The organism is Ruminococcus bovis (genome assembly GCF_005601135.1).
Taxonomy (GTDB): Bacteria; Bacillota; Clostridia; order Oscillospirales; family Acutalibacteraceae; genus Ruminococcoides; species Ruminococcoides bovis.
Genome location: NZ_CP039381.1, coordinates 576,717 through 807,402, shown reverse-complemented (window position 1 = coordinate 807,402; position 230,686 = coordinate 576,717). Strand labels below are relative to the sequence as shown.

Below are 230,686 nucleotides of genomic sequence, written 5' to 3'. Positions count from 1 at the left end.
TGCAGATTTGAGAGCTAACTTTAACGGTGAATGTTCTGAAGTAGGTATGTACCTAGCAATGGCAAGAGTTGCTGATAGAGAAGGCTATCCTGAAATCTCAGCAGCATTTACAAAGTATGCTTTTGAAGAAGCTGAACATGCAGCAAAGTTTGCTGAAATTCTTGGTGAAGTTGTAACAGACTCTACAAAGAAAAATCTACAGTTAAGAGCAGAAGCTGAAGCAGGTGCTTGTGAAGGTAAGCTAGACCTTGCAGTTAGAGCAAAGAAAGCTAACCTAGACGCAATCCACGATACAGTTCACGAAATGGCTAAGGATGAAGCTAGACATGGTGCAGGTTTCCAAGGTCTGCTAAAGAGATATTTCGGCTAATTTCTTAATATCAATATTATAAAATTAAGGCTAGTTACTTATAGTAACTAGCCTTTTTGTGTGGTGGAAGTTTGTAAATTAGGGTTTGTAGTGCTAAATGTAAAGTGTTAAATTTTAGCAAAATTTTGGCTCACAGTCGTAGGGGCGAACAGTGTTCGCCCGTTTAATAGTAAAATGTTTTATGTAACTTAGTCCTATGTAAAAACTAGAAATTATCACTTGCTACACAGGGCAAAATACCTATATATATTGCTAATTTGCTCGGTCCAACAGTGTTGGACCCTACAACGGTAACTCATAATTTTTCTTATATTTTATAGTTAGAAATAAAGGAAAGTTTCAGTTATGATGATATTTTAAACAAGTTTAAAATATCAACCACTCCTTCCGTCTTTGCATACGCAAAGCCACCTCCCTCAGCGAGGGAGGCAACAAGGTATGTACAATTTCTTTAATTATGTACAAATTTATAAGTTTGTACATATTATGCTTGGCTCCCTCAGACGAGGGAGCTGTCGATTGTAAATTGACGGTACGGCAATTTACCTTTTATAAATCGACTGAAGGAGGGATAAAACTATAAATTAGATGAATTATTCGGTTACTATCTAATTAACCTACATTACATAAACAACTTTACAAACCTTAATTTATCTTTACCCACAGACAAAATTGAAAAAACCTAATTTACAGAATTGATTAATCTTTCCTAACAATCAAAATTAAAAAAATAAACACATTAAATAATAATGTTTTATAAAATTTATAGGATTAATGTTATATGTTATTGTGTACAAATAAAACAGGAATAATTTGTATATTTTTTGTGCTAGAACACAAAATATAATTATGCTAAAATAGAACTATAATAGTATGAGAATTTGGAGGTTTTTTAGTTATGAAAATCAAAAAATTTACAAGTATTTTATTATCAGCACTAATGATTAGCTCAGTATCTGTAGGGGTAACTGCAAAGGAAATTAGTTCTAAAGATTACGAAAAACCTAATAGCACTGTAATACCTACGGAAACTGTAGTTGAAGAAACTACAAATGACAAGGGTGAAACCAGTGATGTAACCTATAAAGGTGGTATATATGACGGTCCTGATAGTGGTAACAAAGTAAGGTATTATTTCGCTATGCCGAAAGATTGGAAAACATTTACTAATGCAAAGGCTTGTGCCTATTGGTGGGACGGTACAGATAAATGTGCAAATTGGCAAAACTCATATCAAATGAAGGCAACACCTATTACAAAGGATAATGGTACAAAGGTTTACTATATTGATGTTTCTGTTGATGTTAGAAATATTGTATTTAACAATGGTATTGATGTTGGTACTAAGAGTGGTGACTATACTTCTCTAAATTGGGGAAGGTCATACCAAACCGACAATATTTCTCTTGAAGGATATGCACCGGATGAAAGCAGTGTTTTCCCTGAAGGTATAGATAGTTTTAACAACCTTGTTTATGTTATTGATACCGATGATACTTCTATTAATGATAAGAACGGTTCAGTTATTTTTGGTGGTGGATGGTACTACCTTCATGCTGATGGTAATTGGGATGATAAGGCCGGTTCTCAGTATGAACTGGAAAGTGTAAATGTTAAGTTAAACAAAAATCTATTATCACTAAATTTATCAGACAAAAAGACCTACTCATTAAAAGCAAGTATTAAGAATAAAAGATTTGACACAAAAGTAAAGTGGTCTTCAAGTGATGAAAAAGTTGTTAAAGTAGATGAAAACGGTGTTGTTACTGCAGTTGGTTATGGTCAAGCAATAATCTCAGTATCTGTCCATAATCCCGGGGAATCATTTATTAAGTCGGATAAATGTATTGTCAATGTTGTAAAGCCAATAGTTAAGAAAACAAGCATTAGTCTTTCAAAATCAACTGTAAGTTTGTATGTGAAAGGAACAACAACTGTTAAGCCTGTTGTAAAGAATGGTGTTGGCAAAACTACATTTAAAAGTAACAATACTAAAATTGCTAAAGTAGATAATAACGGCAAGATTACTGCATTGAAAGTTGGTAAAGCTAAGGTTACAGTAACCAATAATAAAGTTTCTAAAGTCTTTACCGTTATAGTTAAAACACCAAAACTAAACAAAACTAAGATTACACTAAATGTTAAGAAATCATATACATTAAAGGTAGTGGGAAAAGTAGGTAAAGCAACATTTACTTCATCAAATAAAAAGGTAGCAACAGTTAATTCTGTAGGTAAAATCATCCCTAAGAAAAAGGGTAATGCAACAATTACCGTAAAGACCAATGGTGTTACTTTAAAGTGTAGTGTTGTGGTTAAATAAGCAAAAAACCGTAGGAGTTTTGTACTTCTACGGTTATTTTTATAAAATTAAAAAATATTTTAAATTTTTGCAACAGTTATTGTTTTTCAAAAGTATTATTAATAAAAGAGAAAAAATTCTGGAGGTTAATATGAAGAAGATAATAGTGCTTTTATTGGTAACTTGTATGGTGCTTTTTGTGGGATGTAGTGAAAATAAAAATACTGAAACAAAAAGTACAACTACAAAACCAACTGAAACTACAACAAAACCAACTGTTAAAACATCACTGACTAAAGAAGAAAAAGAGACAATCAAATTAAACAAAAAGAATTTTCAAAGCAATAAAGAAATGGATGTTTGTGCTGATATGATATATTATTATTTATATGTTGATGGTATGGAGGAAGATGTAATCGTTAATCATTATGATAAAGAGTTGCCTACAGTATCAACTAAGAATATTAAAGTAACTACATACAAACTAAGTGACAGTAATAAAAAATACCACAACTATCTAATTGCTAATTTGCATAACAATGGCAAAGAAAATTTAATAGTGAGAATGTATGTTGAATTTTTAGATAGTAACGGTGAGATTATGGGTTCTGATTTACAAACTGTCAAAACCCTTAGTTCAAAAAGTGATTATCCTTTACGATTTACCGGTAAATATAAGTTTGAGAATTTTCGATATACACTAAAGGAATATAATACTGATGGTATTAATGTTGGAAAATTAATCGAAAGTAAAATCACTAAGAATAAAAATGTAATTTCACTAAAGGCAACTAATAAAAGTGATGGATGTGATGTAATATATACTACTGTTGCAGTTATGTTGTTTGATAATGGTAGGCTGGTTGATTTTCTTGATGGTGCTATTGGTGAAGACCATTTTTCCGGTATGGATTACGGTTTGCAACTTACGGAAAATAATTCAGCAACTAAAATTTTTTATAGTAGTAAAAAGTACGATACTGCAAAAGTGTATTTTGATGGTTATGCCCAATATATGGGTAATGTAAGTTAAAGATAAATGTCAAAATAATCGGCAAAACTAATTGATAAAATAATTGCAAAATAATCGGCAAAACTAATTGATAAAATAATTGCAAGATAATCGGTAAAACTAATTGATAAAATAAATTGTAAAATAATTGATAAAAGTAATTGATAAAAATTTGCAAATATGAATGACAAATAAAACCGTAGATGTTATCGTAACTTCTACGGTTTTTTTATGTTTTAGTTTATAATATGTGTTGTATTCCGGTATGCGAAATATGGATTGTTAAAAAAATAATTTTTCAATTTTTCTGCGTATATAGATAGGTTAGTTTAATAAATTTGGGTTTGTGGGTGTGAATTATAGCAAAATTTTGGCTTACAGATGTAGGGGCGAACACTGTTCGCCCGTTTAATAGTAAAATGTTTTATGTAACTTAGTCCTATGTAGAAACTAAAAATTATAACTTACCATATAGGGCAAAGTACCTATATAAAGGTTAGTTTGTAACGGGACATCAATGATGTCCCCTACACCTGTAACTCATAATTTTTCTTATATTTTATAGTTAGAAATAGAGGAAAGTTTCAGCTATGATGATATTTTAAACAAGTTTAAAATATCAATCACTCCTTCCGTCACCATTCGGTGACACCTCCCTCAGCGAGGGAGGCAACTAGGTCTGTACAATTTCTTTTTTGTGTACAAACTTACAAATTTGTACATATTACGCTTGGCTTCCTCAGACGAGGAAGCTGTCATTCGTGAATTGCAAAGCAATTCACCTTTTAAAGAATGACTGAAGGAGGGAAAAACTATAAATTAGATGTATTAATCGGTTGCTATCTAAATCAACCTTTATTACATAATCAGCCTCACAAACCCTAATTTGTAGTACTAATCCATAAAAACAAAAATCAAAATTAATCATCCCTAGGTTCGACATAGATTCTTTTATAAAACAGGTTATAGAAGATTTTGCCGAAGAAGTTTTTATTTAGGCAGAAGAATTCTTGTTCGGTAACGGTTTTATTATCCTTATTGTAGCCTAGCATATCATAGGTAACTGACTGTTCTGTCATTGTAAAGTTAAGGTCATAAAAACCGTTTTTGGTGTAGAAATTCTTTCTTCTGATTCTTTCATCAATGTTAGGTGCGTTTTGGTCAAGTTGTTCTATGGCTAACAAAATTTTGTAATCTTTGTACTTTTCTTTTAATGCTGAAAGAAAAGCTGAACCGTAGCCTTTGCCTCTTTGCTTTTCATCAATAGCAAAGAAAAATAAATAAGCAGTATCCTTGTATGTAGCAACATATGCCAAACCTACAAAGTCCTTTTTGTCATAAATACTGTAAAAGTCTGCTGACTTTTTTCTGCTTAACAGTTTCATCATCCAATATGGAAGTTGTTCATCTTTTGGAAAAGCTGAGAAGTACAGTTCCTCTACTTTATTTTTACTTTCCTTTGATATGTTGTATTTTCTTAATCTTAAATTCATAATATCCTCTTGTTAAAATGAAAAATGACTCCGAAGAGCCATTTCCCATTTTATTTTCATTATTTTATTCCGGTGAGTCTGCTATTTCAAGTTCAAACCAGAAGTTACTTCCTTCACCAACAACACTCTTAACACCATAATGTGCATTGTGTCTGTCAAGAACATTCTTAACAATTGAAAGTCCTAAGCCTGTACCTACAACAGAACTCTTGTGTTCTTTATCGACCTTGTAGTATCTGTCCCAAATATTTTCCAAATGTTCTTGGTCAATACCTTCACCATGGTCAATAACTTCAATAAGTACATTTTTGTCTTTTCTTGATTGACGAACAATAATATGTTTGTCTGTTCTTGAATAGTTAATTGCGTTGTTAACTAGGTTGTAAATTACCTGACTTATCTTGCTATAGTCAGCATTTACATAAATATCTTCATCATATTCAAAGTCTAGGGTGTAACCCTCTTGTTCCTTTAGCTTGTTGTAGCGTTGGAACATTTCTTTGATTAATGTTGTAATTGAGAAAACTTCCTTGTTAATTTCTGTTGCACCTGACTGTAGCTTTGAAATATCAAGTAAGTCTGTTACAAGCATATTCAGTCTGTTAGCTTCATCAATAATAATTTGGATATTTTCAGGAGTGTTTTCTCCCGGTAAATCCCTCATTACTTCACCGTAACCTGTAATCATAGTCAATGGTGTTCTTAGGTCATGGCTAATGTTAGCAATAAGTTCTCTCTGTAAAGAATCAACTTTCTTTAATTCCGTTGCTGCATAGTTTAGGGTGTTGTTCAGTTCGGTAACTTCAAGGTATCCTGTGCTGTTAAACTGAACATCATAATCTTTGTTAGCAAGTTTTAGTGCTGACTTTGTTGTGTCGGTAATAGGCTTGCTAATCTTTCTTGCTGCAACAATAGCAATAAATACACCGATAAACAGTAAGATAAATGTAACAGTTACAAGTTGGTATCTTAATGTGTTTACAACACTGTCTACAGGTGAACTTTGTGAAGTGATAATCAGCATATAGTCATTGTTACTGTCATCATCAAACAGTGAAGTATATACAACACCTTTGGTGTTTAACTTATCCATTGGTGGTGTGTGACCTTTGATTTTGTGGAGTAGGTCATTTTCACTGTTTTCTTCTTCATCAATGTATCGTGTATAGGTTTTGTCATCACTTGCTTTAGCTTGGCTATAGTAGTTATATGGACTTTCGCCTTTTATTAGCTGATTGGTGCTAAATGATACATACTGTCTGTGAGTAATTGAGCTGTTGTTATCACTTTCGTTACTATCGGAATTTTTATTTGATGAACTGTTATCTGAAGATTTTTTGTCAGATGAATTTTTATCGGAACTGTCAGAACTTTTTGAACTACTTGAATTACTATCATTTGATGAACTGCTTGAACTGTCATAAATCATAATTTTCATAAATGATTTATCGGTAGAATAAACAGGTCTTACTGTAGAATCTGTAGTGTCATAAACATAAATCATAACATCATTTTGTTCTGCTAAGTTCTCTACCAATGTAGTAATGTTATTTGAATTAATATTTTCTTCTATTGATGATGCACATTTCTTAACTTGATTTACCCTAACCTTGCTATATACACTTCTAAAGCAAACTGTTTGGAAAACCCACAATAAAACCAGCATTATCAAAGAGAAAAGTACAAACCACAACAATATTTTGTAATGTAGTGGTAGGGAAGACATTTTGCTCTTAAACTGTGTCAAACCTGTAGCCAACTCCTCTCAGAGTAACAATGCACTTGCTATATTCACCTAGGCTTTTTCTAAGTAGTTTAATGTGAGTATCCAGAGTTCTGTCATCACCAAAGAAGTCATAACCCCATACTTCTGAGATTAGCTTTTCTCTTGTTAGGGCAATACCTTTGTTCTTAACCATATAGAAGAATAGTTCATATTCCTTAGGTGTCATATCAATTCTTTCACCGTTAACAGTAACAATTCTTGCAGTAAAGTCAACAACAAGGTTCTCATACTTAAACACATCCTGACTAGGAGTGTCAGCACCGTTACTTCTCTTTAGCACTGCGTTAACTCTCATCATTAGCTCCTTAGGTGAGAATGGCTTAACAACATAGTCGTCAATTCCAAGTTCAAAACCATGAATCTTGTCATATTCTTCACCTCTTGCAGAAAGCATAATAATTGGTGTGTTGCAATGCTTACGGATTTCTTTACAAGCAGAAAAACCATCAAGCTCAGGCATCATTACATCCATAATAATTATATCAAATGTTTCTTTGTTGCAAATTTCAATAGCAGACATACCGTCAACTGCCTCAGTTACTTTATGACCTTCAAAATTTGCATATTTCTTAATAATCTCTCTAATTCTAAATTCGTCATCAACTACTAAAATCTTACTCATAATATGACCCTCACTTTCTTTAATTATAGAATAAAATCTAAATGTGATGATTTTATGTTGAAAATCTTAATATTTTCTAATAGTATTTTCTACATTTTATCATATTTTCAAATCCTTTTAAAGGAAATATTGAAAAGTTAGAAAAATAAAGTTATAATAGGTTAATGTGGGTGATTATATGGAAGCAAGAAAAATTAAAGCATCATTAATAACAGAAAAGGTTAAGAAGTTGTTTATGGATTGCAACTACTTTATTGGCAATGACATTTACAACGCATTACTAAAAGCCAGAGATACCGAAGAAAGCGAAACAGGCAAAAGTATCCTTGACCAGATTATTGAAAATGATGATATAGCAAAAAAAGAAGAAATACCACTTTGTCAAGATACAGGTATGGCAATTCTGTTTGTTAAGTATGGTGACAAAGTTATTGTTGAGGATGGTTCATTTAATGAGGCTGTTACCGAGGGTGTTCGCAGAGCATATATTGACGGATACCTAAGGAAAAGTGTTGTCAGTGACCCTGTCTTTGACAGAATAAATACTAAGGATAATACACCTTGCATTATTCATACCGAGATTGTCCCTGGGGACAAGATTGAAATTCTTGCCGGTGGCAAAGGCTTTGGCAGTGAAAATATGTCAAAGATTGCAATGTTAACACCAAGTAAGGGTATTGAGGGTGTAAAGGAATTTATCCTAAATACTGTAAGAGAAGCAGGACCTAATCCTTGCCCACCTATGGTTGTAGGTGTTGGTATTGGTGGTACTTTTGAAAAGGCAGCTTTACTTGCTAAGAAAGCTACCTTTAGAAGTATTGATACTCATAATGAAGATAAGCGATATGCCGACCTTGAGGATGAACTACTACAGTCTATTAACAAAATGGGCTTTGGACCTGCAGGTCTTGGTGGTACAACAACTGCCATTGGTGTAAATATCGAAACTTATCCTACCCATATTGCAGGTATGCCTGTTGCAGTAAATATTTGTTGCCATGCAGCAAGACACAGTACAACAACAATATAAGGGAAAATGTATGAAAAGAACAATTAGAATTACTGTAATAACAGTTATTATTATTGCTATTGGTTTAGTCACAATGTTTGTAACTCCCGGTACTTGGAAGTTTGGCACTAATGTGTATTCAAATGATTTCCAAAAAACACCGGAGGACAGCCTTTTTCATTACTACGATACAGTGCAGTTACAACAATCTATAGGTAAAGCCGAAACAGACAAAACTTGTCTTTACCTTTACTTTAACGGTAGTTCAATCAATGTGTGTGAAATGATAAAGAACAATGATAAGTACTGTTATTTCGGAGAAAAAATTAAGTTTAAATACGGCACAGACTATATGAGGTTTGACAGAAATCAAACTGTTATAAATGATGATGTGTATTATTGGGACATTATTTACGAGAACAGAAAGTACCTTATTAGGGATGACAAGTTTAAGTCCATTGACTTTACTGTTACTATCGGTAATGAAACCCGTAATCTGTCCTTTGTGTATTACATAGATAAAAAGTGAGATGGTGAAGAAAATGAAACGATTAACTTTGCCTTTATCGGATAGCGACATTAAAGACCTAAAAGCCGGAGAAACTGTGCTACTTTCAGGTACAATGCTGACAGGTCGTGATGCTGCCCATAAAAGGTTGTATGAACTTGTAGAAAAAGAAGAAAAGTTGCCTATTGATATTAAAGGCGAACTTATCTATTATGTAGGACCTGCACCGGCAAAACCGGGTTTTGCAGTAGGACCGGCAGGACCTACCTCCAGTTATAGAATGGATAAATATGCACCTACACTTTTGGATTTAGGTCTAAAGGGTATGATAGGTAAGGGTGCTAGAAACCAAGATGTAATTGACGCTATTGTAAGAAATGGCTGTGTGTATTTTGCTTGTGTTGGTGGTGCTGCTGCCTTAATAGCAAAATCAATTAAGAAGGAAGAGATACTTTGTTATGAGGACCTTGGTACTGAGGCTATCAGAAGATATACAGTAGAGGATTTTCCTTGTATTGTAGCAATTGATAGTTATGGCAACAATGCCTATACCGAAGGTCAGAAAGATTATTGTAGAGAGTGATTTATGTTATTTGCTAGTACAGTTTTTATATTTGTATTTTTACCGGTAGTTCTGTTACTGTATTATACAGTTTTCAGAAAATGGAGAATGGGTCAAAATGTAATGTTGCTTATTGCAAGTTTGATTTTCTATGCTTGGGGTGAGCCAAAGTATGTTTTGATTATGATTGCATCAATTATTGTTAACTATGCTTTGGGACTTTTAGTTGATAAGGTAAGGCATAGGAAAGTACTTTCAAGGCTTGTAATTGCACTTACAGCAGTACTTAACCTTTCGGTACTGTTTATCTTTAAGTACCTAATGTTTACTGTTGATAATATTAATTCTATTGCAGGACTTAACTTGTCAGTACCAAACATAGCATTGCCTATCGGTATCAGTTTCTTTACATTCCAAGCAATGAGTTATGTAATTGATGTTTATAGGGAAAAGGGTGAAGCTCAGATAAACCCACTGAATGTTGGTCTTTATATTAGTTTCTTCCCTCAGCTTATTGCAGGTCCTATTGTTAGATACGAAACAGTTGCTTATCAGATTAAGCACAGAGTTGAAACCTTTGATAACTTTTCAACAGGTGTTGTAAGATTTATTATCGGTCTTGCAAAGAAAGTTCTTTTGGCAAATACAATGGGTGTTGTTGCCGACTATTCATTTGATATGCCAAACAGTGAACTGACTGTTGTAATGGCTTGGATTGGTGCAATAGCTTATTCACTACAAATTTTCTTTGACTTTAGTGGCTATAGTGATATGGCTATCGGTCTTGGTAAAATGTTTGGCTTTGACTTCCTAGAGAACTTTGATTATCCATACATAAGTAAGTCTATTACTGAGTTCTGGAGAAGATGGCATATGTCACTGGGTACTTGGTTTAGAGATTATGTATATTTTCCACTTGGTGGTTCAAGAGTAAAGAGCAAAGCAAGACTTGTGTTTAACCTATTTGTAGTATGGTCATTAACAGGTATTTGGCATGGTGCAAACTGGACTTTCCTATGTTGGGGCTTAATGTACTTTGTACTGCTTGCAATAGAAAAATTAACAGGTTGGGAAAAGAAATATCCTGACAAAATGATTGTACTTAGAAGAATTTATACATTGTTCTTTGTATTAATGGGTTGGGTACTGTTTAGAGCAGACAGTATTACAGATGCTTGGGCATATATTTGCACAATGTTCGGTAACGGTACTTTGATTAATGACAGTACAATCTATTATGCAATGAACTATTTTGTATATTTCCTAATTGCAATTCTTGTCAGTACACCGATTTTCAAGAACCTTTCTCTAAAGGTAAAGGGTACAAACCCTATTGCATATGTGGTTAGTTCTGTGGGACTTTTAGCTTTGCTTGTTGTTTCCGTCAGCTACATTGTTAAGGGTGCTTATAACCCATTTATTTACTTTAACTTTTAATATTACCTATAAAATAAGGGCTGTTTCGTTATGAAACAGCCCTTTAGTACTTTTACTATGAATTATTCTTTTACAAGTACCTTTTCAATTTCTGAAATGTACATTTTGTGGTAGTCACTACCGTCAGGTGCATATGCTGAGAATACACTTTCGTCAACAACACTGTCGGCATTTAGACTTTGACCATACATTTTACGGCAAATTAGTACAACCTTGCTTTCTGCAAAGTAAGGTGCTTTGTCATCGGTAATAGGTGTTAAACCTGTTTCCTTAACCTTGTCAATATCTCTGCCACTTTTTGAACCACAAATCTTGTGAACATTATGGTATTCATCAGGTAGGAAAGAAATAGCAAAGTATTCGCCATTTTCTAGGTAGTCAAATGTGTATCTCTGTGGACGAATGAAAGTAAATGCAACAGGCTTGTTCCACATAATACCCACACCACCCCAAGAAACAGTCATCATATTAACCTTTTCTTTAGTGTCAACAGTTACAAGTCCCCAATCATCACCGATAAGTGTAAATGGGTTTTCCTTTAGTTCTTTAGCAGATATTTCTTTAAACATTTTATTATCTCCTCGTATAATAAAGTAGTAGTATTTATAGACCCTCTCCAAGGTCTGTGTGCTATAATGATAGAGATACTGTGGATTGTTTACAATCTCCTACCACTTGATGGTTTAATAAAGGCTACAACCACAGTCTCTTTGTATATTTGTTAATTAGTTAGATACCGCATGACGGTTTATTTAGAACGAGGTTACAATCGCAAGGAGTACCAGTGGTCTAAACAGTATCAAAAATACACTCACAAGGAGTTTTCATTATGATTTATATTGGAATTGATGTTGCTAAAGATAAACACGACTGTTTTATTACCAATTCAGATGGTGAAGTCTTATTTAAATCTTTTACTATCTCTAACAATCGTGAAGGCTTTGAAACCTTATTTCAAAAAGTACAATCCATTTCAGATGATTTAACAAAAGTAAAAGTAGGACTTGAAGCTACCGGACACTATAGTTACAATCTTCTGGGATTTCTTCTTGATAAAGGTTTGCCGACCTACATTATCAATCCATTACATACAAATCTATACAGAAAAAGTTTAAGTCTTAGAAAGACGAAAACAGATAAAGTTGATGCCCGTACAATTGCTTCTATGATTATGTCTGATGTGAACTTAAAGTCCTACACAAATACATCATACCACAATGAGGAGCTAAAGTCACTAACTAGATACCGTTTTGATAAAGTAAAAGAAAGAGCAAAATTAAAATCTTCTATTTCTAGACTTGTATGTATCCTTTTTCCTGAATTAGAAAAACTCGTTCCTACACTTCATATGGCTTCAGTTTATGCCTTATTATCTGAATTTCCATCTGCTAATGCTATTGCATCTTCACACCTTACCAGACTTACCAATTTGCTATCTGAAAATTCACATGGACGATATGGTAAAGATACAGCCAATCTAATTCGTAATGCTGCCAGAAATTCTATTGGTTCACATATGCCGCAAAATCCTTAGAACTAAAACACACTATTAAGCTTATCAAAGAATTAACTACTGAAATTAATGAAATTGAAACAGAAATCAAATCTATTATGGATAAAATTGATTCTCCAATACTTACAATCCCAGGTATCGGTTATAATACAGGAGCTATGATTATCGCTGAAATTGGAGATTTCAATCGCTTTGATTCAGCTGATAAAATACTTGCATATGCAGGTATGTCACCTTCTACCTACCAATCCGGTCAATTAGAGAACTGCCATTCTCATATGGAAAAGCGTGGTTCAAGGTACTTACGATACGCTCTGTACAATGCAACAAAATATGTTTGTTACTGGGATGAATCTTTCGGTGTATATCTTGGTAAGAAACGCTCAGAAGGCAAACATTACAATGTTGCATTATCCCATGCAACAAAGAAACTTGTTCGCTTAATTTTTGCAATGGAGAAATCTAAACAACCATACCAACCAACAGTTTAATTCTTTTCATAAATATCTTATTTTGAGCACCATTTATGATGCTCTTTTTTGTCATGCTATTTTTACGATTCCAATACGATCTAAAGGATTTTTTTGATTAATTCAAAATATCTTCATTATAGCCTTGACTTTTAATAGTTAGTCTTTATTTATTTTTATAAGATAAATATATCACATTATGGTTATCATTTGCAAGAAAATGAATAACATACATTAAAAATGTATAATTATACATAAATTTTGCATATATTCATTTTTAAAATCAGGGAAAATCTAGGCTAATCAAGGATATATTTGTATAATTCTTTGTTGTGATTGTATAATTTTACTGCAATATTCTGTATATATGCAAACTTGTTGTCTTAATTCTACAAATTATTGGAAATTTGAATAAATATGCAAATAACCCTTGATTTTCTGTATAATTGGTGTATAATAAAAATATAAATTAATTATTAACCTCATTGAGGACGAAAGGAAATATTATCATGGCAGATAAAGATATTAAAAAAGTTGTTCTTGCTTATTCAGGCGGACTTGATACATCAATCATTATTCCTTGGCTAAAGGAAAACTACAACAACTGTGAAGTTATCGCAGTTTCAGGTAATGTTGGTCAGGGTACAGAACTAGACGGTCTTGAAGAAAAGGCTATCAAGACAGGTGCTAGTAAGCTATATATTGAAGACTTAACAAAAGAATTTATCGAAGATTATGTTTTTGAAACAATCAAGGCTGATGCAGTTTATGAAGGTAAATATCTTCTAGGTACTTCTTTTGCTCGTCCTATTATCGCAAAGAGATTAGTTGAAATTGCTAAGGCTGAAGGTGCTGACGCAATTTGTCACGGTTGTACAGGTAAGGGTAACGACCAGGTTCGTTTTGAACTTGCTATTAAGGCTTATGCTCCTGATATGAAGATTATTGCTCCTTGGAGAACTTGGGAATTTAAGTCAAGAGAAGACGAAATTGAATACGCAGAAAAGATGGGTATTCCTCTAAAGATTAACAGAGAAACAAACTACTCAAAGGATAAGAACCTATGGCACTTAAGCCACGAAGGTCTTGACCTTGAAAATCCTGCAAATGAGCCAAAGTATGATGATCCTAACTTCCTAGAACTAGGTGTATCACCTGAACAAGCTCCTGATAAGGATACATATATTACAATTCACTTTGAAAAGGGTGTTCCAACTGCTATTGACGGTGTTGAAATGGACGGCGTTTCTATCGTTGAAAAGCTAAACGAAGTTGGTGGTGCTAACGGTATCGGTATTACAGATATGATTGAAAACCGTCTTGTTGGTATGAAGAGCCGTGGTGTTTATGAAACTCCAGGTGGCACAATCCTTTACTATGCTCACAAGAAACTAGAAGAACTAACACTTGACAGAGATACATTCCACTATATGGAACTTGTTTCAAACCGTTTTGCTGAACTAGTTTATTATGGTCAGTGGTACACACCACTAAGAGAAGCTCTAACAGCTTTCGTTGATCAGGTAAACACAGTTGTTACAGGTGATGTTAAGCTAAAACTTTACAAGGGCAACATTATTGATGCAGGTGTTACTTCTCCATATTCACTATATGATGAAGATATTGCAACATTTGACGAAGACGAAGTTTATGACCAGAACGACAGTGCAGGTTTCATCAACCTATTCGGTCTTCCAATCAAGGTTCGTGCTAAGAAGGGCTTCATCAAATAATTGATGAAATTTCTTTAAATTGTAATTATAAAGTCCGTATGACCCATACGGACTTTATGTCATTTTCTAGGGGTATGAATTTTCTCCTACTTTTCGGTATTTTTACATAAAAATACCTATAATTTTGCGAAAAAATAGAGGTGTAAGCAATGCAGTTATGGCAAGGAAGATTTAAGAAATCTCTTTCTAAAACAACTAACGATTTTAACTCATCCATTTCTTTTGACTCAAGAATGTTTAGAGAAGATATACAAGGCTCAATCGCTCATGCTACTATGCTGGGTGAAACAGGCATTATCAAGAAAGAAGAGTCACTTCATATTGTTGAAGGTCTAAAAGGTATTCTTGAAGATTTACTTTCAGGTGAACTTCACTTTGATATGGAATGTGAGGATATTCACACATTTATTGAGGGTGAACTAACAAAGAGAATCGGTGATGACGGTAAAAGACTTCACACAGCAAGAAGTAGAAATGACCAGGTTGCTGTTGATATTAAGCTATATTTAAGACACGAAGTAGAAGAGATTATTTCTTTGCTAAAGGACCTAATCAAGGTTATTGCATCTAAGGCTAAGGAATATTATGACACAGTAATGCCGGGTTATACTCATCTTCAGAGAGCACAACCTATTACATTCGGTCATCATTTACTAGCTTATGGCGAAATGTTCCTAAGAGATTTATCAAGACTTCAGGATTGTCGCAAGAGAATGAACATTAACCCACTGGGTTCTTGTGCATTAGCCGGTACAACTTACCCTATTGACAGACATATGACATCAGAACTTTTAGGTTTTGATGCTCCAACAAACAATTCACTTGACGGTGTTTCTGACAGAGATTATTGTCTTGAAATTGCAAGTGACTTGTCAATTATTATGGTACACCTATCAAGATTTTCCGAAGAAATGATTATGTGGTGTAGCTGGGAATTTAAGTTTGTGGAACTTGATGATGCTTTTTCAACAGGTTCATCAATTATGCCACAGAAGAAGAACCCTGATATTGCAGAACTTGTCAGAGGCAAGAGTGGTCGTGTATTTGGTGATACAATGGGACTGCTTACTGCTATGAAGGGTATTGCTTTAGCTTACAACAAGGATATGCAAGAAGATAAAGAGGCAATTTTTGATGCAGTTGATTCTGTAAAAATGTGCCTAATTTCCTTTACTCCAATGCTAGACACTATGACAGTGTTAAAGAATAAAATGAGAAGTGCAGCTGCCGGTGGATTTATCAATGCTACCGACTGTGCCGATTATCTAACTAAGAAAGGTATCCCATTTAGAGATGCTTACAAGGCTACAGGTGCTTTGGTTGCAAGATGTATTGACCTTGGTACTGACCTTGAAAATTTACCTATGGAAGAATACAAGAAAGTACATTCTGCTTTTGATGATGGTGTTTATGAGGCTATCAACCTAGAAAAATGTGTTGCAGACAGAACATCTTTTGGTGGTCCTGCTCCACAGAATGTTATGAAACAAGCAGAAGATATGCTAAAGAAGATTGAGGATTAATTTATGATTAAGGTAGGAATTATTGGTGCAACAGGTTATGCCGGTGCAGAGCTTGTTCGCCTTATTACAACTCACCCACAAGCTGAAATTGTAGCTATTAGCTCAGTTAGCTTTGAGGGTCAGAAAATTAGTGATGTATATAGAAGTTATGTAAATATAAACGAAATGATTTGCGAAAATGCAGATGATGTTGTAGAAAAAGCAGAAGTTATCTTTGCTGCTTTACCACATGGTTTAAGCCAAGAACTTGCAAAGAAATGTTATGACAATGACAAGGTGTTTATTGACCTAGGTGCTGACTTTAGACTAAAGAGCGAAGAAGAATACAAAGAATGGTACAAAGGTGAATATGTACACAAGGAACTTCACGATATGGCAGTTTACGGTTTACCTGAATTTTATCGTGACAAGATTAAGGGTGCTAAGATTATTGCAAATCCCGGTTGTTACACAACTTGTTCACCACTTGCTTTAGTACCTGCTCTTAATGCCGGTGTTATTGACACTAAGGGTATTATTTGTGACTGTAAAAGTGGTGTTACCGGTGCAGGTCGTTCACTTTCTCAGGGTAATCACTATCCTGAACTAAACGAAGGTTTCCATCCTTATAAGGTTGCTTGTCACCGTCATACTCCTGAAATTGAACAGACACTTACTTCTTTTGCTGATGAAAAGGTAACAATTACTTTCGTTCCACATTTGCTACCTGTAAACAGAGGTATCCTTGCTACTTGTTATGCTCCTTTAAAGAAGGACATTACAATGGAAGAACTAAGAAAGATTTATCAAGATTTCTACAAAGGTGAATATTTCATCAGACTTCTTGATGATGGTCAAGTAGCTGATATTCACAATGTTAAGTACAGTAATTTCTGTGATATTTCTCTTCACCTGGACAAAAGAGCAAACTTGCTTGTTGCAGTAGCTGCCATTGACAATATGGTTAAGGGTGCTGCCGGTCAAGCAATTCAGAATATGAATATTATTTTTGGTTTAGACGAAAAGACAGGTTTGGAAATCGTTCCTCCTGCATTCTAATATTTACAAATACTTCTTTACAAGGCGTAATAATAAATAAAAAATGAGGTATATTTATGGACTTTAGATTTATTGATGGAACTATCACAACTCCTCAAGGCTTTACCGGTGCAGCTATCTGTGGTGGTATCAAAGAGGGTAACACAACTAAGAAAGATATTATGATGGTAAAGTGCGACACTTTGTGTAATGCTGCTGCTGTTTATACAAAAAACCTTGTAAAGTCAGATGCTATCCTAGTAACTCAGGAACATTTGAAAAACGGCAAAGCACAGGCTATTGTTGCTAACAGTGGTAACGCAAATACTTGTAACGCTGACGGTTACAAGAAGGCATCAGATGTTTGCAAACTTTGTGCATCAACACTTAATATTGCCGAAGATGATGTTATTGTTGCATCAACAGGTGTTATCGGTGTGCCACTACCACTTGAACCATTTGAACAGAAACTTTATTTAATGAAGAAAATGATGAGTAGCGAAAATGGCTCTGACTGTGCCGAAGCAATTATGACAACAGATACAGTTAAAAAAGAAATGGCAATGGAAATGACTATTGACGGCAAAACTGTTACTGTTGGTGGTATTGCTAAGGGCAGTGGTATGATTCATATTAATATGGGTACAATGCTTTCTTTCGTTACAACTGACTGTGCTATCAGCTCAAAAATGTTGGAAGAAGCACTTAAGGAAGCAGTAGAAGACAGCTACAATATGGTTTCTGTTGACGGTGATACTTCTACTAACGATACACTTGCTATTATGGCCAGTGGTAAAGCAGGTAATAAGGAAATCACAACTAAGAATGAAGATTATAAGACATTTGTTGCCGGTTTAACAGAGGCTTTCAAGTCACTTGCTAAGCAACTTGCTAAAGACGGTGAGGGTGCAACAAAGCTACTTATCTGTGATGTTAGTGGAGCTAAAACAAAGAAAGATGCAGTAGGTGTTGCAAAGACAGTTATCGGTTCTTCTCTTGTAAAGACTGCTATGTTTGGTGCAGATGCTAACTGGGGCAGAGTGCTATGTGCTATCGGTTACAGTGGTATGGATGTTGACATTAGCAAGGTTAAGGTTACTTTCAAAAGCGAAGGTGGCGAAGTTCTTGTTTGTGAGAACGGTGCCGGTGTTGGCTTTGACGAAGATGAGGCAAAGAAAGTCCTAGTTTGTGATACTGTTACTATTGATATTGAACTTAATGACGGTGAAGGCTTTGCCGAAGCTTATGGTTGCGACCTAACATATGATTATGTAAAAATCAACGGTGACTATAGAACCTGATTGCTGATATATAAAAATAATGTAATTGTAAACATTTTAAAATGTATGGGCGAACATTGTTCGCTCGAAAGATACCTTTAAAATGATGTAGAGAAAAATCTGCAAATACCTTTTAGTAAATCTAATACCCAACGGTCCAACAATGTTGGACCCTACAACAGGGTTTGTTGGTTTAACAGAGTTACTAAGTAATTTAAGGGTATATGTGATGTTTTTATTAATACAAAATTTTCAAAATAAAATGTAGGGGCGAACATTGTTCGCCCGAAAGATACCTTTAAAAAGAAGTAGAGAAAAATCTGCAAAAGACTTTTAGAAAAGCTAAAACCAACGGTCCAACAATGTTGGACCCTACAATAGGGTTTGTTGGTTTAACAGAGTTACTAGGTAATTTAAGGGTATATGTGATGTTTTTATTAATACAAAATTTTCAAAATAAAATGTAGGGGCGAACATTGTTCGCCCGAAAGATACCTTTAAAATGATGTAGAGAAAAATCTGCAAATGCTTTTTAGTAAATCTAATACCCAACGGTCCAACAATGTTGGACCCTACAACAGGGTTTGTTGGTTTAACAGAGTTACTAGGTAATTTAAGGGTATATGTAATGTTTTATTAATTTAATACAAAATTTTCAAAATAAAATGTAGGGGCGAACATTGTTCGCCCGAAAAAAGAAAACAAAAACATAAATGGAAACTGTAAAATCAAACAAGAACTTTCCAAAACGAAAATCTATAAGGTTAAAAAATTATGATTATTCTACTGCCGGTGTATATTTTATTACAATATGCACTAAGGATAGAAAAAATTATTTTTGGCAACCAAAAGAGATTTATTGTAAGTTTATAGGGAATAACATTATTCGACCTTATAAAATACCTTTAAGTAAATATGGTAGGATAGCTGAAAGAAAACTTTTAAATATTCCAAGAATATATAAAGGTATTTCTGTTAGTTCATTTGTTATTATGCCTAACCATATACATATGCTTTTAACGGTTAGTTCTAATCAAAGATATAACCATTCAACAACGCTTGATGTTACAGAAGGTAAGGCTAGTATTACAAGAGTTGTTAAGCAGTTTAAAGGTGCAGTTTCTAAAGAAGTTGGTTTTTCTGTTTGGCAAAGGTCATTTTATGACCACATTGTGCGAAGTGAAAAAGACTTAGCAAAAATGTGGCAATATATAAAAAGCAATCCGTTATTATGGGAAGATGATTGTTTTAGAAAAATAAGATAGAGAAAGAAGTTTGAGAAATGGATAGTAGTTTAACAGCAAAAGTGCTTACACAAGCAATGCCATATATTCAGAAATATGCCGGTGAAACAATTGTTGTAAAATACGGTGGCAATGCAATGCTTAACGAAGATTTAAAGGCTGCTGTTATGAGTGACATTGTACTAATGCAACTTGTTGGTGTAAATGTTGTTCTTGTACATGGTGGTGGTCCTGAAATTTCTTCAATGCTAAAAAGAGTTGGCATTGAAAGTAAATTCATCAACGGTATGCGTGTTACCGATAAAGAAACAATGGATATTGTTCAGCAAGTTTTAGCCGGTAAGGTAAACAAAAGCTTAACTCAGCACCTTAACCATGCAGGTGGCAAGGCTATTGGTCTTTGTGGTCTTGACAGTAATATGCTTATGGCTGAAAAGATGGTTACAGGTGATGACCTAGGTTATGTTGGTGAAATCACAGAAGTAAATAGTGAAGTTATTAACGATGCTATTAATGACGGCTATGTACCTATTATTGCTACTGTAGCCGGTGACTATAAGGGTAATGTGTATAACATTAATGCTGATATTGCTGCTGCCCATATTGCATCAAAGATTGGTGCTAAGAAACTTATTCTTATGACTGATATTAGAGGACTGCTTCAGGATAAAGATGATGAAGACTCACTTATCTCTGTAGTAAATGTCAGTGAAGTCAGTCAGCTAAAGAGAGAGGGCATCATCAGTGGTGGTATGATACCTAAGATTGATTGTTGTGTTGAGGCAGTTCGTCAAGGTGTATCAAGAGCTCATATTATTGACGGTAGAATTGAACATTCTATTCTTATTGAATTGTTCTCCGATGAAGGTATCGGTACAATGTTCTATTAATAAGGAAATATATATGGATAATTTACAGATTAGAGAAATGACAATTGAAGACTATGATGAGATTTTTGCTCTTTGGCAAGTAACAACAAAGAGAGCCTTGTCTGATGCCGACAGTAGAGAAAATATTGCCAAGTACCTTGAACACAACAAGGGTATGTCACTTGTTGGTATAGTTGACGGTAAGATTATTGCTACTGTACTTGCAGGTCATGACGGCAGAAGAGGTTTTATTCATCATATGGCAGTTAGCCCTGATTACCGTAGAATGGGTGTTGGCAGAAGCCTTGCTACTGAGGCTGACAAAAGAATAAAACAAGCCGGTATTAAGAAAACTCACATTTTCTGTTACAAAAACAATCAACTAGGTCAACCTTTTTGGAAAGCAATGGGTTTTACAAAGAGGGATGACATTGATGTTTTCTCATTTGATTGATAGGATTGATTACAATGGATAATAAAAAGATTAAAGAATTAGATAATGAAAATATTATGCATACATACGGCAGATATGATGTTTGTCTAACTAAAGGTAAAGGTGTGTATGCTTATGACGATAACGGTAAGAAATATATTGATGTTTCTTCCGGTATCGGTGTAAACAGTCTTGGTTACTGTGATGACGGTTGGGTAAAGGCAGTTAGTGAACAAGCCGGTACTATTCAGCACATTAGTAACTATTACTACAACAAGGTTGCCGGTGTTCTTGCTGAAAAGCTAACCAAGGCAACAGGACTTTCAAAAGTATTCTTTGGCAACAGTGGTGCTGAAGCAAATGAATGTGCAATTAAGGTTGCAAGAAAATATTCATTTGATAAGTACGGCAGAGGCAGAGACCATATTATTACTTTGGTAAACAGTTTCCATGGCAGAACTATTGCAACATTGTCTGCAACAGGTCAGGATGTTTTCCACAACTACTTCTTCCCATTTGTAGAAGGCTTTGATAATGCTATTGCCAATGATATTGAAAGTCTAAAGAATACAATCACAGACAAAACTTGTGCTGTTATGCTAGAGACAGTTCAGGGTGAGGGTGGTGTAAATATCCTTGACTCTGAATATCTACAACAGGTAAGAAAGATTTGTGATGAAAAGGACATTTTGCTTATTGTTGATGAAGTACAGACAGGTGTTTGCCGTACAGGTAAACTTTACGGCTATATGCACAGTGGCATTAAGCCTGATGTTGTAACTTCTGCAAAAGGTCTTGGTGGTGGACTTCCTATTGGTGTTTGTATGGTTAATGACAAGCTAAAGGATGTTATGGGTCCATCAACTCACGGTACAACATTTGGCAGTAATCCTGTTGTTTGTGCCGGTGCTAACTATATTATTGATACAGTAAACACCCCTGAATTTATTGAAGAAATCAACAAGAAGGGTGCTTACTTTAAAGAAAAAATTGAAAAAATCAAAGGTGTTAAGTCAGTTCGTCAACAAGGCTTAATGATTGGTATTGAAGTTGAGGGCAATGCCGGTGATATTGCAAAGAAATGTACAGAAAACGGACTTCTTGTAATCACTGCAAAAACATTATTAAGAATGTTGCCACCACTAAATATTAAGTATGAAGAAATTGATGAAGCACTTGCTATACTAAAGAAGGTAATGGAGGAATAAAGGATGAAGCATTTATTAACACTTGAAAGTCTATCAACAGAAGAAATTAAGGATATTCTTAACCTTGCTGATCAGCTAAAGTATGAACTAAAGCATGGTATTGAACATCATCACCTAAAGGGTAAAACACTGGGTATGATTTTTGAAAAGTCATCAACAAGAACAAGAGTTTCTTTTGAAACAGGTATGTATCAGCTAGGTGGTCACCCACTATTCTTATCATCAAATGATTTACAGATTGGTAGAGGTGAACCTGTAGAAGATACTGCAAGAGTTCTTTCAAGAATGTTAGACGGTATTATGATTCGTACATTTGCTCAGGCAGAAGTTGATGCACTTGCTGAATACGGTTCAATCCCTGTTATTAACGGTTTAACAGACTATTGTCACCCATGTCAGGTACTTGCTGACCTTATGACAATTCGTGAATTTAAGGGTAAGCTAAAGGGTCTTAAGTTAGCATTTATCGGTGACGGTAACAATATGGCTAACTCACTTATTGTTGGTTGCTTAAAGTGTGGTATGAGCGTTGCTATTGCTTGTCCTAAGGGTTATGAACCTCCAAAGAACATTCTTGACTTTGCAGACAATTATCCGGGTATGTTTGAAATGACAACAGACCCACTAAAGGCTGCTGAAAATGCTGATGTTGTATATACTGATGTATGGGCATCAATGGGTCAGGAAGAAGAAAAGGCTATTCGTGAAAAGGCATTTGCCGGTATTCAGATTAATGCTGAACTAATGGAAAAAACAAACAAGGATTGTATGGTTCTTCATTGCCTACCTGCTCACAGAGGTGAAGAAATTACTGCTGATGTTTTTGAAGCTCATGCTGATGAAATCTTTGAAGAAGCAGAAAACAGACTCCATGCTCAAAAGGCTGTTATGGTTAGACTAATGGCTGACAAACAACCTGAATAATCAACTGAATTTGACTTTATGGTGTGGATTTGATATAATCTATCCACACCAAAATGATAGGATTTGAATTTATGATTAACGACATTCAAAAGCAGATTTTAAAATTAAAAGAAGAAAATGATGTGTGTATTCTTGCACACTCATATATGGCTCAGGAGATTAAAGAAATTGCCGATTTTACAGGTGACAGTTATGCACTTGCAGTAAAATCAGCTAAAGTACCACAGAAAACAGTTATTATGTGTGGTGTTCGTTTTATGGCAGAAACAGTAAAGATTCTTGCTCCTGAAAAGAAAGTTATCCTAAGCAACCCTGATGCCGGTTGTCCTATGGCAGAACAGATGGATAAGGAAACTATTTCTCTTGTAAAGGAACAGTATCCTGACTATGCAGTAGTTGCATACATAAATACTACTGCAAGTTTAAAAACTATATGTGATGTATGTGTTACATCATCTTCAGCTGTTGAGATTTGTAAGAAACTTGATGCTGACAAGATTTTGTTTATTCCTGACTGTAACCTAGGTTCTTATGTTGCAAAGCAAGTACCTGAAAAGGAATTTAAACTTCTTCACGGTGGTTGCCCAACTCATGCAAAGATTTCTGAAAGTAAGCTACTTGAGGCTATGAAGAAACACCCAAATGCAAAGGTGCTTGTTCATCCTGAATGTCAGCCTGATGTTGTACAACATGCTGATTATGTCGGTTCAACTTCCGGTATTGTTAACTTTGCTAAGCAGAGTGAAGACAAGGAATTTATTATCGGTACAGAAATTTCTATTGCTGAAGAGTTACAGTATGCTTGTCCTGATAAACAGTTCTACCCAATGTCAAAGGACTTAATCTGTCCTAATATGAAAGCAACTACACTAATGGATGTTTATGGTTGCTTAAAGGGTACATTTGGTGATGAGATCACAATGGACGAAGAAAAGCGTTTACAGGCTAAAAAATGTATTGATGAAATGATAAGGTTAGGCTAATGAAAAAGGCTATAATTGCAATGAGTGGCGGCGTTGATTCCAGCGTCGCAGCTTTTATTATGAAAGAAAAAGGTTATCACATCATTGGTGTTACAATGAAACTTTATGATAACGATGACATCGGCATTGATACAGAGAGAACTTGTTGTTCACTTTCTGATATTGAAGATGCAAGAAGTGTTTGCTATAAACTGGGTGCACTTTATTATGTTTTCAACTTCAAAGCTGATTTTAAAGAAAAAATAATAGATGATTTTATTGAGACTTACGAAAACGGTGGTACTCCAAACCCTTGTATCCGTTGTAACAGATACCTAAAGTTTGATAAGCTAATGCACCGTATGAAAGAGCTACAGTATGATTATGTTGTTACAGGTCACTATGCAAGAATTGAGAAGAAAGGCGACAGATATATCCTAAAGAAAGCAGTTGACCTTTCTAAGGACCAAAGTTATGTTCTTTACAATATGACTCAAGAACAACTTGCTCATGTTCAGTTTCCATTAGGTGAAATGGAAAAAAGTGAAACTCGTAAAATCGCAGAAGAAAATGGCTTTATCAATGCTGATAAAAAGGATAGTCAGGACATTTGCTTTGTGCCAAATGGTGACTATGCTGCATTTATTGAGGATTATACAGGCAAAAAGTATCCTGAGGGTGACTTTGTAGATACAAGTGGTAATGTACTTGGTAAGCATAAAGGTATTATCCGTTATACTATCGGTCAAAGAAAAGGCTTGGGTCTTGCTTTGCCTTGCCCTATGTATGTTAAGGAAAAGGACTTAGAGGATAACAAAGTTGTGCTTTGCCTAAATGATGAACTTTTCTCTAAGGAACTTTATGCTAACGATTTTAACTGGTTATCTATTGAAGAACCAAAGGAAGAAATCCGTTGTAAGGCTAGAATTCGTTACAACCAAAAGGAACAACCTGCTACTGCAAAAGTAATGGAAGACGGTAAAGTTAAGGTTACTTTTGACGAAAGCCAAAGAGCAATTTGTAAAGGACAAGCAGTTGTACTTTATGATGGTGATGTTGTTCTTGGTGGTGGAACAATTCTATAATTAGGTTGACAATTACCCATAGGTTAACAATTGTTAACAATAATTAATATTAAGGTTGACAATACTATAATTATGAGTTATAATACTCCTTGTGATATACACAGGGGGTATTTTTTTATGAAGAACAATAAAATATTTGATATGGTAGTGTGTGCATTATTTGCAGCTATCTGTTGTATCTTTTCAATCATCACTATTCCAATCGGTGTTGTACCGGTTTCACTTGGTATTTTGGCAGTAGTATTTACAGCAGTAGTGCTTGGTCCTGTAAAAGGTCTAATCTCTGTTGTTGTTTACTTACTATTAGGTTTATTCTTACCACTGTTTAGTGGTGGACAGACAGGTCTATCTACATATGCTAACATTACCGGTGGTTATGTTTGGTCTTACCTAATTGTTGTAGTAGTTGTTGGTTTGATTTGTAAAATCCCAACTAAGAACAAAGCTCTTGAAATTGTTATTAGTATTTTAGCTTGTGCAGTTGGTGTTGTTATTTGTTACACTTGTGGTACAATTCAGTTTATGGCTATTACAAAGTATGATTTAAATGCTTCTTTGGCAGCTTGTGTAATTCCATTCCTACCATTTGACGCAATCAAGTGTGTTATTGCCGGTGTGGTTGGACCTTTACTAAAAATAGCACTTAGAAAATCAGGCTATATGAAATAATCGTTATTCTACCTTGGTAGTAAAATATTCATCAATCCCTTTGAAGAAAAGACCGATTTTTATCGGTCTTTTTTCTTGAAATTTTATATAATTAATGTTATAATCACTTTACTATTTAAGCATATAATGTATTATAAACTAGCAAGTTGTTTATTCAACCGGGCCAAAGGGCAACAGAATTTTCTGTGGGACAGTTTTTACTGCCCCACTTTTTTATTATATAATGAAATGAGATGATTTTATGGAAAGTACTGAGGAAAGAAACAGAGCAAAGGTAGGCAAGTTAGCCGGTATAGTGGGAATAATCTGCAACTTCGCTTTAGCCGGTGGTAAGTTTGTTGTAGGTACACTTGTTTCTTCAATGTCAATTATCGCTGATAGTGTTAACAACCTTTCTGATGCAGCAAGTTCAATTGTCACCTTATTAGGCTTTAAGTTAGCAGAAAAACCGGCTGATAAGAAACACCCATTTGGCCACGCAAGGTTTGAATATTTAGCAAGTTTAACTGTAGCAGTAATGATTTTTGTTATTGGTTTTGAACTTGCAAAAAGTTCAGTTGAAAAAATAATTTCTCCAACACCTGTAAAATTTTCTTTGGTCACAATTATTGTGCTTATAGTTTCAATTCTTGTGAAACTATGGATGACATTCTTTTATAATAAAAAAGGCAAACAAATCCATTCCACAACATTACTTGCAGCAAGTGCAGACAGTAGAAATGATGTGTTAACAACTACTTGTGTACTTATTGCAATGGTTGTTGAATTACTGACAAAGTGGCAGATAGATGGAATTATGGGTGCTTTGGTGTCACTGTTTATTTTGTATAATGGCATAGGACTTATTAGGCAGACAATCTCACCACTATTAGGTGAAGAGGCTACCCCTGAATTTAGGAAAGAAATTATTGATTTTGTTAATTCATATGACAAGGTGTTAGGTTGTCACGACTTAATGATTCACGATTATGGTCCGGCAAAAAGATATGCAACAATTCATGTTGAGGTTGATAAGGATGAAGACCCTATGACTTGTCACGATACAATAGATAGAATAGAAAGACAATGCCTAAAGAAATTCGGTATTCATATGGTTGTCCACTATGACCCTATTGTTACTGATGATTTAAAAGCAGAAAAGTTGCAACTGAAAATTATGGAGTGCTTAAAGTCAAAGGACAGTAGGCTTTCAATCCATGATTTTAGAATTGCTAATTGCAGTAGTGGCACACTTCTTGTGTTTGATTTAGTTTTACCGGAAGATATGATGAGCCAGCGCAATCAAATAAAAGAATATATCTTACATTCAATTAATAAAGGTAAGTCAAAGTACCTACTTGATGTTACCTTTGACATTGATACAAATGATTAAAAGAAAAAGCTGAAACTTTAATAAGTTTCAGCTTTTCTAAATAATAAATAAAATTATGTTAATAAAGTTATAAATTTTATTGACATAATACAAATAATAGTTGTATAATAGGTATAAATTAAATATCTCTTTAGATTTAGAAATGAGATGGTAAATAATAGTAAAAATAAACGATATATAAATTCAGCGTATTAAAAATTTAAGAGAGGGTAAGAAAATGAAAAGAAAAATTTTATCAATTGTTTTATCACTATTTTTAGTCGTTTCTGTGGTTTTTCAGTTAACGATGACTTCCTTTGCTACATCTAATAAAATAGAAGTTTTAGCATATGATAATACTGATTTAAAGGTGGTTATGTCCAAAACATCTTTTGAATATACAGGTACAGATATTTGCCCCAAAATAGAGGTTTATGATGGCGATTTTTTATTAACTGAAAACATTGATTATCTACTTGATTATAGGGATAATGTTTCACCTGGCAAGGGTAGTGTAACGGTATTTTTTATTGGAGCATATGATGGAGAAATTACAAAGTATTTTAATATCTTTCTATCCTTAAATAAATGTCATGTAAGTATTAACAAGAAAACTTATGTTTATGAAAATAAATCATATAGACCTACTGTTAGGGTAACTGATAAATTCTATGATAGTATTTCAATAAGAGATTATACCGTAACTTATAGGAATAACAGAAAAGTTGGGAAAGCCTCAGTTATTATTTTTGGTAAAAATTCAATAAAAGGAAAAAGAACTGTTAATTTCAATATCATTCCTAAAGTGAATAAAAGTGCAAGTGTTTATGTGGGTCAGACTTATAAACTGAATGCAAAATCATCTGCAAAAATTAGCTATAAATCTTCTAATACAAAAGTTGTAAAAGTGAATAGTAAAGGTGTTGCTACTGCTCTAAGAAAAGGTTCTGCTAGAGTTACAATCAAAAGTAATGGGCAATCAAATTCTATTAAAATTAATGTAAAACAGCCTTATGTGTCATTACCTAAGAGTCAGTATGTTGTGTTAAATAGGTCAGTTAGACTTAAGATTAAAAAATATCCTTCTAATGTACATGTTTTTTGGTCAACTAGTAATAAGAAAATTGCAACAGTTAATTCAAAAGGTGTAGTAAAAGGTAAGTCTAAGGGAATAGCTAAAATTACAGCTAAATTTAAATATGCTGGTAGAACTTATAAATCTGTTTGTACAGTTAGAGTTGCACCAGTAAAAAAATATAATGTTGGTACATATAAAGTAGGTAGAGATATGCCTGCAGGTGAATATGTATTGTATTCCACAAATAAATTAGCATACTTTAGTATTAACTCTGATAGTAGTGGTAGTGTATATTCAATTATTTCTAATGATAATTTTTACAATACATCTATTGTCAAAGTGTATGATGGAGAGTATTTAGAACTTAAACGCTGTTATGCTATTAATATAAAATATGCATCAAAGAATAAAAATTATGAATCTGGTGGTATGTTTAAAGTAGGTAGAGATATTGCTCCAGGTGAATATAAATTGACTTCTAGTGGTGGTATGGGATATTATGAGGTTAGTTCTGATAGTAGACACTCTGTATATGATATAAAGTCAAATGATAATTTCTATGGAAGTGCATATGTTACTGTGAAAAATGGAGATTACTTAAAATTAGCTAGATGTTATATGTCATCATACTATAATTAATAAAAACACCGGCTACCATTAATTTGGTAGCCGGTTTGCTATATAATATGAAATTTTAGTTTATATTTAATAAAATGCAATTTTTAGATTAGTGCAATCAAAATTAAAAAATAAAATTAAAATTTAAACATTAAATCTAAATAGAACTACATCTCCGTCTTTCATAACATAGTCTTTACCTTCTGAACGAACAAGACCTTTTTCTTTACAAGCAGTCATACCACCGTTTGCGATAAGGTCATCATAAGAAACAACTTCTGCTCTGATGAAACCTCTTTCAAAGTCTGTGTGGATTTTACCGGCAGCTTGAGGAGCTTTAGTACCCTTAGTGATTGTCCATGCTCTAACTTCAGGTTTACCGGCAGTTAGGTAAGAGATTAATCCAAGTAGTGAGTAACATTCCTTGATAAGTCTGTCAAGACCACTTTCTTCAAGACCTAGATCAGAAAGGAACAGTTCCTTTTCTTCCTTGTCCATATCAACAATATCCATTTCAATTTGTGCACAGATTGGCAGTACTGCTGCATGTTCTTCACTTGCAATATCTCTAACTGTTTGTAGCATTTTGTTGTCCTGAATACCGTTGGTAAAGTCATCTTCACTCATATTTGCAGCGTAGATAATTGGCTTTGTTGTAAGTAAAGCAACTTCCTTTAGCCATTCTTCCTGTTCTTCTGTTGTTTCAACAGTTCTTGCACTTTTACCTTTGTTTAGTGTGTCAAGAACTTCCTCAAAGAAGTCAATCTGTGGTTGTAGGCTCTTGTCACCTTTAAGTGCCTTTTTAAGTCTATCAATCTTTCTTGTTACCATTTCTACATCAGAAAGGATAAGCTCAATGTCAATTGTTTCAATATCTCTTGCAGGGTCAACTGAACCCTCAACATGGATAATGTCATCATTTTCAAAACATCTTACAACATGAACAATAGCGTCACATTCACGAATGTTAGAAAGGAACTTGTTGCCAAGACCTTCACCCTTTGATGCACCTTTTACAAGACCGGCAATATCAACAAATTCAATTGTTGCCGGTGTGATTTTATCCGGATTATACATTTCTGCAAGTTTGTCAATACGCTTATCAGGTACTGCTACAACACCAACATTTGGTTCAATAGTACAGAACGGATAGTTTGCACTCTGAGCTCCTGCATTAGTGATAGCATTGAAAAGTGTACTTTTACCTACATTAGGTAAGCCTACAATTCCTAATTTCATTGTTTTTCTCCTTTTATATTGTATTGAATTAATTTATCAGATGATGTATTATTATACCATAGAAATTCTAATTATACAATGATAATCATTAATTGGAGGTTTAATTATGGATAATTTTGTAATAGAAAAAGTTGTAACAGAGGATATGTTGGCAGTAAATGTTGGTTCAGGCAGCCTAAGAGTATTGGCTACACCAACTGTTGTTGCTCTTATGGAGGAGGCATCAACAAAACTTGCCGATACTTTTCTTGATGAGGGTTTAACTACTGTCGGTACAATGGTAGAAATTCAGCACATCAGTCCTTCACCAATCGGTGCTAAGATTAAAGTAGAAAGTAAGCTAATCAGCAATGACGGTAGGTCATTTAAGTTCGAAGTTACTGCTTATGATAATGCCGGTATGATTGCCAACGGTACTCACAACAGAGTATCTGTAAAAAGTGAAAAGTTCCAGAAAAAGGCAGATGAAAAGTTTGAGTAAGTACGATATTATTTTGTTTGACTTAGACGGTACAATTTCCGAAAGTGCTACAGGTATTCGTTATAGTCTGGAAAAAACTATAGAGCAAATCGGTTGTGATACATTTGATACAAGTAATTATAAGTTGTATATAGGTCCACCACTACTTGATACTTTCACAAATTTATGCCATCTAAGTGGGAAACCTGCCGAAGATGCAGTTGAGGTTTATCGTCATTATTATGATACTGAGGGTAAGCTGATGAATAAGCCTTATAAGGGTATTAAAGAAACTTTAATGGAGATTAAGTCAACCGGTGTTAAGGTTGCAGTTGCTACCTCTAAGTATGAAAAATTTGCAGAAGAAATTGTTGAGAACTTAGGTTTAACAGAATGTTTTGATGCAGTTTGTGGCTCTTTAGCCGATGGTAGTAGGAAAGATAAAAAGGATATTATCCCTTATGCAGTAAATAGATTGGGAAAAGATTTTAACAGTAAAATCGCTATGGTAGGGGATACTTATTTTGATGCAAAAGGTGCTAGACTTTGTAATGTTGACTTTGTTGGTGTGCTTTATGGTTACGGTGACAAAGAGTCAATGGAAAATGAAGGTGCTACTGTATTTGCAACTTCTTCGGAAGATTTAAAAAATTATTTACTATAACATTTTATAGCAAGTCCTTGCATATGTATTTTATATGGAATACGGAAGGACTGATAAAATGTTTGTACTAACAGTAAAAACAAAGATTAATAACAAAAAGAAATTTTTATTTATGTGTGCTTTTGGGTTAATACTGATTTTGGCAGTAGTGTTTGTGTCTTGTGATAACACACCTAAAAGTGCATATTGTAAAGAAATAGGTGAGTATTCTCTCAGCTTTTCTACAAGTAATGATAAAGAAACTTTCTTGTCTTACTTTAATGTTACCGGACAACCTGTTACTATTGATAATGTGAGAATACCGGAAAACTTCAACTCTACATATGAAAGATATAATAAGATACAAAAAGCTATGGGTCTTGACCTAAATAACTTTAAGGGAAAGACCACTAAGCGTTATGTTTATAAAGGAAAGGACAACTACTTTGTTTCTATACTTACTTATAAAGGTAAGGTGGTAGGCTGTCACAAATCTAAGGAGCTTTATGGAAGTGACTTTGTATCTTTGCTAAAGGAGTAAAATGAGAATTGATAAATTCCTTGTGTCACAAAATATTTGCACAAGAAAAGAAGCACAAAAACTGGTTAGAAAAGGATTAGTAAAAATTGATGGTGAAATTATAAAAAAGCCTGAAACTAAACTTGACCCTAATGTAAATAAGGTTACTGTGGATGGCAAAGATATTTCTTATCAAGAATATGTGTATATTATAATGAACAAGCCTAAGGGTTATATCTCTGCAAGTAATGACAAAAATGCAGAAACTGTTGTTGACCTTGTGCCAAAGGAAATGAGAAGGAAAAATCTTTTTCCGGCAGGTAGACTTGATAAAGATACTACAGGTATGCTGATTATTACTGATGACGGTGACTTTGCCCATAGAATGTTATCCCCTAAAAAGCATGTTGAAAAGGTGTACAAAGCAACCCTTGACGGTGAAGTAACCGATGAAATGGTAGAGAACTTCAGGAAGGGTATTTCTTTCTATGATGGCACACTTTGTCTATCGGCAAAATTACTTCCAAACAAGGAAAATCCCCATATTGCAAGGGTAATTATACGAGAAGGCAAGTATCATCAGGTAAAAAAGATGTTTTTAACACAGGGATTAACAGTAAAAGAACTACACAGAGAGCAAATCGGTATGCTAAAATTGCCCAAAGATTTAGCCCCCGGTGAATGTAGATTTATGCAAGAGGATGAGAAGCGTAATATATTTTTGTAAGTTATAAACAAAAAATATGAACATTTTTTATATGTGTGGCTTTTTGCCTAAAATCTTGCGTTAATATTTAGTCAAAAATATAGTAGCCAAATCAACAAAAAAATGATATACTACATTATGATATACGAAACTATTGGTGAGGAATGGTAAAATCCTTGCTTATTTATACAGGGAGGTTATAGTTAGTATGGCAAATGTATCTTTAAGACACGTTTATAAAATCTATGACGGTGGTGTAACTGCTGTTACAGATTTTAACCTAGAAATCGAAGACAAAGAATTTATTATTTTGGTTGGTCCTTCAGGTTGTGGTAAGTCAACAACACTAAGAATGATTGCCGGTCTAGAAGACATCAGTAAGGGTGAACTTTACATTGGTGATATGCTAGCAAATGACGTAGCACCAAAGGATAGAGATATTGCAATGGTATTCCAGAACTATGCTCTATATCCACATATGACAGTTTATGATAATATGGCATTTGGTCTAAAGCTAAGAAAGACACCAAAGGAAGAAATCAAGGAAAGAGTTCAGGAAGCTGCAAGAATTCTTGGTATTGAACAGTACCTAGACAGAAAGCCTAAGGCTCTATCAGGTGGTCAGAGACAGAGAGTTGCTCTTGGTCGTGCTATCGTTCGTGACCCTAAGGTATTCCTACTTGACGAACCACTATCTAACTTGGACGCAAAGCTTCGTGCACAGATGCGTACAGAAATTTCTAAGCTATATCAGAGACTAGGTACAACATTTATCTATGTTACTCATGACCAGACAGAAGCTATGACAATGGGTACTAGAATCGTTGTTATGAAAGACGGTTTCATTCAGCAGGTTGATACACCTCAGCATCTATATGATCTACCTTGCAACGAATTCGTTGCAGGTTTCATCGGTTCACCTCAGATGAACTTTATTGATGCAACTCTTGCTAAGAAGGGCAACCAGATTTGTGCTGAATTTGCAGGCTATAGCATTCCACTACCTGCAAGCAAGAACGAAGGTGGCAAGCTAGACGCTTATGTTGGCAAGGCTGTTAGAATCGGTATCCGTCCTGAACATGTACATGACGAAGCTGAACACCTAGAAAGACTAACAGAAAGTGTTCTTGAAGCTAATGTTGATGTTACAGAACTTATGGGTGCTGAAATTTACCTATATGTTAACATTGAAGGTATTCCAATTATCGCTAGAGTTGAACCAACTTCAAAGGCTCAGCCTGGTGACAAGATCAAGATTGCATTTGAAACTGAAAAGATTCATGTATTTGATCCTGAAACAGAAAAGACTATCACTAACTGATAACTTGATATTTATAACCCCCTCATTTGAGGGGGTTTGTTGTTATAATAAAAATTTTCTTTGTTAAGCATAACACAGAAAACACCACAGAAAAATTACTAAAACGGACAAATTGGTAAAAATGTATCACGAATATACCCACAAAATAGGGTGATTTGTGATTTTAGTGAAAATTCTCCCTGAAAATTGAAAATAAATGTTGCAATTTTCTGAGTTTTTGTGTAAAATGTATATGATGAACAATATAATTATATGACTTGTAACGAAAGCATTAGTCATTATCACCATATAATCAGGGAGGAAAATAATATGTCAAATAGACTCTTTCAAGGAGTAATACACCAAATGAGAGATACCATTGATAGAACAATCGGTATTGTTGATGAAACATCAGTGGTTATTGCTTGTTCAGAACTTGGCAGAATTGGTGAAGTAAACGAAAGTATAAATGCCGAAACATTGTCATCTACTGTTCCTTATGTTATTAACGGATATACATACAAATCATTTGGAGCAAATCAAAGACCAGAGTATGCAGTCTTTGTTTCCGGTACAGATGAGGCAGCCCAAAGATATGCGGGCCTTTTGGCTATTTCCCTGAATTCTATTAAGCAGTATTATGATGAAAAGTATGATAGAAGCAATTTTATCAAAAGTGTTATCCTAGATAATATCCTACCTGGGGATATTTATCTAAAGGCAAGAGAACTTCACTTTAACTCAGAAGTTACCAGAGTTGTTATGTTAATCAGAATTACATCCAAGACAGATATTTCTGCTTATGATGTTCTTCAGAACCTATTTCCTGATAAGTCTAAGGACTTTATCATTAACATTAACGAAACTGAGATTGCTCTTGTTAAGGAACTAAAACCGGGTATTAAGGAAAAGGACCTAGAGAAGTTAGCAGGTTCTATTGTTGATACACTTTCTTCTGAATTCTATACTCATTGTACAGTTGGTATCGGTACTATTGTAATGGGTATCAAGGATTTGGCTCATTCATTTAAGGAAGCACAGGTTGCCCTTGAAGTTGGAAAGGTATTTGATAACGAAAGAACTATTGTCAGCTATGACAACCTTGGTATTGCAAGACTTGTTTATCAGCTACCAACTACTCTTTGTGAAATGTTCCTAAAGGAAGTTTTCAAGAAAGGCTCAATTGACAGCCTTGACCAAGAAACTCTGTTCACAATTCAGAAGTTCTTTGAAAACAACCTAAATGTTTCTGAAACATCAAGAAAGCTATTTGTTCACAGAAACACACTTGTTTACAGACTGGAAAAAATCAAGAAGTTAACCGGTCTTGACCTAAGAGAATTTGAAGATGCAATCGTCTTTAAAGTAGCATTAATGGTAAGAAGATACCTAGATGCTAACCCTACAAAATACTAAAATTAATAAGGACTCGCTTCTCAAATTCATTTGTGGAGCGAGTTTTGTACACATTGGTAAATAACATTTGTTACCATTTTGGAGAGATTTTTTTATGATAGAATTTAAAAATGTATCAAAGGACTACCCTTCAGGTACTCATGCGTTGCATAATATCAACCTAAAGATTAACAACGGTGACTTTGTGTTTATTGTTGGTTCTTCCGGTGCCGGTAAGAGTACATTCCTAAAGCTAATTATGGCTGAAGAAAAGTTGACAAAAGGTGAAATTGTTGTTGATGGAATCAGAATGAGTAAACTTAAGAGAAGGAAAGTTCCTTTCTTAAGAAGAAAGATGGGTATTGTTTTCCAGGACTTCCGTCTGATTGAGAAAATGACAGTTTACGATAATGTTGCTTTTGCTATGAGATGTGTTGGTGCATCTAACAAAACAATCAAAACTCGTGTTCCTTATATCCTAAAGCTAGTTGGTCTTGGCAGTAAGATTAAGAGTAAGCCTAACCAACTTTCCGGTGGTGAACAACAGAGAGTTTCTTTGGCAAGAGCTTTAGTAAATAACCCTGAAATTATTATTGCCGATGAACCTACAGGTAATGTTGATCCGGAAATGTCACATGAAATTATTGACCTGCTTTCTGAAATCAATAAGCAAGGTACAACAATCATTATCGTTACCCATGAACATGACCTTGTTAAAGAATTTGGCAAGAGAGTTATTGAAATTCATAAGGGTAAGATTATTCACGATACAAAGTTAGAGCGTAAGTCTGCTGAAGATATTGAACTTATGTCATCATATGATCAGGAAATTTCCGATGATGAACTTAGTCCACTTCTAAAGATTGACCAAGAGTCACCGGAAGAAGTACAGGAACTACCTGTTCAAAAGCTAAGAATGTTAAACAAGATGGCAGAAGAACAGACTGAACCTGAAAAGCCAAAGACTAAGGTTGAAAAGGCTGTTGAAAACATTGACAAGATTGTTGAAGAAATCGAAACAGATGACAGAGAGGACCTAATCCATACAGTAACTCTTGACCCTGCAAAAATTAAGAGAATTATTGCTGCCGATAGAGAGAAAAAGGAAAAGGATGCTCAGGTGGATTCTGTTATTGATTCACTAAGGTAAAATAGAAAAGGAAATGTAAAAATGAAGCTTAGTAATTTAGGTTATTTAATCAAAGAAGGTATCAGAAATATCTGGTCAAATAGAATGATGAGCCTTGCTTCCATTGGTGTTCTTTTATCTTGCCTTGTACTGACAGGTGCTGCTGTTATGGCATCTTTGAATGTTAAAACAATTGTTGACAAAGTTGGAGATAGCAACGAAACAACTGTTTATATGGAAGATAAAGCAACTGATGCAGAAATCACTAATGCCGGAAAACAGATGGAAGGCTTAAGTAATGTTACTTCTGTTTCTTTCTTCCCTAAGGAAGACGCTATTAAGGATTACAAGGATGTTCTTGGTGACAAGGTTTTTGCTGAAATGGAAGGTGAGGGCAATCCACTTCCTGATGCTTATAAGGTTACTGTTAAGGACTTATCAAAATATGAGAGTACAGTAAAACAAATTCAAAGTATCAAGGGTGTTGCTACTGTATCATCCCAAACTGATGTTGCAGATAAATTAACAAGTCTAAACAAGATTATACAGATTCTTTCTGTTGCAATTGTTTTGGCACTTGTAATTATTTCACTGTTTATTATTTCTAATACAATTCGTATGAGTATGTATGCAAGAAGATACGAAATCAGTATTATGAAGTCTGTTGGTGCAACAGATACATTCGTCAGAATACCATTCCTTGTTGAAGGTATCATTATGGGTGCTATAGCCGGTGTAATTTCAACATTCGGTTTAATGCTCATTTATGATTTGATTATAGAAGCATTGCAGTATGTAGTACCATTTAAGGCAATAGCATTCAACTCAGTAATGTGGCCATTCCTTGGTGCATTTATTATTGCAGGTGTATTTGTTGGTATTTTAGGTGGTCTTATCAGTATTGGTAAGTACCTAAAGAAAGAAGGTTCAATTATCCTTGGTTGGTAATTGACTTTATCTCTGAAAGGAGTATAGCAATGAAAAAAGAGATAATCTCGGCGATATTGGCTTTGACTGTAGTTGGTGGCACATTTGCTATTGGTGCAAAGGTACAGCCTAGCACAGTTGTTGCTCAAGACTCTATTTCTGAACTTGAACAAAGACAGGCTGAACTAAAGCAAAAGTCAGAACAATATCAGAAAGAATTAGAGAAAAACAACAGTAAGATTGCTAAGACAAAGCAGTATCAAAAGACTTTGCTTAACAGAATTGATGCTGTTAATGATGAAATTGTTGTAAGCCAAGAGAAAATTACAACACTTAACAATCAGATTTCTGCTAAAACTAAGAAAATCAAGAAGCTAAACAGCGATATTAGCTCCAGAACAAATACTCTAAGAAAGAGAATCAAGACTATTTATATGTCAGGTGATGTTAGTTCTCTAGAAATTATTCTAGGTGCTAAGGACTTTAGTGATTTTCTTGATAAAGTTGAACTTGTTAGAAATGTAAGTAACTTTGATGAAAAGTTAATATCTGATATTGAAACAGATATGAAAACTGTTAAGTCAGAAAAAGCTGCTTTAGTAAAGGATAAGGCAAAACAAGTTAAAGAAAAGAAAAATCTACAGGCTAAACAAGCTGACTTGCAGTCTGTTGTTGATGAAAACAGTAAAGTGTTAAGCACACTTTATACTCGTAACAAAAAGCAAGAAGCTGCTATTAAAGCTAATAACGGTGCTTTGAATGGTATTGATGACCAGATTCAATCATACTATGAAGAACAAGCTAAGAAAGCTGCCGAAAAAGCTAGACAGAATAGCTCAAACAACGGTTCTAATAACAGCTCAAACAGTGGTTCAAATAATAGCTCAAACAACAATGGCTCTTCCAACAATAGTGGTGGCAGTAGCAGTGGTGGTAGTAGCAACAGTGGTGGTGGCAGTTATACACCTGTAACACCATCAGGTTCAGGTTACACATGGCCTGTACCGGGACATACTGCACTTTCATCAGTATTCGGTGAAGACAGAGGTTCTTATGGCCACGGTGCTATTGATATTTCAGACGGTAGCATTATGGGTGCAACAGTTGTTGCTGCTGACTCAGGTACAGTTGTTGTTTCCAATAACTCTTGTACACATAACTGGGGTAAGTCCGGTTCTTGTGGCTGTGGTGGTGGCTACGGCAACTATGTATGGATTGACCATGGTAACGGTAAATGTACAATCTACGGTCACCTTACAAGAGCAGTTGTAAGCCAAGGTTCTCATGTTTCTAAGGGTCAGGTTATCGGTTATGTAGGTTCTACAGGTTGGTCAAGTGGTCCTCATCTACATTTTGAATGTAGAATTAACGGTACAAAGTATGACCCAATGTCAGAGTTCTAATTATGAGCGATAGAAGAGAAAGACGACCTGTTAAGAAGGGTGTACCACTAGGGGTTACTGTTACAATTGCAGCAATTTGTTCTGCTATTGCTTTTTCCGGTGCTTATGTTTATGCAATGCATACCTTTAATTCAAAGGTTACCGACTTAAACGAAAAGCAAAGAATGTTTACCAAACTTTATGAGGTTGATTCAGCAGTTAGAGAGAACTACAACGGTTCAATTGATGAAGAAACTTTGAGAGAGTCTTTATCCTCTACATATGTTAAAAGTGTTGATAATGACAATATTCTTTATGTTCCGGAAAGTGATTATAATGAAGATAAATACAGTAAGGACTACAAGAGTTTCAAAATTTCTGACGGTTCATATGTGCTAATAAAAAAATCTTCATTAAAAAATAATTAGTTCAACAAAATAAGCATAATTTTTCCCTCTTTGCATACTATTATAGAAATAGTGCAAAGGGGGATTTTCTTTGTTAACAACATTTAGAATTGAAAAAAGAAACCTTAAAGGATTGAAAAAATTAGTAAAGCCGTAACCGTCAAATCATCCTAAAAAATCCCTGCGAGTTTGTTCTCGCAGGGATTTCCACATATGTATCAAATTTTAACTTTGCACTCCTCTGGTGCATTCCAAGGCAGTAGAATATCAGCCGTTTCATTTTCCTTAATATTAGGGAACTTTTTGAAGATATAGGTCAGATATCTAAACGGATTCAGATTGTTCTCTTTGGCTGTTTCGATTATGCTGTACATAACAGCACTGCCAGTAGCTCCTGACTCAGTATTGGCAAACAGGAAATTCTTTCTGCCCATCACAAAAGGCTTAATGCTTCTTTCGGCTCGGTTATTGTCAATTTCTAATCTGCCGTCCTCTAAATATCTTCTGAGATATTTCTCGTTATTCTTAAGATAGGTAAACGCACCACCAAGTTTGCTTTTAAATGCTATGCTTTGCTTTTCAGCCCAGCACAAAAGCGTCAAGAATTGGCTTTGATTTTTCTTGTCGCACCTTTAGTATTTCTTCATAGCTTTTATCAGCTATTTCTTTTCTATTGCATATAGCTGATTGCAGTAATCTAAAGCAATTCCAGCTGTTGAGTTTGCTCGTTCGTCCTTGCTTATCATTTCTAATGCTTCAGCAAATTTTCTTCTGCAATGCGCCCAGCAACCAACAACTGTGAAGTTATCTCCAAGTTTGTGATATCCCTGATAACCATCTGCGTGTATGTAGCCATTAAAACCTTCAAGAAAGTTCTCCGCATTTTCAATCTTTCTGTTTGGTTTGTAATCATACAGTACGATATTCTTTTCAGAGCATCCACTCGTTCTGTACAGCCACATATATGCTTTCTTTGGAGTAGGCTTCTCTTTGGTTTTCAGTACCTGCAGTGTTGTTTCATCTGCATGGATTACTTCCTCTTTTATGAGAAGCTCTCTTAACTTCTCATATATTGGTTCTAACCACAGCTGACTCGCTTTAAGTATCCAGTTAGACATTGTCTGTCTTGTTAATTCAACACCTTGCCTTTTCAGGTCTTGTTCTTGTCTATAGAGTGGTGAGTATATCACAAACTTCTGTGTCATAATGTGAGCCACTGCTTCTGGTGAAGCAAAGCTGCCTTTGATTACTGGCTTTTCCTGTGGTGTTTTTACTATTGGGGTCTCAATACCGTTTTTCTCACAATTCTTGCAGGCGTAGGTGTAATATACATCCTCCTGAATAATCACCTCAGCAGGTTTGATTTTTAATGTTTTCTTTACTTCCTTACCAATAACCTCAAGCTGTTCATTACAGTTAGGACATACCTTTTCTTCTTCGGGAAGAGTATGCTCTACAACAACTGTCTTGATGTTTTCTGGTAATTTGTCAAGAGTAGCTTCTTTCTTTTTTCGGGTATGAGAAGCCACCTTAACCTCTTCCTTTGCTTCTACATCTGAGTAGAGCTCTGCTTCGTTATGAAGAAGACTAAGCTGTTCGTAAATATATTCCGATTGTTCACTTTTTGAGCCATAGGTCTTTTTATTATTTATCTTAAGCTGCTCCATCAGCCACTTCACCTGTGTTTCAAGTTCTGAACAGTGCTCTTTTAATGATTTTAGTTCATTATATTCATCCAGTGAAATAGTAATTGTTTCACTGTTTTATCCTTGATTATCATACCTATATTATACCACAAAACAAGGCAAAAGTACAGTATTTAAGCCATTTTATGAGAACTTTATTCCACTTATTTTTTGTGTTGACTTAGGCTGGATTATATTAAGTCCCTCCATTAACCAACGATATTGCTGAGGTGTTATTGTGACACATTCTTCAGATTTTCGAGGCCATTGAAACTTACCTTTTTCAAGCCTTTTATACAGAAGCAGAAATCCGTCACCTTCCCAATACAAACCTTTAATTCTATCCGTTCTTCGTCCACAGAAGAGAAACAAAGCATTTGTACAAGACTCAAGCTTAAACTGCTTTTCTATTATTGTTGCAAGTCCGTCTATTCCTCTGCGTAGATCAGTATATCCACTTGCAAGGTATATCGGGCAATTACAATTAAAATCATTAAGCATTTTTCATTGCCCTCAACACAGCTGTTATTGTAGCTTCGTCAGCACCATTATTGATTTCTACTGTGAAATCATTTCTTTGATAGAAATCATAGGTGAGTTAGCGTTTACTTCTGGTTCTACTGACACTTCTATGAATTGAGGTCTGTTTTTTGAGTGTAGGCTTCGTATACCTTTTTCTGTCTGCTCCAAAATGTACTTACAGGAATATTGTTATTTCTGCACCACTGCGCAACACTTAACCCACTGTTGTTGCATTTCTCTACTTGGTTTGCCCAAAGAGCCAGGTTCTGTTCTTTTCTTAATGTTCTGATACCTTTGTTCATACGAAACTCTCCAATCGTTTTTTGTTGTAGTCTATTGTAGATGTTCGTCTACAACTTATTTACTTGGATATTTTCGCATGTTTTCAAATCCGCTTCAAGACGCTGGCTTATTTGACGGTTACGTAAAGCCATTTATAAAGGATAAGTTACTTGAAGATTATGGAGAAGAGAAAAACCTTATTATCCGTCAAATGGTTTACATAAGCTATAATGACAAAATTAATTGGAAAGTTGTGAAGAATAGAGCAGGTTATCAGTCAAAGTGTTTGGTGTGTAGTGAAGATATTTCTTTTCCTATCAACTCAAGACTGCAAAGGTTTGTTGACAGTACATTTGCAAAGATTATGACAAATAACTTTGCCTTGTCACTACTAAAAACAATGGAAAATCCGGAAAAGCTGAAAAGTGTTTATTACGATATTGACGGTAACAACAAATACTTTTTAACTGAACTTTGTAAGCTAACTGACAATTTCATTGTTGTAACAGTTAACAAGAAAAAGTACAAGGAAATATCCGATAAGTTGATGGATGAAATGGGTGTCAGCTTAGTTTATACCGATAGGCTCTCCAGAATGAAAGATGCCGACCTTGTAATTGCTCCTACTCAAATCAGAAAAATTCTTGACTTAAACAGTAAAGCTATTGTATTAACAAGTGAAAGACCTTGTTTTGATATGAATGCACAGTGCTACTATGGATATAGTGTTGAAATACCGGAAAATTTAGAAAAATATCGTCCTGAGGATATGGACAGTTTGTACTTTGCATCAGCTTTATTTTCAAAAGGTAGGCAACATTATATGGCTGAGCTTATCCCAAAGACAACTTATAACGAAAATTGCACCTGTACAGTGAAAAGTATGGGAAAATATCTTGCTAAAGCAGTAGTTTAGGGGATTGACATAATCCTTATTAATGATATAATAAAATAGTATATTTATTTGAAAAAGGATGTGTTTTTAATGGCAAAGCAGGTTATGCTTACAGAAGAAGGCCTTAAAAAATTAGAGGCTGAACTTGAAGTCCTTAAAGGCGAAAAAAGAACTGAAATCGCAGAAAAAATCAAGGTTGCTCGTTCATATGGTGACCTTTCTGAAAACTCAGAATATGATGATGCAAAAAATGAACAGGCTATTCTTGAAGCTAGAATTGCAGATATTGAAGCAAGCCTTAAAAATGCAGTTATTATTGATGAAAGCGAAATCAGCAATGATAGAGTACACCTAGGTAGTACAGTAAAAATTAAAAATCTTGCTAACGATATGGAAATGACTATCCGTATTGTTGGTTCAAACGAAAGTGACCCTAAGAAGCTACAGATTTCTGATGAAAGTCCTGTTGGTATGGGACTTCTTGGCAAGTCAATTGATGATGTTGCAGAAATTGAAACTCCGGGTGGCGTTGTAGCTTACAAGGTAATGGAAATTTCAAGATAACTTAGATTAAATTGATAATTAAGGGCAGTTCTTGATACTGCCTTTTATTATGGAAAGGAAATAAAAAATGGGTGAACAGAATAACCAGAACAAGAACAACGGTGGTGACCTACTAAAGGTTCGCCGTGACAAGTTAGCAGAACTACAGGCTGCAGGTAACGACCCTTATATGGTCAACACTTCAGCTAGAGATACACTAAACAAAGATATTTCAGATAACTTTGAAAAATATGAAAACCAGACAGTAACAATTGCCGGTAGAATTATGTCTAAGCGTGGCAAGGGTAAGGTTATGTTTATGGATGTATATGACCGTACAGGCAAAATGCAGGTTTTCGCAAAGTTTGATGACCTTGGTGAGGAAACATACAAAGGTCTTAAAAAGTGGGATATTGGCGATATTATGGAATGTACAGGCTTTGTTTTCAAAACAAAGATGGGCGAAGTTTCTGTTCATGCAACAGGTGTTAAGCTCCTTTCAAAGTCACTTCTTCCACTACCTGAAAAGTATCATGGTCTAAAGGATGTTGACCTAAGATACCGTCAGCGTGAAGTTGACCTTATTATGAATCCTGAAGTTAAGGAAACATTTATTAAGAGAAGTAAGATTGTTTCTACTATTCGTAACATTATGGATAGCAAGGGATTTATTGAAGTTGAAACTCCAACACTAAACACAATTCCGGGTGGTGCATCAGCCAGACCATTCGTTACTCACCACAACACACTTGACATTGATATGTATATGAGAATTGCAACAGAAATTCCTCTAAAGAGACTTATCATCGGTGGTATGGAAAGAGTTTATGAAATCGGTAGAATCTTCCGTAACGAAGGTATGGACCCTAGACATAATCCTGAATTTACTACTATCGAACTATATCAGGCATATACAGACTACAACGGTATGATGGATATTACCGAAGAACTTATCAACAAGTCTTGTATGGCTGTTAACGGTACAGAAGATATTACATACGGTGATTATGAAATTTCTCTAAAAGCTCCATTTAAGAGAATTACAATGATTGATGCAGTTAAGGAACAGACAGGTGTTGACTTTGGTGAATTTATGGGCAACACTGAAAAGGCTAAGGAAGTTGCTAAGGAACTTAAGCTAGAGGTTAAGCCAACTGACACTTGGGGCAATGTTCTTGCAGAAGCATTTGATGAATATGTAGAAGATAAGCTAATTCAGCCTACATTCGTTATTGACTACCCTGTAGAAATTTCTCCTCTAACAAAGAGAAAGAAAGATAACCCTCTACTAGTAGAAAGATTTGAAATTTTTGTAGCAGGTGGCGAACTTGCTAATGCATATACAGAGCTTAATGACCCAATTGACCAGAGAGGTCGTTTTGAACACCAGATGATGCTTCGTGAAAACGGTGATGAAGAAGCTAATATGATTGATGAAGATTTCCTAACTGCTATGGAATACGGTATGCCTCCAACAGGTGGTATGGGTATGGGTATTGACAGACTTGTTATGCTGCTAACTAATTCACCTGCAGTTCGTGATGTTATTGCATTCCCAACAATGAAGCCTGTAGGTGCATCAAAACCTGCTAACAAGCCGGTTGCTGAACCTAAGGAAGAAAAGATTGACTTCTCTAAGGTAGAGGTTGAACCACTATTTAAGGACTTTGTTGACTTTGATACATTCAGCAAGTCTGACTTTAGAGCAGTAAAGGTTAAGGAATGTACAGCAGTTCCTAAGTCAAAGAAACTTCTACAGTTTACTCTTGATGACGGTACAGGGGAAGACCGTACAATACTAAGTGGTATCCACGCTTATTATGAACCTGAAGAACTAGTAGGCAAAACACTTATTGCTATTACTAACCTACCACCAAGAGCAATGATGGGTATTGAGTCTTGTGGTATGCTACTTTCTGCCGTTCATGAAGAAGAAGGAGAAGAAAAACTTCACCTACTAATGGTTGATAACCATATCCCTGCAGGTGCAAAGTTATATTAATTTTTAATATTTAATTCAAAGGGCAATTTCTATATTTTGTATAGAGATTGCCTTTTATTATATATGAATTTATATAATTGTTCTATAAAAGAATTAAATGGTAGATTGATTTATGTTATAATATTGTAGATTTTTAAGGAGTTTTATTATGGATGAACATAAGAAAAAAGAAATAGAAGTTGTTGTTGATACTGCAATATCAGCTTTTGCTGAAGGATTGATAAGTCGTTATACTGCTGAAGTTGATGACGAAAAAGGTGTAATAAACATGAAAAAGAACAACTGTTTTATAGCAGAGCTTGGAGAGGAGTTTATGTTCTATTCTGCTTTTGTGAGATCTTTTGATTCTTCTTTTGGCAATGTATTAGAAAAAATGGGTAATAATATTGCAAAATTATCATATGAAGTACGCAATAATATCAATTCTTTTATATTACCTGATCAAGTTAGTCGTATATCTAATATTTTAGATAATTATGTTGATCATGTAACTATGCCTAGTATTGATCATTACTCTACATATTCATCAATATATCCAAGAGATATTACTAGTTATAAAAGATCACATGTTACCGACAATTATTTTTATTGTAGTGAGAAAAACGAACATTATCTTATTGAGTTAAAGGCATCAGGTGATTTGGATAATAAAAAATCAAGAGCAGAGAAAAATGCTTTATTAGAAGAGTATTTTTTATTGAAGAATGAACTTAAAGACGATGAAACAGCTAAAGTTAAAATATTTTTTGGTACTGCTTATAATAAATTTGGTGAAGGTAAAGTTTGGAAGCAAGAAAGAGTTAAGCAATTTTTTGCAGAGGATGAATTACTAATTGGCAGAGATTATTGGAATTTTGTTTGTGATGATGAAGATGGTTTCAATGTTATGTTTGAACAGTACAAAAAATCTGCAGAGAAAATTAAAGAGGCTTTATCAAAAATAAAGGATATGTATTTTGTATGATTGATGTTAATGATATAAAAGATTATTTACTAATAAACGATGATTGTTTCTCAGTTTTGAAAAATATACCAGATCATTCTGTTGATTTGATTTTGACTGATCCACCATATAACATAGCTAAATATAGCACAGGTAATATGAAATTTAATTGGAGAAGTGAAATTAATAACGATTTAGCTGAATGGGATTTATCAGAACTAAATCCTAAAGATTTAATTGGGGAATTTAAAAGGGTATTAAAGCCAAATGGTAATATTTTCATATTTTGTTCTTATAATATTATAGGTGAATATCACAAGGTCTTTGATCCTGAATTTGACACATTTCAATTTATGGTATGGCATAAAACAAACCCTGTTCCTAATTTTAGAAAATCATCTTTTTTAAATAGTTGTGAATTAATTGTTAGTTGTTGGAATAAGGGGCATACTTGGAATTTTACAAATCAAAGGGATATGCATAATTTTATTGAAAACAGTATCTGTATGGGTTCTGAGAGAGTAAAAAATAAAGATGGGAAAAGTCTACATCCAACACAAAAGCCTGTAGCTATTCTTGAAAAAATAGTTAAAATCGCTTCTAATGAAAATGATTTAGTACTAGATTGCTTTAATGGGGTTGGAAGTACAGGTGTTGCTTCTTTAAAAAATAATCGCAGATACTTAGGTATTGAAATAGATAAAACTTATATGGATGCAACTGAGCAACGATTAAAGATTTATAAAAAATAATTTAGTGTATGTTGCCCTTTGAGAGAGGAGAAATCCTTTTCTCAAAGGGCTTTGTTATATCTCTTATATTTAATTGACTTTGATTAAGTGTTGATATACTTTGAAAGTTCAATTATTTAAATTAATATTACTGTGGAAAAATATGTATGTGCTAAAATGATATGACCCAATAAAAAAGAGGAGTAACTTCAAAATATGGTATAATGGAATCGCTCAAAAACATTAACCTAAGAAAGAAGTACTCCTCATGAATATAATAACACAAGAAGCAAAGAAAAAGCAAGCCATAGTAAAATACGCACTAAGAAAAGGAAAAGCGAAGCAAGTAGAGTGTACGGTGTAAGTCTTTCAAGCGTAAAGAGATGGTGTAAACAATATGACGGTACCTGGCAATCGCTATTGCCTAAATCACGCAGACCACATAGTCATCCCAACAGACACACAAAAAGAGAAGAAAGACAAATTAGAAATTCTTTTAAAAGTGCTATGAAAGATATGGATGGGATGGAGTATACAGTGATTTAAAGAGAAAAGGATATACAAGAAGCTATTCAGGAATGATATATGCTGCAAAAAGAATGGGCTTAGTAAAATATAAAAAGACCAAGAAAAAGAGCCGTAATCATAGAAGATATCCGGAGCTGTTAATACCTGGAGAAAAGGTGCAGATAGATGTAAAAGAAGTGCCATACAATTGCTTAAGAGGCAAGGCTTTAAGGGACGGAAAGCATTTTTATCAATGGACTGCAATAGATGAATGTACAAGAATGAGATTTGTATATGGGTTTGAAGAACATACACCGGAAAACTCAACTAAATTCTTGAAAATGTTATTAAAAGAATTTCCGTTTAAAATAAAGACGGTTCAAACAGATAACGGAAGAGAGTTCACATATAAATATCAAAGCAGTGAAGTGAAAAGTCCTTTTGAAATAGAATTGAACAAATTAGGTATAAATCATAAATTAATACCACCACGAACACCTTGGCACAATGGGAAGGTAGAAAGAAGTCATAGAAACGACCAAAGATATTTCTATGATTGGGAAACATTCAAAAATATTGAAGAATTAAATACAAAGTTAAAAGGACATTTAGAATGGAGTAATAACAAGACAATGAGAACACTTGAATACAAAAGTCCAATGCAGTTATTGAGTGAAAAGTTAGAATTGAAATCCATTCATTAATTAATATTCATAATCAAAAGTCAGTAAAACAAGCGAAATATTAAATCGTATTTTATTTTTACCCTAAAATGGGTCATATCTATTTACAACACAGATTAAATTAATATTACTGTGGAAAAATATTTGTTGACAAAATTAAATGTATGTATTACCATAAAGATGTAAAAAACTATACGAAACACTAAATGTGAACTAAAACGATATTTTATAAATAAAGTGTGCTGCATAGAAAAACCATAACAATAAAGATTACATTATAAAATAATCAATGAAACAAAGGGCAATAAAGACTAACTATTAAAAGTCAAGGCTATAATGAAGATATTTTGAATTAATCAAAAAAATCCTTTAGATCGTATTGGAATCGTAAAAATAGCATGACAAAAAAGAGCATCATAAATGGTGCTCAAAAATAAGATATTTATGAAAAGAATTAAACTGTTGGTTGGTATGGTTGTTTAGATTTCTCCATTGCAAAAATTAAGCGAACAAGTTTCTTTGTTGCATGGGATAATGCAACATTGTAATGTTTGCCTTCTGAGCGTTTCTTACCAAGATATACACCGAAAGATTCATCCCAGTAACAAACATATTTTGTTGCATTGTACAGAGCGTATCGTAAGTACCTTGAACCACGCTTTTCCATATGAGAATGACAGTTCTCTAATTGACCGGATTGGTAGGTAGAAGGTGACATACCTGCATATGCAAGTATTTTATCAGCTGAATCAAAGCGATTGAAATCTCCTAATAAGGCATAAACTGAAGCCATATGAAGTGTAGGAACGAGTTTTTCTAATTCAGGAAAAAGGATACATACAAGTCTAGAAATAGAAGATTTTAATTTTGCTCTTTCTTTTACTTTATCAAAACGGTATCTAGTTAGTGACTTTAGCTCCTCATTGTGGTATGATGTATTTGTGTAGGACTTTAAGTTCACATCAGACATAATCATAGAAGCAATTGTACGGGCATCAACTTTATCTGTTTTCGTCTTTCTAAGACTTAAACTTTTTCTGTATAGATTTGTATGTAATGGATTGATAATGTAGGTCGGCAAACCTTTATCAAGAAGAAATCCCAGAAGATTGTAACTATAGTGTCCGGTAGCTTCAAGTCCTACTTTTACTTTTGTTAAATCATCTGAAATGGATTGTACTTTTTGAAATAAGGTTTCAAAGCCTTCACGATTGTTAGAGATAGTAAAAGATTTAAATAAGACTTCACCATCTGAATTGGTAATAAAACAGTCGTGTTTATCTTTAGCAACATCAATTCCAATATAAATCATAATGAAAACTCCTTGTGAGTGTATTTTTGATACTGTTTAGACCACTGGTACTCCTTGCGATTGTAACCTCGTTCTAAATAAACCGTCATGCGGTATCTAACTAATTAACAAATATACAAAGAGACTGTGGTTGTAGCCTTTCAAAAACCATCAAGTGGTAGGAGATTGTAAACAATCCACAGTATCTCTATCATTATAGCACACAGACCTTGGAGAGGGTCTATAAATACTACTACTTTATTATACGAGGAGGAATTTAATTATGAAAAAAGCATTATTATTATTCCTTGTGTTGATAATAACTTGTGTTACTATAACCGGTTGTAAAGATTCTTCAAATAACACAAGTTCTTCAAGTGGTGCAAACAATTCAAGTAATACAATTACTTCAAGTAGTTCAAAAAATGCAAATGTTGGAATGATAAGGGACTTATCTGTGAATTTGGAAAGGAAATATAGCGTTCCAAATTCTGACAGTAATGTGTTAGAAACTGTTTCAAAAACTGATGAAATTTATCAGGATGACCTAAATGAACTAATATCAGTATCAGATGATGTAATTCGTGTAACAGTTCAAAATGTGTCTTATACAAGCTATGAAGGTGTTGCTTGGACAAAATCCGATGTCCTGATAACAGATACATTTAAAGGTGATTTGAAAAAAGGTGATGTCATATCAGTATTTACTTTGGGTGGATATATTCCACTTAGTGAGCATATTAAAGGGCACAATGACGCATTTCGTTTTAAAGATTTAAGTGCAAAGAAAATTAAAACGACTTTTCTTAAAGAAACAATTGACGGTGAAAAAACGATTAAAAAGTCAGAAGATTTGATATTGTGTGTAGTTAAAACTCCTAAGGATAGCCCATTACCAAAGGGTGCATATGAGAGAGTTTCTTATTCAGGACAGTTATATGCTGAGGGCAACAAAGAATTTGTTCAAACCATTACCGATAGTACCCACAAAACAGAGAAAACTTATTCCTATAATGATATTAAGAAAATGACAGAATAGAGTAAATAATAAAAACCCTTTGAAAATTTTTATTTTTTCAAAGGGTTTTGCTATATTTTTAAAATAAAATTGTAAGTTATCTTTAAGAAACGAAAGGCAGTACATATGTTACCCAAAGATAGCTAAATGGCATTACAAGTGCCATTGATGGTATCATATCTGCTATTGGAAAATTCTTTACTTTCATCATTCTAAAGCCTGTTGCTATAAGTAGTACACCACCACAGGCTTTGAAATCACAAATCATAGTTTCTGAACAAAGTGGATAAATTGCTCCGGCAAGTAAGAAAAGTATCATAAATAAGATGAACTGTGGAACGGCAATTACGCAAGTTACCATTTCAAGGACACAGGCGAATATTAAGGCAGTAGCAAAATCTAAGACAGTTTTTGCCAAAAGAATGCTATGATCACCTGTCATTCCGGCTGTAATACTACCATAGATGCCAGTGCCACTGGCACAAAATAATACGATAGCAGTCACTAACACATTAGAGTATTCTTCATCCTTGTTGTGCTTACAGGGGATAATCTTAGAAATAATTTTTTCCATTCCCATTCCCATTTTCTGCGTAAGTTTTCCAAGATGGATAGTTAGACCGATTACTGTTCCTAAAATAATGGAAAGAATAACTACAGGCATATTTTTCATTAGGAAAATAGAGCTGATACCCATAGTCATGGCACAGGCACTAAGAACAAGGTTAAGATTATCTTTGAAAGAGCCTGTTAAACGGGGTCCAATCAGAGAGCCTACAATTCCACCAACAATAACTCCAAGGCAGTTTACAATAATTCCAATTGGCATAAGTATTCTCCTTTTTATTATAGAAATGTTTCATTTTTGTTTCTGATATTTTTCAATGCACCAAGCATCTTTTCCATCTTTTCCTGTACCGGTGGTGGTAAAATTCTTGCATGTTCAGGACAAGCACAGGTACATGCCATACACAAAATACATTTTTCTTTATCTGTTGTTACTCTGTTATCAGTAATTGTAATTGCATCTGTTGGGCATAACTTTGCACACACTCCACATTTTTTACAAGTAGGAAGTGAAATAGGGGTAAAAGGCATATTCATTTCCGGTTTATAAGGACGATTTCCCGAAACTTGCACACCATCTGTATTTTTCTTATTTAGGATAGCTTTTGCAAATTTACGAATATCCTTTGCATCTTCCTGATCAGGTCTTCCTGCACCAACTTCCGGGGCCATAGAGTGTTGTGCCACAAATGCACCTGATGCAATTACTGTAAATCCATTTTCTGTTAAAATATCGTTCATCTCAAGCAGTGCATCTTCATAAGCTCGGTTTCCATAAACCACAATTGTAATTGCCTTTTTTCCTGTACCTTTTAACTTTTTGATTTTTTCCCTTACAACAGAGGGAATTCTGCCACCAAATACAGGTGCAGTAACAACAGTTAATTCTGATGTTGCTTCTTCAGGTATCGTATCTTTCTTTCCTAAATCATACCACTTTGCTTCTTTCTCTATTGCATCCACAAAAATTTGAGTTACCTTTTTTGTTCCACCTGTTGGGCTGAAATAATATACTTCCATTTTATCTGACATTTTAATGTCCTCCTTTGTTTAGCTGTAACTATTTTAATTACAGGTTAATCTATAAAAAAACGCACCTTTATCAATGCGTCTTTTTGTCAATATATTCAATTATATCCTTTAAGGAATATTGGGCAAGTGACTGTTCCATTGCAATTTGTGCTTCATATAATGGTTTTTCCATTGCTTCTTTAATATTGCCACCAACAAAACAAGCTGGGTTAGGGTTTGCATGAAAATCAAATAAAGTTGCGTTTTCGTTGTCCCGAACTGCTTTATAAATATCAAGTAGTGTAGTATCTTCTTCTTTTTTTACAAGATAGATTCCTGAAGCTCCGTTTCTGGTTTCAATCAGACCTGACTTCCGTAACAAAGACATAATCTGACGAATTACAACCGGATTTGTTCCTACACTTTTGGCTAGTATCTCAGAAGTTGCTGTCTTATCCATCTTCTGAATATAAGAAATCAGTGTCATCATATGAACTGCAACTGGAAATTTTGTATTTATTCTCATATCATCACCTGTAACCATTATACTTACAGTTTATCTTAATGTCAACTATAATCTTTTCATTAAAGCAAAATTTTGAGAGAGTACTGAGCTTAGCACAAAAGAATAATTATTAATATTCCTGATTACCGTAATAATATTGATAATGGTTTCTTTATAAATTGACTTGTAAGGTATTATTATTTATAATATATCTAAATAATTTGATTGGAATTAAAAATGAAAATATATGAAGTAAAAGATAAATCAGAAGACTTAAAATCTACACTTTTAAATATATGGGAACAGTCTGTTAAAGCAACTCACACTTTCCTAACTGATGAAGAAATCAAGAAGATTAAAGGGTATGTACCTATGGCTATCAGTGGTGTTAAGCATTTAATAGTTGCAGAGGATGACATCGGTGAAATTGTAGGTTTTATAGGTGTTGAAAGTAGAAAAATTGAAATGCTTTTTATTTCTCCATTGTGTAGAGGAAAAGGCATAGGCAAAAGCCTTGTGAAGTTCGGTGTAGAAAATTATAATGTAAATGAAGTTACCGTAAATCAGCAAAACCCACAAGCAGTAGGGTTTTATGAACATTTAGGTTTTAAGACTTATAAAAGAACTGAGCTTGATGAAGAAGGCAACCCATATCCACTACTGTATATGAAATTGTAATTTAGGAAGATAGTTATGAAATTAGCTTTAGTGCAAATGAGCAACTCAGGAAGTGTTGAATTAAATTTAGAAAAAAGCCTTGATTCAATAGTTAAGGCAAAAAATAACGGTGCAGATTTAGTACTGTTTCCGGAAGTACAGTTGACAGAATTTTTTCCACAATACAAAGGGCAGAATGTTAGTAAATATGCAGTGAAGATTGACTCGAAAATTGTGAGAAAATTTACTGATATTTGTAGAGAAAATAACATTATGGCAGTGCCTAATTTGTATTTATTAGAGGATAACAAAACCTATGATGCAAGTATCTTTATTGATAATAAAGGCAAAATCAAAGGTGTTCAGAAGATGGTGCATATAGCACAAGCTGATAAATTTTTTGAACAAGATTATTACACACCCTCAAATGATGGTTTCAAAGTTTTTGAAACTGAATTTGGAAATATAGGAATTGTTGTATGCTTTGACAGACACTATCCCGAAAGTATCCGTACAGAAACTTTGCAAGGTGCTGATTTAATCTTGATTCCTACTGTAAATACTAAGGAAGAACCATTAGAAATGTTTAAGTGGGAACTTAGGGTACAAGCCTTTCACAATAGTGTCTGTATAGCTATGTGCAATCGTGTTGGTACTGAGGGAGAAATGAACTTTTCCGGTGAGTCTGTTGTAGTTGATGCAAGTGGTAATGTTGTTTCTGTTGCTGACGATAAAGAGCAAATTCTATATGTTGATATAGATATGAATGAGCCAAAGAAAATAAGAAATTCTAAACCTTATACTCAACTAAGAAGAACTGAATTTTATCTTTAAATTATGAGAACCTTTGAAAAATTAAAATATCTTAATTGCCGAAATTCAAAAATAATTATGCAACTATTGGTTGCAAACCTAATGAAACCGATAGTTCCTTGTATAAATAAACATTTTGATTTATAATGTAACCAAAGTTAATGCAACTTTATAAAGGAGAAAATAATGAAGAAAAGTGTAAAGAGAATTATAGCAGTTGCCATTGGTTTTGCTTTTGCTATGTTACTTATGAGTGTTTTTATATACATTGGTTACACCAAAGCATATGGTTTAGGTGTTGAAACTTTTAATGTAAATGTACTTGGTATTCCAATATATGACTTAACCAAAGTTGGTTCAAAATATGTTGGTGAGTCTAAGGGAATATATATGGGTTTATTATGTGGTATCTGTATGTTAGTTGCATTTGCAGTTGAAATAGTAATTGAAAAAGTAAAGAAAAAATAATTATAAAACCCTTTGAGAAAATGAAAATCTCAAAGGGTTTAGTTATATATTGATTTGTAAAAACTTTCGTTTCATAAACAGTAAACCTCTTGTTGATATTATAAAAAACATATTGTAAAATATAATTACTACAAGATTATATCATTTTTGATTAAGGTTTACAATTTTTTTCAGATGATAATGAGTAGTAAATGAAAATCAAAAATAAGGTGGTTTATAATGGAATGGAATTCATCATTATATGACAACAAACACGATTTTGTAGCTGAATACGGCAAGGGGCTTTTAGAGTTTGTACCCAAAAATAAAAGTCAATCTATACTTGATTTAGGTTGTGGTACAGGCACTCTTACATATCAATTAGCTGAACTATGCAACAAGGTTGTAGGTGTTGACAGTTCAGAAAATATGATAAATAAAGCAAAATGTCATTATCCTAATATTGATTTTATGGTGTGTGATGCACTTGATTTGCCTTTTGAAAATGAATTTGATGTTGTGTTTTCTAATGCAGTTTTTCATTGGATAAGTGACCATAATAAATTGGCTGAAAATATTTATAAAGTCTTAAGAAGTAAAGGATTGTTGGTGTGTGAATTTGGTGGAAGTGGTAATGTTGCCACAGTAGAAAAATCCTTTCAACAAGCATCAAAAGAATTTAACTGTCAGTACAAGCTAAAATTCAATTTCCCTACTGTAGAGGAATTTGGAAATGTTTTAAGTGAAAATGGTTTTGTAATTGATAATATTTATGACTTTGACAGACCTACTGTTTTGAAAGATAAAGAACAAGGTTTATCAAATTGGATGAAACAGTTTTATGCCGATGAGTTAGCAGAAATGCCAACAGAAGTTCAGAAAAAAGTTCTTGAAAGAACTTCATCCATAGCAAAAGAAAAGTTATGGAATGGTAAAGAATGGGTTGCCGATTATAGAAGATTAAGAGTAATAGCACATAAAAATTAATAGGAGAGAATTATGGATTGTAAAGAAGAAAGAGTTGATATGAGAAATCATACAGCAGAAGATATTAAGAAAATGCAAGAAACCAACAAGCTGGTTTTTCAACTTAACCACACTATGCCTATGAGTGAAGAATACAGTGACTTGCTACAGAAAATATTTGGTAATATAGGTGAAGGTAGCTTTGTTTCTGCACCTATACAAGGTACTTGTTTTGATGAAGTGAAAATCGGCAACAATGTTTTTGTAAATAGCAATTGCCTTTTTATGTCCAGAGGTGGAATTACTATTAAGGATAATGTTCAGATTGCATCTAATTGTCAATTGCTTTCTAACAATCACGATTTTTATGACAGACAAATTCTAACTTGTAAGCCTGTTGTAATTGAAGAAGGTGCATGGATTGGTGCAGGTGCAACAATTATGCCGGGTATCAGAGTTGGCAAAAATGCAATAGTAGGTGCTTGTTCTGTTGTAACTCATGATGTACCTGACTGTGCAGTAGTTGTTGGTAGTCCGGCAAAAGTGATAAAAACACTTGATAAAGATAAATTTAAGACTGAATAACAGAAGGTGTGTTTAAGTGGAAAATAACATTAGAAAAGCAGTAGTAGAGGATTTACCTTACATAAAGGAAATTTATAATGATGCAGTTCGTACTTCAACTGCAACATTTGACATTACAGAAAAAGGTGATGACTTTTTCAGGACTATGTTTGATGAGCATAGTGGCAAAAGAATTTTTTATGTTTATGAAAAAGATAACAAAGCAGTTGCTTATGTTACACTTTCAAAATTCAGCCATAGAGATGCTTATGATACAACAGTAGAACTTTCTGTTTATGTTAATAAAGATTATAGACATCAGCATATTGCCACAGAATTAATGGAATTTGCCATTAACTTTGCAAAAGAATGTAATGACATATATACTATAGTTTCTCTTATTACAGATGAAAATAAGGAAAGTATCCATTTGCATAAGAAGTACGGATTTCAGTTTTGTGGCAAAATCAAAAAAGCCGGTGTAAAATTTAATCGTGACCTTAATGTGGATATTTATCAGCTTATATTTTAATAAAAATCTCATTTTGGAAAAAGAAGATAATTGAAATTATATTTATAATATGATAGAATACATATGTATAGTACCTATTGTTAGATAGAGTATGATTTTTGACTGTAGAAGCAAAATATTCATACAAAACTTTAGATGTACATAAAGATAAATTTTTATATAAAGAAGGTATATTATGCGTTCAGATTTAATTAAGAAAGGCCCTACAAGAGCACCTCACCGTTCTCTTTTAAAGGCTATGGGTATTACAGAAAGTGAAATGAAAAAGCCTTTCGTTGCAGTTGTTTCAGCTAAGAGTGACTATATTCCGGGTCATAAGCACTTAGATGATATTGCTGAAGAAGTAAAGGCTGGCATTCGTAATGCCGGTGGTGTTCCATTTGAATTTAACACAATCGGTGTTTGTGACGGTATTGCAATGAACCATAAGGGTATGAAGTATTCTCTATGCTCAAGAGAAATCATTGCTGACTCAATTGAAATTATGCTAACTGCTCATCCACTTGATGCAGTTGTATTTATCCCTAACTGTGACAAGATTGTTCCGGGTATGCTTATTGCTGCTTGTAGAATGAATCTACCATCAGTTTTCGTTAGTGGTGGTCCAATGCTACCGGGTGAAAAAGACGGTGTTAGATACGGTCTATCAGAAATGTTTGAGTATGTTGGTGCTTGTGCAAGTGGTAAGATTACAGAAAAAGAACTTGCCGAATATGAGGACAGTTGTTGTCCAACTTGTGGTTCTTGTTCAGGTATGTACACAGCCAACTCAATGAACTGCCTAACAGAAGCTATCGGTATGGGTCTTCCATTTAACGGTACAATCCCAGCTGTATATGCCGGTCGTAGAAGACTTGCTAAGACTGCCGGTGAAAGAGTTATGTACCTACTAGAAAATGATATTAGACCAAAGGATATTATCACAAAGAAGAGTTTTGAAAATGCTCTAACTTGTGAAATGGCTCTTGGTTGTTCTTCAAATACAGTTCTTCACCTACTAGCTATTGCTTATGAGGCTGATATTCCTGTAAACATTGAAGTAATTGATGAGATTTCTAAGAAAACTCCTCAGATTTGTAAGTTAAACCCAGCCGGTAAAATCTTCATTACTGACCTTAACGAAAAGGGTGGTATCCCAGCAGTTATGAAGGAACTTTCTAAGAAGGGTATCATCAACACAGATTGCCTAACTGTTATGGGTACTGTTGGTGACAGAATTGCAAATGCTAAGGATGCTGACGGTGAAATTATCCACACAGTAGATAATCCACTTCGTCAAGACGGTGGTATTGCTATCCTTAAGGGCAACCTTGCTCCTGAAGGTGCAGTTGTTAAACAGGGTGCAGTTGCTCCTGAAATGATGCAACACACAGGTCCTGCAAGAGTATTCAACAGTGAAGAAGAAGCAAATGACGCTATCCTAGCCGGTAAGATTGTTGCCGGTGATGTTGTTGTTATCCGTTACGAAGGTCCTAAGGGTGGTCCGGGTATGAGAGAAATGCTTTCTCCTACATCAGCTATTGCCGGTGCAGGTCTTGATAAAGAAGTTGCTCTTATTACTGACGGTCGTTTCTCAGGTGCTACAAGAGGTGCATCAATCGGTCATATTTGTCCTGAGGCTGCTGCCGGTGGACTTATCGGTCTTGTTGAAGAAGGCGACTCAATCACAGTTGATATTACAAACAGAACTTTAACTCTAAATGTTGCTGATGATGTTCTTGCTGAAAGAAAGAAGAACTTTAAGATGCCTGAAAAGGAACTTTCAGGTTACCTAAAGAGATATTCAAAGCTAGTTACTTCTGCATCTCAGGGTGCTGTTTTTGAAAAGTAATTTTAGTTTTGATTACCGATTTGTATTTTTAATCAGTATTTAACTTAATAAAATTATGACCACTTACAATTGTAAGTGGTCATTTTTATACTGAGCAATTTTATAAATTTGGGTTTTTCAATTTTGTCTGTTGGTAAAGGTGAGAATGATAAATTGGGGCTTGTGGGGATGTTTAAATACTAAAAAGTGCAAACTATGTCCTTGTATAAACTGTAAATTATGTGGTTGTATAATTCATAATACAACAATATTTTGTAGCATAAATAATACCGATTTTTATATCATATTATGGCTTACAGTCGTAGGGGCGAACAGTGTTCGCCCGTTAAAAAGTGTGATACCTATGGGATTATTGCCCTATTTACAAACTATAATTTCAAGATTTTTAAATAGGACAAAATACTGATAAATAGAAAAAATGTTACGGGACATCAATGATGTCCCCTACACCTGTAACTCATAATTCTTGTTACATTTAATAGTTAGAAATAAAGGAAAAATTCTGCTATGATGATATTTTAAACAAGTTTAAAATATCAACCACTCCTTCCGTCTTTGCATACGCAAAGCCACCTCCCTCAGCGAGGGAGGCAACAAGGTCTGTACAAATTCTTAATTATGTACAAACTTATAAATTTGTACATATTGTGTTTGGCTTTCTCAGACGAGGAAGCTGTCATTCGTGAATTGCAAAGCAATTCATCTTTTAAAGAATGACTGAAGGAGTGAAAAGCTATAAATAAGATGAATTAATCGATTACTATCTAATTAACCCACACTACATAAACATCCCCACAAACCCAAACTTGAAAAACTAATTTTTTGTAACGCACAGATAAAATTGAAAAAACTAATTTAATAAATTTAACTAAACAGACAAAATCAAAATAGAAAATATCTTTCCGATTTATTTACCCAAGTACAATTATTTTCCTTGTGTTTATTTATTATGAAATGTATAATGTAGATAGAATAGGTGAGGAGAGGTTTATATGCTGAAGAAAAAGATACTTCTACTGGTACTTTCAGCGTTAGTATTGATTGGTGGGTGTTTTTCCTACATTTTAGCAGTAGGTGACACTTATACATATAGTTTATGGGCTAATGACAGTGGCAAGATTCAAAATGTACAAGTCAATATTGATGATGAAAATGTATTAAAAGTAGACAAAATCCGAGATAAAGAAATTTTATTTAAGTCGGTTAATAAAGGTACAACAATGGTTACCGTTAATTATGACTTGATTAATAAGGGCGATAAAACCCCTATGACAGAAATGTTTGAAGAACATACAACCGGATTTGGTACAGTGATAAATAAAAGTCATTTTGATTTTAATGGTTACTTTGCCATAATAATTTCAGCCTTTATTTATTTGCTGATTGTATTTGCAATAGTTATTCAGTCTACTAAAGCATCATTTAAGGAAAATTGGTATAGCTATAAAAATATGGTTTATATAGGATTGATAATTTTTCTGATTTTATTGATGTTAATTTTCGGTGTGCAATGTGGAATTTACTTTAATACAAGCAGTAACTTTGGTTTGATGAACTTTATTTCTAATATAATGTCATCCGGTCAATATGTTATGTTCTCACTTGTACCATTATTAAGTATATTGTTCTTGCTTATTTCTGTTAGCAATGTGGTTCTAATATTTCGTGAAGGCAAAAGTGTTAAGAATATTTTAGGTGTAATCCTTGGTATTGTGTTTATTGTAGCTGCTTTTCTCAGTAGGTTAACTGATATTGTTTATAACAACTATTCATCAGAAAAAATGCTATATGCAACAACTTTACTTGGTGGTTTCATAAGCTATATGGTGGTTTACTTTGACTGTGTTTTCTTAGGTTCTTGTATTTGTTCACTTATGGCATCCTTTAGAAAGCCACATTACGATAGGGACTATATTATTATACTTGGTTGTGGCCTCAGAAAAGACGGTTCACTGTTACCTTTACTAAAGGGTAGAGTTGACAGTGCTATTAGCTTTGTAAAGAAACAGAAAGAATTAACAAAGAAGAATTGTGTCTTTGTGCCATCTGGTGGTCAAGGAAATGATGAAATTATTGCTGAGGGTGATGCAATGAAAAATTACCTACTTCAGCAAGGTGTTGACGAAAATGATATTATGGTTGAAAATAAATCAACCACAACTTTGGAGAATATGCAGTTCTCTAAAAAGCTAATTGATGAGAAAAATCCTAACGCTAAGGTGGCTTTCTCCACCACAAGATACCATCTTTTCCGTAGTGGTATGTATGCAACTACTGCCGGATTAAATGCCATTGGTGTTGGCAGTAAAACAAAATGGTACTTCTGGCCCAATGCATTCCTTAGAGAATTTGTTGGTGTGATTGTAGCTAAGATTAAGTATCATATAGTTACTGCCGGTATTCTATTCCTTATTAATGTGTTACTTGTGGGTGCAAGTGCGTTGATTAAATTTTTATAATATAACAGTTTCTAAGCCTCTATCTGTGATAGAGGCTTTTACTTTTCGGTTATTAACATTTTTATTGCTATATGTGGAAAAGTAAATAGGTATAAGAAAAGGCACTTCATTTGAAGTGCCTTTAAAACTTAATATGAAATTATCTTACAACAACTTTGCATTTTGCAGTTTTGTTACTACCATCGGTAGTTTTGCAATATACATAGCTTGTACCCTTTCTAACAGCTTTAACCTTGCCGTTAGAAATTTTTAGAACCTTTCTGTTAGAAACATACCACTTAACACTTTTGTTATCAGTTGTAGATGGGGAAACAGTAGCCTTAAATTTATAAGTCTTGTTTCTCTTTAGTGCTAGTGTATTTCTGTTTAGCTTAACAGAAGAAGCTAATCTCTTAGTTACAGTAGAAATATTTAACTTATTGTACTGACTGTTAGCACCGGTTCTACCATAGTTAGTGCCATCAGTAGCATCAAGACAAATTAGGTTAAGAGAAATTTTCATAGAACCATTGCCTGTAATCTTAAACTTCATAGAAATAAGGTTAGTTGTTTTCTTGAAGTCCATAGGTTTCATAATACAAACTGCATTAAAACGAATTTGTCTTGTAAGGTTGTGGTTTTCTACGAAAGAACCTTTCTTCATTTCTGAACTGTATGAAACACTCATTAACTTTAGTCCACCGGTGTAGTCAACATGAGCTTGAATATCTTCCATTAATTTTGGTGCTTTAATTCTGTATGTAACAGTTACAATCTGTCCTTTGCTTACTGCTTTACCGTTAAGTGTAGTAGCCTTTGCACTTGCAGGGAAACCAACAATAAACATAGTTGAAAGGATGATAACTGTTAGTATTGATGAAATAAACTTTTTCAAATCTTTCACCTCCTTATTCTCAATTATAAATGTTTAAAAGGATTATTGCAATGTTGCTATTGACTAAATTTATATTTAGTTTTTGGTGATAATAGATAAAAAAACACCCACCAAAATCGGTGGGTGTAGAAGTATTGAAAATATGGGTTAATTATTCAATAATTGATGTACCTGTCATTTCTTCAGGCTGAGGTAGACCAAGAATCTTTAACATTGTTGGAGCAATGTCAGCTAGCTTGCCACCTTCACGAAGAGTACAAGGATAATTAACAACACAGAATGGAACAGGGTTTGTTGTATGAGCAGTAAATGGAGAACCATCTTCTTCATACATCTTATCAGCATTACCATGGTCAGCAGTAATAAGAGCCACACCATCCATTTCCTTAATTGCGTCAACAACTTTACCTGCACAAGTATCAACTGCTTCTACTGCACTACAAGCAGCAGGGAAGATACCTGTATGACCAACCATATCACAGTTAGCAAAGTTAAGGATAATCATATCATACTTGCCACTCTTGATAGCGTCACAGCACTTGTCACATACTTCATATGCAGACATTTCAGGCTGTAGGTCATAAGTTGCAACCTTTGGTGACTTAACAAGAATTCTGTCTTCATTTTCGTACTGCTTTTCAACACCACCGTTAAAGAAGAATGTTACATGAGCGTACTTTTCTGTTTCAGCAATTCTTAGCTGAGTCATACCGTTGTTAGCTACATATTCGCCTAGTGTGTTTACAAGTGACTGAGGCTTAAATGCAACTTCTACATTAGGCATTGTTGCATCATACTGAGTCATACATACGAATGTTAGTGGGAAGAAACCGTTCTTTCTTTCAAAACCGTCAAAGTTTTCATCAACAAGTGTTCTTGTGATTTCTCTTGCTCTGTCAGGTCTGAAGTTAAAGAATACAACAGAGTCATTAGCCTTGATTGTATCGCCACCTTCAATAACTGTAGGTAGTACGAATTCATCAGTAGTGTCCTTGTCGTAAGAAGCCTGTACTGCGTTAGGAGCAGTATCAGCCTTTTCGCCTTCACCATATACCATTGCAGAATAAGCCTTTTCAACTCTATCCCAACGGTTATCTCTATCCATAGCGTAGTATCTACCCATAACAGTAGCAATTTTACCTACGCCAATCTTAGCCATTTCTTCTTCACATTCAACAACAAAGTCCTTAGCAGATGATGGAGGAACATCTCTACCGTCTAGGAATGCGTGAACATAAACCTTCTTAAGACCTGCCTTCTTAGCTAGTTCAAGTAGGCCGTATAGGTGAGTGTTGTGTGAGTGAACACCACCGTTAGATAGCAGACCCATTAGGTGTAGTGAAGAATCATTGTTCTTAGCATTTTCAATAGCCTTAGTTAGAGCTTCATTCTGGAAGAAATCATCGTCTTCAATAGACTTAGTGATTCTTGTTAGTTCCTGATATACAACTCTACCGGCACCAATGTTTGTATGACCAACTTCTGAGTTACCCATCTGACCATCAGGAAGACCAACATCCATACCTGATGCACCGATTTTTGTAATAGGGTTTTCACCAAAGATTTTGCCTAGGTTTGGAGTCTTAGCAGAAACAATAGCGTTACCTGCGTCAAGAGAAATACCGAAACCGTCTAAAATCATTAGGATTAATGGTTTTTTCATTATAATCAATTCCTTATATTTAAATCAAAATTACTTAGATGCAGCAGCAACGATTGGCTGGAACTTTTCAGCAACTAGAGAAGCACCACCGATTAGACCACCGTCAACATCAGTCTTTGAAAGTAGTTCTTCACAGTTACCTGCGTTCATAGAACCACCGTACTGAATTGTAACTGCGTCAGCAACTTCCTGACCATATAGCTTAGCAAGTGTTGCACGAATGAAAGCACAAACTTCTTCAGCCTGATCAGCAGTAGCAGTCTTGCCTGTACCGATAGCCCATACCGGTTCGTAAGCGATAACAGTCTTCTTAACATCTTCAGCAGAAACACCGAATAGGTCAAGCTTAATCTGTCTTGCAATAACTTCTTCAGTAATGTCACATTCTCTTTCCCATAGAAGTTCACCAACACATACGATTGGCTTTAGACCATGAGCTAGAGCAGCCTTTGTTCTCTTGTTAACAGTTTCATCTGTTTCGCCAAAGTACTGTCTTCTTTCGCTATGACCTAGAACAACATAAGGAACACCCATTTCAGCTAACATCTGAGCTGAGATTTCGCCTGTGAAAGCACCACTTTCTTCCCAGTGACAGTTTTCTGCACCGATCTGAATGTTTGTGCCTTCTGTAGCTTCTAGTGCAACTGTTAGGTCAACGAATGGTACACAAGCGATAACTTCACAGTCAGCATCTTTAACCATAGGAGCAAGTTCTGTTAGTAGAGCCTTAGCTTCTGATGGAGTTTTGTTCATTTTCCAGTTACCGGCAATAATTGCCTTTCTTTTACTCTTATCCATTATGAATAATTCCTTTCAAAATAAAATATTAAAAATATTTATGTAAGGGCAGACTGTTGTCTGCCCCTTTATAATCTAAAATTATTTGTCAGCGATTACATCAATACCAGGTAGAACCTTGCCTTCTAGATATTCTAGAGAAGCACCACCACCTGTTGAGATGTGGCTCATCTTGTCAGCAAAACCTAGCTGAATTACAGCAGCAGCTGAGTCGCCACCACCGATGATTGTTGTAGCGTCTGTTTCTGCAAGAGCCTTAGCAACTGCGATTGTACCCTTTGCAAGAGTTGGGTTTTCAAATACGCCCATAGGACCGTTCCATACAACTGTCTTAGCAGACTTAACAGCATCAGCAAATAGCTTCTGAGTTTCTGTACCGATGTCAAGACCTTCCTTATCAGCAGGAATTTCTGTAGCAGGAACAACCTTAACTTCGATTGGAGCATCAATTGGGTCAGGGAAACCGTCACCGATTGTTGTATCAACAGGAAGAAGAAGTTTCTTGCCTAGCTTTTCAGCCTTTTCCATCATTTCCTTACAGTAGTCAATCTTGCTATCGTCAACAAGAGAAAGACCAACTTCATAACCCTTAGCCTTTAGGAATGTGTAAGCCATACCACCACCGATGATAAGTGTGTCACACTTTTCTAGTAGGTTAGAGATAACATTTAGCTTATCAGCAACCTTTGCACCACCAAGGATAGCAACGAAAGGTCTTACTGGGTTTTCAACTGCGTTACCTAGGTAGTCGATTTCCTTCTGCATTAGGTAACCAACAGCAGTATCTTTAATGTGCTTTGTAACACCGGCAGTTGAGCAGTGAGCTCTGTGAGCTGAACCGAAAGCATCCATAACGAAACAATCAGCTAGTGAAGCTAGTTCTGTTGAGAATGGTTCTTCATTCTTTGTTTCTTCTTTTCTAAATCTTGTGTTCTGTAGTAGAACAACATCGCCGTCCTTCATATTTGCAACAGCGTTCTTTGCATTTTCGCCAACAACTTCGTCATCAGCAGCAAATACAACTTCCTTGCCTAGTAGTTCAGAAAGTCTAACAGCAACAGGTGCTAGAGAGAACTTTTCTTCAGGACCGTTCTTTGGCTTACCAAGGTGAGAGCAAAGGATAACCTTGCCACCGTCATTCATAATCTTTTTGATTGTTGGTAAAGCAGCTGTAATTCTGTTGTCGTTTGTGATAACGCCATCCTTTAGAGGTACGTTAAAGTCACAACGGCAAAGAACTTTTTTGCCAGCGTAATTTACATCATCAACTGTAACTTTGTTTAAACCCATATTTAAACATCCTTTCAAATAAATTACTTATTAAAATCTGTTCCCAGATATAGTTAATTATATAACAATTTTGTAATGGTTTCAATAGATATAATGATTTTATCCCTACTTTTTTCAGAAATTTTTAGATATTTTTTCGTTATTTTTGGGATAATAAAATTATGCTTAAGTTTATGTAAAATAAAAGAAAATTATATTTATTATTCCCAATGATGTCTGTGTAGCTGACCATGGGTGAGAAGTGCCGGATAGTCCCATTGTCTCAGCACTTCATAGGCAGCAATAGCAACTGAGTTGCTAAGGTTCAGACTTCTTGCATCTTTAACCATAGGAATACGAACACAACTTTCTTTGTGTTCCATTAGTAAATGTTCAGGCAGTCCTCTTGTTTCCTTGCCAAAAAGCAAGTAACAGTTGTCGGGATACTCTACTTCTGTATGTTTATACAGTGCTTTAGTGGTGTACATAAAGTACTTTGCACCTTTAGTTTTCTCTAAAAAATCATCAAGACTATCGTAGTAAGTTATATCCAGTAAATCCCAATAATCAAGACCTGCTCTCTTTACTGTTTTGTCTGTAATCTGAAAGCCAAGTGGCCTAACAAGATGTAGCCTTGCACCTGTTGCAGCACAAGTACGAGCAATGTTGCCTGTATTTTGTGGAATTTCCGGTTCAACCAGTACAATATTCAGTGTTGCCAAAATAATCACCTCTATTCTTAATTATATACTAAATTGAAAAATAGTACAACATTCCTAAATTGGTTTTCATTCACTTTTATATAATTTTGTCTTTAGGTAAAAATACTTTTAGGAGGTGATTAAATGAATAACGGTGGAATGATGAAAGGTATTTGTGTTGGTTTAATGTCCGGTATTGCAGTAGGTATGATTGGTGAAAAGATGATGGATAATACCAAAATCAAAAAGCCTATGAAAAAGAAAATGAACAAGGCTATTCACGCAATGGAAGAAATGGTTGATACAGCATCATATATGTTTAAATAAAAAAATCCCACAACTATTTTTACTTAGTTGTGGGATAAATTTTAGTCTTTTCTAATGAAATAATCTTTCAAACATTTTGCAATAAATAATGCAGTAATAAAGAAGATTATCTGTAAGAATGTAAAGCTACTGTCACTTACGAAAGCTACAATTAAAGAAATAATTGTGATTACAATAAATGATGTAGTGATAAGGTACATAGCACCTTTACTTTCTTTTCCTACTTGATTAAACAGGTAGTAGGTAAAGAAGAACAGTAGTAGGATAATCGGTAAGAAAATCACACCTAAAACCAATGTACCGTTATATAGATTTAAGAAGTATGGATTGCCACCCATTAATGTTGAAGTTTCTGTCTGTATAGTAGAGGACAATGTATTTAACATATGTGAAATGCTAAATAGATTTTCCTTATCAATATAGTTATATACAAGGTGGAAATCTTTTAAAGCTATGTAGCACAGTACAAAAATAGCTAAAGGTAAAATTAAGAAAATTATTAATCTAAGTATTAGTGATGGTAGGTTGTTTATTATGAATTTACCTAAATAATTTTCACTGTGTTTTTCTTTAATAAATCTATAAGTTGAACCTAGGTTGTTAAGCCATAATCTGATTAAATAAACTGATGTGATAACAGTTAAGATAAATGAAATAATTGCAGTAAAATCATTTACGGCTAAATTTTTTTCATCAAAGTTAACCTTTTGGAAATTATCAAAACCTAAGAAGTAAAATTGGCTTCTTGAGTTACTGCCATCAACACAACTTACTGCAGTTAACTTTTCTTTTTCATAGTTATCTGTGCTGGTGTAGTTAATGTAAACTCTCTCTTTGTTATCTTTGAAGAAGTCATTAATAGTACCTTTTTTGTCATCATAAACACCTGTGATACGGTATCTTTCATCATTCATTATAAAGGTTTTACCTATCTGTGACTTGCCCTCAGCAATTTTTTTACCGAAGGTTTTGCTAACTACAGCAGTTTTGCTTTTTCCTTTTTCCATAACATTTGTGATACCCTCATCGGTATAAGAAATGTTATTGTACTTTAGGTAGTTGTGATTTATCAGTACAGGTGTAATTTTTGTGTTATTTACAGTAGTTGTACTAAGTTCACTACAAAATGAAGTGTCCTTAAAGTCCTCATATTGTTTTACCAGTTTTTCATAATCCTTTATGGTAGCTTTGCTTTTGCCTTGAGAGGCAACATTTTGGATACTGATAACTGTGTTTTTGTTTTGACTTTTATAGTTGTTGATTACATATGTAAATGTTGAGATAGAAGTAAGTAACAGTAAAGCAACAACTATGAAAGGTATAATTCTTTTCTTTATCATAATACATCTGCCTTTACTAAAACTTGTTCTCCTACTTTTAGGTCTTTGTCACTGTCTACAATTGCCAAAAAGCCTTTTTCTTCTTTTGCTATTTCAGTATATAAACCGTTTTGGTTAAGTATGTCAATTTGCTTTTTAGCTACAATATAGTTGCCATCTGTGTTTTTGATAACATAATAAACTTCACCGTTATGTACTGAAGAAGTGGGTATTAATGTGTTACCACCTCTTGGGTCATAGTAGGCCATATCTTCTTCATTGTCAACTATATATCCTGTATTGGTTGTTGCAACTGTAACAGTAGGGTAAAGTAAGGCATCTATCTTATTTGACAAATAAGTTAACCCACCGATTACCAAAAAGAAAATTATTGCAAAAGCCACAATACCTTTTTGAAATTTTGTACGCATATTTTTCTTTTCCATAGTTATATCCTCGAAAATGAACTTCTAACATCTTTTTCACCTAAGAAATAGATGATTAAAGCCGGTATCATAAACATTACACCACAAGCAAAAATAATATTTACATCGGCAGTATCAACAGAAAGTGAAACTGATAGTGGGTACTTTGCTTTGTCTGTAAAGTAAATCAACGGTTGTTCAACAACACCCCATGTATCTACAAATGTCAGTAGTGCAAGGGATACTAAACCACCTCTTATCTGAGGTAGAATAATCTGGAAGAATATTCTAAGGTATGATGCACCGTCAACTCTTGCAGCTTCAATTGATGAGTCGGAAATGTACCTTACACTTTGTCGTAGTAAGCAAATACCAAAGGCTGAGAATGTACCCGGAAGAATAATGCTCATAACATTGTTAAGTAAATCTAACTTCTGATACATAAAGTAGCTAGGTACAAGTGTTACTTGAATAGGCAAGATAAGGAATATCATATATACAAAGAATAGCTTATCTCTACCTGGGAATTTCAGCTTACCGAAAGCAAAAGCAGCTAGGGAAGATACAATTAACTGACCTATAACTGTAGGTACTGTAATTAGTACTGAGTTCCAAAATTCCTTTAAGTAGTCACCGTTTCTAAAGAACACCTTGTAGAATTGTTCAAGTGAAAAATGTTCCGGTATCAGTTTAAAGGATGCATACTGACCGGTTGTAAAGTCAAGCATAGAGGAAACTTCTTTACTGGACATAAATGAACTTATAACCATAAACACAACCGGCATTAAGAAAATAAGTGTCAGCACAATTAGCAACAAATATTTTAATGATTTTTTTACTGTAAATTTCTTTTTCATTTTATCCTCATTCCAAATAATCTGACTTTCTCTCATACATAAAGAATGCTAACATAATACCAATGAAAATAATTGACATTACAATGGCTGATGAAGATAGCTGAGAGTAGTTAAAGTTGTTGTAGTTGTTGTTTATAAAGTTCTGTAGGAAGTAAACATTCTCATTTGGATATGTACCGAATAGTGAGAATGACTCTCTGAACATTCTAAATGAATTGATAACTGCCATTAAGAATACAAAGAATGTTGTTGGAGTGATAAGTGGTAAAGTAATTTTTACTGTTGTTTTAAAGCTACTTGCACCTTCAAGGTAAGCACTTTCGTGAACTGACTTTGGTAGGTTAGCAAGTCCTGCAGTAAAGAGGATTACACAGAAACCACAGTTTTTCCATATGTAAATCAGGATAATCATTACCATAGAAAATCCACTGCTAAAGAAATGAACTGTATCAAAACCAAGTGAATTTAGAATATTGTTGATTACACCATAATCGTTAAATAGCATCTGCCAAATATAAATTAGGGATGCTGCCGGAATTACAATAGGCATTAAATATGCACTTCTAAAGAAAGAAGTTATCTTTTCAAAACTATTTAAAAATTGAGCAATTAAGAAAGAAATAATCATAAGTAGTGGAATTGCTACAACTGTAAAAATCATAGTGTTCTTTAGTGCATAGAGAAATGCTTTGTTCTTGAAAATCGCTATGTAGTTATCAAGTCCTACAAAATGCCCACCGGACATTAAGCTGTTGTATATACACATTAAGTATGGAACTGCATAAAAAACCGTAATACCTATTAATGATGGCAACAGAAATAAATATGCCCATACAGTTTGTTTTTTCTCAAATTTCATAGTACACCTTATTCATATAAATAGATTTTTGTTTTACTGTTTAGGTTTGCAATAAAGTTGTCAATAGAGATTTTGTCTTGCAAATAATCATCAACCAATGAACCGATTACCTTGTCATTGTAGTAACCGTCTCTGATTTCATAGGTGTTGATACTGTTAATGTAGGATGCATACTTATCCATAAAACTTTGTTGTTCTTTCATTTCATCAAAGTCAGCACCACCATAAACAAAACTACTTATAGAATTATTTAGTGCATCTTTGTTAACTGTAACATTGTATGTATCACCATAGTTTGAATCAAAGGTAATGAATCTTTGCATTCTTTCACCTAAAGAGTATTTGATAAATTCAAAGGCTTTTTCTTTTTTGTTACTGTTGTTGTTTATCATAAATCCACAACTGATAGTAGCTCTTGACTGATTTTCTTTTTCTGTAATGCCACTGATAAAGGTTGTTTGGATTGAATTGCTTACCATATCGGTAAAGGAAGATTCTTCTTTTCCATATACAAAATCGTAAAATAGCTTTTCATTTTCTTTCTGACTTTTGCCATGGTCATAACCATAGGTTGAATAATATTCTTCAGCGTATTTTTGTAACTGTTCATCAGATATTTTGTCATAAGAAAATGTATCTGTACTTAAACTTGACATATGAGATAAGCTAAAGTTATATGGTGTGTAGATACCTGTTTCTTCATCAGTAGTACCCTTAGAAAGTAAACACTCACTTTTGCTTAGGTCTTTGGTGGTTTTAGTATCTGTAATAGATTTCTTTACTAATTTTTTAAGGGACTGAATAGTACTTTTGAATTTCTTACTTTCAAAATTAGTTGTGTAGTCCTCTTTGTTAATGTTGTCATTAATGTACTGCAAGATAATTTCTTTTGAACTTGAATAGCTATCTGTTAAGCTAAGGTTGTTGCTATTGTTAGCAAACTTCTTTAGCTTTTCGTTAATGTTGCTATAGGTTAGCCTTGTGTTGGTAGCAAGGTCATAGTCATTAAATAAAGCTGAATTTGAAATATAAATATCAGGTTCAATCAGCATAGGCATCATATATCTTTTGCCCTTAAAAACACCTGTATCCATAAGTGTTTTGTCATAATCATCAAGGTTGATTTTTCTTTCACTTTTATCATTCTTTAAAAGTGTGTTCATATCGGCAAAAGCACCTTGATTTATCAGCTTTGAGATTGGCAGTTCATTATCAAGAATAATAATATCAGGACCACTGCCTGCCATTATTTCTGTTGACATTTGTTGTATCATTCTGTCTCTTGAGGAGAACTTTACAACACTTACTGCATAGTCACCCATATTGTTAAGACTGCAATAGTTGTTGTACATATGTACCATATCAAGTAGGGGATAGTAGAATTTAGTGTCTTGGTCATAATGTAAATCTTTATTGTCAGGGTCAACATAGGTGTAGATGGTTACAACATTATTGTTCTTTGTTTGTTCTTCAACAAGGTTTGTTCCTTGAGTAATATATTCTCCATCATCGGAACAAGCAACTAACGAGAACAATATGCATATGAGAAGTACCATCGTCATTGCTTTTGAAAAAATGTTTTTCTTCATATTAAATATTCCCTTTCGCATAATTGAAACAATTATAACACTGATTGTGGATAAATTGTGTATAATTATTAATAAATTTTGAACAAAGATGCAATTTTGTAGGATGTTATGAAAATGGTTAATTGCTTTTGTGCAATAACACAAATAAAAAAGTCACCCCGTTTTACCAGAGTGACTTTTTTAGATATATAGAGTTTTTTACTTGTTATCAATATGAAACATAGTTTAGTGGGTTCTGTCTGTCTGAGCGTTCATCACCTGTTCTAACTTCAAAGTGTAGGTGATTACCTGTTGACTGACCTGTTGAACCGATAGCTGCAATTGTCTGTCCCTGTGTTACCTTTTGACCTTGGCTAACACTTACAGAAGAACAGTGACCATATAGTGTTTTGTAACCGTCACCATGATTGATAATAACATAGTTACCGTAACCACTGTCGTCATAACCTGCCCATTCTACTGTACCTGACTTTGATGCTACAACTGTTGCACCATAGCAGTTACCGTCAGCTATATCAAGACCTGTGTGGAACTCTCCACCTTCTCTGTAGCCGTAGCTTGATGAGATTGAATGTACTGATGGAGCAGGCCACATAAAGCCCTTGTTGCTTACATTTGCTTTTTTCTTTCCGTTACCCTTTACAATAACCTGGTCACTTGATTTCTTTACAGTTTTTACATTCATAATTGCTGCATCAATCTGTACACCGTCTAGGAAAGAAACCTTGTATGTTGTTTCTTGCTTACCGGTAACACCTTTTTTGATTACCTTTTTGTAAGAAGAATCTTTGCTTTTGTCATATTTAACTTTTGTTGAATATGGTAGATTTTCTGTTACTACTTGGTCAGCTTTAACTAGAACCTGTAGTAGTTCTTTCTTTTCAGCTTTCTTGATTAATGACTCTGTGTCCTCAACTGAGTTGCTGTTGAAAATACCACTTTCAACTTTAACTTCGTTGTAGAAGCTGATTTCTGTGTTATCTTTATATTTTTTCTTAGCTTTGTTAATGATTTCATCAAGCTTATTCTGTAAGTCTGTTGCTGAAGAACAAACACCGATTAGTTCATCATTTACATAAAGACCTGCTACATCATCTGTAACACTTGTATCTGTTTCTACCATTGCATTTGAAACTGTCTGTGCATTGCTGGAAGTTTCATTCTGATTTACAACACCGATTTGATATACAGGTGTGAAAGAAGCATCTGTGTCTTTATTTAATTTATCATTTGTAATTTCTTTTGCATGTTGGATTACACCTGAGTCTGAAACTGAAGCAACTGTTTGTCCGTCAAGTTGAACATTTAGACCGAAGTCAATCCAGTTTGTCCAGTAGCCAACTGTTAATACAAGTAAAATAATTGCTAAAGTAGGGGCTACCTTGTTATACATAAATTTCTTTCTTGAAAAACTCTTTCTTTTGTTTTTCTTAGAAGGTGTAATGAGCTTTACTATTCCTGAGAAGAATGTTGCCGGTACAACTACTATGTAGTAAAGCATAGATAAAATGTTGTCCATTCTCTTTGTTTTCTTCTCACTTGTTTTTACTGCTAATTGTTTACGAACTTTTTTACTTCCTTTTATTCGCTCAATTTTTTCATATCCGTTTACGCTAATAAACTTAGTACTCAAATAAAAAACTCCTCATTTGTAACGATTTTGTAACAAACAACAGTATTAATTATAACAAACTGTTACAATTTTGCAACAACTTTGATAGATGTTTGTAACTATATCAATACAATATAAGGAGTTGGGTATTATTTTTGTTTAGATTGCACCATAAAACTTGTCAAGTTATGTTAATAGTATAAGTTCTCTGTGGTTAAGTCCTTTATTACATTGTAATATTCTACTAGGGAATTATGTGCTTTTTCAGCATCATGTGCAAGGTAGTTGCCACATTCAATTTTGTCTGTACCGGGGATTTTACCCTGATGATTCATACAATCTTTCATTACTTCTTTAATGTAAGCAAGTGCATCTTCGTTGCTTGTATCTCTCATTAGTAGGTAGAAACCTGTGCAACAACCCATAGGTCCAAAGTAGATTACATTGTCCTTTAGTTTACCGTTTCTTGCATATGTTGCGAATAAATGTTCAATAGTGTGCATTGCATTAATGTCAAGAAATGGTGGAGTGTTTGGCTTAATAAATCTTAGGTCATATGTTGTAATATCACCGTCAATTCTTGAAATATATACTCCCGGTTCAAGTTTGTTGTGGTCAACAGAAAAAGATGTAATTCTCTCCATAATAATCTCCAATCAATATTTGTACATACAAACATTAAGGTCAACTGTACCCTCAATGCCGTTTATTGTGCCATCAGTAGAATATTGCCACATACCAAATTCATAGTAGTAATCAGGCAAATCTTCATATGATGCAAGCCATACTTCATAATTGTTAATTTTTGCAAGGTCATATTCGTAGTACAGTAAACTTCTGTTTGCATAGATAACAGGTGTGTAACCTGACTTTTCTATTTCACTGCAATATGCCTTTGCACAATTTGTCAATGTTTCTCTGTCCAGTTCATCAGTTCTGGCTTCTTCATTTTCGTAATGTTCCCAGTCATATGCCACAGGGTACTGAATGTTGTAGTCCTTAATCAGCTTTAGTGTGTAGTCTGCTTCTTCCTTGGCCTCTTTAGCTGTAATAGCTTGACTGTAGAAATACACACCAACCTTGATACCTGCACTTGTAGCACCTTCAATATTCTGCTTGAACTTTTCATCAGTATATAGGATACCCTTAGTGCCGTAACCTCTGCCACCACAACGAATCATAGCAAAGTCAACACCGGCTTTCTTAACCTTAGCCCAATCAATATCACCTTGAGCATAGCTAACATCAATGCCTACTGTTGAAATATTTTTGCCATCGTGTTTATATTCTATAAATCCGTTTTTGTTGGTGTAAAAGTTATTATCATCATAAGGATTTCTTGCCATTCCCGGAATTGCATTTATGTATACAGGGTCTTGTCCTGCCTCTGTACGAATAGCAATTTTCTCATTAGTACCAACTGAGTCTGTAGAAACTTGACTATGTGCTTTGCTGTTATCTTCTTGTTTAATAAAGAATTTCCAAGTGACAAAGCCACCACCTAGGAATAGACAAATAGCCAGTAGAATAGAAACAATAACAATTATTAAAGTCTTTTTTGACTTATTATTTTTCTTCTTTGTTTTTCTTTTCTTTTTAGTTTGTCCATGTTTCATAATATAACCATCCTTATTTAGAGAATATCACAAAAGTTTAATTGTGTAAATGGTAAATAGGTGAATATTCTTGGAAAAGTAAGAAATAAAATGTAGAATAATTGCATATACTAATATAATAGGTTATAATTTTCTTGAGGTGATATTATGAAAATTGCTCTCTTTCAAAGTGATATTGATTGGTGCAACAAGAAAGAAAATTATGTTGTAGCTAAGAAGAAAATCAGTGAGGCTTCTGGATTAGGTTGTGAAGTTATCTTCTTTCCTGAAATGAGCTTTACCGGTTTTACTATGAATATAAATGTCAGTAAAGAAAAAAATGATGAAACTATTGAATATATAAAGCCTCTTGCAAAGGAAAATAACATTGCAGTTGGTTTTGGTTATGTAAAAGATTTAGGCAGTAAGTGTGAAAACCACTATGCAGTAGTTGACAGTAGTGGTGAAGTTATCAGCGATTATGCTAAGATTCACCCATTTTCTGCCGGATATGAAAGTGAACATTTTGTTGGTGGCAGTGAGATTACAAAGTACAAAATCAACGGTATGAACTTTTCAACCTTTATTTGTTATGACCTTCGTTTTCCTGAAATTTTCCAAGCAGTTAGAAAGGACAGCGACATTATTGTTGTACCTGCTAATTGGCCAAGAAGTAGAAGTGTACACTGGAAAACTCTTTTAAAGGCAAGAGCAATTGAAACAGAATGTTATGTACTGGGGATAAATTGTGTTGGTGTACATGACGATACATATTATAGTGGTGACACAATGGCAATTAATCCTTTTGGTGAAGTTATTAAATGTGTCAGTAACATTCAAGATTTGTTAGTTGTAAATATTAACAATGATGTTGCTGAATATAGGGAAAAACTAAATACAAATAAAGACAGACGACCTGACTTGTATAAGAAATTTCTGTATTAAAATAGCACCATTACTCATTGAGTAGTGGTGCTGCTTATGTTTATAGATTTTTTGTCATAAATATGTGGGGGCAATATTCATCAAGATAAGGTTCACCTTGTTTTTCGTAACCTTGCTTTAGGTAAAAGCCTGAAACTCTTTCTTGTGCTGAAAGTGATAGGGAAGAACCACCATTTTCTTTAACAATTTTCTCAGCAAAGTTAAGCAACTCTCTGCCGATTCCCTTGCCTCTGTAACTTTTAATAACTGCAATTCTGCCAAAGTGATAACTCTTTAGTTCTTCATCATAAAAGATTCTGGCAGTACCAATAGGTTTTTCATTGTCATAACAAACTAAATGAATTGCAGTATTGTCAATATCGTCAAATTCATTTTTAAAGCCTTGTTCATCAACAAAAACCTCTTTGCGAATATCCTTTGCTTCTTTTGGTAATTTTTCGTAAGCCTTAATCTCCATTTTGTACCAATCATTTAAAATCTCTTTCTACTATTATAACAGAAATTACGACAAAATAAAACTTTTTCTTTTCTATTATATAAGGGGAATTTGTCGGAGAAATAAACCATATAAATAGTATATAATACCTTTGCTATTTTTTTGTAAATATTAATTGCAAACACCAATATAATCTGTTATAATGATGTAATGGTAACTACATATTGTTACCTTATTGTCAAATAAACTGACAAAAGTTATATTATAGTAAAAACTTTATTAATATTTTGAAACACTATATTACAAAAGGAAATTTTTATATTTATGAGAATAAGAAAGAAGAAGTGGGCAGCTCCGGAACTGGCAGAATGTCCTTTTTATACTAAAGAACCTGACCAATACAAAGGTAAATGGATGAGTTGGTTCAAGAAAGAACAGCCTATTCACCTTGAAGTTGGTTGTGGCAAAGGTACATTTGCCGGTACTATGGCAAAGAACCACCCTGATATTAACTATATTGCAGTTGATATTAAGGAAGATATGCTTGGTGTTGCAAGAAGAAATGTTGTAAAAATCTTTGGTGAACAGGAAGTAACTAATCTTGTACTTGTACAGAAAAACTGTGAGCAAATCGGTGACACTTTCTCCTCAGAAGATAACATTGAAAGAATGTACATTAACTTCTGTAACCCTTGGCCTAGAGAAAAACATAAGAAAAGAAGATTAACTTTCCCTAGAAAGTTAGTTCAGTATAGAGAGTTTCTACCTGATAATGGTGAAATTCACTTTAAAACCGATGATGATGAACTTTTTGAAGAAAGCATTGAGTACTTTAAGGAATGTAACTTTGAAATTACAGAGATTACATATGACCTACATAATAGTGATATTGATGGTGGTCCTATGACAGAACATGAAAAAATGTTTTCTGATGAAGGTATAAAGATTAAGTATTTGACTGCTGTTAAAAAGTAAGGAAGAATATATATGAAGAAAAAGACTAAATTCTTTCTTCTGCTAGGGCTGATTGCCTCAGTTGCAATGTCAAGTGGTTGTAGTTTCCCCGGGTTTACCTCAATGGACAGTATGATGCATCCACCTAAAGCAACAGGCACTAAGGCTGAGATTCAAGAAGTAATCGAAGAAAATGCAGGGGATAATTATGTTCTTGATTACCCAAAAAGTGGCAACAATCGCAGTGCAATTACTATGTATGACCTTGACGGTGATGAGATTGAGGAGGCAGTTGTTTTCTTAACTGTTAAACCCGACACCACCGATGCAACAACTCATATGTATGTGATTGATGAAACAGAAGATGAAAAGTGGAAGATTGTCAGTGACTTTACAAACAAGAACAATGATATTGATTGTCTGGAGTTTAGTGATTTAAACGGTGACGGTTTAACTGATATTATAGTTGGTTGGAATACATATACTGTAAATCAGAACAACCTTTACTGTTATATGAATGGCAAGAAAGAAATGAAAGAAATCAATACAGGAGAAACCTATACAAGTCTTGTAACAGGTAACTTTATTGATAATTCTAAAAGTGAGATTATGACAATGAGCCTTACCGCAACAGATATTCCTGCTAACGGTAAGCTTGTTACTATTGACAGTGACAACTCTGTTTCTTCAATGAGCGTTGATATGGATGCAGATGTTGGCAAATTTGTTTCTTGCAGTTTAGGTATGTTAAGTACAAAGGAAGTTGGAGTTTTTGTTGATGGTATAACTTCATCAAATGACTACAACACTCAGGTGCTTTTCTATAATCAAAAGACTAAAAGACTGGAAAATCCTATTTACAAAAAGGCAAACAGAGGCAGACTTTCAACACAGAGAAGTACAACAACTACTTGTGAAGATATAGATAATGACGGTATTATGGAAATACCTGTTGTTAAGAAATTACCTGTTCTTGAAAATTTGGGGAACAGTAATGTTTCTTACGAAACTTCTTGGTGTAATTACGACAACAACGGTAATTCTGCAAAAACAAAAAGTACAGTAATTATTAATGATAACTACGGTTATTCAATTAATATTCCTAATGAATGGATAAATAACTACACTGCTTACTTTAACAGTGACTCATCTGTACTTACTTTCCGTCAAGTAGTTACAGACAGAAAGACTAAGAAACAATCTTTAGGTAAAAATATGGTAACATATATTTCTACCTTAACTAAGGATTGGACTAATGTTGGTTCAAAACAAGGATATACAAAGATAGGGGATGTTGGTCAGTATTCTTACGGATACAAGATTGACAAGAACATCCCATATAAATTTACTAAAGAGAATGCTACAAATATTTTTGTACCTAAGGAAGATAGTGAGTCAATTGCTATTTCTCCAACAGAGGCATCTAACTTAAAGTAAAAGAATTTTTATATAAATTTTTCGGAGGTAAACACAATGAAAAAGATTTTAGTATGTGAAGACGAAGACGCAATTCGTGATTTTGTGGTTATTAACCTTACAAGAGCAGGTTATGAAGTAACAGAAGCTACTAACGGTGAAGAAGCACTTCAAAAGTATGATGAATTTAACGGTGACTTTGATGTTGCTATTCTTGATATTATGATGCCGGGTATTGACGGTTTACAGGTTTGTAAGGAACTTCGTAATATGAACAGTGGTATCGGTATTATTATGTTGTCAGCAAGAACTCAAGAAATGGATAAGGTAACAGGTCTGATGCTTGGTGCTGATGACTATATTACAAAGCCATTTTCACCATCAGAACTAACTGCAAGAGTTGACTCACTTTACAGAAGAGTTGTAATGTCTGAGGCTAACAGTGAAAACAACTTTAAGGAAGAACTAAAGAGTGGTATCTTTACTCTTAACTTAAGAAACCGTTCACTAACAAAGAACGGTACTATTATTGAACTTACTCAGGTTGAATTCCAAATTATGGAATACTTCTTTAGCAAACCTGGTACTGCCCTTGACAGAACAGATATTCTAAATCATGTTTGGGGTGAACAGTATGTTGGTGAAGAAAAGATTGTTGATGTTAACATTCGTAGGTTAAGAATGAAAGTAGAGGATGAACCATCAAACCCTAAGTACATTGTTACTGTTTGGGGTCTTGGTTACAAGTGGGACGCTTAAAAATCATATAGGTAGGAGAAATTATGACAAGTGGTATTACAAAGAGATGGCTACTTAACATACTAAGTGTTGTTGCACTTATTATTGTAGCTATTGTGCTGTGTCTTTCCTTTATGATTAGGGCTTACTACTACAACAGTGTTGAACAGTCTATTTCTGTTAGATGTAACGAACTGACTAAGGTTTTTGATGAAGTTGATTCCGATACAACAACAGATTTTCTTACAACTGCTCAACAGTATATTGAGGATTTTCCGGATAAAAAGCAACTTGAACTACAGTCACTTAATTCAGTTGGCAGAGTAACTCTTACTTCTACAGGTTTCTTACCTGACGAAAAGGAAGAAATGCCTGACTTTGATGAAGCACTAAAAAGTCCAAACGGCTATGCAGTATGCAGAAGTACACTTACTTCCGGTGAAAAGGTTTTTGCCGGTACTAAGATTATTACCAGCCAAGACGGTACAGTTCTTGGTGCTATCAGATATGTTACTTCTTTAAGTGACATTAACTTTACTATTATTGCTTACATAGTAATTTTTTCACTGATTGGTGCAATAATTATTTTTGCCGTACTTATATCCGGTAGGTTCTTTGTTCGCTCTATTGTTGGTCCTATCAAGGAAATGTCCCAGACTGCAAGGAACATTGCGTCAGGTGACTTTGAAACAACAAAAATTACAAGTAAATATGATGATGAAATCGGTGACCTTGCTGAGTCTATAAACTATATGGCTCATGAACTTAAGCAAACCGAACAACTGAAGAATGACTTTATCAGTAGAGTCAGTCACGAACTGAGAACTCCACTAACTGCCATTAAGGGTTGGTCAGAAACAATGCTACTTACCGGTACAGATATTGACCAAGGTACTTTTAAGAAAGGTATGACTATTATCCTTAAGGAGTCAGGCAGACTTACAAGTATTGTTGAAGAACTGCTTGATATTAGCCGTATCCAAAGTGGCAGAATGAAACTGATGACTGAGAAAATCGACTTAGTTGCTGAACTTGATGAGGCAGTTTATATGCTAAAGGAACGGTCAATTCAAGAGAGAAAGCACCTTATGTTCGATTCTCCCATTGAGCCATTCCCACCTGTTATGGGTGACAAGAACAGACTAAGACAAGTATTCTTGAATATTATAGACAATGCTCTAAAATATACACCTGAGGGTGGTAATGTTATAGTACAAATTCTTAATAAAGAAACTAACATCGAGGTGCTTATTTCCGATACCGGTTGTGGTATTGCACCGGAAGATTTGCCAAAGGTTAAGGATAAGTTCTATAAAGCTAATCAGAATGTTGGTGGCAGTGGTATCGGTCTTGCTGTTGCCGATGAAATTGTACAAATGCATGGTGGTACACTTGATATTGAAAGTGGTATCGGTGTGGGAACTACTGTGAAAATTTCTATTCCTGTTTATGACGAAAGTCAAAGTAAGGAAGATAAGGGAGAAAATTAATGTCTCGAGAAAAAACTAAGAAAATTACTTCAATCGGTGGTTCAGCCCTAATTGAAGGTATTATGATGCGTGGACCTAAGAAAACTACTGTTGCAGTTAGAATGGGTAAAGACGATATTTATACTGAGGATATTTCCTTTACAGGCTTAACTCAGAAACATAAATTCTGTAGATTACCCCTAATTCGTGGTATTTGTGGTCTTGTTGACTCAATGAGATTAAGCTATAAAAGTTTGATGATTTCTGCCGATAAGGCTATTGAGGCCGGTGAAATTGAAGAGGAAGAACCATCAAAGTTTGAAAAGTGGCTTGATGATAAATTCGGTGATAAGCTGGTAAAAATCTTAATGGTTTTTGCATCAATTATCGGTGTTGCCTTTGCAGTTGCATTGTTCTTCTTTGTACCGTCATTTTTATATGACCTTGTTTGTAAGGTAGCAGATGTTGGTGAAAGCAGACTGTTTAAGTCAGTTTTTGAAGGTGTGCTAAAGATTGTATTGTTCTTAGGTTACATTGTTATTTGTAGCCGTATGCAGGAAATGAAGAGAGTGTTTATGTACCATGGTGCAGAACATAAAACAATTTTCTGTTACGAAAATGATGAAGAATTAACTGTAGAAAATGTTAGAAAGCATAAGCGTTTCCACCCAAGATGTGGTACAAGTTTCCTTGTAATTATGCTTATTCTGGGTATCTTAATCGGTCTTTTTGTACCGGTTGCACCTTTTGGTATCAATTGGCTTAGACCTGTTATTAAGATTTTACTTATTCCTATTACTTGTGGTATCGGTTATGAACTTATTAAGGTTTGTGGCAGATACGACAACACAATTACCCACATTATTTCAGCTCCGGGTATGTGGGCTCAGAGAATTACAACTAAAGAACCTGACGATAGTATGATTGAAGTTGCTATTGAGGCTATTAAAGATGTTATTCCTGATGACGGTAGTGATATTATCAAATGATTTTAGCTGAAATGAAAAATAAACTTTCTTCAGAACTTAACAGTGAAGAAAGTAAAAGTATTATTGAAATGGTTACAGGATTTGACTCAATGGGTCAAATCCTTAATTCAAAAAAAGAGGTTTCAAAGGAACAAGAAAAAGAAATTTTTGAAATCTTAAATAAACGACAAAACGGCTATCCTTTACAGTATATACTTGGTAAGTGGTCCTTTATGGGCAACGACTACTTTATAGGTGAGGGTGTGCTGATTCCAAGGGACGACACAGAAGTTGTGGTAAGTAGTGTCATCCCTTATTTGCGTAATATAGACAGTCCAAAGATTTTAGACTTATGTTCAGGCAGTGGTATAATTCCTATTACATTAAAGAAAATGTTTCCCGGTAGTGAAGTTCATGCTTTGGAATTGTCAGAAAAAGCAATTGTATATTTAGAGAAAAATATCAAATTCCATAATTGCAATATTATTTTGCATAAAGGTGATTTGAATTTACTTTACAAAGACTTTGAAGATGGTTACTTTGACTTAATCATCAGTAACCCACCATATATTAAACAAGAAGATATGTTAACCTTGCAAGAAGAAGTAAAAAGTGAACCTACTATGGCACTTGAAGGTGGAGTAACAGGTCTTGACTTTTATAAGGCTATTGTGTCAAAATACAGCAGTAAGCTAAAAATCGGTGGTATGCTGAGTTTTGAACTTGGTGAAAATCAGTTTGATGATGTAAAAGCTATGATGACAGAAAAAGGATTTGTAAATATAAAGGAATTTTTAGACTTAGGAAATATTCAGAGGGCTATAAATGGGACTTATCTTTTGTAATAGAAAGTTTGTTCGATTTTTTAGTTGACTTTTTGTATAACCATAATTTATAATAAGTAAGAACTAAGTCCTATTTTTGGGACAATGAAAAGGATGTATTATTATGGCAGTAGATAAGAATAAAGCGCTACAGACAGCTCTTAGTCAGATAGAAAAACAATTTGGTAAAGGTGCAGTAATGCGTCTTGGACAGAACGAACATATGAGTGTAGGTCATGTTAGTACAGGTTCTTTGGGACTTGATATTGCTTTAGGTATCGGTGGCTTACCTCGTGGCAGAATTATTGAAATTTACGGACCTGAATCATCAGGTAAAACAACACTATCACTTCACTGTATTGCCGAAGGTCAAAAAGACGGTGGCAATGTTGCATTTATTGATGTTGAACATGCTCTTGATCCGGTATATGCAGAGGCTCTTGGTGTTGATATTGATAACCTTCTTGTTGCTCAGCCTGATACAGGTGAAGATGCTCTGGAAATTGCAGAGGCTCTTATTCGTTCAGGTGCTATTGATGTACTTGTAGTTGACTCAGTAGCAGCACTTGTACCAAAGGCTGAAATTGAGGGTGAAATGGGTGACTCCCATGTTGGTCTACAAGCAAGACTGATGTCACAAGCACTTAGAAAACTTGCCGGTGCTATTAATAAAAGTAACTGTGTTGCAATTTTCATAAATCAGCTTAGAGAAAAAGTTGGTGTTGTTTACGGTAATCCGGAGGTTACACCGGGTGGTAGAGCATTAAAGTTCTATTCTTCCGTAAGACTTGAAGTTAGAAAAGCTGAGGCTATTAAGGTTAACGGTGAAGTTATCGGTAACCGTACTAAGGTTAAGGTTGTAAAGAACAAGATTGCACCTCCATTTAAAGAGGCTTATTTCGACATTATGTACGGTAAAGGTATCTCTAGAATCGGTGAACTTATTGACCTTGCAGTTGATACTGATGTTATCAACAAGGCCGGTGCTTGGTTTAGTTATGGTGAAACAAGACTTGGCCAAGGTAGAGATAAGGTTAAGATGTTACTTGAAGAAAATGAAGAATTGGCTAAGGAAATTGAAGAAAAGGTACTTGCTAATATTGACCACCTAAGAGAAACTAAGAAAATGAAAAAGGGTGCTAAAGTACCTGAGATTACACCGAATATTCCTTCACCTGCTGAGAAGAAAACAGCTAAGAAAGAACCTGCAAAGAAAGCACCGGCTAAGGCTGATGCAAAGCTTGATATTTTGGTTGAAGACTAATGGTTGTTACTGCCGTTGAGCCTAGGAGAAAGTCATTTTCTGCACTGTATATTGACGGTGAATTTGCAATGAAACTTGATACAGAAACTTTACTTGCAAATCATATTCGTGCCGGTGTAGAAATTGACGATGAAGACTTGCATAACCTTGTAATAGAAAGCAACAACAAGAGGGCTAAAGAAAAGGCACTTTGGCTAATATCCTATCGTGACCATAGCGAAAAGGAGCTTGTAGACAAGATTAAGAGAGATTATAGCGAAGAGTCGGCACTTGCTGCCGTAGCAAAGCTAAAGGACTTAGGTCTTGTAAATGATGAAAACTATGCAAGAAGATATTACAAGGAACTAACCCTTGGCAGTAAGCACCTTTCACCAAGAGGTGCAAAGTATAAGTTAATGGAAAAGGGCATTGACCGTAATCTCATTGACATTATAATGGAAGAAACCGAAGTTGACCAAAGGGAACAGATAAGAATTATTATTGAGAAAAAATATAAGAATTTCACCACAGATGAAAAGTACAAGAGAAGAGCAATCTCAGGACTACAGAGAAAGGGCTTTTCTTGGGATGACATTAAGTCTGTTATGAGTGAATATGAAGGGGAAAATTATGGCTACTAAAGTTAGTATTGTTTCGCTTGGTTGTGCAAAGAACCAAGTAGATGCTGAAATGCTTTTCTATAAGATTAGAGAAGCCGGTTATGAAATCTCGGAAGATCCCGGTGTTTGTGATGTGGCAATCGTAAATACTTGTGGTTTCATTGAGTCAGCAAAGCAAGAAAGTATTGACGAAATTCTTGAACTTTCTACTCTTAAGAGAGAAGGTCAGATTAAGAAAATTATTGTTACAGGTTGTTTGGCTGAAAGATATAACAACGATATGATGAAAGAAATGTGCGAGATTGACGCAGTAGTCGGTATCGGTGCAAATAATGATATTGTTGCTATTCTTGATAAGGTTATGGGGGATGAGAAAGTTCAGGCTCATCCTGACAAACTTCTTATGCCACTTGAAGGCAAAAGATTACAGTCAACACCTCAGCATACTGCATACATTAAGATTTCCGAGGGTTGTGACAACCGTTGTACTTACTGTGCAATTCCACTTATTCGTGGTGGTCACAGAAGTCGTAAAATGGAAAATATTATTGAAGAAGCAAAAGGTCTTGCAAGTAAAGGTGTTAAGGAACTTAATGTTATTGCCCAAGACACCACAAGATATGGTATGGACCTTTACGGCGAATACAAGTTGGCAGAACTTTTAAAAGAACTTTGCAAAATAGATGGACTAAAGTGGATAAGAGTGCTATACTGTTATCCGGATAAGATTACAGATGAACTTATTGATGTTATCAAGAATGAGGACAAAATCTGTAAATATATCGACTTACCACTTCAACATTGTAACAAAGATGTTCTTCGCAGAATGAACCGTTCAGGTGACAAGGATGAGTTACTTGCTTTACTAAGAAAGTTAAGAAAAGAAATTCCTAACCTTGTTATCCGTACAACATTTATTGCCGGTTTCCCGGGTGAAACTGAAGAAGAATTTACTGAACTTTGCGAATTTATTAAGGAAGCAAAGTTTGAGAGAATGGGTTGTTTCCCATATAGTATTGAAGAAGGTACTCCGGCAGCTACTTTCCCTAACCAAATTGATGAAGATGTAAAGAACCATAGAGCTGAGATTGTTATGGATCAGCAAAGCTACATAATGGATGAATTCTTACAGAACCAGATTGGTAAAGAAATGGAAGTTGTATGTGAGGGCTATGATAGATATGCTGAATGTTACTTTGGCAGAAGTTATCAGGATGCACCTGATGTTGATACAGTAACTTTCTTTACAGCCGGTGAAGACAAACCGACTGTTGGAGAATTTTATAAAATTAAAATCACCGACTTTATTGACAGTTCACTTGTTGGTGAAATTATTTAATAGGATTGATTAGATGAACCTACCAAACAAATTGACATTACTAAGAATTATCTTAGTACCATTTTTCATTATTGCAATGCTGGTTAACTTTCCTTTCCACTACTTAGTGGCAGGTTGTATATTTGGTGTTGCATCTGTTACAGATACACTTGACGGTAAAATTGCAAGAAGCAGAAACCTTGTTACTGACTTCGGAAAATTTGCAGACCCATTAGCAGACAAAATTCTTGTGCTAACTGCTTTAGTTTGTTTTTTGCAAGTTGGTTTACTTGGTTCTTTCGGTGCAATACCGGTTATCATAGTGTTGTTTAGAGAATTTGCCGTTTCAGGCATAAGGCTTGTTGCTGCCTCAAGTGGCAAGGTTGTTGCTGCCAATATTTGGGGCAAAATCAAAACAGTTTCTCAGATGGTAGGTATCTCAGTTATATTTGCTATGCAAGTTGTACTTGAAGTGCTTAATGCAATGAAAATTTCTACAGGCTTTGTCAGTGAAGTTTTCTATTACATAGGTAATGGCTTGATTTGGCTATCTACTTTATTCACCTTGATTAGTGGTATTATTTATCTAAAGGATAATATCGGTTTTCTAAAAGATAACTAAAACTAAGATGAAAAGAGATTTGGAAAATGAAAGTTAAAAGAATTTTATCATTTTTATTAGTAGTTGTTATTGCAGTTTCTTTAGTTGGTTGTACAAGTAATGAATATTGCAGTAGTCCATCAGAGGCTTATGAAAATAACAAAACGCAGAATAGTGCAATTTATATTAAAAGAGGCATTACCAGAGCACAGGTAAGCGATGATGTAATTATTTGGATTGCTCATAATAATAAGACGGATATTGTTCTTGCACCTATGATGGTTAAGGATAATAAATATTACTTTGCCGGTAAAGAATCTGACTATTACATTCCTGATATTTCAAGAAAATGTGTAAAGAGTTCTATGTGGAACAGTTATAAACTTGACAATGGAGCAAAGCTAAAAGTTCATCTAATCAGAGCAAAAACAAGAAAGATAAAAGAGGCTGACGGTCATAAAGTTTTTGCTATTAAGGATAGACACTATATGGTTGTTTGGACTTACGAAAAATAATTTTTAAGCAAGAGTTTTTACTCTTGCTTTTTTCTTTATCTAAGTATATAATAGTGATGATATTAAAAAGGCTTTGATTGGGAGAAGTATTCATCTTGATTTTGTCAGAGAGTAAACGCCATTGGCTGAAAGCGTTTTCAAAGGATTTTTGAAGAAATGCACCCATGAGCTGACAAAGGGAAAGTAGTATCTTTGTCCGTATTTCTGCGTTAAGGATTTGAGGGTTGCTTTGATTTTATTAAAAGTCAGAAAGACCAAACTCAGGTGGAACCACGATATATTCGTCCTGTACTTTTGTACAGGGCTTTTTTATTACAAAAATTTTTTACAGCATAATATATAATATAAAGTCTCATAGGAGTTGAAAAGTAAGAATGTTCAGAACTATGAAATCTGACCTTGATGCCGTAATGGAGAGAGATCCGGCTGCCAGAAACAGGCTGGAAGTTTTCTTCCTTTACTCAGGATACAAGGCAGTAAGAAGTCACAGAAGAGCCAACTGGTTCTTTAGACATAATATGAAATTTATCGCTAGATTTATCAGTCAGCGTTCAAGACACAAAACAGGTATTGAAATTCATCCCGGAGCTACTATCGGTAAAGGTCTTTTCATTGACCATGGTATGGGTGTTGTTATTGGTGAAACAACGGAAATCGGTGAGAACTGTACTCTTTATCAAGGTGTTACCCTTGGTGGTACAGGTAAAGATACCGGCAAAAGACATCCAACCTTAGGCAACAATGTTCTTGTTGGTTGTGGTGCTAGGGTGTTAGGACCTTTTAAGGTCGGTGACAATGCAAGAATTGCTGCCGGTGCAGTAGTTCTAAATGAAATTCCACCTGACTCAACTGCAGTTGGTGTACCTGCTCAAGTAGTAAAAATGCATGGTGAAAGAATTGATATTCTTGACCAAATTCACTACACCAATCCGGTAACACAACAAATTCAAAGACTTAATAACGAAATTGAAGAACTTAAAAAGCGTTTGGAGGATAAAAAATGATTTTATACAACACATTAGGTAACAAGAAGATGGAGTTTGTTCCACATACAGAAGGCAAGGTTGCAATGTATACTTGTGGTCCTACAGTTTACCACTATGCACATATCGGTAACTTGCGTACCTACATTATGGAAGATGTACTTGAAAAGTATCTTCGTTACATTGGCTATGATGTAAAGAGAGTTATGAACATTACTGATGTAGGACATTTATCAAGTGATGCCGATACAGGTGAGGACAAAATGCTTGCCGGTGCTAAGAGAGAACACAAGACAGTTCTTGAAATTGCAAAGTTCTATACAGATGCTTTCTTTGATGATTGTAAGAAACTTAATATTAAGACACCTGATGTGGTTGAACCTGCAACACATTGTATCCCTGAATTTATTAAGATGGTAGATACACTTCTTAAGAAAGGTTATGCTTACGAAGCCGGTGGCAATGTTTACTTTGACACATCAAAGCTAGATGAATACTATGTGTTCGGTAATCAGAACCAAGATGACCTAGCAGTTGGTGTTCGTGATGATGTTGATGAAGATGAAAATAAGAGAAACAAAACTGACTTTGTACTATGGTTTACAAAGAGTAAGTTTGATGACCAAGAACTAAAGTGGGAAAGCCCTTGGGGTTACGGTTATCCGGGTTGGCACATTGAATGTTCTGCAATTTCAATTAAGCACCTTGGTGAATACCTAGATATTCATTGTGGTGGTGTTGATAATGCATTCCCTCACCATACAAACGAAATTGCTCAAAGTGAAGCGTATATCGGTCACAAGTGGTGTCCTTATTGGTTTCATGTAACTCACCTACTTGATGCAAGAGGTAAAATGAGTAAGAGTAAGGGTGGTTTCTTAACTGTATCTTTACTTGAAGAAAAAGGTTATAACCCTGTTGTATATAGAATGTTCTGCTTACAGTCACACTACCGTAAGCCACTAACATTTAGCTATGATAACCTTGACAATACTGCTAAGGCATACAACAAGCTGGTTAAGAAGATTTCTAACCTTAACCCTACAGGTGAACCAAATATGGAAGAGGCTCAGCCATTTATTGATAAGTTTAAGGAAAATATGGATAACGACCTAAACACATCTCTAGGTATCACAAGCATTTATGATGTACTAAAGGCTAACATTAGTGATGCAACAAAGATTTATCTTCTAAATGACTTTGACAAGGTTCTAAGCCTTGACCTAGTAAAGGCTGCTAACAAGCTAAAGGAAGAAAAGAATTCTTCTGTTGATACTGCAAAGGTTGAAGAACTTATCAAGAAAAGAACTGAGGCTAGAGCTAACAAAGATTGGGCAACTGCTGATGCTATTCGTGATGAACTTAACGCAATGAATGTTGTAATCAAGGATACACCTGAGGGTATCACTTGGTCAGTAAAATAATTAAATTATAGAATATTTCAAAACCCTCCACATAAATATATTGTGGAGGGTTTCCTCTATTATGGGTACATATTTGGAGGTCAGTATGCGTTTATTTATTCTTGACAAAAAGGGATTGGCTATTGTTCTTTGTTGCTTAATGGTGACAATAATTGCAATAGGAATTTTGACAAATACAGGAATGAAAGCAGTACAAACTGCAACTGAGCAAAAGGAACTTCCTATTTATTCTGTTGAAACAGATAAAAAGCAAGTTGCAATTTCTTTTGATGCTGCATGGGGTGATGAACAAACCCATAAGCTACTTGATATTCTGAAAGAGTATAAGGTAAAGTCTACATTTTTCTTGGTAGGTGATTGGGTAGATAAATATCCTGATGATGTAAAAGATATTTATAAGGCAGGTCACGACATAGGCAACCATAGTGACACCCACCCACATATGACTCAAATGAGTGTTGATGAACAGAAAAAGCAAATTGAAGATTGCAATAACAAGGTAAAAGAACTGACAGGTGAAAATCCTAAACTTTTTAGACCACCATATGGTGACTACAACACAACTGTTGTGCAAAGTGTAAAAAGTCTTAATATGTATTGTGTTCAATGGGATATCGATTCCTTAGATTGGAAAGACCCTACTCCGGCAGAAATGGTGGATAGAATTGTGCCTAAGCTACAGAACGGCAGTATTATCCTTATGCATAACGGTGCTAAGAATACACCTGAGGCTCTACCTATGATTATAGAGGCAGTCAGAGATAGTGGTTATGAGTTTGTACCTCTTTCTAAATTAGTTTGTGATAATTGTAAAGTGGATTATAAAACCGATGTTACCGGCCGAACCCTTAAAGAGTAGCTTTTTCAACTTTGTTTGTGGGTGAAGATAAATCAGTTCTGCAAATTAGGGTTTGTGGGTGTGAATTATAGCAAAATTTTGGCTTACAGATGTAGGGGCGAACACTGTTCGCCCGTTTAATAGTAAAATGTTTTATGTAACTTCATCCTATGTAGAAACTAAAAATTATAACTTACCATATAGGGCAAAGTACCTATATTAAGGCTAGTTTGTAACGGGACATCAATGATGTCCCCTACAACTGTAACTCATAATTTTTCTTATATTTTATAGTTAGAAATAGAGGAAAGTTTCATATATAATGATATTTTAAACAAGTTTAAAATATCAATCACTCCTTCCGTCACCATTCGGTGACACCTCCCTCAGCGAGGGAGGCAACTAGGTCTGTACAATTTCTTTTTTGTGTACAAACTTACAAATTTGTACATATTACGCTTGGCTTCCTCAGACGAGGAAGCTGTCATTCGTGAATTGCAAAGCAATTCACCTTTTAAAGAATGACTGAAGGAGGGAAAAACTATAAATTAGATGTATTAATCGGTTGCTATCTAAATCAACCTTTATTACATAATCAGCCTCACAAACCCTAATTTATCATTCTCACCTTTACCAACAGACAAAATTGAAAAAACCAAATTTACAAGAGGAAAAGGACATAGTATACAACTATATAAATGTGAAATCTATAAAATATTAGAAACGATAAAATAAAGAAATCCCTAGGTGAGAACCTAGGGATAATTTGTTATAAAGTTAAATAAAATGTAAGTATTATAAAATTTATAATCATTAATTATTAAAATCATTAATTACTATAGTTATTAATGACTGTCATTTAGTGTGTTAGTCAAAAACTAAAATTTAATATCAAATAACTAAAAATCACAAATACTCAACATTATCAATAACTGCTTTTGCTTTGGTGAAAGATACATCAGGGAATTGCTGACTTAACTTTTCAACAAGAGGGGAGATAACCACATCTTCTGATTTAAAGTGTCCAACCTCAACAACGGCAATATCTTTTTCCATTGCCTCAATCAGTAGGTGGTGCTTCATCTCACCTGTTAAGAATAGGTCACAACCATTGTCAAGTGCAGTAAAGATTTCCTCAGCACCTGCACCTGAAGATACACAAATTTTCTGCACCTTGTCTTTGTCTGTATATCTTAAACCTTTGCAGTTTAGCTTTTCTTTAACTTGCTTTGCAAATTCTTTTGCTGAAAGTGGTTTATCAATTTCGCCAATATAAGCATATGTGCCATCAATGAATTTACCGTTTTGTAAACCTAAAGCATCACCAAGACAAGTGTTTACACCAAAGATAGGTGAAATGTCAAGGTTAGTGTGTAAGCACAAAGCTGAAATATTATTTTCAACTAATTTATATACAACACTGTTTTTGCTAACCTTTTTTAGTGGTGCAAAAATAATAGGGTGGTGGCTGATGATTAGTTCAGCACCAATCTTTTTTGCCTCCTCAACAACAGAAGATGTTATGTCAAGGGCAACAAGAACTTTAGTTACAGTTTGGTTTTTGTCACCAACAAGAATACCACAGTTGTCAAAGTCAGCACAAGTATCTATTGGAGCAAAACTTTCGGTATAGTTAAAAATATCATTTACTGTCATTTACCTTTTCCTCCAATACATTGATAACTTCTTCAAGACCTTCTTCACCAAGGACTCTTTTGTTTAGCTTACGGATTTCATTTGATAAGAAAATTTTACATTCTTCATCACTTATATCCATACTGCCAAGATAAAGGTCACTTTCTGTGTAAGGTGTTTTCTTGCCGGTATATTTTATCTTCATTATTGTATATGGTCTTTTGCCTTCATGAGTGCATTTCTGCTCTTTGATTTCAAAACCATTTTCATATAGCCATTGAGTTAAGGTATAGTACCTTGTCATTGGCTGAATAATAAGAGTGTACTTTTCATTAGCTATATATTCACAAGAAGAAAGTATGTGAATAATTACATCAGCACCCATACCTGCCATAATAAAGGTATCAGCCTCATCTTCACCTATTCCGTTAAGACCGTCACAAAGTCTTGTTTCAATCTTATCTTGTAGATGGTTGAAGATTATGTTTTGGTTTCCCTTTTCAAGTGGCAAAGGATTAATGTCACAAGCTAAGGCTTTTCCACAAATTCCTTGCTGAATGAGGAAAACCGGAAGATAGGCATGGTCTGTGCCAATATCAGCTACTACACTACCTTTATCCACCATTGTGGCAATAGTCTGTAGTCTTTCAGTTAAAATCATTGACCGATAGCAGCCTTAATCTTTGCGATTAGTTCATCAGCATCTGTACCGTGAACATAACAAGCCTCTTCAATGCTTTCGCCTCTTGAATGAGGACAACCTAGGCAATGCATACCGATTTCCATAAAGAATTCAGCTGTTTCAGGATAGCTGTCAAGTACATCGCCAATAATAGAATTTTTATCAATAGTCATAATTAATTACCTCCAAAATTTTTCTACATTATAACACATATTTTTTTATAATAAAAGCCTTTTCTATTATATATATTCTTATTTTCTGTACTTTTATTATAACCAAAACCATAAGAAAAACACCCTAACCGTAACGGCTAGAGTGCTTATATATAACTATCCTTTTTCTTTTTAAGTTAATTATGCAAGGCCTTGTTCTTTTCTTTTAGCGAAACATTCGCTACAGTAGTAGTCCTTGCCTTCCATTGGCTTAAATGGAATAACTGCTTCACCACCACAACTTGCACATACGGTTTTGTGCATTTCTCTTGATGACTTTACAGCTTGTTTTCTTGCTTGACGACAAGATTTACAACGCTGAGGTTCATTTACAAAACCTTTCTCAGCATAAAATTCCTGCTCACCGGCAGAAAAAACAAATTCATTGCCACAATCTTTACAAATAAGTGTCTTATCTTCGTACATAGGTTTTACCTCTCTTGTTCTTTCACATAAGTGAATTTTTTAGAGTAACTTCTTTTTCGCTCTTGAAAGGGCATTGTCAACAGACTTTTTGTCAATACCTAGTTTTTCTGAAATTTCCATATAGGAGTACCCATTTATATAGTAGGTAAGTACCTTGTACTCTTTTTGGGAAAGAACATCTCTAGCTTTTTCTAGCAATAATGCAAATCTTTCTTCGTTTAAGACTTGGTTTTCCGGATTTGCAGTGTGGTCAGTAACATCAAGTTGTTCATCAAAAGGAACTGTACTTGACATTGGAATAGCCTTGTCCCTTTGGGACTTCTTTACAATGGTTCTAAAACGATTTTTTACACAAAGCAAAGCGTAATTCTTGAAACTAATAGAATGATTAGGGTCAAAGCTCTTTACTGCTGATAAAAGTGCCAGTAATCCCTCTTGAACAAAATCATTAGTGTCATAACCCTCTACTTTGTATTGGTTACTCAGTTTGTGAATTAAACCAAGATAACGGAAAGAAAGTTTTTCAAAAGCAAGGTTGTCGCCACATTTTGCATTTTGAATAAGGGTATTTTCGTTTTGACTACACATCATCAAAAAACCTCGCCGTAATCTGTGTTTAAGTCTTATTCTACCCTTAATATGTTGATTTGTCAATGATATTTTAATATATTTCTATAAAAAATTTTATAATATTTTTTATTATTATGCAGAATTCATAAAAATATTTAGTATTTTGTCACTTAATGTCTTTTTATTCCCTTTAATATATGATATTATTAAGTATATAATGAAAATTATTGTTCTTCTTATTAATATATAGTAAATAATGGAAGTGATATATAATGGTAGTAAGTTGCCTTAGTCTGGGTACAATAGGAATGGAAAGTTTCTTAGTAACAATAGAAGCAGATATTTCACAGGGTTTCCCAGCTTTTGAAATGGTAGGGCTGCCTGATACGGCAGTAAAGGAAAGTCGAGATAGAGTTAGAAGTGCAATTCATAACTGTGGTTTTGTCTTTCCGGACCAAAGAATAACAGTAAATCTTGCTCCGGCAGATATAAAGAAGGAAGGTCCACTTTATGATTTGCCAATAATGATTGCTCTCTTACTTGTTACAAGACAGATAAATGCAGACATAAGGAATTCTGCTTTTATCGGTGAACTTTCTCTTTCCGGTAACATCAGAAGAGTCAATGGGGTTCTTCCTATGGCTATTAAAGCTAAGGAAGAAGGCATAAAGAACCTTTATGTTCCTTATGAAAATGCAAAAGAGGGAGCAGTTGTACAAGGGATAAATGTTTATCCGGTAAAAAACTTGTATCAGCTTGTAGCTCACCTAAATGGAATGGAAAAAATAAAACCTGTAGAATTTGAAAATGCAGATGTAGAAGAAAATGAGAATTATCCGGACTTTTCTGATGTATGCGGTCAGTATGAGGCTAAGAGAGCCTTAGAGATTGCAGCAGCCGGTGGTCACAATGTTTTGCTTATCGGACCTCCCGGTTCAGGTAAAAGTATGCTTGCAAAGAGAGTACCGGGGATTTTGCCTAAAATGACATTTGCAGAAAGAATAGAAACTTCAAAGGTACTTTCTATTGCAGGTCAATTGCCGGAGGGTGTTTCCTTAATTAATACAAGACCTTTTAGAAGTCCTCACCATACTGCTTCACCTGTAGCACTTACAGGTGGTGGCAATATTCCAAAGCCTGGGGAAATCACCCTTGCTAATAACGGAATACTGTTCCTTGATGAACTTCCTGAGTTCTCAAGGAAAACACTTGAAGGACTTAGACAACCTATTGAAGACGGTAAGGTAACAATCTCTAGGGTAAACGGTTCATATACATATCCGGCAAAAATGATGGTACTTGCAGCAATGAACCCTTGTCCTTGTGGGTATTACAACCATCCTACTAAGAAATGTAGGTGTTCACCTCACAGTATTCAAAATTATTTAAATAGAATATCAGGCCCATTATTGGACAGAATAGATATACACATAGAAGTTCCACCGGTAGATTACAGTGAGCTTTCTGCCAAAGAAAAAGGTGAGTCCTCTGAGAAAATCAGAGAAAGAGTAAATAAAGCAAGACAAATACAGATTGATAGGTACAAAGGTACAGGCATTACTTGTAACGCTCACCTAACAAGTGAACTGCTAAAGAAATACTGCATTACCGATGAAAATGCTGACAAAATACTTGAAAAAGCCTTTGAGAGCCTGGGACTGTCAGCCAGAGCATATGACAGAATTTTAAAGGTTAGCAGAACTATTGCCGATCTAGACAACAGTGAAGTAATCAAAGGTGAATATGTGGCTGAGGCTTTGCAGTACAGAACACTTGACAGAAAGTATTGGGGCACAGATTGATTACAAATTTGTAGTAATATTTTTAATTCCTATGAAAACTATGTAAATTAATGTAGTTTAATTCTGTAGGATAATTTTCTAAAAGAAAATAGAACAAATGTTTATTCTTTAAAAGAAATAATTACAATAAAGTTACAATTTACTACAGGTCTAGTCAGTTTCTTTAAAAATACTTTTTAGAACAAAAATTTTGAGTGCAACTTCAACAAAAAGTGTTACAATCCTAAATAACGATTGACTTAAAACCCATTTAGGGTTAATATATTAATTAGCCGTAAAATATCTTTGGGCTAATTATATTTAGATTTAAGAAAATAAAGTTAAAAACTTGTTATATTTTTTGAACTTTTGATAAATATAAGCATAAACCAAAATTGGAGAAATTGGAGTGTGCAGTTTTGAATAAATTTGTTGTAAATGGTGGAAAGCCTTTAAATGGCGAGGTAACAATCAGTGGTGCGAAAAATGCTGCTGTAGCCATTATCCCGGGTGTAATCCTTTGTGATGAACCTTGTAGAATTGAAAATATTCCTAATATCAGTGATGTAGCACTTATCGGTACTATCCTTAAAGAAATGGGTGCTATTGTTAAAAGAGTAAATAAGTCAACTTTAGATATTGACCCTAGACATATTAGAACTCACGAAGCAACTACTGACCTTGTAAGAGGTATGAGAGCATCTTACTACCTTCTTGGTGCTTTACTTGGTCGTTATGGTAAAGCAAAGGTACTGCTACCGGGTGGTTGTAACTTTGGTGTTAGACCTATTGACCAACACCTAAAGGGTTTTGAAGCACTTGGTTGTGACCATGAAATTCTTGATGGTGCAATTGATATTAAGTGCAGAGAAGGTAAGTTAAAGGGTAACAACATTTATCTTGATGTTGTTTCAGTCGGTACAACTATCAACCTAATGCTTGCAGCAGTTAAGGCTGAGGGCTTAACAGTTATTGAAAACTGTGCAAAAGAACCTCATGTTGTTGATTTGGCAAACTTCCTTAACTCTATGGGTGCTGATGTTCGTGGTGCAGGTACTGATGTTATCAAGATTCGTGGTGTTGAATACTTACACGGTGTTACTTATTCAATTATTCCTGACCAAATTGAAGCAGGAACATATATGGCAGCAGCTGCTGCTACAAGAGGCAGAGTAACTGTAAAGAACATTACTCCGAAGCACCTTGACTCTATTACTGCTAAGTTAAGAGAAATCGGTTGTGATATTGAAGAATTTGATGAAGCAGTTACTGTTGATGCAAGAGGTAAGAATCTTACTCGTTGTAACATCAAGACTATGCCTCATCCGGGTTTTCCAACTGACTGTCAACCACAGTTTGTTGCAATGTTAACATCTTGTAACGGTACAAGTATCATTAACGAAAATGTATGGGATAACCGTTATCAGTATATTAGTGAACTTCAGAGAATGGATGCTAAGATTTCTGTTGAAGGCAGACTTGCAATTATTGAAGGTGGTACACCACTAAAACCTGCTCAGGTTAAGGCTACTGACCTTCGTGCCGGTGCTGCTATGATTATTGCTGCTCTTACAGCAGACGGTACAACTGTTATCAGTAACATTCACTTTATCGAAAGAGGTTATGAAGAAGTTGTTGAAAAGTTCCAGCAGCTAGGTGCTGATATTAAAAAAGTTTATGACCCTGAGGGTGAACTTGCAGAGTCAGTTTAATTAAGATTTTCAGGGGTACTTTTTGTACCCCTTATTTTTGTTTATAGAAGTTTTTAGAAGGAATGAAGTATTGTGGCAAAGATTATACCATTGTTTAGTGGAAGTAAAGGAAATAGTTATTACATAGGTTCAGGTGCAGGTGGTGTACTTGTTGATGCCGGTAGAAGTTGTAAACAAATCGAAAATGCACTTGCCGATAACAATATTGATATAAAGAAAATCAAAGGTGTCTTTATTACCCATGAACACAAGGACCATTGTTCAGGACTAAGAGTACTTGTAAAAAAGAATAATATACCTGTATATGCTACCGAAGGTACTATGAATGGACTTATTAAGGGTAAGTGCTTAGAGGCTAATGCAGTAACTAATGTTATCAATGGTCAGGTTGAACTTGATGATATGATGATAGAATCTTTCCCTACAATGCATGATGCAAATGAACCTTGTTGTTACAAGGTTACTACTTCCGATGACAGAAAGGCTATGATTGCAACTGACCTTGGTGTTATGACTGATGTTATCAGAGATGCCTTTTATGGTGTTGATGCTTTGGTACTTGAAAGTAACCATGATGTTAATATGCTTAAGAATGGTGTCTATCCTTACTATTTAAAGGAAAGAATTTTGTCTAAGTATGGACATTTATCTAACGAAAGTTGTGCAAATGAACTTCCTGAAATTATTAAGAATGGAACTATGAGGGTTATGCTTGGACACCTTAGTCAAGAAAATAATATGCCGGCTTTAGCAATAAAGGAAAGTGTGGATTATCTTTCTTCTATGGGATACAAGAGAGATTATGACTATACACTTGATGTTGCACCGGTAGATAATAACGGAAAGGTAATACTCTTCTAATGCTAACAGTAAATATAATTTGTATCGGAAAATTAAAGGAAAAATATTGGGTTGACGCAATAAAGGAGTATAGCAAAAGGCTAGGTGCATTTTGTAAATTCTCAATTATTGAACTTAGTGAATGTAAAACTAATCAAGACCCTAATGAAAAGCAGATTGCCCATATTCTTGAAGAAGAAGGCAAGTCAATACTTTCTAAGATTAAGCCGACTGACTACACAGTAGCTATGTGTATTGAGGGTAAAATAATTTCTTCCGAAGATTTGTCAAAGCTAATTGACGATGTACAGATTGATGGTAAAAGCACAATGAACTTTGTAATCGGTGGTAGCTGGGGACTTTCTGATGAAGTGAAGAAAATTGCTAACTACAAAATGTCAATGGGCAAAATGACCTTCCCACATCAAATGGCAAGAGTAATGCTAACTGAACAAATATACAGAGGTTTCCAGATTAGCAGTAACGGAAAGTATCATAAATAATAAGAATTTTTAGAATATAGAAAGCAGGTGAAGTTATGGCTTTTGATGGTGTAATGATGCACTATGTAAAAGAAGAAATTAAGAGCGTTGCCCTAGACGCAAGGGTAAGTCAAATTCATCAACCTAACAGAGATGAACTTGTAATTGCACTTAGAACAAAGAACGGCAACAAAAAGTTACTTGTGTCTTCAAGGGCAAATTCACCACGAATTTGCTTTACAGAACATTCTATTGAAAATCCTGCAACACCACCAATGCTTTGTATGCTACTTAGAAAAAGACTGGGTGGTGCAAAGTTAGTTGATGTTAGACAAATAGAACTTGAAAGAATTATGTTCCTTGACTTTATTGCAACTAATGAACTGGGGGACAAGGTTAAATTAACTCTTTGTGTGGAGATAATGGGTAAGTACAGCAACATTATCCTTATTGATGAAAATGACAATATTGTTGATGCACTAAAGCGTGTTGACTTTACAATGAGCACCCAAAGATTAGTTTTGCCAAATATTAAATATGAACTGCCACCAAAGCAGGATAAGCTATGTATCCTAGAATGTAGTGGCAGAGATATTGTAGAAAAGGCTATTAACACACCGGCAGAAATGCGACTATCTAAAGCACTGCTTTCTGCAATGCAAGGTGTATCGCCAATTATTACAAGAGAACTTGAGTATATGGTTGGTGTGGATAGCAACAGAGAGCTAACTGTTATTGATAAGCTAAAGCTAATTGAAAAGGTAGATAAGCTAAAGGAATATATTGTTTCAGGGGAAAAGTCACCAACAATGATGATTAAGCCTGAGGGTAAACCATTTGATATTGCATTTATGGATATTATGCAGTATGGTGAAATGGCTAGTAAAAAGAGATTTCTTGACTTTTCTACTTTGCTTGATTCTTTCTATTATGAGAGAGATAAAGCCGAAAGAATGAAAGTTAAAGGTCAGGACCTACTAAGGCTTTGTTCAAATATTCAGGATAAACTTTGCAGAAAAATCGCAGTACAAGAAAAGGAACTAAAGGATAGCTTAAACAGAGATAAACTTCGCAAAAAAGGTGACCTACTACAAGCCAATATGTACAAGATGGTTAGAGGTCAAAGTTTCATTGATGTTGAAGATTATTACGACAACAACAAGATTGTTAGAATTAAGCTAAGTCCAACTCTTAACCCTAGTCAGAATGTTCAGAAGTATTACAAGGATTATCGCAGAGCAAAAACAAGAGAAGAAATGCTAACTGTTCAAATTGCCAAGGCTAAAGCTGAACTTCAGTATATTTCAGCAGTACAGGAAAGTTTAGGCAGAGCAGAAAGTGAAAGAGAACTAACTGAGATTAGACAAGAACTTGTTGATGAGGGTTACTTAAAGAACAGAAACCCTAAGGGCAGAAACAAAGCATTAAAACTTTTACCACCTAAGGAATATACTTCATCAGACGGTTTTACAATTTATGTTGGCAGAAACAATAAGCAAAACGATAAATTAACCTTAAAGACTGCAAGAAACTATGATATGTGGTTACATACTAAGGATATTCCCGGTAGCCATGTAATCATTGTAAGTGACAACAGAGAAATAACAGATACTGCAATACTTGAGGCAGCATCCCTAGCAGCATATAACAGCAAAGCTAAGGAAAGTGACAATGTTCCTGTTGACTATACTATTGTAAAAAATGTCAGCAAACCAAGTGGTGCAAAGCCGGGAATGGTTATTTATGTGAACAACAAGACTGTATATGTCACACCAAAGGAAAGTATATAAACTTTAATTATTATGAAAATATGAACTGATGACCTCTTTCTACTTAGAAAGAGGTTATTTTTTCGTCAAATTAACTATTTTATATAGTGGATATACTATTAGATTTAACATATATTTAATTTTTATTTAATATTCTTTTAAGTAATATTATTGACAATAGTATAAGTTAAAATTAAGCTAGGGTAATTTGGAAACAATAAAATATAAATAAAGAGTTTATAAAACAAGTTTCAGTAGGAGGTATCTTTTATGGATGCTTACAGTATTGTGCTAAAAGTGATTATGGCACTTGGTGGTTTAGGTCTTTTCCTAATCGGTATGAAAAATATGGGTGAAGGTCTTGAACTTGCAGCAGGTAGCAAACTTCGTAATTTGCTAGAAAAAATTACTAGCAACAAGTTTATTGCTATGCTTGTTGGTGTTTTGGTAACAGGTGTTATTCAGAGTTCTTCTGCAACTGACGCTATGGTTGTTGGTTTTGCTAATGCAGGACTTATGGAATTTGGCCAAGCAATCGGTGTTTTGTTTGGTGCTAAGATTGGTACAACCGTTACTTCACTTTTGCTGGCTATTGATATTAAATCTTTCGTTCCTATATTTATTTTCCTTGGAGCTATTGTTATTACCTTCTTCAAGAAAAATAACTATAAGTATTACGGACAGATTGCAGCCGGTTTTGGTATGCTTTTCCTAGGTCTTTCACTAATGAGTGAAAACCTAAAGTGGATGGGTGAGAGTGAGGCTTTCCTAAGTATTGCCGATAAGCTAAGTTTCCCACTACTTGGACTATTTGTTGGTATTATCTTTACAGGTATTATCCAAAGTTCATCAGCTTCTGTTGGTATTTTAATGGCACTTGCTTCTGCCGGTGTTATCACTTCTCTTGACCAAGCAGTATTTGTTGTATTTGGTTTTAATGTTGGTGCTTGTTCTGCTGCTATTCTTTCTTCACTTGGTGCAAACCGTACAGCTAAGCAGATTTCATTATCCAACCTATTAATCAGTTGCTTTGGTGCGATTATTATGACATTGGTTGCAATATTCCTACCATTTACAGATATTATCAACTACTTCCTACCTGCAAAGACAGTAGGTGTAGCTGCTCAGATTTCTGCAGCACATATTATCTTTAATATTGCAATTACAGTTATCTTACTTCCTTGTTCAAGTTTGATTATGAAGATTACAAAGTTAATTCTTCCTGACCTTGAAGAAGAGAAAGAAAAGATGGGTACTGTTTATCTTGATAACCGTATCCTTACAACACCACCTATGGCTGTTCGTCAGGTTGAAAAAGAATGTGAAAGACTTTCTTCACTTGCAAGAAAAAGCTACGATATGGCTATTAAGGGATTCTTTGACCGTGACCTTTCTTATACCGAAAAGGTAGAAAAGAATGAAAAAGTTATTGACTACTTAACCCACGAAATTACAAGATACATTGTTAAGATTAACGGTCTTGATATTGTGGATGAAGACAGAAAGATTATGGGTGTAATGTACAAGGCTATTCAGGATCTTGAAAGAATCGGTGACCATGCCGAGAACATTACTGAATGTACAAAGAGAATGATTGACAGTAAAATCTACTTTACAGATGATGCACTTAACGAACTTCATCAGCTGGATGCACTTGTAATTAAGATGATTGACTGTGGCTTTGAAATGTTCAACACTCAAAAGGCAACTCCAACACTTGCAGAAACAGTTGTTGATACTGAGGATGAACTTGATGATTGTTGTAACATCTTTAAAGAAAACCACATTAAGCGTATGAATGACGGTCTTTGTACTGCTGAAAATGGTACAATCTTCCTAGAACTTCTTTCAGCATTTGAAAGAGTCGGTGACCATGCAGACAATGTTGCATTCTCACTTCCTAGAAAGAAACTTGTTTCTTATGCTAACGACAGATAATTAAATAAAATTATGGGGCTATTGCTTTTGCAATAGCCCTTTTCTTATCTATACTTATTAAGGAGAAATTTTAATTTTTTTAATTTTGATTGTGGTGTTTTAAAATTTGAGAGAGTTTTTAATAAGCAGAAAAAATAATATGAAAAAATTAAGAATAAATTTATTCTTCCATTTGCTTACCTAAGAATGCAGCAGCACTTTGACAAAGTTTTACTTCTGTATTTGTTGGAATTTTTACTGTGTCACTTTCTAACATACACACCGAACCGGTTACATCACCGGAAGCAATAATAGGATAAATAATACCTGCCGGCGAGTCAATACCCTCTACCGGAAAGGTATCGCCGTTGCTGGTTTCTGTTGCAATGTAACATCTTCTTTGTTCCATATATCGCTCAAGACTTTGGGTAACTCGCCTTTCAAGATATTCCCTTTTACTTGCACCTGAAACTGCAATAACATGGTCTCTGTCGGTAATAACAGTTGGCATTTGGCTAACCCTCATCAGTACATCGGCATATTGTGTGGCAAAGTTCCCTAACTCTCCTACAGGAGAATATTTCTTAAAAACCACTTCGCCATCAGTAGCAGTGAAAATTTCTAATGGGTCACCCTCACGAATACGCAATGTTCTGCGAATTTCTTTAGGTATAACAACTCTGCCTAAATCGTCAATTCTCCTAACAATACCTGTGGCTTTCATATATCAACATTTCCTTTCTAAATTAATGGATATAACACCCACTAATATTATCTGTAAGTAAATATTGACTATGCCAAAAATTATAAGGTTATTTATGGAATTTTTATTTTTTATTTTTCAATTTTTTAATTTTGTCTGTGGGTAAAGATTAATCAGTTCTGCAAATTGGGGTTTGTGGGGATGATTATGTAATATAGGTTAATTAGATATTAACCGAATAATTCATCTAATTTATAGTTTTTCCCTCCTTCAGTCATTCTTTAAAAGGTGAATTGCTCTGCAATTCACGAATGACAGCTTCCTCGTCTGAGGAAGCCAAACAGAGTTTGTACATATAATCAAGTATGTACAAATTCTAAAAATGTACATACCTTGTTGCCTCCCTCGCTGAGGGAGGTGGCTTTGCGTATGCAAAGACGGAAGGAGTGGATGATATTTTAAACTTGTTTAAAATATCATCAAAGCAGAATTTTTCCTTTATTTCTAACTATTAAATGTAACAAGAATTATGAGTTCAGGTGTAGGGGCGAACATTGTTCGCCCGTTAAAAAGTGTGATACCTATGGGATTATTGTCTTGTTTACAGACTATAAATTTATAATATCTACATAGGGCATAATACCTTTATTTAGGATAGTTTGTAACGGGACATCAATGATGTCCCCTACACCTGTGAGTCATAGTTGCATATAATTTTAAATGCATATTCTCACTATAATTTTTTTCTTTATAGCCGATTGAATTTAAAACAAATTCACCTTTACCCACAATCAAAATTAAAAAGACAAACCCTAATTTATATAACAATAGAATTTAAAAAATTAAAAATTTTTGCAACACTTTTGTGTTATGGAAAGTATTATTAATAGGACAGAGAATTTTGTTATTTATGCAACGATTATAGATAAAGAACAGTTATCGTAACGGTAAAAACCTATCAGCAATGTGCCGATAAATAGGATGTAAATTTTAGCAAAAATGATAATATGTTTTTGACAAGTATAATGATATAATTGTTGTAATAGATAACACGGTTTATTAAGGGTGATTTTATGAAAAAGTTAATTTTAATTGCAGTTGTTTCGGTAGCTTTGCTTTTTGTAGGTTGCAAGAGTGAAGGCAGTAATGAAGTATCAAGAAATACCAATAAGGTAGAAACTACTGCCGTTACCACAACAACTAACAGTAAAAGTGGATGGCAACATTTAAATGAGAAGTCAGAGAAAGAATTTAGGGCTGATTTAGGAAATCCTAAGGTTGATAAAAATGCAAAAATTAATTATGTTTCTGCTAATGCTAAAAAGAAAATCAAAGCAGTTAACCTTACTAAAAAGCAAATGTCGATATTGATAGAGCAAGTAATGGCACTTAGTGGATCTTCTTCTAAAAGATTTGTTTTCTACATTGAAGATTACAATAAATATTATGGGGTTTCTGATTTTAGAGAAATTAATAATTCCGATACATACAATTATTATTGTAAAATTACTGATGACAGTGGAAGAAAAACATATATTTTCTTTAAAAAAATTGATAAAGATACAGTGATGGAATGGTCTGCTTTGTTTCTTGATAAAAATGATAAACCTATAAAATTTGATGATGACGAATTTCAACAAGATATGAATGATTTGAAATATGTTAATGATTTGGATAAGTGATATATGAGGTGATTTTTTGAAAAACTATATTACTATGCTTTTAGTGTCTATAGTAATACTATTTACATTAGGTGGTTGTGGTAATCCTGTTTCTGATGTATTAAATGATATGGATAGGACAACTATTACTTATAACAATGAAAAATATGTTGCCACTACAGATTGGTCAATTGATGATAGTAGTTATAAAGAAAAAGTAATCGAAAATGACGGAACAAAAATTCATATTTGGATTTATGATAATGATAAAAATGTGGATTTTATAAGTGACTCAGGAAGTTTACTTTATCACAAAGAAAGTAGTTCATATCCTAAAAATAATTACAACAGTATTGAAAGCATAGAACTTTATAAGGGTGATAAAAATAAAATTATAAGGGGTAAATCTTACATAGAAAATCTTTTAAGTGCAATTAATGGGGAAAAGAATAAAAATTCTTCTTCAAAAACTGATGAAGTTTTGTATTCAATAAGTATTCATTATAAAGATTATCCGGCAAGTTATTCTTTAGGTGAGCTTGTAAAATGTGAAAATGGCAACTATAAAATAGTTGATAATTATGGACATTGCTATAATCTAAATGCTGATATTTGCCCTAAAGAAATCTTAAAGTGATTTAAGGAAGTGTGATATTATGAAGAAAGTTATAGCCTTTTATGTGGTAGCAGTAATAGTTATAGTGTCAGGTGTTTGTACATTTATATATTTCTTTCCATCTAAAACCGGTATCAATGATGACAGTACTGTAGATATACAATGTGTTAATAAGACAGTTACAGATGTTTCTAAGAAAGATGCAAAAGAACTTTATAATATGCTTAATGATAAAGAAGTGCATTATGATTCAGGTCTTGCTTGTCCCTTTAGAGATGACTTCTGTATAATATTTGACGGTGGTATTTCTAAAGATACTTTTTATATCAGTGGTGAGGGTTGTGGCTCTATAAAGTATAGAAAAAAGTATTTTTCTCTATCAAATTCCCAAACAAAAAAATTGGAAAATATCTTGAATAAATATAATATTACATACCCGGTTTTGTAATTACAGTAAATAAAAATGGACTGTTAAGAATGTGTCTTGACAGTCCATTATTTTTTTGTATTTTAATTGTGTAAAAATTACATCAAAATATAAATGATTTACCATATTCTGTGTTGTAAATAGATATGACCCGTTTTAGGGTAAAAATAAAATATGATTTAATATTTCGCTTGTTTTACTGACTTTTGATTATGAATTATCAGTTAATGGATTTCAATTCTAACTTTTCACTCAATAACTGCATTGGACTTTGTATTCAAGTGTTCTCATTGTCTTGTTATTACTCCATTCTAAATGTCCTTTTAACTTTGTATTTAATTCTTCAATATTTTTGAATGTTTCCCAATCATAGAAATATCTTTGGTCGTTTCTATGACTTCTTTCTACCTTCCCATTGTGCCAAGGTGTTCGTGGTGGTATTAATTTATGATTTATACCTAATTTGTTCAATTCTATTTCAAAAGGACTTTTCACTTCACTGCTTTGATATTTATATGTGAACTCTCTTCCGTTATCTGTTTGAACCGTTTTATTTTAAACGGAAATTCTTTTAATAACATTTTCAAGAATTTAGTTGAGTTTTCCGGTGTATGTTCTTCAAACCCATATACAAATCTCATTCTTGTACATTCATCTATTGCAGTCCATTGATAAAATGCTTTCCGTCCCTTAAAGCCTTGCCTCTTAAGCAATTGTATGGCACTTCTTTTACATCTATCTGCACCTTTTCTCCAGGTATTAACAGCTCCGGATATCTTCTATGATTACGGCTCTTTTCTTGGTCTTTTATATTTTACTAAGCCCATTCTTTTTGCAGCATATATCATTCCTGAATAGCTTCTTGTATATCCTTTTCTCTTTAAATCACTGTATACTCCATCCCATCCATATCTTTCATAGCACTTTTAAAAGAATTTCTAATTTGTCTTTCTTTCTTTTGTGTGTCTGTTGGGATGACTATGTGGTCTGCGTGATTTAGGCAATAGCGATTGCCAGGTACCGTCATATTGTTTACACCATCTCTTTACGCTTGAAAGACTTACACCGTACACTCTACTTGCTTCGCTTTTTCTTTCTTAGTGCGTATTTTACTATGGCTTGCTTTTTCTTTGCTTCTTGTGTTATTATATTCATGAGGAGTACTTCTTTCTTAGGTTAATGTTTTTGAGCGATTCCATTATACCATATTTTGAAGTTACTCCTCTTTTTTATTGGGTCATATCATTTTAGCACATACAATCAAAATATAAATGATTTACCATATTATGTTGCAATATGTAGAAAAATATGATAAACTAATGATATTATTGTATAATATTATTAGTTTTTTATAGAAAATAACAATAAAAGTATATATTATGCTGAGATAAGTCCCAAAAATGGGACAGTTAATCTGTTATTATATATATAGAAACAGAAAGGAATGATAAGTTGGATTACCTTGCACATAAAAGAAATGAAACTGATGGCAAAGAAGAATTGCTAATTGACCATTTAACAGTTACTGCAGAAATGGCAAAGTTATTTGCAGAACCCTTTGATTACGGTGACTTAATGTATTTTGTTGGTCTTATTCACGATATAGGAAAGTATAGTAAAGAATTTCAACAGAGAATTAGAGGAATGGATAATACAGTTGACCATTCTACAGCAGGAACACAACTTGCATTTAGAAAGTATAGAGCAATAATGAGTGCATTTTGTATTGCAGGTCATCATGCCGGTATTCCTAATTTAGGCAGTAAAACAGATGGTGATAAGTCAGGTACATTATTTGGAAAAGTAAATAACAATTCAATTTCTGATTATTCCCAATGGGAAAAGGAATTAGTAGATTTACAGAAATATGCAGTTACAGAAAAATTACCTAAGGATGAATATTCAAGAAGTTTCCTTATTCATATGCTTTTTTCTTGCTTAGTAGATGCTGACTATATTTGTACCGAAAATTTTATGATTGATGATAATGTAGATAGAGGTGTATATGATACAATTCCTACCTTGCTGGAAAGGCTAAATCAGTATATAGCAAAGTGGGGAGAACCAAAGTCAAAGCTAAATATTCTTAGAACTGAAATTCAAAAGCAATGTATCAATGCTAAGAATATTAACGAAAATCTTTTAACATTAACTGTACCTACCGGTGGAGGAAAAACAATTTCTTCCTTAGCTTTTGCACTAAATTATGCAGTACAAGAAGAACATAAAAGGGATAGAATTATCTATGTTATTCCATATACAAGTATTATTGAACAGAATGCTGAAGTATTTAAAAATGTTTTAGGTGAAGAAAATGTAATTGAACATCATTCTAATGTAGATTTTGGTGATGATACAAGTAAGATTATTAAGAAAAAACAACTGGCTTGTGAAAATTGGGATGCACCTGTTATTGTCACTACTTCAGTTCAATTCTTTGAATCACTGTATAGCAACAAACCATCAAGAAATAGAAAGTTACATAACATTGTAAACAGTATTATTATCTTTGATGAAGCTCAGATGATTCCAAGTGACTTTATAGAACCTTGTATAAATGCTATAAATCAGCTAACAGAAAATTATAACGCAACTGCAGTTTTGTGTACTGCAACTCAGCCTAACTTGGATTACTTTTTTAGTAAGATAAAAAATATTGATGGCTATACTATTCCTGAAATTTGTAGTGATAATCAAGAAAAGTATTTTGAAGAGTTTAGAAGAGTAGAATTTGTTTATGATGGAAAACTTGAAGATGATGAACTTGTAGAACAACTAAGGTCACAAGACCAAGTACTCTGTATTGTAAACAAAAAATCTCATGCAGATTCTTTGTTTAATCTTCTTGGTGAAGATGAAGGCAATTTCTGTTTAACAACTCATAAGTACCCTAAACACAGAAAAGCTCAGTTAAAGGAAATCAGAGGAAGACTTGCTAAAGGACTACCTTGTAGAGTGATTTCTACCAGCTTAATTGAGGCAGGTGTTGACCTTGACTTTAAGACTGTTTACCGTGCTATAGCAGGTGTTGATTCAATTTTACAAGCCGGTGGCAGATGTAACCGTGAGAATAAAAGAAGTAAGGAAGAAAGTATAGTTCATATTTTTGATACTGATAAAATTTTGCGATTACAAGAGAAGAACATTGGTGTAACAAGGAAAGTTCTCAAAAAATACGGTGGCAAAATTTATACTGCCGAGGCAATAAAAGATTATTTCGGTGAACTGTATTACTTAGGTAAGGGTGTAAAGAACAATACCTTTGATATTAAGAATATTATCAAAAGTTGTAATGTATTTGATTTCAAGACTGTATCTGATGATTTTAAGTTAATAGAAGACAATGCAAAGACGGTTTATATTGACAATGAAGATAGCAGACCGTTAATTACTGAACTGAGAAATCATAATTATAGTAAAGGCTTATTAAGAAAGCTAGGTCAGTATGCAGTTAATCTTTATGATAATGAATATCAGCAACTTGATGATGTGTCTGCAATAGAAATTATAGATAATGATTTTTATGTTATGACAAATCCGGATTATTATAATGAAAATATTGGCATAGCATTGCCTGATGAAAACCTAGGTAATGCATTGATGATTTAATATACAGAAAGGAGGAATGTATCATGAGTATTATGCTAGAAGTGTTTGGTGAATATGCAGCCTTTAACAGACCTGAACTAAAGACAGAGAGAATGACCTATGATGTTATGACACCATCAGCAGCAAGGGGTATTCTTGATTCAATCTATTGGCATCCGGGTATGAAATGGCACCCAGACAAAATCTATGTACTAAGTCCTATTAAGCATACTAATATTCGCAGAAATGAAGTAAAAAGTAAAATTTCTGCAAGAAATGTTAAGAGTGCAATGTTAGGTAAAAAGTCTGAACTTTATATAGATGCACAGTCTGATATTCAGCAAAGAGCAGCACTTGTACTAAAGGATGTTCACTATGTTATTGAGGCCCATTTTGATATGACTGATAAGGCAAATCCTAGTGACAATCCGGGCAAATTTCAGGATATTATTCGCAGAAGAATAGAAAAGGGACAATGCTACAACCAACCTTACTTTGGTTGTAGAGAATTTCCGGTGAATTTTAGAAAGTGGGAGTGTAATTATATCCCTACTGCATACCCTAACGAAACTAAAGAATTAGGACTTATGCTATACGATATGGAATATTCCCATGATGGAGAAATCACACCAACTTTCTTTAATGCAGTTCTAAAGAACGGTGTTCTTGACCTTAATGATTGTGAGGTGTATAGGTAATGCTTTTACAATCCTTAGTTAAGCTATATGAGGCTTGGGCTGATAAAGGTGAGATTGAGAAGTTAGGTTGGAATCCTGTGAAAATATCTTATGGTATTTCATTGGACGAAGATGGCAATGTGGATGAAATTATCCACCTAAAAACTAACGCACCTAAAGGCAACAAAGAAATACCGTCACTTATTAGCTTACCTATGCCGGTAAAAAGGTCAGTAGGTTTTTTATATGACAATGTAACTTATGTATTTGGTTATGATAATTCAAACAAACCTGATAGAGCAAAGCAATGTTTTGATTGCTTTAGAAATGTCGGTAATAAAGTGCTTGAAAATACTGATGATGAATTTTCTTCTGTAATCAAGAAGTTTTTGCAGAAAGATTATAGTGAATTTGAAAACTTATCAGACCTACTTACAAATCTAAACTGTACCGAAAATACAATTGATGACATTCTAAATAAAGGTGCAAACTTACTTTTAATGCCATTGGGAAAGTTTCCGACAGATTCTAAAGCTATATGTGAAAGTTGGAACAGTTACTATGAACATTCAAATGCACCAAAGGGTATTTGTTTGGTAACAGGTAAGGATGACCATATTGCAAAGCTACATCCTGTTATTAAGGGTATTCGTGGTGCTCAAGCAGCAGGTGCTTCGTTAGTTTCTTTTAATGCAACTGCTTTTGACTCTTACGGTAAAGAAAATGGTTACAATGCTCCTGTTAGTGAGTATGCAGCTTTTGCGTATACCTCAGCACTAAATAAATTGGTAAGTGATAATGACCATAGAATTTTTGCAGGTGATACAACTGTTGTCTGTTGGACAGAAGATGGTGAAAGTGCCTATCAAGATGTTTTTGCCGGTATCTTTAATAGTGATGATGAGGTTAAGCAGAAGGATCTTCACGATACTATTGTAAGCATTGTTAACGGTAATGAAGTTAAGTGGGAGGGTATTCCACTTAATCCTAGTAACAACTTTTATATCTTAGGTATCTCACCAAACTCAGCAAGACTTTCTGTTAGATTTTTTATCCAAAATACCTTTGGTAAGGTAATGGAAAATCTTTTGAAAAATCAGCAGAGAATGGAAATGGTCAAGCCCGGTTTTGAAAAGTTTGATTATATTCCACTATGGCGTATTTTAGGTGAGACAGTTAACAAAAAGTCAAGGGATAAAAAGTGCAAACCTCATCTTGCAGGTGATGTGCTAAATTCTATAATCAATGACTACAATTACCCTAGTACATTGTATTACGGTATTTTAGGTAGAATTTCTGCCGAACAAAATATTAACTGGGTAAAGGCTTCTGTACTAAAGGCTTATTTACTCAAAAATTATGACTCAAAATATAAGGAGGAAATAACTGTGGATTACAACGAAAACAGTAACAACAAGGCATATTTGTTGGGCGTATTGTTCTCTAATCTTGAGGAGATTCAGAACACTGCAAACCCAGGCATTAAATCAACTATTCGTGATAGATACTTTACAGCAGCAAGTTCTACACCATCAAGAGTATTCCCAATACTAATAGACCTTGCTCAAAACCACATTAAGAAAATTTCTAATGTTGGTGCTAAAGTTAACTGTCAGAAAATGTTGACAGAAACAATGTCTAAGCTAGGGGATAAATTCCCTAATAGATTAAAACTTGATGAAAAGGGTATGTTCCAGCTTGGATATTACCAAAGAACACAAGAAAGATTTACCGGCAAGGAGGATAAAGAATAATGGCTGATGTAATTAAGAATAAGTACGATTTTGCAGTTTACTTTGATGTTGAAAACGGTAACCCTAACGGTGACCCTGATGCAGGTAATATGCCAAGAGTTGATCCGGAAACAGGTCACGGCATTGTTACCGATGTTTGTATTAAGAGAAAAATTCGTAACTATGTTGATGTAGTTAAAGAAGATGAAAAAGGCTATAACATCTATATTAAAAGTGGTGTAACACTAAATGCAAAGGATAAAACAGCCTTTGATAACTTTAACATTGATGAAAAGAGTATCAAGGAAGCTAAGAAGAAAGATGGCGACATTGACCGTAAAATCAGAGATTTTATGTGTGAAAACTTCTTTGATATTAGAACCTTTGGTGCTGTAATGACTACATTTGTAAAAAACGGTCTTAACTGTGGTCAGGTGAAAGGTCCTGTTCAGTTTAGCTTTGCCCGTTCTATTGACCCAATACTTCCTCAGGAAGTATCTATCACAAGATGTGCAGTTACTACTGAAAAAGATGCCGAGGACAAAACAAATACTATCGGTAACAAGTTTATTGTACCTTATGGTTTGTACAAAGCTGAGGGTTATATTTCAGCAAATTTAGCCAGAAAGGTAACAGGTTTTTCTGAAGATGACCTAGAACTACTTTGGAATGCTATCCTAAATATGTTTGAATTTGACCATGCAGCAGCAAGAGGCAAAATGGCTGTTCGTAAGCTGGTTATTTTTAAACATAGCAGTGAACTTGGTAATGCACCATCTTATAAACTGTTTGATACTATCAAAGTTCATAAGAAGGATGATGTAGAATATCCAAGACAGTTCTCAGACTATGACTTTTCAGTTGATACTGATGCACTACCTGATGGCGTTGAGTGCATCATAAAGTGATTTACCAAGATGACAATGTACTGAGTATCTCAGGTATTCAACACTTTGTGTATTGTCGCAGACAGTGGGCTTTGATACATATTGAGCAACAATGGGAGGAAAATTTACTTACTGTTAGTGGTGAAAGTATGCATCAAAAAGCCCACGATAATACCTTCTCTGAAACCAGAAACGGTGTGATTATCTCTCGTGGAATGCAGGTTTCTTCATATGAACTTGGTATCTATGGCGTTTGTGATGTTGTGGAATTTGTACCTTCCTCTGAAGGTGCAATAATCCACAACAAAGAAGGCTACTTTAAAATTATACCGGTTGAGTATAAACACGGTGAACCTAAAACCTCTGATGCAGATATTTTGCAGGTAGCAGCACAGGCAATGTGTTTAGAAAATATGTTTTGTACCAAAATAGATGAACTGAATATTTATTACGGTAAAACAAGACACAGAGAGAAAATTCCTTTTACTGATGACATTAGGGAAAGATTGGTGAAAAACATTGAAGAAATGCACCAACTGTATGACAGACGATATACACCAAAGGTTAAGCAGAATAAAAACTGTAGGGCTTGTTCCTTGAAAAATATCTGTTTGCCTAGATTAACTAAAATTTCTTCTGTAAAAGGCTATATGTCTAAAATGCTTGGTGATGAACTATGAAAAAACTACTTAATACATTGTATATAACTTCAACAGAAAAATATCTTTCCCTTGATGGTGAAAATGTTGTTATTTCTGAAAACAAAAAAGAATGTGCAAGAGTACCTCTCCACAACATAGAGTCAATTGTCACTTATGGTTACAACGGTGTAAGTCCGGCTTTAATGGGAAAGTGTGCTTCAAATAATATTAACATTTCCTTTATGTCTCGTAATGGTAGATTCCTTGCAAATGTTGTAGGTCCGTATTGTGGTAATGTTGTGCTGAGAAAAACTCAGTACAGACTTTCCGATAATGAGGACTATTGTACAGAAATTTCCAAAAATATTATACTTGGAAAACTGTATAACTCCAGATGGGTTATTGAAAGAGCTACTAGGGATTACCCTAATTCTTTAGATATTCCAAAACTAAAGAATGTTTCTATGCAAATAAAGAACTCAATGAATAGTATTGCCAACTGTAAAAATACTGAGGAAATTCGTGGTGTTGAGGGTGAAGCTGCAACAAGGTACTTTTCTGTTTTTGATGATTTAATATTGCAACAGAAAGATGACTTTTTCTTTCATGGCAGAAACAGAAGACCTCCAACAGATATGGTCAATGCAATGCTTTCTTTTGCATATACTATGCTAACCAGTATGGTAACATCTTCCCTTTATTCTGTAGGGCTAGACCCTTATGTCGGATATTTACATAAGGACAGACCAGGTAGAACTTCGCTATCCTTAGATATGATAGAAGAATTTCGACCTGTGTTTGCTGACCGTTTTGTACTTACTATGATAAATAAAAGGATAATCACTAAGAATGACTTTTTAACTAAAGAGAATGGTGCAGTTATCTTTACTGATGAGGGTAAGAAAAAGTTTTTGCAATCATGGCAGACAAGAAAACAAACAGAAATAAAACACCCTTTCCTTAATGAAAAAGTCCAATGGGGAGTTGTGCCGTATGTTCAGGCTCTTTTACTTGCAAGATATTTAAGAGGTGACCTTGACGGTTATCCACCATTTATGTGGAAGTAGGTGTTACTATGTTAGTGTTAATTACTTATGATGTATCTACCGAAACACCTGAAGGAAGAAAGCGCTTGAGAAAAGTTGCTAAAGAATGTGTAAATTACGGAAAGCGTGTTCAAAATTCAGTTTTTGAATGTATTATGGATTCAGCAAAATGTTTTGAAGTTAAGGAAAAATTAGTGAAAATAATAGATAAGGATGAAGACAGTATAAGGTTCTATTATTTAGGAAATAATTACAAAACTAAGGTTGAACATTTTGGTGTAAATAACAACAATGTTGATGTGGAGGGAGTGTTGCTTTTTTAGTGCGATAAGTAACCTTACATAAGAATGCTAAGGTATTCGCACTAAATTTAAAAAGAAAACAAAATATAGTGATGTAAGTTTTATTTAGAATTGGGTTATTACATAAATAAAAAAAGTGATAATTTACAATGAACGGAAACTAAATAAAAATACATTTGTTATATTTTGCTGTCACCACCCACATGGGTGGTGTGGATTGAAATTAGGGTACTGATTTTTATTGCATAAGTCGAAAAACGTCACCACCCACATGGGTGGTGTGGATTGAAATTTAGTATGTCTTATCAATCCTTGATAACCATTGTCGTCACCACCCACATGGGTGGTGTGGATTGAAATACTGGTTCACCAACGATTAAAACCTCATCATCATCAGGTCACCACCCACATGGGTGGTGTGGATTGAAATCTTATTTAGAGGGTATGAAAGGTACTGAGCCTGTTGTCACCACCCACATGGGTGGTGTGGATTGAAATTAGAATGATACAAGATTGTTCAGACCTAAAGTAGTCACCACCCACATGGGTGGTGTGGATTGAAATACTGTGTACCTGTTCTCTGATTTTATCAGTCATAGTCACCACCCACATGGGTGGTGTGGATTGAAATTGGTAGTTCAAGAGTTGGTAAATGTTTATTTGTTGGTCACCACCCACATGGGTGGTGTGGATTGAAATACAACAACAAGCATTGCAAATGTAGAAAATGAAGAGTCACCACCCACATGGGTGGTGTGGATTGAAATCAAGAGGAAGCAAAGGAAATTTATATTAGTTCAGTCACCACCCACATGGGTGGTGTGGATTGAAATATCAAGTTATGCGTAAAGAGGTGCTAGGCAACAATGTCACCACCCACATGGGTGGTGTGGATTGAAATCGTCCCATTCCTATGCGATTTTTGTTTTTTTTGAGTCACCACCCACATGGGTGGTGTGGATTGAAATTGATTATCGTTAGGCAATATAGATGCCTTCTGCAGTCACCACCCACATGGGTGGTGTGGATTGAAATCCATTAGAACAGAGGACAAATGTTATTTTGAACAGTCACCACCCACATGGGTGGTGTGGATTGAAATCGTGTTCCGAGATTTTCAAAAAAAACAAAAATCGGTCACCACCCACATGGGTGGTGTGGATTGAAATTTGTTTGTGGTGTAGACGAACGACGAGTCATTCAGTCACCACCCACATGGGTGGTGTGGATTGAAATAAGCATAGCGGCTCTATCGTATTTAACGCCTTTCGTCACCACCCACATGGGTGGTGTGGATTGAAATGTCCTCATAGCCATTTTCAACCTCACACATACAAGTCACCACCCACATGGGTGGTGTGGATTGAAATCATATGCAACTGCTCCCTTAATTCGTCATCCATGTCACCACCCACATGGGTGGTGTGGATTGAAATTTGCCGTTCTTGTCGGTCAAGCCTGTGTATTGTCCGTCACCACCCACATGGGTGGTGTGGATTGAAATGTATCGTAATAGCTTTTACAGCAGTGTTGATAAAGGTCACCACCCACATGGGTGGTGTGGATTGAAATCTTCGGCACCAGATGGACTTTCTGTTACAGCTGTGGTCACCACCCACATGGGTGGTGTGGATTGAAATGGCAAGAACGATAAAGGCAATATCCTTAAACACGGTCACCACCCACATGGGTGGTGTGGATTGAAATAAGTATCGAAGAAACACATTGGCTATATAAACTTGTCACCACCCACATGGGTGGTGTGGATTGAAATTTTATGTACCTTGATAAAGACAAAGGATATTATGATGTCACCACCCACATGGGTGGTGTGGATTGAAATACCTCTGCGAATAGAAATTACGAAAATAAAACCAGTCACCACCCACATGGGTGGTGTGGATTGAAATCTTATTACGAAGTGCCAACTACGAGAAGTCCTTGTCACCACCCACATGGGTGGTGTGGATTGAAATCTACTATTTATTTCGTGGTGCACACACAAGCACGTCACCACCCACATGGGTGGTGTGGATTGAAATCTTCAATGTTGTTAAGGGGTTGACCGATAAACTTAGTCACCACCCACATGGGTGGTGTGGATTGAAATTTTAACAGCTGATGATATTGCTCGTAAAGTTGTTGGTCACCACCCACATGGGTGGTGTGGATTGAAATCGAGCAAATACCGATGCTTTCTTTAGTTATGACAGTCACCACCCACATGGGTGGTGTGGATTGAAATGAGTGAAAGCGGCATTTTCGAACAGTCCCGGCAGTGTCACCACCCACATGGGTGGTGTGGATTGAAATTTCAATACAAGTTACAATACCATTTATTTCGGTAGCGTCACCACCCACATGGGTGGTGTGGATTGAAATTCAAAGTATCGGCATACAAACTCTGCTTGTTTTCGTCACCACCCACATGGGTGGTGTGGATTGAAATGTGGTGACTTTGCCTTTGACGATATTTTCGGCACGGTCACCACCCACATGGGTGGTGTGGATTGAAATTTTGTATGGGATTGAAACACACTCTTTGTATTTTGTCACCACCCACATGGGTGGTGTGGATTGAAATACCTCGCTTGATGTAGTGACGAACTGCGTATCTCGTCACCACCCACATGGGTGGTGTGGATTGAAATCCTCTTGCGACATCATTATAATACCATAGTAATTTGTCACCACCCACATGGGTGGTGTGGATTGAAATTATACAATCAAATCAACAAATAAAGAAAGGCGAGTCACCACCCACATGGGTGGTGTGGATTGAAATGAGAGGGAAGAAGAATGAAGAAGAATATACAAGTCACCACCCACATGGGTGGTGTGGATTGAAATTTAACAGCAGAACATTACAGCAACAAAGAACAATGCGTCACCACCCACATGGGTGGTGTGGATTGAAATCCACTCTGATAATGTTATCCAACTGCCCTTTTTAGGTCACCACCCACATGGGTGGTGTGGATTGAAATCTAACTGCTGATGAATTTCTTTCCAGCTTTCACCTGTCACCACCCACATGGGTGGTGTGGATTGAAATACCATCTACAGTTATGCGTGATGAAGTCGGACGATTGTCACCACCCACATGGGTGGTGTGGATTGAAATACCTTTAATTTCAAGCGGTTCAGCTAACTTGTTGTCACCACCCACATGGGTGGTGTGGATTGAAATAAGCATTAACAATTCAACACCTTCTAGCGCGGTTTGTCACCACCCACATGGGTGGTGTGGATTGAAATAACACCTCTTGCTGATATAGAAACTTTGAAATCTGATGTCACCACCCACATGGGTGGTGTGGATTGAAATACAGAATCGAATGGCGAATGATAGGTGGAAATCCTGGTCACCACCCACATGGGTGGTGTGGATTGAAATTATTACCATATGACGATAGTGCTTTGGATATTGCGTCACCACCCACATGGGTGGTGTGGATTGAAATTTAATCTGCATCAAAATGGTGGACCTTATGTGTACAGTCACCACCCACATGGGTGGTGTGGATTGAAATTTAGGGTCAACTTTAGAAACGCTAGGACTACCGTTGTCACCACCCACATGGGTGGTGTGGATTGAAATACCTTGATTGGCTTGAAAATCTTGACTTATATCCGTCACCACCCACATGGGTGGTGTGGATTGAAATTCCTTTACTGCTGTACCGTTTTATTTGATTTTGCCTGTCACCACCCACATGGGTGGTGTGGATTGAAATAAGGCACGAGTATAAATATCTGCCTATATCATCAGGTCACCACCCACATGGGTGGTGTGGATTGAAATTTTACCGAAGTGTTGATAATATCCACGAACGTACCGTCACCACCCACATGGGTGGTGTGGATTGAAATTAGAAATGATAAGACTACTAGGGGACCATGGAAGTCGTCACCACCCACATGGGTGGTGTGGATTGAAATTAAAACGATTACAACAACGTTATCAAAAGCCTTAGGTCACCACCCACATGGGTGGTGTGGATTGAAATACCACTGATGGAGGTTGTAGAAACTACAGATAGAGGTCACCACCCACATGGGTGGTGTGGATTGAAATTTTAACCTCCTTTATTCAAATTATGAAGATTTCTTTGTCACCACCCACATGGGTGGTGTGGATTGAAATTTTACCGAAGTGTTGATAATATCCACGAACGTACCGTCACCACCCACATGGGTGGTGTGGATTGAAATACTTTTGAAATTGGTGAACAAGATTACAATAATTGTCACCACCCACATGGGTGGTGTGGATTGAAATGCTTGTTAGTGGTATTACTCAATCAATCCCAAAATGTCACCACCCACATGGGTGGTGTGGATTGAAATTAGAAATGATAAGACTACTAGGGGACCATGGAAGTCGTCACCACCCACATGGGTGGTGTGGATTGAAATTCTAATTGATTAACGGATTGATGATATAAATTATGTCACCACCCACATGGGTGGTGTGGATTGAAATACCACTGATGGAGGTTGTAGAAACTACAGATAGAGGTCACCACCCACATGGGTGGTGTGGATTGAAATCTTAACAGATATTAAACAATAAGAGGTGATAATATAGTCACCACCCACATGGGTGGTGTGGATTGAAATACTCTTTTTAACTCTCAAAGTGATAACATCATATGGTCACCACCCACATGGGTGGTGTGGATTGAAATTTGACAACAAGCAGACACCTGCACCGCTACCGCTGTCACCACCCACATGGGTGGTGTGGATTGAAATAACAGTGTACTTGATTATATTGTTGAAAATAGTAGCGTCACCACCCACATGGGTGGTGTGGATTGAAATTCGTAACAAGAGAAGTGATAGATTTTGTCACTATGTCACCACCCACATGGGTGGTGTGGATTGAAATCGATTGTTGGCGAAGATGATATAAGACACTCTGGGTCACCACCCACATGGGTGGTGTGGATTGAAATTCATACTAGTTTTTTACACCACGAAAAAAGCAAAAAGTCACCACCCACACGGGTGGTGTGGATTGAAATAAATTATGCAGATTTTTTGACTAATTTAACAAGGCGTCACCACCCACACGGGTGGTGTGGATTGAAATTTTAATCCTCTTGCCGTCTTTGTATTCAACAGTCTGCTTAGATTGTCAAACCAAGTGCAACACTTTGATTAAAATAGTCAATAGGTGAAAGAAGGTCTAAACATTTTCTAGGTCTATTATTAATTTTATCAAGGACTGCATCAAGTTGTGCTCTTGTGACTTTTCTGAAATCAGTACCTCTTGGAAAGAAAAATCTTAATAGTCCATTGATATTTTCATTTGAACCTCGTTGCCAAGGAGCATGAACATCTGCAAAATATATTTCTAAATCTAAATCTTTTTCAATATCAGCATATCCGTTAAATTCAGAACCATTATCTAAAGTTAATGTAAGTGGTTTGATTTTTAATGAAGCTTTTTCAAAAGCTTCTCTAAAAGCTGAATTAATTGATGAAATAGATTTATCTTTACAGGTAGCAGCTACAAGAAATCTTGATTTTCTATCAATAGCAGTAACAAGATAACCTTTTCCTACTGAACCGTAAATTGTATCTCCCTCATAATCACCAAATCTTCCTCTTTTATCAACTATATTATCACGATTATGAATTGATTTTTCAGGATGTTTAGTGTAGGTCTTACGCTCGGTTCTGTAAGGTCTTCCTCTTCTTCTAAGATGTGATGTAGGTGAAATACCCGGGAATAATTTAGAACGAATTGCACGATAAATAGAAGAAAAAGAAATCTTAATATTATGATTTAAATTCCATTTATCAGCTATTATTTCCGGAGACCAAAAGGAATGTAATTTATCAAATACATAATTATATATATCTGTGTATATGAGTAAATTATTTTTCTATGACAATCCTTTCTTCTTACTAAATATTTTACATGTGCGCCCCAAGGATGATAGTGTTTGCGTTTTTTACTAAAATTCCGTTTTAATTCTCTGCTGATTGTAGAAGGACTTCGTTCAAGTATTTTGCAATTTTTCTTATGCTATATCCTTTTTCGTAAAATTCTTGTAGACATTCTCTTTCAATTAGTGTAAGATGTGTATATGACAATATGATTACCTCCGTATTATGTTTGGTGTTGCAACTACATTTTACACGATGGTTTTCATATTGTCTATTTTTTTAGTGTTGCACTTGTTATTATAATCTAACCTGTCACCACCCACACGGGTGGTGTGGATTGAAATCAACTAGGGGATAAGAATAATTATTGGTAACTTGTCACCACCCACACGGGTGGTGTGGATTGAAATGGATATATGTCAGTAAACAAAATTGGATATAAAGAGTCACCACCCACATGGGTGGTGTGGATTGAAATAGTATCGTTATAAACAACAATACTACTGTCTACAGTCACCAACCTGATGGGTGGTGTGGGTAAAATAATTTTTGTAAAAAATTATAAAAATTTATAAAATGGTGCAAAAACAGTTGCCTTTTTTTCGGTTATATATGCAACAACCAAACAAAGAGAAAACAAAGAAAAACAATAACCTTTTAGTTTATGCTTATAGACTGAAAGGTTATTTTGTTGCAGAAAGTTAAAAGGTGAGCTAATGAAAAAGTCAAATGAATTTATGGAAATGTTGCCTAGATTATTACAGGCAATGAAAAATGTAAATGATGCCGGTTATGTTGGTGTTCTTTCCAAGGAAGGTGCTGACAAATTGTGTCACATTACAAAGACATTACAGAAAATTCTGAAAAATTCAAAAGGAATTTCAATATCGCAGAAACCCTATGTTATCTTTAATGCAGTAGGTATATTGGTGTCATTTGACGAAATTATAATGAACAAAGAACAGATTAGTTCATTTGTATCATTATTAGGAAAGTATCAGCTAGATCCGGAACAGATACCATTAGATATGGTAAGTTTTCATGGTGGAGGGTTAAATTTTATGGTGCATGATTGCTACAATATTACAGTTGGAGGTTGTGAAAATGAATAACACAGTAAGAAATTTGATAAAGCAACTTTATGATAGTGATGACAATTATAATGATGTGTATGAGATAAGGCATCATATTGATGACAACAATTCATATGTAATAGAGGTTATTATAGGGTGTGATGATTTTAGTGACCCTGATATTCTGAAACTTTTTACAACACTACTAAGGAAATGTAAAGAATTCCGTATGAAGAGAATAGATAAATTTTCTACAAGTTATCTGTTCACTATAGAAGATGAATTTATACAAGAAGTGTAAATTGAAAAAGCTACTTAATAAAAATAAGCTGACATTACTATGTAGTGTCAGCTTTTGCTATAGGTGGATTAAATTGAAAATCAGGTTATGGGTAATAAGGGTTTGGTTTAAAGAGATAACGAAAAATATCAATAATCCATCCGATACCAAAAATACCACAAGTACAGAAATAAACAATGCCTAAAAGTACTCTGCCCTCATAAAAACGGTGTATGCCGAAACAACCGAAAAATAAGCATAGAAAAAATGAAACCCATTTGCTTTTTGGATACATAAGTCCACCTCCTTAGTTTTTATTATATGTTGATAATTTAAATTCTTTATTTATTACTACCACAATTCTACTATTTTATAAAATTATCGTCAAGGTAAAAAATGGGACTGTAAAATAAAAAACTTTGCATTAAATGATAAAATATACTAAATTATTATTATAGAATATTATAATATTAGTAATTATTATTTTATATACAAAAATCTAAAGAAAATTATAATTTTTGTTATCTAAGTGATAATACTTGACAATATTTTACTAATGTGATACAATACCAAAAGTTAGAATTTATAGTTCATAGACAAGCAAAGTTATTTATGAAAAAGGAGATACATTATGAAAAAGAGTAGGAATATTTATATTAAAGTCTTGTCACTGTTTGTAGGTGTGATGATGATGTTTAGTATTATAGAGATTAACACTATATCTGTTAAAGGTAAAAATAGTAGTTATTCTATAGTATTTAACGCCAATGGTGGTAAAGGAAAAATGACTAAACAAACCATTGCTTATAATACATTTGCTTATATCAAAAAATGTAGTTTTACAAAAAAAGGATATACATTCTTAGGTTGGTCAAAAACAAAAAAAGGTAAAATCTCTTATAAGAACAGACAAAAGATAAGAAATATTTGTAAAGCTGGTTCTAGATTAAATTTATATGCTCAGTGGAAAAAAGATAGTAATCGAAGAGCAATATTATTAGGTGAAACATCAACAATAGAAGTACCTATTAATGATGTCAAAAGTATGAACGGCGTTATGAAAAATTCAATATATCATGGCTTGAAAATGAGTAGTGTTGTTTATTATCCTAATCACAAAAAGAAAGATATTGTTGCAAAAATAAAAAGTGTTTTTAAGTATAACAAACCAAATGATGTTAGTTATATATATATGACTTGTCATGGCGATGGATATGGAAATGTGTATATTGGCTCTGATGATACATACTTTTCTGTTTCAGGGCTAAGAAAATTATTAGATAAGTATGTTAATGGTAAGGTAGTCCTTATTATTGATTCTTGTTATTCTGGAAGAATGATTAAAGATACTATGCTTAACACAACTGATAATTCAGATTTTGCTGATAAATTTGTTAATGATTTTATTAACTATGAAAATACTGAAATAAAGGGATTTACTACTAATAAGTATGTAGTTTTATGTTCATCAAAGGCAAATGAGACTTCACGAGGCGGTGATGATGTAAGTCTTGCCACAAGATATTGGTCTATGGGGGCAGGTTGGCATCCTGTACAGAAAAAAACTTGCAAGTTGTTTGCTGATACAGATGGTAACGGAAGAGTAACATTGAAAGAATTGTATAAGTATTCATACAATAATGTAAAAAAACAAGGTCAACATGTGGTGGTTTATCCAAAAAACAGTTCATTCGTTTTATTCGGAAGATTTAATTAAGGAGTGTAAATTATGAATAAAAGTATTATTAGATTATTTTCAGCACTAACTGTTTTATTATTGATGAGTTTTTGTACTATCAATGTTATGGCAGCAGAAAACACTAACGAAAAGAAAGTTTCAACAATTGAAATTAAGTGTGATAGCTTTACGAAAAATGATTCAACAGAAAATTCAATTGAATGTGGTTCAGGTTCTACATTTTCAGCTACAGTAAAGTATAGTGATGGTACGACTGCCACAGGTGATGATGCTAAAGTACAGTGGAAGATTACAGGTAGTGACAGTAACAACAACATTTATACTAAAGTAAAAGATGATGAAAATTCTATTTATGTTTATGCACCATATCATTATGCAGATAAGTTAACTTTAACTGCAACTTCTGTAGCTAATAGCACAGTTAGTGGTACTTATGATGTAGAAGTTTTTGACGAACACAGTACAGGTCCATCAAATTTCTTTATTTTCAATGGTAGTGAAGATGATGAACTTGATGTAACCGGTGATGAACCAACTTTTGAAGAAAAGTGGAATAATGAAACTTGTGAATACTCAGTAACTGCACCAAAAAATTCATATGAATTAGATGGATATACTTTCTTATATTGGAAAGATGATGATGGCAATAAGTACAATGTAGGAGATATTATTACAGTAAAGACAACAGGTAGCCCATCAATTTGTAACCTATATGGTGTGTGGAAGTCTGATACAACAGATGAAACTACTGAATCTGCTGATAACAATACCAGCACAGCAGATGAAAGTAGCGGTAGTGATATGACTTCACCTAAGACAGGTAGCAATGATGGTTTGCTAATTGTAATGTTCTCTCTTTGTCTTGTAGCACTATGTGGTGTATGTGTATATAAAATCAAAAAGTAAGTAATTTAATTTATAAAGCTACCCATAATTATGGGTAGCTTTTTTGTTTACCTAATAATTTAATTACAACATACAAACTATACATTAATTTTTATAATCTATTGAAAATTATATATAAAAGTGCTAAGATAAAGTTAAACAGAATGAAAAAGTAGGTTTTTATTTTAAAAGTAAAAATCTTATGTAGCATTTCGACAATTAGTGGGTTTTCGTTTTGTACAAATTCACTATAGCGTTCTAGTAAGGGGTTATAAAAATGAAAAGTGTTTCTAAGGTAACATCATTTATGTTAGCATTTTTGTTATGTGTTTCTATGTTTAGTATTGCACCTACAGTAAGTGCAAAAAATATAAATATAGAAAAATCATCAGGTGAAGAAAGTAAAAGTGGCAACTTCTATTATTATGTAGATGATGACACTAACAATGCAACAATTACTCAGTATTTGGGTAATAGCAAAAGCCTTACAATTCCAAGTACTATTGATGGTTATAAGGTAACTAAGGTTGAGTCTTTGGCAAAGATTGAAAACGATGATGAAGTTATTAATACTACTTTGGAAACACTTAATATCGGCAACAATGTTCAGATTATCGGTAGCTATGGTGTGACTAATTTTACAAAGCTAAAGACTGTTAATATTAAAAGCAGTGTAAAAGTTGTTGAGAACTTTGCTTTTGATGGTTGTAATGCACTTACAAAAATAAATATTGATAATGGACTAAAGGTTGTTTATGGTGATGGCTTTAGTAATATTAAAAATTTAAAGTCTATTTCAATTCCTAATTCTGTAAACAGAGTTGGTGCAAATGCCTTTGGATATATGTATGATGATGATACTAACAAGTATAGTAGGGTTTCCGACTTTACTATTAGTGGATATACCGGTTCAAATGTAGAAAAGTATGCAAATAACTGTAACTTTCCTTTTACTTCACTTGGTACATACAAAAAGTCTGCTGATGATGTTGACTATCTTTACACTTTGCAAGATGACAAAGTTTCACTTATTACATATTTAGGCAGTGGTGGACAGGTTACTGTACCTGAAGAAATTGGTGGTAATGTTGTAGCATACAATACTACTAATGAAGTATTCTCTGAAAATCAATTTAGAAATAGTTTAGGAAAATTTAACGGTAATTTTGACTATGTAACTGCTATTGGTTTTCCATCAATGTGGGATTGTTACGGTAATATTTCTTTAAGTGACACCCCTAAGCTAAGTGAAATTACTATTACAAATACTGAGTACAATTTTGATGATGAAGTTAGTGAAAATAAACCTTTTGGTTATTCATATGTTTTTGATGATGATGGTGTGGTTACTGAATTTATCAAATATGATAACTTTGTTATAAAAGGATATTACGGTTCAACTGCACAACAGTATGCTGAGGAAAATGACTTTACATTTGTTCCTATTGAGACTGACAATACAATACCTGTTGTACCTACTGACTCTGTAACAGAAACTACAGTAAATAACACTATAGAAGAAACATCAACTGTTGAAAGTAACTTTACTGAGCCAAGTAGTGTTGAAGTGACTACCGTTAGCAATAATGAAAATAACAATAATATTAAAACTCCAACTGATAATACAGAAACAACAGAGCCAAATAATAATGAAGTGACAATTCCTACAGAGGATAATTCTGATATTGAAGAACCAACTAATGATTATGATATAGAGCCAAGTTCAAGATATGTTGACTATCCTACTGAACCTGAAATGGAAGAAACAACTTATACATTGCCTAAGGTTAAGGACACTAATGTTTATGTAAAGAAAATTATGTTGAACAAAACTAAGGCAACTGTTTTGTCAGATAAAAGTGTAAAATTAGTTGCAAGGGTTTATCCTAAAAATGCAAATAACAAAAAGCTTTTGTGGACTTCATCAAATAAAAGAATTGCAACTGTAGAAAAAGGTGTTGTAGTAGGTTTAAGAAAAGGTACAGTAAAAATTACTGCAAAATCTACTGATGGCAGTAAATTGTCAGCACAATGTGTTGTAACTGTAAAACAAGCAGTAAAAACTATTAAGCTAAACAAAACACTTATTACCGGCAGCAAAGGTACAAAAGTTATATTAAAAGCAAAGGTAACACCAACTAAAGCCGATAATAGAATTGTAAAGTGGCAGTCATCTAACAAGAAGATTGCTACTTTAAATAAAAAAGGTGTTGTTACAGTAAAAGGCAAAGGATGTGCAGTAATCAAATGTACTTCCGGTGACGGTAGTGGAGTATATAGCAAGAGTGTTGTAAGCAATAGTGGCAAAGCAAAATCTATTAAATTAAATAAAAAGTCAGTAAAAATTTCTGCAGGGTTAGGCCTAAAACTAAAGGCTACTGTAAAAGGTAGTTGTAAAGAAGTTTTGTGGAAAAGCTCAAACAATAAAGTTGCCACTGTAACCGATAATGGAATTGTTAAAGGAATAGAAAACGGTAAGGCAGTAATTTCTGCTGAAACGGTGGACGGTAGTAAAAAGGTAGCAAAATGTACTGTTACAGTTACAGGTCATAACTATGGTGAATGGACAGTTTCTGTAGCTCCTACTTGTCAAGATGAAGGTGTAGAAACTAGGGTTTGTAAGTCTTGTAAGAAAATACAAGAAAGAACCCTTGATACTGTTGACCATAACTGGCAAAAATTCTATACAGTTGATGAAGAACCTACTTGCACAGACATAGGTGTTGCGTATATTTATTGTGATGATTGTGACGAAACTTGTGACACATATTATATTCCTGCAACAGAACATTGTTTTGGAGCATCGGAAATTATAGACTATGCCGATTGTGAAACAGATGGACTTGTAGTTAGAATGTGCAAGTATTGTGACGAAACTGAAGAAATTGTAATACCGGCACTTGGTCATTGTTGGACTGATGAAAAGGTTGTTGACTTAGAACCTACTAATAATAGTTATGGTCAAAAGTCATATCATTGTCTGTATTGTGATGCAACAAGTGGTGAAGAAATAATCCCACCACTAAATTGATAATTTAAGTTTTTTACTTAGCTACCCATAATTATGGGTAGCTTTGTTGTATAAATAATACATAAATTTGCAAATTAATCGAAAAATAGTATTGCATATTGCTAATTTATAGGTTATAATATTTTTGTAGAAATGTTTAAACTTGTTATTTATCATAAGGATGGTAGAATTTATGAATGAAATAGAAAAAAGAAAACAAGATGCAATTACTATGATGAATACTGAATTTATTCCTAATTTAAAGGAAGATGATTTAGCTGAATATAAATATAAGAAGTATACTTTAGGTGATTTGGCAGCTTTAGGTGTTGCTTTTGAACCAGTGGTGTCATCAATTCAAAATATTTTACATATTGGTAATGGTGGCAGTGGTTTATATTTTGTTAACACTATGGGCAAAACTATGCATAAATTTAATGGTGAAAATAGTTATTTAGGTTCTTTGAAAGCATTAGATGGAACTGTTGGTGGTGGTCAAGCAAGAATTAATCCACTTTCTTGTAATCCTACAATGTTGTTTATGTCCTTAGCTATGCTAAATGTTGAACAAAAATTAAATACCATTCAAGAAACTCAGCAAGAAATTTTTGATTATCTAAAGTTTAATGAAAGAGCAAAGTTAAAAGGTAATATTAACACTCTATCTGATGTAATGAACAATTATAAGTATAATTGGAATAATGAAAAATATATTGCGAATAAGCATATACTGGTTCAAGATATTAGGAAAGATGCTGAACAAAGTATAATTTTACATAGACAACAGATTGTTAAAATCGGAAAAAAAGCTAAAGTCTTTATTATCAAATCGTGATATTAAATCAGTAAGAGAAAAGGCACATACAGAATTTTCTGATTACAAATTGGCTTTGTTTATGTATTCTTATTCTTCATTTTTGGAAGTTTTGTTGCTTGAGAATTTTTCAACAGAATATTTGAAATCGGTTAATAATAAAATTCTTGATTATTCTTCTAACTATAGAGAACTATATACCGATATTTATGATAAGATGGAAAATTCATCAAAATCAACTATTGATTCATATGTTTTAAAAGGTTTATCAAGTGCTAGTAAAGGATTAGGCAAGTTTATCGGCTCTATACCTATTGTTGGTGAAGGTCCTGTTGATGAAGGTCTTATTGATGTTAGCAATAAACTAGATAAGTATAAGGATAGTTTGGTTGATAAAACTATGAAAGAGTTTATCGTTAATATAAATGGTTTTGTGTTGCCTTTTGTTGACAATATTAAAATGCTAAATCAGATTTATAACGAACCGATAAATATGGTGTTTGATACTGATAATATCTATATTATAGAGTCAAATGAAAATTAATTGACTTAGCTACCCATAGTTATGGGTAGCTTTTTTATAATAAAAATAAAAATTTTCAAAATTATGTAACCTTTTGTAAAGTTGAAAAGTGTTATATATGTAACAGGTAAAACCGAAGATGAGTCGGAAAAAGTTACATAAGAAAGGATTTGATGAAATGAAAATTTTTAGAAAAGGTTTTGCAGTAGCAATGGCAATGATAATCACTTGCAGTGCATTTACAGTTATGCCACTAACTACAAGTGCAATGGCAGTTAATGAAACATCGGTATCAGCATCTTCTACTAAAAGTGGTAAGTGTGGTAAGGATGTAAAATGGTCATACAATAACAAGGTTCTTACTGTTTACGGTAAGGGTAAGATGACTACAGAAATACCTGAGTCTGTAACTAACTATGCTGAAGAAATTATTGTTAGAGACGGTGTTACTGATATTGGTAAACTTGAAACAGGTGAACGCCTAAAGAAAGTAACTTTAGGAAAAGGCATCACAGTAATTCCAGGTGGTCTTTTTGCCGGATGTGTTAAATTAAAAACTGTTAAATTATCTAATAACCTAAGAACTATTGAAAATGATGCTTTTAGATGGTGTGAAAGTCTTACATCAATCACAATCCCTGAAAAGGTTAGAAAAATTCAGGGTAATCCATTTATAGAGTGTAGCAAATTAACAAAAATTAATGTTAATAAAAACAACAAAACCTACACTTCAATTGATGGCATATTGTTTACAAAGTCAAAGAAAACTCTTGCTATTTATCCACTTGGTAAGAAAAATTCTGCTTATAGTGTTCCTAAGACTGTTTATAAGATTGCTGAAAATGCATTTAGTGAAAGCAGTTCTATAAAGACTATCAAAATGACAAACTCAGTTAAGAGAATTGAAGATAATGCGTTTGCCCATTGTTATAGATTGAAAAATGTAACTCTGTCACAAAGATTAATTTACATTGGTGAGCAAGTTTTTAACGACACAGAATTTAATGATACAGAATCAAATTGGAAAAACGGTTACTTATATTGTGGTAATGCACTAATAAGTGTAAAACAAAACTTAAAACAAGTTACTGTAAAGAAGGGTACAAGAATTCTTGGTACTCGTGCAATTGATTTGTGTGAAAATTTAAAGAAGGTTACATTACCTGAAGGTCTGCTTTACATTAATGATTATGCACTACATGATGACACTAAGTTATCTGCTTTAACAATTCCTAAGTCAGTTAAAGAAATAGGCAAGGATGCAATTGGTGTTTATAGTGACATTGATTGGAATGGTAACTCTATTACTGTTAAGGTAAATCCTTTTAAGGCAAAGGTTTATAAGAATTCTGTAGGTCATAAGTATGCTAAGAAATGTAAACTTAATTATCAGGTTATTAAGTAATTATTATTTGTAAATTTAATATAGCATTTAACAGAAAAACACCCACCAATTTTTGGTGGGTGTTTCCTTATACTTTTACTGTTGTGGCTTTCCACATGAATTTCTGATTTTAATAGGACAAGGCATATATATTTTCATAGGAGAAAGTAGCTTGTTGTTCTTAGAATGTAACATAGTGTTGATAACCTGTATACCATAAATACCCATTGCATAAACCGGTGCACTCATTGTGGTTAGTGGTGGGTTGGTGTATCCTGAAAGTTCAGTATTATCAAAACCGATAATAGAAACATCTTCCGGAATTTTGTAGCCATTCTCTTGTAATGCTCTCATAGCACCAATAGCTATAGGGTCACTTGCTGCAAAAATTGCTGATGGTACTTTTTCACTTTCAATAAGTTCTTTCATCATACCGTAACCGGATGCAGTAGTGAACTTGTCTTGTAAAATATAATTTTTGTAGTTGATGCCTTTACTGTCACAAGCATTTTCAAATGCTGATAAACGCTTATCGGGATAAACAGTACCATCCTCAAGCTCCTCAATACCACCTAAGAAACCAATATCCTTGTGACCTAGGTTATATAGATAGTTAACTGCATCGTTAACTGCTTGTCTAAAGTCTAGGGAGATAGAAGTAATTTCAATATTCTCAACAATCATATCCAGAAAAACAATATTACTGTTTAAGTTTCGTAAATTTTCTACCTCTTGTTTACTAAACTTTCCTAAACAAATTATACCGTCAACATCATTAAGTGCTTCCATATAGTTAATATCTGTTTTGAAAGTTCTTACAATATTTATATTATTCTTAGAACAGTAGTCCTCAATACCCTGACGCATTAAGAAGTAGTAGTTGTCCTCGATTTCTTGCTTAGATGAGAACCATTGCAAAATGCCAATAACACAGGTAGGAGCTGATACTGTTCGCTTTTTCTTAACATAATTCAGTTCTTTTGCTGCTGCAAAGACTTTTTGTCTGGTTTCAATAGAAGTACTAAGTGTTGTGTCATTGTTTAGTACCCTTGAAACAGTAGCAACAGAAACATTAGCTTTCTTTGCTACATCTCTAATAGTAGCCAAATACATCACCTCTACCCTTATTATAGTGAATATTTACTAAATACGCAAGGGTTGTTTAGTGAAAAATAGATAAACTTTAATTTTGTTTACTAAATATATTGACTTTTTATGAAACAAAACATATAATTTAGTTAACAGATAAGCAAAAAGCATATTAATAATTAATAATATTAATTTCTTTTATGCATTTTGTACGGTTAGTTTCATTTTTTATATTTAAGGAGGATTTTTTATGAAACGCAGTTCTGAACGCAGACTTGACGGCAAGATTCCTGCAAGAATCAAATATACCTTTGCATTTGGTGCTTTAGGTAAAGATATGATTTACGGTATGATTGCCACATTCTCAATGATTTACTTTACAGATATTATCAAAGTAAATCCTGTATTTATCGGTGCAATGTTCTTTGTTGCAAAACTATGGGACGCATTTAACGATTTATTTATGGGTATGATTGTTGACAATACAAGGTCAAGATGGGGTAAGTTCATTCCTTGGCTTGTAATCGGTACACTTGTTAACTCAGTAATATTTGTAGTATTGTTTACAGATTTCCACCTAAGTGGTGTTGGCCTTTGTGTATTTGCTACTGCAGCATATATTATGTGGGGTATGACTTACACAATTATGGATATTCCTTATTGGTCAATTATTCCTAACCTAACTACTAACCCTGAAGAAAGAGAAAAGGTTTCAGTTTTACCTAGAATTTTCGCAAGTATCGGTCAGTCACTAATTATTGCCGGTTTTGGTGTAAAGATTATTGAAGCACTTAGTGGTGGCACAACTAACCAAGCAGGTTATCATCGTTTTGCTTTAATTATTGCAGCAGTATTTATCCTAACAATCGGTATTACAGTTATTAACCTACCTAAGGGTCAGGACAAATCAGTTCCTGAACAGAAGGTTAAGTTCAAAGATATTTTTAAGATTATCGGTAAGAACGATCAGCTAAGATGGGCTGTTACACTAATTTTCCTATACAACATTGGTATTCAGTGCATTATGGGTGTTGCAACATACTACTTCAAATATGTTTGTGGTGATGCCGATATGATGTCATCATTTATGATTAGTGCATCTATTGCTGAAGTTGTTGGTTTGATTGTATTCCCTAAGGTAGCTAAGATGCTTTCAAGAAAAACATCATTCCTACTTGCTTGTACACTTCCTGCTTTTGGTCTAATTATGTTACTACTTGTTGGTATCTTTGCTCCAAACAATGTTGTACTAACTTCAATCTCAGGTGTTATCGTAAAGCTCGGTACAGGTCTTGAACTTGGTTGTGCAACAGTATTCCTTGCTGATGTTGTTGACTATGGTGAATACAAACTTGGTGTTAGAAACGAAGGTGTTGTATTCTCACTACAGACACTAATTGTTAAGTTTACAGCAGCTTTAACTGCTCTTGGTATCGGTGCTGCTCTAGGTAGTACAAAGTATGTTCCGGGTCAGGAACAGTCATTTGCAACAGTTGCATCAATCAGTGCTTTAATGTGCATTGTTCCTGCAGTTTGTATGCTAATCGCTTATGTAGTATACAAGAAAAAGTATAAGTTACATGACAATATGCTAAAGAGAATTATCAATACTATTACAGCCAGAAGAGAAGGCAAAATTGATATGACAGAAGAAATTAACGAAAACGGTGTTACAGAACCATCACATTTTTCAGCTAAAGATACTTTAAAGGTAGGTGCTAAGTAATGATTAACACTAAGGAAGCTATTAAGGTAATATATAACGGTGAATATGATAATGTACTTAAAGATGTTTATGTAGATGAAAATGTACTTGATTATCAGAAGAAAAGATACATTAATGCTATTGAACAGTACGAAACAATCTTTTGCCCTGACAATGTAGAAATCTTTAGTGCACCGGGTAGAAGTGAAGTTTGTGGTAACCACACTGACCATCAGCACGGTAAGGTACTTGCAACTTCAATTAACCTAGATACAATTGCTATTGCATCAAAGCATAATGACAACATTATCAAGCTTGTATCTGACGGTTACGATATGATTACACTTGATATTAACGACTTAAGAATTAACGATGATGAGGCTGGCACAACAGTCAGCCTCATCAGAGGTGTGCTAAAAGGTCTTAAGGATAAAGGCTACAAAATCGGTGGATTTAATGCTTATGCAACAAGTGATGTACTTGTTGGTGCAGGACTTTCTTCTTCTGCTGCTTTTGAAGTAATTATCGGTACAATTATCTCAGGTCTATATAATGATATGAAAATTGACTCAGTAGAAATTGCACAGATTTCTCAATTTGCAGAAAATGTATATTTCAAGAAACCTTGTGGCCTTATGGACCAGATGGCTTGTTCAGTTGGTGGTATTATCAACATTGACTTTAAGAATCCTGAAAAGCCTATTGTAAAGAAAATCACTACAGATTTTGAACAGTATAATTACAGCCTATGTATTGTAGATACCAAGGGTGACCATGTTGACCTTACTGATGACTATGCAATGATTCCTTCTGAAATGAAGAAAGTTGCAAACTATATGGGCAAGGAAGTTCTTAGAGAATGTGACTCAAACGAATTTTATCTTCACCTTGCTAAAATTAGAGAGGCAGTAGGTGACAGACCTGCTCTTAGAGCATTCCACTTCTTTACAGAAGAAAAGAATGTTCAAAACGCAGTTGATGCTCTTGAAAAGGGTAAGTTTGATGAATTCCTAGATGCAATCAAAAAGTCAGGTAACTCATCATTTAAGTATCTACAAAATGTTTATACAAATAGAGATGTACAACATCAGAATATGTCAATTGCCCTTGCACTAAGCGAAAGCCTACTAAGAACATATGGTGTATGCAGAGTTCATGGTGGTGGTTTTGCCGGTACAATTCAGGCATTTGTACACAATGACTTTGTAGATAGCTACAAGTCATTTATTGACAATGTGTTTGGAGAAAATTCTTGTCATATTCTAAAGATTAGAAAATACGGTGGTATCAGAGTAATTTAAGGAGGAAACTTATGAAAATTTTGGTTTTAGGTGGAGCTGGTTATATTGGCTCACATACAGTATATAGACTTATTGAACAAGGTCACAGTGTAGTTGTATTTGACAATTTGGAAACAGGTCACATAGAGGCAGTTCATCCTGATGCCAAATTTTATAAGGGTGACCTTAGAAACAGAGAAGATATTGACAATGTTCTTGACAATGAAAAGGACATTGATGCAGTAATTCACTTTGCAGCTAATTCTTTAGTTGGTGAAAGTATGACAAACCCACTTAAGTACTATGACAATAACCTTAACGGTACTAAAGTGTTGTTACAATCTTTAGTTGCTCACAACATTGACAAGGTTGTATTTTCTTCAACTGCTGCAACTTATGGCGAACCTGAAAGAACACCTATCCTAGAAACCGACCCTACTAATCCAACTAACTGTTACGGTGAAACAAAGAAGTCAATGGAAAGAATGTTCTATTGGGTAGAAAAGGCTCACAACCTCCATTATGTATCACTAAGATACTTCAATGCTTGTGGTGCTCATATTAGTGGTGAAATCGGTGAGGCTCATTCTCCTGAAACTCATCTAATCCCAATTATCCTACAAACTGCTACCGGTAAGCGTGACCACATCAGCATTTTTGGTACAGATTACAACACTAAAGATGGCACTTGTGTAAGGGATTATATCCATGTTACAGACTTAGCACAGGCTCATATCCTTGCAGTACAGTACCTTGTTAATGGTGGCAAAAGTGATATTTTCAACCTAGGTAACGGTGTAGGCTTTACAGTAAAAGAAGTTATTGAAAAAGCAAAGGAAGTTACAGGCAAGGATATTAAGGTTGTTGAAGAAGGCAGAAGAGCCGGTGACCCTGCAGTACTTATTGCTTCAAGTGATAAGGCAAAGAAAGTTCTTGGTTGGTGTCCTGAATATGACAGCTTAGATACAATTATCAGTACAGCTTGGAAGTGGCATTCTACCCATCCTAACGGATACAGTAAGTGAGGTCTTAACAATGAAAGCAAGTTTATATAGTTTGATTTTACGATTAGTTTCTTATGGACTAAACACAGGTCTTATAGAAAAAGAAGATACTATCTATACTATCAATCAGTTACTTGATTTATACAAAACAGATGAACCTGATGACAGTAGTGCAGAACTTACTGATGACTCTGAAAGTAACCTTGAAGAAATTTTAAGTGGACTACTTGACTATGCTTACGAAAGAAAACTAATTCCTGAGAATACAGTTACATATCGTGACTTATTTGATGTTAGAATTATGAGTACAATGGTAAAAAGACCATCAGAAGTTATTAAGGAATTTTGGAGTAACTACAATGTTTCTCCTGTAAAGGCTACTGATTATTATTATAAGTTTAGCAGAGATACCGACTATATCAGAAGATATAGAGTAAAGAAAGATTTAAAGTGGAAAACCTCCACAGAGTATGGTGACATTGATATTACTATTAATCTTTCTAAGCCTGAGAAAGACCCTAAGGCTATTGCTCAGGCAAAACTACAAAAGCAATCAAGCTATCCAAAGTGCTTACTATGTAAAGAAAATGAAGGTTATGCCGGTAGAATTAACCATCCGGCAAGAAGTAACCACAGAATTATTCCTATAACACTGGACAACAGTCAGTGGTATATGCAGTATTCACCATATGTATATTACAATGAACATTGTATTGTTTTTAACGGTGAACATACACCTATGGTTATTGACTCATCAACATTTAGAAAGCTATTTGACTTTATCAAGATGTTCCCACATTACATTATCGGTTCAAATGCCGATTTGCCTATTGTTGGTGGTTCAATTCTAACTCATGAACATTTCCAAGGTGGCAGATATAACTTTGCACTTAATAAAGCTGATGTAGAAGAAAAGTTTTCCGTATCAGGTTATGAAAATGTGGAATGTGGAATTGTAAAATGGCCTATGTCAGTTATCAGACTTACAGGTGAAGATACTGACAGTCTTATTAAACTTTCAGAGCATATCCTAGAAAAATGGAGAAACTATACTGATGAAGATAGTTTCATCTTTGCTGAAACTGATGGGGAAAGACACTCAACAATTACACCTATTGTTTTCACAAAGAATGGTAAGTATGTAATTGACCTTGTACTGAGAAATAATATTACAACTGAGGAACACCCATTAGGAGTATTCCATCCACACAAAAATTTACACCATATTAAGAAAGAGAATATCGGTCTTATTGAAGTTATGGGACTTGCAGTTTTGCCATCAAGATTAAAGAATGAAATGGCTATGCTAAAGGATGCAATTTTAACCGGTAAGGATATTTCCGGTATTGAAGAAATCAGTAAACATACCGAATGGGTAAATGAATTTACACAGAAGTACAGTTCCATCAATGAAGAAAATATTGATGAAATTCTCCACAAAGAAATCGGTGAAGTATTCTTAAATGTACTTAAAGATGCAGGTGTATTTAAGAGAAACGAAAGTGGCAAAAAAGCATTTAAGAAGTTTATTGAAACATTGTAATAGGTAGGTGAAAATAATGTCAAAGGTAGAAATCAGAGATTTTGAAACAACTTCAAAAGGTGAAAATACTCACCTATATACTATTGTTAATAATATAGGTGAAAGTGTAACAGTATGTGACTATGGTGCAACTATTGTTTCCTTAATGATAAAGGATAAGGATGACAACTTAACTGATGTTGTGCTAGGCTATAAGCATATTGCAGATTACGAAAATAACGGTACTTACTTTGGTGGTACAATCGGCAGATGTTGTGGCAGAATTGCTAACGGTAAATTTACTTTAGAGGGCAAGGCATATACTTTGCCTATTAACAACGGCAACAACCATCTTCATGGTGGCAATGTTGGTTTTAACCGAAAGCTATGGAACACTAAAATTGAAAATGACAGTGTTGTATTTACAATGACAAGTGCTGATGGTGAAGAGGGTTATCCCGGTAACCTAAAGGTAAAAGTAAAGTATACCTTTGACAATGACAGTACCTTAACAATAGAGTATGGTGCAGTTTCTGACAAAGATACTGTTTGTAATATGACAAACCATTCTTACTTTAACCTTAACGGTGACACAAGTGGTAGTGTTATAAACCACCTACTAAAAGTAAACTCAAAAAGCTATATTCCTATTAACAAAAACCTAATTCCAACAGGTGAGATTACTCCTACTAAGGGTAGTCCATTTGACTTTAGCGAATTTAAAGAAGTTGAAACTGCACTAAACAGCAGTGATATACAAATTAGCCTTGAAAAAGGTATTGACCATATGTTTGTACTAAATCATAACGGTGATGACCTTGTACTTGCATCATCATTAATCGGTGAGAAAACAGGTATTAACCTAAAGTGCTACACAACCCAGAAAGGTGTTCATATTTATTCAGCAAACTATGTTGATGTACCTCTGACAGAAAGTAAACATAGCAAGGCATATAAAGAAAACTCAGGTATTTGCTTTGAAACTCAGGGTTTCCCTGATGCAGTAAATCAGGATATTTTCCCTACAACTGTTATTAAAGCAAATGAAAAGTATAAGCAGACAACTAAGTTTGTTTTTAATTAATTTTAATTTCTTAGACTATTTCTATATATAATAGAAATATACTTGAAATTAATTTAATATATTTTGTTTTTATCATTATTAAAAATGTGTTTATAAAGTGTGTTTATGAAAAGTGATTTTCATAGAATAAAACGCCCAATCTCCTATTTATTTATATAACCCCTTGTAAAGAGAAATCCCCCAATTTATGGGGGATATTTCTTTTGTGTGATTAGTTAAATACTTTTGGCAATATGTTTAAATAAGTATATTGATATTGTATATATTAAATAAAAATACTTAGAAAAAATATAGTGCTGCACAAAAAAAGTACCAAATTTTAGCTATTTTTGCTCTATTATTTAGTGCTGTTATATAGTATAATCATTATATGAAAGAAAACTAAAAGATTAAATAGGAGGTAATTCTATGAAAAAACTAATATCAATTACATTGGCTATTATGATGGTATTTTCTACAATGGTTGTTGTAATGGCTGATGAAACAGAAAAAGATGTAACAAGTAAGTTTAGTGATAAGCTAAAGCAAAGATTAGCTGAAGCTACTGACACAGAAGAAATCTATGTTGATACTTGGTTTACCGATTTAGGTAGAGATGTTAGAACTTATAATACAGTTGACAAGAAAATTGTTGATGATATTTTAGGTGAAGGTCAATATAAATATTCTTACTACTGTATCGGTATTCCTAATGCCGATTTGTACTTAACTAAAGACCAAATTTACAAACTTGCATCATCAGATGAAATTACTAGAATGTCAAGTTATCTATTAAGTGATTTAACTTACGGTGATGATGTTGATACTTCAAACAATGAAACACCATACCAAACATTCTATAAGTTTATGGTAAGTAATGGCTACAAAAAACCAAGTGGTAATGCTGATTATGGCATTATTAACTTAGGCAAAATCGGTAACAACACAATATTCTATGGTAGTGCTACAGGTGTTGCACCGGATATGTCAGCTAAAACAATGGATTTAGGTGATTATACATTTAAGTATCAAGAAATGTATCCTGATGAATTAGGACTATTTGTTGTAAATAACGGTACAGTAAAGCCACTTCGTTATGCTTATGAAAATAACAACAGCAGTCTTGCAAAGGTTATTTCATTACTAAATAAAGTCGACAGTAAGAATGTAATCCATTTTACTGTTTACAAAGATGGTAAAAAGGTATATGACCCAACATCAGCAAAATTCTTAAGTTCAAAATATTCAGTAAAGTCAGGTGCTAATGTTACTGTTAAGTTGATTAACGGTACTGTAAAGAGCTATAAGGTATCTAATAGTAAAGTAGCTAAAGTTAACAATAAGGGTGTTGTAACCGGTTTAAATAAGGGTAATACAACAGTTACTGCTACACTAACTAATGGCAAAAAACTTACTACTAAAATATCTGTAACTACTGCACCAAAACTTTCAAAAACTAATGTTAATATTAAAAAGGGCAATAGCACAGTAGTTAGAGTACAAGGCAAAGTACCAAGCATTGCTATCAAGTGTACAGGCAACAAAAAGAATGTTATTGTATTTGTAGCAAAAGCTAAGGAAACAAATGAAATTTTCATTGTAGGTAAAAAGAAAGGTACTGCTAACCTAAAGGTAAAGGTTAATGGTGTTAAAACACTTAACCTAAAGGTAAATGTAAAGTAAATTTATAATTCAAAAGTCACCTATCATTGGTAGGTGACTTTTTTGTAAACATAAAGTAAAATCTATACAAATAATGTTTGCATAAAGTATATATATATGTTAAAATATATATAACCTTATTTTAGGAGGGTTATTTATGCAACTGAAAGAATCAGGCGAAATGTATCTGGAATCAATATATGTACTTAGTAAGGAACATCCTTATGTTCGTTCTATAGATGTTGGTGAATATTTAGGTTACTCAAAGCCTAGTGTCAGTAGAGCAATGGGACTACTGAAAGACGGTGGTTATGTTACTGCTAACAGTGACGGTCATCTTACTCTTACTGATTTAGGTAGGGAAGTAGCCGAGAAAACTTATGAAAGACATACTGTACTTACTGCATTGTTCAGAAAGTTAGGTGTTGATGAGAAAATTGCAGCAGCTGATGCTTGTAAGATTGAACATGTTATCAGTGATGAAACATTTACTGCACTAAAGCACCATGCAAAGAAAATGGAAAATATGGCTAACAAATAATTGATTTTATTATTTTGCGAATTTAAGGACTTTTTTAAGTCCTTATTTTTTTTGCCCAAAAATTTGCAAAATAAAAAACAAAATTTGCATTTAATATTTCGTTTATATACTCATACAATACTATTGCAACAAGAAATTGTTGCTTGAAAATATAAAGAAAAATAAAACAACATTCAGTATTGTTACACTATAAGGATAAATTATTCACAGAATAAATGAAGAATTCTTATGGTGAATATGCTGAGAAGAAAGGAAAATTTATATGTCAAACTCAAATAACAAGATTAATGTACCTGAAGCAAAGGCTGCTCTTAATAAGCTAAAGATGGAAGCTGCATCAGAAGTAGGTGTTAACCTAAAGGACGGTTACAACGGCGACCTAACATCCCGTCAGGCAGGTCAGATCGGTGGTAATATGGTTAACGTCATGTGGCATGTACGACAAACAGATTTTATGCGGAGCTCGTGGCGTGAAAGGGGACAGGTTGAGAGGATTACATATCAATACGGGTTGGCGGTATAAAATCAAAAGAAAGATAGACACATAAATTTGGGTATGCTATAATCAAACTATCAAAGAGAAAGGAGTGTTCCTATGTGCTCAAAAAGTGAATTGCAGATAATTCTATCCGAAATAGCTAAAACAGCGAGGGAGACCTTCGGTGAGCATCTTGATTCCGTTATCCTCTACGGCTCCTATGCGCGCGGCGATTATACGCCCGACTCGGATGTGGATATGATGATTTTGGTAAAGGGGATCGCTCCCGAGAATTTGTGGAGATACAGAGATTCCATCACAGAAAAGTCCTCTGAATTAGGACTTGCGTATGATGTTCAAATCACGCCGTTGATTAAGGACGCGGATACTTTCCGAAAGTATCTGGGTGTATTACCTTTTTATCAGAATGTCATGAAAGAGGGCTTGATGGTTGCTTAGTGAGAACATGATAACCCTTTCAAAGCACCGGTTAGCAATAGCAAAAAACTTGAATACAGCAAATAAGGAAAAATGATGAATCAAAAAGCTATCATTAACGGAAAAGAATATCGCTTTATCAAAACCGAAACAGATATGATAACCGACAGGACAGCTGTGCTCTTCGAGAATGAGCACGGCTGTTCTTTTATCTGCCCGGTTGAAGCTTGGCTTGAAAATGCAAAACGCGAAGAGCCTGCGTTCAATAAATACGCTTCGCCCGAAAAGAAAATAGCGTTGTTCAAATCCTTATTTATCGGCAGGAAAACCGGAAAGATGATGTCACCGCTGTCAGAACCGTGTGCAGACAGTTCGATATACCGTTAGCTGTTGAGCGTTCCCGTTCAGGGAACGGTGCACATGATTGGCTGTTTTTTGAAGAATCTGTTACGGCGGCAATCGCGCGGAAGCTTGGCAGTGCGATTCTGACAACAGAAAAAAATCAAATCAGCATTCAACGGTGTAAAGAATTTTTTATCAGCATTCCTGTTAGTTTATCAAATGAGAATATAATAATCTCCGATAGTGAGAAAACCTATTATGAGGGGCTGTGTGAGGGGTGATCTCATGGCTGCTTAAGAAAGTCGAACGTCAAAGATTTTGTGTACCCTCAGCCCGTCAAGATTACTTTTGACTCAAAGGAATACGCGGGCTGTTACTCGGATAATTTCAGGGTGAAGAAATGACAGTAGTTTGGGTTGTAAATGAAATTTTATCGGTGCACAATCCTTTTGTCGGAATGTGGCTATGATGTCAATTAAATGATTTACCGTTTGCGGGAGGTTTCATCACCTCTCGTATTTTTTTGTGCTAAAAGCAGAAAACCAAAAGAAATACATTTGCCGCCGAAACACTGTCGTGTTAAGCAATAGGGTGATTCTACGAGCGCACGTTGCAGGTGCAGACATCACAGAAATCAGCGAAACGGTAATTCTGAAAATTGAAAACGAGACAAGACAATTATTTCATGTCCTTTTGTACTGATTTATTTTTCGAATAAAGCCAAAATAATATGAAAATTTTACAAATCATTGTGCAGATGGAATAAAAATTGATAATCGGGATAGAAAAAGTATTAAAATAGTGCTATTATCTACAATATAAGAAATTGCAAGCACATTCATTGTTATCGTGTAATATATTGGGAGGTATTGAGTATTTGACATATAACGATGTAATTAACGATAAGGATAACCGCAGGCTTGAGATATCGCTGAAAAACGGCGGAAGAATAGTTGCGTATTGTCCTATGGAAGGAGTTCATATCTTTGCCTGTGATATAAGGTGCGGAATACAAGAGGAAGTAAAAAGACTGATAATGAATAATTTATCACGGGGTCACTTTATTCTTTGTGCCGTATGCTTATCGGGTACATACAAGCATAAGAAAGACAACTGCATCAAGGTGATTAATCCTCGCGATGGAGTTGCAGAACGGAGATTAGACGATTATCCGTTTCTTGATGTTTCGTCTGATTATCTCGGCTTGGTAACTGTATTATATTTAGATAAAATGCCTAAGGGTGATAGTATTTATTCGCGTTTGAAAGATAGAGTGGTAGAATCGGGCTTGAATAAAGAAAAAAAGGATTCCCTGTTTTATTTCCGACAGTCAAACTTGACTCGCCGTGCGGTGGAGACCCTTTTAGGCATGTGCTTCTCAAACGAGAGTCAGGACATGGTTTTGATAAAAGCGATTGAAGTTGGATTGCATTATATAGATGATATCAGCACTTCAAATTCGGGAAGCCGCAGGTTAGTAAAAAAATCTCAGCTGAAAATTGCAGAGGAGATTATGAACTGTTTAACAGAACGCTATGACGAGCCGTGGACAACCAAGTATTTTGCTGAAAAATTTAAAATAAGCGGAACAACGCTTAATAAGTATTTTTTTAGCGTGTACGGTTACGAAATAAAGGAATATCAAATAAAAGTGCGTATGGAGCGCGCCGAGGAAATGCTGTGCGAAACCGATTATCAAATCGGAGAAATTGCTCAGCGTGTCGGTTACTCCACTCACACAAAATTCGGTGCTGCGTTTAAGGCAAAATATGGCGCAACGCCATTTGAGTTCCGCCGCAGATACTGTGCCTCACATTTGGATAAGCAGGATAATTACTTTAACGGATAACAAATATTGTTTTTAAACTAATGAATGGAGGGAAAGAATGATGTTGAAAAGCATTTTCTCTATTGTGATGATCAGTGTATTATTGATCAGCTCTAATCCGATTGCGAATATCATGGCGAATAAGGCGACCGATGATGAGGCGAAATCGCAGTCGGTGGATCTGGAGGAGGTGTTTGTATCCGAGTCAGGAATGCTCGCGGACGGTACAGACGGAAGCTACGTCGGAATCCCGTCAAAGAGCTATGAGCCGGGACAGACCTTCGAAGAGATCACGGTCAATGGTTCTAACAAAATGAAGGACGTTGACGGCGAGGAGATCGGAACATACTCCGACCAGCTGACGGGCAAGGTCAGTGAGGAGGAGCTTGCCCGCCCGAGGAAGGCAATGCATATGCTTGCCGCAACAGGCTCCAGCGGTCAGGAAATCGAAATAAACGATATGCGTGCCGTCCTGCGTTCGGGCGCCGTGCTCAACAGCGACGGCGACTATGTGTGGACGGCGGAGAACAGCGATTCCGGTCACAGCTTCACCTATCGCATTTTCTACGCCTTCTCGGGAGTCGGTGAATACGCGGAGGATCAGATACATATCACGATTCCGAAGTCGATTTTGCGCGACAGGGACGGCAATTTCGCCGATAGCTACGAGCTGCCGATCCCCGAATACACGGAGGATGATCTGACGGCCAGCAATCTGTTTGTCTACAAGGAGGTCGGTGAGAACCTCGTCATCTTCAACCGTCTCTCCTGCAGCGCCGCGCAGAGCGGATTTATCGAAGTCAGCTATACGACAACTAAGCCGACTTTTGATTACGCCGACTATCTGTCAGAAGACGCATGCAACGACAAGGGCGGATCCGATCTGTTCCAAGCGAAAATCGCGATTGATAACGGTTCGGCTCATTGCTCCCGCGAAACACAGAAGGTTCCCGTATACATCGACACCACCGCCACATTGAGGAAAGTCGAAAAATTGAATCCCTACTCGGCATATCCCGAATGGAAGACCGCGTGGGGCGACACGGTCAAGCCCGACAATCCCAACGACTATGAGTATCTGATCTGGACAATCGATACGGAGGCAGACGCTACCCAGCCATACAATCTTACGTTCAGCGACACCTTCAATGAGACTGACGCGGAGCTGTTAGGCTACAGGGGGGCGGACGGAACCTATCAGCGCTCTCTCACGATCACGAATTCACGTTCCGAGTATATGACCGTATATGTGCTGACGGCGCACAAAAAATCCACCTATGACGCGCTTCTTGAGCAAAACGGTCGCTATTCGCTGAACAATTCCGTTTCTGTCACGTTACAGCCCGCCGACAAGGTCGATTCCACATCCACCCTCACGAGCCGCGCGGCATATTATAAGCAAGCTCCGCGTTTTGAGCATCCGAGCGGTCACTTCTATTCCACAAAGAACGGCTATGATGTCTCGGATAGATATGTGCGGAACTCTGACTATATCCGCGATTATTCGCTGCTGGAGTTCAAAGAGAATCCCAGCGCGACGATCGGCAATCTGAAATATTATACAGACGTATACGGCTACGCCTATCCGTGGACGCTGCCCGACGGCGTCACCCTCGACCAGGCAGCTGCCGACCCCGACAACTGCTACGGTCAGAAGCCGGTCACCTATACGCTCAGTGACAACACCTTCTATCTCAAAGAAATCTCCGATGAGGAATACAGCGGCAAGCTGACCGCCGCCGACTATGAGTTTGAGAAGCTTACCCTGTATTACTACACCATGAAGGCGACGTATAACGAAGAGTCAATGGACTTCGATACGCAGACCTTCCGCTTTCCCGACGACGTGATTGACGTTTACGCCAAAGTCGGCGGCAACGAAGAATATATCAAGATTGCGGTTTACACGCCCTACACCGGGAAGTACGACTTTACCGACGACGCAGAGGGCATCGTGGACAAAAGCAAAACGGACGGCACGGACATTTCTTTCCTTGGAAACGTCACGGGCTTCCGTCTTGAGACCTCTAATGCCCACTGGTACACCAAGCTTGGCGCATACCCCTATGTAAAGCTGAAGCATTCCGATACGGTGGACAAATATGCAGACTCCGCCATCGGCGAAAACAGCGTATCGAAGCTCTGCCTGAAAAACACATCCGCCTCGAAGATCAGTCAGTCAAACAGAACCATCATCAGCTTCACGCGCAGCGCCGATGACTACATTACGGGAAAGAACAAGAGCAGCTTGCTGAAAAAATCTTTCGTGGGCGCCACCAACAGTGCCAAGAAAAGGGAATATACCGTTACATGGAACGTCTCCATGTCCGAGAGCTACCGCGACAACGAGAGCACTTATCCCATTCCTCAGCAGTCGGGCGTTTTTTACGACCTGCTGCCGGAAGGCGCTGTATACAAGAAGGATTCACTGTCGGTCTATGCCGGCAGCACAAAGCTGGAAAGCTGGAAATACACCGTCACCGTGGATGATAACTACCGTAATTCGGGGCGGACGATGCTGAAAATCGCGATCAATGAGAGCGCGGACAGCTACCGCTTCGTCTACTCCACCGTTCATCCGTGGGAAGCGATCGCCGACTACGGCACAACGCTTTTGAACACTGTCGCCTACGAAACGGGCAACAGCAGCATCACCAAAGGCAAAACCTCTTCCGAAACAGGTGGGCTTACCGAATCCGCGCTGATGCAGAACCTCGACCCCTCCGCGGGCGACAGCAAACGCTTTCTGTATACAGAGTACAACCACGACGCGTCGCTGCTGGTAGCCACCAATCTCGGACTTGAGAAGAAGGTGCGCGGCACTGATGATACAAGCTATTCGCAGTCCGCGGTCACTTATAATGATAACAATTACTATTACAACGTCCGCTTCGCGACCGACGACCACTCCAAGGCGTCAAAGCTGATTGCCTTCGACTCGCTTGAGAACTACAAGGTCGTATCGGGCAAGGACGCCGGAAAGACGTCCGAATGGCGCGGTATCTTCCAAAGTGTGGATACCCACCAGCTTGAGAGACTCGGCATCGCGCCGAAGGTCTATTATTCCACGGTCAGTGGGCTGGTTATTGATGAAGCTCATAAAGACCTTTCCGATACCTCTGTCTGGACGCGCAGCGACAGCTTTGCAGGCGATCTCTCCTCCGTCAAAGCAATCGCGGTCGATATGCGTACCGCGAAGGACGGCACCCCCTATGAGATGCCTGTCAATACCGGTGCACAGTTCACTGTCTATATGCGTGCGCCGCACGGCATTGACAGCAACGAGATTACCCCGAGGGCGTTCAACAATATCTATCTGAACAACAATACCATCAACGTTGAGACCGGCAGTGAATCCGGCGAGCGGATAATTCACCAGGATTACACCGAGATCACCTTGAAGATCGTCGCCGATTTGGAGCTGTTGAAGGTCAGCAGTGAGGATCATAATGTAGTCGTGCCCGGTATAAAGTTCAACCTCAGCGGTACGTCCGTCTACGGCACCAAGGTCAATGAGACGCTCTATACAGATGAAACCGGCAGGATCACCCGCCGAAATCTGGAGAGGGGTACATACACCTTAAAGGAAACCGAGACGAACAGCGACTTCTTCCTCAACGATACCGTTTTCACCGTTACGGTCGATAAGAACGGAGATTTAACAATAAACGGCAGCACGGAAGTCAAGCCCTATGTGATCGAAAACCCGCCGCGTGTTCACGGCGATCTGGAGTTTCTGAAGAAGGGTATGATTGACGGCACCACCGATACCGCCCCGCTCACGGGTGCGGAGTTTAAGCTCGAGGGCGTTTCCAATTATGGCAATTCTGTCCTCAAATACGGCACGTCGCAGAACGGCGGCGTTGTCACCATCACCGATATTGAATGGGGCACCTACAAGCTGACTGAGACCAAGACGGCGGACGGCTATATTATTTCTACAGAAGAATATTCCGTTGTGTGCGACAAGTACGGTATCGTTACGCTTTATCAAATTGAGGACGGCTCGCCCGTTGAGGTGAAGCCGGCCGAGAACGGCTATTCCGTTATCCTAAACGAGCCGCTGCATAACTTCCGTCTGGTCAAGTATGATCCGCTCACCAACGCCCTGCTAAGCGGCGCCGAGTTCACACTCAAGGGTACCTCGGACTACGGCACGCCCGTTGATAAAACGGAAACAAGCGGAGCTTCGGGATCGGAAAAGGGCATTGTATTCTTCAAGGGGCTCGAGCCCGGTCATTACACCCTGCAGGAGACAAAGGCGCCGGAGCGCTATCAGCTTGACCCCACCGTGCGGACAGTTACTGTCAGCAGCGCAGGTGAGATAACCGTCAGCGGGCTGACGAAGAGGCCCTCCGACTGGCACAGCGGCTTCTATACCGACTGCTTCGGCGTTCCGAACACACGCGCGTATGAGGGCGAAATCACCATCACCAAGCAATGGCTCGACGCCGACGGCAACCCCATTACCGATTCGTCGGATCTGCCTATCCCGGTCGTCCATGTCGATACCTCGGAACCCAAGATAGATCTCCCGCCGCAGGACGCTTATCTTGCAAATAACAATACATTCAGGAATTCATTGTCGGGGGCGACGACCTTCAAAAAAACACAGGAGGAGAGCTACACCATCTCCACACTTCCGGAGGGCGCTGTAAAAGTAGACGACGGCACTACCCGCGCGTCGATTTTTGTGTGGAAAGAGGGCGCGGACGCTTACTGGTGGTCGGATGCCGCCACGGCGCATTTGCCCGATAACAGCAGGGATCTGTTCTGGGATTATAAATTATCATTGGTTAGTGTCGATCTAAGTGGCTTTGATACAAGTAACGTGACCAATATGAGCGGTATGTTCTACTGGTGCAGCAATCTTACCACCCTCAACCTCAGCGGCTGGGACACCGGCAGAGTGACCGATATGAATAGCATGTTCGATGGTTGCAGCAGTCTGACCTCTCTTGACCTCAGCGGCTGGGACACCGGCAGTGTGACGAATATCACTTATATGTTCCGCTATTGCTACAATCTTACCACCCTCAACCTCAGCGGCTGGGACACCGGCAGAGTGACCACTATGAATAGCATGTTCGATAGTTGCAGCAGTCTGACCTCTCTCAACCTCAGCGGCTGGGACACCGTCAGTGTGACGAATATGGGTTATATGTTCAGAGAATGCAGCAATCTTACCAACCTCAAACTCAGCGGCTGGGAAACCGGCAGTGTGACCAATATGTATTCCATGTTCTACAATTGCCGCAACCTGACCAACCTCGACCTCAGCGGCTGGAAAACCGGCAGGGTGACCGATATGAATAGCATGTTCGATGGTTGCAGCAGTCTGACCTCTCTTGACCTCAGCGGCTGGGACACCGGCAGCGTGACCAGTATGTATTACATGTTCTACAATTGCAGTAATTTGAAAACGGTCTATGTCGGCGACCTGTGGTCTACCGAAAAAGTAACTGACTCTGATCATATGTTTAGCTATTGTACAGAACTCGTGGGCGGAGCGGGCACGACATATGACCAATCATATACAGATAAAACCTACGCCCGTGTGGATAAGGGAACCGATGAGCCCGGCTACTTCACATATAAAGAATATGTTCCGCCGACCGGTCACAAGGACGACGAGCCGGTTGGAGCCACTCTGAATAATGTACTGGGCGGACTTATCAACAACAAGCTCGTCAGCGCCGTTTTCGGTGACAGCAGCGCAGAAAACAGCCAAGCCGCTCCCGAAATACAGACGGTGAAAAAACCTGAGATGTTAGCCGCGGGCAGACCCGATATATCCGCAGCTATTGATTTTAAATCGGACATCGCCTTGGGTGACCCGGGCGACTCCGATACCAATACAAACACCGTGACCTTCTCCCAGATCACCAACAGTGAGGTTACTAGCAACAGCGACGATGCAGAGGGCAAGTGGCTGGATAATCGCGACGGAACCTGGACGTACAAAATGAAGGTGTTCAACGTCCCGGCGACCTACTACATTTGGGAGGAGCCTATCCCCGGCTTCAAGTGCGACCTTGATAACAGTACAGGCTACACCGTTATCAACTACCCCAAACAGAACAGCGCGACCATAACCAATACCCGTACAACTACCGACACCTGCTCCCTCACCCTTAAAAAGGTGCTCACGGGCAATGCGTCGGATTATCCCGAATACGACCTCGAAAATATGGATTACACCTTCCACGTCACGCTGATGGGCGAAGGCGTTGAGGGCAAAAAGGTATTCGGCTATACAAAATTCAACAACGGCACAGCGGACGTGACCCTCAAGGCAGGCGAACAGATAACCTTTACCAATATCCCGCGCGGCGTAGAATATTCCGTGACCGAGCAGTTGGGGAAGAATTATCAGGGCGTTTTCGACACCACCTATTCGCCCTCAGGCACTCTGACCGAAGATAACAGCGACGTCACCTTTACCGTGACCAATAATATCAAGCCAAAGAAGAGCTTTGATATCACAAAGCATGTCCTGCCTTATGAAAACGGAGAGCTCGACGCGGAAGACCTTGACCGTGTGTTCACCTTTAACGTTAATCTGCACGAGGACATCAACGGCTTGTTCGGCGACCTTATCTTCACGGGCGGAACTGCAACGGCTTACCTAAAGCATGACGAGACCGTAAGCATAACCGGTCTTCCCGGCACGGTAGAGACCTACACCGTCACCGAGGCCGAAAACTCGCTGTACACCTGCGACAAGCCTGAACAGAGCGGAACTCTCACCGTGGGAGAAACAGCTCACGTCGTTTTCAACAACAAAAAGATCCCCGAGACGGAGCGCGAGACAGGAAGCTTCACGCTCAAAAAGCTCATCAACGGCAAAACGACGACCGATAATGAATTCGCGTTCAACATCGCCATGAGCAAGCTCGACAAAAACGCGGTCTATACGCTCTCGGACGGCACGCAGTTCACCACCGACCAAAACGGTACGGTCAACCTGACCCTTACGCTCAAACACGGCGACAGCGTAACGTTCAGCGACCTGCCCGTAGGAGCGGAATACACCGTCAGCGAACAGGCGTGCAACTACACTGCGTCGTATACCATCAGCGGAACCGACAGAGTCGCACCGCTGACCGATAAAAACACCGTGACCGACCGCCAGCTTACCACCTCCGCCATCACCGTGCAAAAGGACGACGATATCACCATCGCCTTTACCAACACCGACAAGCGCTATGATGTGCGTATCGCCAAGGTGGACGAGGACGATGAGTTCGTCACCGACGCGGTGCTGCAGATTATCGAGAAGGGCAACGAGGAGAACGTGCTCGACGAGTGGGTCACCACCGAGGACTACCACACCGCGCAGATTCCGCAGGGCACCTATATCCTGCGCGAAAAGCAGGCTCCCTTCGGATATATGAAAGCGCCTGATATCGAATTTACCGTAAACGCAGATGGAACAATAACCTCGGGCGGCGAGAATGTTTTGATGCTTAAAATGGTGGATAAGCCCGTAGAGCTCGCTGTAACAGGTGCGGGCGGAGTGATACCTGTCGCGGCTTTAGCTTCAATTACCTTTGTAATACTGCTTGCAGCAGTTGTAATAAAGAACAGAAAAAATAATATTAAAGAGAAAAGGAGTACGACAAAATGAGAACACTGACAAAAATCATCGCAATGACGCTGGCAGTCCTTATGCTGGCGGCTATGACCGTAGTCACATGCGGAGCAGTCTCAACCTCAAACGGAAAAGTGAGCGTAGAAAAAGCAGTCGTGGGCGAGAATCTAAAATTCTACCGCGTGCTTGACTATGTGGATTCAACCTGCTCTTACACAGTGACAAGCAAATTTCAACCGTTCTTTACTGCCAAGGGCTACAAAACAAACGACGAGATCATTGCGTATCTTGCGGGTGTGAAGTCCAACTCAGTCGCTGCTCAGACTCTCGGCCGTGATCTCGGCGCATTCGCTGACGACAACAGCATTACAGCTGCCGCGGAAAGGGTTGTTGACAACGCCACCTACACCGTAGAAGGACTGCCCTACGGCTACTATCTGATGGCGCCCAAATTGCCCGGCAACACACAGGACGCTGTTATTTACTCGCTCTTCAAGCTCGACAGCGCGAATGCGATCATCACAAACAAGCTGAGCGTGCCTACGCCCGAAAAGACTGTTTCCGACAGCGATGAGACAGACAAAAAGAGCAACATCGCCGCTATCGGCGAGGAAATGACCTTTACCGTTACCGGCAAGGTGCCCAATATGTCTGAGTACACGACCTATTACTTTGAGATCGCAGATACAATGACCAATATGGAATATGTTGGCCCAATGGAGCTGACCATCGGCGGAACAGACGTACCGATCTCTACTACCGACAGCACCGCAAATGTTTACGGCGTAGCATCGGGCAACAGCGTAAACGTAAAGATTACAAACCTTAAGAGCCTCAATCCTGATTATGATGCTGAGATCAAGCTCACATATAAGGCAAAGCTCACAGACAGCGCTGAAATGGGCAACACCGGCAACATCAATGAGGTAAAGTACATTTATTCCAACGATCCCGCCTCTGACGGCAAGGGTGAATCTCCCAAGAGCAAAACCAAGACCTTCACCCTCGGCATCACTGTCAACAAGACCGACAGCGACGGCGACGCGCTTAAGGGCTCGACCTGGCTGCTGAAGAAGGGCAATGATAGGGTCGCTGAGATCGACGGCACAGCTCTCTCTAAGTTTGATTGGAAGGGTCTGGATGTAGGTACATACACCCTTACCGAAATAGCTGCCCCCGAAAACTACACCAAGATGGAAGGCGCAATCACCATCGAGATCGTGGCTTCGGTTTCAAATCAGGTTGATACCGACGGAACATATCCTCTTACCACCTACACAGCTACAGTTAAAGGTCCTCAGGGCTATGTTACCAAGACAAACGCGAGAGGTTACGCTGATATCCAGACAGGTATCACCTCGCTCAACGTTAAGAACTTCCAAAAAGGTGCGCTCCCATCGACAGGCGGCATCGGTCTGTATGTGATCCTCGGCTTGGCAGGCGCGGCATTTGCCGGAATGATAGTTGTTCTTATCATCAAGAAAAGGATCTCCTCTAAAGAGAAATAATACTTTTAGAGTTTAGGTGGTCCACGGTTATTCCGTGGATCACCCCCGCCTTGCGCGGGTTTGAGGCAGTAATTCTATTTAGATCGGTATTAGTGCTTCAAACGCACGCAAGAAAAGGAAGAAATATGAAAACGAAGGAAAAGAAAACCAAGCGCAATACGGTTTTTAATGTTTTTATTGTCGCTTTGTTTTTGATTTGCATTTCGCTTTTGCTTTATCCGTATATCAGCGGCCTATTTGTAAGCACTGCGCAGAAGGAAGTTTGTGTTTCGTATGATAACCGCACGCGCGAACTGCCGGAAGCGGAAAAAAAGCGGCTCCTTGCCGATGCTCTGAGCTATAATAAAGAGCTTGCCGAGCACCCGGTGGGGTACAGCGTTGAAGAGGCGCTTACAGACGAATATATGAGCCTGCTTGATCTCGGCAGCAACGGGTTGATGGCAACTCTGGAGATACCGTGCATAGAACTTAGCTTACCTGTCTATCACACGGTGAATGAGGAGATACTTCAAATCGGCGTCGGCCATGTTCAGGGGTCATCGCTCCCGGTTGAGGGCTGTGACAGCAATGTTATGTTGATGGCTCACAGAGGACTTCCGAACTCTGAGCTGTTCAATAATATCGACAGACTTGAAGCAGGCGATACATTTCAAATCAAGGTGCTTGACACGGTTCTTGATTACCGTGTTGAAGAAATCAAAACCGTCAAACCGGATGACGTAGCAAAAATCGGGATCACAAAAGGGAAGCAGCTTTGTACGCTTGTTACCTGCACCCCTTACGGAGTTAATTCCGACCGTTTGGTCGTTTTTGCGGAGCTTACGGGAAGCAGACGCGTTGCGAACGATACAGGCGGAACAGGCGGATATTCATATACGCTGCCGTTCAGCCGCAAGGGAGGTCCCACGATCGAGGAGATACTTGCGCTGGCAGGCGTCTTGCTGCTGATCACCGCGATCGTCATAGAGATATACCGCTTGATAAAACGGAGGAAGACAATTGAATAAAAAACGCAAAGCGCTTTCTGCTGTTTTGAATTTGATGCTCGTGATGTTCTTTCTCGCATGCGTCACGCTGCTGCTGTATCCGTTTGTAAGCAACCATCTGATGTATGCACGGCAGTACGAAAGGATCGTCTCCTATGATAACCGCTCGAGCAAAATGGACGATGAGGAGAAGCAGCGGTATCTTTCGGCGGCGCGGGCGTATAACGAAAGGCTGCTGAATGATAAAATAGGCTACAGGCTGTCTGAAAAACAGATGGAGGAATACCTGTCGCTCCTCAACTATGAAAGTGATAACACGATGGGGTATATCAGAATCCCCAAAATAGATGTAAATCTTATGATTTACCACACCGTCGACGAAAAATATCTTTCTACCGGAACAGGTCATGTTCCCGGTTCATCGCTTCCGGTCGGCGGAAAGGGAACCAACTCTATAATCATGGGACATAGAGGGCTGACCAGCGCGACCTTGTTTACAAATCTTGACAGACTGGAAGTCGGCGACAGGTTCTTTATCAGCATTTTAGGGGATAAGCTGGCATATGAAATCGAAGATATTTCTGTTGTTGAGCCGGAAAAGCTTCAAGAGATTTCTATCGACCCCGATGAGGATATCTGTACGCTTGTGACCTGCACGCCTTACGGGGTGAATTCCCACAGGCTTGTACTGAGAGGCCACAGAATACCATATGATGCAGATGATGACAGTCAGGGCGCAGGCGGAGAAAGCTATTACAGGATACGCGTGCCCGACATTTGGGGAGCTCCGGATCTTTCGGAGATATTAGCCATGTTGGGAGCCGCTGTTTTGATAACAGGCTTGATCGTCATCATCGTTAAAAAGATAAAAAGGAAGAAATCAGATAAAGAGGGAGGAAACAAAAATGAAAAAGACAGTTAGCATTATCCTGTCAGTGTTCGTTTTGGCGTTAGCCGTATTGCCGTGTGTGAGCGCCGGCGCTGTTGAGGGTGAAAAAACACCGTCTCTGTCGCTGCGTTTCATCGCTGAAGGGATCCCGATGGATAATGTCAGTTTTTCGGCATGGAAGATCGCAGAGCCGGACGCAGAAGGCAAAATGCAGTCTAAGAAGCCGTTCGATATCAAGGATATCTCCGAAAAGACACCGGAACAGCTGGCGCAATTGTCAAAGGAACTTAAGACGCTTGTCACTGAAAACGGGATCGCGGCAAACGATACCGCAGTGACAGACGATCAGGGAAAACTGCGGTTCAAAAAGATCGACAGTGTCGGAATGTATCTGGTTTTGGGCGATAGTAAGACAGTAGAGCAGGATGTATATTCGCCGACGCCGTTTATAATCTCTCTGCCGTACACCGACGAATACGGCAGGCTGATATATGACGTAGAAGCGGATGTGAAATACGAAAAATCCACCGTGCCGCCCACGGAGCCTACCACGGAGCCTTCGACTGAGCCGACAACGGCTGTAACTACAGTACCGCCGACTACGCCTCCCGGAAATGATATACCTCAGACAGGTACGATGCTTTGGCTTGTTCCCGTTCTTCTGATAGCGGGCGCGGTATTGGTTGCGGCAGGAATCATAATCAAAAAGAAGATTTCCAAATAATGAAAAAACGCTCGATAATCAAAATTACTTCAACGCTTTTGATAATTTGCGGCATACTCTTGGTGCTCGGCGCCGCCGCGCTGTTTGTCAAAGTAAGCAATGACGATGCAAAGGCAAAGGCTTTTTCACAGGAGATAGTCAGCCGGCTCAAGGACGAAACGCCCGAAGCGGCAACTTCGCCGTCAGAAAAATCAGCTGACGCCGGAGAAACCCTCGCGGTCATAGATGATGTGAATTATCTCGGCTATCTCAGCTTCGTGGGGTATGATGTCACACTTCCCGTATTTGCCGACTGGAGCTTTGAAGCGCTCAATTACGCGCCGGCGCGTTATTCGGGAACTGTCAAAGGCAATGACCTTGTTATTGCTGCTCATAACTATTATTCTCATTTCTTTTTGCTCAATGAGATGGTAGAGGGGAACGAGGTCGACTTGACACAGGCGGACGGTTCGACCATCCGTTACATCGTAAAAAAGGTCGAGACCTTGGAGCCCACAGAGCTGAATAAGCTGACAGCGGGGGAGTATGACCTCACGCTGTTTACCTGCACTCCCACCGGCCGCGCAAGGGCGACGGTTCGGTGCAATAAAATATGAAAGAATATACCTTTATTGTGAATCACCCCCGGTAAATGCTACGCGCTCACCGAGGGTGATTTTTTGCTGTTAGATTGATGGTTGACTTTATGAGCAGCGAGAAAATCTGACGCGCCCTGTCAGAATTTTAGCATAGTCATATCGTTTCTTTATCTTCTTCAACTCCAACGCTCCTTCCTCTGTGAGTGGTTTATCCGAACTAAGATAATCCTCATATGTATCCAAAGCCTATTTCGACAGCAGATTATCAATATAATATTTGGTACTTTTGAAATAAAAGGAATAGAATATCGAAAATCTTTACTACAGCAACATCGTTCCGCATGAATATGAAGTGGAACGCGGCAGTGAGTATGACGTTACTGCAAAGCTGGTAATTCGTCATGAGCAGGAGTTATCCGCTACGCTGACGGAGCAGCAAAAAGCTATACTTGAAAAAATCAAAGACAATCACACAGAGTTGATGAGCCTCGGCGAACGCGACGCGTTTTGCCAGGGTTTTTCGTTGGCTGTAAGGCTGATGATTGACGCTATGAGCGGCAAGTTTTAAGGCACCCAATTTTGCCCTGTGTCGCGCGAAGGGAATGCCCGTAGTCCGTTACCCGATAAAACAGAACAAAACCCACACAGGCGATTTGTCGCGGCGTATGGGCGCAAATAAAGGCTATGGTAACGAACACAACGTTCACCATAGCCTTTATTTATTTTATACCCATTACAGCCTTATAAATATCCTGCCAGAGTTTTAATTTGCTGTCAGGATACTTCTTTTTCAGCCGTTTCAAAGCAGCTTTTTTGGCTTTCTCTACACCGTCGGGTTTCATCATCTCTTCACAAGCGATCTCGTCGAGTGTTTTCTTTTCGTAGCCGAATACACCGAACGCGTGACCGAGGATAGCTCTATCCTTCTCAGAAAGCGAATCAAACAGCTCCTTCAAAAGCTCAACACAAATCTTTTTGTTGACGATCTTATCAGCCGGATGGTTATCCTTTGTGGTCATGTGTTCGTATGGGTTTTCCGCGTGTTCGTCAGGGAAAGCGTCATTGACAGAGAAGAAATGCGTATTGTAATTCGCGTATCGGTAGACGGCTTCAATTGGTACGTTATATTCTTCGGCTATTTCTTCCGCCGGTTTACCAAGTGAATAATCTTGCTGGATCTTGCGGATCAAATCCATAGCGTTTTTGCTGACGGACAGCACACCCATATTCTTTTCAAGGTATCGCCGCATGACACCCTTGACGTGAGGATAGATATAGGTGGAGAATTCACCCTTGCTTTTGTCGTATTCTTTTGATTGGATCAGGCGGAGAAGCTCAACTGTGCCCTCGCTTTTCAAATCATCCAATAACTGCTTTGAGTATTCGGTCAAACCGTATTCATCATATTTTACGCAGTGAAAGCTCTCTGCAACCTTTTTAGCAATAGAAGCGATCAATCCTTCATATTTCAAAAGAAGTGCTTCACCGGTCATACGATCACCCCCTCACTATCCATTATAAACCGACCATTGTCCCTTAATCAGTACTTTTCGGTCTGCCGCGGCGTTTTGTTTTGCGTTTTACGCCGCATTTGGAATATAAATTCTCGGAAGCAAGTGAGGTTTCAAATTCTTCGTTAGTTATTCCGGACGCCCTTGTTGCCCTGTAATACATATCTCTTGCCGTGTTGCTCAACAATTCCTTTTCTTCTGCGGTAATAGCGTTCCTGCTGCAGTCTTTCTCGATCCTTGTCAGACAGCGTTTCAGCGACTGAGCCTTTGGATTGTCAGGAACAGTTTCCTTAATACCGCGCTTGCGGTAACCGAGCTGAGCGCAGGTATATTTTGGATTGTCGGGCGCGGGATTGTCACAATACTTTGTATGGTAGGCTTTTTTCAACAGAAAGCACCTTCCGCAGTATTCACATTTGCGAATGATATATCCCGCTTCCAAGGCGCAGTAAAAATCCGTTTTCAATAACGTCTGCAAACGCTTGACCTGATAGGAAGTATATATTTTGTATTTTCCACTGCATTTGATAGTTTCTCTCGGAATATATTCAATCAGTATGGGGTCAGTGCGTGAGTATAAACCGCTCCCCTGAACAGGATTGGCAACCAGCTTGTCCGCCATTTCGCCGTATAAAAAATCATAGAGCGCGGCGGCGTAATTATCGCTGTTCAGTTTTTTCAGGGCGGACAGATAATGATCAATAAAATTGTGTATCGTGTTTCCGAACCAAGCAATATCGTAAAGGACATGAAGATATTTCGAGCAGTAATTGCAATAGAAATCCCACTTTTCCTGAACATCGCCGGGAAAAATCAGAAGCTCGCGTGGAATATCCTTAACTTCCGTATCATCCGTATCGCGTTGAAAAGAATTTTCAGCCCATTCGTCGACATACTCGCTGTATTCCAAAGTCATTTTCCGCAAAGCTTCTTCACTCTCACACATCTCGTACTTCTCGTTGTCATCAAGTATAGACAGCTGAGAAACATAGCTTTGAGTCTCATACAAAACCTGACGATTGTCTTTTATCAATGCAAGCAGACGGTAGCGGAACATCATACGCTCGAGCTTGATAAACTTGTTATTGCAATCGTTCCACTCCTCCTTTGACGGAGGAGTTTTGTTTTTATATATCGTTTCAAAAGCAGACTCAGCCAAGTGATACATTTCGCTGAATTCAGGCTTTGTAATGTTCAGGGTTTGCGTGGTTAGTTCACCGAGAGGAAAAGCGGTGCCGTTGATTTCAATGCTCTTATCACCAACGAAAAAGGAAATTATATCAAACATTATTATCTCCCGAATTAATTTGTCAGTTGAAGGTTTTAATTTGTCCGTAATAAATATAAGTATACTATTTTTTCTTCCACAATTCAAGTGTAGGGAACAGTGTGGCGAGAGCTGTTGTCTCCAAATTGAATTCGGAGGTATATAGAAACTGAAAGAAAATCCATACGCCGTTTCAGACGGCAACAAATCAAATGACCTTGTACGGTATCCGCCGCCGTACAAAATCATCAACGGCTGTCTCTATAAAGAGATAACCAACAAGAGCGGAACGGTCACAAAGAAGCTCTGCAACTTCCTGCCGTACCTTGTCAGCGAGGTCAGTGTTGACGACGGCGCGGAAGTAAAGACAGCGCTTCGTTTAGGCGGCGTTCATTCGAGCGGCAGAGTGCTGCCGGAGATTGATGTAATGGGCTCGGAACTCGGAACCTTCAACTGGCTGATTGAGCGTTGGGGCGCGGATTGCGTTCTCGAACCGGAGAGAAGCGTCAAGGAATACGTCCGCCATGCCATTCAGCAAACGGCAGAGAACGCAGAGAGAATCCAAATCTATCATGTTACCGGCTGGAAGCTGATAGACAACCATTGGGAATATCTGTTGCCAAACGACGGCAAGCATGATGTCAGCTTGAGAGGAAAACTCAGCCGGTATGAAAAAGCTGATAGCTGGACGGTTTCAGATTTGTCGAGCGCGTATTTTATGACAAGCTATTTTCCGTTTGCACCTGATGAAATCACATTGCCGTTGCTGGCTTTCACTTTTCTGACTCCGCTGAATGAGTTTCTTCATCAGGCAAATTGCGAGCCGAAATTCGTTCTCTGTTTGCTCGGCAGAACAGGAACACGCAAGAGTACACTGGCGGCGTTGTTTCTTTCGTTTTTCGGCAGGTTCAACAGTTCGGATTTGCCATTGTCATTTCGGGATACCGCAAACAGTATTATGTACAACGCCTTTTCATTGAAGGACGTGCTGACCTGCATTGATGACTTTCACCCAAGCAGCAGGAAAGAAGCCAACAAGCTGACTGAAACCGCCCAGCTGATTATGCGCGGCTACGGAGACCGTATCGGCAGAGGAAGATTAAAATCTGATTCTACTCCGATGGAATCTCGACCGCCTCAGGGCAACGCCATCATCACAGCAGAGCAGGCTCCCGACATTGGCGAGAGCGGAACAGCAAGATATTTTTGCTTGGAGCTGCGCGATGGCATGATCGATCTGAATAACCTTTCCAAATTTCAACGCGAAGCAGAGAAAGACACACTCCGCAGTTGTATGCTGGCGTACACAGAATGGATAAAGGCGCGGTTTCTGAAAGACAAAGATACAGAGCGGTCATTCGTCAATCAGTTGAAGAAAAGCTTTCAGAATTACCGTCAGGAGTTTATCAATTCAGGGATTAGTTGTCACGGCAGAGTGCCCGAAATCTACGCATGGCTGATGATTGGTATGGAATACTTTTTATCCTTTCTGTTTGAGCATGATGCCATTTCCGAAGAAGAATATCAGGCAACTTTCATTCGGTGCAGAGATTGTCTTTATGATCTCGCAAAAAAGCAGAGCAGTAGTATTGAGCAGGACAAACCGACGCACAAATTTATCCAGAAGCTCTATTCGCTCATCGAAAGCGGACAGGCTGTTTTGCTTGATAAAGACAATCCGTTTGACTTTAAGCCTGTAAACTATATCGGCTATCAAGATGATGAATATTATTATCTAAATGCCGATATCGCGCACAAACAGGTGAAGCGATTATGTAATGAGCAGGACGAAGCGTTTTCAATTTCCAAAAACGGATTGATAAAAGCGCTCGCCGAGGAAGGCTTGACCGTTTACGATAAAAGAAAAAACACAAAGTCTATCCGCATAGGCGACAAAACGCTTCGCTTTATCTGTTTGATAAAAGACAAGGCTGACGCTGTTGCTGCGTTATCACAATAAAGGGGTGACGCGGGTGACAGAGTTTCAAAACCGCCGTAAGCACTGGATTTTTCCTTTTTCTGTCGGGGTGACAAATGTGCAGCATGTTGCATCTTTGTCGCTCCGATTTGTTTTTGAAAAAGCTGATGAACAGTGCGCTGAAGTTTAATGTTGCTCCTGTTGCCCCAAAACACAGCATACCCACTCTAAAAAACAGAAAATAAAAGCCTGCTTTATTGCCAGTTTCGCCTTTGTATTACGACCGCCCTCATTCGGCGGCCGCAAAGGCGGATGCGAGCTAGGCCCGCGCCCCTATTTTGAAAAACTATGGAGGAAAATTATTTAAAAAAACAACCGAAAACTGAAATTATTTCAACGAGAGTCACGCCGAAGCAGAGAGAAATTATCGAAGAAAAGGCGTACTCTTCCTACCGAACGCCGAGTATGTATCTGCGTGATTGCGCGCTTGACAAAAAGATTATCGTCGTCAAGGGCATAGATGAAGTTGCAAATGAGCTGAGAAAAATCGGAAACAACCTCAACCAACTGACCAGAGCCGTCAACTCCGGCTACTGTTACGAGGTCGATTTGCGCGAGACAAGAGAGGAGGTAGCAAGGCTTTGGCAGTCGTTAAATTCGTTAACGCAGGAAGTCCGATGAACAATATTTTTGATTATGTCACGCGCCGTGAGGCGACGGAGAGCAAATTAATCAGCGGCGTCAACTGTTCACCAGAGAGCGCTCTCGATGAATTCCGGTTCGTCAAGAAGCGGTTTCACAAAGAGGACGGCAGAAGTTACTACCATATCGTGCAGTCCTTCTCACCCGATGACGATCTCACACCCGAGACCGCTCACGAAATCGGATTGAAGTTTGCGGAATACTTTCCGGGTTTTCAAGTGCTTGTTGCCACGCACATCAATACAAAAGCCATCCATAATCACCTGATTATGAACAGCGTCAACTTCGAGAACGGCAAGAAATTTCATCAGAGCCGCAACGAAATGTTCCAGGCAAAGGAGTATTCCAATCAGCTGTGCCGTGAGTATGGACTGAGCGTGACCGAGAGCAAAACCAAGAATCCGCGCCACTCAAGATGGAAGCGTAATCTGATAGAAACCGCTTCCTACGCCATCGGCTGGTCGGCGACAAAAGAAGAATTCATCGAGTATATGCACGAGCACGGCTACGGTGTACAATGGGAGGACAAATATAAATATATCACCTTCACCACGCCCGAGGGCTACAAAGTCCGTGACAATAAACTTTTCGACGAGCGTTTTCTGAAAAACAATCTTGAATTGTACTTCGCCATGGGCGGCTGTGACGGCGCAATGCTCGATACCTATTGCGACTACGTCACGCCGTATCACGACGACAGCTTCACCATGACAAGCACTGAAGGACTGTTTAATCTCCTCGGAGATATTCTTTCATCTGTGCCTGCGGACTACTATTATCAGCCGCATTATATCAAAGAAATGAATACGATGGAGAAGTTGAGGTTGGAGAAAATCCTTGGACGAAAGATTTCCAACGTAGCCTTCCACACCTACTGCACCCGTGAGGACTACGAACGAGAGCAGGGAATTTCAATGTAAATGAAAGGAAACCCACTATGAAAATTGCTATTTACACCATCATCATACAAGGATAAGGAGGGAAACGGAAAAACAATTTGAATCTGTGATGCCTTATGGCATCGGAAAAGAAAGTTATAAATCAAGAAGATTTTGCCAACAATAAAACTGAAACCAATCCGAAGGGAGCAAAGACTACGGAAGCAGTTATCAGTAACGGTAACCCGATCGGCGACAGGTTGTGGCTGGAGCATTTTGCAAACGCACTGCATCATAGGGTATTCAATGATGAAGAATACCGAAAACTCATGCGGTTGATCGATAGGGAGCTGAGCCGGAAGTATAAAGGTAAAATCTGACAAAACTGGGAACAGCCTCCTAATGCAAAGGAGGCTGTTCCAAACTATAATAAAAGTATATTCTATTTTGACTGGACATTACCGAATTGTCGTGGTAGTGTTTGGGAAGGAGGTAAAATCAATGGATATATTATCTGTCAGAAATCAAATCAAAAGCGAGGGTATAAGCTTCAGGGATCTGCCTCTGCGCGTAGCGTTTTATGCCCGCGTCAGCACGGATTATCTTGAACAGCTCAATTCCCTTGAAAATCAGAAGCAATACTTTACAGAATATATCGGTGATATGCCGAACTGGGAATTCGCGGGAGGATATATCGACGAAGGACTTTCGGGTGTGTCTACTAAAAAGCGCGAGAAGTTCAATGAGATGATCGACGATGCTTTGGATGGAAAGTTCGACCTTATCGTCACCAAAGAGGTATCCCGATTCGCCCGTAACACGCTCGACAGCATACAGTATACCCGTCAGCTGTTAGCCAACGGCGTTGCGGTATATTTTCAGAATGACAACATCAACACGCTCGATGATGACTCGGAATTCAGGCTGACGATCATGGCATCTATGGCGCAGGACGAGAGCCGTAAAATCAGCTCGCGCGTTAAGTGGGGACATCATCAGGCGATAAAGAATGGCGTGGTGCTCGGCAACAGCAATATCTTCGGCTACCGCAAAGCAGACAAGAGGCTGTATATCGACGAGGAACAGGCTGCGATAGTCAGGGAGTTGTTCGAACTGTACGCCACCGGCAAGTACAGCATGAAGAACCTCGAAACCTACTTTTATAACAAGGGCGTTCGCAACACGCGCGGCAATAAGCTCGCGCACAATACGATGGCGAACATCATTCGTAACCCGAAGTATATGGGCTACTACGTCGGCAACAAAGTTCAGATAATCGATATGTTCACCAAAAAGCAGAAATTCCTGCCCGAGGAAGAGTGGGTCATCTTCAAAGACGAAACAGGGGAGACAGTACCGCAGATCGTATCGGAGGAGCTTTGGAAAAGAGCCAACGAAGTCCTAAAGGTCAGAAGTCTCGACGTTATCCAAAAGCAAAACAAGACCAACCACAATAATCTGCTTACAGGCAAGTTGATTTGCGCTCACTGCGGTAAGCCGTTCTACCGCAAGGATTCGGTCAGCAAAAAGGGAACGGCAAATTCAGCGTGGCGGTGTTCGGGTAAAATCAAAAACGGAGCGGAGAGCTGTCCGTCGATGACGATATACGAAAACGAGATCATTCCGATATTAGAGGACGTGTTCAAATCAAGCCAGCAGAATATCAACGAGCTGTCGGAACTCATTATGCGGTTGTCCGAGGAACTCCTTAACACCAACGAAGGCGCGAACCGAATAGAAACCCTAAATAAGAGCATCGCGAACGAACAAAAGAAAAAGCAAAAGTTGTTACAGCTCAATATTGAGGGACGGTTCCCGGACAGCGAATTTGTACGGATGTCTGCTGAATGCGACGAAGAGATCGACCACTGTCAGGAAGAGATCACCGCCATCACCGACCAAATGCAAAACAGAAAGGATGTTAACAAAGAACTTGCTGAGATCCGTTCCATCCTCGATCTCGCCGCCGAAAGCCTTAACGGAGACGAGCTTGATCGCAGCTTTGTGGACAGGTTCATCAAGCAGATACTTGTATACCCCGAAGAAAACGGAATGAGGCTTGAAATCGAGCTGAACGCAGGCGGAAAAGTCGTCAAAAACCTCGCTAAATCTATTGGTCGTACGGGGAAAACGAGCAAGAAAATGATTGAAAGCTACGAAAACGCAGTTAAATAATAAACCGAATTTTCAGCTATAAAGAATTAATGAACTGTAGTTTAACTATAAAGATAAAACTATAGCGAAATTAAATCAACCGTAAAATAAGGGGCAGTGAATACACTGCCCCTTAGAGTTGTTATAAAGATTCTTGTTCTTCTTTTTTATCTATATAATTCCATATTTGTTTACGCATATAAATAATTAGAAGAATGATGGTTGGTATATTTGTAATGAAAAGAAATTCTCCTAAAACATATACCATTCCTTAGTTCTTTCGATTTCTGTTTCTTCAAGTACCAATGATTTTGAGTCAAGAGAATTAACAAATTCTTTTTCATCATTTTTGTTTTGGAAGATATGCTGACTTTGTGAATTATCTTTCTCAACAGTAACTGAATAATAGTGACTGCCATTTGTAAAGCCATCCGAGATTAGGTTGGTAATTGCCGGTTGAGAAACTAAAATGCCTATTGAACCGATAAAGCAAATAAGTGGCAATAGTAAGCCGAGTAACTTTTTCTTTCCTAAGAACATACATTGAATAACTATAAAAGCTATTGCAATAACTAACATAATAATTTGTAATACCATTTCTTGATTTTCTTTTTAAATATAGTCTTGATTATATAAAATTAAACATAATTTGTCAAATATTTCAAATTAACAATGTTTATACTAATATTTATTCGATAAATTTGGGTTGTGGTGATATTTAAATACTAAAAAGTGTATACTATGTCCTTTCTCTCTTATATACCAAGTTATTGCACAATTAATAATATAACAATATTATGTAACATAAACAGTACCGATTTTTATATCATATTATGGCTCACAGTCGTAGGGGCGAACAGTGTTCGCCCGTAAAAAAGTGTGATACCTATGGGATTTTTGTCCTATTTACAGACTATAAATTTGTAATATCTACATAGGGCATAATACCTTTATTTAGGGTAGCTTGTAACGGGACATCAATGATGTCCCCTACACCTGTTAGCCACACTTTAACGATGGTATAAGGTATGATATTTTTGTAAATTTTTCTTTATAGCTGATTGAATTTAAAATAAATTCACCTTAACCCACAGATAAAATTGAAAAACCCTAATTTATATTACTGATTTATCTTAAAAAATAAAATTGAAAACCCAAATTTATACAGACAATTTTTATTTAGAATTATAGAAAAGACAGAACAATAGGGAGCATAAAATGCTCCCTAAATAGAAATTAATTATAATGAAAAGTGGTTATAAAATAGTAAATAATTACACCGAAAGCTAATACAAAAACCATAACACTATACGATGAAAAGTTATTTGTAAAAGCAAAAACTAATTATAAAAAATAAAATGCAATAAAACTAATTGTAAAATCACTTTCTCAGGTATCTGTTTATACCTGAGGAAAGGTAGTCATAGCCTTTGAATTTACCATTTTCAAAGGTACACACAAGGGTTACTTTTTTACCTTTTCTTAAAACTTTTGATTTCTCAATTTTATTATTTTTAATTACATAAACCTTGGTGTCTTTTTTCAAAACTTCCTTAGGAAATGTTGAAAGGCTACTTCTGTTTAGAACAGAATTTGTAACGAAATAATCCTTTCCTTGATACTGTATCTTTGACCAACCATACATATCGTCATAAATCCATTTTAGCTTTGTTCCTTTCTCAACAGTTTTTTCTACTTTACTTGTTCCGGTAATATAATCTCTGTATCCATATTTATAAAGTCCTGTTTTCTTCTTTACTGTTACATAAATAACAGGATTTTTGTAGATATAGTTCATATCAAAGTTACTTGCATTTTTTCTGATTTTACCTTGTGAAGTGTATTGCCAAATGTCACAACTAAAATCTTTCTTATCTCCATATTGTGCAAGCCAAATGCTGTAATTTTTCTTGATTTCGTTATAATTTAAATAGTTCTTGAACCAGTTTGCATTGGCATATACACCGGCAGTATATCCGGATTTTTCAATTACCTTGCAAAATTCAATTGCAATTTTAGTTAGGACTTCTTTGCCTAAATAGGTCAAATTCTCTTCTTCCATATCTATATAAATTGGTAGGTCAAGGTCCTTACCTTTAATCCATTTTAGGCAGGTGTTTGCCTCTTTTCTTGCTTCATTAACTGACTTTGCATAACTGTAATGATACACACCAACACGCATTTTATTTTCTTTTGCTTTTCTGTAATTTTTATCAAAGTATGGGTCTTTCTGATTACTTTCCATTCCGTAACCACATTGAATAATTACATTGTTAATACCTATAGATTTTACACCGGTGTAGTCAATGTCACCGTTCCATTTGCTAACATCAATTGCCTTTTGCATTAGTAGTGTCCTCCTTTACTTCCGGTAATCCTGAGATTGAAGTTAGCATAGACAAAATACCTGAAAGTAGGGAAGCAGAAACTACTGCAACCCAGTTTACTTCATCCATCATTGCAGTAACACCAATGGTTGAAACTGCAGTTTGTGCTATGGTTTTTATGGCTCTGACAGTAGCACACTTTAGCCATTGTTTAAAATTTTTCAAATACATTCCTCCTAATGTTCTAGTTCTTCTATTCTATGATTTACATTTTTGATTTCTTCCGAAATAACAGAAATATTTTTTTCTGCCTCATACATTCTTTCAACTACTTGGTTGTGTTTGTCAACTTTTTTCTCTAGTTGTTCTATTCTGTAAGCAGTCATTTTGTTTGTTGCAAAAATACCACCGATTGTACCGATAGCCGAACCCAGTAGTGTAATTAGTGCAACAACTACTTCTCCACTCATAAAATCCCTTCTTTATATTTTTACTTGTGTTCCCATACAGGATGTTTTTGATAAAATGGGAACTTTTTATTCTTGATTTTTCTGTTCCAATGGTATTACATTTTATGAAATATTATTGTAGTAGTGATTTTAACTAACTTTACTGTCTATATAATTTTTAGGGTCGGCAATATAATTTAAGATAAAATCACTGTCACTAATAACAGTTGTACTTGGGTAATATGTATGCAATGAGTTTACATCAGCATTAGCCAAAGTAACTTTTTGACAATCACAATCTTCATAATCTGTAGCAGTATTATTAACTTCAATCTGTATGTTGCTGATTGTGATATTGGCTTTTGTTTTGTTAGTGTAAAAGCAAAGTGCTTTATTTAGCTTATTAATATCAACTGTGTCTGTAACAACAATTCTTTGCTTTGTTGGTGTTATATCAAAGTAGTTGTAACTATAAAGTTGTATAAATTGAATTCCAATTTTGCAATTAATGTCCGATTGAATGTCAAATGATAATGCAACAGGTTTACCACTTAACTTTGTATAATCTATGCCATAGCCTTTAAAGTCCAGATAATTGTTATGCCTGATGTAAACACCTGAATTAGCACCTGTTTCTGATGTGGTGAAAGATATTGATTTGTTATCTTTATTGACAACAATATTACTTACTGAGTCGTTTCCGTATACACGGATACTGTTAAAATCAAATAGATTTTTTCTGTAAAATGCAATTTGCTTACTGTTATCTTTTTCACCACAAATTAAATCAACAATATTACAATCACTACTGTCATTAAGTACAACACTAGTTGATTTTTCTGTAGTATTTTTGATTGTAAGATTTTTGATAAACTTCTCTTTCTTGTCAAGGTCAGCTTTCATAGTTTTAATGCTTTTTGCATTAGTATTAATGTTTGTAGAATGACTTGCAATTGCCTGATTGGTTGTATCTTTAAAAGTATTAAAGTCGGTAATATTAACTTTGTTATTTTTCAGATTTTCAATATCATTAATTAGTGTTGAAATTTTAGAAGTAACATAGTCCCAAACTGCTTTGCTGGATGGATAGTAGGTTGTGCTGGGAAAGTTGATTGTATCAATTTTGTTAGATATATTTTCCTTTGTATCAAGGTCTGTTGTGTCAGCTTTCTTAGCTAACTCTTTTTCAACAGTTTCCTTATCAGCCTTGCTATTTACAAGTTCATCAATATCAGTAATTTCAGCTAGGTGGCTGATTATATCCTTAACTACCTTTGCATCACTTTCAATTTTAGATACTTCATTCATAAGTCTAACTAATGTACCGTATTCCTTTGAAGTTTCAATTTCATCTTCATCACTAACTGTGCTGAGAGAAACTTCTACAAGAAAATTCTGTGAAGTTATGTATTTATCTTCATCCACTACTGTGATTTCACAATTTAGAAAACCGGCAGTATCAAGCATTGTACTTGTTAATTCAACAATAATAATGTTCTGTTCCAAATCAATTTCACAGTCATTAATAGCTTTAACTTCACCATTGTTTGAGGCTTTAAGAATGGCTCTGTAGCTATCATTTAGGATTAATTCTTCACCGGACATTGTTAGTGTTACATCTATAAATCTTGTTTTTTGGTCACCTTGGTGTGCAATAATATTTGGCAAAATATTTGCCTTGTTTACATCAAGAATGATTGATTGGTGTTTTATATCCATATTTTCCTCCTTATATTTTTTAGCCATTACGGGGAAATGACTATATAAAATTGTAGAGAAAAATGAAAAACCTATCAATGCAATTATTGCATTTTTGAAAATTTATTGATTTTATTTTTAATGTGATTAGGAAAATCCCAGATAAAAAACACTTGTAACAGAAAATTATAATGCTAATATAGAATTATGATTTATAACCTATATCGTATAATAAAATGTAACGAAAAGAGGAATAATTGTGAAAAAACAAATATTAGCTTTGTTTATGGGTTGTGTATTATTAGGCAGTTTTGTTGGTTGTAATGAAACTAAGAAACCTGCTGAAAGTAAAACAACAACTACTACTGTTTCAAACGAAAATTTAAATAAAGATAAAGACGATACAGATTATAAAGATATAGATATAAAGCAGTCAGAAAAAAGTGATTACTATACTCCTATAGAAATCAAGAATGGTTATAATTCTTTACAAACCGATGACCAAAGAAAATTCTATGATTTGGTAATGGAAAGTACAAATTCTGTTGCCGAAGAAAAAGATGAAAATGACATTTATCCTTGCAGTATTGTAAATATGGAAGATACTGTTCTTACTCAAGCAGAAATCAGACTTGTAATTACTGCTGTAAAAGAGGATAATCCTATGTTGTTCTGGTTAACAGATAAGTTTGGTTTTAGCAATACTGAGGGTTATACTGCAGTACAACTTTATAGTTATGAGCCACCTGAAAAAATCAAGACAATGCAAAATAAACTTAATAAGGAAGTTAATAAGTTTATAAATTCTGTTGAATATGGACTTGATGATTTTTCTCTTGAACTTTTAGCACATGATTATATTAATGATAGATGTAAATATGATGATGATGTTAAGGACTCAGATGATGACTATTTGGCATTTACACCTTATGGTGCGATTGTAAATGGCAATGCAGTATGTGAGGGTTATGCAAAGGCATTTGGTTACTTGCTTTCTCAACTTGGAATTGAAAGTAAAGGTATAGTAGGTAAAGGCAGTCAGGAACTTCATATGTGGAATGCAGTGAAGATTAACGGTAACTGGTACTATACTGACATTAGCTGGGATGACGGCAAGGAATATAGCCGTTATGATTACTTTAATATTACAGAAAGTCAGCTAAAGAAAGACCATACAATCAGTAAGGTTTATTCAAAATGTTCAAGTGATGAGGTTAACGGTACTAACGGTGTAAAGGCTATTAACTTTAACCTTTCTATACCTGAATGTGACAGTACAGAAGAAAACTATTATGTAAAGAAAGCAGTGCATTTTACTGATTTGTACAGTTATCAAAATGATGAAATGACAAATGCACTTTATAATGCAGCAAATAATAAAGAAAAGTATTTTCATATTTATATTGATCCTGTTTACCTGGAATATAACGGTGCAGTTGACCAATTATTCGTTTCTGGTGATCAACTTTTCTTTACTTATATTGATACAGTAAATTCAATGTACCCAAGTAACTATATTGATAAGTCAGGGGTTTCTATTATTAAGAAAGAGAACTTATCGGTAGTTACGGTGAAATTAAGTTATTAAGGAGAAATTATGAGTTACGATGCACAAAAGTTTAAGGTAATTAAAAATGAAGAAATTGCCACAGGAATTTTTGATATGTGGGTTGAAAATTCCGAACTTTCAGTTCTGGCAAAACCGGGTCAGTTTGCACATATTCTTGTACCGGGAAAAGTACTTAGAAGACCAATTTCTATTTGTGATGCAGACAAATCTTGCCTAAGACTTGTTTATCAGGTAAAGGGTGAGGGTACTGAAATTCTATCTAAAGTTAAGGTAGGAGAAGAACTTGACATTCTTGCACCACTGGGTAATGGTTTTGATATTAATCCTGAAAAGAGATATTGCTTTATCGGTGGTGGTATTGGTGTACCTCCAATGTTATATGCATCTAAGCAAAAGGAAAAACCGGTTGTAATTACAGGTTTCAGAAACAAAGACCTTGTAATTTTACAGAGTGATTTCCGTAAAGATAATTGTGAACTTTACCTTACAACAGATGACGGTTCAGCAGGTGAAAAGGCATTTGTAACTGATGTGTTAAAGAGAAAGTTAGATGAAATTGATGAAGTTTGTGCTTGTGGTCCTATGCCAATGTTAAGAGCAATTTCTGAAATTTGTAACGAAAATAATGTACCTTGTCAAGTAAGCCTTGAAGAAAGAATGGGTTGTGGCATTGGTGCTTGTTTGGTTTGTGCTTGTGAAGTTAAGAGAAACGGTACAAACGATTATGTTCATGTATGTAAAGACGGTCCGGTATTTGATAGCAAGGAGGTTGTATTTTAATGGCAGATTTATCAGTAAAGGTTGCAGGTGTTGACTTTAACAGTCCACTGATTGCAGCATCAGGTACTTTTGGTTTTGGTCATGAGTACAGTAATTTTTATGATTTATCAAACCTAGGTGGTATTTCTTGTAAGGGTATTACTTTAAAGAAAAGACTTGGTAATCCACCACCAAGAATTGCAGAAACTCCTTCAGGTATTCTAAATGCAGTTGGACTTCAAAACCCCGGTGTTGACCATTTTATTGAGAAAGATTTACCTTGGCTTAAAAAGCAAGGTACAGTTATCATTGCAAATATTGCCGGTAACACTCAGGAAGAATATGGTCAAATGGCAGAAAAGCTAAGTGATACAGATATTGATATGATTGAGCTTAACATTAGTTGTCCTAATGTTAAAAGTGGTGGTGTTGCTTTTGGTACATCTTGTGAAAGTGTTGCTAATATTACAAAGTATGTTCGTGACCATTGCAAGAAGCCTCTTATTGTAAAATTAAGTCCTAATGTTACAGATATTGCAGAAATTGCAAAGTCTGCTGAAGCAAATGGTGCTGATGCAATTTCTATGATTAATACTTTAACAGGTATGAGAATTGATATTAATACAGGCAGACCTATCATTAAGAACAACACAGGTGGTATGTCAGGTCCTGCAATTTTCCCTGTAGCAGTAAGAATGGTATGGCAAACTGCAAATGCTGTTAAGATTCCTATTATCGGTATGGGTGGTATCTCTAAGTGGCAAGATGCAATTGAAATGTTAATGGCAGGTGCTACTGCTTTACAGATTGGTACTTGTATGTTTACCGACCCATATGCACCTATCAAAATCAATGAAGGCATTGCAGAATTTATGGACAAGAATGGCATTAAGTCATTAAGTGAAATTACAGGCTCTGTAAAGCCTTGGTAAAATGAATAATAAACCATAGAATCATCATAATAGTAGTGGTGATTTTATGGTTATAATAAAAACTTTAGTATTAACATTTACTTCAATAATTGTACTTTTTATTTTGGCAAAGCTAATGGGAAATAAACAGATTTCTCAGTTATCTACCTTTGACTATATTAACGGTATTACAATCGGTTCTATTGCAGCAGAGCTTTCAACAGAAGAATGGGATAATGTGCTGGAACCTTTAACTGCTATGATAATTTATGGTTTGGTGGCAGTTGCTATTTCCTATATTTCATTAACTACAATGCCACTAAGGAGATTTTTTTCAGGTAAGACAACTATCATTTTTAAGAATGGAAAGTTCTACAAGAAAAATCTTTTAAAGTGTAAGCTGGATATTGGTGAGTTTTTGACAGAGGTTAGAGCACAGGGTTACTTTTCTATTAAGGATATTGAGTGTGCTTATCTGGAAAGTAACGGTATGGTTAGTGTACTTCCAAAAAGTGAGAAAGCACCTTTGACACCATATGATATGGGTATGAAACCTAAGAAAGCAGAGGCTGAACCTATATTGATTATGGACGGTAAAATCCTTTACAAAAACCTAAAGCAATGTGGCAAAGATGAACAGTGGCTAAATGAAAAGGTAAAGGAAAGCGGTGCAGTAATTTCTGATGTTTTTATTGCACAAGCAGATGGTGAAAACAACCTTTCTGTGTATGTAAAAACCGATGAAAGTGTTACTAATGATATTTTTCAGTAAGGAGATTTTCTGTTTTAAGTACTACAATTATTGCAAGTAGAAAGGCAATAAATATGATTATTATGGCTGTGGACTTGGGCAAAGCAAGAACAGGTATTGCAATTTGTGACAAACTGGAAATGCTAAGTTCACCACTAACCCAAATTAGTGAATATAATAGGGAGAGACTCCTTGAGAAAATTTCTAACCTAGCTAAGGAAAAGAAAGCAGAACTTATTGTTGTTGGTCTTCCTAAGAATATGGATGGCAGTGAGGGTGACTCTGCAAAAGGTGCAAGAGAATTTGCAGAAAAACTTGCTGAAATGTCCGGTATTAATGTTGATATGCAGGACGAAAGAGGTACAACAATAACTGCCCATAATTACCTTAACTTTACCGATACAAGAGGTAAGAAAAGAAAGAATGTGGTGGATACAGTTGCTGCCACAATTATCCTTGAGGATTATTTAAATAAAAGAAAAAATAAAGGCTTATTCATTTGAAATGAATAAGCCTTTGTGGTTTCTGCTTTTTAATTTGGATTGTGGGTATAGGTGAGGCAGATAAATCAGGGTTGTGGTGCTAGATGTAAAGTGTTAAATTTTAGCAAATAAGGCTCCCCTTGTGTAAAGGGAGCTGTCGCTCGTAAATTGGAAGAATGACAATTTACTCTTAAAGAGCGACTGAGGGATTGTTATGGTACATACTTTTTGTTATATCAATTTTATTCGATAGATATATAATAGGTTTTGTTTTCCTATCTAAATTTTATCTATCTATTACTGCCTACTAGACAATCCTTCCACCACTTCGTGGTCCCCCTCCCTTTACACAAGGGAGGCTGGTTAGTCTCTGCTAATTCTAAATATCTACCACAAAACAAGGTGAGTTATAACCCCACAAACCCAAATTTGTAAAACAAATAAATCTAGAACAAATTACCAATCATACTCCATATTAGAGATAAGGTAGTCTTTATCTACTTTATTAAAAGTAAATCTTTCGTGTAGGGCATTTTTGCCTACCTTACGATTACCCACAGGAACATAGTCATTTGAATATACTATAGTATAGTATACTTCAACTGTAAATTTATCATTGCCCACATTTTTTAATGTGCTAAAGTCAATCTTCTGTAATTTACATTTTTCTACAGTATCAAATAGAGCAGTAATTTCACCTTTACTGTAGTTTTCTCTTTTGTCCTTTACAAAGCACATATTAAAGTTATCAGCATTATGTTCTTTTAAAGAGTTGCAGTAAAGTAGCATTGTACTGTTGATTTTGTTTTTAACTTCTTTGTATTGGTCAACAGTTGTTGTTTGTTCTGTAGTTATTGATACAGAATTGTCTTTACTTTCATCACCACAAGAGCATAGTGAAATTGCAATTACAATAGCAAAAACTATACTTATTATTTTTGTTACTTTCATAAAATATCCTTTCTAATATTAAATTAATAAATTTGCATTATTATGGTATAATAAATAATTGTATAAATCAAGAGATTAATTGTAAATAATATTTATATATTAAATGTAAAATAAATAGTTGACAAAGCAAGATTAATGTGATAATATCAAAGCAATAAAGGGGAGTAGTTCGCAGAATACTGTGGTATAACCGTCAGTACACATACCTTTTGGTATCGGTTATATCTTAAAGAACGAGACTTTTATTGTAGTACCTAAGGTTATTGGGTGTTGCAATAAAAGTCTCTTTTTTTGTTCTCTTTTTACTCTTTATCATTATTTTCTTTTGGGGAGGAGAAAAGATGAAAAACTTGTATCAAATGCCTAGTGAAGAAGTGCTAAAGCAGTATGGTACTTCAAAAGATGGTCTTACGGACAAAACGGCAAAAGAAAAACTGGAGAAAGATGGGGAAAATGCTTTGGCTGAGGGCAAGAAAAAATCAGCCTTTAGTGTGTTTATTTCTCAGTTTGCAGATTTGTTAGTTATTATTCTGATTATTGCTGCTATTATTTCAATTTTTTCCGGAAACCTAGAGGGTACTGTTGTAATTTTTGCAGTTATTATTCTTAATGCAATTTTAGGTACAGTGCAACATATTAAAGCAGAAAAAACTCTCGATAGCTTAAAATCACTTTCATCACCTAGTGCTAAGGTTATTCGTAACGGTGAGAAAATTGAAATTGACTCAAAGAAGGTTGTTAAAGGTGACATTGTTATTCTTGAGGCAGGTGACTTGATTGTTGCTGACGGTAGAATAATCAATAACTATTCCTTACAGGTTAACGAAAGTTCCCTTACAGGTGAGTCAACTAATGTTGATAAAAATGACGGTATAATTGATAAGGAAGTTCCTTTAGCTGACAGAACAAATATGGTTTATTCAGGTAGCTTAGTAACTTACGGTAGAGCAATGGTGTGTGTTACTGCTACAGGTATGGAAACCGAAATCGGCAAAATCGCAACCTTAATGAATAGTGCTAAAGAGAAGAAAACACCTTTACAGGTTAGCCTAGATAAATTTTCTGCAAAACTTGCAATAATCATTATGATTATTTCTGCTATTGTTTTTGTGCTAAACCTTATTCAAGCACCGGTTATTAACAAAGATACTATCCTTGAGTCATTGATGTTTGTTGTAGCACTTGCAGTAGCTGCTATTCCTGAGGCTTTAGGTTCTATTGTTACTATTGTTCAGGCAATGGGTACTCAGAAAATGGCTAAGGAAAATGCAGTTATTAAGGATTTAAAAGCAGTAGAAAGTTTAGGTTGTGTATCTGTTATTTGTTCTGACAAAACAGGAACATTGACACAGAACAAAATGACTGTACAGAAAATCTATATTAATCACGAAAGTATCTTTGAAGAACAACTTGACCTTGATGTGGAAAGTCACAGACATTTAGTTTATGATATGGTGCTTAACAATGATTCAAGTATTGTTGACGGTAAGGGTATCGGTGACCCTACAGAATATGCTTTGCTGGAAACATTCCGTAAAATCGGTTATGACGAAAATGATATTAGAAAGTCTCTTGAAAGAATAGAGGAAGTACCTTTCGACTCAGACAGAAAAATGATGAGTACTAAGTACAAAATGCATGGTGTTAACCATATTTTAACTAAGGGTGCTTTGGATGTAATACTTGATAGATGTATCAGTATTGCTACTAAAGACGGTGTAAGACCTATTACAAAAGAAGATAAAGAAAAAATCTTATTACAGAACAAAAAGTATTCTGAAGAAGGTTTGAGAGTTCTGACCTTTGCTTATAAAGAGTCTGATGAACAGTTAAGTGTTGATACTGAGTATGACTATATTTTCTTAGGCTTGGTTTCTATGATTGACCCACCACGAGAAGAGTCAAAACAAGCAGTAGCAGATGCTATAAGTGCCGGTATTAAACCAATTATGATTACAGGTGACCACAAGGTTACTGCCACTGCAATTGCAAGGCAAATCGGAATTTTCCAAGATGGTGACATTGCAGTTACCGGTATGGAGCTTGACTCTATGAGTGATGCTGAGCTTGACAAGACTATTGAGAGAATTTCTGTTTATGCAAGAGTTTCTCCTGAAAACAAAATCAGAATTGTTGAGGCTTGGCAGAAGAAAGGAAATATTGTTTCTATGACAGGTGATGGTGTTAATGATGCACCGGCACTAAAGAAAGCTGACATTGGTGTTGCAATGGGTATTACCGGTACAGAAGTTTCTAAGGATGCATCATCAATGATTCTTCAGGATGATAACTTTGCAACAATTATTAAAGCAGTTGCAAATGGCAGAAATGTTTTTAGAAATATTAAGAACTCAATTCTGTTCCTACTTTCAGGTAATATGGCAGGTATCTTTGCAGTGCTATATACTTCTTTCTTTGCTTTGCCTGTACCTTTCCAAGCAGTACATTTACTATTCATCAATTTGCTTACCGACTCACTTCCGGCAATTGCAATCGGTATGGAAATGCCGGATAAAGACATTCTAAGGCAAAAACCGAGAGACCCAAAAACAGGAATACTGACAAAGGACTTTACAACTTTAATGTTCCTACAAGGTGCATTAATCGGTGCAGTTACAATTATTGCTTTCTATATTGGACTACAGGTTAATTCGGCAGTTGCAAGTACAATGGCTTTTGCTACCCTTACACTTGCAAGACTTTTCCATGGCTTTAACTGTAGAGGCAGAGAGTCAATCTTTGAACTTGGTTTGTTCTCAAATATCTATAGTGTAGGTGCATTTGTAGTTGGTGTATTGTTACTTGCATTTGTACTGTTTGTACCATTTATGCAACCGTTGTTTAGTGTTGAAGTTTTGACAGGTGCTCAGGTAGGCTTTATCGGTTTACTGGCATTTATTCCTACTGTAATTATTCAGATTGCAAAGGTGATTTATAGCCAAATCAAAAAGGCTAAATAACAGAAATTATATACTGAAATCCATAAATGTTCATTTGTCTTGAATATTTATGGATTTTTCGTTAAAAAAATAACATTTAAAGGACAAGTTTCTTCACATACCATTGACTTTATAATACTTACTTGATAAAATGTTTAACAATAAAAGAAAGCGAGTGGTTTATGTGGATGAAAAGTTTTTACACGATACAGGTGTATTACTAACCAAAGTTTCTAAGGCTACTATCCATAATTACAAGAAGTTTAGCAAGGTAGCAGTAGAAGATGAAGATATTTCTGTATGTGGGTTAGAAATTCTAACTTCGTTAAGATATTATCCGGACAAAAATACTGTTTCCGACTTAGCACAGAATATGGAAGTTAGCAAAGGCTTAGTGTCAAGAAATGTTGAGATTTTAAGAAAAAGTGGTTATCTAAATACATATCAAGATGAGTCAGACAGAAGAATTCTTAGAATTTCTATTAACAGTGAAAAGGCTTTGCCTATCCTATTAAAGCAGAAGAAAAACCTCTTTAGCCTTATTTATCAAATGGCAGGTGACTTAACTGATGAACAACTTATTCAGTTTAACGATACTCTTAAAATTGTTCTTGAAAACTGCAAAAATGCCAGTTTAGACAAGGAAACTAAGTTACCTGAAATTGATTACGAAAAATTTGTATTTTAAAATTAGGACTATATTTTTATAGTCCTTTTTTAGTTAGGAAAATTATGTACTATACATACCTTATAAGATGTAGTGACAACAGCCTTTACTGTGGGATTACTACCAATATAAAAAGAAGATTTACCGAGCATAAGGAAAAGTCACCTAAAGGTGCAAAATATACCCATACCCATAATGCAGAGAAAATTGAAATTGTCTTTGTTTCTGAAAACCGTTCTTTAGCTTCAAAACTTGAATATCAAATCAAAAGGCTAACTAAGGAGAAAAAAGAAATTTTGATTTCAGAAAAAAGTCTTCATGTGTTAGGGGATAAAGCAGATAAAGAATGTTATACCTTATATAAAGAAAAATAAAAGTAAACTGTATGTGCTAAAATGATATGACCCAATAAAAAAGAGGAGTAACTTCAAAATATGGTATAATGGAATCGCTCAAAAACATTAACCTAAGAAAGAAGTACTCCTCATGAATATAATAACACAAGAAGCAAAGAAAAAGCAAGCCATAGTAAAATACGCACTAAGAAAAGGAAAAGCGAAGCAAGTAGAGTGTACGGTGTAAGTCTTTCAAGCGTAAAGAGATGGTGTAAACAATATGACGGTACCTGGCAATCGCTATTGCCTAAATCACGCAGACCACATAGTCATCCCAACAGACACACAAAAAGAGAAGAAAGACAAATTAGAAATTCTTTTAAAAGTGCTATGAAAGATATGGATGGGATGGAGTATACAGTGATTTAAAGAGAAAAGGATATACAAGAAGCTATTCAGGAATGATATATGCTGCAAAAAGAATGGGCTTAGTAAAATATAAAAGACCAAGAAAAGAGCCGTAATCATAGAAGATATCCGGAGCTGTTAATACCTGGAGAAAAGGTGCAGATAGATGTAAAAGAAGTGCCATACAATTGCTTAAGAGGCAAGGCTTTAAGGGACGGAAAGCATTTTATCAATGGACTGCAATAGATGAATGTACAAGAATGAGATTTGTATATGGGTTTGAAGAACATACACCGGAAAACTCAACTAAATTCTTGAAAATGTTATTAAAAGAATTTCCGTTTAAAATAAAACGGTTCAAACAGATAACGGAAGAGAGTTCACATATAAATATCAAAGCAGTGAAGTGAAAAGTCCTTTTGAAATAGAATTGAACAAATTAGGTATAAATCATAAATTAATACCACCACGAACACCTTGGCACAATGGGAAGGTAGAAAGAAGTCATAGAAACGACCAAAGATATTTCTATGATTGGGAAACATTCAAAAATATTGAAGAATTAAATACAAAGTTAAAAGGACATTTAGAATGGAGTAATAACAAGACAATGAGAACACTTGAATACAAAAGTCCAATGCAGTTATTGAGTGAAAAGTTAGAATTGAAATCCATTAACTGATAATTCATAATCAAAAAGTCAGTAAAACAAGCGAAATATTAAATCATATTTTATTTTTACCCTAAAACGGGTCATATCTATTTACAACACAGATTATATAAAGAAAAATAAAAGTAAACATTATTTTACTTTTTCGGAATTTGTGTTATAATAAAATTTAGGTGAGCAAATCTTTATTTTAGAAAGGAATTGTACTATGAATAATACAAGAAAACCTATTCCGATTACCCTACTTACAGGTTACTTAGGAGCAGGTAAAACTACTTTAATAAATCATGTTTTAAATAATCAGGAAGGTTACAAATGTGCAGTTATCGTTAATGATATTGGTGAAGTTAACATTGATGCTGAACTAATTCAGAAAACAGGTGTTGTAACTCAGGAAGACCAGAACCTTGTACCACTATCAAACGGTTGTATCTGTTGTACACTTAATGTTGACCTTATTAACCAAATTACTGACCTTTGCGAAAGTGGTAAGTATGACTACATTCTTATTGAGGCTAGTGGTATTTGTGAACCATTACCTATTGCACAGTCAATTGCTATGCTGGAGGGTGATGAAGAAACTCCTGCACTATGCCATCTAGATAACATTGCAACTGTTGTTGACGCTTTAAGACTTGCATCAGAATTCGGTTGTGGTGATGACCTACTAAAGAAAGAAGTTGCTGAAGAAGATATTGAAAATCTACTAATTCAGCAGATTGAATTCTGTTCTACAATCGTTCTTAACAAGGTTGATATGGTTAAGCCTGAACAGTTAGACAAGGTTAAGGCTATGATTAAGGTTCTACAGCCAAAGGCTAGAATTATTGAAACAACTTATGGTAAGGTTGCAGTAGGTGACATCCTAGATACAAACAGTTATACATTTGAAGATACTGCTGAATCAGCAGGTTGGGCTCAGGTTTATGATAAGGATGAAGAAGAGATGGAAGAAGAACATCATCACCATCACCATCATCACCACCATCATGACCATGACCACGATCATGAACATCACGACCATGATCATGAGGACCATTCTCATTGTGACCATGAACATGGTGTATGTAACTGTGGTCACCATCACGATGATGACGAAGATGAATATGGTATCGGTACATTCGTATATCATAGCAGAAGACCATTTAGTCAGGAAAAGCTACAAGAATTTGTAAACCATTGGCCAAAGAGTGTTGTTCGTGCAAAGGGTATTGTTTGGTTTGATGACCAGAGAGACAGTGTGTTTGTATTTGAACAAGCCGGTGTACAGATTTCTGCTACTGAACAAGGCAAGTGGCTAACTGCTTTCCCTAAGGAACAACAGGAACTTTACCTAAAGGAATACCCTGAGGCTAAGAAGAACTGGGATGATGTTTATGGTGACAGAGAAATTAAGTTAGTATTTATCGGTCAACATATGGACAAGGAAAAGATTACTGCTGACCTTGACAAGTGTGTAACACAATAATTTAAAATATTTAATGGGTAGTTTCTCAACTACCCATTTTTTATAAACTACTTTACATATTATTGAAAAGTTGATAAAATGAAATAAAATTTATACACAAGGAGTTTGTTATGGAATTTAATGAATTACTGGAGAAAAGAAGAAGTGTTAGAAAATATAAAGCTAACACTACTGTTGATAGAGAAACAATAGAAGAAATCATCAAAGCTGCTCAACAAGCACCTACTTGGAAAAATTCACAAACAGGTAGATATTATGTTGTTACAGATGAAGAAAAGTTAAAGGAAATTAAGGAAAATTGCCTACTTTCTCGTAACGGTATTAATGCTGAGAATGCACCGGTACTTATTGTTACAACATTCGTTAAGGACTGGTCAGGTTTTGAAAAGAACGGTTCACCAACTAATGAGGCAGGTAACTTATGGGGTGCTTATGACCTAGGTTTACAGAATCAGAACCTAATGATGAAAGCATCTGATCTTGGTCTTGATACTCTTGTTATGGGTGTCAGAGATGAAATGGCTACAAGAAATGCACTTGACATTCCTTCTAATGAAATTATTATGGGTATCATTGCTTTAGGTTACAGAGATATTGAACCGGCAGCACCTAAGAGAAGAGACCTTGATGTTATTGCAAAGTTTATCTAATTAAATATTGGTATAGCAAAGCCCTATTCTTTTGAATAGGGCTTATTTTTGTATATTAATTTTACTGTTGTATTCCTTTTCAATCCAAGCCATAAGTAGGTTTACAATTTTTTCTTGTTGAGTTTCTGTAAGTTCAGTGGACTTATTTACTCGATACCATTTATTTAAGCAACCTCTACAGCAACAACCACAAGCGTGTTGTGCTATGAAAACAGGATGACCTTTCATAGGTGTTTGCTTTCCGTCATTGGGAATATATTTTGGTGCAAGTCTTGTTTTGATAAAGTCTTTTGCGTGTTGCCTTATTTTCTCCATACCAACCTTGTTTATATATTCAAAGTCCTTTTCTTTTAAATGAAAACTTGAACGGAACTTTGATTTACTTAATTTTTCCAATGCCTCATCAATTGTTTGCATATTATTACTTCCTATAAATTTATACTACAATTATAAAACTCTGATTTGAATTTTGCAATTGTAATTATATCTGTATTAAAAATTAAAATATTCACAAAATTATAGTGTGAAAACCTTGCTACATAGTAGTATTAACAGTTTTTAGGAAATGTACATCTATTTATTGACCGTAGAATTTTAAAGGTGTATAATTGGTAGTACCAATTATGGAGGGGTTTTATGAAATATATTCGTGAATTTGGGATTATCATTGTAATTTCATTAATAGGGGAACTTCTAAATTATCTTATTCCTTTGCCTATACCATCAAGTATCTATGGTTTGGTAATAATGTTTTTGTGCCTACATTTCAAGGTTATCAAGGTGCATGAGGTTAAGAAAACAGCTGTATTCCTAATTGAGATTATGCCACTGATGTTTATTCCGGCAGCAGTAGGTATAATTGAGTCTTGGGATATTATTAAGCCTAATGTTATTGCCTATGCAATTATCACTATTGTTTCAACTGTACTTGTTATGGCAGTTGCCGGTAGAGTTACTCAGTGGGTAATAAAACACAGTAAAAAGGAGGAAAAGGAATAATGAACTTTTTTGAGGATTCAGTATTTTTTGGTGTTGCAATCAGCATTTTGTCCTATGGTTTTGGCATCTTGCTAAATAACAAGTTTAAGTTAGCTATTTTTAATCCACTACTTATTTCTATTGTGGCAACAATTGTTGTTTTGCTTGTGAGTGGTATTGATTATAAAGTTTATTATAGTGGTGCAAAATATCTTAACTACCTGTTAACACCGGCTACTGTTTGTTTGGCTATTCCTCTTTACGAAAAGCTTGAGGTACTAAAGAACAACATTAAGGCAATTTTGATAGGTATTCTTTCCGGTGTACTTACTTCTTTGCTTTCTGTCTTAGGTATGAGTGTGATTTTCGGACTAAACCATACAGAGTATGTAACAATGTTACCTAAATCAATTACTACTGCTATCGGTATTGGTGTGTCAGAAGAACTACACGGCAATGTTACTCTTACTTGTGTTATTATTATTGTTACAGGTGTTCTTGGCAATATTATTGCACCGGCAATTTGTAAGTTGTTTAAAATCAAAGAACCTATTGCTAAGGGTATTGCTATCGGTACTGCAAGTCACGCAGTAGGTACTGCAAAAGCAATGGAAATGGGTGAAACCGAAGGTGCTATGAGTAGCTTGTCTATTGCAGTTTCAGGTTTAATCACTGTTGTAGGTGCATCAATCTTTGCACAATTTATGTAAGGTGACTTATGAAAGAAAATTCCAGAGAATATCAAAAAGCAGTTGACTATATTTGTAGTGAAATTGCAAAGGGTAATATTTCTATAGGGGACAGACTTCCAACAGAAAGAACTTTGTCAGAAAAATTAGGCATTAGCAGAAACTCTACAAGAGAGGCTCTGAGAAGTCTTGAGAATATGGGTATCACAGAAAGTGTGAGAGGTTCAGGCAACTACTATACAGGTAATGTGTCTAAGAAATTTTCTGAAATGATACGAACTTTACTTATGATAAAGGTAGTGTCTAAGAAAGATATTTGTGACTTTAGAAGAACAATGGAACTTTCTGTTTGTATGACAATTATGAATAAAAGCAACTTTGACTTTACAGAAATTGAAAGTGTACTAAATAAAGAAACCACTTCAACTGATGATGAAGTTGATAAGGATAAAATGTTTCATTATCTTCTTGCTATGTCTTCCGGTAATATATTTTGGATGGCAATAATGGATGCAGTTATTGATGTGTACAGAGGTTGGATTGATGAAGTAATCAAGATTATTGATATTGATACAAAAGAAAAGCTGGATACTGCACATAAAAATATTTTAAGTAGCCTTATTAGTAAGGATAAAGAAAAATGTGAAAATGCTATTAACCTACATTACGATATAATAGATGATGTTTTGAATAGTTAAGGATTAGGACTGCAACAGCAGTCCTTTTTCTTTTTATAGATAATTCAAAATAAAGCTGTTTTGGTTTAATGAAAGTATAATTTAAAGCAAAATTAAAAAATATTTTATCATAATTAAATCTTATCTAAATCAAATTATTATTTATGAATAATCTGTTAACTGCTATAATATAACCACAGTTTCGGGGTTGGAAGAAAATATTCCTGAAATATGTAAATAATTTATTTTAATATTGCGTACAAGACATTCTGTTTTTTTAATAGAAAAAGGCTCATCATTTGATGGGCTTTTTTCCTTTTGTGATTTAGCACAATGAAAGGGAAAATTCTACAAATTAATTTTTCTAAAGGTTTATGAAATATAAAGGAAAAATTTTTGTTACCGTAATTTATTATGTTTAATGTAACAAATTTAACTTGTAAACCAAAATAACAGTAATTTTGCACTATCCATCGCATATAAATAAATGAGAAAGGATGGTGTTTCAGAATTTGAATTTCAGAAACAAATGTAAAGCAGTAGTTTCTATTGGTATGGCAGTACTTTGTTTACCTATAATAAGTGTCGGTGCTAAAGAAAATTTTACTGTAACTAAGGTAAGTGATAAGGAGAAGATAGTTTCTTCTGTACTGTCGGAAGGTATGGATGCCTCTAACATTAAGGTGAAAGGTAATTTATCAGGACAGATAGGTACTTTCAAAAATGGCAAAGGTAATGTTGGCATTGATGAAGGACTTGTACTATCCACAGGTTATGTGTCAAGTATTTTGGAGTCATCAAAAAGAGGTAGTAACGAAGTTCATTTCTACAGTCAAACAGATAAAGATTTAAAGAAAATGACTAACTTCAGTATGTATGATTTAGCTAGTGTGGAGTTTACCCTAACTAATAATGAAAATTATGATACTGTTTTAGCTTTTAATTATTCTTTTGGTTCAGCAGAATTTGACCAACCTGATATTTACAACGATTGTTTCGGTTTGTTTGTTGATTATGACAATGACGGTATTTATGATGAAAATATTGCAAAGCTACCTAACGGCAAAAACACTTCCATAATGAATATTAAGTATGGAAAGTACTTTACCGGTTCGGCAAGTAAAGTGTATAAGGACAGCTTTAACGGTATGAGTAATGTGTTTACTGCTCAAACATCAAAACAAATTCCTAAGGGTGGTAAGGTAAAGCTAAAACTTGCAATTGCCGACTGTTCCGATGCAATTTATAATTCAGCAGTATTTATTGAGGGTAAGTCAATTAACTTAGGTAAGAAGATTGAAAATCCTATCATAAGTGGTGTAAATATGCCTAATGGTACATTAAGTCCTACTTTTAAAGATACTGCAACTACCTGCACATATCAGTGGTATATTGCTGATGAAAAGGGAAAAGAAGGAACACCACTACCTAATGAAACAGGTAAAACTCTGAATGTTACTAAGGATATGGTAGGAAAATATGCTTACCTAGTAGTAACAGGTACTGGGGATTATTCCGGTACAGGTATTTCAAATTATGTTGAGATTGTTGACCTACCACTAAATCAACAGAGGTTCTCTTACTATACTAATTTCCACTATGATGAACCATATAACTTAACTTGTTACGGTAAAGGTGAAAACCTGGATATGTACTACATTATTACAGAAAATGGTGAAAAGCCTACACCTAAAGAAATGATGACAAATGGTACAAAGGTTAAGTGCAACAAAACCACAACTCAGAATGGTTATAAATATAGTGGTGGCGAAATCTCAGGTGACCTTTATATAAAGAATCTAAAAAGTCATATTTATGTAATGTTCGCCAGAGAAGAAAGTGACAAGATTGTTCATAGTGGCATTAAGGACAGACAACTTTATCCTATGTTCTGTAATGCTGAAAATCTAGGCTTTAACAGTAAAGAAATCAATGTTTGCAACAAGATTGTTAAGTTATATGACACAATGTTCAGTAAGAATGTTGCACCTAGTGAAACATTAGGAAACAAGGTTGATAACCCACTGTATAGCAATGTTAAAAATATAGTTTTGTGCGAAAATCTTACAGAAAATGTTTGCTTAAAGTGTAGTGATTGCCTAGCATTTAATGTAGACGGTTGTATTGAAAAAACTTGTACTGACTATGGTTATGTGGTGTATAACTGCAACAATGGTGACCTAAAAGACTTAGGCTATAACAGAAGTAACATTCCTTGTGGCAAAGATTTGTTAAAGCTAAATGGTGTAGAAGTTTATTCATTAAAAAATATTACCGATACAGAAAAAATGTCTGTTTGTTATAATAACGGTCTAAAAGCAAATACTATGAATACAGACTATATCTTTGCTTTTTGGTATATTGATGAAACCGGCAATATGGTAATGGAAAAGTCCTATTATGAAAATTCCTATGAACTTGCATTACAAGAAATTGAAACAAAAGCAGAAGATACAGATGTGCTAAAGGCTTATGTTGAGCTATATAATGCACTTGATGAATTGTGTAAGTAGGAGGTGCTTTTATGAAGAAAGAATACAAAAAGCCGGAATTAATTGTGGAAACTTTTTCTACAGAAAATGTTATGCTGGTGTCAATGACAGAACCATTCAGCTCAGTAAACCATACTGTTACCGGTGGCTTTGATGATGAAGATTAATTTTTAAATCTTATAATCTAAATAATCTAAATAATCTAATAATCCCAAAACAAAAACTCCCTCATTTGAGGGAGTTTTCTGCTAGTACTCTAAAAAAATAAAAGGACTGAAAGCAGTCCTTTTATAGATTAATTATTCATATAAAATTCTTTTCTCTGGGACTCTTGTGAGTGAAAAGCCTTAACCATTCTTGGTCTGTTGTATCTTTGCTTTAGGATAAACATTAAGTCGATGATGCCACCCAGAACAGATAACCAAAACAGTAACCAAAAGTTAACACCTGACAAAAAGATAGGCAAGAAGATAGGTAAGAAATTAGCTATAATCATAACAATATGAGTAACTTCTTCTCTGCAACTGTTAGAAATCATCTTGGATAATCTCTTTTGCTTTTGGTCAAAATCTTCAGGGTTGTAGTCAGGAATATGATTTTTCCAACTTGCAACTTTAAGAAGATTAAAAAGTCCTCTTTCGTAATTTCTTTCTCTAAACCATTTGTTGGTGTGGTTCCATGGTCTGCCTTTCATACTCTTGAAAAACCAGTTAACAAAAAGTCGCATTGCAAAATGAAATAGAAAAACACCTAATGTAACTGTAATAGTCTTGAAAATACTTGTTCTGAAAAATAAGAAAATTGCATAAAAAACTACAAAACCAATTAGCAAGAGCTCTGTTATGAAAATCATTTTTGCTTTGAAATTTGATTTCATAGTTTCTCCTTATTCCTGATTATTCTCGTTATTTTCGCTATTTGCAAAAAGTTCGTCAATCTTAATCATAATTGCATTTTCAACTCTCTTACGATGTAGTTCACAACTCATATCGCAAGTGCCTGTGATTTTGCCTGTTGTGTGGTAAGCATTAGCTGAACAACCACCTGAACAGTATAACTTAGCAAAACAATCTTGACAGGCTTCTCTTGAATAAACATTACATAGCTTAAATTCGTTAACAATGTCTGTGTTCTTAACACCGTCAAAAACATTACCAAGTAAGAACTTTTCATCACCTACAAACTGATGACAAGGATATAGGTCACCCCAAGGTGTAACTGCCATATAGTCAGTACCAACACCACAACCTGAGATTCTCTTGTAGATACAAGGACCACCCTCAAGGTCAATCATATAGTGGAAGAAAGTAAAGCCTTTGCCTTCTCTGTTTCTCTTGCACATTTCCTTTGCAAGTAGGTCATACTGATCCTTTAGCTTAGGAATATCACTTTCCTGTAAAGCATAGTCCATCTTAGGGTCAGTAACAACAGGTTCCATAGCTAACTGTTCAAAGCCTAAATCTGCAAGGTGAAGAATATCATTTGCAAAGTCTGTGTTGTAGTGAGTGTATGTACCACGAATGTAGTAGCCTTGCTGATTTCTTTCTTTAGCCATTTTCTGGAACTTAGGTAGGATAAGGTCATAAGTTCCCTTATCGTTTCTTGTTCTTCTCATTCTGTCGTTAGTTTCTTTTCTACCGTCCAGTGAAAGAACAACATTGTAACATTCCTTGTTAGCCCATTCCATAACTTCATCATTAAGAAGTACACCGTTAGTTGTTAGTGTGAAACGGAAGTTCTTGCCTTTTTCTTTTTCGATGCTTCTGGCATAAGCAACAAGCTGTTTAACAACATCAAAGTTAAGTAATGGTTCACCACCAAAGAAGTCAACTTCCAGGTTCTTTCTTGAACCACTCTGTTCAATAAGAAAGTCCAAAGCTCTTTTACCTACTTCAAAGGACATAAGTGAACGGTCACCACTGTATTCACCTTCACCTGCAAAGCAGTATTTGCAACACATATTACAGTCGTGAGCAATATGTAGGCAAAGTGCCTTTAGCTGAGTAGGTCTTGCTTTAATGTCAATCTGTAAGTCCTTAAACTTGTCTTCTGAAAATAGTTTACCTTCTTTTTTAAGTTCCTCAATATCCTGAAAAATCTCTTCAATATCATCAGCAGTAATTTCAGGATATTTGTCACAAAGTTCAAGGATAATTTCTTCCTTACTTCTTGACTCATATTTATCAATTACTTCAAAGGCTACTTCATCAACAGCGTGTACACTGCCTGAGTTACTGTCTAGGACAATATTGTAGCCATTATTTTTATAACAATGTACCATAAAAATTCCCCACAATAAAAATCGCCATAGGAAACCCTACGGCGACCTTTTACTTTTTTAATTATTTTTCAGCCTTTAGCTTTTCGCACTGCTGATTTGCAATACCACAAGAAGTCTTACAAGCTGACTGACATGATGTCTGACATTCACCACAGCCACCCTTTTTAACTGATTCAGTTAGGTTTCTTGTATTAACTGTTACGATTCTCTTCATAGGAATTTTCCTCCTTAATTAATAACAAATTTATTTAATAATATTTTATATCATTTTTTACCTTGTGTCAATAGCACAACACACCTTAAAAGGAAGTTTATTGCCCTCACTCACCACATTAACACCTTTTTCTATTAAATATTTAATGGTATTAACTGCTTTTTCGTCAAAAACTTCACCTATTGAAATAATAGGTATTCCCGGTGGATAAGCATAAATATATTCACCAGAAACTTTACCACAACAGTTTTCTATATCTATAAATTCCTTTTCAGTATCCTCAACTTTACAAGGTTTAATTTTCATTTTAGGAATGTGATTTAGGGTTATACTTTCCTTTTCTCTATATATACAGTTTTTGTCAATATCTTTAAGAGTATTTATCAGCCTAGTGAAACCCTCATCTGTATCATATATGCTAGTCATAGCAATAATATAATCAGCTGATGCCATTTCTGTTTCTATTAAATATTTTTCTCTCAATATTTTTTGTAATTCTGTGCCTGATAGGTTGGTGTTTTGTGTTAGAATTACAATTTTACTTTTGTCAAAGGCAAAAGCATTTTCACCTTTATATATAGAAAGGTTTTTAAGTTTTCCACATTCTAAGTAAAAATTGTTAATTCTTTTTCTGTATGTAGAGAATAATTCTTTGCCTTTTTCAATAAGTTCACAAATACATCTGTCAACTGAAGCTACCATTAAGTAGTTAGGTGATGAAGTTTGAAAAGTCATCAGCCTTTTCTTAATAATATCTTTGTTCACTCTGTCACTGCAAATATGAAGTAACCCTGTACCTGTTAAAGAGGTTAATGTTTTGTGGGTGCTTTGTATTACAACATCGGCACCTAAATTTACTGCTGAATTTGGAAAATAATCATCAAACATTAGGTGACTGCCATGTGCCTCATCAACAATTAAAGTTACATTGTGATTGTGGCAAATTTTAGCAATACTTTTTATATCACTTACAATTCCTTCATATGTAGGAGAAGTTATAATACATACCGTAATTTTAGGGTTGCTATTAAGTGCATCTTCAACATCACTTGACAAAATTTCTCCCATAAAAGAATGTACCGATTTAGGCATTAAGTAGGTAGGGAATAAGTCCCAAATTTCTACTGCATTATAAGCAGACTTGTGACAATTTCTTGCCATTAAAATATTGTCACCTTTTTTAGCACAACCGGTTATAGCAGACAAAATCCCAACTGTACTGCCGTTTACTAAAATATAACTTTCTTTGGTACTGTATAAATTTTTAATTCTGTCTATACTTTCCTTATAAATACCCTCAGGGTGATATAGGTTGTCTAAGCTCTCAACCTCTGTAAAATCAAGTTGATTAAATTCGCCTTGTCTTTTATTTCCCGGCATATGGAAAGGATAAATATTTTTTTTGTTGTATTCCTTTAAGTAATCTATGACTTTCATATTCAAACCCTATCTTAAAATGTAGGGGCGAACACTGTTCGCCCGTTTAAGGACTTTTGTATAAGTTCACATTAGTAAATCAATCTTGTTTCCTTTGATATTCACTTAATTTTTGACTGTTAAAGATTCAATTAATTTTCTCAATGATTTTTCAAAACTTTTATCCTGATCGGCAGTTCTTTTTTTAGGTCCTTTGGTGTGTTTACCTGCCATTCTTGCTTTTTTACTGATATATCTTGTCATTAGCAATGAATCAATATTTTGGTCAGTATATATAAGACCGTTTTGATTGATAGGTTTACTGCCTCTGCTTAAGCACATTGCACCTAAACCGTAATCCTGAGTAACTACAATATCACCTTTTTCTATAAGGTTTGCAATTTTAAAGTCGGCAGAATCAGCACCCTTTTCTACTGTTATAGTATCTGCATATTCCTTGTTAAAAATATGAGAAGTATCTGTAATTATAGTGCAAGGCAATTTATATTCCTTTGCAACTTTTATTGTAATATCAACAACAGGACAACCGTCACCGTCAATATAAATTTTCATAATATCACCTACACTAATTCTATCAATTATTATAATAAATAACAAGAAAAATCTTGTTTTAATTTTCATTGTGTAGTATTATGTATATGTAATAATGTATATTATGAATAACTATATCATTTTATATGTTTAATTTTTATAGATGGAGGATATACCAATGGCACAAAAAGGTGACTTACTTTCAGTAAGACAAGACATTAGGGTTGTTGATGCAACAATTAGAGATGGAGGACTTTGCAACAACTTTAGATTTGACGATAAGTTTATTAAGGACTTATATCAGGCAAATGTTAAAGCCGGTGTTGACTATATGGAATTTGGCTACAAGGCATCTAAAGAAATTTTTAACGAAGATGACTTTGGCAAGTGGAAATTCTGTAATGACTCAGATATTAGAAAAATTGTTGGTGACAACAAAACAGGTCTAAAGATTGCAGTAATGGCTGATGTAGGCAGAACAGATTTTCAGAAGGATATTATCCCTAAGAAGGACAGTCCTATTGACCTTATTCGTATTGCAACATACATCAATACAATTCCTGCAGCAGTAGAAATGATTGAGGATTGTGCAAAGAAAGGCTATGAAACAACTATCAATATTATGGCAGTTTCTAAGGCTAACACAGATGATATTAAGACAGCACTTGACATTTTAGGTCAAAGCTCTGTTAATGCTTTCTATATTGTAGACAGCTACGGTGCATTATATCCTGAACAGTCAAGAAGACTTGCTAACCTATATTGTGAATATGCCGATAAGTACGGCAAGAGTGTTGGTATTCATGCTCATAACAATCAGCAACTTGCTTTTGCAAATACTATTGAAGCTATGACTCAGGGTGTTAGTTACCTTGATGCTACAGTTGACGGTATGGGTAGAGGTGCAGGTAACTGTGCACTTGAACTACTACTTGGTTTCTTAAAGAACCCTAAGTACAAGGTTGCACCTATCCTAAAGATTATTGAAGAACATACAGAAAAGTTAAAGGCTGAAGGTGTAAAGTGGGGATATGACATTCCATATATGCTAACAGGTCAGTTCAACACTCATCCTCGTCCTGCAATTTCTTATGTTAAGGAAGACAGAAAAGACTACTCAAAATTCGCTAATGAGCTTTATGACATTATTAATAGCTGATTTTGTAGTTTTTTATTAATTAAATAAGGAGTTTTTAAAATGAATATTTTATTAGCCGGTGGTGCAGGTTATATCGGTTCACATACTTGCATAGAATTAATTAGTGCCGGACATACAGTAGTAATCGCTGATAACCTTTGTAACAGTAAGAAAGAAGCTGTTAAGAGAGTTGAGAAGATTGTAGGTCAGGAAATTCCTTTCTATGAAATCAATGTTTGTGACCATGATGCTCTAAGAAAAGTATTTAGCGAAAACAAGATTGATGCAGTTATCCACTTTGCCGGTCTTAAGGCTGTTGGTGAAAGCTGTGAAAAGCCACTAATGTACTACCGTAACAACCTAGACAGTACTCTAACACTTTTGGAAGTTATGAAAGAATTTGGTTGCCACAACTTTGTATTCTCTTCTTCAGCTACAGTTTACGGTATTCCTGAAACTGTACCTCTAGTAGAAACAATGCCAACTTCTTGTACAAACCCTTATGGTTGGACAAAGCTAATGACAGAGCAGATTCTACAGGATGTTACAAAGACAGATCCTGAACTTTCTGTTGTTCTTCTTCGTTACTTTAACCCAATCGGTGCTCACGAAAGTGGTACAATCGGTGAAAACCCTAACGGTATTCCAAACAACCTAATGCCATATATCACACAGGTTGCAGTTGGTAAGCTAAAGGAACTTGGTGTATTCGGTAACGACTACCCAACTCCTGACGGTACAGGTGTTCGTGACTATATCCATGTTGTTGACTTAGCTAAGGGTCATGTAAAGGCTATTGACTATGCCGATGCTCACAAGGGTACAGAAATCTTTAACCTAGGTACAGGTGTTGGTTATTCGGTTCTTGATATTGTTAAGACATTCAGCAAGGTTAACAATGTTGAAATCCCTTATCAGATTAAGCCAAGAAGAGCCGGTGACATTGCAGAATGTTATGCTGATCCAACTAAGGCTAAGGAAGTTCTTGGCTGGACTGCTGAAAAGACACTTGAAGATATGTGCCGTGATTCATGGAATTGGCAGAAAAAGAACCCTAAGGGTTACGAAGAATAATAAAGAAATAAAGAGGACAATAATATGACAAAACGAATTAGTGCTGTTGTTCTTGCACTACTAATGTGCCTACTTACTTTAGCATTTTCTGTTACAAGCTTTTCAGCAGCAGAAAATTTAAAGTTAAACGGCAAAGTTAATGCAAAGGTTGGGGATAAGGTTACATATGAATTTTGTGTATCTGATGTTCCTGAAAAAACTGAGGATATTCAGATGCAGGTAGCATATGACTCTCAGTATCTAAAGGTTGATCCGGACAAGGTTGAATACCTTGATGGTGGTAGTTCAGTTTATAACACTGACCTGGAAAACGAAGTACTGTTTAACAGTGCTAACGGTGTTCAAGGTTGGGATATGAAAGAAAAGACAATGATTCTTTCATTAACATTTGAAGTACTACAGGGTGGTTCTACTGACATTACTTACTATGTACAGTGCTTTGACTACCAATCAAACAGTCAGAATGTTGACACACTACAGTTTACAACTGACTTTTTAGTTAACGGTAAAACAGCAGAAAAAAATGTTGTACCAAAGGTTAACGAAAAAGGTGAAGGTGGTACTTTTATCAACTTTGAAAACGGTAAAGGTACAAAGAACGGTGGTGACACACCAATTGGCAGACAGTACAGTGGAAAAAGCAATAACGACCAAACTGTCAATAACAATGGTGAAGCTGTAGACAATAATGCAAGTGTAGCAACTGATGCAAACGGCAATACAGTTGTAAACACAACTGCATATCAGGCAACTACCGAGTCAACTGCTATGAGAACAAACTCATCAGGTCAGAATGTTACAGACTCTAACGGCAAAGAGGTTTCTTACACAGATTCGGATAATTTCTGGAGAAACCTTGGTATTATGGGAATTGTTGCACTTATTGTAATAGTTATTGTAATTAAAGTTATTGTTGATAAGAAAAAGAGCAAGAAAGAAGAATAAACAGATTTACAGTTAATATTCTGTTCATATTCTCTTTTGATTTGTGCATTATGTCTATTTTGAATAGGCAAAGTTTGTGCATTTTATTGTCAACAAAATGTTACAAAATTGTTGCTTTACAAATTTTAAAGGTGTATAATTATGCCAATGGGGGAAATTGTCCCCACGAATCTTTATTGGTTTAATTTTATAGGAGGAGATAACTATGAAGAAGTTATTAAGCGTACTATTAGTTATGGCAGTTGTTATGAGTTTTGCAACTGTTATGTCAGTATCAGCTGACGAAAAAGAAGATTTAGTTTCTGCAGGTGCTTCACAGGATGTTGAAACAGCAGCAGCTGACGGTAATGTTTCTGTTGGTGCAGGTACAGATACTGAAGCATCAGGTACATCAGGTAAAGTTTATTTTGAAAAGCCAAGCTGGTCTGGTAAGATCTATTGCCACATTTTTGAAACAAAGAGTGGTACATCTTTCTTAAACTGGCAGCAGAAGAAAGAAAGACTTGAAGAAGAAGGCGGCAAGCTAGTTTACGATCTATCAAAGCTAGACGAAAGCACACAGCTAAAGGGTGGCCTAAAGGCTGGTACAGACTATTCAATTATGTTTAGTGATGACACAGGTAACGAAACTTGTCCTCTAATGTTCAACACAAATTGTATCGGTGATACAGTTAAGGTTACTTCAAATGAAAAGTCATTTGAAAACAATGTTGACTCAACAAAGCACAGCTATCCAATCGCTTGGACAACAAATGCTAAGAAATATGGTATTCCTCTAATGATTACTTCAGTTGGTACAGTACAGGGCGAATTCATCGCTAAGGGTGCAAAGCCATCTGATATTGTTAAGACATGGGATAAGGATTACAAGCAGTATCCTAACAAGGCTTCTTATAGCCCACAGTCAAGTGCTAGAGACCATAAGACAAGACTTGCTGAACTAGAAAAAGAATTCGATAAGATGGTTAAAGAAGGTAAGGTACTAATCGTTGGTGGTGGTACTTACACAGAATCATCAAGCTCAGGTTCTAGCTCAAATAGTTCTTCAAACTCAAGCTCAAACAGCTCATCAGACTCAAGCTCAAACAGCTCTTCTAACTCATCAAGCAAGACTGTTTATAAGGATAAGAACGGTAACACAGTAACAAAGAATGCTGATGGTACATACACAGATGCAAACGGTAATACAGTTGACGCTTCTGATGTTACAGCAACAACAGAAACAACTGATACAGTTACAACAGGTGAAAGCCCAGTAGCTCTATATGTTGGTCTAGGTGTTATGCTAGCAGCAGCAGGTGTTTACTTCTTAACTCGTAAGAAGAAAGAAGCTTAAGTCTAAGGACTAACAAAACTCAAAACTAAAACTCAATTAATCAAGCCCCATCAAGTCTGATGGGGCTTTTAATTTTATTTCATTATTTATATTTTCACATTATTGTCCCTAGAAATACGGCATTGTTTTTTTGAAGAATAATAATGAGCTATAATAATAAGGTACTAATCATTGCTATAACCTTTATGCTATTATGGGACTCTTGAAAATTAAAAAAACAAAATAAAAAAGACACTAATGATAGTGTCTTTTTTACGCACAAATGAAAATAAATATTCCTACAAAACAAATCTATTAAGTTAATTAAAGGTATTCCTGCTTGTATAATAAAAAAATAAAATATAGATTGTGTTTAGTAATATTTAATTTTTTGAATAAATATAATTTAATGAATAAATAAAATCAAACTAGATTTTCTTGTACATTCTCTTAACACATTCTTCGCAGACTTTAACGCCTTCAAATGTGATAACATTATCGCTTTCGCCACAGAATAGGCAAGTTGGCTGATACTTTCTAATTAGTAGACCATTATCCTTAGGAAGAATTTCAATAGAATCTTCCTTTTCTAGATTAAACATCTGTCTAACTGGCTTAGGGATTACAACTCTGCCAAGTGTGTCAATTTTACTTACATAACCGATCTGTCTCATACTTTTCACCTTCCCAAAAATACTACAAGCAGTAAATATAATATACGACAAAAATATACAAGTACCAACACTTATATACTTATTGCAATATTATTCTACCAAATGATAAAATTTTTGTCAAGTATGTTCAAGTTGCAGTTATTTCCGTTAGTTTGATTTTAACAATTTATTCAAATAATTATGAACAAAAGTGGTAATGTGTACATATGATTAATTATGTTTGGGGATTTTTAATAATAATTTCTGTAATTTGTGCCATTGTAACGGGAAATGGACAGGGTGTTTCCTCCGGACTTATGAATGGTGCAGAAAAGGCAACTAAACTTTTAATAACACTTTTTGGTGTAATTGTTTTTTGGTCAGGCATTATGAAGGTGGCAGAAAAAAGTGGACTTACAGGCAAATTAGTGAAACTTTTGTCACCAATATTAAGAAAAATTTTTCCTGATGTTGATGAAAGCAGTAATGCATTTCAAGCAATGGCATTGAACATTAGTGCAAATTTAATCGGCATTGGAAATGCAGCAACTCCTTTCGGACTTAAAGCAATGGCTGAGCTACAGAAAAACAACCTTAGAAAAGATACTGCTACCGACTCTATGGTTATTTTTGTTGTAATGAATACTGCATCAATGCAACTTATACCTGCAACTATCGGTTTTCTTAGGGATAGTTATGGTAGCAAAGAGCCTTTCTCAATTATTCCTTGTGTAATTATTTGTTCTTTCTGTGCGTTATGTGTAGCATTATTACTTGCTAAAGGATTAAATAGGGTGAAAAGTTGGAAATAATAGTACCGGTAACAGTTGCATTTGTTGTGCTTTATGGAATGACAAAAAAAGTTAAAATTTTTGATGCCTTTATTGAAGGTGCAGTTGAGGGTTTACATACTCTTTATATGATTATTCCCACAATAACAGGGCTTGTAGTTGCAGTTGAAATGTTGCAACAAAGTGGTACTATTGACTTGATATGTAAAGCTGTTGAACCTTTAGCTGATTTTTTTAATTTTCCTAAAGAAATTGTACCTATGGCAGTACTAAGACCTATTAGTGGCAGTGGTGCTACTGCACTTCTAACTAATATATATGAAAACTATGGTCCTGACTCTTTAGTAGGTAATATTGCCTCTGTCCTTGCAGGTAGTACAGAAACTACCCTTTATGCAGTTACAATGTATTTTGGCAGTGTTGGTATTACAAGAACAAGACATACATTATTTGTAGGATTATTTGCAGATTTTACTGCTCTTGTTTTGGCAATTGTGACAGTAAAATTAATAATGTAAAAGTTTTATTAAGTAGTATTTTTATCTAGACAAATTAATACTTGTGTTGTATAATAAATATAACAAAAAATAGTAATAATTTTATTAAATTATAAGAAAAAAGAAAACGGAGGAACTCTAATTATGAAAAAGACAAACAAAGTTATTTCTTTAGTTTTAGCTCTTGTTATGGCATTAAGCATTCTTGTAGTTATTCCTACTGCTTCTGCTGCATCAACAGTTAGAATTAATGAAGTAAATGCAAATGTAGGATATTCTATTGTATATAATATCTATTTGCAGACTGATGAAAAGGCAAATGCAATGGAAGGTAGACTAAACTATGACAATACTGTCCTAGATTTAACATCACTTTCTTTTGATACTGCTAATTCATTTGACTCAAACACAAATGTAAAGGGCGATATGACTCAGATTAACTTCAAGGGTAATAAGTCACTTTATGATTGTAAGTCAACAAGAATGACTGTACTGACTGCTGTATTTAAGGTAACTAATACTAGCGACAAGTACACAAGTGCTACAACTGCTGATGCTGTTTCAGGTTGCTTTACAAAGCTAACAGGTGAAACAGGTACAGACCTAATGAAGCACACTAACACAAACATTACAACAAGAACAATCATCGGTGCAACTTCTATCAAGATGGCAAAGACATCTGTACTTCTTGATAACGGCAAGGGTGATAGCGAAGTTGTAAAGGTTAAGTCAGTAGGTCCTGTAAACAATGATACAGATTCTTCTTACTCAGCAACTTATGTTTCATCAAACCCAAAGGTTGTTAAGGTTTCAGGCAGAGGTACTTATGTAAGAATTACTGCAGTAGGTCCTGGTAAAGCAGAAGTTCGTTGTACTACTGATGGTAATTTAGCTACTGCTAAGATTCAGGTTACAGTTAAGCAACCTGTAAAGAGCGTTAAGTTCAGCCAAAAGTCTGTTAGCCTAGCTAAGAAGGGTGCTAAGGCAAACCTAAAGGCTACTGTTAACCCAACTAATGCAAGTGTTAAGAAACTTGTTGTTAAATCAGAAAACACTAAGGTTGCTAAGGTTAATAAGTCTTCTGTAAACTCAGGTGCTACTTTCACAGTAACTGCAGTTAAGAAGGGCAAGACTTATGTTCGTGCTACTGCTACTGACGGTTCAAAGAAATTTGCTAGAATCGCAGTTACAGTAAAGAAGTAATTTAATAAATGCAAATAATTAACGGCTGACATCTGTCAGCCGTTTTTTTATATCTGATGATTGATTATCCATGTTGTTAATTGTTGATATGATATTTCATTTGAAGCAAGTTTTAAGATTGTAGAAGAAAGTTCATCTTGTGTATATTCAAGTTCAATTCCGTTTAAAGCTAAAAAAACTAACATTACATGTGCACCAATTCTTTTATTTCCATCAATAAACGGATGATTATTTACTAACCCAAAACATAATCGTGACGCTTTTTGTTGAATTGTTGGATATAAATCTTCATTTCCAAATTGCTGAAAAGGAGAATTAATCGCTGATTCTAATAAACCAGCATCCCTTAACCCATCACTACCACCGGTTTCTGAGATTAGTTGACTGTGCAGAAGTAATATTTGTCGTTTGGATAAAACAATCATTCTGCTAGTACCCTATAAGCCTCTTTATTTTTATCAATTAATTTCTTAGAGATTGATAAAATATCTTCATCACTTGCAGTTTGCATATCTTCTGCTTGACTAAATTCAACAATTAAATATCTTGGAGTATTGTTCTTTAGAATAACGGCAGAACCGTTTTCGTCCACAAGTCTTGCTACTTTTGAAAAATTCTGATTTGCTTCTGTAATAGAAACAAGTGCGTTTGTATTAACTTTCATAAGAATACCTCCTTAGTGAAATAGGATAAATTTATCCTATTTTTATTATATTTTAGTATTCTCAAAAAGTCAACCGGTTATTTCCTTATCCTTACAAATTTCTTTAGTAGTGCTTTACCGTTAAATGGGATAAGTGGGTACAGGTAGCTTTTGCCGGAAAGGGTTTTGTTTGAATATAACAAAATGATAATAAGAACTACACCACCTATTAAACCGAAAATTGAGAAAAGTTCAGTTGCTATCAGTAACAAAATTCTTAGGAATTTTATTGCATAGGATAGTTCTTGACTTGGCTGAGAGTAGTTTGCTATTGTGACAAATGCCATATAAAGTATTGTTTCTGTACTGGCAAAACCTGCATCAATTGCAAATTCAGAAAGTGCAATACCACCGATTATTCCCAAGGTTGTGCTGAGCATTTCCGGTGTGTTGATTGATGCAAGTCGCAAACCGTCAATTGCAATTTCTATTAATATAAGTTGCCAAAATATTGGAATTTTCTGAGGTTCACTTACTATTGTAAATTGGAAAAATGTTGGTACAAAATCAGGATAACGGTTAGCAAGTAACCAAAGTGGTGTGATGAAAATTGAAAGTAAAGATACAACATACCTTGAAATTTTTAGGTATGTGCCGGTTACAGGTGGGAAGTAGTAGTCATCAGCCTCCTCCATTAAATCAAAAATTGATGTGGGAATTATTATTGAGGATGGTGAGTTGTCCACAATTATTGCAATGTTGCCTTTTAGTATATTTGCTGAAGTGGTGTCAGGTCTTTCGGAATATTTTACCTTTGGAAATGGGTTTATCCACTTTGATTTTATCAGTGCCTCAACAAATCCTTGTTGTGTCATAGATAGTTCTTCCGTTGTAATATTCTTGATTCTCTGCTCAATATTATTCAGTAAATTTTTATCCACCTTGTTGTCCATATAAATCAGTGCAATATCGGTTTTGGACTTTTCACCTGCTTGTAAAGCCTTAATAGTAAGGTTTTTATCCCTGATTCTTCTTCTAATCAATACGCAGTTTTGCACAAATATTTCTGTAAATGCATCCATACTTCCACGAAGAACCTTATCATTTTTAGGTTCTGCAGTTTCTCTCTGAGGGTAACTTCTGGCATCAATTAAAATAATTTCATCAAGTCCGTCTACTGTAAGTATTGCAATGCCTGACAGTAGTGCAGTTACAACAGCATTGGTATTTTTACTTTTATCAACTTCAATATATGGAACGCAGTTTTCCACAAAAGTTTCGGTATTTGTGAAAAAGTCATCATCGGTAATTCCGTAGAAAAACTCCATCATCTTTTCCATAATAGCCTCTTTAAGAAGTCCGTCTATAAAATATAGAACGGACTTTCTTTTGTTTATGCGAATAACCCTCTTGATAATATCAAAATTTTCATTAGCCCTGGTTAGCTTGTCCAGGACAGTTATGTTGTTCTCTATATTAGTATTAAACATTGTATCACCAATTTTATTTTTTCCAAAATCTAATGCAATTATTGCATTTTTTGTAAACAAATTATGAACATTTCAAAGAAATTGCATAGTTATATGCAATTTTTCTCTTTTGTAGGGGTATAGGTGCAGGATGTTTTTTGGAGGTTGATATGAGAAAAAGAGATAAAACTTTTTGTGTTTATGTAGCACAAGGCAAGTCACTTGAGGAGGCATCAATCCTTAGTGGCTATGAAGAAAGTAAAGGTGTTACCTTAATTACAAAACCGGAAATTATGAATGAGATAACTGCTTTGTTAAAGGCTAAGGCAAACCTAATGAAGAACCTTTCTGTTATTGGTTATCAGCAACTTGCTTTTGGCAGTATTGCCGATTGTATTTCACTTGTAACAGAAGAAAAGGTCAGCAAAGAAGATTTGCAGAATATGAGTTTATTTATGATTTCTGAAATTAAGAAACCAAAGGATGGTGCAATGGAAATTAAATTTTTTGACAGACTAAAGGCACTTGAAAAGCTACAAAATTATCTTGACGGTGAAAGTCAATGTGTACCGTTTTATGAGGCTTTGGAAAAAGGTGCAAAGGCTTTAGGTGACAGTAATGAGTAGCTACAAACCATTTTCTAAAAAGCAAATGAAAGTCCTTACTTGGTGGTGTAGTAATTCTGCCGATAAAAGTAAAGATGCAATTATTTGTGACGGGGCAGTTAGAAGTGGAAAAACCTTTTGTATGTCAATTTCATTTGTTGCATGGACCTTTAGCACTTTTAACAATATGTCATTTGCAATGTGTGGCAAAACAATCAGAAGTCTAAAGCGAAATGTAATAACACCATTAATTAAGAATTTAACCGATTTAGGTTTTGAAACTAACCTAAAGAAAAGTGAGAACATTCTTGAAGTTATGTATAAGGGTATGGTAAATCGTTTTTATCTTTTTGGTGGTAAAGATGAAATGTCAGCATCTCTTATTCAAGGTATCACTTTGGCAGGTGTGTTCTTTGATGAAGTGGCACTTATGCCTAGGTCATTTGTTGAACAATCCCTTGCAAGATGTTCTGTTGAGGGAAGTAAGTTTTGGTTTAACTGTAACCCTGAGTATCCCGGTCATTGGTTCTATTGTGAGTGGATAAAGAAATGCAAAATGAAAAATGCATTGTATCTTCATTTTGAAATGGAGGATAACCCATCCCTTAGTAAAGGAATGATTCATAGATATCAAAGTTTATACACCGGTGCTTTTTACGAAAGATTTGTAAAAGGTAGGTGGGTTGCAACAACAGGTGCAGTTTATCCCTTTATGGATAAGGATAATGCTTACTGTGATGTACCAAAGGTGAAATTTAGTGAATATGCAGTTTCTTGCGACTATGGTACGGTAAATCCTGCATCATTTGGACTTTGGGGTAAGTACCAAGATACTTGGTACAGAATTGATGAGTACTACTTTAATTCAAGAGTTGAGGGTTATCAAAAAACTGATGAAGAGCATTATTCTTCACTTGAAAAGTTGGTAGGTAATAGACACCTATCAGCCATTACAGTTGACCCATCGGCAGCAAGTTTCATTGAAACAATAAAGCGACACAAGAAGTTCAATGTTGTACCGGCAAGGAACAATGTACTTGACGGTATCCGAAAAGTATCTACTGCACTAAAAGAAAATAAAATTAAAATTTGTTCCAACTGTACAGACTCTATGAGAGAATTTTCTCTTTACCGTTGGGACGAAAGAGGTGGTAACGATTGTCCAATAAAGGAAAATGACCATGCAATGGACGATATTAGATATTTTGTAACAACAATTCTGGATAGTGAAAGTGGTTTCATAGCTTTTGCTACCAGAAGATAGGAGAGTTATGGGTATATTTAGAAAAAGAAAAGTTAAGGAAAAAGTTTCTATACTTTCTGCTCCACAAAATGACAGTTCATCACATCCATTTAATATTGTAAGTTCATACAGTCCATTAACCAAAGTTGAGCTTGACCTTTATTCATCTTTACGAGAGGCTTTGCCAATTATTGATGCAGCAATTTGCAAAATCAATAGGCTACTTGGTACATTTTCTGTAGATTGTGAAAGTAAAAAGACTAAGGAAATGGTTGATGATTTCTTTAGAAATGTTGATGTGTGTCAAGGTAATAAGGGTATGTATAACTTTATTTCTTGTTACTTTGATAACCTGCTGACTTATGGTGAGGCAGTAGCAGAAATTGTTTTAACAAGTGACGGAAAAGGCATTAGAGCATTGTACAACACCGACCCTAGGGATGTAACACTTATTGAAAAGGATAGTCCTCTTAACCTAGTGGTATGTAGCAACAGTAAAGGTATAAATGAGGAATTGCCTTATCAAGATTTGTTTGTAACTTCAATGCTTAACCCTGAGTCAGGCAGAAGTAGAGGTGTGTCAATCCTAAGAAGTTTGCCATTTGTAAGTGGTATTCTGTTAAAGATTTTCAATGCTTTGGGACAGAATTGGGATAGAGTGGGCAATGTGAGATTTGCAGTTACATATAAGCCTGACAGCAACAGTGGTTCATCAGCTTATACAAGGGAAAATGCACAACAGATAGCCGATGAATGGTCAAGGGTTATGCGTAACAAAAACAGTGTTTGTGACTTTGTTTCGGTAGGTGATGTGTCAATCAAAACTATCGGTGCTGATAATCAAGTCCTTGATTGTGATGTGCCAATTAGACATATTACAGAACAGATTGTAGCAAAACTTTCTGTACCACCGTTTTTACTTGGGTTAAGTTGGAGTACTACTGAAAGAATGAGTAGCCAACAAGCTGACATTCTCACAAGTGAACTTGAGTGTTACAGAGAAATTTTAAATCCTGTAATTGAGAGAATTGCCAGAGTGTTTCTAAGTCTAAATGGTATTGACGAAAAGGTAACTGTAAAGTGGACACATATTAATTTACAAGATGAACTTGAACTTTCTGAGGCAAGACTAAACAAGGCAAATGCCTTAAGAATTGAAAAGGAAATTGAAAGAGATTTTGGTGTTAAAGAAAGTGAGGAGGGTATTTTAGAAACTGTATGAAGAAAGGTTTAGTAATTAAATCAAATGAAAATTTAGCTGAGGATATTGCCCTAATAAATACCTACACAAGAAGTGACTTAACAGAAGATCAGGTATATACATTTTCTGTTGTACTTTGTGACAATGAAGTTGATAGGGACTATGAAAGGTTTACTGTAGAAAGTCTTTTTGCACTTGAAAAACTTTTTGTAGGTAAAACCGGTATTATGGACCATTCACCAAAGGCTGAAAACCAACTTGCAAGAATTTACAAAACTGAAGTTGAGGCAGTTGAGGGTGAAGTCACCACAACAGGTGATCAGTACTTTAGGCTGATTGCAAAAGCCTATGTGCCAAGAACCGAAAGTACCAAGGATTTTATCAGTAAGCTGGAAACAGGAATTCTAAAGGAAGTAAGTGTTGGTTGTAGTGTAGAAAGTACCTTGTGTTCGATTTGTGGCAACCCTATTAATTCATCAATGTGTAACCATCATAAAGGTGAATATTATGGTGATACTCTTTGTTACGGTGAATTAACAGGTGTAAAGGATGCATATGAATGGAGCTTTGTGGCAGTACCATCACAGAAAAAAGCAGGTGTAATTAAGTCATTTTTAAAAGGAGAGAATTTTATGGAAAATATCATTAAGTGCCTAAAAAGTGAAAAGCAAGTTACCCTTAATAAAGACGAAAAGGTGAAACTGCTTTCATACATTCAGAACCTTGAAAAAGATGCTGAATGTGGTAGGGCATATAGAGAAAGTGTGGTTAAGGACATTATGCGACTTTCTCTAATTAGCAAAAGTGGGATTTCAAGTGCAACAATGGAGTCTATTGTAAAAACACTTTCTATTAATGAACTTTGTGAACTTAGAAATGTGTATCAGGACAGAGCAAGTGAAAGGCTACCTATTGTGCCACAGTCCTATAAAGAAAATAAAAGTGTAAGCAACAAAAATCAAGAATTTACTATTTAACGGAGGTTTATATGAATATTAATTTTAACGGTTATGACGAAAACTCAGTTACTATGTTAGCTGATACTACTCTAAAAGAGGGAGAACAGAATGTGCTTGTTACTGTAGGTGATAACGGTACTGCAACAGTAGCAAAGGCAACTAAGCCTTTCTTAGGTGTTTGTACTTGTGTAAGGGACGGTTATGCAACTGTACAGACAAGGGGTTATTGCAAGGTGAAAACCTCAGCAAAACTTAGCCTAGGCAGTGTGTCACTTGTAGCATCAAGTGACGGTAAGGTAGCAGAGAACAGTGCAGGTAAAATGTACTTTGTACTGGACTCAACAGATAATGAATCAGGAATTTTACTATAAGGAGAATGAATATGAGTAACTATAAAAATATTTCTTTAGAAAAAGGTATGTACGGTGTAAAGGGTAAGAGCTTTACAGATGTTCTTGAAGAACTAGACCCATCAGAAAATTACAGAGGTACTTCTCTGGAAAATCTAGATGCATTTTCTCGACAGTTAAAGCGATTTGACATTAAGGTTTCAGGCAAAGGCAGTGACACAGTTGATAAGTTCTTTTCAACAAGCAGTTCATCAGCACTGTTTCCGGAATATATCAGCAGAGCAGTAAAGCAAGGTATGGAACAAGCTGATGTACTTTCTGATATTGTGGCAACTACTACAATGATTGAGGGTATGGACTACCGTTCAATTACTTCAGAACCTACAACTGATGATAAATCACTAAAGGTTGTTATGGAAGGTACACAGATTCCACAGACAACTATCAAAACTCAGGATAACCTAATTAAATTACATAAGAGAGGTAGAATGTTAGTTTCTTCCTATGAAGCAATCAGATTTCAGCGACTTGATTTATTTACTGTAACACTAAAGCAGATTGGTGCATATATTGCAAGAGCACAGCTTAAGGATGCAGTTGATGTGCTTATTAACGGTGACGGTAACGGTAATCCGGCAAGTACAATCAACACTTCTTCAACAGGTAATATCAGTTACGGTGATCTTGTAAAGCTATGGAGTTCACTAAGCCCTTATGAGCTTAATACAATTATTGCACCTACTGCATCAATGGAAAAGCTACTTTCACTTACTGAAATGAAGGATTCGGTAGCCGGTCTAAACTTTCAGGGTACAGGCAAAATGATTACACCTATGGGTGCTAATGTTATCCATACACCTGAAATTACAGGTAACTATATTATCGGTGTTGACAAAAATTGTGCATTAGAGATGGTTAAAGCCGGTGATGTACAGACAGAATATGACAAGCTAATTGACCGTCAGCTTGAGAGAGCAGCAATTACTTCTATTGCAGGTTTTGGCAAAATCTTTACAGGTTCTGCTAAGGTACTAAAGTACTAGAGGTGATAACTTGGGAATTAATGAAGTAGCAAAGAAATTTCTGTTACTGTCCGGTGTTGATGAAAGTGAACTTAGCAAGTATCTGCCACTTATCAGAGAGTCAATTGCCTATGTAAAGTCAATTCTAAAGGAAGAAGTTGATGTTAAAGAGAACAGTGCATTACTAACTTCTGCTTGTGGTACATATGCTTATTACAAATGGAGTTTGTTCTATAGCCAAAGTGATGTTAGCTACTTTAAAGCCGGTGACTTAACTGTTTCCAAAAGCAGTGAAAGCAAAGTTACCGAAAGGGCATATTCATTATGGAAAGAAAGTTTAAAGGAAATTGCAAGGTTCACAAAGTCATCTGACTTTTACTTTAAGGGTGTTAGTGTATGAATATAAGTTCTTCAATTACAAAGTCCTTTAGAGAATACGGCAACAAAATAACTGCTTTGTCAAAGGACAATGTAAGTACAATTTACGGTTTTATTCAGCCACTTAATTACAAAGCCCATAGTAATATTTATGAAAGCACAAATATCTCTGCCAGGGATAATATGTATTATCTTTTAGTAGCAGAAAAGGACAGTGCAGTAGACAGTAACGACAAACTGATTCTTGATAATTCAACATATGAGGTTATTAAATGTCAGAGTTATATGTATCAGAATAAATGTATGTATAAGTGGGCAATACTAAAGTTATGTTACCCTATTTTGGAGGATGATTTTAGTGGTAATTCATAATGATAAGGTTGAAGATATTATTAAGAAAATCAAGCTAAGTAAAGACCTTGATGATGTAAGATTTGTAAAAGCCTATAACGGTAAGCTAAAGGAAACACCACTTGGTGGAATACTTGTTACCGTAAATAATGGTGTTAATATTGTGAATTCTTTTGCCGGTGGATTTGTGGGTAATGGAAAAGTCGGTGAAAATATAAAGTCAGAGTTAAAGCTGAATATTTACTGTCCCTACCAAAACGGTGGGGATGGTATCACCCACACAATAAATTCTATTGTGGAGCTTTTACCTAAAGCAGACAGTGACAATATTATTAGCAGTATAAATGTTTCCGAAATAAAGTATAGCCAAGAGTATGAGGCAGTGTATAGGACACTTTCTCTATCCTTAGATTATTTAGATTACAGAGGTGAGTAAATGATAGGTACAATGGATTTAATGAAAAATTTAGTTATCACTATTGATGACAAGGTAGTAGGTGGAGTGGTTGGACTTACATCGGAAGTGAATTCTTCCACTACCAAGATTAATGAGTATATGTGTGGCAACAGTTACGGTGTAACAAGTGAAAATGTTGATTATACCCTTACATTAACTTTAGCAAGTAACCACAACACCTTTCCTCATAATGAATTTACCCTAAAGCTAAAGCAAAGTAACTACACAGTAATGTACTACAACTGCAAAATTTTAGGTGAAAGAGAATACACCAAGGATGGCTTTGTGTATAGAGAGTTGCTGATAACTTCTTGTGAAAGAAGGTCATTTAATGAATAAGGAATTCTTGGAATTTGCCGATAAGTTAGTTGATAAATCTGCTTGTGAAAATATTTCCAAAATCATCAGTAGGGATATTCGCAGATACAGCAGAAAAATTATTGACACAAAGGATTTGAAAAAATGAAGATAGCTAAAATGAGTTTCAAAAATCATTTCTGGACCTATAACCCATCAACAGTAAAACTACTTTCCGATAGAGAAATTGTGGAACAAAAAATTCCTATGGGCAATAACCTTATTCAAAACTTTGGCAGAAACAGTAGAGTAGTTACAGGTGAAGGTTATCTCTTTGGTGAAGATTGTTTTAGTCAGTATGATTCTTTGTGGAAGGTACATAAAGAAGAAACTTCAGGACTGCTGACAATTCCTAAATTCTCAGTAATGAACAGCTACTTTACAAGTCTAGAAATTGTAGGAGAACCTAAAGAAAATTTAATTTCCTATAAATTCACTTTTGTTGAGGATATGTCCGGTGTTGATAAAACTTATTTACCATCATTTTGTTATGCAGAAAGTGATGAGTCACTATGGAATATTAGCAATAAATATGATGTTAGTATTGAGAGACTTATGTTGCTGAATAATCAGCTGAAAAATCCTTTTGACTTAAAGGTAGGGGATAAGGTGGCATTATGTTAGGTGTATATATTTTTGATGATAAAGGTAACATTATTTGTTTTGAAAAGCCCTTGTCACTGACTATTGATATGAGTTTATCTGTGCCATGTGACAGTGCTACTGTTGTATTGCCTTATAAAGAATATGCTGATGGTGCAGAGATTAAAATTTATAATGAGTCTGACCTTATCTTTGTTGGGGTTATTGATGAAGAAATCAGCATTTTTAATACTACAGGCAACTACAAAAAGTATGTAGCAAGAAGTAAGATGGCTTTACTGCTTGATAATCAAGCCTATCCCACAGAACTGAATAATGTTACAAGAACATATTTAGGTAATAAATATCTTAAAGATTTTTCTATTGATTTTGATAAAGGTGAAGAAGTATATCCCGGAAAGATTACCGTTGATAACGGTATGACTGTTTATGATATTTTTGCAGAATATTGTGATAAGGTGTTTTCTTCTTTACCTAGAATGACACCTAAGGGTAAGCTGATTTTTCACAGTAATATTGACAGTGAAATAACTTTAAGTAATTTAAGCTACACCTCATTAACCGAAAACAAAAAGAGATGTGAGAAAATCTCAAAAGTATCCTTAATGACAAATTCAAGATTTTACGACTATATAATTGAGAATAAAGAAACTAAGGATACTTCAATATGCAGAGAAAGATTTTTGGATGCATCAGTAGGTAAAAATATCTATCCGGAAAATGGTGAGAATTTAATAGAAAATTCTAACCTTAACAGTTATGAAGTACAGGTAACTTGTCCATATAACTTAACCTACTGTTTAGGTTATAAATGTAAGGTTGAAAGTATAGCAGAGAAATTGCAAGTTGCTGAAATAGAGTATTCCTATAATTCAAAAGGTGAAGAAACAAAGTTAATTTTAAGAAGGTGTAAATAAATGTGGTTAACCGGTTATATTACAAAAGAAAATTCCCCTAAATCAAAGTGTGGTGAAGTGGTAAGAAGTGATGACAATACAGTAAATGTGTTTTCTTCCGTAGAGCAAAGTAATGTAAAAGTTGCTTTGCCCTATGGATTGTATTCTGTTCCTGTTACAGGAGAAAATTCTGTGATTATCCCTACAGAAAACGGCAATGTTGTGGTGGGAGTTTGTAACAACAATTCTCATAATCTAGAAGTAGGTGAGGTGCTACTGTGTAGTGCAGGTGGTGCAAAAATTCTTCTTAACAACAAAGGTCAAGTGCTGATAAATGACAAGGTGATTTCTTGATGTATGATTTAATGATTAAAGATGGTGGTACAGTTTTCTTAGGAAGTACAGAAGAAAAGGTTTATGATGTTGATAGTATTTTTCAGAGGATAGAATTGTGCCTTTCTCTTGATAAAGGCAGTTTTATTTATAATAAAAATTTAGGTTCAACTATTCCTAAACTTGATTACTCTACTGAAGAAGATTTAGCACAACTTGAAATGTACATAAATCAATGTGTATTTAGTATTGTGAATACTAGGGTAACTGTACTGTCGGTAGATAAAGAGAAACAGACTGTAAAAATCAGCCTAAAACTAGGTAATAAGGAATATGTAAAAGAGGTGAATGTGTATGGTAGATTATAATGAAATACTAACTACAATGGAAAATGCCTATAAAGAGAAAACAGGCTTTGTACCGGATGAATATTCTGACCAAGGTATTAAGTTTAGAATTTTAGCCGGTGAACTTTTTAACTTTTCAAGTCAAATAGATTTTTTGGAAAAGCAAATGTTCCCTACAACTGCAACCGGTAAGTACCTTGACTATCATTGTGCAGAGAGAGGCGTCACCAGAAAGCAAGGTACAAAAGCTACCGGCAGTGTTATTTTTACACTTGACTCACCAACTGAAAGTACACTATTAATACCTAAGGGTACTGTTGTTTCCACATCAGGGGAAAATCCACTGAGATTTATCACAACAAGAAACGGATATGTTTCAGCAGGAAACACCTATGCTAATGTTGATGCTGAGGCTGAATCGGTAGGCAAAAAATATAATATAGCTATAAATAAGATTGTTACCTTGGTTTCTCAAGTGCCAAGTGTTTATTCGGTAACAAATACAGATGTTTTTGAGGATGGTGAAGATATAGAAACAGATGAAGAACTTAGAAGTAGATTGATGTACATATATAAACACCACAACAACGGTACTAATATTGCTTTTTATAAGTCACTTGCCGAAAGTATGGACGGTGTGTATTCTGCCGGTGTTGTACCTAAAAACAGAGGTACAGGTACTGTAGATATTTTTATTTCTAAAAAAGGTGAAATGGCAGATGCTACCTTGACTTCTAATGTAGAAAAAGTTATAGCAAAGGAAAGAGAAGTAAATGTTAATACAACAGTATATAGTGCAACTGCCTCATATGTAAATATCGGTGTAAAGCTGGAACTTGAAAGTGGTTATAGCTTTGCTGATATTAAGAGTAAATGTGAAACCTTGCTGAGAGATTATGTTTCAAGTTTAGGTGTAGGTGGTTCATTCTTCCTTTCACGAGTTGCTGAAAAGGTGCAGAGTATTGACGGCATAAAGCGTTTTCAGTTTGATGATGCTTTAACTACCGATATGGTAGTGGATAACAAGCATTTTCTAAAGCTAAATACTCTACAGGTTACGGAGTTGTAAAATGGATATTTACAGTAGAATTATCAGTATAATTTGTAACTTTAAAGCCTATAACAAGGACAATGCGAATTTACAAGATGAAATGTATGCCTATTCAAAAGGTCTTGAAATTATCAGTAACAGACTAATGAATATTGAGAAAGAATGTTTTGTTTCTACAGCAGAGGACTATGGACTTACTGTTAAGGAAAGATACTTTGACTCAATAACAAGGGCTAGTGATGTAAAGTCTAGGAGAGAAATGCTACTTTCTTTGCTTTCTGTTGATGAAACCGATTTTAATTTAGACGGTATGAAGAAGTTTATGAAACAGTTTCCTGTATCATCAAAGATAACTGAATTTGCAACTACAAACAGAATTCTCATTACTGTTGAAAAAAATGATTGGATAGTAAGTAATTTTGATTTTGTGAAAAGTTGTGTGGAAGATTTCTTTCCGTCACATTTAAATATTCTGTTGCAAATTAATGAATAAAATAAGGGACAGTCTGCTTAGTGCAAACTGTCCCATTTTGTTATATAAATTTATATGTCTAAACCAAATAAATTATGAAGTATTGACTCAATAGCAAAGTCATTGCCGTAATTCATTACATAATAATCTTTAAGATAAACAAATCCAATAGTGAGAAGAGAAAGTACAATTATCAAGATTAAAACTTTTCTAAAAGTATGTTTCTTTTTCTTTCTAACCACTTGGTTGTAACCGTCATTATAGTCTTGTCTGTCAATATCGTCATTTCTGCTTTGCTGAGAATGTGAGTAATATTGTTCCTGACTGTTAATATTGTTAGGTCTAGGTGTATTTTTGTATTTTTCTTTAGCTATCATTTGGTCAAATTTATGTTCTGCATTAGTAGCTAAAGTGAATTTGTTAACTGCTTTGGTAATATCGTATTGGTCAATATCTTCCAAACTTAAAATTTCTGTCTCACCATATCTTGCAGAATAAAATACAAGGTTGTCAATTGGAAAAGCATTTTCTTTATTGCCAAAATCTCTGTTGATTTCTGTCAGTAAAAAGTGAACCATACTTTTTGTAACTCTATCCCTAGGATAGCTTGTACCAATATCGGTTCTAAGGTCAATGATAGTTTTGTCAATAATCATATCACATTCAGTTTCACCGATTAAACATTCACCAAAGCCAAAGTTAGGGTTAAAGATAATTTTGCTTTCAGGTCGCAAAACTCTTGGAATGAAACTTTTGCCAAACTTAAGTACCATTTCTTTAATCTCAATAACTTCATCAGGTGTTGCCGGTGTAAAGAACTGACTAAGGTCTGATGGAATAGCTGCCTTTCTGTAGCAAATATCTAACTTAGCTAAGAAAAAACAATGCTGAATAATATTGTTTGTTGAGTTGTCCTCACCATCAATATAGTTTTGAAGTTGCATTGTAGCATATTCATATCTTTCATACACTTCTTGGAAGTAACTTTTCTCAATCTTAGGTTGTAAATTTTTGATACTTCTTTCTGCAATGCTATTTTCAAATGGATCACAGTTAGTGTCGTTACAGTAAGCTGCAACAATTACCTTAGCTATGTAGTGAAAAGCAAGTTCTATTAAAATATGTGACATATCACCTTTAACACGCATAGGCACATATAGCTTGTATTGATTAGAGAAAGGTTCATTCCCTGATAAAGTAGAGAACATTTCTTCATTAGGTACAATGCTTGATACAGCAGACATTATCATTTCATCATTTGCTGTGTTGCCATATAAGTATGAATCAATTGCCACAAAATCACCGTCCGTTTATTTCTAAAAATTAGTCTAACCTTTATTATAATTCATCATAAGAAAAATTGCAAATATATCCATTATAAATGAATATATTATTTGTTCTTTTCACTAAATCTTCTTTTTAGATTTTCATAAACAGAATAAGGAATGTTAAGGTTGCATTTGCCTGTACCCATTTTTATTTCAGGTTTGTTTTCACCATGAAAGTCACTTCCACCACTTTTGATTAAGTTAAATTCATCAGCTAACTTTTCGGTAATAGCAGTTTGTTCTTCACTGAATTTAGAGTAATAAACTTCCATACCGTCAAGACCTTTTTCTTTAGCTACTGTTAGGAATTCCCTGATTTTATCCTCAGTTTTCAAGTTAAGGAATGGATGAGCCAATACAGAAACTGCACCGATACTGTTGATGTATTCTATTGTGTCAAGTGCAGATAACTTTTCAGGTGGGGTATATAGCCCGTTACTTGGGTTAAGGTACTTTTCAAAAGCCTCACTGACACTTTCAACATAACCTTTATGCATCATATAGTTTGCAATAACTGCTCTGTTGATGTTGCCGTTAGGTGTTGTGTTTTTAATATCCTCATATGTAAGGTCAAAGCCCTTTTTAATAAGGTTATTAACTAGGTTAATGTTGCTTTGTTCCTTTTTCTTAAGTTCATTCTTAACCTTTTCTTCAATCTCACTGTAAAATTCTTTAGGAATAAATAATCCTAAAATATGTAATTCAATTCCTTTATAGTCAGTAGAAAATTCAATACCACCTACAAGATGGATGTTGCTACTGTTGGGAGCATTTAAAAATCTATCTAAACCTAAAATAGTGTTGTGGTCAGTTAGTGCAATAGCAGAAAGGTTACTTTCTCTTGCAATTTCAACTAATTTTTCCGGTGTAAATGTGCCATCGGAAAATATTGAATGATTGTGCATATCACATTTCATTTTTATCACCTCAAGGGTATTTTATCACAACTGAAATATTAAGTAAATTATATGTTTAAAATAAAGAATTTTCAGCCGAAATTTGATAGAATAATTATTAAAACAAACAGTATAATTTTTATAAAGAATTATAGGATAAATAGTGAAAAATAATTACAGTATAATTATTATTTTGCAGTTTATTTAGTTAAAAAATCAAAGTGTTTTGTAAAATTTAGGTTAATTTTTTAACAATAAAAACACACAATATGTAGTTATTGTGATAAGGGTAATACACTATATACATATATTGATAAATCAAAAATGTAAGAATATACTGTTATAAATTTCTAAATATGTGAAAATAACGGTCAATTATTCTTTAAATTGCACTATAAAATTAACTAATATTTCGATTTTTTTGGTATTTACAATAATTATTCAAAATAGTTATGATTTTCACTTGTATTTTAGCGAAATAGTAGTATAATAAATTTGGTTAGAAAAAAAGACCCAAAAAGTAATAGTAGAGGTGGATAGAAAATGATTAATTTTAAGCAATGGGACGGCTTTGAAGGCCGTATGTGGAAAGAAGAAGTCAACACTCGTGACTTTATCCAACACAACTACAAACCATACGATGGCGATTCATCATTCCTAGAAGGTCCAACAGAAGCAACTGATAAGCTATGGGGCGTTCTACAGGATTTACAGAAGAAAGAAAGAGCTCAGGGTGGTATCCTAGATATGGAAACAGAAGTTGTTTCTACTCTAACAGCTTATGGCCCTGGTTATATTAGTGAAGAAACTAAGGATCTTGAAAAGGTTGTTGGTCTTCAGACAGATAAGCCACTTAAGAGAGCATTTATGCCTTTCGGTGGTATTAAGATGGCTGAACAGGCTTGTACAACTAACGGTTACACACCTAACCCTAAGTTCCACAAGATCTTCAACGAATACAGCCGTACACATAACCAAGGTGTATTCGATGCTTACACACCTGAAATGAAGAAGGCTCGTCATAACAAGATTATTACAGGTCTTCCAGATACATACGGTCGTGGCCGTATCGTTGGTGACTATCGTAGAGTTGCTCTTTACGGTATTGATTACCTAATCGAAGAAAAGAAGCATGACTTTGCTAACACAGGCGACGGTACAATGACAGATGATGTTATCCGTCAGAGAGAAGAGCTTTCTCTACAGATTAAGGCTCTAAATGATATGAAGACTATGGCTCAGGCTTATGGTTACGACATTTCAGAACCAGCAGGTAACGCTCACGAAGCTTGTCAGTGGCTATACTTCGGTTATCTAGCTGCTATCAAGACTCAGAACGGTGCTGCAATGAGTGTTGGTAGAATTTCAACATTCCTAGACATCTACATTCAGAGAGATCTAGAAAACGGAACATTAACAGAAAAAGAAGCTCAGGAACTAATCGACCACATGGTAATGAAATTCCGTATGGTTAAATTCGCTCGTATCCCATCATACAATCAGCTATTCTCAGGTGACCCTGTTTGGGCTACACTAGAAGTTGGTGGTACAGGTGTTGACGGTCGTTCAATGGTAACAAAGACAGACTTCCGTTTCCTACACACACTAGAAAATATGGGACCTTCACCAGAACCAAACCTAACTGTTCTATATTCTTCATCACTTCCAGAAGCATTCAAGGACTATGCTGCACAGATTTCAATTCGTACAAGCTCAGTTCAGTATGAAAATGATGATGTTATGAAGCCGGTATGGGGCGACGATTACTCAATCTGCTGCTGCGTATCTGCTACTCAGACAGGTAAGGAAATGCAGTTCTTCGGTGCTAGAGCTAACCTAGCTAAGTGTCTTCTATACGCACTAAACGGTGGTGTTGATGTTAAGACTCGTGAACAGGTTGGTCCTGCTTACAAGCCATACGAAGGTGACACTCTAGAATATGATAAGGTTATTGATAAGTATACAACAATGATGGACTGGCTAGCTGGTCTATATGTAAATACACTAAACCTAATCCAGTATATGCACGATAAGTATTATTATGAAGCAGCTGAAATGGCTCTTATTGATACAGATGTTCGTCGTACATTTGCTACAGGTATTGCAGGTTTCTCACATGTTGTTGACTCACTAAGTGCTATTAAGTATGCAACAGTTAAGCCAATCCGTGATGAAGACGGTATTATCGTTGACTTTGATACAGAAGGCGACTTCCCTAAGTATGGTAACGATGATGACAGAGCTGACGAAATCGCTCTATGGCTACTAAAGACATTCCTAGATATGATTAAGAAGCATCACACATACCGTGATTCTGAACCAACAACATCTATCCTAACAATCACATCAAATGTTGTTTATGGTAAGGCTACAGGTAATATGCCTAACGGTCGTAAGGCAGGCGAACCACTATCACCTGGTGCTAACCCAAGTTACGGTGCAGAACAGAACGGTCTACTAGCTTCTCTAAACTCAGTTGCTAAGCTACCATACCACTGGGCACTAGATGGTATTTCAAATACTCAGACAATCAACCCAGACGCTCTAGGTCACTCAGAAGATGAAAGAGTTAATAACCTAGTTCAGGTTATGGACGGTTACTTCGATCAGGGTGCTCATCACCTAAATGTTAATGTATTTGGTAAGGATAAGCTAATCGACGCTATGGAACACCCAGAAAAAGAAGAATATGCAAACTTCACAATCCGTGTTTCAGGTTATGCTGTTAAGTTCATCGACCTAACTCGTGAACAGCAGCTAGATGTTATTGCTCGTACTTGTCATGCAAGCATGTAATATAACAGGTAGAATTAATACTTACGAAACTTTTGGTCTGGTTGACGGACCTGGTGTTAGATATGTGGCATTTTTACAGGGTTGCAATATGCGTTGTAAATATTGCCACAACCCAGACACTTGGGACAAGAACGCCGGTGATGAATTAACTGCTAAACAACTTTTTGATAAGGCTTATAGATATAAGAATTATTGGAAGAAAAACGGTGGTATTACAATCAGTGGTGGTGAACCACTATTACAGATTGAATTTGTAACAGAGGTTTTCAGACTGGCTAAGGAAAAGGGTGTTCATACTACCCTTGATACTTGTGGTCAACCATTTAAGAATGACCCTGAGTTTCTAAAGAAGTTTGATGAACTAATTAAATATACTGACCTTGTTATGCTTGACATTAAAGAAATCGAAAGTGATAAGCATAAGGAACTAACAGGTCATAAGAATGAAAATATTCTTGCTATGGCTCAGTACCTATCAGATAAGGGTATTCATATGTGGATAAGACATGTTCTTGTTCCTAACCTTACTGATGATGAAGAAGGTCTAAAGAAGTTAAATCAGTTTATTAAGCAACTTAAAACTGTAGATAAGGTTGAGATTCTTCCTTATCATACACTAGGTCTTATGAAGTGGGAAAAGCTAGGTATTCCTTACCCACTTGACGGCTACAAAATTCCAACTGCAGAAGAAGTTGAAAAAGCCGAAAGACTCCTAGAAATTAAGAAATAATTATAGGCAAGTGATGACTTATGTTGTCACTTGCTTTTTTATAGGGAACATTATGAGATTTAAGAATTTTACAAAAAATAACAGAATTGCTTTCTATATTGCTTTTGGGTTATTAGCATTATCAGTTGTTTTCTTTTGTTTGGAATTTGTGCTTGGTGAAGTAGCAATAATTATTGATGCTTTCCTTACATTTACTGCTTGTATAATCATTGCTTTTGTTTTGATTATTGAGTTGGTTAGATATAAGTATGATAAGAAAAATTCCAAAGTAGCAGATAGCTCAAAAGTAGATAACAAAAAATAATATATAAAATTGCCCATAGCTTGTGCTATGGGCTTTTTGTTAGTTGAGATAAATTTATAATTAACAAAACTTAAATTATCTTTTCTTATATAGGACTAATTCAGGATTGATTCCATTTTCCTCATAAGTTGATACAAGGATAAAGTCCATATTTGCTACTATACCAAAACATCTTTCTCCACCAAATTCACACTCCAATTGATTGCAAAAATATGTTTCGTTTTCATTTAAAAATTTTGTGTACTGTCCGTTAGGCAGTCTGTATTCCAAGTTAACTTTGTTGCCTTCAAGTGAATACAATGTATCAACCTTTGGCATACCCTCAATTTTTAATTCATTAATTTCTTCAACAAGTTTTCTTTTGAAATTGCAAAACTCATTTTCACCAAGCTGGGAATATTTTTTCCAATAATTTAATTGAGGTAGTAACCCTTTCATATATTTTCTTACTTCTTCCGGAGAAAATTCTTCATTACTCATATGCTTAACGCATACTTCTATCAACTCATCAATATTGTCGTATCTGTAGTTACCGTCAGCGTAACAGTATTTGCAGTATTCTTCATTAAAATCGCCGTTAATTTCTCTGCTTATTGTTGAGTCCTCAAGTGGCATACCACAACATTGACAAATCAACTTTCTTGGAGAACCCAGTAGGGTGTTGATAGATACATCAAATAAATTTGAAAGTGCTTTTAGTGTTTCTGTATTTGGAATTGTATCACCATTTTCCCACCTAGATACTGCTTGTCTTGTTACATATAATTTCTCAGCCAGTTCATCTTGTGATAAACCTTTCTTTGTCCTTAGTTCAAGTATTATGTCCTTTGTTTCCATATTATTCACCACCTATTTATATTATAATGTAAATCGTTTATTAGTACAAGCAACTCCTTGTTGCCATTATTTTTAATTTTTGTGTTATTGTGAGTTAACTTTGCAAATTGGGGCTTGTGGAGATGTTGTATTATAAAAAAGTGCAAACTATATCCTTGTACAAACTATAAATTAAGTGGTTGTACAATTCATAATATAACCATATTTTGTAGCATAAACAGTACCGATTTTTATATCATATTATGGCTCACAGATGTAGGGGCGAACATCGTTCGCCCGTAAAAAAGTGTGATACCTATGGGATTTTTGCCCTATTTACAGACTATAAATTTATAATATCTACATAAGGCAAAGTACCTATATAAAGGCTAGTTTGTAACGGGACATCAATGATGTCCCCTACACCTGTAACTCATAATTTTTCTTATATTTTATAGTTAGAAATAGAGAAAAGTTTCAGTTAATATGGAATTGTAAATGAATTTACAATTCCAATCACTCCTTCCGTCTTTGCTTACGCAAAGCCACCTCCCTCAGCGAGGGAGGCAAAATAGTCTGTACAAATCTAAAATAATACGCAATTTTTGAAATAATACAGACTTTATTATTTAGTAGAAATTACGGTAAAGACAAAGGCTTCCTCAGACGAGGAAGCTGTCATTCGTGAATTGCAAAGCAATTCACCTTTTAAAGAATGACTGAAGGAGGGAAAAAGCTATTAATTAGTTGAATTAATCGGTTAATATCTAATTAACCTATATTACATAAACATCCCCACAAATCCTAATTTATATTGCTGATTTATCTTAACCCACAATCAAAATTGAAAAGATAAGTTTATTAAACTAACCTTTACCCACAGACAAAATTGAAAAACCCTAATTTATCGAACTGACCTTTACCACAATAAAAATTAAAAAATAAAAATTGTATAGACAAAGGAAAAGGATATGGTTTAGGGGAGTAGACCATATCCTTTTTAAACTTATAAAATTTTAATTATTAATAGTAGTTAAAATAATCTTACAAAGTTACTACTATAAGCAATTATTATATAACTTAACTATCTTATTTAACAGTTACCTTACAAGTTGCAGAGACTTTGCTACCATCTTTAGCAGTAGCTTTGATAATGGCAGTACCTTTCTTCTTAGCAGTTATTTTACCTTTACTGTTAACTGTTGCAACAGACTTTTTATTGCTAGACCAAACAACACTTTTATTTGTAGCAGTCTTTGGGGTAATAGTAGCTGTTAACTGTTTTGTCTTGCCTTTCTTTAGTGTAAGAGTAGTTCTGTTTAGCTTAATCTTAGTAACCATAGAAATATAATATACTCTTACCGAAGTGTCCTTAGTAACAGTAAATGTTGCAGTAGGCTTAGTGTATTTTTTGCCATTAATAAGCATATAGTTAAACTTGAAATTCTTGTTAGGGGATACAGTAATTTTAGCAGTAGTGTTAGGCATATAATATGCACCACCGGTTACCTTGCCACCATTTACATTGGAAGATACTGCAACTTTCTTCATACCTGTTTTTACATTAAATGAGAATGTACATGAAGCATTACCTTCAAAACCTTTACCGTAGAATTTGTTACCTACAATAGTACCCTTTATACCATTTACACTATCTGTATGGAAATAATTATTTAGTGCAGTAAGTGTATCCTTAGTAGGGTTATATACAACAGTATCACCTATATTGTTGAAAAGTCTACCGGTGAACAAAATACCATTGCCAACTAAATCATAACCACAATCATAAAAATTATATGATTTGTTACCAATATAATAAGTAGCAAATTTACTTATTCCTAAATTGATTTTGCTTTCTGTCCAAGTCTTACCGTCAAAAATCAAAGTCTTAGGACAAGTACCTGATTCATTAATACCCAGAGAATAGATTAGCTTGTTGCCATACTGCAATGCCTTACCTCTTGCTCTTTTCTCAGGAAGTGAAGTAACCTTCTGCCATGATGAACCTACCTTTTTGTATACTGCATCAGAAAATTCACCGGTACTATAATCATAACCACCTATTAGATACAATGATTTATTATAAACTGCAATTGCTTGTTCAGCTAAGTCTATACCCTCAACTGTCTGTATAGTATTCTTACAAGTGGAAACATTGTATGTTATAATTGCACTTTTCTTAACATAAAAGTCATCTTCATTTGATTCTAAATTTAGATAATAATCAGCATAAATATATATGTTGCCATTGTAATATACAGGTGATGTTGTTTTAATTTTAGTTTTGCTACCATTAGTTATATCAGCAAAATGGACTTTCATAGCACCTTGGAAACTACCATCTCTGCTAAATCTAATAATACCATCTTTGTCTATTGAATAACGAACTAATGCATTTCTATCATCTACACAATAAAAATACTTACCATCACTGACTATATCGTAATTAAAAATAGATTCTTCTAAACTAATGATACCGTTATTCTTGTACCTAGTACCCTTTAGACTTACTGCTGAATAATATCCATAACCATCTTTTGAATATACCTTTAGGGTACAAATACCGCCATAATAATTATTATCTTCAATAGTTATTTCAGTAGAATTTTTAACTGTATATTTTACATTTTTGTCATTAACAGTTACTTTTTGAATATTATCAAAATTAACACCTTTGACAACAGATTTGCCATTCTTATTTTCCCAAGAGTTAATTCTAGGAATAACAGAGTTGGTTTTGTCCAGTGACAAGACGCCACTTGACTTTGCTTTACCGTCAACTAAAGTAGTTTGGTGTACAGAATTCTTTACCTTTTCAATTAGCTGTTCAGTTGTTAGGCTACTGTCCTTATCTTTCATAAGCGCAATACTGCCTGCAACATATGGAGTTGCCATAGATGTACCACTGTAAATATCGTACTGACCAAAGTTTTCACTTTCGTTCACAGTACCCTTTGATACACCAAAGTTATCAAGTTTAAGTGAAAAATCATAATTATCTTCATAACTTACTACAATAACAAGTTTTCTTTCACCTGTTACTTTTGCCGGTGTAAGTTTTGGAATTTCAACATGTGACCAAGATCCTGTTCCGTTGAGGTAATAACCTATTTCTTGATTCATTACATCTTTAAAAGTATATTCTTCATCCTTAGCAAATTCAGCAAAATAAATACCATTTTCAGTAAAATAATCTGAATCATCTCCATTAGGAGCTTTTTCAAAACTATACATAAAGCTACCGTAAGTACCCTTATCACCATTTGATGTTACTGTATACGGAATTTCAATAGCATATAAATTGTTATTATCTGTTGTAGAAAAATCAATCTTTAAGCAAGTTTTATCACCTAAACCGTCATCATAGCCTGTATTAGTTTCGGTAATTTTAATACCATCTTTGTTATCACTTAAATCAGAAGTATTTGCATTAAAGTCCTTAGTAATATATTGCTGACATCTTTCATTAAGTTCTTCTTGATTATAAATAGTTGGCAAGAAACAGTCATTGCTTACTGTTGACAAAATATCTGTACCGGGAGCAATTGTATCTACTTTTTCAATGCCATAGTTAGAATAATTAGCAAGTTTACCGTCTTCACCACTGGCACCAACTGATACAATATAATTACTGTCATAACAAGCCGGATATGAATAATAACTAAACGGGTCACCATCTAATTCACTATATTTTTTATTGCTAAATTCTTCATCATAGTCATCATCGTAATCATTAATAGTATTAAAATCATATGCATTGTCTAGGTTAGTGCTTTCATTACCGGAAGCTGCAACAGTAATAGCACCTTCTTTACCAACCTGATTAATAACATCCAGAAGAATTTTGGAGTAATCATAGCTACCCCAAGAATCATTAACTGCAACAACATTAACACCTAGCTTTTGAGCATTATAAATATAGTTATAAGCAGCAATGGCATCATCAGTAGTACCCTGACCTGAATTATCCAAAAACTTTAGTGCCATAATCCTTACATTGTCAGCAACACCGGCTATACCGATTTTGTTATCCCTAGTTGCTCCGATAATACCTGCACAATGAGTACCGTGACCATCACCATCCATAGGTTCACTGTTCTTTACTGTACCTGTAAAGTCAAAGCCATGAACACCTCTAAGTTTGTTTTGGTATGGGTTTACCCACATTTTATCTTTCAAATCTTCATGCTTAAAGTTAACACCGGAATCTATAATAGCAACTACAGGTGTTTTATCACCGGTGGACTTTTTGTTCCACATAGAGGAAGGCTTAATATCTTCACCAACCTTACCGTTATTGATACCTGTGTTTTCCAATGCCCATTGATACTTACTGTACTTATCATCCGTAATGGCTGATGCCTTACAAATATAGTTAGGTTCGGCAATCAGAACATCATCTTCACCTTTTAATTGTTCAATAATTTTTTCTGTACTTAACTTTTTAGAGGAAACTGTGACAACAGATTTACTGCTCTTTCTTTCCTTAAAGTCACTAACCTTTTCAACCTTAATTGAAGAAGAAACATCCATTATCTTGTTAAGAGAAGCACCTGATGAAATAAGGTTACTGCCCTTCATCATTACAACTGCTTCACCTTCAACATAGGTTTTCTTCTTTTTATCATTTTTGTTTGGATAGATAAGTGTTTGTTTGGTTTTGTTTTTAACATTGCTTTCTTGATTTGTGGAAACTGCACTTGCACCACACACCATACTGCCGGTAACCATCAATGCCGAAAGAAATGTTGCTATAACTTTCTTAAAATTTTTCATACATTATCCTTTCTTGTAAAAACAATTATTAGTTTATAAATATACTTACATATATAATACTTTTCAAAAATCAAAAAGGTTGCAAAATTTTTAAAATAATATAAATTTTTTTAAATAATATTATAAAAACTATTAAAAATATTATAAAGATTATAGAAAAATAGCCTCTGTAAAATTACAGAGGCTAATAATAATTGATTTTGAAAATTATGCCAAGATTTCGTCAGCAAGTTTTTCCATTTCTTTATAAGTATCTTCTGTTGCTCTGGACTTAATTGTAACTACTGTATCACAGATAGTAACATTCTTCATTTCTTCCAGGTAACCCTTCATAGTTCTTGCAGCAGTAGGTGCCCATGAACCGTTTTCTACAATAGCTACCTTTCTGTTCTGATAAGCCTTAATCTTTAGATGATGTAGGAAATCTGCCATTACAGGGAATACACCTGCATCATATGATGGAGCAGCAACAATTAACTTGCTATATCTAAATGCATCTTCAATAGCCTCTGCCATATCACATCTTGAAAGGTCAGTTACAACAACTTTCTTGTCTGTCTTAGACTTTAGGATTTCTTCCAGCTTACCTACTGCCTCAGTTGTGTTGCCATGAATTGAACAATAAGCAACAAATACACCATCTGTTTCAGCCTGATAAGTTGACCATGTGTTGTATAGATCTAGGTAGTAATCTAGATTTTCTGTTAAAACAGGACCATGAGTAGGACAGATAATCTGAATATCAAGTTTTGATGCTTTCTTTAGTAGTCCTTGTACAGGCACACCATACTTACCTACAATGTTAAAGTAGTATCTTCTAGCCTCACAAGCCCAATCTTCATCAGTATCTAATGCACCGAACTTACCGAATGCATCAGCAGAGAACAGAACCTTATCTGTGCTGTCATATGTAACCATAACTTCAGGCCAATGAACCATTGGTGCAAATACAAAGCTAAGTGTGTGTGTACCAAGTTCAAGAGTATCACCTTCGGCAACAACCTTTGAAGTTGCTTCTAGGTCAAGACCTGTAAACTGCTTTAGGAATAGGAAAGTCTTCTTGTTGCCTACTAAAGTGATTTCAGGATACTTCTTGATACAAGCCTCTACAGAACCGGAATGGTCAGGTTCCATATGGTTTACAATTAGATACTTAGGTGTCTTACCATCAAGAACTTTCTCAACATTTTCAAGCCATTCACCGGTTTTTCTTTTATCAACTGTATCAATAAGTGCAATATTTTCATCCATAATTACATAAGCATTATATGCAATACCGTTAGGAATTATATACTGACTTTCAAACAAATCAAGAGTTTTATCATCACAACCAACATATGTAATATCTTTTGTTACTTCTTTAATCATAATTAATGCCTCTCTTTCTTAATTAAAGATAGAATATCACATTTTATTCATATTTTTATTCTAGTATAGAATTATATATGTTATTTTTCAATAAAATAATTGTTAAGAATAGCCATAACTTAAAATAAATATCAATAAAACAGAAATGATTATTATTTTCGGCATTATGTACAACTAAACGGTTTATTTCTTGTGCAAAATAATGAACATTGAATTTAAAATATACATTGTACATATCCTTAAATAGTGTTAAAATCTATATACTGAACTAAATAAGAGGTGAATATATTGAAGAAGTTACTAAAGCACTTTAAACCTGCAATCATTCCTATTATTTTCGTTGTAATTTTGCTAGTAATTCAGGCTTATTGTGACTTATCATTGCCAACATATATGAGTAATATTGTCAATGTTGGTATTCAGCAGTCCGGTATTGAAACTGTTACACCGGATAAAGCTCCAAAAAGCGAAATGGATAAAATAGAGCTTTTTATGGAAAAAAATGACAAAGACTTTGTAAATTCTCAGTATAAAAGTGAGAAGTACAAAAACAAAGATATTCTTACATTAAAGGAAAATATCAGCGATGAAAACGCCGATAAACTTGCCGATAAGCTAACAAAGCCTATGCTTATCACTTATATGTTAGAAAAAGGTGAGAAAGGCGAACTTTCTTCCGACTCAGTAAGTGGCAAGATTGACAACAAGGACTTCCAAAAGATTATGGAAAAGGGTGTTAAAGAAATGACACCTGAAAACCAAATGAAGTTTATGGAAATCAACAAGAAGTCCCAAAAGGGTGACTCAGTTGATATGTTTGAGATTTTGCCTTTATTCAGCGAAAACACTATGAGTCAAATTACCGATGTAATGAACGACAAGCTAAAGGCATTTGACAAACTTGGGGAAGACACAATCACACAGGTTGTAACACCATATACAGAAAGTCTTATGAAGTCTGCCGGTGTTGATACCGACCAAGTAAGAATGAATTACCTATTTAAAGCAGGTACATTAATGCTTGGTTATGCCGGTGTAATCTTTGTATGTATGATTGCTGTTTCTCTACTTGCATCAATTATCGGTGCTAGATTTTCTAAGGATATTAGAAGTCATGCATATAACCAAATTATCAACTTCTCAGCAAGTGAATCAAACAAATTTAGTAATGCATCCCTAATTACAAGATGTACAAATGATATTCAGCAAATCCAGATGGTTATTGTAATGATGCTAAGAATGATTATCTATGCTCCAATCTTAGGTATCGGTGCATTACTAAAGGTAACTAATATGAGTTCCGGTATGGTATGGGTTATTGCATTAGCAGTTGGTGTTATCCTTGTACTTGTTGCAACACTAATGACAATAGCAATGCCAAAGTTTACTGCACTTCAAAAGTTGGTTGATAAGGTAAACCTAGTATCAAGAGAAATTCTTACAGGTCTACCTGTTATCAGAGCATTTAGCCGTGAAGACCACGAAAATGAAAGATTTGATGATGCAAACAAAACTCTTACAAAGACTAACCTATTTGTCAACAGAGTTATGGCAATTATGATGCCGGCTATGATGTTCATTATGAACGGTACAACAGTACTTATTGTTTGGGTTGGTGCTAATGAAACTAATGCAGGTAATATGCAGGTTGGTGACATTATGGCATATATCCAATATACAATGCAGATTATTATGTCATTCCTAATGATTTGTATGGCAAGTATTATGATTCCGAGAGCATTTGTTTCAGCAAAAAGACTTGGTGAAATTTACGATACAGAAATTACAATCCACAACCCTGAAAACCCTAAGCAGTTTGAAGAAAAGCAAAAGGGTGTTGTTGAATTTAAGGATGTAACTTTTACTTATCCGGGAGCAGAAGAACCTGTACTAAAGGATATTAGCTTTACTGCAAAGCCTGGGGAAACTACTGCTATTATCGGTTCAACAGGTAGTGGTAAGAGTACACTTATCAACCTTATCCCAAGATTTTACGATACAACTAAGGGTTCTGTTACAGTTGACGGTCAAGATATTAAGGATGTTAAATTAACTGATTTAAGAGATAAAATCGGTTATGTACCACAGAAAGGTATGTTATTCTCAGGTACTATTAAGTCCAACATTGCTTTTGCAAATGAAGACCTACCAATGGAAAAAATTGAAAAAGCAGCAGAGATTGCTCACGCAACAGAATTTATCAATGAAAAGCCTAAGAAATATGAAACACACATTAGCCAAGGTGGTACTAATGTTTCCGGTGGTCAAAGACAGAGACTATCAATTGCAAGAGCTATTGCAAATGAACCTGAAGTGCTAATCTTTGACGACAGTTTCTCAGCACTGGACTTTAAGACTGATGTTGCAGTAAGAAAGGCACTTAGCGAAAATATTAAGAATAGCACAATCCTTATTGTTGCTCAAAGAATCAGCACAGTTCTAAATGCTGAACAGATACTTGTACTTGACAACGGTAAAATCGTTGGTAAGGGTACACACAAAGAACTACTGAAAAACTGTCAGGTTTATCGTGACATTGCAGAAAGTCAGTTGTCAAAGGAGGAATTACAGTAATGCCTATGCCTATGGGAGGACCTAGAGGTGGTAGAGGTCCACAAGGAAGAATGATGGGAACAGCTAAAGCAAAAGACTTTAAGGGTTCTATCAAAAGCCTTTTTAAATATATCGGCAACTACAAGTTTGCCATACTCATTGTTGTAATTTTCGCCATTGCAAGTACAGTTTTCAATGTTATAGGACCTAAGATTTTAGGTAATGCAACAACAGAACTTTTCAACGGAATTATGAGTAAGTATTCCGGTGGTTCAGGTATTGATTTCGGTAAAATTGCCGGTATCTTAATCGGACTGCTTTGTATCTATATTACAAGTTCAGTTTGTGGTTTTGTTCAGAACTTCCTAATGAGTACAGTAACTCAGAAGGTTGGTTATAGATTAAGAAGAGATATTTCATACAAAATCAATCTTCTTCCTATGAACTACTTTGACAGACACCAAACAGGTGAAACACTATCTATCATCACAAATGATGTTGATACTCTTTGCACAAGTTTAAACCAGGTTGCAACTCAGGCAGTAACATCAATTTCAACAATTATCGGTGTGCTATATATGATGTTTAGTATTAACTGGATGATGACACTTATTGCCTTAGTTATTCTACCGGTTGCACTAATCTTTATTTCACTTATTTTCAAGATTTCTCAGAAACACTTTAGAAATCAGCAAGATTACCTAGGTCATGTTAACGGTCAAGTTGAAGAAACAATCAGTGGTGTTAACATTGTTCAGGCTTTTAACACAGTTGACAGAAATGTTGAAGAATTTGAAAAGTCCAACAATATGCTTTATAAATCAGCATGGAAGAGCCAGTTCTTCTCAGGTTTAGCAGGTCCTATTATGCAGGTAATCGGTAACTTAGCTTACGGTGCAATTGCAGTGCTTGGTGGCTACCTAGCTATTCAAGGTACAATTACAGTTGGTGACATTCAGTCATTTATTCAGTATGTAAGACAGTTTACAATGCCTATTCAGCAACTTGCTCAAGTAAGTAATATGATTCAGCAAATGACTGCATCAGCTGAAAGAATTTTTGAATTTATCGGTGAAAAGGAAGAGTCACAAGAGGCTGAAAACCATTGCAAAAAGCCTAACGGTGAAAATGTTACTGTTGATGAAATCACAGGTAATGTAACATTCGACCATGTAAAATTCGGTTACAACGAGGACAAAATTATTATTCACGACTTCTCAGCTAAAGTTAAGCAAGGTCAGAAGATTGCTATTGTTGGCCCTACAGGTGCAGGTAAAACAACAATGGTTAAGCTACTGATGAGATTCTATGACCTAAACGGTGGTAGCATCTTAGTTGATGAACACAACATTAATGACTTTGACAGAAGAGAACTAAGAGAACTTTACGGTATGGTTCTTCAAGATACATGGCTATTTAAAGGTTCAATTATGGAGAACATTCGTTACGGTAAGTTGGATGCAAGTGATGAAGATGTTGTAAAAGCTGCAAAGGCTGCTCATGTTGATGACTTTGTTAAGCACCTACCTGATGGCTATAATATGGTTCTAAATGAAGAAGCATCTAATGTTAGCCAAGGTCAAAAGCAGTTATTAACTATTGCAAGAACAATTCTTGCCGACCCTAAGATTCTTATTCTTGATGAAGCTACTTCTTCAGTTGATACAAGAACAGAGGCATTTATCCAAAAGGCTATGGATAACCTAATGGAAGGCAGAACAAGTTTTGTTATTGCTCACAGACTTTCAACAATCAAGAATGCTGACTTAATCCTATTTATGAAAGATGGGGACATTGTTGAACAAGGTACTCATGAAGAACTACTTGCAAAGGGTGGTTATTATGCAGACCTATACAACAGTCAGTTTGATAAAGTATCTTAAAAATTTATCACTTTAACACAAAGGGAAGTTACAGTTTCTATGTAACTTCCCTAATTTTTTCAAAAAAAGAACACACAATAACAGTTGAAGTAATCACAAAAATGTGATATATTTGATTAAAGGAGTTGATAGTATGGCAAAAAAAGGTACACACGGCTATTTTGAAGATGAAAACAAAGAAACATCTTTTGATGACTTCAAAACTGATATGACTAACATTGATGATGAAGTTGACAAAATCTTAGCCGAACAAAGAAAAGCAAAACAACAGATTGACTTCTTTAGTGATGAACCTATTGATAATAACGAAGATGAATATGTATTTGACAACAGTTCTTCAAGAGAACTAAAGAGCAATAGCCCTAGAAGAAATACATATGCTGAAAATATAGAAACTGAAGAAGTTACACCTGAAACTAAAGAACCACAGGGCAGTTACTCTGCTGATACTAACGATAGTGGTGAAAGCAGAAGTAACAGAAGTTCCGGCAGTTCAGGTAGCAGAAGTTCAAGCAGTAAAAGTTCCAAAGGTTCTAAGGACAAAAAGAAAAAGTCTAAGAAAAAGGACAGAGGACACAGTAGCCACGATAGTCACATTAGTCACGAAAGTCACAGCAGTAACAGAAGAGATAACAGTAAATCAAGTGACAGAAAAGCTGAAAAATCTTCTAAGAAAAGTGACAAAAATAAAGGCCATTCCGAAAAGAAAAAGCATACAGGACTAAAAACATTTGTTGTTATCATTATTATCCTAGGTGCTTTATGTGGTGGTGTTTACGCTTACTTTGGACACATTCCAACTAAGGAAGATATTCAAAACCTACTACCTATGTCAGACAGTGCAGAACCTACTTCTTCCACTTCAATCCACGAAACACTTGTTGCAATTACTGTTTCAGGTGATACAGTAACATATAACGGTGAAGTGCTAAGTAGTGTTGATGAATTAAATAACAGATTGTCAAAGGAAACAGACCCTACAATATCTCTAATCAACAATGATGCAAATGCTTCTACATACAACAAGGTTGTTGAAATTGTTAACAACTACGGTGGTAACTTTGAAACAATGGATGATGACAACACAAACCCATCCATTAACACAGAAGAAAACTCTACTGAAGAAAATACTACAGAAAGTGTAGCAGAAAGCACAACAGAACCTACTTCTGAAAGCACTTCTTCAGCAGAATAACTGACAATTTATTCCGACAGTTGACATTATATTTACTATGTGTTACACTATGAAGGTAGAAAAATTAAATATTTTCTTATCAAGAGCGACTGAGGGACAGGCCCTATGAAGTCCGGCAACCTGCGAAAAGCAAGGTGCTAATTCCTGCGGTATAACCGAAAGATGAGTATTAAGCCACCGTCTTTCACGGTGGCTTTTTTTGTGGTAAGAAATATAAGAAAAGGAGTATAGATATGGGAAAGTATTTATTTACATCAGAATCAGTTACTGAAGGACATCCTGACAAAGTTTGTGACCAGATTAGTGACGCAATTCTTGATGCAATTTTTGAACAAGACAATATGGCTCATGTAGCTTGTGAAACAACAGCAGTTGCCGGTATCGTAAACATTATGGGCGAAATCAGTACAACTGCTAAAGTTGATTATGAAGCAGTTACAAGAAATGTAATTAATGAAATCGGTTATGACAGAGATGAACTTCTATTTAACGGTCATAACTGCAAAATCAACAATATGATTACAACACAGTCACCTGACATTGCAATGGGTGTTAACGAAAGTTACGAACTAAAAGACGGTGAAGAAGACAAGTACAATCAGTTTGGTGCAGGTGACCAGGGTATGATGTTTGGTTATGCTTGTGACGAAACAGAAGAACTAATGCCACTAACTATTTCACTATCTCACAAACTGGCTAAGAAGTTAACTGAGGTTAGAAAGAACGGTACACTAAAGTATCTTCGTCCTGACGGCAAAACTCAGGTTACTGCTCTTTATGAAGATGGCAAGGTTGTTAGCATTGACACAGTTGTTATCTCTACTCAACATGATGAAGATGTTACACTTGAACAGATTAGAAATGATTTAATCAAGTATGTTATCAAGCCAATTATCCCTGAAAACCTACTAACAGATGACACAAGAATTCTTGTAAACCCAACAGGCAGATTTGTTATCGGTGGTCCTGCCGGTGACTCAGGTCTAACAGGCAGAAAGATTATTGTTGACACATACGGTGGTTATGGTCGTCATGGTGGTGGTGCATTCTCAGGTAAAGACCCAACTAAGGTTGACCGTAGTGCTGCTTACTATGCAAGATATATTGCTAAGAACATCGTTGCCTCAGGTATTGCTAGCATATGTGAAGTACAACTTGCTTATGCAATCGGTGTTGCAAAGCCTGTTTCAATTATGGTAGATACTTTCGATACAAGTAAGTATAGTAATAGTGAAATAGCAAATGCTGTTAAGAAGGTATTTGATTGCCGTCCGGCTGCTATTATTGAAGAACTTAACCTTCGTAATACTAAGTTCCTACCTACTGCTGCTTATGGTCATATGGGCAGAACAGACCTTAATGTTAAGTGGGAAGATACCGATAAGGTAGAAGAACTAAAGAAAGCATTAGCATAATTAAATTACTTATAACTTTTAAATTTTTATAATCCTAAGCCAAGGCTACTAAATAGTCTTGGCTTTTCTTATACAAAAAACGGCTGATACAATAAAGTATCAGCCTTAATTTTTCGTTTATATTACATTTTTATAATTGCTATTAAGATTGAGAAGTAGTGAAATGCACTGCCAAGTATAGTGAAAATATGCCATATGGGATGGAAGTATTTCACCTTTTTAATTACATAAAACACAATACCAACAGTATAAATTATACCACCAAGCACAAGAAATAATGCAGAAAGGAAAGGTACTTTTGCAATCAGTGGCTTTATGGCGAAGATAATAACCCAACCTGTAGCAATGTAACAAACAAGAGAAGGAATCTTTGCCTTTTCCATATTAATTGAATTTAGTGTTATGCCGATAATTGATGCAACCCACACAACAGAAAACAGTATCCAACCTGTAACACCACCAAGAATATACAGAGTAATCGGTGTGTATGTACCGGCTATAAGCAAAAATATTGTGTTGTGGTCCATTATCTGAAAAAAATGCTTTACCTTTTCATTTGTAAATGAATGGTACAGTGTACTC

General features: G+C 35.4%; 219 protein-coding genes, 5 pseudogenes, 1 CRISPR repeat array, 1 riboswitch and 1 other annotated feature (2 of these 227 only partly in view). Of the genes and pseudogenes, 161 read left to right on the top strand and 63 right to left on the bottom strand.

Annotated elements, in window-relative coordinates; translation table 11 throughout:
• The 3 genes from E5Z56_RS03900 to E5Z56_RS03890 form a co-directional block, all read left to right on the top strand.
• Nucleotides 1-370: the 3' portion of an NADH peroxidase gene (locus tag E5Z56_RS03900; protein WP_138156616.1), read on the top strand. It extends 173 nt beyond the left edge of the window; the window shows 370 of its 543 coding nt (coding positions 174-543); the start codon falls outside the window, past its left edge; its stop codon occupies nt 368-370.
• Between the two features lie 898 nt (nt 371-1,268).
• Complete coding sequence (locus E5Z56_RS03895) at nt 1,269-2,693, top strand: Ig-like domain-containing protein (protein ID WP_138156615.1); 1,425 nt, start codon at nt 1,269-1,271, stop codon at nt 2,691-2,693.
• Nucleotides 2,694-2,823: 130 nt separating this feature from the next.
• Entirely contained in the window at nt 2,824-3,705 is an 882-nt protein-coding gene (locus E5Z56_RS03890; RefSeq protein WP_138156614.1) for a hypothetical protein, read from the top strand.
• Between the two features lie 899 nt (nt 3,706-4,604).
• On the opposite strand, the gene E5Z56_RS03885 is transcribed toward E5Z56_RS03890, so the two are convergent.
• From E5Z56_RS03885 to E5Z56_RS03875, 3 genes are all read right to left on the bottom strand, one after another.
• Nucleotides 4,605-5,177, bottom strand: a complete 573-nt coding sequence (locus E5Z56_RS03885) for a GNAT family N-acetyltransferase (protein WP_138156613.1) — start codon at nt 5,175-5,177, stop codon at nt 4,605-4,607.
• A 64-nt stretch (nt 5,178-5,241) separates the two neighbouring features.
• Entirely contained in the window at nt 5,242-6,924 is a 1,683-nt protein-coding gene (locus E5Z56_RS03880) for a HAMP domain-containing sensor histidine kinase (protein WP_232842478.1), read from the bottom strand.
• Nucleotides 6,911-7,585: a response regulator transcription factor gene (locus E5Z56_RS03875; RefSeq protein WP_022505278.1), complete on the bottom strand. Its 675-nt coding sequence runs from the start codon at nt 7,583-7,585 to the stop codon at nt 6,911-6,913. The genes E5Z56_RS03880 and E5Z56_RS03875 overlap by 14 nt, the downstream gene beginning before the upstream one ends.
• 178 nt (nt 7,586-7,763) lie before the next feature.
• Between E5Z56_RS03875 and E5Z56_RS03870 the strand changes: the two genes are divergently transcribed.
• Genes E5Z56_RS03870 through E5Z56_RS03855 form a run of 4 tightly spaced genes read left to right on the top strand, consistent with a single transcriptional unit; the run spans nt 7,764 to nt 11,101 of the window.
• Nucleotides 7,764-8,615 carry a fumarate hydratase gene (locus E5Z56_RS03870; RefSeq protein ID WP_138156612.1) on the top strand — a complete coding sequence of 284 codons (852 nt, stop codon included), beginning with the start codon at nt 7,764-7,766 and terminating at the stop codon, nt 8,613-8,615.
• A 10-nt stretch (nt 8,616-8,625) separates the two neighbouring features.
• On the top strand, nt 8,626-9,123 hold the full coding sequence (locus E5Z56_RS03865; RefSeq protein WP_138156611.1) for a hypothetical protein: 498 nt from the start codon (nt 8,626-8,628) through the stop codon (nt 9,121-9,123).
• Nucleotides 9,124-9,136: 13 nt separating this feature from the next.
• On the top strand, nt 9,137-9,685 hold the full coding sequence (locus E5Z56_RS03860) for a Fe-S-containing hydro-lyase (protein WP_138156610.1): 549 nt from the start codon (nt 9,137-9,139) through the stop codon (nt 9,683-9,685).
• Between the two features lie 3 nt (nt 9,686-9,688).
• Entirely contained in the window at nt 9,689-11,101 is a 1,413-nt protein-coding gene (locus E5Z56_RS03855; RefSeq protein ID WP_138156609.1) for an MBOAT family O-acyltransferase, read from the top strand.
• A 62-nt stretch (nt 11,102-11,163) separates the two neighbouring features.
• Here the strand turns inward: E5Z56_RS03855 and E5Z56_RS03850 are convergent, their stop codons facing one another.
• Nucleotides 11,164-11,670, bottom strand: coding sequence for a flavin reductase family protein (locus tag E5Z56_RS03850; RefSeq protein WP_138156608.1), 507 nt, complete (start codon nt 11,668-11,670; stop codon nt 11,164-11,166).
• Nucleotides 11,671-11,930: 260 nt separating this feature from the next.
• Here E5Z56_RS03850 and E5Z56_RS03845 point away from each other — a divergent pair.
• The 15 genes and pseudogenes from E5Z56_RS03845 to E5Z56_RS03775 all read left to right on the top strand — a co-directional run bounded on the left by E5Z56_RS03845 (nt 11,931) and on the right by E5Z56_RS03775 (nt 29,099).
• Nucleotides 11,931-13,105 (top strand): annotated as a pseudogene (locus E5Z56_RS03845) (IS110 family RNA-guided transposase).
• A 488-nt stretch (nt 13,106-13,593) separates the two neighbouring features.
• Nucleotides 13,594-14,817, top strand: coding sequence for an argininosuccinate synthase (locus E5Z56_RS03840; RefSeq protein ID WP_138156607.1), 1,224 nt, complete (start codon nt 13,594-13,596; stop codon nt 14,815-14,817).
• 149 nt (nt 14,818-14,966) lie between these two features.
• Nucleotides 14,967-16,340, top strand: a complete 1,374-nt coding sequence (gene argH / locus E5Z56_RS03835; protein WP_138156606.1) for an argininosuccinate lyase — start codon at nt 14,967-14,969, stop codon at nt 16,338-16,340.
• A gap of 3 nt (nt 16,341-16,343) precedes the next feature.
• On the top strand, nt 16,344-17,378 hold the full coding sequence (argC, locus tag E5Z56_RS03830) for an N-acetyl-gamma-glutamyl-phosphate reductase (protein ID WP_138156605.1): 1,035 nt from the start codon (nt 16,344-16,346) through the stop codon (nt 17,376-17,378).
• 56 nt (nt 17,379-17,434) lie between these two features.
• On the top strand, nt 17,435-18,658 hold the full coding sequence (gene argJ, locus E5Z56_RS03825; RefSeq protein WP_138156604.1) for a bifunctional glutamate N-acetyltransferase/amino-acid acetyltransferase ArgJ: 1,224 nt from the start codon (nt 17,435-17,437) through the stop codon (nt 18,656-18,658).
• A 692-nt stretch (nt 18,659-19,350) separates the two neighbouring features.
• The gene (locus E5Z56_RS03820) at nt 19,351-19,902 is read left to right on the top strand and encodes a transposase (RefSeq protein ID WP_138156603.1); all 552 of its coding nucleotides are present in this window, start codon (nt 19,351-19,353) and stop codon (nt 19,900-19,902) included.
• 17 nt (nt 19,903-19,919) lie between these two features.
• Nucleotides 19,920-20,771, top strand: a complete 852-nt coding sequence (gene argB / locus E5Z56_RS03815; RefSeq protein ID WP_138156602.1) for an acetylglutamate kinase — start codon at nt 19,920-19,922, stop codon at nt 20,769-20,771.
• A gap of 13 nt (nt 20,772-20,784) precedes the next feature.
• Entirely contained in the window at nt 20,785-21,204 is a 420-nt protein-coding gene (locus tag E5Z56_RS03810) for a GNAT family N-acetyltransferase (RefSeq protein ID WP_022505267.1), read from the top strand.
• Nucleotides 21,205-21,218: 14 nt separating this feature from the next.
• On the top strand, nt 21,219-22,391 hold the full coding sequence (locus tag E5Z56_RS03805) for an aspartate aminotransferase family protein (protein WP_138156601.1): 1,173 nt from the start codon (nt 21,219-21,221) through the stop codon (nt 22,389-22,391).
• 3 nt (nt 22,392-22,394) lie between these two features.
• Nucleotides 22,395-23,315: an ornithine carbamoyltransferase gene (gene argF / locus E5Z56_RS03800; protein ID WP_022505265.1), complete on the top strand. Its 921-nt coding sequence runs from the start codon at nt 22,395-22,397 to the stop codon at nt 23,313-23,315.
• 71 nt (nt 23,316-23,386) lie between these two features.
• Complete coding sequence (gene nadA, locus E5Z56_RS03795) at nt 23,387-24,298, top strand: quinolinate synthase NadA (protein ID WP_138156600.1); 912 nt, start codon at nt 23,387-23,389, stop codon at nt 24,296-24,298.
• Entirely contained in the window at nt 24,298-25,362 is a 1,065-nt protein-coding gene (gene mnmA, locus E5Z56_RS03790; protein ID WP_138156599.1) for a tRNA 2-thiouridine(34) synthase MnmA, read from the top strand. Before nadA ends, mnmA begins: the two co-directional genes overlap by 1 nt.
• A 117-nt stretch (nt 25,363-25,479) precedes the next feature.
• Nucleotides 25,480-26,031 (top strand): biotin transporter BioY, encoded by a 552-nt coding sequence (locus tag E5Z56_RS03785; RefSeq protein ID WP_175405365.1) that lies wholly within the window; start codon nt 25,480-25,482, stop codon nt 26,029-26,031.
• Nucleotides 26,032-26,272: 241 nt separating this feature from the next.
• Nucleotides 26,273-27,403, top strand: a complete 1,131-nt coding sequence (locus tag E5Z56_RS03780; protein ID WP_138156597.1) for a cation diffusion facilitator family transporter — start codon at nt 26,273-26,275, stop codon at nt 27,401-27,403.
• 217 nt (nt 27,404-27,620) lie between these two features.
• Nucleotides 27,621-29,099 (top strand): Ig-like domain-containing protein, encoded by a 1,479-nt coding sequence (locus E5Z56_RS03775; protein WP_138156596.1) that lies wholly within the window; start codon nt 27,621-27,623, stop codon nt 29,097-29,099.
• 123 nt (nt 29,100-29,222) lie between these two features.
• On the opposite strand, the gene ychF is transcribed toward E5Z56_RS03775, so the two are convergent.
• Nucleotides 29,223-30,317: a redox-regulated ATPase YchF gene (ychF, locus tag E5Z56_RS03770; protein WP_022505259.1), complete on the bottom strand. Its 1,095-nt coding sequence runs from the start codon at nt 30,315-30,317 to the stop codon at nt 29,223-29,225.
• A 106-nt stretch (nt 30,318-30,423) separates the two neighbouring features.
• Here ychF and E5Z56_RS03765 point away from each other — a divergent pair, with 106 nt between their 5' ends.
• The 10 genes from E5Z56_RS03765 to E5Z56_RS03720 all read left to right on the top strand — a co-directional run bounded on the left by E5Z56_RS03765 (nt 30,424) and on the right by E5Z56_RS03720 (nt 39,207).
• A complete protein-coding gene (locus E5Z56_RS03765; protein WP_138156595.1) occupies nt 30,424-30,798 on the top strand; it encodes a thioesterase family protein in 375 nt (124 codons plus the stop codon).
• Nucleotides 30,782-31,441 carry an HAD hydrolase-like protein gene (locus E5Z56_RS03760; protein ID WP_138156594.1) on the top strand — a complete coding sequence of 220 codons (660 nt, stop codon included), beginning with the start codon at nt 30,782-30,784 and terminating at the stop codon, nt 31,439-31,441. Before E5Z56_RS03765 ends, E5Z56_RS03760 begins: the two co-directional genes overlap by 17 nt.
• Nucleotides 31,442-31,475: 34 nt before the next feature.
• On the top strand, nt 31,476-31,961 hold the full coding sequence (locus E5Z56_RS03755; RefSeq protein WP_138156593.1) for a DUF4830 domain-containing protein: 486 nt from the start codon (nt 31,476-31,478) through the stop codon (nt 31,959-31,961).
• A gap of 1 nt (nt 31,962) precedes the next feature.
• Nucleotides 31,963-32,667: a pseudouridine synthase gene (locus E5Z56_RS03750; protein WP_138156592.1), complete on the top strand. Its 705-nt coding sequence runs from the start codon at nt 31,963-31,965 to the stop codon at nt 32,665-32,667.
• A 187-nt stretch (nt 32,668-32,854) separates the two neighbouring features.
• Complete coding sequence (locus E5Z56_RS03745) at nt 32,855-33,967, top strand: ABC transporter ATP-binding protein (RefSeq protein WP_138156591.1); 1,113 nt, start codon at nt 32,855-32,857, stop codon at nt 33,965-33,967.
• 309 nt (nt 33,968-34,276) lie between these two features.
• A complete protein-coding gene (locus tag E5Z56_RS03740; RefSeq protein WP_138156590.1) occupies nt 34,277-35,362 on the top strand; it encodes a PucR family transcriptional regulator in 1,086 nt (361 codons plus the stop codon).
• A gap of 94 nt (nt 35,363-35,456) precedes the next feature.
• Nucleotides 35,457-36,491, top strand: coding sequence for a cell division ATP-binding protein FtsE (ftsE, locus tag E5Z56_RS12065; RefSeq protein ID WP_138156589.1), 1,035 nt, complete (start codon nt 35,457-35,459; stop codon nt 36,489-36,491).
• Between the two features lie 21 nt (nt 36,492-36,512).
• The gene (gene ftsX, locus E5Z56_RS03730) at nt 36,513-37,418 is read left to right on the top strand and encodes a permease-like cell division protein FtsX (protein ID WP_138156588.1); all 906 of its coding nucleotides are present in this window, start codon (nt 36,513-36,515) and stop codon (nt 37,416-37,418) included.
• A 29-nt stretch (nt 37,419-37,447) separates the two neighbouring features.
• Nucleotides 37,448-38,800, top strand: coding sequence for a murein hydrolase activator EnvC family protein (locus E5Z56_RS12015; RefSeq protein ID WP_138156587.1), 1,353 nt, complete (start codon nt 37,448-37,450; stop codon nt 38,798-38,800).
• A gap of 2 nt (nt 38,801-38,802) precedes the next feature.
• A complete protein-coding gene (locus E5Z56_RS03720) occupies nt 38,803-39,207 on the top strand; it encodes a hypothetical protein (protein ID WP_138156586.1) in 405 nt (134 codons plus the stop codon).
• A 197-nt stretch (nt 39,208-39,404) separates the two neighbouring features.
• On the opposite strand, the gene E5Z56_RS11855 is transcribed toward E5Z56_RS03720, so the two are convergent.
• The 4 genes and pseudogenes from E5Z56_RS11855 to tnpA all read right to left on the bottom strand — a co-directional run bounded on the left by E5Z56_RS11855 (nt 39,405) and on the right by tnpA (nt 41,695).
• Entirely contained in the window at nt 39,405-39,560 is a 156-nt protein-coding gene (locus tag E5Z56_RS11855) for a transposase domain-containing protein (protein WP_232842492.1), read from the bottom strand.
• A 24-nt stretch (nt 39,561-39,584) separates the two neighbouring features.
• Nucleotides 39,585-40,853 (bottom strand): annotated as a pseudogene (gene tnpC, locus E5Z56_RS03710) (IS66 family transposase); the annotation flags it as partial.
• 162 nt (nt 40,854-41,015) lie between these two features.
• A complete protein-coding gene (tnpB, locus tag E5Z56_RS03705) occupies nt 41,016-41,372 on the bottom strand; it encodes an IS66 family insertion sequence element accessory protein TnpB (protein WP_138156313.1) in 357 nt (118 codons plus the stop codon).
• A 128-nt stretch (nt 41,373-41,500) separates the two neighbouring features.
• Nucleotides 41,501-41,695, bottom strand: coding sequence for an IS66 family insertion sequence element accessory protein TnpA (tnpA, locus tag E5Z56_RS03700; RefSeq protein ID WP_138156583.1), 195 nt, complete (start codon nt 41,693-41,695; stop codon nt 41,501-41,503).
• 77 nt (nt 41,696-41,772) lie between these two features.
• Here tnpA and E5Z56_RS03695 point away from each other — a divergent pair, with 77 nt between their 5' ends.
• The 7 genes from E5Z56_RS03695 (at nt 41,773) to E5Z56_RS03665 (ending at nt 48,000) form a co-directional block, all read left to right on the top strand.
• Nucleotides 41,773-42,591: a hypothetical protein gene (locus tag E5Z56_RS03695; RefSeq protein ID WP_138156582.1), complete on the top strand. Its 819-nt coding sequence runs from the start codon at nt 41,773-41,775 to the stop codon at nt 42,589-42,591.
• 69 nt (nt 42,592-42,660) lie between these two features.
• The gene (gene greA, locus E5Z56_RS03690; protein ID WP_138156581.1) at nt 42,661-43,134 is read left to right on the top strand and encodes a transcription elongation factor GreA; all 474 of its coding nucleotides are present in this window, start codon (nt 42,661-42,663) and stop codon (nt 43,132-43,134) included.
• Nucleotides 43,135-43,201: 67 nt separating this feature from the next.
• A complete protein-coding gene (lysS, locus tag E5Z56_RS03685; RefSeq protein ID WP_138156580.1) occupies nt 43,202-45,115 on the top strand; it encodes a lysine--tRNA ligase in 1,914 nt (637 codons plus the stop codon).
• Between the two features lie 148 nt (nt 45,116-45,263).
• Entirely contained in the window at nt 45,264-46,079 is an 816-nt protein-coding gene (locus E5Z56_RS03680; RefSeq protein ID WP_138156579.1) for a TdeIII family type II restriction endonuclease, read from the top strand.
• On the top strand, nt 46,076-46,810 hold the full coding sequence (locus tag E5Z56_RS03675) for a DNA-methyltransferase (RefSeq protein ID WP_138156578.1): 735 nt from the start codon (nt 46,076-46,078) through the stop codon (nt 46,808-46,810). The genes E5Z56_RS03680 and E5Z56_RS03675 overlap by 4 nt, the downstream gene beginning before the upstream one ends.
• A 294-nt stretch (nt 46,811-47,104) precedes the next feature.
• Entirely contained in the window at nt 47,105-47,335 is a 231-nt protein-coding gene (locus E5Z56_RS03670) for a helix-turn-helix domain-containing protein (protein ID WP_138156152.1), read from the top strand.
• A gap of 32 nt (nt 47,336-47,367) precedes the next feature.
• Nucleotides 47,368-48,000, top strand: coding sequence for a DDE-type integrase/transposase/recombinase (locus E5Z56_RS03665; RefSeq protein WP_138156577.1), 633 nt, complete (start codon nt 47,368-47,370; stop codon nt 47,998-48,000).
• A gap of 433 nt (nt 48,001-48,433) precedes the next feature.
• On the opposite strand, the gene E5Z56_RS03660 is transcribed toward E5Z56_RS03665, so the two are convergent.
• Nucleotides 48,434-49,291 carry an IS110 family transposase gene (locus E5Z56_RS03660; protein ID WP_138156576.1) on the bottom strand — a complete coding sequence of 286 codons (858 nt, stop codon included), beginning with the start codon at nt 49,289-49,291 and terminating at the stop codon, nt 48,434-48,436.
• Between the two features lie 262 nt (nt 49,292-49,553).
• Here E5Z56_RS03660 and E5Z56_RS03655 point away from each other — a divergent pair, with 262 nt between their 5' ends.
• Nucleotides 49,554-50,309, top strand: coding sequence for a hypothetical protein (locus E5Z56_RS03655; protein WP_138156575.1), 756 nt, complete (start codon nt 49,554-49,556; stop codon nt 50,307-50,309).
• Between the two features lie 82 nt (nt 50,310-50,391).
• On the opposite strand, the gene E5Z56_RS03650 is transcribed toward E5Z56_RS03655, so the two are convergent.
• From E5Z56_RS03650 to E5Z56_RS03640, 3 genes are all read right to left on the bottom strand, one after another.
• Nucleotides 50,392-51,117 carry a DUF554 domain-containing protein gene (locus E5Z56_RS03650; RefSeq protein ID WP_138156574.1) on the bottom strand — a complete coding sequence of 242 codons (726 nt, stop codon included), beginning with the start codon at nt 51,115-51,117 and terminating at the stop codon, nt 50,392-50,394.
• A gap of 17 nt (nt 51,118-51,134) precedes the next feature.
• Nucleotides 51,135-51,887, bottom strand: coding sequence for an EFR1 family ferrodoxin (locus E5Z56_RS03645; RefSeq protein WP_138156573.1), 753 nt, complete (start codon nt 51,885-51,887; stop codon nt 51,135-51,137).
• A 70-nt stretch (nt 51,888-51,957) separates the two neighbouring features.
• The gene (locus tag E5Z56_RS03640) at nt 51,958-52,392 is read right to left on the bottom strand and encodes an Rrf2 family transcriptional regulator (RefSeq protein WP_138156572.1); all 435 of its coding nucleotides are present in this window, start codon (nt 52,390-52,392) and stop codon (nt 51,958-51,960) included.
• Between the two features lie 216 nt (nt 52,393-52,608).
• Between E5Z56_RS03640 and E5Z56_RS03635 the strand changes: the two genes are divergently transcribed.
• From E5Z56_RS03635 to E5Z56_RS03600, 8 genes are all read left to right on the top strand, one after another.
• The gene (locus E5Z56_RS03635; protein ID WP_138156571.1) at nt 52,609-53,049 is read left to right on the top strand and encodes a GNAT family N-acetyltransferase; all 441 of its coding nucleotides are present in this window, start codon (nt 52,609-52,611) and stop codon (nt 53,047-53,049) included.
• A 15-nt stretch (nt 53,050-53,064) separates the two neighbouring features.
• Nucleotides 53,065-53,862: a carbon-nitrogen hydrolase family protein gene (locus E5Z56_RS03630; protein ID WP_138156570.1), complete on the top strand. Its 798-nt coding sequence runs from the start codon at nt 53,065-53,067 to the stop codon at nt 53,860-53,862.
• 165 nt (nt 53,863-54,027) lie between these two features.
• Nucleotides 54,028-54,309: an LlsX family protein gene (locus E5Z56_RS03625; RefSeq protein ID WP_138156569.1), complete on the top strand. Its 282-nt coding sequence runs from the start codon at nt 54,028-54,030 to the stop codon at nt 54,307-54,309.
• A 219-nt stretch (nt 54,310-54,528) separates the two neighbouring features.
• The gene (locus E5Z56_RS03620) at nt 54,529-55,275 is read left to right on the top strand and encodes a class I SAM-dependent methyltransferase (RefSeq protein WP_138156568.1); all 747 of its coding nucleotides are present in this window, start codon (nt 54,529-54,531) and stop codon (nt 55,273-55,275) included.
• 12 nt (nt 55,276-55,287) lie between these two features.
• Nucleotides 55,288-55,839, top strand: coding sequence for a DapH/DapD/GlmU-related protein (locus E5Z56_RS03615; RefSeq protein WP_138156567.1), 552 nt, complete (start codon nt 55,288-55,290; stop codon nt 55,837-55,839).
• A 16-nt stretch (nt 55,840-55,855) separates the two neighbouring features.
• Nucleotides 55,856-56,350, top strand: a complete 495-nt coding sequence (locus tag E5Z56_RS03610; RefSeq protein WP_138156566.1) for a GNAT family N-acetyltransferase — start codon at nt 55,856-55,858, stop codon at nt 56,348-56,350.
• A 175-nt stretch (nt 56,351-56,525) separates the two neighbouring features.
• On the top strand, nt 56,526-58,181 hold the full coding sequence (gene ilvD, locus E5Z56_RS03605) for a dihydroxy-acid dehydratase (protein ID WP_138156565.1): 1,656 nt from the start codon (nt 56,526-56,528) through the stop codon (nt 58,179-58,181).
• A gap of 992 nt (nt 58,182-59,173) precedes the next feature.
• A complete protein-coding gene (locus E5Z56_RS03600; RefSeq protein ID WP_138156564.1) occupies nt 59,174-60,640 on the top strand; it encodes a YdcF family protein in 1,467 nt (488 codons plus the stop codon).
• A gap of 139 nt (nt 60,641-60,779) precedes the next feature.
• Here the strand turns inward: E5Z56_RS03600 and E5Z56_RS03595 are convergent, their stop codons facing one another.
• The 5 genes from E5Z56_RS03595 to trmL all read right to left on the bottom strand — a co-directional run bounded on the left by E5Z56_RS03595 (nt 60,780) and on the right by trmL (nt 65,966).
• Complete coding sequence (locus E5Z56_RS03595; protein WP_138156563.1) at nt 60,780-61,514, bottom strand: Ig-like domain-containing protein; 735 nt, start codon at nt 61,512-61,514, stop codon at nt 60,780-60,782.
• A 151-nt stretch (nt 61,515-61,665) separates the two neighbouring features.
• Nucleotides 61,666-63,177, bottom strand: coding sequence for a 2,3-bisphosphoglycerate-independent phosphoglycerate mutase (gpmI, locus tag E5Z56_RS03590; protein WP_138156562.1), 1,512 nt, complete (start codon nt 63,175-63,177; stop codon nt 61,666-61,668).
• Nucleotides 63,178-63,207: 30 nt separating this feature from the next.
• A complete protein-coding gene (tpiA, locus tag E5Z56_RS03585; RefSeq protein ID WP_138156561.1) occupies nt 63,208-63,975 on the bottom strand; it encodes a triose-phosphate isomerase in 768 nt (255 codons plus the stop codon).
• Nucleotides 63,976-64,056: 81 nt separating this feature from the next.
• Nucleotides 64,057-65,265 carry a phosphoglycerate kinase gene (locus E5Z56_RS03580; protein WP_138156560.1) on the bottom strand — a complete coding sequence of 403 codons (1,209 nt, stop codon included), beginning with the start codon at nt 65,263-65,265 and terminating at the stop codon, nt 64,057-64,059.
• A 200-nt stretch (nt 65,266-65,465) separates the two neighbouring features.
• A complete protein-coding gene (gene trmL, locus E5Z56_RS03575; RefSeq protein WP_022504884.1) occupies nt 65,466-65,966 on the bottom strand; it encodes a tRNA (uridine(34)/cytosine(34)/5-carboxymethylaminomethyluridine(34)-2'-O)-methyltransferase TrmL in 501 nt (166 codons plus the stop codon).
• A gap of 123 nt (nt 65,967-66,089) precedes the next feature.
• Between trmL and E5Z56_RS03570 the strand changes: the two genes are divergently transcribed.
• Entirely contained in the window at nt 66,090-66,272 is a 183-nt protein-coding gene (locus E5Z56_RS03570) for a hypothetical protein (RefSeq protein WP_022504883.1), read from the top strand.
• A gap of 41 nt (nt 66,273-66,313) precedes the next feature.
• Here the strand turns inward: E5Z56_RS03570 and E5Z56_RS03565 are convergent, their stop codons facing one another.
• From E5Z56_RS03565 to E5Z56_RS03530, 8 genes are all read right to left on the bottom strand, one after another.
• On the bottom strand, nt 66,314-67,612 hold the full coding sequence (locus tag E5Z56_RS03565) for an ABC transporter permease (protein ID WP_138156559.1): 1,299 nt from the start codon (nt 67,610-67,612) through the stop codon (nt 66,314-66,316).
• Nucleotides 67,609-68,037, bottom strand: a complete 429-nt coding sequence (locus E5Z56_RS03560; protein WP_138156558.1) for a hypothetical protein — start codon at nt 68,035-68,037, stop codon at nt 67,609-67,611. The genes E5Z56_RS03565 and E5Z56_RS03560 overlap by 4 nt, the downstream gene beginning before the upstream one ends.
• Before the next feature lie 2 nt (nt 68,038-68,039).
• The gene (locus E5Z56_RS03555; RefSeq protein ID WP_138156557.1) at nt 68,040-68,873 is read right to left on the bottom strand and encodes a carbohydrate ABC transporter permease; all 834 of its coding nucleotides are present in this window, start codon (nt 68,871-68,873) and stop codon (nt 68,040-68,042) included.
• 7 nt (nt 68,874-68,880) lie between these two features.
• Nucleotides 68,881-69,732, bottom strand: coding sequence for a carbohydrate ABC transporter permease (locus E5Z56_RS03550; RefSeq protein ID WP_138156556.1), 852 nt, complete (start codon nt 69,730-69,732; stop codon nt 68,881-68,883).
• An 8-nt stretch (nt 69,733-69,740) separates the two neighbouring features.
• Nucleotides 69,741-71,321: an ABC transporter substrate-binding protein gene (locus E5Z56_RS03545; RefSeq protein ID WP_175405363.1), complete on the bottom strand. Its 1,581-nt coding sequence runs from the start codon at nt 71,319-71,321 to the stop codon at nt 69,741-69,743.
• A gap of 208 nt (nt 71,322-71,529) precedes the next feature.
• Nucleotides 71,530-72,954, bottom strand: a complete 1,425-nt coding sequence (locus E5Z56_RS03540) for a peptidoglycan DD-metalloendopeptidase family protein (RefSeq protein WP_138156554.1) — start codon at nt 72,952-72,954, stop codon at nt 71,530-71,532.
• Between the two features lie 170 nt (nt 72,955-73,124).
• On the bottom strand, nt 73,125-73,577 hold the full coding sequence (locus tag E5Z56_RS03535; protein WP_138156553.1) for an S-ribosylhomocysteine lyase: 453 nt from the start codon (nt 73,575-73,577) through the stop codon (nt 73,125-73,127).
• Nucleotides 73,578-73,589: 12 nt separating this feature from the next.
• Nucleotides 73,590-74,549: a glycoside hydrolase family 25 protein gene (locus E5Z56_RS03530; RefSeq protein ID WP_138156552.1), complete on the bottom strand. Its 960-nt coding sequence runs from the start codon at nt 74,547-74,549 to the stop codon at nt 73,590-73,592.
• 147 nt (nt 74,550-74,696) lie between these two features.
• Here E5Z56_RS03530 and E5Z56_RS03525 point away from each other — a divergent pair, with 147 nt between their 5' ends.
• Nucleotides 74,697-75,473 (top strand): nitrilase-related carbon-nitrogen hydrolase, encoded by a 777-nt coding sequence (locus tag E5Z56_RS03525; protein WP_138156551.1) that lies wholly within the window; start codon nt 74,697-74,699, stop codon nt 75,471-75,473.
• Nucleotides 75,474-75,513: 40 nt separating this feature from the next.
• Here E5Z56_RS03525 and E5Z56_RS03520 read toward each other — a convergent pair whose 3' ends face one another.
• On the bottom strand, nt 75,514-75,930 hold the full coding sequence (locus tag E5Z56_RS03520) for a GNAT family N-acetyltransferase (RefSeq protein ID WP_138156550.1): 417 nt from the start codon (nt 75,928-75,930) through the stop codon (nt 75,514-75,516).
• A 303-nt stretch (nt 75,931-76,233) separates the two neighbouring features.
• Between E5Z56_RS03520 and trmB the strand changes: the two genes are divergently transcribed.
• From trmB to E5Z56_RS03450, 14 genes are all read left to right on the top strand, one after another.
• Nucleotides 76,234-76,884: a tRNA (guanosine(46)-N7)-methyltransferase TrmB gene (gene trmB, locus E5Z56_RS03515; protein ID WP_138156549.1), complete on the top strand. Its 651-nt coding sequence runs from the start codon at nt 76,234-76,236 to the stop codon at nt 76,882-76,884.
• Nucleotides 76,885-76,896: 12 nt separating this feature from the next.
• Nucleotides 76,897-78,300 carry an FG-GAP repeat protein gene (locus E5Z56_RS03510; RefSeq protein ID WP_138156548.1) on the top strand — a complete coding sequence of 468 codons (1,404 nt, stop codon included), beginning with the start codon at nt 76,897-76,899 and terminating at the stop codon, nt 78,298-78,300.
• A gap of 36 nt (nt 78,301-78,336) precedes the next feature.
• Nucleotides 78,337-79,038: a response regulator transcription factor gene (locus tag E5Z56_RS03505; RefSeq protein ID WP_022504870.1), complete on the top strand. Its 702-nt coding sequence runs from the start codon at nt 78,337-78,339 to the stop codon at nt 79,036-79,038.
• A gap of 23 nt (nt 79,039-79,061) precedes the next feature.
• Nucleotides 79,062-80,507, top strand: coding sequence for a sensor histidine kinase (locus tag E5Z56_RS03500; RefSeq protein ID WP_232842477.1), 1,446 nt, complete (start codon nt 79,062-79,064; stop codon nt 80,505-80,507).
• Entirely contained in the window at nt 80,507-81,475 is a 969-nt protein-coding gene (locus E5Z56_RS03495; RefSeq protein WP_138156546.1) for a DUF1385 domain-containing protein, read from the top strand. Before E5Z56_RS03500 ends, E5Z56_RS03495 begins: the two co-directional genes overlap by 1 nt.
• On the top strand, nt 81,472-82,299 hold the full coding sequence (gene prmC, locus E5Z56_RS03490) for a peptide chain release factor N(5)-glutamine methyltransferase (RefSeq protein WP_138156545.1): 828 nt from the start codon (nt 81,472-81,474) through the stop codon (nt 82,297-82,299). The genes E5Z56_RS03495 and prmC overlap by 4 nt, the downstream gene beginning before the upstream one ends.
• A 103-nt stretch (nt 82,300-82,402) precedes the next feature.
• The gene (gene recA, locus E5Z56_RS03485; protein WP_138156544.1) at nt 82,403-83,542 is read left to right on the top strand and encodes a recombinase RecA; all 1,140 of its coding nucleotides are present in this window, start codon (nt 82,403-82,405) and stop codon (nt 83,540-83,542) included.
• A complete protein-coding gene (locus E5Z56_RS03480) occupies nt 83,542-84,162 on the top strand; it encodes a regulatory protein RecX (RefSeq protein WP_138156543.1) in 621 nt (206 codons plus the stop codon). The genes recA and E5Z56_RS03480 overlap by 1 nt, the downstream gene beginning before the upstream one ends.
• Complete coding sequence (rimO, locus tag E5Z56_RS03475; RefSeq protein ID WP_138156542.1) at nt 84,152-85,480, top strand: 30S ribosomal protein S12 methylthiotransferase RimO; 1,329 nt, start codon at nt 84,152-84,154, stop codon at nt 85,478-85,480. Before E5Z56_RS03480 ends, rimO begins: the two co-directional genes overlap by 11 nt.
• 13 nt (nt 85,481-85,493) lie before the next feature.
• Complete coding sequence (gene pgsA / locus E5Z56_RS03470; protein ID WP_138156541.1) at nt 85,494-86,081, top strand: CDP-diacylglycerol--glycerol-3-phosphate 3-phosphatidyltransferase; 588 nt, start codon at nt 85,494-85,496, stop codon at nt 86,079-86,081.
• A 26-nt stretch (nt 86,082-86,107) separates the two neighbouring features.
• Nucleotides 86,108-86,575 (top strand): hypothetical protein, encoded by a 468-nt coding sequence (locus tag E5Z56_RS03465; protein WP_138156540.1) that lies wholly within the window; start codon nt 86,108-86,110, stop codon nt 86,573-86,575.
• Nucleotides 86,576-86,639: 64 nt separating this feature from the next.
• Nucleotides 86,640-86,867 (top strand) — a binding site (T-box leader).
• Nucleotides 86,868-86,949: 82 nt separating this feature from the next.
• Entirely contained in the window at nt 86,950-87,579 is a 630-nt protein-coding gene (epsC, locus tag E5Z56_RS03460) for a serine O-acetyltransferase EpsC (protein ID WP_138156539.1), read from the top strand.
• Nucleotides 87,576-88,982, top strand: a complete 1,407-nt coding sequence (gene cysS, locus E5Z56_RS03455; protein WP_138156538.1) for a cysteine--tRNA ligase — start codon at nt 87,576-87,578, stop codon at nt 88,980-88,982. Before epsC ends, cysS begins: the two co-directional genes overlap by 4 nt.
• Before the next feature lie 85 nt (nt 88,983-89,067).
• Nucleotides 89,068-89,841, top strand: coding sequence for a polysaccharide deacetylase family protein (locus E5Z56_RS03450; RefSeq protein ID WP_138156537.1), 774 nt, complete (start codon nt 89,068-89,070; stop codon nt 89,839-89,841).
• Between the two features lie 885 nt (nt 89,842-90,726).
• On the opposite strand, the gene E5Z56_RS03445 is transcribed toward E5Z56_RS03450, so the two are convergent.
• The 5 genes from E5Z56_RS03445 to E5Z56_RS03425 all read right to left on the bottom strand — a co-directional run bounded on the left by E5Z56_RS03445 (nt 90,727) and on the right by E5Z56_RS03425 (nt 93,366).
• On the bottom strand, nt 90,727-91,476 hold the full coding sequence (locus E5Z56_RS03445; protein WP_138156536.1) for a Nif3-like dinuclear metal center hexameric protein: 750 nt from the start codon (nt 91,474-91,476) through the stop codon (nt 90,727-90,729).
• Entirely contained in the window at nt 91,463-92,116 is a 654-nt protein-coding gene (locus E5Z56_RS03440; RefSeq protein ID WP_138156535.1) for a class I SAM-dependent methyltransferase, read from the bottom strand. The genes E5Z56_RS03445 and E5Z56_RS03440 overlap by 14 nt, the downstream gene beginning before the upstream one ends.
• A complete protein-coding gene (locus tag E5Z56_RS03435) occupies nt 92,113-92,310 on the bottom strand; it encodes a DUF1858 domain-containing protein (protein ID WP_022504856.1) in 198 nt (65 codons plus the stop codon). The genes E5Z56_RS03440 and E5Z56_RS03435 overlap by 4 nt, the downstream gene beginning before the upstream one ends.
• A gap of 180 nt (nt 92,311-92,490) precedes the next feature.
• Complete coding sequence (locus E5Z56_RS03430) at nt 92,491-92,775, bottom strand: zinc-ribbon domain containing protein (RefSeq protein ID WP_138156534.1); 285 nt, start codon at nt 92,773-92,775, stop codon at nt 92,491-92,493.
• Between the two features lie 39 nt (nt 92,776-92,814).
• Nucleotides 92,815-93,366, bottom strand: a complete 552-nt coding sequence (locus E5Z56_RS03425; RefSeq protein WP_138156533.1) for a sigma-70 family RNA polymerase sigma factor — start codon at nt 93,364-93,366, stop codon at nt 92,815-92,817.
• Between the two features lie 251 nt (nt 93,367-93,617).
• Between E5Z56_RS03425 and E5Z56_RS03420 the strand changes: the two genes are divergently transcribed.
• The 6 genes from E5Z56_RS03420 to E5Z56_RS03395 all read left to right on the top strand — a co-directional run bounded on the left by E5Z56_RS03420 (nt 93,618) and on the right by E5Z56_RS03395 (nt 101,867).
• Nucleotides 93,618-95,147: a YifB family Mg chelatase-like AAA ATPase gene (locus E5Z56_RS03420; RefSeq protein WP_138156532.1), complete on the top strand. Its 1,530-nt coding sequence runs from the start codon at nt 93,618-93,620 to the stop codon at nt 95,145-95,147.
• Nucleotides 95,148-95,545: 398 nt separating this feature from the next.
• Nucleotides 95,546-96,838 (top strand): UDP-N-acetylglucosamine 1-carboxyvinyltransferase, encoded by a 1,293-nt coding sequence (locus E5Z56_RS03415; RefSeq protein WP_022504852.1) that lies wholly within the window; start codon nt 95,546-95,548, stop codon nt 96,836-96,838.
• Between the two features lie 72 nt (nt 96,839-96,910).
• Nucleotides 96,911-97,699, top strand: coding sequence for an MBL fold metallo-hydrolase (locus tag E5Z56_RS03410; RefSeq protein ID WP_138156531.1), 789 nt, complete (start codon nt 96,911-96,913; stop codon nt 97,697-97,699).
• The gene (gene rlmH, locus E5Z56_RS03405; protein ID WP_138156530.1) at nt 97,699-98,181 is read left to right on the top strand and encodes a 23S rRNA (pseudouridine(1915)-N(3))-methyltransferase RlmH; all 483 of its coding nucleotides are present in this window, start codon (nt 97,699-97,701) and stop codon (nt 98,179-98,181) included. Before E5Z56_RS03410 ends, rlmH begins: the two co-directional genes overlap by 1 nt.
• 35 nt (nt 98,182-98,216) lie before the next feature.
• On the top strand, nt 98,217-99,950 hold the full coding sequence (locus E5Z56_RS03400; protein WP_138156529.1) for an Rqc2 family fibronectin-binding protein: 1,734 nt from the start codon (nt 98,217-98,219) through the stop codon (nt 99,948-99,950).
• A gap of 249 nt (nt 99,951-100,199) precedes the next feature.
• Nucleotides 100,200-101,867 carry a Na/Pi cotransporter family protein gene (locus E5Z56_RS03395; protein WP_138156528.1) on the top strand — a complete coding sequence of 556 codons (1,668 nt, stop codon included), beginning with the start codon at nt 100,200-100,202 and terminating at the stop codon, nt 101,865-101,867.
• Between the two features lie 160 nt (nt 101,868-102,027).
• Here E5Z56_RS03395 and E5Z56_RS03390 read toward each other — a convergent pair whose 3' ends face one another.
• The gene (locus E5Z56_RS03390; protein WP_022504847.1) at nt 102,028-102,570 is read right to left on the bottom strand and encodes a stage V sporulation T C-terminal domain-containing protein; all 543 of its coding nucleotides are present in this window, start codon (nt 102,568-102,570) and stop codon (nt 102,028-102,030) included.
• A gap of 1,052 nt (nt 102,571-103,622) precedes the next feature.
• Between E5Z56_RS03390 and E5Z56_RS03385 the strand changes: the two genes are divergently transcribed.
• Genes E5Z56_RS03385 through E5Z56_RS03375 form a run of 3 tightly spaced genes read left to right on the top strand, consistent with a single transcriptional unit; the run spans nt 103,623 to nt 105,274 of the window.
• Nucleotides 103,623-104,231 carry a hypothetical protein gene (locus E5Z56_RS03385; protein WP_138156527.1) on the top strand — a complete coding sequence of 203 codons (609 nt, stop codon included), beginning with the start codon at nt 103,623-103,625 and terminating at the stop codon, nt 104,229-104,231.
• A gap of 16 nt (nt 104,232-104,247) precedes the next feature.
• Nucleotides 104,248-104,847, top strand: coding sequence for a hypothetical protein (locus E5Z56_RS03380; RefSeq protein ID WP_138156526.1), 600 nt, complete (start codon nt 104,248-104,250; stop codon nt 104,845-104,847).
• Between the two features lie 19 nt (nt 104,848-104,866).
• Complete coding sequence (locus E5Z56_RS03375; RefSeq protein ID WP_138156525.1) at nt 104,867-105,274, top strand: hypothetical protein; 408 nt, start codon at nt 104,867-104,869, stop codon at nt 105,272-105,274.
• 231 nt (nt 105,275-105,505) lie between these two features.
• Here E5Z56_RS03375 and E5Z56_RS03370 read toward each other — a convergent pair whose 3' ends face one another.
• The 3 genes and pseudogenes from E5Z56_RS03370 to E5Z56_RS03360 all read right to left on the bottom strand — a co-directional run.
• A complete protein-coding gene (locus E5Z56_RS03370) occupies nt 105,506-105,748 on the bottom strand; it encodes an integrase core domain-containing protein (protein WP_138156524.1) in 243 nt (80 codons plus the stop codon).
• The gene (locus E5Z56_RS03365; protein ID WP_138156469.1) at nt 105,745-105,966 is read right to left on the bottom strand and encodes a hypothetical protein; all 222 of its coding nucleotides are present in this window, start codon (nt 105,964-105,966) and stop codon (nt 105,745-105,747) included. The genes E5Z56_RS03370 and E5Z56_RS03365 overlap by 4 nt, the downstream gene beginning before the upstream one ends.
• 225 nt (nt 105,967-106,191) lie before the next feature.
• A pseudogene (locus E5Z56_RS03360) lies at nt 106,192-106,329 on the bottom strand (hypothetical protein); the annotation flags it as partial.
• A 376-nt stretch (nt 106,330-106,705) separates the two neighbouring features.
• Between E5Z56_RS03360 and cas3 the strand changes: the two are divergent.
• From cas3 to cas2, 7 genes are read left to right on the top strand one after another with little or no spacing between them, the layout of a single operon-like run.
• Complete coding sequence (gene cas3, locus E5Z56_RS03355; RefSeq protein WP_138156522.1) at nt 106,706-108,862, top strand: CRISPR-associated helicase Cas3'; 2,157 nt, start codon at nt 106,706-106,708, stop codon at nt 108,860-108,862.
• Nucleotides 108,863-108,885: 23 nt separating this feature from the next.
• Complete coding sequence (gene cas5c, locus E5Z56_RS03350) at nt 108,886-109,539, top strand: type I-C CRISPR-associated protein Cas5c (protein WP_138156521.1); 654 nt, start codon at nt 108,886-108,888, stop codon at nt 109,537-109,539.
• A complete protein-coding gene (gene cas8c, locus E5Z56_RS03345; RefSeq protein WP_138156520.1) occupies nt 109,539-111,272 on the top strand; it encodes a type I-C CRISPR-associated protein Cas8c/Csd1 in 1,734 nt (577 codons plus the stop codon). Before cas5c ends, cas8c begins: the two co-directional genes overlap by 1 nt.
• Nucleotides 111,272-112,159, top strand: a complete 888-nt coding sequence (gene cas7c / locus E5Z56_RS03340) for a type I-C CRISPR-associated protein Cas7/Csd2 (protein WP_138156519.1) — start codon at nt 111,272-111,274, stop codon at nt 112,157-112,159. The genes cas8c and cas7c overlap by 1 nt, the downstream gene beginning before the upstream one ends.
• Complete coding sequence (gene cas4, locus E5Z56_RS03335; protein WP_138156518.1) at nt 112,156-112,818, top strand: CRISPR-associated protein Cas4; 663 nt, start codon at nt 112,156-112,158, stop codon at nt 112,816-112,818. Before cas7c ends, cas4 begins: the two co-directional genes overlap by 4 nt.
• A complete protein-coding gene (gene cas1c, locus E5Z56_RS03330) occupies nt 112,815-113,846 on the top strand; it encodes a type I-C CRISPR-associated endonuclease Cas1c (RefSeq protein WP_138156517.1) in 1,032 nt (343 codons plus the stop codon). The genes cas4 and cas1c overlap by 4 nt, the downstream gene beginning before the upstream one ends.
• 8 nt (nt 113,847-113,854) lie before the next feature.
• Nucleotides 113,855-114,148 carry a CRISPR-associated endonuclease Cas2 gene (gene cas2, locus E5Z56_RS03325; protein ID WP_138156516.1) on the top strand — a complete coding sequence of 98 codons (294 nt, stop codon included), beginning with the start codon at nt 113,855-113,857 and terminating at the stop codon, nt 114,146-114,148.
• A gap of 170 nt (nt 114,149-114,318) precedes the next feature.
• Nucleotides 114,319-119,225: direct repeats of the CRISPR family, unit length 33 nt; unit sequence GTCACCACCCACATGGGTGGTGTGGATTGAAAT.
• Between the two features lie 37 nt (nt 119,226-119,262).
• Here the strand turns inward: cas2 and E5Z56_RS12155 are convergent.
• A pseudogene (locus tag E5Z56_RS12155) lies at nt 119,263-120,235 on the bottom strand (IS30 family transposase).
• Nucleotides 120,236-120,744: 509 nt separating this feature from the next.
• Here E5Z56_RS12155 and E5Z56_RS03310 point away from each other — a divergent pair.
• Together E5Z56_RS03310 and E5Z56_RS03305 are read left to right on the top strand one after the other, a co-directional pair.
• A complete protein-coding gene (locus tag E5Z56_RS03310; RefSeq protein WP_138156515.1) occupies nt 120,745-121,140 on the top strand; it encodes a hypothetical protein in 396 nt (131 codons plus the stop codon).
• On the top strand, nt 121,133-121,402 hold the full coding sequence (locus E5Z56_RS03305; RefSeq protein ID WP_138156514.1) for a hypothetical protein: 270 nt from the start codon (nt 121,133-121,135) through the stop codon (nt 121,400-121,402). The genes E5Z56_RS03310 and E5Z56_RS03305 overlap by 8 nt, the downstream gene beginning before the upstream one ends.
• A gap of 85 nt (nt 121,403-121,487) precedes the next feature.
• Here E5Z56_RS03305 and E5Z56_RS03300 read toward each other — a convergent pair whose 3' ends face one another.
• Nucleotides 121,488-121,676: an NINE protein gene (locus E5Z56_RS03300; protein WP_022504963.1), complete on the bottom strand. Its 189-nt coding sequence runs from the start codon at nt 121,674-121,676 to the stop codon at nt 121,488-121,490.
• Nucleotides 121,677-122,012: 336 nt separating this feature from the next.
• On the opposite strand from E5Z56_RS03300, the gene E5Z56_RS03295 reads away from it, so the two are divergent.
• The 6 genes from E5Z56_RS03295 (at nt 122,013) to E5Z56_RS03270 (ending at nt 129,717) form a co-directional block, all read left to right on the top strand.
• Nucleotides 122,013-123,098 carry an InlB B-repeat-containing protein gene (locus E5Z56_RS03295; RefSeq protein ID WP_138156513.1) on the top strand — a complete coding sequence of 362 codons (1,086 nt, stop codon included), beginning with the start codon at nt 122,013-122,015 and terminating at the stop codon, nt 123,096-123,098.
• A 12-nt stretch (nt 123,099-123,110) separates the two neighbouring features.
• A complete protein-coding gene (locus E5Z56_RS03290) occupies nt 123,111-123,986 on the top strand; it encodes a hypothetical protein (RefSeq protein WP_138156512.1) in 876 nt (291 codons plus the stop codon).
• Nucleotides 123,987-124,242: 256 nt separating this feature from the next.
• Nucleotides 124,243-126,996: an Ig-like domain-containing protein gene (locus E5Z56_RS03285; protein ID WP_138156511.1), complete on the top strand. Its 2,754-nt coding sequence runs from the start codon at nt 124,243-124,245 to the stop codon at nt 126,994-126,996.
• A gap of 172 nt (nt 126,997-127,168) precedes the next feature.
• Nucleotides 127,169-127,810, top strand: coding sequence for a hypothetical protein (locus E5Z56_RS03280; RefSeq protein ID WP_138156510.1), 642 nt, complete (start codon nt 127,169-127,171; stop codon nt 127,808-127,810).
• Nucleotides 127,764-128,333 carry a hypothetical protein gene (locus E5Z56_RS03275; protein ID WP_138156509.1) on the top strand — a complete coding sequence of 190 codons (570 nt, stop codon included), beginning with the start codon at nt 127,764-127,766 and terminating at the stop codon, nt 128,331-128,333. The genes E5Z56_RS03280 and E5Z56_RS03275 overlap by 47 nt, the downstream gene beginning before the upstream one ends.
• Before the next feature lie 118 nt (nt 128,334-128,451).
• On the top strand, nt 128,452-129,717 hold the full coding sequence (locus tag E5Z56_RS03270; RefSeq protein WP_138156508.1) for a leucine-rich repeat domain-containing protein: 1,266 nt from the start codon (nt 128,452-128,454) through the stop codon (nt 129,715-129,717).
• Between the two features lie 75 nt (nt 129,718-129,792).
• Here E5Z56_RS03270 and E5Z56_RS03265 read toward each other — a convergent pair whose 3' ends face one another.
• Nucleotides 129,793-130,803, bottom strand: coding sequence for a LacI family DNA-binding transcriptional regulator (locus E5Z56_RS03265; RefSeq protein WP_138156507.1), 1,011 nt, complete (start codon nt 130,801-130,803; stop codon nt 129,793-129,795).
• Nucleotides 130,804-131,035: 232 nt separating this feature from the next.
• Here E5Z56_RS03265 and melB point away from each other — a divergent pair, with 232 nt between their 5' ends.
• The 19 genes and pseudogenes from melB (at nt 131,036) to E5Z56_RS03175 (ending at nt 155,495) form a co-directional block, all read left to right on the top strand.
• Nucleotides 131,036-132,511, top strand: coding sequence for a melibiose:sodium transporter MelB (gene melB / locus E5Z56_RS03260; protein ID WP_138156506.1), 1,476 nt, complete (start codon nt 131,036-131,038; stop codon nt 132,509-132,511).
• Complete coding sequence (locus E5Z56_RS03255; RefSeq protein ID WP_138156505.1) at nt 132,511-133,791, top strand: galactokinase; 1,281 nt, start codon at nt 132,511-132,513, stop codon at nt 133,789-133,791. The genes melB and E5Z56_RS03255 overlap by 1 nt, the downstream gene beginning before the upstream one ends.
• An 11-nt stretch (nt 133,792-133,802) precedes the next feature.
• Nucleotides 133,803-134,795, top strand: coding sequence for a UDP-glucose 4-epimerase GalE (galE, locus tag E5Z56_RS03250; RefSeq protein ID WP_022504970.1), 993 nt, complete (start codon nt 133,803-133,805; stop codon nt 134,793-134,795).
• Nucleotides 134,796-134,805: 10 nt separating this feature from the next.
• Nucleotides 134,806-136,317, top strand: a complete 1,512-nt coding sequence (gene galT / locus E5Z56_RS03245) for a UDP-glucose--hexose-1-phosphate uridylyltransferase (protein ID WP_138156504.1) — start codon at nt 134,806-134,808, stop codon at nt 136,315-136,317.
• 16 nt (nt 136,318-136,333) lie between these two features.
• On the top strand, nt 136,334-137,380 hold the full coding sequence (locus tag E5Z56_RS03240; RefSeq protein WP_138156503.1) for an aldose epimerase family protein: 1,047 nt from the start codon (nt 136,334-136,336) through the stop codon (nt 137,378-137,380).
• Nucleotides 137,381-137,788: 408 nt separating this feature from the next.
• Nucleotides 137,789-139,042 carry an Ig-like domain-containing protein gene (locus E5Z56_RS03235; RefSeq protein WP_138156502.1) on the top strand — a complete coding sequence of 418 codons (1,254 nt, stop codon included), beginning with the start codon at nt 137,789-137,791 and terminating at the stop codon, nt 139,040-139,042.
• A 136-nt stretch (nt 139,043-139,178) separates the two neighbouring features.
• Nucleotides 139,179-139,562 (top strand): metal-dependent transcriptional regulator, encoded by a 384-nt coding sequence (locus E5Z56_RS03230; protein WP_138156501.1) that lies wholly within the window; start codon nt 139,179-139,181, stop codon nt 139,560-139,562.
• A gap of 262 nt (nt 139,563-139,824) precedes the next feature.
• A pseudogene (locus E5Z56_RS11850) lies at nt 139,825-139,992 on the top strand (alpha/beta-type small acid-soluble spore protein); the annotation flags it as partial.
• A 165-nt stretch (nt 139,993-140,157) separates the two neighbouring features.
• Nucleotides 140,158-140,499: a nucleotidyltransferase domain-containing protein gene (locus E5Z56_RS03220; protein ID WP_138156499.1), complete on the top strand. Its 342-nt coding sequence runs from the start codon at nt 140,158-140,160 to the stop codon at nt 140,497-140,499.
• A gap of 72 nt (nt 140,500-140,571) precedes the next feature.
• Nucleotides 140,572-140,865, top strand: coding sequence for a hypothetical protein (locus E5Z56_RS03215; protein ID WP_138156498.1), 294 nt, complete (start codon nt 140,572-140,574; stop codon nt 140,863-140,865).
• Nucleotides 140,838-141,101, top strand: a complete 264-nt coding sequence (locus E5Z56_RS12145; RefSeq protein ID WP_408638820.1) for a TOTE conflict system archaeo-eukaryotic primase domain-containing protein — start codon at nt 140,838-140,840, stop codon at nt 141,099-141,101. Before E5Z56_RS03215 ends, E5Z56_RS12145 begins: the two co-directional genes overlap by 28 nt.
• A 596-nt stretch (nt 141,102-141,697) precedes the next feature.
• Nucleotides 141,698-142,669, top strand: a complete 972-nt coding sequence (locus tag E5Z56_RS03210; protein WP_138156497.1) for a helix-turn-helix domain-containing protein — start codon at nt 141,698-141,700, stop codon at nt 142,667-142,669.
• Between the two features lie 37 nt (nt 142,670-142,706).
• Nucleotides 142,707-150,278, top strand: a complete 7,572-nt coding sequence (locus tag E5Z56_RS03205; protein ID WP_138156496.1) for a BspA family leucine-rich repeat surface protein — start codon at nt 142,707-142,709, stop codon at nt 150,276-150,278.
• Complete coding sequence (locus E5Z56_RS03200) at nt 150,275-151,750, top strand: isopeptide-forming domain-containing fimbrial protein (RefSeq protein WP_138156495.1); 1,476 nt, start codon at nt 150,275-150,277, stop codon at nt 151,748-151,750. Before E5Z56_RS03205 ends, E5Z56_RS03200 begins: the two co-directional genes overlap by 4 nt.
• Nucleotides 151,751-151,875: 125 nt before the next feature.
• Nucleotides 151,876-152,757: a class C sortase gene (locus E5Z56_RS03195; protein ID WP_138156494.1), complete on the top strand. Its 882-nt coding sequence runs from the start codon at nt 151,876-151,878 to the stop codon at nt 152,755-152,757.
• Complete coding sequence (locus E5Z56_RS03190) at nt 152,750-153,658, top strand: class C sortase (RefSeq protein WP_138156493.1); 909 nt, start codon at nt 152,750-152,752, stop codon at nt 153,656-153,658. The genes E5Z56_RS03195 and E5Z56_RS03190 overlap by 8 nt, the downstream gene beginning before the upstream one ends.
• Complete coding sequence (locus tag E5Z56_RS03185) at nt 153,642-154,349, top strand: pilin N-terminal domain-containing protein (RefSeq protein ID WP_138156492.1); 708 nt, start codon at nt 153,642-153,644, stop codon at nt 154,347-154,349. The genes E5Z56_RS03190 and E5Z56_RS03185 overlap by 17 nt, the downstream gene beginning before the upstream one ends.
• Nucleotides 154,349-154,945, top strand: a complete 597-nt coding sequence (locus tag E5Z56_RS03180; RefSeq protein WP_138156491.1) for a sortase — start codon at nt 154,349-154,351, stop codon at nt 154,943-154,945. The genes E5Z56_RS03185 and E5Z56_RS03180 overlap by 1 nt, the downstream gene beginning before the upstream one ends.
• 289 nt (nt 154,946-155,234) lie before the next feature.
• Nucleotides 155,235-155,495: a DUF6809 family protein gene (locus E5Z56_RS03175; RefSeq protein WP_138156490.1), complete on the top strand. Its 261-nt coding sequence runs from the start codon at nt 155,235-155,237 to the stop codon at nt 155,493-155,495.
• 151 nt (nt 155,496-155,646) lie between these two features.
• On the opposite strand, the gene E5Z56_RS03170 is transcribed toward E5Z56_RS03175, so the two are convergent.
• Nucleotides 155,647-156,420, bottom strand: a complete 774-nt coding sequence (locus E5Z56_RS03170; protein ID WP_138156489.1) for a sigma-70 family RNA polymerase sigma factor — start codon at nt 156,418-156,420, stop codon at nt 155,647-155,649.
• A gap of 43 nt (nt 156,421-156,463) precedes the next feature.
• Entirely contained in the window at nt 156,464-157,726 is a 1,263-nt protein-coding gene (locus E5Z56_RS03165; RefSeq protein ID WP_138156488.1) for a DUF6076 domain-containing protein, read from the bottom strand.
• 406 nt (nt 157,727-158,132) lie between these two features.
• Between E5Z56_RS03165 and E5Z56_RS03160 the strand changes: the two genes are divergently transcribed.
• The 5 genes from E5Z56_RS03160 to E5Z56_RS03140 all read left to right on the top strand — a co-directional run bounded on the left by E5Z56_RS03160 (nt 158,133) and on the right by E5Z56_RS03140 (nt 163,378).
• Nucleotides 158,133-159,665, top strand: coding sequence for a hypothetical protein (locus E5Z56_RS03160; protein WP_138156487.1), 1,533 nt, complete (start codon nt 158,133-158,135; stop codon nt 159,663-159,665).
• Nucleotides 159,666-159,971: 306 nt separating this feature from the next.
• Nucleotides 159,972-160,304: a plasmid mobilization protein gene (locus tag E5Z56_RS03155; protein WP_138156486.1), complete on the top strand. Its 333-nt coding sequence runs from the start codon at nt 159,972-159,974 to the stop codon at nt 160,302-160,304.
• Complete coding sequence (locus E5Z56_RS03150; protein WP_175405362.1) at nt 160,265-161,245, top strand: relaxase/mobilization nuclease domain-containing protein; 981 nt, start codon at nt 160,265-160,267, stop codon at nt 161,243-161,245. Before E5Z56_RS03155 ends, E5Z56_RS03150 begins: the two co-directional genes overlap by 40 nt.
• A 95-nt stretch (nt 161,246-161,340) precedes the next feature.
• Nucleotides 161,341-161,583 carry a hypothetical protein gene (locus tag E5Z56_RS03145; protein WP_138156484.1) on the top strand — a complete coding sequence of 81 codons (243 nt, stop codon included), beginning with the start codon at nt 161,341-161,343 and terminating at the stop codon, nt 161,581-161,583.
• Nucleotides 161,584-161,704: 121 nt separating this feature from the next.
• On the top strand, nt 161,705-163,378 hold the full coding sequence (locus E5Z56_RS03140) for a recombinase family protein (protein WP_138156483.1): 1,674 nt from the start codon (nt 161,705-161,707) through the stop codon (nt 163,376-163,378).
• Nucleotides 163,379-163,609: 231 nt separating this feature from the next.
• Here E5Z56_RS03140 and E5Z56_RS03135 read toward each other — a convergent pair whose 3' ends face one another.
• From E5Z56_RS03135 to E5Z56_RS03115, 5 genes are all read right to left on the bottom strand, one after another.
• The gene (locus E5Z56_RS03135; protein WP_138156482.1) at nt 163,610-163,954 is read right to left on the bottom strand and encodes a hypothetical protein; all 345 of its coding nucleotides are present in this window, start codon (nt 163,952-163,954) and stop codon (nt 163,610-163,612) included.
• Between the two features lie 784 nt (nt 163,955-164,738).
• On the bottom strand, nt 164,739-165,704 hold the full coding sequence (locus E5Z56_RS03130; protein ID WP_138156481.1) for a GH25 family lysozyme: 966 nt from the start codon (nt 165,702-165,704) through the stop codon (nt 164,739-164,741).
• Nucleotides 165,688-165,909 (bottom strand): holin, encoded by a 222-nt coding sequence (locus E5Z56_RS03125; RefSeq protein WP_353884784.1) that lies wholly within the window; start codon nt 165,907-165,909, stop codon nt 165,688-165,690. The genes E5Z56_RS03130 and E5Z56_RS03125 overlap by 17 nt, the downstream gene beginning before the upstream one ends.
• A gap of 11 nt (nt 165,910-165,920) precedes the next feature.
• Complete coding sequence (locus E5Z56_RS03120; RefSeq protein WP_138156479.1) at nt 165,921-166,154, bottom strand: hypothetical protein; 234 nt, start codon at nt 166,152-166,154, stop codon at nt 165,921-165,923.
• 129 nt (nt 166,155-166,283) lie between these two features.
• Nucleotides 166,284-167,852 carry a hypothetical protein gene (locus tag E5Z56_RS03115; RefSeq protein ID WP_138156478.1) on the bottom strand — a complete coding sequence of 523 codons (1,569 nt, stop codon included), beginning with the start codon at nt 167,850-167,852 and terminating at the stop codon, nt 166,284-166,286.
• Nucleotides 167,853-168,090: 238 nt separating this feature from the next.
• Between E5Z56_RS03115 and E5Z56_RS03110 the strand changes: the two genes are divergently transcribed.
• The 5 genes from E5Z56_RS03110 to ruvX are packed head-to-tail and all read left to right on the top strand — an operon-like array spanning nt 168,091 to nt 172,325.
• Nucleotides 168,091-169,419 (top strand): transglutaminase domain-containing protein, encoded by a 1,329-nt coding sequence (locus E5Z56_RS03110; RefSeq protein WP_138156477.1) that lies wholly within the window; start codon nt 168,091-168,093, stop codon nt 169,417-169,419.
• Nucleotides 169,420-169,428: 9 nt separating this feature from the next.
• A complete protein-coding gene (locus tag E5Z56_RS03105) occupies nt 169,429-170,181 on the top strand; it encodes a dihydroorotate dehydrogenase electron transfer subunit (RefSeq protein ID WP_175405361.1) in 753 nt (250 codons plus the stop codon).
• The gene (locus tag E5Z56_RS03100; protein WP_022504982.1) at nt 170,181-171,092 is read left to right on the top strand and encodes a dihydroorotate dehydrogenase; all 912 of its coding nucleotides are present in this window, start codon (nt 170,181-170,183) and stop codon (nt 171,090-171,092) included. Before E5Z56_RS03105 ends, E5Z56_RS03100 begins: the two co-directional genes overlap by 1 nt.
• 46 nt (nt 171,093-171,138) lie before the next feature.
• Nucleotides 171,139-171,843 (top strand): DUF421 domain-containing protein, encoded by a 705-nt coding sequence (locus E5Z56_RS03095; protein WP_138156475.1) that lies wholly within the window; start codon nt 171,139-171,141, stop codon nt 171,841-171,843.
• A 53-nt stretch (nt 171,844-171,896) separates the two neighbouring features.
• Nucleotides 171,897-172,325, top strand: a complete 429-nt coding sequence (gene ruvX, locus E5Z56_RS03090; protein WP_138156474.1) for a Holliday junction resolvase RuvX — start codon at nt 171,897-171,899, stop codon at nt 172,323-172,325.
• A gap of 435 nt (nt 172,326-172,760) precedes the next feature.
• Here ruvX and E5Z56_RS03085 read toward each other — a convergent pair whose 3' ends face one another.
• Nucleotides 172,761-173,255, bottom strand: a complete 495-nt coding sequence (locus E5Z56_RS03085) for a hypothetical protein (protein ID WP_138156473.1) — start codon at nt 173,253-173,255, stop codon at nt 172,761-172,763.
• 341 nt (nt 173,256-173,596) lie between these two features.
• On the opposite strand from E5Z56_RS03085, the gene E5Z56_RS03080 reads away from it, so the two are divergent.
• The 8 genes from E5Z56_RS03080 (at nt 173,597) to E5Z56_RS03045 (ending at nt 180,392) form a co-directional block, all read left to right on the top strand.
• A complete protein-coding gene (locus E5Z56_RS03080; RefSeq protein WP_138156472.1) occupies nt 173,597-176,215 on the top strand; it encodes a cation-translocating P-type ATPase in 2,619 nt (872 codons plus the stop codon).
• A 163-nt stretch (nt 176,216-176,378) separates the two neighbouring features.
• On the top strand, nt 176,379-176,882 hold the full coding sequence (locus E5Z56_RS03075; RefSeq protein WP_175405360.1) for a MarR family winged helix-turn-helix transcriptional regulator: 504 nt from the start codon (nt 176,379-176,381) through the stop codon (nt 176,880-176,882).
• A gap of 44 nt (nt 176,883-176,926) precedes the next feature.
• Nucleotides 176,927-177,235 carry a GIY-YIG nuclease family protein gene (locus tag E5Z56_RS03070; RefSeq protein ID WP_207668588.1) on the top strand — a complete coding sequence of 103 codons (309 nt, stop codon included), beginning with the start codon at nt 176,927-176,929 and terminating at the stop codon, nt 177,233-177,235.
• Nucleotides 177,236-177,394: 159 nt separating this feature from the next.
• The gene (locus E5Z56_RS03065) at nt 177,395-177,625 is read left to right on the top strand and encodes a helix-turn-helix domain-containing protein (protein ID WP_138156152.1); all 231 of its coding nucleotides are present in this window, start codon (nt 177,395-177,397) and stop codon (nt 177,623-177,625) included.
• 167 nt (nt 177,626-177,792) lie between these two features.
• On the top strand, nt 177,793-178,014 hold the full coding sequence (locus E5Z56_RS03060; protein WP_138156469.1) for a hypothetical protein: 222 nt from the start codon (nt 177,793-177,795) through the stop codon (nt 178,012-178,014).
• Nucleotides 178,011-178,286, top strand: coding sequence for an integrase core domain-containing protein (locus E5Z56_RS03055; protein ID WP_138156198.1), 276 nt, complete (start codon nt 178,011-178,013; stop codon nt 178,284-178,286). The genes E5Z56_RS03060 and E5Z56_RS03055 overlap by 4 nt, the downstream gene beginning before the upstream one ends.
• Before the next feature lie 196 nt (nt 178,287-178,482).
• Entirely contained in the window at nt 178,483-179,742 is a 1,260-nt protein-coding gene (locus tag E5Z56_RS03050; protein WP_022505788.1) for a CobW family GTP-binding protein, read from the top strand.
• Nucleotides 179,743-179,852: 110 nt separating this feature from the next.
• Nucleotides 179,853-180,392, top strand: coding sequence for a nitroreductase family protein (locus tag E5Z56_RS03045; RefSeq protein WP_138156468.1), 540 nt, complete (start codon nt 179,853-179,855; stop codon nt 180,390-180,392).
• A gap of 42 nt (nt 180,393-180,434) precedes the next feature.
• Here E5Z56_RS03045 and E5Z56_RS03040 read toward each other — a convergent pair whose 3' ends face one another.
• Entirely contained in the window at nt 180,435-180,809 is a 375-nt protein-coding gene (locus E5Z56_RS03040; protein WP_138156467.1) for a DUF4186 domain-containing protein, read from the bottom strand.
• Between the two features lie 219 nt (nt 180,810-181,028).
• On the opposite strand from E5Z56_RS03040, the gene E5Z56_RS03035 reads away from it, so the two are divergent.
• The 5 genes from E5Z56_RS03035 (at nt 181,029) to E5Z56_RS12010 (ending at nt 185,395) form a co-directional block, all read left to right on the top strand.
• Nucleotides 181,029-181,391 carry a CidA/LrgA family protein gene (locus E5Z56_RS03035; RefSeq protein ID WP_138156466.1) on the top strand — a complete coding sequence of 121 codons (363 nt, stop codon included), beginning with the start codon at nt 181,029-181,031 and terminating at the stop codon, nt 181,389-181,391.
• Nucleotides 181,391-182,080 carry an LrgB family protein gene (locus E5Z56_RS03030; RefSeq protein WP_138156465.1) on the top strand — a complete coding sequence of 230 codons (690 nt, stop codon included), beginning with the start codon at nt 181,391-181,393 and terminating at the stop codon, nt 182,078-182,080. Before E5Z56_RS03035 ends, E5Z56_RS03030 begins: the two co-directional genes overlap by 1 nt.
• 8 nt (nt 182,081-182,088) lie before the next feature.
• Complete coding sequence (locus E5Z56_RS03025) at nt 182,089-182,757, top strand: FadR/GntR family transcriptional regulator (RefSeq protein ID WP_138156464.1); 669 nt, start codon at nt 182,089-182,091, stop codon at nt 182,755-182,757.
• Nucleotides 182,758-183,248: 491 nt separating this feature from the next.
• The gene (locus tag E5Z56_RS03020) at nt 183,249-185,249 is read left to right on the top strand and encodes a choice-of-anchor L domain-containing protein (protein WP_138156463.1); all 2,001 of its coding nucleotides are present in this window, start codon (nt 183,249-183,251) and stop codon (nt 185,247-185,249) included.
• 11 nt (nt 185,250-185,260) lie between these two features.
• Entirely contained in the window at nt 185,261-185,395 is a 135-nt protein-coding gene (locus E5Z56_RS12010; RefSeq protein WP_269801951.1) for a hypothetical protein, read from the top strand.
• 128 nt (nt 185,396-185,523) lie between these two features.
• Here the strand turns inward: E5Z56_RS12010 and E5Z56_RS03015 are convergent, their stop codons facing one another.
• The 5 genes from E5Z56_RS03015 to E5Z56_RS02995 all read right to left on the bottom strand — a co-directional run bounded on the left by E5Z56_RS03015 (nt 185,524) and on the right by E5Z56_RS02995 (nt 189,712).
• Entirely contained in the window at nt 185,524-186,105 is a 582-nt protein-coding gene (locus E5Z56_RS03015; RefSeq protein ID WP_138156462.1) for a glycosyl-4,4'-diaponeurosporenoate acyltransferase CrtO family protein, read from the bottom strand.
• A 9-nt stretch (nt 186,106-186,114) separates the two neighbouring features.
• The gene (gene scfB / locus E5Z56_RS03010; protein WP_138156461.1) at nt 186,115-187,509 is read right to left on the bottom strand and encodes a thioether cross-link-forming SCIFF peptide maturase; all 1,395 of its coding nucleotides are present in this window, start codon (nt 187,507-187,509) and stop codon (nt 186,115-186,117) included.
• A gap of 61 nt (nt 187,510-187,570) precedes the next feature.
• Entirely contained in the window at nt 187,571-187,723 is a 153-nt protein-coding gene (scfA, locus tag E5Z56_RS03005) for a six-cysteine ranthipeptide SCIFF (protein ID WP_022505797.1), read from the bottom strand.
• A gap of 57 nt (nt 187,724-187,780) precedes the next feature.
• Nucleotides 187,781-189,160 carry an aminotransferase class I/II-fold pyridoxal phosphate-dependent enzyme gene (locus tag E5Z56_RS03000; protein WP_138156460.1) on the bottom strand — a complete coding sequence of 460 codons (1,380 nt, stop codon included), beginning with the start codon at nt 189,158-189,160 and terminating at the stop codon, nt 187,781-187,783.
• Between the two features lie 105 nt (nt 189,161-189,265).
• Entirely contained in the window at nt 189,266-189,712 is a 447-nt protein-coding gene (locus E5Z56_RS02995; RefSeq protein WP_138156459.1) for a YaiI/YqxD family protein, read from the bottom strand.
• Between the two features lie 157 nt (nt 189,713-189,869).
• On the opposite strand from E5Z56_RS02995, the gene E5Z56_RS02990 reads away from it, so the two are divergent.
• From E5Z56_RS02990 to E5Z56_RS02975, 4 genes are all read left to right on the top strand, one after another.
• Nucleotides 189,870-190,850: an aldolase catalytic domain-containing protein gene (locus tag E5Z56_RS02990; protein WP_138156458.1), complete on the top strand. Its 981-nt coding sequence runs from the start codon at nt 189,870-189,872 to the stop codon at nt 190,848-190,850.
• Between the two features lie 39 nt (nt 190,851-190,889).
• Nucleotides 190,890-191,903: a UDP-glucose 4-epimerase GalE gene (gene galE, locus E5Z56_RS02985; protein ID WP_138156457.1), complete on the top strand. Its 1,014-nt coding sequence runs from the start codon at nt 190,890-190,892 to the stop codon at nt 191,901-191,903.
• A 24-nt stretch (nt 191,904-191,927) separates the two neighbouring features.
• Nucleotides 191,928-192,848, top strand: coding sequence for a cohesin domain-containing protein (locus tag E5Z56_RS02980; RefSeq protein WP_138156456.1), 921 nt, complete (start codon nt 191,928-191,930; stop codon nt 192,846-192,848).
• Between the two features lie 205 nt (nt 192,849-193,053).
• Entirely contained in the window at nt 193,054-194,184 is a 1,131-nt protein-coding gene (locus tag E5Z56_RS02975) for an LPXTG cell wall anchor domain-containing protein (RefSeq protein ID WP_138156455.1), read from the top strand.
• 407 nt (nt 194,185-194,591) lie between these two features.
• Here E5Z56_RS02975 and E5Z56_RS02970 read toward each other — a convergent pair whose 3' ends face one another.
• On the bottom strand, nt 194,592-194,837 hold the full coding sequence (locus E5Z56_RS02970; protein WP_138156454.1) for an AbrB/MazE/SpoVT family DNA-binding domain-containing protein: 246 nt from the start codon (nt 194,835-194,837) through the stop codon (nt 194,592-194,594).
• Between the two features lie 206 nt (nt 194,838-195,043).
• Between E5Z56_RS02970 and E5Z56_RS02965 the strand changes: the two genes are divergently transcribed.
• From E5Z56_RS02965 to E5Z56_RS02955, 3 genes are all read left to right on the top strand, one after another.
• A complete protein-coding gene (locus tag E5Z56_RS02965) occupies nt 195,044-195,628 on the top strand; it encodes a nucleoside recognition domain-containing protein (protein ID WP_138156453.1) in 585 nt (194 codons plus the stop codon).
• The gene (locus tag E5Z56_RS02960; protein ID WP_232842474.1) at nt 195,619-196,125 is read left to right on the top strand and encodes a spore maturation protein; all 507 of its coding nucleotides are present in this window, start codon (nt 195,619-195,621) and stop codon (nt 196,123-196,125) included. The genes E5Z56_RS02965 and E5Z56_RS02960 overlap by 10 nt, the downstream gene beginning before the upstream one ends.
• A 123-nt stretch (nt 196,126-196,248) precedes the next feature.
• Nucleotides 196,249-197,307 carry an Ig-like domain-containing protein gene (locus E5Z56_RS02955; RefSeq protein ID WP_138156452.1) on the top strand — a complete coding sequence of 353 codons (1,059 nt, stop codon included), beginning with the start codon at nt 196,249-196,251 and terminating at the stop codon, nt 197,305-197,307.
• A gap of 47 nt (nt 197,308-197,354) precedes the next feature.
• Here E5Z56_RS02955 and E5Z56_RS02950 read toward each other — a convergent pair whose 3' ends face one another.
• From E5Z56_RS02950 to E5Z56_RS02940, 3 genes are all read right to left on the bottom strand, one after another.
• Nucleotides 197,355-197,732: a type II toxin-antitoxin system death-on-curing family toxin gene (locus E5Z56_RS02950; RefSeq protein WP_138156451.1), complete on the bottom strand. Its 378-nt coding sequence runs from the start codon at nt 197,730-197,732 to the stop codon at nt 197,355-197,357.
• Complete coding sequence (locus E5Z56_RS02945) at nt 197,729-197,971, bottom strand: type II toxin-antitoxin system Phd/YefM family antitoxin (protein ID WP_138156450.1); 243 nt, start codon at nt 197,969-197,971, stop codon at nt 197,729-197,731. Before E5Z56_RS02945 ends, E5Z56_RS02950 begins: the two co-directional genes overlap by 4 nt.
• A 77-nt stretch (nt 197,972-198,048) precedes the next feature.
• The gene (locus E5Z56_RS02940; protein WP_138156449.1) at nt 198,049-199,440 is read right to left on the bottom strand and encodes a spore germination protein; all 1,392 of its coding nucleotides are present in this window, start codon (nt 199,438-199,440) and stop codon (nt 198,049-198,051) included.
• 149 nt (nt 199,441-199,589) lie between these two features.
• Here E5Z56_RS02940 and E5Z56_RS02935 point away from each other — a divergent pair, with 149 nt between their 5' ends.
• From E5Z56_RS02935 to E5Z56_RS02860, 17 genes are read left to right on the top strand one after another with little or no spacing between them, the layout of a single operon-like run.
• Nucleotides 199,590-200,045, top strand: coding sequence for a terminase small subunit (locus E5Z56_RS02935; RefSeq protein WP_138156448.1), 456 nt, complete (start codon nt 199,590-199,592; stop codon nt 200,043-200,045).
• The gene (locus E5Z56_RS02930; RefSeq protein ID WP_138156447.1) at nt 200,038-201,288 is read left to right on the top strand and encodes a PBSX family phage terminase large subunit; all 1,251 of its coding nucleotides are present in this window, start codon (nt 200,038-200,040) and stop codon (nt 201,286-201,288) included. The genes E5Z56_RS02935 and E5Z56_RS02930 overlap by 8 nt, the downstream gene beginning before the upstream one ends.
• 7 nt (nt 201,289-201,295) lie before the next feature.
• Nucleotides 201,296-202,489, top strand: a complete 1,194-nt coding sequence (locus E5Z56_RS02925) for a phage portal protein (protein WP_138156446.1) — start codon at nt 201,296-201,298, stop codon at nt 202,487-202,489.
• Nucleotides 202,486-203,445, top strand: coding sequence for a hypothetical protein (locus E5Z56_RS02920; protein ID WP_138156445.1), 960 nt, complete (start codon nt 202,486-202,488; stop codon nt 203,443-203,445). Before E5Z56_RS02925 ends, E5Z56_RS02920 begins: the two co-directional genes overlap by 4 nt.
• A gap of 11 nt (nt 203,446-203,456) precedes the next feature.
• The gene (locus E5Z56_RS02915) at nt 203,457-203,798 is read left to right on the top strand and encodes a hypothetical protein (RefSeq protein WP_138156444.1); all 342 of its coding nucleotides are present in this window, start codon (nt 203,457-203,459) and stop codon (nt 203,796-203,798) included.
• 11 nt (nt 203,799-203,809) lie between these two features.
• A complete protein-coding gene (locus E5Z56_RS02910; protein ID WP_138156443.1) occupies nt 203,810-204,820 on the top strand; it encodes a phage major capsid protein in 1,011 nt (336 codons plus the stop codon).
• Nucleotides 204,821-204,830: 10 nt separating this feature from the next.
• Nucleotides 204,831-205,199 (top strand): hypothetical protein, encoded by a 369-nt coding sequence (locus tag E5Z56_RS02905; protein ID WP_138156442.1) that lies wholly within the window; start codon nt 204,831-204,833, stop codon nt 205,197-205,199.
• The gene (locus E5Z56_RS02900) at nt 205,196-205,549 is read left to right on the top strand and encodes a hypothetical protein (RefSeq protein WP_138156441.1); all 354 of its coding nucleotides are present in this window, start codon (nt 205,196-205,198) and stop codon (nt 205,547-205,549) included. Before E5Z56_RS02905 ends, E5Z56_RS02900 begins: the two co-directional genes overlap by 4 nt.
• Nucleotides 205,536-205,964 carry a hypothetical protein gene (locus E5Z56_RS02895; RefSeq protein ID WP_138156440.1) on the top strand — a complete coding sequence of 143 codons (429 nt, stop codon included), beginning with the start codon at nt 205,536-205,538 and terminating at the stop codon, nt 205,962-205,964. Before E5Z56_RS02900 ends, E5Z56_RS02895 begins: the two co-directional genes overlap by 14 nt.
• A complete protein-coding gene (locus E5Z56_RS02890) occupies nt 205,965-206,324 on the top strand; it encodes a hypothetical protein (RefSeq protein ID WP_022505820.1) in 360 nt (119 codons plus the stop codon).
• Nucleotides 206,317-206,451 (top strand): hypothetical protein, encoded by a 135-nt coding sequence (locus E5Z56_RS12005; RefSeq protein WP_022505821.1) that lies wholly within the window; start codon nt 206,317-206,319, stop codon nt 206,449-206,451. The genes E5Z56_RS02890 and E5Z56_RS12005 overlap by 8 nt, the downstream gene beginning before the upstream one ends.
• The gene (locus E5Z56_RS02885; RefSeq protein ID WP_138156439.1) at nt 206,448-206,966 is read left to right on the top strand and encodes a LysM peptidoglycan-binding domain-containing protein; all 519 of its coding nucleotides are present in this window, start codon (nt 206,448-206,450) and stop codon (nt 206,964-206,966) included. The genes E5Z56_RS12005 and E5Z56_RS02885 overlap by 4 nt, the downstream gene beginning before the upstream one ends.
• Complete coding sequence (locus tag E5Z56_RS02880; protein ID WP_138156438.1) at nt 206,960-207,862, top strand: hypothetical protein; 903 nt, start codon at nt 206,960-206,962, stop codon at nt 207,860-207,862. Before E5Z56_RS02885 ends, E5Z56_RS02880 begins: the two co-directional genes overlap by 7 nt.
• Nucleotides 207,863-208,195 carry a phage baseplate assembly protein gene (locus E5Z56_RS02875; RefSeq protein WP_138156437.1) on the top strand — a complete coding sequence of 111 codons (333 nt, stop codon included), beginning with the start codon at nt 207,863-207,865 and terminating at the stop codon, nt 208,193-208,195.
• Nucleotides 208,195-208,542 (top strand): hypothetical protein, encoded by a 348-nt coding sequence (locus E5Z56_RS02870; protein ID WP_138156436.1) that lies wholly within the window; start codon nt 208,195-208,197, stop codon nt 208,540-208,542. Before E5Z56_RS02875 ends, E5Z56_RS02870 begins: the two co-directional genes overlap by 1 nt.
• Nucleotides 208,529-209,590, top strand: coding sequence for a baseplate J/gp47 family protein (locus tag E5Z56_RS02865; RefSeq protein WP_175405359.1), 1,062 nt, complete (start codon nt 208,529-208,531; stop codon nt 209,588-209,590). Before E5Z56_RS02870 ends, E5Z56_RS02865 begins: the two co-directional genes overlap by 14 nt.
• 1 nt (nt 209,591) lies before the next feature.
• Nucleotides 209,592-210,065 carry a hypothetical protein gene (locus E5Z56_RS02860; protein WP_138156434.1) on the top strand — a complete coding sequence of 158 codons (474 nt, stop codon included), beginning with the start codon at nt 209,592-209,594 and terminating at the stop codon, nt 210,063-210,065.
• 50 nt (nt 210,066-210,115) lie between these two features.
• Here E5Z56_RS02860 and E5Z56_RS02855 read toward each other — a convergent pair whose 3' ends face one another.
• Both E5Z56_RS02855 and E5Z56_RS02850 read right to left on the bottom strand, forming a co-directional pair.
• Nucleotides 210,116-211,339 (bottom strand): hypothetical protein, encoded by a 1,224-nt coding sequence (locus E5Z56_RS02855; RefSeq protein WP_138156433.1) that lies wholly within the window; start codon nt 211,337-211,339, stop codon nt 210,116-210,118.
• Between the two features lie 95 nt (nt 211,340-211,434).
• Nucleotides 211,435-212,289, bottom strand: coding sequence for a PHP domain-containing protein (locus tag E5Z56_RS02850; RefSeq protein WP_138156432.1), 855 nt, complete (start codon nt 212,287-212,289; stop codon nt 211,435-211,437).
• A 522-nt stretch (nt 212,290-212,811) separates the two neighbouring features.
• Here E5Z56_RS02850 and pflB point away from each other — a divergent pair.
• Genes pflB through E5Z56_RS02835 form a run of 3 tightly spaced genes read left to right on the top strand, consistent with a single transcriptional unit; the run spans nt 212,812 to nt 216,098 of the window.
• Entirely contained in the window at nt 212,812-215,064 is a 2,253-nt protein-coding gene (gene pflB / locus E5Z56_RS02845) for a formate C-acetyltransferase (RefSeq protein WP_138156431.1), read from the top strand.
• Nucleotides 215,030-215,794 carry a pyruvate formate-lyase-activating protein gene (gene pflA / locus E5Z56_RS02840; protein ID WP_207668587.1) on the top strand — a complete coding sequence of 255 codons (765 nt, stop codon included), beginning with the start codon at nt 215,030-215,032 and terminating at the stop codon, nt 215,792-215,794. Before pflB ends, pflA begins: the two co-directional genes overlap by 35 nt.
• A gap of 52 nt (nt 215,795-215,846) precedes the next feature.
• Nucleotides 215,847-216,098 (top strand): hypothetical protein, encoded by a 252-nt coding sequence (locus E5Z56_RS02835; RefSeq protein WP_138156429.1) that lies wholly within the window; start codon nt 215,847-215,849, stop codon nt 216,096-216,098.
• Nucleotides 216,099-216,173: 75 nt separating this feature from the next.
• On the opposite strand, the gene E5Z56_RS02830 is transcribed toward E5Z56_RS02835, so the two are convergent.
• From E5Z56_RS02830 to E5Z56_RS02820, 3 genes are all read right to left on the bottom strand, one after another.
• On the bottom strand, nt 216,174-216,935 hold the full coding sequence (locus E5Z56_RS02830; protein WP_138156428.1) for a zinc ribbon domain-containing protein: 762 nt from the start codon (nt 216,933-216,935) through the stop codon (nt 216,174-216,176).
• A gap of 1,068 nt (nt 216,936-218,003) precedes the next feature.
• Nucleotides 218,004-221,690, bottom strand: coding sequence for a S8 family serine peptidase (locus E5Z56_RS02825; RefSeq protein ID WP_138156427.1), 3,687 nt, complete (start codon nt 221,688-221,690; stop codon nt 218,004-218,006).
• 207 nt (nt 221,691-221,897) lie between these two features.
• Nucleotides 221,898-223,058: an FprA family A-type flavoprotein gene (locus tag E5Z56_RS02820; RefSeq protein ID WP_138156426.1), complete on the bottom strand. Its 1,161-nt coding sequence runs from the start codon at nt 223,056-223,058 to the stop codon at nt 221,898-221,900.
• A gap of 288 nt (nt 223,059-223,346) precedes the next feature.
• Here E5Z56_RS02820 and E5Z56_RS02815 point away from each other — a divergent pair, with 288 nt between their 5' ends.
• The 4 genes from E5Z56_RS02815 (at nt 223,347) to metK (ending at nt 230,104) form a co-directional block, all read left to right on the top strand.
• A complete protein-coding gene (locus E5Z56_RS02815) occupies nt 223,347-225,632 on the top strand; it encodes an ABC transporter ATP-binding protein (protein ID WP_175405358.1) in 2,286 nt (761 codons plus the stop codon).
• Nucleotides 225,632-227,494, top strand: a complete 1,863-nt coding sequence (locus E5Z56_RS02810) for an ABC transporter ATP-binding protein (protein ID WP_408638815.1) — start codon at nt 225,632-225,634, stop codon at nt 227,492-227,494. The genes E5Z56_RS02815 and E5Z56_RS02810 overlap by 1 nt, the downstream gene beginning before the upstream one ends.
• 133 nt (nt 227,495-227,627) lie before the next feature.
• Nucleotides 227,628-228,689: a hypothetical protein gene (locus E5Z56_RS02805; protein WP_138156425.1), complete on the top strand. Its 1,062-nt coding sequence runs from the start codon at nt 227,628-227,630 to the stop codon at nt 228,687-228,689.
• 73 nt (nt 228,690-228,762) lie between these two features.
• A riboswitch (SAM riboswitch) is annotated at nt 228,763-228,858 on the top strand.
• Nucleotides 228,859-228,922: 64 nt separating this feature from the next.
• Entirely contained in the window at nt 228,923-230,104 is a 1,182-nt protein-coding gene (gene metK / locus E5Z56_RS02800; RefSeq protein ID WP_138156424.1) for a methionine adenosyltransferase, read from the top strand.
• 122 nt (nt 230,105-230,226) lie between these two features.
• Here the strand turns inward: metK and trhA are convergent, their stop codons facing one another.
• Nucleotides 230,227-230,686, bottom strand: the 3' portion of a protein-coding gene (trhA, locus tag E5Z56_RS02795) for a PAQR family membrane homeostasis protein TrhA (protein WP_138156423.1). 188 nt of this gene lie beyond the right edge of the window; the window shows 460 of its 648 coding nt (coding positions 189-648); the start codon falls outside the window, past its right edge — the gene reads right to left on this strand; its stop codon occupies nt 230,227-230,229.

Coding starts and splice junctions, on each gene's coding strand:
- E5Z56_RS03895 (WP_138156615.1), top strand. CDS start 1,269: ATGAAAATCAAAAAATTTACAAGTATTTTATTATCAGCACTAATGATT.
- E5Z56_RS03890 (WP_138156614.1), top strand. CDS start 2,824: ATGAAGAAGATAATAGTGCTTTTATTGGTAACTTGTATGGTGCTTTTT.
- E5Z56_RS03885 (WP_138156613.1), bottom strand. CDS start 5,177: ATGAATTTAAGATTAAGAAAATACAACATATCAAAGGAAAGTAAAAAT.
- E5Z56_RS03875 (WP_022505278.1), bottom strand. CDS start 7,585: ATGAGTAAGATTTTAGTAGTTGATGACGAATTTAGAATTAGAGAGATT.
- E5Z56_RS03870 (WP_138156612.1), top strand. CDS start 7,764: ATGGAAGCAAGAAAAATTAAAGCATCATTAATAACAGAAAAGGTTAAG.
- E5Z56_RS03865 (WP_138156611.1), top strand. CDS start 8,626: ATGAAAAGAACAATTAGAATTACTGTAATAACAGTTATTATTATTGCT.
- E5Z56_RS03860 (WP_138156610.1), top strand. CDS start 9,137: ATGAAACGATTAACTTTGCCTTTATCGGATAGCGACATTAAAGACCTA.
- E5Z56_RS03855 (WP_138156609.1), top strand. CDS start 9,689: ATGTTATTTGCTAGTACAGTTTTTATATTTGTATTTTTACCGGTAGTT.
- E5Z56_RS03850 (WP_138156608.1), bottom strand. CDS start 11,670: ATGTTTAAAGAAATATCTGCTAAAGAACTAAAGGAAAACCCATTTACA.
- E5Z56_RS03840 (WP_138156607.1), top strand. CDS start 13,594: ATGGCAGATAAAGATATTAAAAAAGTTGTTCTTGCTTATTCAGGCGGA.
- argH (WP_138156606.1), top strand. CDS start 14,967: ATGCAGTTATGGCAAGGAAGATTTAAGAAATCTCTTTCTAAAACAACT.
- argC (WP_138156605.1), top strand. CDS start 16,344: ATGATTAAGGTAGGAATTATTGGTGCAACAGGTTATGCCGGTGCAGAG.
- argJ (WP_138156604.1), top strand. CDS start 17,435: ATGGACTTTAGATTTATTGATGGAACTATCACAACTCCTCAAGGCTTT.
- E5Z56_RS03820 (WP_138156603.1), top strand. CDS start 19,351: ATGGAAACTGTAAAATCAAACAAGAACTTTCCAAAACGAAAATCTATA.
- argB (WP_138156602.1), top strand. CDS start 19,920: ATGGATAGTAGTTTAACAGCAAAAGTGCTTACACAAGCAATGCCATAT.
- E5Z56_RS03810 (WP_022505267.1), top strand. CDS start 20,785: ATGGATAATTTACAGATTAGAGAAATGACAATTGAAGACTATGATGAG.
- E5Z56_RS03805 (WP_138156601.1), top strand. CDS start 21,219: ATGGATAATAAAAAGATTAAAGAATTAGATAATGAAAATATTATGCAT.
- argF (WP_022505265.1), top strand. CDS start 22,395: ATGAAGCATTTATTAACACTTGAAAGTCTATCAACAGAAGAAATTAAG.
- nadA (WP_138156600.1), top strand. CDS start 23,387: ATGATTAACGACATTCAAAAGCAGATTTTAAAATTAAAAGAAGAAAAT.
- mnmA (WP_138156599.1), top strand. CDS start 24,298: ATGAAAAAGGCTATAATTGCAATGAGTGGCGGCGTTGATTCCAGCGTC.
- E5Z56_RS03785 (WP_175405365.1), top strand. CDS start 25,480: ATGAAGAACAATAAAATATTTGATATGGTAGTGTGTGCATTATTTGCA.
- E5Z56_RS03780 (WP_138156597.1), top strand. CDS start 26,273: ATGGAAAGTACTGAGGAAAGAAACAGAGCAAAGGTAGGCAAGTTAGCC.
- E5Z56_RS03775 (WP_138156596.1), top strand. CDS start 27,621: ATGAAAAGAAAAATTTTATCAATTGTTTTATCACTATTTTTAGTCGTT.
- ychF (WP_022505259.1), bottom strand. CDS start 30,317: ATGAAATTAGGAATTGTAGGCTTACCTAATGTAGGTAAAAGTACACTT.
- E5Z56_RS03765 (WP_138156595.1), top strand. CDS start 30,424: ATGGATAATTTTGTAATAGAAAAAGTTGTAACAGAGGATATGTTGGCA.
- E5Z56_RS03760 (WP_138156594.1), top strand. CDS start 30,782: ATGAAAAGTTTGAGTAAGTACGATATTATTTTGTTTGACTTAGACGGT.
- E5Z56_RS03755 (WP_138156593.1), top strand. CDS start 31,476: ATGGAATACGGAAGGACTGATAAAATGTTTGTACTAACAGTAAAAACA.
- E5Z56_RS03750 (WP_138156592.1), top strand. CDS start 31,963: ATGAGAATTGATAAATTCCTTGTGTCACAAAATATTTGCACAAGAAAA.
- E5Z56_RS03745 (WP_138156591.1), top strand. CDS start 32,855: ATGGCAAATGTATCTTTAAGACACGTTTATAAAATCTATGACGGTGGT.
- E5Z56_RS03740 (WP_138156590.1), top strand. CDS start 34,277: ATGTCAAATAGACTCTTTCAAGGAGTAATACACCAAATGAGAGATACC.
- ftsE (WP_138156589.1), top strand. CDS start 35,457: ATGATAGAATTTAAAAATGTATCAAAGGACTACCCTTCAGGTACTCAT.
- ftsX (WP_138156588.1), top strand. CDS start 36,513: ATGAAGCTTAGTAATTTAGGTTATTTAATCAAAGAAGGTATCAGAAAT.
- E5Z56_RS12015 (WP_138156587.1), top strand. CDS start 37,448: ATGAAAAAAGAGATAATCTCGGCGATATTGGCTTTGACTGTAGTTGGT.
- E5Z56_RS03720 (WP_138156586.1), top strand. CDS start 38,803: ATGAGCGATAGAAGAGAAAGACGACCTGTTAAGAAGGGTGTACCACTA.
- E5Z56_RS11855 (WP_232842492.1), bottom strand. CDS start 39,560: ATGTACAGCATAATCGAAACAGCCAAAGAGAACAATCTGAATCCGTTT.
- tnpB (WP_138156313.1), bottom strand. CDS start 41,372: ATGCTTAATGATTTTAATTGTAATTGCCCGATATACCTTGCAAGTGGA.
- tnpA (WP_138156583.1), bottom strand. CDS start 41,695: ATGAACAAAGGTATCAGAACATTAAGAAAAGAACAGAACCTGGCTCTT.
- E5Z56_RS03695 (WP_138156582.1), top strand. CDS start 41,773: ATGTTTTCAAATCCGCTTCAAGACGCTGGCTTATTTGACGGTTACGTA.
- greA (WP_138156581.1), top strand. CDS start 42,661: ATGGCAAAGCAGGTTATGCTTACAGAAGAAGGCCTTAAAAAATTAGAG.
- lysS (WP_138156580.1), top strand. CDS start 43,202: ATGGGTGAACAGAATAACCAGAACAAGAACAACGGTGGTGACCTACTA.
- E5Z56_RS03680 (WP_138156579.1), top strand. CDS start 45,264: ATGGATGAACATAAGAAAAAAGAAATAGAAGTTGTTGTTGATACTGCA.
- E5Z56_RS03675 (WP_138156578.1), top strand. CDS start 46,076: ATGATTGATGTTAATGATATAAAAGATTATTTACTAATAAACGATGAT.
- E5Z56_RS03665 (WP_138156577.1), top strand. CDS start 47,368: ATGATATATGCTGCAAAAAGAATGGGCTTAGTAAAATATAAAAAGACC.
- E5Z56_RS03660 (WP_138156576.1), bottom strand. CDS start 49,291: ATGATTTATATTGGAATTGATGTTGCTAAAGATAAACACGACTGTTTT.
- E5Z56_RS03655 (WP_138156575.1), top strand. CDS start 49,554: ATGAAAAAAGCATTATTATTATTCCTTGTGTTGATAATAACTTGTGTT.
- E5Z56_RS03650 (WP_138156574.1), bottom strand. CDS start 51,117: ATGCCAATTGGAATTATTGTAAACTGCCTTGGAGTTATTGTTGGTGGA.
- E5Z56_RS03645 (WP_138156573.1), bottom strand. CDS start 51,887: ATGTCAGATAAAATGGAAGTATATTATTTCAGCCCAACAGGTGGAACA.
- E5Z56_RS03640 (WP_138156572.1), bottom strand. CDS start 52,392: ATGAGAATAAATACAAAATTTCCAGTTGCAGTTCATATGATGACACTG.
- E5Z56_RS03635 (WP_138156571.1), top strand. CDS start 52,609: ATGAAAATATATGAAGTAAAAGATAAATCAGAAGACTTAAAATCTACA.
- E5Z56_RS03630 (WP_138156570.1), top strand. CDS start 53,065: ATGAAATTAGCTTTAGTGCAAATGAGCAACTCAGGAAGTGTTGAATTA.
- E5Z56_RS03625 (WP_138156569.1), top strand. CDS start 54,028: ATGAAGAAAAGTGTAAAGAGAATTATAGCAGTTGCCATTGGTTTTGCT.
- E5Z56_RS03620 (WP_138156568.1), top strand. CDS start 54,529: ATGGAATGGAATTCATCATTATATGACAACAAACACGATTTTGTAGCT.
- E5Z56_RS03615 (WP_138156567.1), top strand. CDS start 55,288: ATGGATTGTAAAGAAGAAAGAGTTGATATGAGAAATCATACAGCAGAA.
- ilvD (WP_138156565.1), top strand. CDS start 56,526: ATGCGTTCAGATTTAATTAAGAAAGGCCCTACAAGAGCACCTCACCGT.
- E5Z56_RS03600 (WP_138156564.1), top strand. CDS start 59,174: ATGCTGAAGAAAAAGATACTTCTACTGGTACTTTCAGCGTTAGTATTG.
- gpmI (WP_138156562.1), bottom strand. CDS start 63,177: ATGAAAAAACCATTAATCCTAATGATTTTAGACGGTTTCGGTATTTCT.
- tpiA (WP_138156561.1), bottom strand. CDS start 63,975: ATGGATAAGAGTAAAAGAAAGGCAATTATTGCCGGTAACTGGAAAATG.
- E5Z56_RS03580 (WP_138156560.1), bottom strand. CDS start 65,265: ATGGGTTTAAACAAAGTTACAGTTGATGATGTAAATTACGCTGGCAAA.
- E5Z56_RS03570 (WP_022504883.1), top strand. CDS start 66,090: ATGAATAACGGTGGAATGATGAAAGGTATTTGTGTTGGTTTAATGTCC.
- E5Z56_RS03565 (WP_138156559.1), bottom strand. CDS start 67,612: ATGATAAAGAAAAGAATTATACCTTTCATAGTTGTTGCTTTACTGTTA.
- E5Z56_RS03560 (WP_138156558.1), bottom strand. CDS start 68,037: ATGGAAAAGAAAAATATGCGTACAAAATTTCAAAAAGGTATTGTGGCT.
- E5Z56_RS03555 (WP_138156557.1), bottom strand. CDS start 68,873: ATGAAAAAGAAATTTACAGTAAAAAAATCATTAAAATATTTGTTGCTA.
- E5Z56_RS03550 (WP_138156556.1), bottom strand. CDS start 69,732: ATGAAATTTGAGAAAAAACAAACTGTATGGGCATATTTATTTCTGTTG.
- E5Z56_RS03545 (WP_175405363.1), bottom strand. CDS start 71,321: ATGAAGAAAAACATTTTTTCAAAAGCAATGACGATGGTACTTCTCATA.
- E5Z56_RS03535 (WP_138156553.1), bottom strand. CDS start 73,577: ATGGAGAGAATTACATCTTTTTCTGTTGACCACAACAAACTTGAACCG.
- E5Z56_RS03530 (WP_138156552.1), bottom strand. CDS start 74,549: ATGAAACATGGACAAACTAAAAAGAAAAGAAAAACAAAGAAGAAAAAT.
- E5Z56_RS03525 (WP_138156551.1), top strand. CDS start 74,697: ATGAAAATTGCTCTCTTTCAAAGTGATATTGATTGGTGCAACAAGAAA.
- E5Z56_RS03520 (WP_138156550.1), bottom strand. CDS start 75,930: ATGGAGATTAAGGCTTACGAAAAATTACCAAAAGAAGCAAAGGATATT.
- trmB (WP_138156549.1), top strand. CDS start 76,234: ATGAGAATAAGAAAGAAGAAGTGGGCAGCTCCGGAACTGGCAGAATGT.
- E5Z56_RS03510 (WP_138156548.1), top strand. CDS start 76,897: ATGAAGAAAAAGACTAAATTCTTTCTTCTGCTAGGGCTGATTGCCTCA.
- E5Z56_RS03505 (WP_022504870.1), top strand. CDS start 78,337: ATGAAAAAGATTTTAGTATGTGAAGACGAAGACGCAATTCGTGATTTT.
- E5Z56_RS03500 (WP_232842477.1), top strand. CDS start 79,062: ATGACAAGTGGTATTACAAAGAGATGGCTACTTAACATACTAAGTGTT.
- E5Z56_RS03495 (WP_138156546.1), top strand. CDS start 80,507: ATGTCTCGAGAAAAAACTAAGAAAATTACTTCAATCGGTGGTTCAGCC.
- prmC (WP_138156545.1), top strand. CDS start 81,472: ATGATTTTAGCTGAAATGAAAAATAAACTTTCTTCAGAACTTAACAGT.
- recA (WP_138156544.1), top strand. CDS start 82,403: ATGGCAGTAGATAAGAATAAAGCGCTACAGACAGCTCTTAGTCAGATA.
- E5Z56_RS03480 (WP_138156543.1), top strand. CDS start 83,542: ATGGTTGTTACTGCCGTTGAGCCTAGGAGAAAGTCATTTTCTGCACTG.
- rimO (WP_138156542.1), top strand. CDS start 84,152: ATGGCTACTAAAGTTAGTATTGTTTCGCTTGGTTGTGCAAAGAACCAA.
- pgsA (WP_138156541.1), top strand. CDS start 85,494: ATGAACCTACCAAACAAATTGACATTACTAAGAATTATCTTAGTACCA.
- E5Z56_RS03465 (WP_138156540.1), top strand. CDS start 86,108: ATGAAAGTTAAAAGAATTTTATCATTTTTATTAGTAGTTGTTATTGCA.
- epsC (WP_138156539.1), top strand. CDS start 86,950: ATGTTCAGAACTATGAAATCTGACCTTGATGCCGTAATGGAGAGAGAT.
- cysS (WP_138156538.1), top strand. CDS start 87,576: ATGATTTTATACAACACATTAGGTAACAAGAAGATGGAGTTTGTTCCA.
- E5Z56_RS03450 (WP_138156537.1), top strand. CDS start 89,068: ATGCGTTTATTTATTCTTGACAAAAAGGGATTGGCTATTGTTCTTTGT.
- E5Z56_RS03445 (WP_138156536.1), bottom strand. CDS start 91,476: ATGACAGTAAATGATATTTTTAACTATACCGAAAGTTTTGCTCCAATA.
- E5Z56_RS03440 (WP_138156535.1), bottom strand. CDS start 92,116: ATGATTTTAACTGAAAGACTACAGACTATTGCCACAATGGTGGATAAA.
- E5Z56_RS03435 (WP_022504856.1), bottom strand. CDS start 92,310: ATGACTATTGATAAAAATTCTATTATTGGCGATGTACTTGACAGCTAT.
- E5Z56_RS03430 (WP_138156534.1), bottom strand. CDS start 92,775: ATGTACGAAGATAAGACACTTATTTGTAAAGATTGTGGCAATGAATTT.
- E5Z56_RS03425 (WP_138156533.1), bottom strand. CDS start 93,366: ATGATGTGTAGTCAAAACGAAAATACCCTTATTCAAAATGCAAAATGT.
- E5Z56_RS03420 (WP_138156532.1), top strand. CDS start 93,618: ATGGTAGTAAGTTGCCTTAGTCTGGGTACAATAGGAATGGAAAGTTTC.
- rlmH (WP_138156530.1), top strand. CDS start 97,699: ATGCTAACAGTAAATATAATTTGTATCGGAAAATTAAAGGAAAAATAT.
- E5Z56_RS03400 (WP_138156529.1), top strand. CDS start 98,217: ATGGCTTTTGATGGTGTAATGATGCACTATGTAAAAGAAGAAATTAAG.
- E5Z56_RS03395 (WP_138156528.1), top strand. CDS start 100,200: ATGGATGCTTACAGTATTGTGCTAAAAGTGATTATGGCACTTGGTGGT.
- E5Z56_RS03390 (WP_022504847.1), bottom strand. CDS start 102,570: ATGAAAGCCACAGGTATTGTTAGGAGAATTGACGATTTAGGCAGAGTT.
- E5Z56_RS03385 (WP_138156527.1), top strand. CDS start 103,623: ATGAAAAAGTTAATTTTAATTGCAGTTGTTTCGGTAGCTTTGCTTTTT.
- E5Z56_RS03375 (WP_138156525.1), top strand. CDS start 104,867: ATGAAGAAAGTTATAGCCTTTTATGTGGTAGCAGTAATAGTTATAGTG.
- cas5c (WP_138156521.1), top strand. CDS start 108,886: ATGAGTATTATGCTAGAAGTGTTTGGTGAATATGCAGCCTTTAACAGA.
- cas8c (WP_138156520.1), top strand. CDS start 109,539: ATGCTTTTACAATCCTTAGTTAAGCTATATGAGGCTTGGGCTGATAAA.
- cas7c (WP_138156519.1), top strand. CDS start 111,272: ATGGCTGATGTAATTAAGAATAAGTACGATTTTGCAGTTTACTTTGAT.
- cas1c (WP_138156517.1), top strand. CDS start 112,815: ATGAAAAAACTACTTAATACATTGTATATAACTTCAACAGAAAAATAT.
- cas2 (WP_138156516.1), top strand. CDS start 113,855: ATGTTAGTGTTAATTACTTATGATGTATCTACCGAAACACCTGAAGGA.
- E5Z56_RS03310 (WP_138156515.1), top strand. CDS start 120,745: ATGAAAAAGTCAAATGAATTTATGGAAATGTTGCCTAGATTATTACAG.
- E5Z56_RS03305 (WP_138156514.1), top strand. CDS start 121,133: ATGAATAACACAGTAAGAAATTTGATAAAGCAACTTTATGATAGTGAT.
- E5Z56_RS03300 (WP_022504963.1), bottom strand. CDS start 121,676: ATGTATCCAAAAAGCAAATGGGTTTCATTTTTTCTATGCTTATTTTTC.
- E5Z56_RS03295 (WP_138156513.1), top strand. CDS start 122,013: ATGAAAAAGAGTAGGAATATTTATATTAAAGTCTTGTCACTGTTTGTA.
- E5Z56_RS03290 (WP_138156512.1), top strand. CDS start 123,111: ATGAATAAAAGTATTATTAGATTATTTTCAGCACTAACTGTTTTATTA.
- E5Z56_RS03285 (WP_138156511.1), top strand. CDS start 124,243: ATGAAAAGTGTTTCTAAGGTAACATCATTTATGTTAGCATTTTTGTTA.
- E5Z56_RS03280 (WP_138156510.1), top strand. CDS start 127,169: ATGAATGAAATAGAAAAAAGAAAACAAGATGCAATTACTATGATGAAT.
- E5Z56_RS03270 (WP_138156508.1), top strand. CDS start 128,452: ATGAGTCGGAAAAAGTTACATAAGAAAGGATTTGATGAAATGAAAATT.
- melB (WP_138156506.1), top strand. CDS start 131,036: ATGAAACGCAGTTCTGAACGCAGACTTGACGGCAAGATTCCTGCAAGA.
- E5Z56_RS03255 (WP_138156505.1), top strand. CDS start 132,511: ATGATTAACACTAAGGAAGCTATTAAGGTAATATATAACGGTGAATAT.
- galE (WP_022504970.1), top strand. CDS start 133,803: ATGAAAATTTTGGTTTTAGGTGGAGCTGGTTATATTGGCTCACATACA.
- galT (WP_138156504.1), top strand. CDS start 134,806: ATGAAAGCAAGTTTATATAGTTTGATTTTACGATTAGTTTCTTATGGA.
- E5Z56_RS03240 (WP_138156503.1), top strand. CDS start 136,334: ATGTCAAAGGTAGAAATCAGAGATTTTGAAACAACTTCAAAAGGTGAA.
- E5Z56_RS03235 (WP_138156502.1), top strand. CDS start 137,789: ATGAAAAAACTAATATCAATTACATTGGCTATTATGATGGTATTTTCT.
- E5Z56_RS03230 (WP_138156501.1), top strand. CDS start 139,179: ATGCAACTGAAAGAATCAGGCGAAATGTATCTGGAATCAATATATGTA.
- E5Z56_RS03220 (WP_138156499.1), top strand. CDS start 140,158: ATGTGCTCAAAAAGTGAATTGCAGATAATTCTATCCGAAATAGCTAAA.
- E5Z56_RS03215 (WP_138156498.1), top strand. CDS start 140,572: ATGATGAATCAAAAAGCTATCATTAACGGAAAAGAATATCGCTTTATC.
- E5Z56_RS03205 (WP_138156496.1), top strand. CDS start 142,707: ATGATGTTGAAAAGCATTTTCTCTATTGTGATGATCAGTGTATTATTG.
- E5Z56_RS03200 (WP_138156495.1), top strand. CDS start 150,275: ATGAGAACACTGACAAAAATCATCGCAATGACGCTGGCAGTCCTTATG.
- E5Z56_RS03195 (WP_138156494.1), top strand. CDS start 151,876: ATGAAAACGAAGGAAAAGAAAACCAAGCGCAATACGGTTTTTAATGTT.
- E5Z56_RS03185 (WP_138156492.1), top strand. CDS start 153,642: ATGAAAAAGACAGTTAGCATTATCCTGTCAGTGTTCGTTTTGGCGTTA.
- E5Z56_RS03180 (WP_138156491.1), top strand. CDS start 154,349: ATGAAAAAACGCTCGATAATCAAAATTACTTCAACGCTTTTGATAATT.
- E5Z56_RS03170 (WP_138156489.1), bottom strand. CDS start 156,420: ATGACCGGTGAAGCACTTCTTTTGAAATATGAAGGATTGATCGCTTCT.
- E5Z56_RS03165 (WP_138156488.1), bottom strand. CDS start 157,726: ATGTTTGATATAATTTCCTTTTTCGTTGGTGATAAGAGCATTGAAATC.
- E5Z56_RS03160 (WP_138156487.1), top strand. CDS start 158,133: ATGGGCTCGGAACTCGGAACCTTCAACTGGCTGATTGAGCGTTGGGGC.
- E5Z56_RS03155 (WP_138156486.1), top strand. CDS start 159,972: ATGGAGGAAAATTATTTAAAAAAACAACCGAAAACTGAAATTATTTCA.
- E5Z56_RS03145 (WP_138156484.1), top strand. CDS start 161,341: ATGGCATCGGAAAAGAAAGTTATAAATCAAGAAGATTTTGCCAACAAT.
- E5Z56_RS03140 (WP_138156483.1), top strand. CDS start 161,705: ATGGATATATTATCTGTCAGAAATCAAATCAAAAGCGAGGGTATAAGC.
- E5Z56_RS03135 (WP_138156482.1), bottom strand. CDS start 163,954: ATGGTATTACAAATTATTATGTTAGTTATTGCAATAGCTTTTATAGTT.
- E5Z56_RS03130 (WP_138156481.1), bottom strand. CDS start 165,704: ATGCAAAAGGCAATTGATGTTAGCAAATGGAACGGTGACATTGACTAC.
- E5Z56_RS03120 (WP_138156479.1), bottom strand. CDS start 166,154: ATGAGTGGAGAAGTAGTTGTTGCACTAATTACACTACTGGGTTCGGCT.
- E5Z56_RS03115 (WP_138156478.1), bottom strand. CDS start 167,852: ATGGATATAAAACACCAATCAATCATTCTTGATGTAAACAAGGCAAAT.
- E5Z56_RS03105 (WP_175405361.1), top strand. CDS start 169,429: ATGAGTTACGATGCACAAAAGTTTAAGGTAATTAAAAATGAAGAAATT.
- E5Z56_RS03100 (WP_022504982.1), top strand. CDS start 170,181: ATGGCAGATTTATCAGTAAAGGTTGCAGGTGTTGACTTTAACAGTCCA.
- E5Z56_RS03095 (WP_138156475.1), top strand. CDS start 171,139: ATGGTTATAATAAAAACTTTAGTATTAACATTTACTTCAATAATTGTA.
- ruvX (WP_138156474.1), top strand. CDS start 171,897: ATGATTATTATGGCTGTGGACTTGGGCAAAGCAAGAACAGGTATTGCA.
- E5Z56_RS03085 (WP_138156473.1), bottom strand. CDS start 173,255: ATGAAAGTAACAAAAATAATAAGTATAGTTTTTGCTATTGTAATTGCA.
- E5Z56_RS03080 (WP_138156472.1), top strand. CDS start 173,597: ATGAAAAACTTGTATCAAATGCCTAGTGAAGAAGTGCTAAAGCAGTAT.
- E5Z56_RS03070 (WP_207668588.1), top strand. CDS start 176,927: ATGTACTATACATACCTTATAAGATGTAGTGACAACAGCCTTTACTGT.
- E5Z56_RS03050 (WP_022505788.1), top strand. CDS start 178,483: ATGAATAATACAAGAAAACCTATTCCGATTACCCTACTTACAGGTTAC.
- E5Z56_RS03045 (WP_138156468.1), top strand. CDS start 179,853: ATGGAATTTAATGAATTACTGGAGAAAAGAAGAAGTGTTAGAAAATAT.
- E5Z56_RS03040 (WP_138156467.1), bottom strand. CDS start 180,809: ATGCAAACAATTGATGAGGCATTGGAAAAATTAAGTAAATCAAAGTTC.
- E5Z56_RS03035 (WP_138156466.1), top strand. CDS start 181,029: ATGAAATATATTCGTGAATTTGGGATTATCATTGTAATTTCATTAATA.
- E5Z56_RS03030 (WP_138156465.1), top strand. CDS start 181,391: ATGAACTTTTTTGAGGATTCAGTATTTTTTGGTGTTGCAATCAGCATT.
- E5Z56_RS03025 (WP_138156464.1), top strand. CDS start 182,089: ATGAAAGAAAATTCCAGAGAATATCAAAAAGCAGTTGACTATATTTGT.
- E5Z56_RS12010 (WP_269801951.1), top strand. CDS start 185,261: ATGAAGAAAGAATACAAAAAGCCGGAATTAATTGTGGAAACTTTTTCT.
- E5Z56_RS03015 (WP_138156462.1), bottom strand. CDS start 186,105: ATGAAATCAAATTTCAAAGCAAAAATGATTTTCATAACAGAGCTCTTG.
- scfB (WP_138156461.1), bottom strand. CDS start 187,509: ATGGTACATTGTTATAAAAATAATGGCTACAATATTGTCCTAGACAGT.
- scfA (WP_022505797.1), bottom strand. CDS start 187,723: ATGAAGAGAATCGTAACAGTTAATACAAGAAACCTAACTGAATCAGTT.
- E5Z56_RS03000 (WP_138156460.1), bottom strand. CDS start 189,160: ATGAAAGTCATAGATTACTTAAAGGAATACAACAAAAAAAATATTTAT.
- E5Z56_RS02995 (WP_138156459.1), bottom strand. CDS start 189,712: ATGAAAATTTATATTGACGGTGACGGTTGTCCTGTTGTTGATATTACA.
- E5Z56_RS02990 (WP_138156458.1), top strand. CDS start 189,870: ATGGCACAAAAAGGTGACTTACTTTCAGTAAGACAAGACATTAGGGTT.
- galE (WP_138156457.1), top strand. CDS start 190,890: ATGAATATTTTATTAGCCGGTGGTGCAGGTTATATCGGTTCACATACT.
- E5Z56_RS02980 (WP_138156456.1), top strand. CDS start 191,928: ATGACAAAACGAATTAGTGCTGTTGTTCTTGCACTACTAATGTGCCTA.
- E5Z56_RS02975 (WP_138156455.1), top strand. CDS start 193,054: ATGAAGAAGTTATTAAGCGTACTATTAGTTATGGCAGTTGTTATGAGT.
- E5Z56_RS02970 (WP_138156454.1), bottom strand. CDS start 194,837: ATGAGACAGATCGGTTATGTAAGTAAAATTGACACACTTGGCAGAGTT.
- E5Z56_RS02965 (WP_138156453.1), top strand. CDS start 195,044: ATGATTAATTATGTTTGGGGATTTTTAATAATAATTTCTGTAATTTGT.
- E5Z56_RS02955 (WP_138156452.1), top strand. CDS start 196,249: ATGAAAAAGACAAACAAAGTTATTTCTTTAGTTTTAGCTCTTGTTATG.
- E5Z56_RS02950 (WP_138156451.1), bottom strand. CDS start 197,732: ATGATTGTTTTATCCAAACGACAAATATTACTTCTGCACAGTCAACTA.
- E5Z56_RS02945 (WP_138156450.1), bottom strand. CDS start 197,971: ATGAAAGTTAATACAAACGCACTTGTTTCTATTACAGAAGCAAATCAG.
- E5Z56_RS02940 (WP_138156449.1), bottom strand. CDS start 199,440: ATGTTTAATACTAATATAGAGAACAACATAACTGTCCTGGACAAGCTA.
- E5Z56_RS02935 (WP_138156448.1), top strand. CDS start 199,590: ATGAGAAAAAGAGATAAAACTTTTTGTGTTTATGTAGCACAAGGCAAG.
- E5Z56_RS02930 (WP_138156447.1), top strand. CDS start 200,038: ATGAGTAGCTACAAACCATTTTCTAAAAAGCAAATGAAAGTCCTTACT.
- E5Z56_RS02925 (WP_138156446.1), top strand. CDS start 201,296: ATGGGTATATTTAGAAAAAGAAAAGTTAAGGAAAAAGTTTCTATACTT.
- E5Z56_RS02920 (WP_138156445.1), top strand. CDS start 202,486: ATGAAGAAAGGTTTAGTAATTAAATCAAATGAAAATTTAGCTGAGGAT.
- E5Z56_RS02915 (WP_138156444.1), top strand. CDS start 203,457: ATGAATATTAATTTTAACGGTTATGACGAAAACTCAGTTACTATGTTA.
- E5Z56_RS02910 (WP_138156443.1), top strand. CDS start 203,810: ATGAGTAACTATAAAAATATTTCTTTAGAAAAAGGTATGTACGGTGTA.
- E5Z56_RS02900 (WP_138156441.1), top strand. CDS start 205,196: ATGAATATAAGTTCTTCAATTACAAAGTCCTTTAGAGAATACGGCAAC.
- E5Z56_RS02890 (WP_022505820.1), top strand. CDS start 205,965: ATGATAGGTACAATGGATTTAATGAAAAATTTAGTTATCACTATTGAT.
- E5Z56_RS12005 (WP_022505821.1), top strand. CDS start 206,317: ATGAATAAGGAATTCTTGGAATTTGCCGATAAGTTAGTTGATAAATCT.
- E5Z56_RS02885 (WP_138156439.1), top strand. CDS start 206,448: ATGAAGATAGCTAAAATGAGTTTCAAAAATCATTTCTGGACCTATAAC.
- E5Z56_RS02880 (WP_138156438.1), top strand. CDS start 206,960: ATGTTAGGTGTATATATTTTTGATGATAAAGGTAACATTATTTGTTTT.
- E5Z56_RS02875 (WP_138156437.1), top strand. CDS start 207,863: ATGTGGTTAACCGGTTATATTACAAAAGAAAATTCCCCTAAATCAAAG.
- E5Z56_RS02870 (WP_138156436.1), top strand. CDS start 208,195: ATGTATGATTTAATGATTAAAGATGGTGGTACAGTTTTCTTAGGAAGT.
- E5Z56_RS02865 (WP_175405359.1), top strand. CDS start 208,529: ATGGTAGATTATAATGAAATACTAACTACAATGGAAAATGCCTATAAA.
- E5Z56_RS02860 (WP_138156434.1), top strand. CDS start 209,592: ATGGATATTTACAGTAGAATTATCAGTATAATTTGTAACTTTAAAGCC.
- E5Z56_RS02850 (WP_138156432.1), bottom strand. CDS start 212,289: ATGAAATGTGATATGCACAATCATTCAATATTTTCCGATGGCACATTT.
- pflB (WP_138156431.1), top strand. CDS start 212,812: ATGATTAATTTTAAGCAATGGGACGGCTTTGAAGGCCGTATGTGGAAA.
- pflA (WP_207668587.1), top strand. CDS start 215,030: ATGTTATTGCTCGTACTTGTCATGCAAGCATGTAATATAACAGGTAGA.
- E5Z56_RS02835 (WP_138156429.1), top strand. CDS start 215,847: ATGAGATTTAAGAATTTTACAAAAAATAACAGAATTGCTTTCTATATT.
- E5Z56_RS02830 (WP_138156428.1), bottom strand. CDS start 216,935: ATGGAAACAAAGGACATAATACTTGAACTAAGGACAAAGAAAGGTTTA.
- E5Z56_RS02825 (WP_138156427.1), bottom strand. CDS start 221,690: ATGAAAAATTTTAAGAAAGTTATAGCAACATTTCTTTCGGCATTGATG.
- E5Z56_RS02820 (WP_138156426.1), bottom strand. CDS start 223,058: ATGATTAAAGAAGTAACAAAAGATATTACATATGTTGGTTGTGATGAT.
- E5Z56_RS02810 (WP_408638815.1), top strand. CDS start 225,632: ATGCCTATGCCTATGGGAGGACCTAGAGGTGGTAGAGGTCCACAAGGA.
- E5Z56_RS02805 (WP_138156425.1), top strand. CDS start 227,628: ATGGCAAAAAAAGGTACACACGGCTATTTTGAAGATGAAAACAAAGAA.
- metK (WP_138156424.1), top strand. CDS start 228,923: ATGGGAAAGTATTTATTTACATCAGAATCAGTTACTGAAGGACATCCT.